The 230,686-nt window shown below is 27.0% G+C and carries 196 protein-coding genes and 6 pseudogenes (2 of these 202 cut by a window edge); 105 read left to right on the top strand and 97 right to left on the bottom strand.

What is annotated here, in order from left to right; genetic code table 11:
• On the top strand, positions 1–1,066 hold the 3' portion of the coding sequence (locus BINT_RS01575; RefSeq protein ID WP_014486807.1) for an O-acetylhomoserine aminocarboxypropyltransferase/cysteine synthase family protein. Its footprint begins 230 nt before the window's first position; the window shows 1,066 of its 1,296 coding nt (coding positions 231–1,296); its start codon lies off the left edge, out of view; it ends in the stop codon at positions 1,064–1,066.
• A gap of 47 nt (positions 1,067–1,113) precedes the next feature.
• The gene (gene metX, locus BINT_RS01570) at positions 1,114–2,217 is read left to right on the top strand and encodes a homoserine O-acetyltransferase MetX (protein WP_014486806.1); all 1,104 of its coding nucleotides are present in this window, start codon (positions 1,114–1,116) and stop codon (positions 2,215–2,217) included.
• A gap of 82 nt (positions 2,218–2,299) precedes the next feature.
• On the opposite strand, the gene BINT_RS01565 is transcribed toward metX, so the two are convergent.
• The 4 genes from BINT_RS01565 to BINT_RS01550 form a co-directional block, all read right to left on the bottom strand.
• Complete coding sequence (locus BINT_RS01565) at positions 2,300–3,118, bottom strand: alpha/beta hydrolase (RefSeq protein WP_148258802.1); 819 nt, start codon at positions 3,116–3,118, stop codon at positions 2,300–2,302.
• Positions 3,119–3,300: 182 nt separating this feature from the next.
• Positions 3,301–3,969, bottom strand: a complete 669-nt coding sequence (locus BINT_RS01560; protein WP_014486804.1) for a DUF6320 domain-containing protein — start codon at positions 3,967–3,969, stop codon at positions 3,301–3,303.
• Between the two features lie 5 nt (positions 3,970–3,974).
• A complete protein-coding gene (locus tag BINT_RS01555; RefSeq protein ID WP_014486803.1) occupies positions 3,975–5,162 on the bottom strand; it encodes an alcohol acetyltransferase in 1,188 nt (395 codons plus the stop codon).
• Between the two features lie 246 nt (positions 5,163–5,408).
• A complete protein-coding gene (locus BINT_RS01550) occupies positions 5,409–5,861 on the bottom strand; it encodes a VOC family protein (protein ID WP_014486802.1) in 453 nt (150 codons plus the stop codon).
• A gap of 645 nt (positions 5,862–6,506) precedes the next feature.
• Between BINT_RS01550 and BINT_RS01545 the strand changes: the two genes are divergently transcribed.
• Together BINT_RS01545 and ruvC are read left to right on the top strand one after the other, a co-directional pair.
• Entirely contained in the window at positions 6,507–7,250 is a 744-nt protein-coding gene (locus tag BINT_RS01545; RefSeq protein ID WP_012671045.1) for a YebC/PmpR family DNA-binding transcriptional regulator, read from the top strand.
• Between the two features lie 42 nt (positions 7,251–7,292).
• The gene (gene ruvC / locus BINT_RS01540) at positions 7,293–7,775 is read left to right on the top strand and encodes a crossover junction endodeoxyribonuclease RuvC (protein WP_014486801.1); all 483 of its coding nucleotides are present in this window, start codon (positions 7,293–7,295) and stop codon (positions 7,773–7,775) included.
• On the opposite strand, the gene BINT_RS01535 is transcribed toward ruvC, so the two are convergent.
• Together BINT_RS01535 and pfkB are read right to left on the bottom strand one after the other, a co-directional pair.
• Positions 7,768–8,484 carry a hypothetical protein gene (locus BINT_RS01535; protein WP_014486800.1) on the bottom strand — a complete coding sequence of 239 codons (717 nt, stop codon included), beginning with the start codon at positions 8,482–8,484 and terminating at the stop codon, positions 7,768–7,770. The two genes, ruvC and BINT_RS01535, sit on opposite strands and share 8 nt — an antisense overlap.
• A 180-nt stretch (positions 8,485–8,664) precedes the next feature.
• On the bottom strand, positions 8,665–9,594 hold the full coding sequence (gene pfkB, locus BINT_RS01530; protein WP_041177162.1) for a 1-phosphofructokinase: 930 nt from the start codon (positions 9,592–9,594) through the stop codon (positions 8,665–8,667).
• A gap of 201 nt (positions 9,595–9,795) precedes the next feature.
• Between pfkB and galE the strand changes: the two genes are divergently transcribed.
• Positions 9,796–10,788, top strand: coding sequence for a UDP-glucose 4-epimerase GalE (gene galE / locus BINT_RS01525; RefSeq protein ID WP_014486798.1), 993 nt, complete (start codon positions 9,796–9,798; stop codon positions 10,786–10,788).
• 458 nt (positions 10,789–11,246) lie between these two features.
• On the opposite strand, the gene jag is transcribed toward galE, so the two are convergent.
• The 5 genes from jag to rpmH form a co-directional block, all read right to left on the bottom strand.
• On the bottom strand, positions 11,247–11,951 hold the full coding sequence (gene jag / locus BINT_RS01520) for an RNA-binding cell elongation regulator Jag/EloR (protein ID WP_014486797.1): 705 nt from the start codon (positions 11,949–11,951) through the stop codon (positions 11,247–11,249).
• A gap of 62 nt (positions 11,952–12,013) precedes the next feature.
• Positions 12,014–13,885, bottom strand: coding sequence for a membrane protein insertase YidC (yidC, locus tag BINT_RS01515; RefSeq protein WP_014486796.1), 1,872 nt, complete (start codon positions 13,883–13,885; stop codon positions 12,014–12,016).
• 88 nt (positions 13,886–13,973) lie between these two features.
• Positions 13,974–14,183, bottom strand: a complete 210-nt coding sequence (gene yidD / locus BINT_RS01510; protein WP_041177161.1) for a membrane protein insertion efficiency factor YidD — start codon at positions 14,181–14,183, stop codon at positions 13,974–13,976.
• Positions 14,180–14,533 carry a ribonuclease P protein component gene (rnpA, locus tag BINT_RS01505; RefSeq protein ID WP_041177160.1) on the bottom strand — a complete coding sequence of 118 codons (354 nt, stop codon included), beginning with the start codon at positions 14,531–14,533 and terminating at the stop codon, positions 14,180–14,182. Before rnpA ends, yidD begins: the two co-directional genes overlap by 4 nt.
• A 54-nt stretch (positions 14,534–14,587) precedes the next feature.
• Positions 14,588–14,731 carry a 50S ribosomal protein L34 gene (gene rpmH, locus BINT_RS01500; protein ID WP_008723263.1) on the bottom strand — a complete coding sequence of 48 codons (144 nt, stop codon included), beginning with the start codon at positions 14,729–14,731 and terminating at the stop codon, positions 14,588–14,590.
• 209 nt (positions 14,732–14,940) lie between these two features.
• On the opposite strand from rpmH, the gene BINT_RS01495 reads away from it, so the two are divergent.
• A complete protein-coding gene (locus BINT_RS01495; protein ID WP_014486793.1) occupies positions 14,941–15,420 on the top strand; it encodes an ATP-binding protein in 480 nt (159 codons plus the stop codon).
• Positions 15,421–15,546: 126 nt separating this feature from the next.
• Complete coding sequence (locus BINT_RS01490) at positions 15,547–17,097, top strand: ATP-binding protein (protein ID WP_014486792.1); 1,551 nt, start codon at positions 15,547–15,549, stop codon at positions 17,095–17,097.
• Between the two features lie 421 nt (positions 17,098–17,518).
• Here BINT_RS01490 and BINT_RS01485 read toward each other — a convergent pair whose 3' ends face one another.
• Positions 17,519–17,950 carry an ATP-binding protein gene (locus BINT_RS01485; RefSeq protein ID WP_014486791.1) on the bottom strand — a complete coding sequence of 144 codons (432 nt, stop codon included), beginning with the start codon at positions 17,948–17,950 and terminating at the stop codon, positions 17,519–17,521.
• 161 nt (positions 17,951–18,111) lie between these two features.
• Between BINT_RS01485 and BINT_RS01480 the strand changes: the two genes are divergently transcribed.
• The 13 genes and pseudogenes from BINT_RS01480 (at position 18,112) to BINT_RS01420 (ending at position 31,996) form a co-directional block, all read left to right on the top strand.
• A complete protein-coding gene (locus tag BINT_RS01480) occupies positions 18,112–19,230 on the top strand; it encodes a DegT/DnrJ/EryC1/StrS family aminotransferase (protein WP_014486790.1) in 1,119 nt (372 codons plus the stop codon).
• A gap of 192 nt (positions 19,231–19,422) precedes the next feature.
• Positions 19,423–20,073 carry a deoxyribose-phosphate aldolase gene (deoC, locus tag BINT_RS01475; protein ID WP_014486789.1) on the top strand — a complete coding sequence of 217 codons (651 nt, stop codon included), beginning with the start codon at positions 19,423–19,425 and terminating at the stop codon, positions 20,071–20,073.
• Positions 20,074–20,127: 54 nt separating this feature from the next.
• Complete coding sequence (locus BINT_RS01470) at positions 20,128–20,946, top strand: nucleoside phosphorylase (protein WP_014486788.1); 819 nt, start codon at positions 20,128–20,130, stop codon at positions 20,944–20,946.
• Between the two features lie 18 nt (positions 20,947–20,964).
• Entirely contained in the window at positions 20,965–21,750 is a 786-nt protein-coding gene (locus BINT_RS01465; protein WP_014486787.1) for a nucleoside phosphorylase, read from the top strand.
• Positions 21,751–21,796: 46 nt separating this feature from the next.
• On the top strand, positions 21,797–22,879 hold the full coding sequence (locus BINT_RS01460) for a BMP family lipoprotein (protein WP_041177159.1): 1,083 nt from the start codon (positions 21,797–21,799) through the stop codon (positions 22,877–22,879).
• Between the two features lie 43 nt (positions 22,880–22,922).
• On the top strand, positions 22,923–23,996 hold the full coding sequence (locus BINT_RS01455) for a BMP family lipoprotein (RefSeq protein ID WP_041177158.1): 1,074 nt from the start codon (positions 22,923–22,925) through the stop codon (positions 23,994–23,996).
• Between the two features lie 13 nt (positions 23,997–24,009).
• Entirely contained in the window at positions 24,010–25,086 is a 1,077-nt protein-coding gene (locus BINT_RS01450) for a BMP family lipoprotein (protein WP_014486784.1), read from the top strand.
• A gap of 67 nt (positions 25,087–25,153) precedes the next feature.
• On the top strand, positions 25,154–26,233 hold the full coding sequence (locus BINT_RS01445; RefSeq protein WP_041177157.1) for a BMP family lipoprotein: 1,080 nt from the start codon (positions 25,154–25,156) through the stop codon (positions 26,231–26,233).
• Positions 26,234–26,388: 155 nt separating this feature from the next.
• Positions 26,389–27,918, top strand: coding sequence for an ABC transporter ATP-binding protein (locus tag BINT_RS01440; RefSeq protein WP_041177156.1), 1,530 nt, complete (start codon positions 26,389–26,391; stop codon positions 27,916–27,918).
• Positions 27,919–27,954: 36 nt separating this feature from the next.
• Positions 27,955–28,803, top strand: a pseudogene (locus tag BINT_RS01435) (Rpn family recombination-promoting nuclease/putative transposase).
• 419 nt (positions 28,804–29,222) lie between these two features.
• Positions 29,223–30,338: an ABC transporter permease gene (locus BINT_RS01430; RefSeq protein WP_014486780.1), complete on the top strand. Its 1,116-nt coding sequence runs from the start codon at positions 29,223–29,225 to the stop codon at positions 30,336–30,338.
• A 31-nt stretch (positions 30,339–30,369) separates the two neighbouring features.
• A complete protein-coding gene (locus BINT_RS01425; RefSeq protein ID WP_014486779.1) occupies positions 30,370–31,323 on the top strand; it encodes an ABC transporter permease in 954 nt (317 codons plus the stop codon).
• Positions 31,324–31,723: 400 nt separating this feature from the next.
• A complete protein-coding gene (locus tag BINT_RS01420; protein ID WP_014486778.1) occupies positions 31,724–31,996 on the top strand; it encodes a hypothetical protein in 273 nt (90 codons plus the stop codon).
• A gap of 35 nt (positions 31,997–32,031) precedes the next feature.
• On the opposite strand, the gene BINT_RS01415 is transcribed toward BINT_RS01420, so the two are convergent.
• The 3 genes from BINT_RS01415 to BINT_RS01405 form a co-directional block, all read right to left on the bottom strand.
• A complete protein-coding gene (locus tag BINT_RS01415) occupies positions 32,032–33,792 on the bottom strand; it encodes a glycosyltransferase (protein ID WP_014486777.1) in 1,761 nt (586 codons plus the stop codon).
• A gap of 114 nt (positions 33,793–33,906) precedes the next feature.
• A complete protein-coding gene (locus BINT_RS01410) occupies positions 33,907–34,566 on the bottom strand; it encodes a Dph6-related ATP pyrophosphatase (protein ID WP_014486776.1) in 660 nt (219 codons plus the stop codon).
• A gap of 66 nt (positions 34,567–34,632) precedes the next feature.
• Complete coding sequence (locus tag BINT_RS01405; RefSeq protein ID WP_014486775.1) at positions 34,633–35,145, bottom strand: PaaI family thioesterase; 513 nt, start codon at positions 35,143–35,145, stop codon at positions 34,633–34,635.
• 217 nt (positions 35,146–35,362) lie between these two features.
• Here BINT_RS01405 and BINT_RS01400 point away from each other — a divergent pair, with 217 nt between their 5' ends.
• Genes BINT_RS01400 through BINT_RS01385 form a run of 4 tightly spaced genes read left to right on the top strand, consistent with a single transcriptional unit; the run spans position 35,363 to position 38,052 of the window.
• On the top strand, positions 35,363–35,629 hold the full coding sequence (locus BINT_RS01400) for a YtxH domain-containing protein (RefSeq protein WP_014486774.1): 267 nt from the start codon (positions 35,363–35,365) through the stop codon (positions 35,627–35,629).
• Between the two features lie 8 nt (positions 35,630–35,637).
• Complete coding sequence (locus tag BINT_RS01395) at positions 35,638–36,045, top strand: DUF948 domain-containing protein (protein ID WP_014486773.1); 408 nt, start codon at positions 35,638–35,640, stop codon at positions 36,043–36,045.
• Between the two features lie 25 nt (positions 36,046–36,070).
• Positions 36,071–37,135, top strand: coding sequence for a hypothetical protein (locus BINT_RS01390; RefSeq protein WP_014486772.1), 1,065 nt, complete (start codon positions 36,071–36,073; stop codon positions 37,133–37,135).
• 23 nt (positions 37,136–37,158) lie between these two features.
• The gene (locus BINT_RS01385; RefSeq protein WP_014486771.1) at positions 37,159–38,052 is read left to right on the top strand and encodes a hypothetical protein; all 894 of its coding nucleotides are present in this window, start codon (positions 37,159–37,161) and stop codon (positions 38,050–38,052) included.
• A gap of 9 nt (positions 38,053–38,061) precedes the next feature.
• Here the strand turns inward: BINT_RS01385 and BINT_RS01380 are convergent, their stop codons facing one another.
• The 4 genes from BINT_RS01380 to BINT_RS01365 form a co-directional block, all read right to left on the bottom strand.
• Complete coding sequence (locus BINT_RS01380; protein ID WP_014486770.1) at positions 38,062–38,799, bottom strand: site-2 protease family protein; 738 nt, start codon at positions 38,797–38,799, stop codon at positions 38,062–38,064.
• A gap of 222 nt (positions 38,800–39,021) precedes the next feature.
• Positions 39,022–39,750, bottom strand: coding sequence for an amino acid ABC transporter ATP-binding protein (locus BINT_RS01375; protein ID WP_041177155.1), 729 nt, complete (start codon positions 39,748–39,750; stop codon positions 39,022–39,024).
• Positions 39,743–40,456, bottom strand: coding sequence for an amino acid ABC transporter permease (locus BINT_RS01370; protein ID WP_014486768.1), 714 nt, complete (start codon positions 40,454–40,456; stop codon positions 39,743–39,745). Before BINT_RS01370 ends, BINT_RS01375 begins: the two co-directional genes overlap by 8 nt.
• 85 nt (positions 40,457–40,541) lie before the next feature.
• Positions 40,542–41,285, bottom strand: a complete 744-nt coding sequence (locus tag BINT_RS01365; RefSeq protein WP_014486767.1) for a basic amino acid ABC transporter substrate-binding protein — start codon at positions 41,283–41,285, stop codon at positions 40,542–40,544.
• A 181-nt stretch (positions 41,286–41,466) separates the two neighbouring features.
• Between BINT_RS01365 and BINT_RS01360 the strand changes: the two genes are divergently transcribed.
• From BINT_RS01360 to BINT_RS01330, 7 genes are all read left to right on the top strand, one after another.
• On the top strand, positions 41,467–42,075 hold the full coding sequence (locus tag BINT_RS01360; protein WP_014486766.1) for a LemA family protein: 609 nt from the start codon (positions 41,467–41,469) through the stop codon (positions 42,073–42,075).
• A gap of 84 nt (positions 42,076–42,159) precedes the next feature.
• Complete coding sequence (locus BINT_RS01355) at positions 42,160–43,197, top strand: LacI family DNA-binding transcriptional regulator (protein WP_014486765.1); 1,038 nt, start codon at positions 42,160–42,162, stop codon at positions 43,195–43,197.
• 156 nt (positions 43,198–43,353) lie between these two features.
• Positions 43,354–43,788 (top strand): 50S ribosomal protein L19, encoded by a 435-nt coding sequence (rplS, locus tag BINT_RS01350; protein WP_014486764.1) that lies wholly within the window; start codon positions 43,354–43,356, stop codon positions 43,786–43,788.
• A 36-nt stretch (positions 43,789–43,824) separates the two neighbouring features.
• The gene (locus BINT_RS01345) at positions 43,825–44,652 is read left to right on the top strand and encodes a sulfide/dihydroorotate dehydrogenase-like FAD/NAD-binding protein (protein ID WP_014486763.1); all 828 of its coding nucleotides are present in this window, start codon (positions 43,825–43,827) and stop codon (positions 44,650–44,652) included.
• A 72-nt stretch (positions 44,653–44,724) separates the two neighbouring features.
• Positions 44,725–45,138 (top strand): hypothetical protein, encoded by a 414-nt coding sequence (locus tag BINT_RS01340; protein WP_014486762.1) that lies wholly within the window; start codon positions 44,725–44,727, stop codon positions 45,136–45,138.
• Between the two features lie 107 nt (positions 45,139–45,245).
• A complete protein-coding gene (locus tag BINT_RS01335; protein ID WP_041177154.1) occupies positions 45,246–45,737 on the top strand; it encodes an LEA type 2 family protein in 492 nt (163 codons plus the stop codon).
• On the top strand, positions 45,737–46,225 hold the full coding sequence (locus BINT_RS01330) for a hypothetical protein (RefSeq protein WP_041177153.1): 489 nt from the start codon (positions 45,737–45,739) through the stop codon (positions 46,223–46,225). Before BINT_RS01335 ends, BINT_RS01330 begins: the two co-directional genes overlap by 1 nt.
• On the opposite strand, the gene BINT_RS01325 is transcribed toward BINT_RS01330, so the two are convergent.
• From BINT_RS01325 to BINT_RS01305, 5 genes are all read right to left on the bottom strand, one after another.
• Positions 46,171–47,232: a guanido phosphotransferase gene (locus BINT_RS01325; RefSeq protein ID WP_014486760.1), complete on the bottom strand. Its 1,062-nt coding sequence runs from the start codon at positions 47,230–47,232 to the stop codon at positions 46,171–46,173. The genes BINT_RS01330 and BINT_RS01325 overlap by 55 nt on opposite strands.
• Positions 47,222–47,770 carry an excinuclease ABC subunit B gene (locus BINT_RS01320; RefSeq protein ID WP_041177152.1) on the bottom strand — a complete coding sequence of 183 codons (549 nt, stop codon included), beginning with the start codon at positions 47,768–47,770 and terminating at the stop codon, positions 47,222–47,224. The genes BINT_RS01325 and BINT_RS01320 overlap by 11 nt, the downstream gene beginning before the upstream one ends.
• Before the next feature lie 74 nt (positions 47,771–47,844).
• Positions 47,845–48,555, bottom strand: a complete 711-nt coding sequence (locus tag BINT_RS01315) for an IspD/TarI family cytidylyltransferase (protein ID WP_014486758.1) — start codon at positions 48,553–48,555, stop codon at positions 47,845–47,847.
• A 14-nt stretch (positions 48,556–48,569) separates the two neighbouring features.
• Positions 48,570–50,417 (bottom strand): MATE family efflux transporter, encoded by a 1,848-nt coding sequence (locus BINT_RS01310; RefSeq protein WP_041177151.1) that lies wholly within the window; start codon positions 50,415–50,417, stop codon positions 48,570–48,572.
• A gap of 335 nt (positions 50,418–50,752) precedes the next feature.
• Complete coding sequence (locus BINT_RS01305; protein WP_014486756.1) at positions 50,753–53,128, bottom strand: transglycosylase domain-containing protein; 2,376 nt, start codon at positions 53,126–53,128, stop codon at positions 50,753–50,755.
• Between the two features lie 193 nt (positions 53,129–53,321).
• Between BINT_RS01305 and BINT_RS01300 the strand changes: the two genes are divergently transcribed.
• On the top strand, positions 53,322–53,714 hold the full coding sequence (locus tag BINT_RS01300) for a DUF4234 domain-containing protein (RefSeq protein ID WP_014486755.1): 393 nt from the start codon (positions 53,322–53,324) through the stop codon (positions 53,712–53,714).
• A 574-nt stretch (positions 53,715–54,288) separates the two neighbouring features.
• Positions 54,289–54,669: a PepSY-like domain-containing protein gene (locus BINT_RS01295; RefSeq protein WP_014486754.1), complete on the top strand. Its 381-nt coding sequence runs from the start codon at positions 54,289–54,291 to the stop codon at positions 54,667–54,669.
• 250 nt (positions 54,670–54,919) lie between these two features.
• Here the strand turns inward: BINT_RS01295 and BINT_RS15015 are convergent, their stop codons facing one another.
• Positions 54,920–55,075, bottom strand: a complete 156-nt coding sequence (locus BINT_RS15015; protein ID WP_014486753.1) for a hypothetical protein — start codon at positions 55,073–55,075, stop codon at positions 54,920–54,922.
• A 265-nt stretch (positions 55,076–55,340) separates the two neighbouring features.
• Between BINT_RS15015 and BINT_RS15010 the strand changes: the two genes are divergently transcribed.
• Both BINT_RS15010 and BINT_RS01285 read left to right on the top strand, forming a co-directional pair.
• On the top strand, positions 55,341–55,754 hold the full coding sequence (locus BINT_RS15010) for a hypothetical protein (protein WP_014486752.1): 414 nt from the start codon (positions 55,341–55,343) through the stop codon (positions 55,752–55,754).
• Between the two features lie 116 nt (positions 55,755–55,870).
• A pseudogene (locus BINT_RS01285) lies at positions 55,871–57,108 on the top strand (hypothetical protein).
• 856 nt (positions 57,109–57,964) lie between these two features.
• On the opposite strand, the gene BINT_RS01280 reads toward BINT_RS01285, so the two are convergent.
• Positions 57,965–59,809 carry a methyl-accepting chemotaxis protein gene (locus BINT_RS01280; RefSeq protein ID WP_014486750.1) on the bottom strand — a complete coding sequence of 615 codons (1,845 nt, stop codon included), beginning with the start codon at positions 59,807–59,809 and terminating at the stop codon, positions 57,965–57,967.
• Positions 59,810–60,168: 359 nt separating this feature from the next.
• Here BINT_RS01280 and BINT_RS01275 point away from each other — a divergent pair, with 359 nt between their 5' ends.
• From BINT_RS01275 to BINT_RS01260, 4 genes are all read left to right on the top strand, one after another.
• A complete protein-coding gene (locus BINT_RS01275) occupies positions 60,169–60,867 on the top strand; it encodes a M48 family metallopeptidase (RefSeq protein WP_041177553.1) in 699 nt (232 codons plus the stop codon).
• 93 nt (positions 60,868–60,960) lie between these two features.
• On the top strand, positions 60,961–62,481 hold the full coding sequence (locus tag BINT_RS01270; RefSeq protein WP_014486748.1) for a DUF4026 domain-containing protein: 1,521 nt from the start codon (positions 60,961–60,963) through the stop codon (positions 62,479–62,481).
• A gap of 650 nt (positions 62,482–63,131) precedes the next feature.
• Positions 63,132–64,100: a 3-oxoacyl-ACP synthase III family protein gene (locus BINT_RS01265; protein WP_014486747.1), complete on the top strand. Its 969-nt coding sequence runs from the start codon at positions 63,132–63,134 to the stop codon at positions 64,098–64,100.
• 280 nt (positions 64,101–64,380) lie between these two features.
• A complete protein-coding gene (locus BINT_RS01260; protein ID WP_014486746.1) occupies positions 64,381–65,661 on the top strand; it encodes an MATE family efflux transporter in 1,281 nt (426 codons plus the stop codon).
• Positions 65,662–66,493: 832 nt separating this feature from the next.
• Here BINT_RS01260 and BINT_RS01255 read toward each other — a convergent pair.
• Complete coding sequence (locus BINT_RS01255) at positions 66,494–67,135, bottom strand: cell division protein FtsQ/DivIB (RefSeq protein ID WP_234944343.1); 642 nt, start codon at positions 67,133–67,135, stop codon at positions 66,494–66,496.
• Between the two features lie 158 nt (positions 67,136–67,293).
• Positions 67,294–69,270, bottom strand: coding sequence for a methionine--tRNA ligase (gene metG / locus BINT_RS01250; RefSeq protein ID WP_268741627.1), 1,977 nt, complete (start codon positions 69,268–69,270; stop codon positions 67,294–67,296).
• Between the two features lie 328 nt (positions 69,271–69,598).
• Here metG and BINT_RS01245 point away from each other — a divergent pair, with 328 nt between their 5' ends.
• Complete coding sequence (locus BINT_RS01245) at positions 69,599–71,440, top strand: methyl-accepting chemotaxis protein (RefSeq protein WP_014486743.1); 1,842 nt, start codon at positions 69,599–69,601, stop codon at positions 71,438–71,440.
• Positions 71,441–71,927: 487 nt separating this feature from the next.
• Here the strand turns inward: BINT_RS01245 and BINT_RS01240 are convergent, their stop codons facing one another.
• Positions 71,928–72,812 carry an MBL fold metallo-hydrolase gene (locus BINT_RS01240; protein ID WP_014486742.1) on the bottom strand — a complete coding sequence of 295 codons (885 nt, stop codon included), beginning with the start codon at positions 72,810–72,812 and terminating at the stop codon, positions 71,928–71,930.
• Between the two features lie 167 nt (positions 72,813–72,979).
• Between BINT_RS01240 and xth the strand changes: the two genes are divergently transcribed.
• The 5 genes from xth to BINT_RS01215 all read left to right on the top strand — a co-directional run bounded on the left by xth (position 72,980) and on the right by BINT_RS01215 (position 76,936).
• Positions 72,980–73,765, top strand: coding sequence for an exodeoxyribonuclease III (gene xth / locus BINT_RS01235; RefSeq protein WP_014486741.1), 786 nt, complete (start codon positions 72,980–72,982; stop codon positions 73,763–73,765).
• 88 nt (positions 73,766–73,853) lie between these two features.
• Positions 73,854–74,186: an STAS domain-containing protein gene (locus BINT_RS01230; protein ID WP_014486740.1), complete on the top strand. Its 333-nt coding sequence runs from the start codon at positions 73,854–73,856 to the stop codon at positions 74,184–74,186.
• Between the two features lie 14 nt (positions 74,187–74,200).
• A complete protein-coding gene (locus tag BINT_RS01225) occupies positions 74,201–74,521 on the top strand; it encodes a YggT family protein (RefSeq protein WP_041177149.1) in 321 nt (106 codons plus the stop codon).
• Positions 74,522–74,530: 9 nt separating this feature from the next.
• A complete protein-coding gene (locus tag BINT_RS01220; protein WP_014486738.1) occupies positions 74,531–76,669 on the top strand; it encodes a tetratricopeptide repeat protein in 2,139 nt (712 codons plus the stop codon).
• A 57-nt stretch (positions 76,670–76,726) separates the two neighbouring features.
• Positions 76,727–76,936, top strand: coding sequence for a DUF1858 domain-containing protein (locus BINT_RS01215; RefSeq protein ID WP_014486737.1), 210 nt, complete (start codon positions 76,727–76,729; stop codon positions 76,934–76,936).
• A gap of 64 nt (positions 76,937–77,000) precedes the next feature.
• Here BINT_RS01215 and BINT_RS01210 read toward each other — a convergent pair whose 3' ends face one another.
• Positions 77,001–77,747, bottom strand: coding sequence for a DUF3108 domain-containing protein (locus BINT_RS01210; protein ID WP_041177148.1), 747 nt, complete (start codon positions 77,745–77,747; stop codon positions 77,001–77,003).
• A gap of 538 nt (positions 77,748–78,285) precedes the next feature.
• Here BINT_RS01210 and BINT_RS01205 point away from each other — a divergent pair.
• The 9 genes and pseudogenes from BINT_RS01205 to BINT_RS14490 form a co-directional block, all read left to right on the top strand.
• Positions 78,286–79,155: a DMT family transporter gene (locus tag BINT_RS01205; RefSeq protein WP_014486735.1), complete on the top strand. Its 870-nt coding sequence runs from the start codon at positions 78,286–78,288 to the stop codon at positions 79,153–79,155.
• Positions 79,156–79,196: 41 nt separating this feature from the next.
• The gene (locus tag BINT_RS01200) at positions 79,197–80,312 is read left to right on the top strand and encodes an ATP-binding protein (RefSeq protein ID WP_041177552.1); all 1,116 of its coding nucleotides are present in this window, start codon (positions 79,197–79,199) and stop codon (positions 80,310–80,312) included.
• A 319-nt stretch (positions 80,313–80,631) separates the two neighbouring features.
• Positions 80,632–81,807, top strand: a complete 1,176-nt coding sequence (locus BINT_RS01195; RefSeq protein ID WP_041177147.1) for a variable surface family protein — start codon at positions 80,632–80,634, stop codon at positions 81,805–81,807.
• Between the two features lie 399 nt (positions 81,808–82,206).
• Positions 82,207–83,340: a variable surface family protein gene (locus tag BINT_RS01190; protein WP_014486732.1), complete on the top strand. Its 1,134-nt coding sequence runs from the start codon at positions 82,207–82,209 to the stop codon at positions 83,338–83,340.
• 503 nt (positions 83,341–83,843) lie between these two features.
• Positions 83,844–83,918, top strand: a pseudogene (locus BINT_RS15360) (hypothetical protein); the annotation flags it as partial.
• A 355-nt stretch (positions 83,919–84,273) separates the two neighbouring features.
• Entirely contained in the window at positions 84,274–85,353 is a 1,080-nt protein-coding gene (locus BINT_RS01185; protein WP_041177146.1) for a variable surface family protein, read from the top strand.
• A 623-nt stretch (positions 85,354–85,976) separates the two neighbouring features.
• Positions 85,977–87,101, top strand: a complete 1,125-nt coding sequence (locus BINT_RS01180) for a variable surface family protein (RefSeq protein ID WP_041177145.1) — start codon at positions 85,977–85,979, stop codon at positions 87,099–87,101.
• A 434-nt stretch (positions 87,102–87,535) separates the two neighbouring features.
• The gene (locus BINT_RS01175; RefSeq protein ID WP_041177144.1) at positions 87,536–88,678 is read left to right on the top strand and encodes a cell surface protein; all 1,143 of its coding nucleotides are present in this window, start codon (positions 87,536–87,538) and stop codon (positions 88,676–88,678) included.
• A 109-nt stretch (positions 88,679–88,787) separates the two neighbouring features.
• Positions 88,788–89,284, top strand: a pseudogene (locus BINT_RS14490) (Rpn family recombination-promoting nuclease/putative transposase); the annotation flags it as partial.
• Positions 89,285–89,299: 15 nt separating this feature from the next.
• Here BINT_RS14490 and recJ read toward each other — a convergent pair.
• On the bottom strand, positions 89,300–91,459 hold the full coding sequence (gene recJ / locus BINT_RS01165) for a single-stranded-DNA-specific exonuclease RecJ (RefSeq protein WP_014486727.1): 2,160 nt from the start codon (positions 91,457–91,459) through the stop codon (positions 89,300–89,302).
• 173 nt (positions 91,460–91,632) lie between these two features.
• On the opposite strand from recJ, the gene BINT_RS01160 reads away from it, so the two are divergent.
• Positions 91,633–92,811, top strand: coding sequence for a tetratricopeptide repeat protein (locus BINT_RS01160; protein ID WP_014486726.1), 1,179 nt, complete (start codon positions 91,633–91,635; stop codon positions 92,809–92,811).
• A 332-nt stretch (positions 92,812–93,143) separates the two neighbouring features.
• Here the strand turns inward: BINT_RS01160 and BINT_RS01155 are convergent, their stop codons facing one another.
• The 5 genes and pseudogenes from BINT_RS01155 to BINT_RS01135 form a co-directional block, all read right to left on the bottom strand.
• On the bottom strand, positions 93,144–95,447 hold the full coding sequence (locus BINT_RS01155) for an RNA ligase (RefSeq protein ID WP_014486725.1): 2,304 nt from the start codon (positions 95,445–95,447) through the stop codon (positions 93,144–93,146).
• Between the two features lie 26 nt (positions 95,448–95,473).
• Positions 95,474–95,980: an NUDIX hydrolase gene (locus BINT_RS01150; RefSeq protein ID WP_014486724.1), complete on the bottom strand. Its 507-nt coding sequence runs from the start codon at positions 95,978–95,980 to the stop codon at positions 95,474–95,476.
• Positions 95,981–96,089: 109 nt separating this feature from the next.
• Entirely contained in the window at positions 96,090–96,896 is an 807-nt protein-coding gene (locus tag BINT_RS01145; RefSeq protein ID WP_014486723.1) for a M55 family metallopeptidase, read from the bottom strand.
• Positions 96,897–97,224: 328 nt separating this feature from the next.
• Positions 97,225–98,429 (bottom strand): annotated as a pseudogene (locus BINT_RS01140) (MFS transporter).
• 275 nt (positions 98,430–98,704) lie between these two features.
• On the bottom strand, positions 98,705–99,427 hold the full coding sequence (locus BINT_RS01135; RefSeq protein WP_014486721.1) for a hypothetical protein: 723 nt from the start codon (positions 99,425–99,427) through the stop codon (positions 98,705–98,707).
• 214 nt (positions 99,428–99,641) lie between these two features.
• Here BINT_RS01135 and BINT_RS01130 point away from each other — a divergent pair, with 214 nt between their 5' ends.
• Positions 99,642–100,067 carry a hypothetical protein gene (locus BINT_RS01130; protein ID WP_041177143.1) on the top strand — a complete coding sequence of 142 codons (426 nt, stop codon included), beginning with the start codon at positions 99,642–99,644 and terminating at the stop codon, positions 100,065–100,067.
• Between the two features lie 110 nt (positions 100,068–100,177).
• Here the strand turns inward: BINT_RS01130 and BINT_RS01125 are convergent, their stop codons facing one another.
• The gene (locus BINT_RS01125) at positions 100,178–100,738 is read right to left on the bottom strand and encodes a hypothetical protein (protein ID WP_041177142.1); all 561 of its coding nucleotides are present in this window, start codon (positions 100,736–100,738) and stop codon (positions 100,178–100,180) included.
• A gap of 158 nt (positions 100,739–100,896) precedes the next feature.
• Between BINT_RS01125 and BINT_RS01120 the strand changes: the two genes are divergently transcribed.
• Entirely contained in the window at positions 100,897–101,883 is a 987-nt protein-coding gene (locus BINT_RS01120) for an aldo/keto reductase (RefSeq protein WP_014486718.1), read from the top strand.
• Between the two features lie 308 nt (positions 101,884–102,191).
• Positions 102,192–103,478: a malic enzyme-like NAD(P)-binding protein gene (locus tag BINT_RS01115; RefSeq protein WP_014486717.1), complete on the top strand. Its 1,287-nt coding sequence runs from the start codon at positions 102,192–102,194 to the stop codon at positions 103,476–103,478.
• A gap of 334 nt (positions 103,479–103,812) precedes the next feature.
• On the opposite strand, the gene BINT_RS01110 is transcribed toward BINT_RS01115, so the two are convergent.
• A complete protein-coding gene (locus tag BINT_RS01110) occupies positions 103,813–105,582 on the bottom strand; it encodes a DUF2971 domain-containing protein (RefSeq protein ID WP_014486716.1) in 1,770 nt (589 codons plus the stop codon).
• A gap of 694 nt (positions 105,583–106,276) precedes the next feature.
• Positions 106,277–107,557 carry a serine--tRNA ligase gene (serS, locus tag BINT_RS01100; protein ID WP_014486714.1) on the bottom strand — a complete coding sequence of 427 codons (1,281 nt, stop codon included), beginning with the start codon at positions 107,555–107,557 and terminating at the stop codon, positions 106,277–106,279.
• 188 nt (positions 107,558–107,745) lie between these two features.
• Between serS and BINT_RS01095 the strand changes: the two genes are divergently transcribed.
• The 7 genes from BINT_RS01095 to BINT_RS01065 all read left to right on the top strand — a co-directional run bounded on the left by BINT_RS01095 (position 107,746) and on the right by BINT_RS01065 (position 114,893).
• Positions 107,746–107,982: a hypothetical protein gene (locus BINT_RS01095; protein WP_014486713.1), complete on the top strand. Its 237-nt coding sequence runs from the start codon at positions 107,746–107,748 to the stop codon at positions 107,980–107,982.
• Between the two features lie 406 nt (positions 107,983–108,388).
• On the top strand, positions 108,389–109,477 hold the full coding sequence (locus BINT_RS01090) for an NAD(P)-dependent alcohol dehydrogenase (RefSeq protein WP_014486712.1): 1,089 nt from the start codon (positions 108,389–108,391) through the stop codon (positions 109,475–109,477).
• A 131-nt stretch (positions 109,478–109,608) separates the two neighbouring features.
• Entirely contained in the window at positions 109,609–110,430 is an 822-nt protein-coding gene (locus BINT_RS01085) for a histidinol-phosphatase HisJ family protein (protein ID WP_014486711.1), read from the top strand.
• A 62-nt stretch (positions 110,431–110,492) separates the two neighbouring features.
• Entirely contained in the window at positions 110,493–110,876 is a 384-nt protein-coding gene (locus tag BINT_RS01080; protein ID WP_014486710.1) for a hypothetical protein, read from the top strand.
• A gap of 33 nt (positions 110,877–110,909) precedes the next feature.
• Entirely contained in the window at positions 110,910–111,563 is a 654-nt protein-coding gene (locus tag BINT_RS01075; RefSeq protein WP_041177141.1) for a hypothetical protein, read from the top strand.
• Positions 111,564–112,026: 463 nt separating this feature from the next.
• Entirely contained in the window at positions 112,027–113,412 is a 1,386-nt protein-coding gene (locus BINT_RS01070) for an MATE family efflux transporter (RefSeq protein ID WP_014486707.1), read from the top strand.
• 92 nt (positions 113,413–113,504) lie between these two features.
• Positions 113,505–114,893, top strand: coding sequence for an MATE family efflux transporter (locus BINT_RS01065; protein ID WP_014486706.1), 1,389 nt, complete (start codon positions 113,505–113,507; stop codon positions 114,891–114,893).
• Between the two features lie 137 nt (positions 114,894–115,030).
• On the opposite strand, the gene modA is transcribed toward BINT_RS01065, so the two are convergent.
• The gene (gene modA, locus BINT_RS01060; protein ID WP_041177140.1) at positions 115,031–115,807 is read right to left on the bottom strand and encodes a molybdate ABC transporter substrate-binding protein; all 777 of its coding nucleotides are present in this window, start codon (positions 115,805–115,807) and stop codon (positions 115,031–115,033) included.
• Between the two features lie 176 nt (positions 115,808–115,983).
• Here modA and BINT_RS14625 point away from each other — a divergent pair, with 176 nt between their 5' ends.
• Complete coding sequence (locus BINT_RS14625) at positions 115,984–116,205, top strand: hypothetical protein (protein ID WP_148258771.1); 222 nt, start codon at positions 115,984–115,986, stop codon at positions 116,203–116,205.
• 10 nt (positions 116,206–116,215) lie between these two features.
• Here BINT_RS14625 and BINT_RS01055 read toward each other — a convergent pair whose 3' ends face one another.
• Both BINT_RS01055 and BINT_RS01050 read right to left on the bottom strand, forming a co-directional pair.
• Positions 116,216–117,511, bottom strand: a complete 1,296-nt coding sequence (locus BINT_RS01055) for a replication-associated recombination protein A (RefSeq protein ID WP_014486704.1) — start codon at positions 117,509–117,511, stop codon at positions 116,216–116,218.
• Positions 117,504–118,496: a hypothetical protein gene (locus BINT_RS01050; protein ID WP_014486703.1), complete on the bottom strand. Its 993-nt coding sequence runs from the start codon at positions 118,494–118,496 to the stop codon at positions 117,504–117,506. Before BINT_RS01050 ends, BINT_RS01055 begins: the two co-directional genes overlap by 8 nt.
• Positions 118,497–118,716: 220 nt before the next feature.
• Here BINT_RS01050 and BINT_RS01045 point away from each other — a divergent pair, with 220 nt between their 5' ends.
• Positions 118,717–120,567, top strand: coding sequence for a methyl-accepting chemotaxis protein (locus tag BINT_RS01045; protein ID WP_014486702.1), 1,851 nt, complete (start codon positions 118,717–118,719; stop codon positions 120,565–120,567).
• A gap of 50 nt (positions 120,568–120,617) precedes the next feature.
• On the opposite strand, the gene BINT_RS01040 is transcribed toward BINT_RS01045, so the two are convergent.
• Positions 120,618–122,402, bottom strand: a complete 1,785-nt coding sequence (locus BINT_RS01040) for a tetratricopeptide repeat protein (RefSeq protein WP_014486701.1) — start codon at positions 122,400–122,402, stop codon at positions 120,618–120,620.
• Between the two features lie 169 nt (positions 122,403–122,571).
• On the opposite strand from BINT_RS01040, the gene BINT_RS01035 reads away from it, so the two are divergent.
• From BINT_RS01035 to BINT_RS00975, 13 genes are all read left to right on the top strand, one after another.
• The gene (locus BINT_RS01035) at positions 122,572–123,189 is read left to right on the top strand and encodes a carboxymuconolactone decarboxylase family protein (protein WP_014486700.1); all 618 of its coding nucleotides are present in this window, start codon (positions 122,572–122,574) and stop codon (positions 123,187–123,189) included.
• A 69-nt stretch (positions 123,190–123,258) separates the two neighbouring features.
• Positions 123,259–124,116 carry a DUF262 domain-containing protein gene (locus BINT_RS01030; protein ID WP_041177139.1) on the top strand — a complete coding sequence of 286 codons (858 nt, stop codon included), beginning with the start codon at positions 123,259–123,261 and terminating at the stop codon, positions 124,114–124,116.
• Positions 124,113–124,781 carry a DUF7834 domain-containing protein gene (locus BINT_RS01025; RefSeq protein ID WP_456151109.1) on the top strand — a complete coding sequence of 223 codons (669 nt, stop codon included), beginning with the start codon at positions 124,113–124,115 and terminating at the stop codon, positions 124,779–124,781. The genes BINT_RS01030 and BINT_RS01025 overlap by 4 nt, the downstream gene beginning before the upstream one ends.
• Position 124,782: 1 nt before the next feature.
• The gene (locus BINT_RS01020; RefSeq protein WP_014486697.1) at positions 124,783–125,094 is read left to right on the top strand and encodes a DUF262 domain-containing protein; all 312 of its coding nucleotides are present in this window, start codon (positions 124,783–124,785) and stop codon (positions 125,092–125,094) included.
• The gene (locus BINT_RS01015) at positions 125,040–126,848 is read left to right on the top strand and encodes an HNH endonuclease family protein (protein ID WP_148258770.1); all 1,809 of its coding nucleotides are present in this window, start codon (positions 125,040–125,042) and stop codon (positions 126,846–126,848) included. The genes BINT_RS01020 and BINT_RS01015 overlap by 55 nt, the downstream gene beginning before the upstream one ends.
• Entirely contained in the window at positions 126,848–127,099 is a 252-nt protein-coding gene (locus BINT_RS01010) for a DUF167 domain-containing protein (protein WP_041177551.1), read from the top strand. The genes BINT_RS01015 and BINT_RS01010 overlap by 1 nt, the downstream gene beginning before the upstream one ends.
• Positions 127,100–127,174: 75 nt before the next feature.
• Positions 127,175–129,481 (top strand): tetratricopeptide repeat protein, encoded by a 2,307-nt coding sequence (locus BINT_RS01005; RefSeq protein ID WP_014486694.1) that lies wholly within the window; start codon positions 127,175–127,177, stop codon positions 129,479–129,481.
• A gap of 146 nt (positions 129,482–129,627) precedes the next feature.
• Complete coding sequence (locus BINT_RS01000) at positions 129,628–130,752, top strand: ABC transporter substrate-binding protein (RefSeq protein WP_014486693.1); 1,125 nt, start codon at positions 129,628–129,630, stop codon at positions 130,750–130,752.
• A 4-nt stretch (positions 130,753–130,756) separates the two neighbouring features.
• A complete protein-coding gene (locus BINT_RS00995) occupies positions 130,757–131,749 on the top strand; it encodes a FecCD family ABC transporter permease (RefSeq protein WP_014486692.1) in 993 nt (330 codons plus the stop codon).
• A gap of 22 nt (positions 131,750–131,771) precedes the next feature.
• Positions 131,772–132,506 carry an ATP-binding cassette domain-containing protein gene (locus BINT_RS00990; protein ID WP_014486691.1) on the top strand — a complete coding sequence of 245 codons (735 nt, stop codon included), beginning with the start codon at positions 131,772–131,774 and terminating at the stop codon, positions 132,504–132,506.
• A gap of 133 nt (positions 132,507–132,639) precedes the next feature.
• Complete coding sequence (gene scpB / locus BINT_RS00985; RefSeq protein ID WP_014486690.1) at positions 132,640–133,311, top strand: SMC-Scp complex subunit ScpB; 672 nt, start codon at positions 132,640–132,642, stop codon at positions 133,309–133,311.
• 652 nt (positions 133,312–133,963) lie between these two features.
• Positions 133,964–135,817 carry a tRNA uridine-5-carboxymethylaminomethyl(34) synthesis enzyme MnmG gene (gene mnmG, locus BINT_RS00980; RefSeq protein WP_041177138.1) on the top strand — a complete coding sequence of 618 codons (1,854 nt, stop codon included), beginning with the start codon at positions 133,964–133,966 and terminating at the stop codon, positions 135,815–135,817.
• Positions 135,818–135,915: 98 nt separating this feature from the next.
• Positions 135,916–137,250: a hypothetical protein gene (locus tag BINT_RS00975; RefSeq protein WP_041177137.1), complete on the top strand. Its 1,335-nt coding sequence runs from the start codon at positions 135,916–135,918 to the stop codon at positions 137,248–137,250.
• 92 nt (positions 137,251–137,342) lie between these two features.
• On the opposite strand, the gene BINT_RS00970 is transcribed toward BINT_RS00975, so the two are convergent.
• Both BINT_RS00970 and BINT_RS00965 read right to left on the bottom strand, forming a co-directional pair.
• Complete coding sequence (locus BINT_RS00970) at positions 137,343–137,867, bottom strand: hypothetical protein (protein ID WP_014486687.1); 525 nt, start codon at positions 137,865–137,867, stop codon at positions 137,343–137,345.
• A gap of 379 nt (positions 137,868–138,246) precedes the next feature.
• Positions 138,247–138,708 (bottom strand): hypothetical protein, encoded by a 462-nt coding sequence (locus BINT_RS00965; protein WP_041177136.1) that lies wholly within the window; start codon positions 138,706–138,708, stop codon positions 138,247–138,249.
• Positions 138,709–138,881: 173 nt separating this feature from the next.
• On the opposite strand from BINT_RS00965, the gene BINT_RS00960 reads away from it, so the two are divergent.
• Positions 138,882–140,192: a hypothetical protein gene (locus tag BINT_RS00960; protein WP_014486685.1), complete on the top strand. Its 1,311-nt coding sequence runs from the start codon at positions 138,882–138,884 to the stop codon at positions 140,190–140,192.
• Between the two features lie 388 nt (positions 140,193–140,580).
• On the opposite strand, the gene BINT_RS00955 is transcribed toward BINT_RS00960, so the two are convergent.
• Positions 140,581–141,039 (bottom strand): hypothetical protein, encoded by a 459-nt coding sequence (locus tag BINT_RS00955; RefSeq protein WP_014486684.1) that lies wholly within the window; start codon positions 141,037–141,039, stop codon positions 140,581–140,583.
• Positions 141,040–141,227: 188 nt separating this feature from the next.
• Between BINT_RS00955 and BINT_RS00950 the strand changes: the two genes are divergently transcribed.
• Positions 141,228–142,568, top strand: coding sequence for a hypothetical protein (locus BINT_RS00950; protein ID WP_041177135.1), 1,341 nt, complete (start codon positions 141,228–141,230; stop codon positions 142,566–142,568).
• 78 nt (positions 142,569–142,646) lie between these two features.
• Here BINT_RS00950 and BINT_RS00945 read toward each other — a convergent pair whose 3' ends face one another.
• Positions 142,647–143,126: a hypothetical protein gene (locus BINT_RS00945; protein WP_041177134.1), complete on the bottom strand. Its 480-nt coding sequence runs from the start codon at positions 143,124–143,126 to the stop codon at positions 142,647–142,649.
• 185 nt (positions 143,127–143,311) lie between these two features.
• Between BINT_RS00945 and BINT_RS00940 the strand changes: the two genes are divergently transcribed.
• A complete protein-coding gene (locus BINT_RS00940) occupies positions 143,312–144,646 on the top strand; it encodes a hypothetical protein (RefSeq protein ID WP_014486681.1) in 1,335 nt (444 codons plus the stop codon).
• Between the two features lie 100 nt (positions 144,647–144,746).
• On the opposite strand, the gene BINT_RS00935 is transcribed toward BINT_RS00940, so the two are convergent.
• A complete protein-coding gene (locus tag BINT_RS00935) occupies positions 144,747–145,214 on the bottom strand; it encodes a hypothetical protein (protein WP_041177133.1) in 468 nt (155 codons plus the stop codon).
• A 185-nt stretch (positions 145,215–145,399) separates the two neighbouring features.
• Here BINT_RS00935 and BINT_RS00930 point away from each other — a divergent pair, with 185 nt between their 5' ends.
• The 4 genes from BINT_RS00930 to tmk all read left to right on the top strand — a co-directional run bounded on the left by BINT_RS00930 (position 145,400) and on the right by tmk (position 150,555).
• Positions 145,400–146,671: a hypothetical protein gene (locus tag BINT_RS00930; RefSeq protein WP_041177132.1), complete on the top strand. Its 1,272-nt coding sequence runs from the start codon at positions 145,400–145,402 to the stop codon at positions 146,669–146,671.
• 744 nt (positions 146,672–147,415) lie between these two features.
• Positions 147,416–148,213 carry a flavin reductase gene (locus tag BINT_RS00925; RefSeq protein ID WP_014486678.1) on the top strand — a complete coding sequence of 266 codons (798 nt, stop codon included), beginning with the start codon at positions 147,416–147,418 and terminating at the stop codon, positions 148,211–148,213.
• Positions 148,214–148,431: 218 nt separating this feature from the next.
• Positions 148,432–149,583, top strand: coding sequence for a phospho-N-acetylmuramoyl-pentapeptide-transferase (mraY, locus tag BINT_RS00920; protein WP_014486677.1), 1,152 nt, complete (start codon positions 148,432–148,434; stop codon positions 149,581–149,583).
• Between the two features lie 360 nt (positions 149,584–149,943).
• Positions 149,944–150,555, top strand: coding sequence for a dTMP kinase (gene tmk, locus BINT_RS00915; RefSeq protein WP_014486676.1), 612 nt, complete (start codon positions 149,944–149,946; stop codon positions 150,553–150,555).
• On the opposite strand, the gene BINT_RS00910 is transcribed toward tmk, so the two are convergent.
• Positions 150,524–150,940 (bottom strand): single-stranded DNA-binding protein, encoded by a 417-nt coding sequence (locus BINT_RS00910; protein WP_014486675.1) that lies wholly within the window; start codon positions 150,938–150,940, stop codon positions 150,524–150,526. The two genes, tmk and BINT_RS00910, sit on opposite strands and share 32 nt — an antisense overlap.
• 84 nt (positions 150,941–151,024) lie before the next feature.
• Positions 151,025–152,068 carry a hypothetical protein gene (locus BINT_RS00905; protein ID WP_041177131.1) on the bottom strand — a complete coding sequence of 348 codons (1,044 nt, stop codon included), beginning with the start codon at positions 152,066–152,068 and terminating at the stop codon, positions 151,025–151,027.
• Between the two features lie 163 nt (positions 152,069–152,231).
• On the opposite strand from BINT_RS00905, the gene BINT_RS00900 reads away from it, so the two are divergent.
• On the top strand, positions 152,232–153,128 hold the full coding sequence (locus tag BINT_RS00900) for an AAA family ATPase (protein WP_014486673.1): 897 nt from the start codon (positions 152,232–152,234) through the stop codon (positions 153,126–153,128).
• Positions 153,129–153,175: 47 nt separating this feature from the next.
• On the opposite strand, the gene BINT_RS00895 is transcribed toward BINT_RS00900, so the two are convergent.
• Positions 153,176–154,978 carry a methyl-accepting chemotaxis protein gene (locus BINT_RS00895; RefSeq protein ID WP_014486672.1) on the bottom strand — a complete coding sequence of 601 codons (1,803 nt, stop codon included), beginning with the start codon at positions 154,976–154,978 and terminating at the stop codon, positions 153,176–153,178.
• Positions 154,979–155,818: 840 nt separating this feature from the next.
• Here BINT_RS00895 and BINT_RS00890 point away from each other — a divergent pair.
• Entirely contained in the window at positions 155,819–156,943 is a 1,125-nt protein-coding gene (locus BINT_RS00890; protein WP_200859222.1) for a hypothetical protein, read from the top strand.
• Between the two features lie 147 nt (positions 156,944–157,090).
• Here the strand turns inward: BINT_RS00890 and BINT_RS00885 are convergent, their stop codons facing one another.
• The 6 genes from BINT_RS00885 to BINT_RS00860 all read right to left on the bottom strand — a co-directional run bounded on the left by BINT_RS00885 (position 157,091) and on the right by BINT_RS00860 (position 162,259).
• A complete protein-coding gene (locus tag BINT_RS00885) occupies positions 157,091–157,411 on the bottom strand; it encodes an Imm26 family immunity protein (RefSeq protein ID WP_083818238.1) in 321 nt (106 codons plus the stop codon).
• A gap of 786 nt (positions 157,412–158,197) precedes the next feature.
• Positions 158,198–158,971 carry a tetratricopeptide repeat protein gene (locus tag BINT_RS00880; protein WP_014486668.1) on the bottom strand — a complete coding sequence of 258 codons (774 nt, stop codon included), beginning with the start codon at positions 158,969–158,971 and terminating at the stop codon, positions 158,198–158,200.
• A gap of 538 nt (positions 158,972–159,509) precedes the next feature.
• A complete protein-coding gene (locus tag BINT_RS00875) occupies positions 159,510–160,178 on the bottom strand; it encodes a DNA alkylation repair protein (RefSeq protein WP_014486667.1) in 669 nt (222 codons plus the stop codon).
• An 18-nt stretch (positions 160,179–160,196) separates the two neighbouring features.
• Positions 160,197–161,201 carry an Ldh family oxidoreductase gene (locus BINT_RS00870; RefSeq protein WP_014486666.1) on the bottom strand — a complete coding sequence of 335 codons (1,005 nt, stop codon included), beginning with the start codon at positions 161,199–161,201 and terminating at the stop codon, positions 160,197–160,199.
• 155 nt (positions 161,202–161,356) lie between these two features.
• A complete protein-coding gene (locus tag BINT_RS00865; RefSeq protein ID WP_014486665.1) occupies positions 161,357–161,608 on the bottom strand; it encodes a PepSY-like domain-containing protein in 252 nt (83 codons plus the stop codon).
• A gap of 48 nt (positions 161,609–161,656) precedes the next feature.
• Positions 161,657–162,259, bottom strand: a complete 603-nt coding sequence (locus BINT_RS00860) for a PepSY-like domain-containing protein (RefSeq protein ID WP_083818237.1) — start codon at positions 162,257–162,259, stop codon at positions 161,657–161,659.
• A 636-nt stretch (positions 162,260–162,895) separates the two neighbouring features.
• On the opposite strand from BINT_RS00860, the gene BINT_RS00855 reads away from it, so the two are divergent.
• Positions 162,896–163,993 (top strand): aspartate-semialdehyde dehydrogenase, encoded by a 1,098-nt coding sequence (locus tag BINT_RS00855; RefSeq protein WP_014486663.1) that lies wholly within the window; start codon positions 162,896–162,898, stop codon positions 163,991–163,993.
• A gap of 229 nt (positions 163,994–164,222) precedes the next feature.
• Here BINT_RS00855 and BINT_RS00850 read toward each other — a convergent pair whose 3' ends face one another.
• Complete coding sequence (locus BINT_RS00850) at positions 164,223–165,533, bottom strand: NCS2 family permease (RefSeq protein ID WP_014486662.1); 1,311 nt, start codon at positions 165,531–165,533, stop codon at positions 164,223–164,225.
• 285 nt (positions 165,534–165,818) lie between these two features.
• Positions 165,819–166,232, bottom strand: a complete 414-nt coding sequence (locus tag BINT_RS00845) for a hypothetical protein (RefSeq protein ID WP_014486661.1) — start codon at positions 166,230–166,232, stop codon at positions 165,819–165,821.
• 421 nt (positions 166,233–166,653) lie between these two features.
• Here BINT_RS00845 and BINT_RS00840 point away from each other — a divergent pair, with 421 nt between their 5' ends.
• Complete coding sequence (locus BINT_RS00840) at positions 166,654–167,586, top strand: DUF7638 domain-containing protein (RefSeq protein WP_014486660.1); 933 nt, start codon at positions 166,654–166,656, stop codon at positions 167,584–167,586.
• A 450-nt stretch (positions 167,587–168,036) separates the two neighbouring features.
• Here the strand turns inward: BINT_RS00840 and creD are convergent, their stop codons facing one another.
• The 3 genes from creD to BINT_RS00825 form a co-directional block, all read right to left on the bottom strand.
• Positions 168,037–169,416 (bottom strand): cell envelope integrity protein CreD, encoded by a 1,380-nt coding sequence (gene creD / locus BINT_RS00835; RefSeq protein ID WP_014486659.1) that lies wholly within the window; start codon positions 169,414–169,416, stop codon positions 168,037–168,039.
• A 712-nt stretch (positions 169,417–170,128) separates the two neighbouring features.
• Positions 170,129–172,633 (bottom strand): endopeptidase La, encoded by a 2,505-nt coding sequence (gene lon / locus BINT_RS00830; RefSeq protein ID WP_014486658.1) that lies wholly within the window; start codon positions 172,631–172,633, stop codon positions 170,129–170,131.
• A 340-nt stretch (positions 172,634–172,973) separates the two neighbouring features.
• The gene (locus BINT_RS00825; protein ID WP_041177130.1) at positions 172,974–174,923 is read right to left on the bottom strand and encodes a methyl-accepting chemotaxis protein; all 1,950 of its coding nucleotides are present in this window, start codon (positions 174,921–174,923) and stop codon (positions 172,974–172,976) included.
• Between the two features lie 576 nt (positions 174,924–175,499).
• On the opposite strand from BINT_RS00825, the gene ruvB reads away from it, so the two are divergent.
• From ruvB to BINT_RS00805, 4 genes are all read left to right on the top strand, one after another.
• Positions 175,500–176,537, top strand: coding sequence for a Holliday junction branch migration DNA helicase RuvB (ruvB, locus tag BINT_RS00820; RefSeq protein ID WP_014486656.1), 1,038 nt, complete (start codon positions 175,500–175,502; stop codon positions 176,535–176,537).
• Positions 176,527–177,702, top strand: coding sequence for a M23 family metallopeptidase (locus BINT_RS00815; protein ID WP_041177547.1), 1,176 nt, complete (start codon positions 176,527–176,529; stop codon positions 177,700–177,702). Before ruvB ends, BINT_RS00815 begins: the two co-directional genes overlap by 11 nt.
• A gap of 40 nt (positions 177,703–177,742) precedes the next feature.
• Positions 177,743–179,359, top strand: a complete 1,617-nt coding sequence (locus tag BINT_RS00810; RefSeq protein WP_014486654.1) for a hypothetical protein — start codon at positions 177,743–177,745, stop codon at positions 179,357–179,359.
• 335 nt (positions 179,360–179,694) lie between these two features.
• The gene (locus tag BINT_RS00805) at positions 179,695–180,303 is read left to right on the top strand and encodes a regulatory protein RecX (protein ID WP_014486653.1); all 609 of its coding nucleotides are present in this window, start codon (positions 179,695–179,697) and stop codon (positions 180,301–180,303) included.
• On the opposite strand, the gene BINT_RS00800 is transcribed toward BINT_RS00805, so the two are convergent.
• A complete protein-coding gene (locus BINT_RS00800; protein ID WP_234944341.1) occupies positions 180,304–181,167 on the bottom strand; it encodes a hypothetical protein in 864 nt (287 codons plus the stop codon).
• Positions 181,168–181,180: 13 nt separating this feature from the next.
• Entirely contained in the window at positions 181,181–181,642 is a 462-nt protein-coding gene (locus BINT_RS00795; RefSeq protein ID WP_014486651.1) for a hypothetical protein, read from the bottom strand.
• Between the two features lie 280 nt (positions 181,643–181,922).
• Here BINT_RS00795 and BINT_RS00790 point away from each other — a divergent pair, with 280 nt between their 5' ends.
• Together BINT_RS00790 and BINT_RS00785 are read left to right on the top strand one after the other, a co-directional pair.
• The gene (locus tag BINT_RS00790) at positions 181,923–182,687 is read left to right on the top strand and encodes a hypothetical protein (RefSeq protein WP_148258769.1); all 765 of its coding nucleotides are present in this window, start codon (positions 181,923–181,925) and stop codon (positions 182,685–182,687) included.
• Between the two features lie 346 nt (positions 182,688–183,033).
• Positions 183,034–183,669, top strand: coding sequence for a DinB family protein (locus BINT_RS00785; RefSeq protein WP_014486649.1), 636 nt, complete (start codon positions 183,034–183,036; stop codon positions 183,667–183,669).
• 385 nt (positions 183,670–184,054) lie between these two features.
• On the opposite strand, the gene BINT_RS00780 is transcribed toward BINT_RS00785, so the two are convergent.
• On the bottom strand, positions 184,055–185,041 hold the full coding sequence (locus BINT_RS00780; RefSeq protein ID WP_014486648.1) for a D-alanine--D-alanine ligase family protein: 987 nt from the start codon (positions 185,039–185,041) through the stop codon (positions 184,055–184,057).
• 176 nt (positions 185,042–185,217) lie between these two features.
• On the opposite strand from BINT_RS00780, the gene BINT_RS00775 reads away from it, so the two are divergent.
• The 3 genes from BINT_RS00775 to BINT_RS00765 all read left to right on the top strand — a co-directional run bounded on the left by BINT_RS00775 (position 185,218) and on the right by BINT_RS00765 (position 188,481).
• Entirely contained in the window at positions 185,218–185,889 is a 672-nt protein-coding gene (locus BINT_RS00775; protein WP_014486647.1) for a PAQR family membrane homeostasis protein, read from the top strand.
• Positions 185,890–185,928: 39 nt separating this feature from the next.
• The gene (locus BINT_RS00770) at positions 185,929–187,599 is read left to right on the top strand and encodes an AMP-binding protein (protein WP_014486646.1); all 1,671 of its coding nucleotides are present in this window, start codon (positions 185,929–185,931) and stop codon (positions 187,597–187,599) included.
• 501 nt (positions 187,600–188,100) lie between these two features.
• Positions 188,101–188,481, top strand: coding sequence for a hypothetical protein (locus BINT_RS00765; RefSeq protein WP_014486645.1), 381 nt, complete (start codon positions 188,101–188,103; stop codon positions 188,479–188,481).
• 418 nt (positions 188,482–188,899) lie between these two features.
• Here the strand turns inward: BINT_RS00765 and BINT_RS00760 are convergent, their stop codons facing one another.
• The 5 genes and pseudogenes from BINT_RS00760 to BINT_RS00745 all read right to left on the bottom strand — a co-directional run bounded on the left by BINT_RS00760 (position 188,900) and on the right by BINT_RS00745 (position 196,304).
• On the bottom strand, positions 188,900–191,065 hold the full coding sequence (locus tag BINT_RS00760) for a peptidase U32 family protein (protein ID WP_014486644.1): 2,166 nt from the start codon (positions 191,063–191,065) through the stop codon (positions 188,900–188,902).
• Positions 191,066–191,105: 40 nt separating this feature from the next.
• Entirely contained in the window at positions 191,106–193,526 is a 2,421-nt protein-coding gene (locus BINT_RS00755; protein ID WP_014486643.1) for a hypothetical protein, read from the bottom strand.
• Between the two features lie 132 nt (positions 193,527–193,658).
• Positions 193,659–194,168 (bottom strand): annotated as a pseudogene (locus BINT_RS00750) (HTH domain-containing protein); the annotation flags it as partial.
• A 76-nt stretch (positions 194,169–194,244) separates the two neighbouring features.
• The gene (locus BINT_RS15275) at positions 194,245–194,778 is read right to left on the bottom strand and encodes a DUF1524 domain-containing protein (RefSeq protein ID WP_049783479.1); all 534 of its coding nucleotides are present in this window, start codon (positions 194,776–194,778) and stop codon (positions 194,245–194,247) included.
• Entirely contained in the window at positions 194,775–196,304 is a 1,530-nt protein-coding gene (locus BINT_RS00745) for a DUF262 domain-containing protein (RefSeq protein ID WP_200859221.1), read from the bottom strand. The genes BINT_RS15275 and BINT_RS00745 overlap by 4 nt, the downstream gene beginning before the upstream one ends.
• Positions 196,305–196,452: 148 nt before the next feature.
• Here BINT_RS00745 and BINT_RS00740 point away from each other — a divergent pair, with 148 nt between their 5' ends.
• Both BINT_RS00740 and BINT_RS00735 read left to right on the top strand, forming a co-directional pair.
• Positions 196,453–197,046, top strand: coding sequence for a thymidine kinase (locus tag BINT_RS00740; protein ID WP_041177129.1), 594 nt, complete (start codon positions 196,453–196,455; stop codon positions 197,044–197,046).
• A gap of 32 nt (positions 197,047–197,078) precedes the next feature.
• Positions 197,079–197,522, top strand: a complete 444-nt coding sequence (locus BINT_RS00735) for a CAP domain-containing protein (protein ID WP_014486640.1) — start codon at positions 197,079–197,081, stop codon at positions 197,520–197,522.
• A gap of 405 nt (positions 197,523–197,927) precedes the next feature.
• On the opposite strand, the gene BINT_RS00730 is transcribed toward BINT_RS00735, so the two are convergent.
• The gene (locus BINT_RS00730; RefSeq protein WP_041177128.1) at positions 197,928–198,989 is read right to left on the bottom strand and encodes an NAD(P)-dependent alcohol dehydrogenase; all 1,062 of its coding nucleotides are present in this window, start codon (positions 198,987–198,989) and stop codon (positions 197,928–197,930) included.
• Positions 198,990–199,209: 220 nt separating this feature from the next.
• Here BINT_RS00730 and BINT_RS00725 point away from each other — a divergent pair, with 220 nt between their 5' ends.
• Entirely contained in the window at positions 199,210–200,181 is a 972-nt protein-coding gene (locus BINT_RS00725; RefSeq protein WP_014486638.1) for a GTP-binding protein, read from the top strand.
• A 611-nt stretch (positions 200,182–200,792) separates the two neighbouring features.
• On the opposite strand, the gene BINT_RS00720 is transcribed toward BINT_RS00725, so the two are convergent.
• The 26 genes from BINT_RS00720 to BINT_RS00590 form a co-directional block, all read right to left on the bottom strand.
• Positions 200,793–202,424: a Na+/H+ antiporter NhaC family protein gene (locus BINT_RS00720; RefSeq protein WP_014486637.1), complete on the bottom strand. Its 1,632-nt coding sequence runs from the start codon at positions 202,422–202,424 to the stop codon at positions 200,793–200,795.
• Positions 202,425–202,718: 294 nt separating this feature from the next.
• Positions 202,719–203,549, bottom strand: a complete 831-nt coding sequence (locus BINT_RS00715; protein ID WP_014486636.1) for a hypothetical protein — start codon at positions 203,547–203,549, stop codon at positions 202,719–202,721.
• 116 nt (positions 203,550–203,665) lie between these two features.
• Positions 203,666–205,516 (bottom strand): methyl-accepting chemotaxis protein, encoded by a 1,851-nt coding sequence (locus tag BINT_RS00710; RefSeq protein WP_014486635.1) that lies wholly within the window; start codon positions 205,514–205,516, stop codon positions 203,666–203,668.
• Positions 205,517–205,727: 211 nt separating this feature from the next.
• A complete protein-coding gene (locus tag BINT_RS00705) occupies positions 205,728–207,563 on the bottom strand; it encodes a methyl-accepting chemotaxis protein (RefSeq protein WP_014486634.1) in 1,836 nt (611 codons plus the stop codon).
• A gap of 173 nt (positions 207,564–207,736) precedes the next feature.
• Positions 207,737–209,524, bottom strand: coding sequence for a methyl-accepting chemotaxis protein (locus BINT_RS00700; protein WP_014486633.1), 1,788 nt, complete (start codon positions 209,522–209,524; stop codon positions 207,737–207,739).
• A gap of 380 nt (positions 209,525–209,904) precedes the next feature.
• The gene (locus tag BINT_RS00690; RefSeq protein ID WP_148258768.1) at positions 209,905–210,267 is read right to left on the bottom strand and encodes a hypothetical protein; all 363 of its coding nucleotides are present in this window, start codon (positions 210,265–210,267) and stop codon (positions 209,905–209,907) included.
• On the bottom strand, positions 210,254–210,511 hold the full coding sequence (locus BINT_RS00685) for a hypothetical protein (protein ID WP_014486631.1): 258 nt from the start codon (positions 210,509–210,511) through the stop codon (positions 210,254–210,256). The genes BINT_RS00690 and BINT_RS00685 overlap by 14 nt, the downstream gene beginning before the upstream one ends.
• Positions 210,508–211,362, bottom strand: coding sequence for a hypothetical protein (locus BINT_RS00680; RefSeq protein ID WP_014486630.1), 855 nt, complete (start codon positions 211,360–211,362; stop codon positions 210,508–210,510). Before BINT_RS00680 ends, BINT_RS00685 begins: the two co-directional genes overlap by 4 nt.
• A 21-nt stretch (positions 211,363–211,383) precedes the next feature.
• On the bottom strand, positions 211,384–211,977 hold the full coding sequence (locus tag BINT_RS00675) for a glycoside hydrolase family 19 protein (protein WP_014486629.1): 594 nt from the start codon (positions 211,975–211,977) through the stop codon (positions 211,384–211,386).
• Between the two features lie 113 nt (positions 211,978–212,090).
• Complete coding sequence (locus tag BINT_RS00670) at positions 212,091–212,390, bottom strand: hypothetical protein (RefSeq protein WP_014486628.1); 300 nt, start codon at positions 212,388–212,390, stop codon at positions 212,091–212,093.
• 14 nt (positions 212,391–212,404) lie between these two features.
• The gene (locus tag BINT_RS00665) at positions 212,405–214,948 is read right to left on the bottom strand and encodes a hypothetical protein (RefSeq protein WP_014486627.1); all 2,544 of its coding nucleotides are present in this window, start codon (positions 214,946–214,948) and stop codon (positions 212,405–212,407) included.
• A 64-nt stretch (positions 214,949–215,012) separates the two neighbouring features.
• The gene (locus tag BINT_RS00660; protein ID WP_014486626.1) at positions 215,013–215,888 is read right to left on the bottom strand and encodes a hypothetical protein; all 876 of its coding nucleotides are present in this window, start codon (positions 215,886–215,888) and stop codon (positions 215,013–215,015) included.
• Positions 215,889–215,948: 60 nt separating this feature from the next.
• Positions 215,949–216,239 carry a hypothetical protein gene (locus tag BINT_RS00655; RefSeq protein WP_014486625.1) on the bottom strand — a complete coding sequence of 97 codons (291 nt, stop codon included), beginning with the start codon at positions 216,237–216,239 and terminating at the stop codon, positions 215,949–215,951.
• Positions 216,239–216,595 (bottom strand): hypothetical protein, encoded by a 357-nt coding sequence (locus BINT_RS00650; RefSeq protein ID WP_014486624.1) that lies wholly within the window; start codon positions 216,593–216,595, stop codon positions 216,239–216,241. Before BINT_RS00650 ends, BINT_RS00655 begins: the two co-directional genes overlap by 1 nt.
• A gap of 530 nt (positions 216,596–217,125) precedes the next feature.
• Positions 217,126–218,526, bottom strand: coding sequence for a hypothetical protein (locus BINT_RS00645; RefSeq protein ID WP_041177126.1), 1,401 nt, complete (start codon positions 218,524–218,526; stop codon positions 217,126–217,128).
• A 201-nt stretch (positions 218,527–218,727) separates the two neighbouring features.
• The gene (locus BINT_RS00640; protein WP_014486622.1) at positions 218,728–219,000 is read right to left on the bottom strand and encodes a hypothetical protein; all 273 of its coding nucleotides are present in this window, start codon (positions 218,998–219,000) and stop codon (positions 218,728–218,730) included.
• Entirely contained in the window at positions 218,984–219,541 is a 558-nt protein-coding gene (locus BINT_RS00635) for a hypothetical protein (protein ID WP_014486621.1), read from the bottom strand. Before BINT_RS00635 ends, BINT_RS00640 begins: the two co-directional genes overlap by 17 nt.
• A gap of 307 nt (positions 219,542–219,848) precedes the next feature.
• A complete protein-coding gene (locus BINT_RS00630; protein WP_014486620.1) occupies positions 219,849–220,232 on the bottom strand; it encodes a hypothetical protein in 384 nt (127 codons plus the stop codon).
• Between the two features lie 77 nt (positions 220,233–220,309).
• On the bottom strand, positions 220,310–220,522 hold the full coding sequence (locus tag BINT_RS00625) for a hypothetical protein (RefSeq protein ID WP_014486619.1): 213 nt from the start codon (positions 220,520–220,522) through the stop codon (positions 220,310–220,312).
• Positions 220,523–220,975: 453 nt separating this feature from the next.
• Positions 220,976–222,019, bottom strand: a complete 1,044-nt coding sequence (locus tag BINT_RS00620) for a hypothetical protein (protein WP_014486618.1) — start codon at positions 222,017–222,019, stop codon at positions 220,976–220,978.
• Between the two features lie 193 nt (positions 222,020–222,212).
• Positions 222,213–222,581, bottom strand: a complete 369-nt coding sequence (locus BINT_RS00615) for a hypothetical protein (protein ID WP_014486617.1) — start codon at positions 222,579–222,581, stop codon at positions 222,213–222,215.
• A gap of 251 nt (positions 222,582–222,832) precedes the next feature.
• Entirely contained in the window at positions 222,833–223,786 is a 954-nt protein-coding gene (locus BINT_RS00610) for a hypothetical protein (RefSeq protein ID WP_014486616.1), read from the bottom strand.
• A gap of 295 nt (positions 223,787–224,081) precedes the next feature.
• Entirely contained in the window at positions 224,082–224,708 is a 627-nt protein-coding gene (locus BINT_RS00605) for an ImmA/IrrE family metallo-endopeptidase (RefSeq protein WP_014486615.1), read from the bottom strand.
• Positions 224,709–224,713: 5 nt separating this feature from the next.
• Positions 224,714–224,956, bottom strand: coding sequence for a hypothetical protein (locus tag BINT_RS00600; RefSeq protein ID WP_014486614.1), 243 nt, complete (start codon positions 224,954–224,956; stop codon positions 224,714–224,716).
• A gap of 168 nt (positions 224,957–225,124) precedes the next feature.
• Entirely contained in the window at positions 225,125–226,348 is a 1,224-nt protein-coding gene (locus tag BINT_RS00595) for a hypothetical protein (protein ID WP_014486613.1), read from the bottom strand.
• 605 nt (positions 226,349–226,953) lie between these two features.
• Positions 226,954–228,453 carry a DUF2828 family protein gene (locus BINT_RS00590; protein ID WP_014486612.1) on the bottom strand — a complete coding sequence of 500 codons (1,500 nt, stop codon included), beginning with the start codon at positions 228,451–228,453 and terminating at the stop codon, positions 226,954–226,956.
• An 800-nt stretch (positions 228,454–229,253) separates the two neighbouring features.
• Between BINT_RS00590 and BINT_RS00585 the strand changes: the two genes are divergently transcribed.
• Together BINT_RS00585 and BINT_RS00580 are read left to right on the top strand one after the other, a co-directional pair.
• Entirely contained in the window at positions 229,254–230,225 is a 972-nt protein-coding gene (locus BINT_RS00585) for a TIGR01212 family radical SAM protein (RefSeq protein ID WP_014486611.1), read from the top strand.
• A 435-nt stretch (positions 230,226–230,660) separates the two neighbouring features.
• Positions 230,661–230,686: the beginning of a dicarboxylate/amino acid:cation symporter gene (locus BINT_RS00580; RefSeq protein WP_014486610.1), read on the top strand. It continues 1,159 nt past the right edge of the window; the window shows 26 of its 1,185 coding nt (coding positions 1–26); the start codon lies at positions 230,661–230,663; its stop codon lies off the right edge, out of view.

Raw genomic sequence — 230,686 nt, 5'->3', positions numbered from 1 at the left:
TAAGGCATCCATTGCAGTATCTTCAGGAACAAATGCTATTTTTTATACTATAATCACTATATGTGAGGCTGGAGATGAAATAGTTTCTGCATTCAATGTGTATGGAGGAACATATTCACAATTTGGAGCAATACTTCCTAAATTTGGAATTAACACAAAATTTGTAGATGCTAAAGACCCAGAGAATTTTGCTAAGGCTATAACAGATAAAACTAAATTAATATTTATAGAAACAATTTCAAACCCTTCATTAGATTTTACAGATATTGAAGCAGTTGCTAAAATAGCACATAATGCTGGAATACCATTAGTAGTGGACGGAACTTTCACAACTCCTTATCTTTTGCAAACTATTAAACATGGTGCCGATATTGTAATAAACTCACTTACAAAATGGATAGGCGGACATGGAAGTGCTGTAGGAGGAATAATCACAGACAGCGGTAACTTTAATTGGCAAAGTGATAAATTCCCTCTATTTTCAAAACCGGATGCAAATTATCATGGATTAAGATGGGCTTATGATTTGCCTGATGAACTTAAAAATATAGCATTTACTTTGAGAGTAAGAACTGTACCTCTTAGAAATTTGGGTGCTTGTCTTTCTCCTGATAACTCTTGGATATTCATTCAGGGAACAGAGTCTTTGGCAGTGAGAATGGACAGACATTGCTCTAATGCTTTAAAAGTTGCTGAGTTTTTAGAAAAAGATGATAGAGTTGAATGGGTAAGATATCCGGGACTTAAAAATGATCCGTCTTATGCTACAGCAAGCAAATATTTAAAAGATAAATTCGGCGGAATGGTTGTATTCGGTATAAAAGGCGGATATGAAGCTGCAGTTAAATTTATAGACAATATAAAATTATTCTCTCATTTGGTGAATGTAGGAGATGTTAAGAGTTTAGTTGCACATCCTGCTTCCACTACTCATTCACAATTATCTGAAGAAGAATTGAAAAAGGGAGGAATAAGCAAAAACTTCATAAGGCTTTCAATAGGTATAGAACATATTGATGATATACTTTATTATTTAGATGAAGCTTTAACTATAGCAAATAAATAATTCAGGGGTATTAATAATTACTCCTGTTTTAATAAGAGGATTATTTTATGAAGAATATTATAAAAAATAAAAAAGAAAAAGAAAATAATGAACAAGGAAAAACAGAAGTTAAATATTTTAATTATGATAAGCCTTTCAAATTTGAAAACGGAGCTTCAATAAATGAATTAACTATAGCATATACTGTAAACGGACATTTAAATGTAAATAAAGATAATGCTATTTTAGTATGCCATGCCTTTACAGGAGATGCTGATGTTATTACTTGGTGGGATAATTTTGTTGGAAAGAAAAAGGCTATAGATACAGATAAATATTTTGTAATATGCTCAAATGTTTTAGGAGGATGCAGCGGAACAACAGGACCTTCTTCCAAAAAACCAAATAGTAATTCATATTATGGTACAGACTTCCCAACTTTCACAATTAAAGATATAGTAAAAGTTCAAAAAATATTAATTGATAGCTTAGGAATAAATAAACTTTATTGTGTGGCCGGCGGTTCTATGGGAGGCATGCAGGTATTACAATGGACAGCCACTTATCCTCAAATGATGGAAAAAGCAATAGTAATAGCTAGTTCTATGAGCCATTCTCCTATGCAGATAGCTTTGAATGAAATAGCAAGACAGGCAATAACAGAAGATACTGAATGGTACGGCGGAAAATATTATGGCATGTCATCTCCTGACAGAGGACTTGCTTTAGCTAGAATGCTTGGACATATCACATACATGAGCGAAGAGTATATGAGAAAGAAATTCGGAAGAAAGAGAAAAACAGCTGTTAAATATTTTACTCCTTCTTTTGAAGTAGAAAATTATCTGCATTATAACGGAGAAAAATTTACAGCAAGATTCGATGCAAATAGTTTTTTATATCTCACTAAAGCTATGGATTTTTTTGATGTTAAAGATGAAATAAAAAAAATAAAACATAAAAAAAATATTAATTTGAAAAAAACTCTAATTATATCTTTTATATCGGATTGGCTTTATCCAAGTACGCAGTCTGCTGAAATAGTTGCAGCTTATCAGCATTCTAATATAGATACAACATTTCATGAAATAGCATCAAATTATGGACATGATGCCTTTTTGCTAAAAAATACAGAACAGACTAGATATATAAAAAATTTCTTAAATAATTAAAATAATAAAAGCTGATAACTTATATAAGATATCAGCTTTTTATTTAAATAAAATTACTTAATTTAAGCAAAAGTGCAATTTTTTAATTATCAATTTTTTCAATCCATTTGAATACTTTATCTAATATATGTTCGCTGTCCATAGCCTCAAAGAATATACCATTAACTAAATTATTATGATAAATATTTTTATTATCAAATATAATACAATCAGCTAAGCCATCATGAAAGCTATTAACTTTATTAGAAAAATTAATAGAATTATCAACATCGCAAATAGGATCCAATTCCGAGTGAACGCATAATACTTTTGTTCTCTCGCTTCCGTCTATATGATTATAAGGATTAGCCTCTTCCCTATTGTAGCCCTCTTCAAATAATTGATCAAGCATAGGAGTTATTATATCATTAGTACATACATTTAAATCCGTTGGCCCTCCAAGCGATACATATCCTTTAAAAATATTAGAATCTACATTATATTTTTTATGCATTTCTTTATAATATACAAGCAAAGCTCCCAAATGAGCACCGGCAGATGAACCTATCACTATAATATCAGAATAATCAATATTTTTATTTTTCAAAACTTCTAGTGCCTTATTAAATCCTGCAAATACATCTTCTATTTGAGCTGGGTATTTATATTTTTTACTTAGTCTGTATCCTAATAAAATAGTATGGAATTTCTCTTTTGCAAATCTTCTTCCAACGAATCTGTATAAATTAGCATTACCCTCTCTCCAGCCTCCGCCGTATAAATAAACTATAACCTGTTTCTTTGGACTTTCATTTTCTTTTAATTGAGGAGCAAAATATAATATATATTGAGCCTTATTTTTATCGAATGTATACTTTTCAGGCTTTATTTTCTTATCAGCTTTTATAAAATTAACAGCCATACTTGGATAAGTAAGATACTCTCCAAGTAAATTTTTTCTTCTTATCTTTTCCTCTATTTTTTTCTGTTTTCTTTCCAATTTAGTCTTTTTTTTCTTCTAGTTTCCTCTGTTCTTTTTCTTTTCTTATTTGCTCTCTTTCTTCTTTTTTATTATCTTCCATAAAAATACTCCTTATTTATAAATTATATATGAAAAATCTTTATTATAGATGAAACAAAATCTATTCTAAATAATATAAGCATAGCTAAAATAATTATAATACCTCCTCCCAAAGCCGATAAACTGCTCCAAAGTACAAAATGAAATAAAGGAAGAATTATCATTATTATTGATATAAAAGAAGCTGACATTATATAAGAAACATATTCATTAAAATATTTTCTATCTATAACTGCAATTAAAAACATAGCAATATTTAAACCAAGCGACAAAAAAGGAATAACATAATTAAATGACCATTTATAAAAACCGGTGAATATATCTATTACAATAACTAGAGGCATAAGTATAAAAAACTCTATAAGTAATTTCTGCCTTAAATATAAAGTATCAGCTGTAAAACATACATAGGTAAAATAAGAACATAATATTGATATAACAGATATTACAGCCCAATTATATTTTGAATTAGTTGAAATATTTACTATTATCAAAGCTATTATTGCTGCTAATGATGAAAGCAAAACTATTTTCTGAGCATTGATTTTTTTCTGCATTTTATAAAACCATTCATAAGAATGATATTCTTCATTTATTATTTCATTATCATTATTATTTAATTCTTTTAAACATAAAGGACATATATTTCTATTAGTTTTAATTTTCAATCTGCAATTATTACAATAAGCCATTTTATTTATACTCCGTAATCATTAGAATAAATTTCCACTTCTGTAATATTAGATATATATCTAAAAAAATATTTTATTATATCAGTTTCTATTACCGTTCTATTAAATGTAATTGATAATTTATCACCGAAACTGCATAAGCCGCAATTTAAAGGACTGTTTATTGTAGGATATACAACAGCTTCAAAATGACTTATATAATCTTTCATATCATCAGGCAAAGATATATTACCGAAATTCGATACTGTCATAGTTTTCAATTTATCTTCAAAAAGTTCAAATGCTAAATTAACTACAAAATTTTTAATAACTAATGGTATAAATTTGGCAAATATATTATTTTCTAATTTCGTATTCTCATATATAAAATTCTGAAGTTTTTCCTTACTTATTTTTTCTTTCATCTCTCTATTTGTAATCATTATAATATCATCAAAAGTTAATTCCTTATCTGTGCCAATCAATATATTAGCAACGCCGAAAAAATTTTTTAATGATATTGAAGGAAATATACTTCTCAAATTAACAGGTACGCACATCACTATATTTTTTCCGTCAAGTCTGTTTTTTATTCTAGTTTCATAAATTGAATAAACCAAAGCCGATAATATATAAGATGTGATTGTGGTATTATGTTTTTTGCTCTCTTCCTTAATGCTTTTCAAACTTATCATTCCATGCACAACATTATCGCCGTAAAATTTTAAAGGCTTTCCTTTAATCAAATAAACATTCTTTATCTTTTTTTCTTTTTTAGTTTCTATTTTATCCTTTGTATGAACAGAAAAGCTGTCATCATAGTCTGCTATAATTGGAACAGTGTCTTTAAATATATCATCATTTTTATCATCAATATTTTTTCCTAACAAAACAAAATAATGATATAGTAAAGATTTTAAAAAACTTATTAAAGCTGTAGCATCAGCGAGAGAGTGATAAACTTCAGTAAAAATTCTATATTGATAATAGCCTACTCTCAAAAGATAGCCGTTATTTAATTTACTGTTTATATTATAGCAGGGATAATATTTATCTTCCTCTACGATCAATCTTCTATGATTTTCTTCAAAGTAATTCCAAAATAATCCTTTCTTTATCATAAGCGAAAGTGTTGGAAATCTTTTTATTGTGATGTCTAATGCTTCTTGAAGTATCTTAGGGTTGACTTCTTCATTATTGAGTACAACTGACACTCTGAATATTGGTATATTTTTTTATTTTTTATAGAAACAAAAAGTTTAGCTGCATTATCCAATTTATAAAGATGTTTCATAATAATTACACCATAATTTGATATTAATATTTTAAATCATTTACTTTATTTTTCAATAATTAAATTAGGCATAAAAAATATATTTAGTATATTATAGTTCATATTTACCTTATTTTTTATGTATATCCTATCATACAAAACAAATAGCATTATATATATTAAAAATTTAAAATGTTTCCATCAATTCTAATATAATGCCGTCAGGATCTTTGAAATATAATGCTTTGCTTTTTGAAAATCCGTAAGAAGTAAAATCAAATTCCTGAGGTGATGATAGGCATTCCACATTATTATCAATTAAATATTTATATACTTTTTCTATATTCTCTACTCTAAAGCAAATTTCTGATGCTGAAATTTTATTTAATTTAGGCTCATCTTTGATAGTTTCAGGGCTTACAAATTGCAATAATTCTATAGGAGGAGCTATTATATTATCACTGCCGTTAAGATAAGCAATTTTTACCTTACAATTACTCATAGCAAAAAGAGCATCTGTTTCTTTGCCTTCCATTAAAGCCTCTCCTATTAATGTTAAGCCTAAAATATCTCTGTAAAAATTAATAGATCTTTCTATATTGCTCACAGTAATACCTATATGCATTACTTCCTTTAACATAAAATTTACTCCTAATAATTTTCTCAATATAATTCTAACAAAAAATCAAATAATATGAAATATACTGAACAAAATTAAATTTTATTAACGCACGGTGAATGAATCATTAATATATAATTAAAATTCTATTTTTCAATTAATCTATATTTAAAGTTCTGCTATGCGTGCGGTGAATGCACTATAAATTTAAAAAAATCCTGGGTGGGCAGCTAAAAAATCTAATCAAAGTAACAAGAAAAAACTAATCTTATATTGCAGATAAAAACTGTAAACCTAGAGGGTGGGCAAATGTAATTAAATTTTAAAACTTAAATTACATACCCCGCCCTTTATTCTTTATAGCTAAAATTTAAATTTTAGTATTTTTTATATTTAAAGCTTCAATTAGAAATTAAAGCACCCACCCAAGTGGTATTTAAATATATAAATCTGATTAACGCACGTTTAATGCATTTTAATTTATTGTTTAAATTGTAATAATAATCAGTTTATATTTTAAATTTTATTCTGCGTGCGGTGTATAAGAATGTAAATATGATAATCAATCAAAAAATATATTATAAGTTGACAATAGTTGTATTTTGATATATAATTATGGCGAATAAATAATCTGTAAATAAAAAATCTAATAAATAGAGGTGTAATATGTCAGGACACTCCAAGTGGGCTAGTATTAAACATAAGAAAGCCGCAAATGATTCAAAAAAAGGTAAAATTTGGTCAAAAATAGCAAAAGAAATAACAATCGCAGTAAAAGAAGGCGGAAGCCCAGACCCAGACCAGAATGCAAGATTAAGAATGGTTATAGTAAAAGCTAAAGGTACTAACATGCCTAATGATAATATAGACAGAGCTATAAAAAGAGGTGCTGGAGCAGGCGAAGGTGCTAATATCGAAGAAATGTCTTATGAAGGTTATGCTCCAGGCGGAGTAGCTATCATAGTAGACGTTGCTACAGATAATAAAAATAGAACTGCTGCTGAAATAAGATCTATATTCAGTAAAAACGGCGGAAACTTAGCAGAAAACGGTGCAGTTTCTTGGCAGTTTAAGAAAAAAGCTGTTGTAATGATACCTGCTGCTGGAAATACAGAAGAAAGCTTGATGGATATAGTTTTAGATGCCGGTGCTGAAGATATAGAACAAGATGAAGAAGTATTTACTATCACTGGACCTATGGAAACTTTATCATCTATAGTAGATGCTTTAAAAGCTAAAGGCATAGAGCCTGAAAGTGCTGAAATAGTACGCGTTGCTGATAACACTATGACTATAGCTGAAAATGATGCTAAAAAAGTTATGAAAATCATAGGTTTATTTGAAGACCATGATGATGTTTCTGCAGTAGCTACAAACTTAGAAATCACTGATAACTTAATAGAAGAATAATAATTATCATAAAATAAACAATTAAAAGCAATTAATATCTTTATGATAACTTTAGGAATAGACCCGGGATTTGCTAGATGCGGATATGCTTTTGTAGAGGCAAAAAACTCCGTATACAAAATAGTAGATTCCGGGCTTATTGAAACCTTTCAAAATCAAGAATATAATCAAAGACTTTCTTTTATCTATACCCAATTAGATGAACTTATAAAAAAATATAAGCCTTCTAATGCTGCAATAGAAGAATTATTCTTTTCAAAAAACACTAAAACCGCAATAAAAGTTGCTGAAGCTAGAGGTGTTATAATATTAGCTTTAACACTTAATAATATTGAATTCTATGAATACAAGCCTAAAGAGGTAAAATCTCAAATAACAGGCAACGGAAATGCTAATAAAGATGCTATGATGAAAATGGTTAATCTTTTTACCGGTGCTGATATTATTCAAGATGATACAGCCGATGCCGTAGCTATAGCCTTGGCACATGCTTCAAGAAACAGAATATTTAATAATATTAAATGATAGGATTTTTATAGTTGATATCGTCTATCAAATATATATTATCTTTATGATTTGTTTTAGGAGTTTCTGATGTTCCCTGATCATTTGAATTTTCTTCCTCTTGAGAAACTTTATCTTTCTCTTCAGCTATCTGATTTTCAAGTATAGATTCAAATTCTGCCTGATAATTCTCTAATATAGTACCTTCAAAATCAGCATATAATAAAATCTCTTTTAATTTTTGTAACTCATAAACATAAGTATATGTGTATTTTGCACTGCCTATAGTTTCTAAAGCTCTAACTGCCAAAGTATTATGATGTAATAATTCTTTGAGTAAAATGATACTTTGCTGACTTGCTATTTGAGAATTAGTTAATGAATAAAATTCAGTTTCGCCATATTTATTTAATGATGTATTTCTAGGTTCGTTTTTGCCTAATCTATATACGATATATATTTTATCATTATCATTAAAACGCTGTTTAAAAAGCAAAGAAGGAGTATATAAATTTATATTTATGGAATTGCTGTTTACTTTTATCATTAATGTATTAAAGTTTAAACTATTTTCTTCCTGTTTTTTTATGAATATAGAAATTTCTTTTTCATCTGTTATAGGGTCTATTTTCTCAACTAAATGCCATTCTCCTATTGCATAATACTGAGAATATAATATAGAAGAACTAATAAAAACCATAGCAATAATAATTTGTTTTATCATTTTCATAAGCAACTCCATTTACTTTTCTATAGTTATATTATGATAGTTTTATCAATTAAAATCAACAATAAATACAAAATTAAAAAAATTTTTGATGATTTTAGTTTACATATTGAAATAAAAACAGCAGAAAACTAAAAAATTAGCCTTCTGCTGCAATAAAAAAGAATATAACAAATAAAATTTTTATTTTAAATTAATACTCTTAACTTCAACTTTATCAAGTAAATTATTCATATCTTCAAATGTTGTAAGCCCCTCACTGAAAGCTGTAGCAGTACCTGAAGCTATAGCATACTTATAAGAATCTAATATACTTAAATTTTGACTTATACCATATACAATACCAGCCACCATTGCATCCCCAGCACCAACAGAACTTACCAGCTTTCCTTCAGGGGCATTTCCTATATAAGAACCTTCCTTAGTAACCAATGCAGAACCATCTTTTCCTAATGATACTAAAACATTATCACTTCCGTCTTCTACTAATTGCCTTGCATAAGTTATGATGTCGTATACAGTTTTTATATCTCTTCCAAAATATTCTGATAATTCTTTTCTGTTTGGCTTTGTAAGAAAAACATTTTCCTTCACTGCTATTTTAAAAGCATTCTCCCTTGAATCTAATATCACTTTGACATTATTTTTTAATTTTGTTTTTTGTATAATGTCTTTATAAATATCTTCTTTTACAGAACTAGGAACGCTTCCTGAAAGTACTAATATATCATTATCCTGAATATTATTATCTATAATAGAAAGCATTTGATCTATATTTTCTTGCAATATTTTAGGAGATTTCCCCATTATTTCAGTTTCTTTCTTTTCTGTTTTTATCTTTACATTGATTCTAGTATTTTCAGCAAGAGAAATAAAATTATCTTTTATTCCGTATTTATTTAAATCTGATTTTATATACTCACCTGTAAAACCTCCGCAAAATCCCAAGGCAACAGATTCAATGCCAAAATTTTTTAATACTTTAGAAACGTTTATTCCTTTTCCTCCTGCTAAAGTATATGAAGTATTTACTTTATTTAATTCTCCCTCTTCTAATTTATTCATATCCATATAATAATCTACTGCAGGATTTAGTGTTAAAGTGTAAATCATATAAACTCCTCTATTTCTATTGTTTATTATTTAGTAAGTAATACTAATACATATATAATTAGTATATATGAAAAAAGAAAAAAATAAAATATTAATTATAATCAAACTTTACATTTTATTTTATCAAAATAATTCTTTGACTTTTTTTATAATTTAATTATACTTTACTTATAAATAATTTTTTTAATTTGGAGTATTAATATGGCTGTTTTAGTATGCGGAGGAGCTGGATATATAGGCTCACATGTAGTTAATGAACTTTTAAAGCAGAATATAGAAACTGTTATAATAGATTCATTGGAATATGGGCATAAAGATGCTATCAAAGACTGCAAGAATTTTTATCATGGAAATATAGGTGATAGCGATTTACTTGATAAAATTTTTAAAAGTCATAATATTGATTCTGTAATGCATTTATGTGCTTATATAGAAGTAGGAGAAAGCGTACAAAATCCTGCTAAATATTATCATAATAATGTATCCAATTCTATTAATCTTCTTAATGCAATGCTTAGAGCAAATGTTAAGAACTTTATATTTTCTTCTACTGCTGCAGTTTATGGAGAACCAGAAAAAATTCCTTTGGAAGAAGATTGCAGAAAAGAACCTACTAATCCTTATGGAGACAGTAAATTGGCATTAGAAAAAATACTTTCTTGGTATACTAAGGCTTATGATTTTAATTATGTCGCTTTAAGATATTTTAATGCTTCAGGGGCTCATCCAGACGGACATATTGGTGAGGATCATAAACCTGAATCACATTTGATACCATTAATACTTCAAGTACCACTTGGTAAAAGAGATTCAATAAAAATATTCGGTGATGACTACCCTACTCCTGATGGAACTTGTTTAAGAGATTATATACATGTATGCGATTTAGCTTTGGCTCATATTGCTGCTATGAATTATTTGAAGAAAGGCGGAAAAAGTGTTGCATGCAATTTAGGTAATGGAAACGGATTTAGTGTAAAAGAAGTTATTGAAGTAGCTAGAAAGGTTACAGGACATCCTATACCGGCAGAAGTTTGTCCTAGAAGAGCAGGAGATTCATCAGAGCTTATAGCAAGCAGTAAGAGAGCTAAAGAGGTATTAGGTTGGACTCCTACTATAGACTCATTAGAAACTATAGTACAAACTGCTTGGAATTGGCATAAAAATCATCCTAACGGATATAATGACAGATAATATTTATTCATAACAATAAAAAATTAAAGGGGGCTTAAATTAAGTCCCTTTTTTATAGCTTTATTCTAATTCCCCGCCCTCTATGCTTTTCAATTAATTTATAAAATTTTTGTTTTTATTTCCTTTACAGCTATAATTAAAAAAACATGCCCACCCTAGATTATTTAAAATATACAGATTTACAAATACGCACGTTTAGCAATTCTAAAATATATAAATTAATCAATCATTCAAATTTAAATTATATAATAAAAATCTTCTCACCGTGCGTTGAGATGGACAAAAAATCTAATCAAAAGCTTGGGGGGGTTGTGCTTTTTTGTGTTAAGTAAAAAAATAAAGAATATTAACATGTGAAATAAAGGTAATAAATATAGAGGGTGGGGAGTTAGAATAAAATTTTAATATAATAAAAAAGGAGGCTTTTAAAAGCCCCCTTAAAATTAAATCATATAAGATTATCTGTTTCTATAATATGATTTATTATAACCGCCTCTGTCATTATATCTCTTATTGTTATAACCGCCTTTTCTTTTTGAATATACTTTTACGCTTCTGTATGGCGGTTCACCATCACTCTTAGTTTCAACATCATTATCATTTTGAAGTTCTAAGTGTATGATTCTTCTTTCATAAGGCGACATAGGATCCAAAGCTACAACTCTTCTAGTCTTTTTAGCCTGCTGAGCAGCCTGACGGGCAATATGCTTTAAAGTCTCTTCGCGTCTTTCTCTGTAGCCGTCAACATCTAATATAATATGCCTTTCAGTATCATCATTGAATTTTTTAGAAGCTATCAATGAAATGATGAATTGTAAAGCCTCCAATGTAGCACCTTTTTTACCTATTAGTACACCAGAATCCTCTGTAGAAATATTAATATAAATTCTTTTTTCGCTCTCTTCCTTAGCAGTAACCTCAGCCTCAACACCCATGTATTTTAATATATTAGATACTATAGATTGAAATTCACCCAAATTTGTAGAAATTTCCTCATAATAAACTCTTATAATAGTAGGAGATTCCTCTCCAAATCCTAAAATCTTTTGTTTACCTCTATCTATTACCTCAATTCTAACCTGATCCTCCGTAAGATTAAGTTCCTCAAGTGCCTTACTAACGGCTTCCTTTTCTGATTTACCACTAAACTCTTTTACTAACATAGTATCCTCCTTTCTATATGATAAAGTAATTTTTATATTACTTTTAATTTGTTAAATAACCATTATCTTTTTTTTCTTTTTTTCTTTTTTCCAGTTTGTTTTATTTCTTCTTCTTCAACTATCTCATTTGTATTAGATTTATCAAGTTTTGAAGTTATAAACTGCTGAGCAACTCCAAATATATTCTGTGCTGTCCAATATAAAGCAAGTCCGCTTGCAAAGTTATAGAACATAAGAAGCATCATAAGTGGGAAAATAGTAGTCATCATCTTCATCTGTGTAGCTGCACTAGAATTTCCTGCAGAAGATGAAGGCTGCAATTTCATACTTAAATAACTAGTTAATGCCATCACTATAGGGAACAAGTTAAAATTAAACCCTCCTAATATAGGTATGCCTGCCGGAAATACGAATAACTTATCAGGTGAAGAAAGGTCTGTTATCCATAAAAATGGTGTGTTCCTTAATTCTACCATAGACTGCATAAGATAGAAAAATGCTATTAATAATGGGAATGGTAATAACATAGGAAGACAGCCTCCTAATGGATTAATCTTCTCTTTCTTATAAATAGCCATTATTTCAGCATTCAATTTATCAGGATAATCTTTATACTGCTCCCTTATACGCTCTATCTTAGGATTAACTAATTGCATCTTCTTCATAGATTTATAAGAAGCATGGTTGAGCGGAAAAGTTACAAGCTTAAACAAGAATGTAAATAGCAATATAGCCCAAGCATAATTTTTTGTAATATTATATAAAGCATTAAGAATAACATCTAATATATAAGTTAAAGGTCTTAAATTAAGTCCTAAGAAAGATTCTTGGAATATAGATTCATAAGATTCTTCTAAATAATACTTAGAGAAAGTCCTTCTTACCTTAGGTCCCATAAATACTGAATAATTATCAGTAATAGAAGAACCGCTTTTTATAGTATGCTTAGACATTAAATTTGCTACATGGAAATCATTTCTATATTCATTAGTTGAAGGCTTTGAAAAAGTCATAGTTTCAAAAACTGTATTATTAGATTGAGCAGGCGAAGAAATAATAGCAAAATACCTATTATTTAAAGCTACCCATTTATCCTCACCTTCATATACAGCATATCTCATCTGATTAGTTTTGATTCCTTTTGAAGAATTACCAAATCCAAATAATCTTGAGAAAAGATTATCTTTTACTATATCACCTGTTAATAAGATTTTAGATTTACCATTTCCTTTTATAAGATATTGTGCTTTAGTAGCATCTTCTCTTACTGCATTTTTATCAGTTCTGTAAGGTCCTATACCTGTAGCCAAGAAATAAGAATAGAATAAAGAAAGATCTTTTTCACCTATATTTTCTATACTAACAGAATTTTTTAACTGATAAGGGTCTTCTCCAAAAGTAAAAGTTTTTATTATTTTTACTTCTGTGCCATCTATAATTGCATTAGCAGAGTATGTAACTTTATCTCCGCTTTCTTCTGTTAATTGATAATCTAAATTTTCAGGTATTGCAATAGAATTTGATAGGTTTTGAAATGTTACAGTAAAAGGATAAATACCCTCATAAACCTGTTCCACCATATCAATAATTTCATTTGTAGCATCAGGACCTAAATCCTGCGGATAATAATTTTTTAATTTATATGAATATAAAGAACCATTTTTAAAAGTTGCTATAACATACTCATTTTCAAGAATTTTTTCATTATTAATTGCCGCATTTGTATTTTCTATTTTTTCTATTTTTTGCATTTGAGCAGTATTTAATAGAGTATTTTCAGAAGTTGTATTATTATTACTGACAGAATTTGAATTTGTATTTACATTATTAGAATTATAAACAGGCTTCATTGTTTTAGCCTGATAGAACATGTATAGAAACATTATTATAGCGGAAAGTCCAATAGCTATAACCATTCTTTTATTATTGCTCATAAAATGTTAAAGCTCCTTAAATCAATTATATACAGAAAAGAATTCGTTAAGCAATTAAAAAAGGAAGATGGACTAACACATAAAAATACTATGGCACAGGATCATATATTTTTTTTGCTAGCGGGTTACATCTCAGTACTCTGGCAATTGCAAGAAAACTACCCTTTATAGCCCCATACTTAATAACAGCCTGTTTAGCGTATTCAGAACATGAGGGTATATATCTGCAGGAAGGCCTTAAATAAGGGGAAATAGCTTTCTGATACAAAAAAATCAAAAACAAAAGAATCTTTTTCATATATGCAAAACCTTCTGAAATAATTTTAATAAGTCTTTTTTATAATCATCAAATGAAGGCAGCTTATAACTATCAAACCTATTAACTATAATAAAATAATCATATCCAGTAGGAATTTTATCTTTTTGAGTTCTATATATTTCTCTAACTATTCTCTTAACCCTATTTCTGCCCACAGAATTAGTTTTGTTTCTTTTTATAGTTACAGCAAACCTAGAATATGAGCGATTATTTTCTAATAAGAGCACAGTGTATTTAGAATTATAAATTCTTTTAACACTGCTGCTATTATTAAAAAAAGCTGATATGTCTTTTCTGTGCTTTAACCGCTCTTTACTATATAATTTCAATGAGTATTCCCTGTAACAGCTTCCATAAGTACTGCTTAATAATTGCTTAATATTTTACTCATCTGCTGCAGTTAAGCGATATCTGCCTTTTCTTCTTCTACGTTTTAAAACATCTCTTCCATGTTTAGTTGCCATACGTTTAAAAAATCCGAATTTTCTAGCACGACGCAACTTACTTGGCTGATAAGTTCGTTTCATATATGTCTCCTTAAAGATTATATTTCTTTATTAATTATTTTCATAGCAAAAAAATTTATACAAATATACTTGAGTATTATACTACACAACTTTACTCTTGTCAAGTACATAAAAAATACATTTAAAACAGCTATACATAAATATATTACAATTAAAACATATTTCATTTAGAAATTTGATATTATATTATTTAATGATATAATAACATAATGAAAAAGTATTTACTTGAGAATAAATTAGAAGATATTACTCCGTTGATAGAAACTTTATCCGCTGATGTAAAAAAATACATACCAAATAATGAAATGGATTTATTTGCTGCTGCATTATATGAAGTTATCATGAATGCTATTGAGCATGGAAATCTTAATATCTTATATGAAACTAAAAAAAATTGGCTTAAAAAAAATATTTACCACAAGAAATTAAAAGAACTTCTAAAAACTGAAAAAGCTAAAACAACTCATGTAGAAATAACATTGCAAATAGAAGAAGATAGTATTATTATTGCTGTTAAAGATCAAGGACTTGGATTCAAACCTAAACAGGAAGCAAAAAAAATCAATAGTGACGGATTTGCTCGTGAAAGCGGAAGAGGAATCATGATGATTAAATCGTACTTTGATGAAGTAAAATTTAATAAAAAAGGCAATGTTATAACATTAACAAAAATAATAAAAAAAGAGTAATATTTTACAATTATAAAATATTTTTATTTTTAACAATAAACAAGTAAATGATAATAACAATTATCATATAATTTTAGATAAGTTTATTGAATATGTAATAACAATAATTTTAAAGAGATTCAATTTATGTCTAATGATAAAAAAATGAAAAAAGTAAAAAACACTAAATATTTCCGTAAATCTCCTCCTATACAGCTAGATACTGGATTTGTGAGTTTAGAAAGATTTATCGCTATTAATGAATATGATGATGGTTCTTTTTCTAAAGAATATAACTGTGATATAATTAACAGAAAAGGAAGAGATGCTGTTATTATTGTGCCATATACTTATATAGATAATCAAATACATGTTCTTATGATCAGCAATTTCAGACCTGTTGTTTATTATAGAGAAAAAGTAATGACAGGAAAAAATAGTGAAGAAATTGATGAACATATCATGAATTTTTTAGAGTTTCCTGCTGGAATGCTTGAAGAAGATGAAATTAATGAAAAGAATCCTAATCAGGGAATAAAAAAATGTGCTAAAAGAGAACTTGAAGAAGAAACAGGATACGATGTAGATTTAAAAAAGATAAATGTATTAGGACATAGATATTATAGTTCTTCAGGAATTATAACAGAGAGAATTAATATTGCCACATGCGATATAACAGGATTAACTCCCAAAAAAGAAATTCAAACAGATGGTTCTGTAATGGAAGAAACTATAGAATCTTTTTTCGTGCCGTTTGAGAAGGCTATGAGATGGTGTAAGGAAGGAGTGATAAAAAATGCTGGTACAGAAATAGGACTTCATAGGCTTTATTTTTCAATACTATATGAACATCAAAAGAATCATAATTTAATACTTCAAAAAAGGCTTCATGCTCTGTTAAATGAAATAAATTCTCTCAAAAAAAGTGCTGAACATTACAATAAATTAATAAGAGAATTCAAAGCAACAGTTTCTCATGAATTAAGACATCCGTTTACAGAAATCATGGGATATATTAATCTACTTAAAAAGAATAATATGCCTGAAGAAAAAAGAGAAGAATTCTTTAATATAGTTTCAAGAAGCATTAAAAAACTTTATGATACTAATAACAATCTTATACAGATAGCTTTAAAAGATGATGAAAGTTCTAAATACGTATCCGAATTTAATATAGAAGAAGAACTAAATATTATAATAGAAGGTTATAAATTCATTTACCCTAAAAATATAAATATAGAAATGAATATAGAAAAGAACTGCACAACATTGATAGGATATCATGAAAGATTCAGACTTATAATGGAAGGCATAATATCTAATGCTTTCAAATTTACAAAATCCGGAACTATATCAATAAATGTAAGGACTTTAGATACTATAGAAAAAAAAGAGCTTGATTTCTCACCTGACTTATTCAATTATCATACTATGAAAAATATTATACCAAATGAAATTGAGATAATAGTAAAAGATACTGGAAAGGGAATAAAGCCAAGTAAATTAAAAAAAGTATTCATACCATTTTATCAAGCTGATTCAAGATTTGAAAGAGAATACGGCGGAATGGGTATTGGTTTATCTGTTGTAAAAGATTTGCTTGACACTATGCAAGGAACAATAAATATAGACAGTTCAGAAGGTGCTGGTACTATAGTAAAATTAAGAATGCCTTTTGGTATTCCTAGCAAAAACTAAACACCCACCCTTTTAATTTTTTAATAAACTTAGAAATATACAATTTTTTATTTCATTATTATCTATTAAAAAAATATAGCACCCACCCAAGCTTTTTTTAAAAAAGCATGCTACTCAACGCACGCTAAGCTAAATTATAAATATTAATAATATTTGAATTCAAACTTAACTATACTAAAAAATTCCGTTCACCGTGCGTTAATCAAAGTTTTAAATTTAATATTCACTAGGGTGGGAATGCTTTTTCTTAACAAAACATTAAATAATATAATAAAATTATAAATACTATAAAAATAAAAAAACAAAAGGGCGGGGAATTAAAATAAAGCAATAAAAAATATAGTTTTAAATATCTATAAATATAGGATTATAAGCGTATAAAAATATAATTGAATGATATAATTTTATTAACAATAATAAATTAACTTCTATTTTTAATTATTACTATTCTTCTTCCATTGTTCTCAAAATAAAAATCATCTGTATATAAAGAAATGAGAAATATTCCTCTTCCGCTGTCTTTATAAATATTATCCTGCGATTCTGTTAAACATATCATAGCAGAAAAATAATCAAATCCATCACCTTCATCTTCTATTATCACTTTAATCATTTCATCATCAATATAAAAATACATACTTACATTTTTATTATAATCATTGTTATTTCCATGAATGATTGCATTAGTTAAAGCTTCCTCAAAAGCTATTTGAAAAGCATCGCACTCTTTTACTCCATTAGAATGTAAAAAATCTAAAAAATCATTGGACACTTTAGGCACTAATAATCTATCGCTAGGGATTTTTAGGGACAATCTTTTTTCTACTTTATTTCCGCAATATTCTATACTCATAGTTCAACTCTATAATACTATAACTAATTACATTATATATAACTATAAAGTATAGAAAAATAAGCCCCATTGTCAAGTTTTTTAAAATATAAAAATATTGACATTAATTCTATTTTGAATACAATTTAATTGTTATTTTATTTTTTTATAAAGGATTTTTTATGAAATATATGAACCTTTACAGAGGATACGAAAAGAGAAAAGAAGCTATTGACAAAAAAATATCTTCTATTATAGAAAGAAGTCAATTCGTATTTGGTGCAGAATTAGATGAATTAGAAAAAGAATTGTCAAATTATACAGGAGCTAAATATGCTGTAGGTGTATCATCTGGGCATGTTGGTTTGGTACTCTCTCTTTTGGCATTAGGATTCAATGCTGGTGAGGATCATTCTCAAAAGGAAGTTATAGTTCCTGCTATGACATTCTTCTCAACTGCTGAGGCCCCTGCTTTCTTAGGAATGAAAGTAAGAGTTTGCGATATTGATGAATATTTCAATATGGACGTAAAAAAGCTTGAAAGTTTGATCAATAAAAATACTGCTGCTATTATACCAGTTAATTTATTTGGACAATGTGCTAATTATGATGTTATATTAGATATTGCTAAGAAAAATAATATATTTGTTATAGAAGATGCATGCCAATCATTCGGAGCTAGCTATAAAAATATAAAATCCTGTTCCGGAAAATTAGGCGATATTGCTGTAACATCATTTTTCCCAGCTAAACCATTAGGCTGTTTTGGAGACGGTGGAATGGTGTTTACTAATAATGAAGAATTATATAAAAATCTTAAGCAGCTTCGTCATCATGGTGATGAAGGCGGAATGATCCATGTTAAATTAGGAACTACAGGAAGACTTGATAATTTACAGGCTGGTATTTTGCTTGAGAAATTCAAAGGATTTGATGCTGATATGGATCATAGAAGAAGTGCTGCTGAATACTATAATGAAAAATTAAAAGATGTAGTAAAAGTACCTCAAGTAGCTGAATATACACAAAGCGTACATGCCCAGTATGTTATACAGGTAGAAGATAACAGAGATGAAGTAAGAGCTAAATTAAATGAATTAGGCGTACCAACTGCACTTTATTATCCTCATCCTATACATTTAGCACCTGTATTAGTTAAGAAGTTAGGATACAAAGAAGGTGATATGCCTGTATCAGAATATGCTTCAAAACATAATATAGCTTTGCCTATAGATAATGATATTCTTAGAGAAGAACAGGATATGGTTATAGAGGCTGTCAAAAAGGTAGTTAATAAATAATTAATTTAGAATTATGATAAAAGCAGGTGTTCAGGCACTTGCTTTTTTATTTTCAATTTAAATAAGAAAATTCTCTTTTAATTTTTATAATATCATGATTTTAATAAATTAATTTATATACTAATAATATATAACATAAAAATTTGACAAATAGAACAATGTTTTATATCATATTTAATATGAGGAGAAAATATGAATAATCTTAATAAATTAATAGACCATACCATTTTAAGACCAGATGCCACAATAGATGATATAAGAAAGCTATGCATAGAAGCTAAAGAATACGGATTTTATTCTGTATGCGTAAATTCAGCCTATGTAAATGTAGCTTACAATTTTCTTTTGCATTCAGATGTAAAGGTATGTTCAGTAGTAGGCTTTCCTTTGGGTGCTATGATGAAAGAGGCAAAAGCTTATGAAACAAAAGTTGCAGTGGATAGCGGAGCTGATGAAATAGATATGGTTGTAAACGTTGGTTTCTTAAAAAGCAAAAAAATAGATCTTTTTGAAAGAGATATAAAAAAAGTAAGAGATGCATGCCATGCCAGTGTATTAAAAGTAATTATAGAAACTTGTCTTCTAACAGATGAAGAAAAAGTATTGGCATGTAAAATAGCTAAAGAATGCGGTGCCGATTTTGTTAAAACTTCAACAGGATTTTCTACAGGCGGAGCAACAGAACATGATGTAAAACTTATGCGTGAGGCTGTAGGAAAAGAAATGGGAGTTAAAGCTTCAGGAGGCATAAAAACTTATGAAGATGCTTTAAAAATGATTGAAGCAGGTGCAAATAGACTAGGAACAAGCAGCGGTATAGCAATAGTAAAATCTTCTATGTAATTACAGTTATGATTATGTAGTTATTAATGTAAGTAAAGCAGGAGATAATCATCTATGGAATATAATGAACCAAAAGCATTCTATGATGAAGAGGCATTTAAAAATAATCTTCTTCAATACCATATAAAATTAAAAAAAGGCGATGTAGCAAGATATGTACTTCTTCCAGGCGATCCTAAAAGAGTGGGATACATTGCAAAATTTTTGGATAATCCTGAATTAAAAGCTGATTACAGAGAATATGTTACTGTAACAGGTAAATATAAAGGAGTAGATGTTTCTGTAACTTCCACAGGTATAGGAGGCCCTTCAGCTTCAATAGCTATGGAAGAACTTATTAAAGTAGGTGCTGATACATTTATAAGAGTTGGAACTGCAGGAGGACTTAGCCTTAAAGTAAAGCCTAATGATTTGGCAATAGCCCAGGCTGCAATAAAAGATGAAGGCACCACAAAAGAATATATACCTCTTGAATATCCTGCTATTGCCAATACTGATGTTATGCTTGCATTAAGAGATGCCGCTAAAAAAATAAATGCTAATTATCATATAGGCGTTGTTCATAGTAAAGATTGTTTCTATGGAGAATTAGAACCTCAGAATTCTTTTTTCAGAGAAAAGTTTGAAAATAATCTTAAATATTATACCTTATGCGGTGCCATAGCTTCAGAGATGGAATGTGCCGCTCTTTTTGCCTGTGCCTCTTTAAGAAAGGTGAGAGCCGGCGGAATAATGCATATAGTAGAAAATACTATGATTGAAAGAATGGGTACTCATTTAGAATATAGCGATAATATAGAAAATATGATATTAACAGCATTAGAAGCTATTATTTTATTAAATGAGAAAGACAAAAAAGCTGAAAAGAAGTAATTAAAGAGGTAATCAAATATGTTTCCAAAAGCCTATTATCAAGAAAATGAAAATCTAGTTCATCATTTGAAATTAAAGAAAGGTGATGTCGGAAGATATGTTATTATGCCGGGAGATCCTAAAAGATGCGTGAAAATTGCTAAAAGATTTGATAATGCCAAATTAATAGCTGATTATAGAGAATATGCAACTTATACAGGATATATAAACGGAGTTAAAGTTTCAACTACTTCTCATGGTATAGGAGGCCCTTCAACTGCTATAGCTCTGGAAGAACTTATAAAAGTTGGAGCTGATACATTTATAAGAGTTGGTACTTGCGGAGGTATGAATATTGATGTATTGCCTGGAGATGTTGTTATAGTTAATGGTGCTATAAAAGGCGGCGGTACAATGGATAATTATATACCTAAAGAGTTTCCATGCGTACCTAATATAGATGTGCTTGAAGCTATGATTGAAGGAGCTGATAAAATCAAAACAAGAACTCATGTTGGTGTGGTACAATGCAAAGACGCTTTTTATGCTCAGCATGCACCTGAAAGTATGGCAGTAGACAAAGAATTATTATATAAATGGGATAGTTATATCAAAGCAGGCTGTTTAGCTTCTGAAATGGAATCCGCTACATTATTTGCAGTAGGTGCAGCTAAAAATGTAAGAACTGGAGCTGCTATGCTTGTTTTACATAATCAGGAAAGAATAAAAAATAATATTAATGACCCAAAAGATTATACTGGAGAAGAAGCAATAGATTTGATAATAGAATCAATTAAAATTTTGATAGAAAAAGATAAAAAATAATAACAATATAAACAACAATAATAAAAAATAATTTTAGGATGTAATTATGATTAAAAAAATTATGTTATGTGTTTTATTTATCATTTCTTTATTTGTGTTATCATGCGGCCAACAAGCAGATAAAGATACAAATACTTCTGAAATAGCTGTACTTATAGATTTAGGGCCTATAGATGATAAATCTTTCAATCAGGGTTCTTGGGAAGGAGTAAAAGATTATGCTGAAAATTACGGCATAACATACAAATATTATAGAGTTCCTGATAAAGATATAGATTCTTATTTGAATACTATAGACCTTGCAGTTAGATGCGGAGCTAAACTTATAGTAACTCCAGGATATATGTTTGAACCTGCAATTTATAAAGCACAGGATATGTATACAAATGTACATTTTATATTGATAGACGGAGAACCTCAGGACGGAACTTATACAGATTATAAAACATCATCTAATACTGTTGCCATTCTTTATTCAGAAGAAGAAGCAGGATTCTTGGCAGGATACTCTATAGTAAAAGAAGGATATACTAATTTAGGATTTATGGGAGGGGTTGCACACCCTGCAGTTGTAAGATTCGGATACGGATTTGTACAAGGTGCTGATTATGCTGCTGTTGAATTAAAATTACCTAAAGATTCTGTAAATATAAAATATACTTATGTAGGTAATTATGATCCTACTCCTGAAAATCAAACTTTAGCAACTTCTTGGTATAGAAACGGAGTTCAGGTAATATTTGCTGCTGCTGGTGCTGCTGGAAATTCTGTTATGAGTGCTGCTGAAAATAATAATGGATTAGTTATAGGGGTTGATGTTGATCAAAGTTTTGAATCTCCTACAGTTATTACATCTGCTATAAAATTGATAAGAGAATCTGTTTATAATGCTGTTGCCTCTTATTATAATGGTAATTTCAGCGGAGGAAAAACTACTGTATTAGGTGCTCAAGTTAAAGGTATAGGGCTGCCTATGAATACATCAAAATTTAAAGTTTTTACACAAGATGATTATAATATAATATATGATTCTCTTGTAACCAAAAATATTAAAGTATTAAAAGATACTGATGCAGAAAGTGTTGAAAAATTACCTTTAAATTTAGTAAAAATTGATTATATAAAATGATTATATCATAAAAATATTTGTCAGTAATGGGTGAATTATAAATATGAATAAATTTCTTACTTTTTTTATTATGATTGTTTTTCTGTATGCTGTTTCATGCAATGATATAGATGGAGAGGAAGCATCTGGTTATGAAATAGCGGTTATTGTAAGAAATATAGATGATAAATCATTTAATCAAAGTACTTGGGAAGGCGTGAAGGATTATGCTGAACATTACGGCATAAGCTATAAATATTATAGAGTTCCTGATAAAAATGTACAAGAAACATTAAATGCAATAGATATAGCTGTTCGTATGGGGGCAAAATTGATAATAACGCCAGGACATATATTTGAAACTGCTATTTATAAAGCACAGGATATGTATACTAATACACATTTTATTTTGATAGATGGAGAACCTCAGGACGGAAGTTATAATGATTATAAGACAGCAAAGAATACTATTGCTATTCTTTATGCCGAAGAAGAGGCAGGATTTTTAGCAGGATACTCTATAGTAAAAGAAGGATATACAAATTTAGGAGTTCTAGGCGGTATGGCACTTCCTCCTGTTATACGATTTGGATACGGATTTGTACAGGGGGCAGAATTTGCAGCTGATGAATTAAAAATGCCTAAAGGAAGTATAAATATAAAATACACTTATGTTGGAAACTATGATAATTCTCCGGCAAATCAAGCTTTAGCTGCATCTTGGTATAAAAGCGGAACACAGGTAATATTTGCTCCAGCAGGAGGTGCTGCTTATTCTGTTATAAATGCTGCTGAAAATAATGAAGGTTTAGTTGTAGGAATTGATGTGGATCAAAGTTTTGAATCTCCTACTGTCATTACTTCTTCTATGAAATTGATAAGAGAATCTGTTTATAATGCTGTTGCTGCTTATTATAATGGGAATTTCAATGGTGGAAAAACTTTTATATTAGATGCTAGAGTTAAAGGAATAGGACTTCCTATGAATACTTCAAAATTTAAAGTTTTTAAAGAATATGATTATAATATTATATATAACTCTCTTGTGAAAAAAAAGATTAAAGTATTAAAAGATACTGATGCAGAAAGTGTTGAAAAATTACCTTTAAATTTTGTCAAAATTGATTATATAAATTAATTAGGAGATCGGTATGAAAAAAATTTTTAGCTTTATAATAATTACTACAGCTTTTATATTAATGATTTCATGCTCTAAAACTACAACAAAAGAGGGAGAATTCGATATAGCATTGATAACAGAAGGTGAAATAGATGATAAATCATATAATCAGGGAGCTTGGGAAGGATTAGTTAGATATGCTGAAAATTCAGGAAAATCATATAAATATTATCAAGCTACAGAAAAGACTACAGAGGCATATATTGATGCTATAGATTCAGCAGTTAATGAAGGTGTAAAATTGATAATAACTCCTAATTTTTTATTTGAAACAGCAGTATACAAATCTCAAGATAAATACCCAGATGTAAATTTTATAATTATAGACGGTGTTCCTCAAGACGGAACTTATACTGATTTCAAATTAGAAGACAATGTTCATGCAGTGCTTTATGCTGAAGAGCAGGCAGGATTTTTAGCAGGATATTCAATAGTAAAAGAAGGTTATACTAATTTGGGTGTTATTGGCGGTATGCCTGTTCCTCCTGTTATAAGATTCGGATATGGATTTGTACAAGGTGCTAATTATGCAGCCAAAGAATTGAATATGCCTATTAGAAGCATTAAAATAAATTATACTTACATAGGTAATTTTTATGATACTCTACAAAATGAAGAACTTGCCTCTTCTTGGTATCAAAATGGTGTACAAGTAATATTTGCTCCTGCAGGCGGTGCTGTTAAATCTGTTATAAGTGCCGCTGAACAAAATAATGGATTAGTTATAGGGGTTGATGTTGATCAAAGTTTTGAATCTCCTACTATTATTACATCAGCAATAAAAAGAATAAGAAATTCTGTTTATAATACTGTTGATTCCTTTTATAATGGTACTTTCAAAGGAGGAGAAATTGCTGTATTAGATGCTACAGTTAATGGTATAGGACTTCCTATAAAAACTTCTCAATTTAAGAACTTTACTGAAAATGATTACAATGCAATATATAAAGAACTTTCAGACGGCAATATACAAGTATTAAAAGATAGAAGTGTTAAAACAGTAGAAGAACTGCCTGTAGATATAGTAGAAATTAATTATATAAAATAATCATAAATTAATATGGCTTTAATAATTTTTAGCAAATAAATATATTAAAAATAGGAGACATCAAATTATGAAAAAATTTCTTGTTTTAATCATTGCTGTAATGAGCTTCATTCTAGTAGTTTCATGCGGCGGCGGCGGAAAAAAATCTGGAGGATATGAACTAGCATTAATAACAGATGTTGGTACTATAGATGACAGATCTTTCAATCAGGGCTCTTGGGAAGGATTAACAAAGTATGCCCAAGAGAAAGGAATATCTCATAAATATTATCAGCCTGCTCAAAAAACTACTGATGCTTATGTTGATGCTATAGATTTAGCAGTATCAGCAGGTGCTAAATTGGTAGTAACTCCTGGATTCTTATTCGAGCCTGCAGTATATAGAGCTCAAGATACTCATCCAAATGTAAGTTTTGTACTTTTGGACGGAACTCCTCAAGACGGAACTTATACTGATTTCAGAATAGAAAAAAACGTTTATTCTGTACTTTATGCTGAAGAACAGGCTGGATTTTTAGCAGGATATGCTATAGTAAAAGAAGGATATACTAATTTAGGTGTTATGGCTGGTATGGCTGTTCCTGCTGTTATAAGATTCGGATATGGATTTGTACAAGGTGCTAATTATGCAGCTAAAGAATTGAATATGCCTACAGGAAGCATAAAAATTAACTATACTTATATAGGTAATTTCAATGCTACTCCTGAAAATCAAACTTTAGCTACTTCTTGGTATCAAAGCGGAGTACAAGTAATATTTGCTCCTGCAGGTGGTGCTGGAAACTCTGTTATGAGTGCTGCTGAACAAAATAACGGATTAGTTATAGGTGTTGATATAGATCAAAGTGCTGAATCTCCTACTGTTATTACTTCTGCTATGAAAATGCTTGGAGAATCTGTTTATAATGCAATAGATGACTTCTATAACAATAAATTCCCTGGCGGAAAATCTGTTATACTTGATGCTAAAGTTAATGGTATAGGACTTCCTATGGCTACTTCTAAATTCCAAAAATTCACTCAAAATGATTATGATACAATATATCAAAAACTTAATAATGGAAGCGTAAAAGTTCTTACTGATAAAGATGCTAAAGATGTTAATCAATTACCTTTAGATATAGTTAAAGTTAATTTGATACAATAAAAAAGTATTAATTACAAAATATATTCAAAAGAGATACTGGATATAAATCTGGTATCTCTATTTTTTTATAAATATTTGACAATTCAAAATCATTTAACTATATTTTATATATAAATGTTTTTAAATTATTATATAAAATGATGATAGGAAATATAATGGAAAATTCAGAATATGTAGTTGAAATGCTTAATATTACTAAACGTTTTAAGGGTATAGTAGCAAATGATAATATTACTATACAATTAAAAAGAGGTGAAATACATGCTTTGCTTGGTGAGAATGGAGCTGGAAAATCAACCTTAATGAGTGTTCTTTTCGGACTTTATAAACAGGAAGAAGGAGTTATTAAAGTTAATGGCAAAGAAGTAAATATTGATAATCCTAATACTGCTAATGCTTTGGGTATTGGTATGGTGCATCAGCATTTCAAATTAGTTCATAATTTCACTGCTTTAGAAAATATCATGCTTGGTGTAGAAACCGTTAAAAATGGAATACTTCAGGTTGATGATGCAAGAAAGAAAGTAATGGAATTAAGCAAAACTTACGGTCTTGAAATTTATCCTGATTCTTTGATAAGCGATTTAACTGTAGGTATGCAGCAGAGAGTGGAAATTTTAAAAATGCTTTATAAAGATAATAATATACTTATTTTCGATGAGCCTACTGCAGTACTTACCCCTAGTGAAATAGAAGAGCTTATGAAAATTATGAAATCCTTAACTAAAGAAGGAAAATCTATTCTTTTCATAACTCATAAATTAAATGAAATTAAAGAAGTTGCTGACAGATGTTCTGTACTTCGTAAAGGTAAATATATAGGTACTATTGATGTAAAAAGCACTACAAAAGAAGAGATGTCTGAAATGATGGTTGGAAGAAAGGTATCTTTAGTAGTAGAGAAAACAGAAGCAAAACCTAAAGATATAATATTATCAGTGAAAGACCTTAATGTAAAATCTTCTCATAGTGAAAAAAATATTGTTAAAAATGTTTCTTTCGATGTTCGTGCCGGAGAGATAGTATGTATTGCCGGTATTGACGGAAACGGTCAAAGCGAGCTTATATATGCACTTACAGGATTAATTGAGATGTCAAGCGGAAGCATTCATTTAAATGGAAAAGACATCACTAATTTATCTATAAGAAATAAAACTCTAAGCGGAATAGGACATATTCCGGAAGACAGACATAAACATGGACTTGTACTTGATTATACTCTTGGAGAAAATACAATACTTCAAACTTATTTCACAGAAAGATTTCAAAATAAAGGCTTCTTAAAATTCAAAGAAATAGAAAATTATGCCAATGAACTTATAAAAAGATTTGATATAAGAAGTGCAGAGGGTGCTAAAACTATAGCTAGAAGTATGTCAGGAGGTAATCAGCAGAAAGCTATAATAGCAAGAGAAATAGACAGAAATCCGGATTTACTTATAGCGGTTCAGCCTACAAGAGGATTAGATGTTGGGGCTATAGAATATATACATAAAGAATTAATAAGACAGCGTGATAATGGAAAGGCTGTTTTACTTGTTTCTTTAGAGCTTGATGAGGTTATGAATTTAAGCGACAGAATACTTGTTATATATGAAGGTGAAATAGTAGCTAATGTTAATAATAAAGATTTAACTATTAATGAACTTGGTCTTTATATGGCAGGCTCTAAGAGAAGTGCATAAAGTTAATGAAGATATGATATTTTATATAATTGAATTATGAGAAGTAATAAAGATTTTAATGTTTTGAATGATTATTTTGTGAGATATCTTTTTTCTGATAAAGGAAGTGAGTCTATATTATTGGATTTCATCAACTCTATAATGCTTGATTCTGGCATGAAAACTTTTAGATCAGTAGAGATATTAACTCCATTTAATTATAAAGAAAATTACGGAGATAAAGAAACAATTGCCGATGTACAAAATGGTTCGGTTGTTATAATAGAAATTCAGCTTCAAGGCAATTCAAGATTTCCAGAAAGAATATTATACTATTGGGCTTCTAATTATAGCAAACTTTTAAAACAGGGCGAAAAATATGATGCTCTAACTCCAGTAATAAGTATAAATCTTCTTAATTTTAATTTAGATGAAAGTAATAATATACATTCCTGTTATATGATTTATGATACAGTTAATCAAAGACTTTTAACAGATCATTTACAGATACATATAATAGAACTTAAAAAATTTCAGTATAATTTATTAAAACCTGATTTAAATTGCTGGTTAAAGTTTTTTACTATGAAAGAGAAAGATAATAAGGAGAAAATTATGTCCGAATTAGTTAAAGAAAAACCAATAATGGAAGAAGTACAAAGAAAATATAATAATTTTATAAAAGACAGACTTATGATGAATGAATATGATAAAAGACAGGCATATTTATACGGCAATCAAATAATGCTTGAAGAATAAAGAAGATTAGGAATTGAAGAAGGTATAGAAAGAGGTAAAAAAGAACAGCAAATATCTATAGCTAGAAATTAAAAAAAATCAGGAATAGATATAAAAATAATTAGTAAGAATACAGGTTTGAGCATAGAAGAAATAAAAAAACTATAATAAAAAATTTGTGAGTGCCGGACATTCGTTAGAATGGCAGGGCCTATTAACGAACAAATTTTTTATAAAGGATATAAGAAAAAATTATGAGCCTATTTTAAGTTTACTTAAAATAGCCTAGAAGCGAATAATTTTTTATAAAGGATATAAGAAATAGAAAAACTATAATAAAAAATTTGTGAGTGCCTGACATTCGTTAGAATGGCAGGGCTTATTAACGAACAAATTTTTTATAAAGGATATAAGAAAAAAATTATGAGCCTATTTTAAGTTTACTTAAAATAGCCTAGAAGCGAATAATTTTTTTATAGATAGATAAATAAATAAAAATAAAAAATGTGTGAGCGACAGCGAACAAGTTTTTATAAAAAATACTAGATAAAATTATTAATAATGTATTGTTATAAAAGGAGTGCTTAATGGATTTCAAAAACAAATTGGCTGGTATTTTGGAGAAAGAAGGATTTGTTAATATATTTTCTTCTTTTCTCGCTATTATTATAGGGCTGCTTCTGGGTCTTATAATACTTCTTATAAGTAATGTTCATGATGCTTTTCCCGCTTTTATGACAATACTTTCAGGAGGATTCTCTGGAGGCTCTAGAGGAATGGGACAGGTTATATACACTGCCACACCTTTAATACTCACAGGTCTTTCGGTTGGATTCGCTTTTAAAAACGGACTTTTTAATATAGGAGCTCCTGGACAATTTATAGTAGGGGCTTATGCTGCTGTATTAGTGGCAGTAAAATGCACATTTCTTCCGCCTGCTCTACATTGGTTTGTAGCTTTAATAGTTTCTTTTATAGCCGGAGGACTTTGGGCTTATTTACCGGGTTTTTTGAAAGCTCATTTCAATGTTAATGAAGTTATTTCAAGCATTATGATGAATTATATTGGTATGTATTTGGTTAATTATCTTGTTACGCTTACAGTTTATGATATGCTTAAAAATCAGTCGCAAAATATACCTCCTTCTTCTATGATTCCTACTATGGGGCTTAATGTTATATTCAGAGGTTCAAGTGCTAATGGAGGATTTTTCATCGCTGTTATTGTAGTAATAATAGTATATATAATTCTTTCTAAAACTACATTCGGTTTCGAGCTTAAAGCATGCGGACTCAATAAAGATGCAAGTAAATATGCAGGCATCAACGAAAAAAGAAATATAGTTCTTTCTATGGTTATAGCTGGAGCTTTGGCAGGACTTGGTGGCGGACTTTTATATCTTTCTGGTGTTGGAAAGCATATAGAAGTAGTTGATATACTTGCAGAAGAAGGATTTATGGGAATACCTATTGCATTGCTTGGACTATCTCACCCTATAGGAATATTAATTGCAGGGCTTTTCATTGCTCATATTACTGTAGGCGGTTTTTATATGCAAATATATGATTTTACTCCTGAAATTATAGAGATGATTATATCGTCTATAATATATTTCAGTGCTTTTGCTTTGCTTTTCAAATCTATTGTTGGATTTATATCTAAAAAGCTAATCAAAAAAGAAGAAAAGAATGCTAATGAGTAAAGAATAGAAAATATAAAAGGAGATTTTTTTAATGGATACAATTTATTTTTTAGTACAGCAGACAATGTTTTTTTCTATTCCGCTTTTACTTGTAGCATTAGGCGGAATGTTCTCTGAAAGAAGCGGTGTAGTTAATATTGCACTTGAAGGCATAATGATAATCGGAGCTTTTGCAGGAATATTTTTTATAAGCAGATTAGGAGCTAATTTCCCTCCTATGATTACATTATTTTTAGCTATGATTATATCTGCTTTATCCGGTCTTATATTTTCTCTTCTTCATGCTTATGCTGCTATCAGTATGAGTGCCGATCAGGTTATAAGCGGTACTGCTTTAAATATATTTGCACCTGCTTTTGCTATATATGTTACAAGAGCCATTCAAACAGTTCAGCAAATAAGTTTTGTTAATAATTTTAGAATAGAATCTGTACCTATACTTGGAAGCATTCCTATAATAGGAGGATTATTCTTCAAAAATACATACATAACAACATATATTGGATTCATAATATTAGCTTTATCTTGGTTTGTGCTTTATAAAACTAGATTCGGACTTAGACTTAGAAGCTGCGGAGAGCATCCTCAGGCTGCAGATTCTGTTGGTATTAATGTTTATAAGATGCGTTATATTGGTGTTGCTATATCAGGAGCATTAGGAGGTTTGGGCGGACTAGTATTTGTTATTCCTACTTCTACAAACTTCAATGCTACTGTTGCAGGTTACGGATTCTTAGCTTTAGCAGTATTAATATTCGGACAATGGAAGCCTATGAAAATACTTTATGCTGCTTTCTTCTTTGGGCTTATGAAAACATTAGCTTCTGCCTATTCTGGAATACCTATACTGGCAAATCTTCCTATATCTAATAATATATACAAGATGATTCCTTATATAACAACTATAATAGTGCTTGCATTTACCTCTAAAAATTCACAAGCTCCTAAAGCATCAGGTATTCCTTATGATAAGAGTGTAAGATAATCTATAATTACCGCATATAATATAAAAGGCTGAGAGTTTTACGGCTCTCAGCTTTTTTATTATAAGTTCTTAATAAAAAAATTATAACGCACGGTTAATACGCTTTATATATAAATACAATTATATTAATTTAATAATTACATATTTATAATTTTATTATTCGTGCGGTAAATATACATCAATTTTTTTTAAAAAAACTTGGGTGGGCAGCTAAAATAACAGTGAAAACAAAAAGAAAAATAATACAAAAATATCAAAAATAAACTATAAGCCTAAAGGGCGGGCAAATGTAATTAAAGTTTTTAAATTTTATTACATACAAAATGTCAAAATATTGACTTTATATTTTATTTAAATATACTATTAATTATGTATAATTTTTATAAGTGGATGTAAAGATATGGCTAATTATGAAGAATTAAATAACTTAATGGAAAATATAGATCATCAAATATTATTCGATAATGCTTTGAAAATAAATGAATTATTGAAAGATGATATTCTATTAGATGATATGATGAGCGAAAATTTATTTGTTTACTATTTTGAATTATTGGAAATGATAAAATCAAATCCAGAATCTTATCAAATATCAGATATAGACAATGATGAAAAAATCAAAGCAATAAACAGTATTATAAGAAAAATGGAATTATCTTTTATAGAATTCTAATTTTTATTTTTTTATAAATCCTGTTATAAAACCTTTTATAAAAATACACCATAAGTAAGATGTGATAAAAATATGCCTATAGCCTTACAAAAACCCTTTATAGGCGATAATGTACTAACCCAGCTTCCAAGCAAACATAATGCATAAAAACTATGGGGAAATAATAGTAAAGCCAAAAATATATTTTTATTAATAGCCGGAATATAAGTATTTAAAACTTGAGGTAAATCAAAGTATAGAGCAAAAGGCACAAAAATAGTATAAATCAAAAATATTGAAGGAATGAAATACGATAAACTTAAAGAGTTTCCTCCAAATCTTTTAACAAAATACCCTCTATGCCAAGCATAACCTTTTAACTGCTTGAAATGCCCAAAAAATAAATCCCTTCTATGATGATAAACTAATGCTTCAGGAGTATATAATATTTTTTCATTTTCTTTCATGATATTATTGCAAAGTATAGTATCTTCACCAGGCCAATACTCACTGTCAAATCCCCCTACTCTATCATAAAGCTCCCTTGTAATGATAAAATTGCAGCTAGGATAATCATTAACATACTGAACTTTATCAGGTATATATCTGGCTTTATGCTTTCCGCTCATAAGTGTTGAACTATAAATTAGTCCGCTTATCTGCTTTGAGAAATTATCTTTAGGAGTATTAATAGCAGGACCTCCTAAAGCAGAAATTTTTGTACTTTCCATAGCCCTCAATGCATTTAAAAGCCAATCTTTTTCAGGATATGTATCATCATCTAAAAATGCTAATATATTGCCATTAGATTTTTTTACACCTATAGCTCTTTTTATTGCAGGAGGAAGTTCTCCTGTTTCTATTATTCTTATTCTGCTGTCTTTAAATAATTCTATATTAACTTCATCTTCTATATATTTGTCTGGAAGTATTATCACTTCAAAGTTTGTATATATCTGTTCAAGTAAATATTCTGTTTCTTCTTTTATATAATCATTGATTTTTTTTAAAGGTATTATAATACTTACAAGCGGTTTTTCTTTTAACTCGCAAAATAAATCTTTATAAAAATGAATAATATTAAGCCTATAAAATATTGCTAATGTATCAATGAATGTTCTCCAAAGAATAGGAAATCTAATAAATCCAAAATGCCTATTAGGATTAACTATAACAGGAGCAGAAACTATTTTTTTACCATTAGAATTGCATGCCACCAACACTTCTAAATCATAAGCAAATGCTTTAACTAATATTCTAGGAAAAATATTTATAATTGCATCTCTTTTGAAAAGTTTTAATCCTGTTTGAGTATCCTGTATAGGAAGATGAAAAAATACCTTCACAAACATAAAATATATAAAAGATATTAATTTTCTTATATTAGAATAATTAACTATAGAATCTTTATGCCTCTTAGAACCTATAACAACATCAGCATTTTCTTTTTGCATAATCACAAAGAAATTTTCTAACTGTGAAGGATCTATTTCCATATCCCCATCGCAAAATATTATATATTCACCGCTTGACATTTCGCATGCTCTTTTTAAAGCATGTCCTTTGCCTTGATTTTCTCTTGCATAAACACCTATTATATTTTTTAAATTTTTATTTGTATTATTATTTTGAAAATTAGTACATATTTTTTTTATTTCTTCTTTTGAATTATCACTGCTTCCGTCATCGGATATGATTATCTCAAAGTTCATAAAAAAAGGAGAAACTTTTTCTATAAGTATATTTATATTTTTTTCTATTGTTTTTTCTATATTGTATACAGGAACTAATATAGATACTAATTCGTTTATTTTCATAATTTACTTTTTAATCAACAATTTATTATATTTTTTATAGTTATAAATTATAAAGTATTATACAAAAACTATTAATCAAAGTCAAATGTTTATTATTTTAAAGTTAAAAATACATTAATTATTATTACAAATAATATCAATACTTGAATGATTTTCAAAATCATGTACTTCTGACAGTTTGATATCAAGAGACTTTTTAAATATAGGGCCGTCATATACAAATGTATGAAACTCTCCAGATTCTCCGGCAGGGTCTATTCCAATAGATATGAATTCTTCAATAAGTTCATTAGTAAAATCAAGACCCAAATATTTTTTATCAAGTTTTGATGTATCAATTATCTTTATTTTAGACTTAAAACCAGCATCAACAAATTCTCTTGCTAATGATATTCTTGACTGATGCCATAATGGAAACTTTGATTCAAAACCTGATTCCTTACATAAATTTTCAGCCCAATCTCTATGCATTTGAATATCAATATCTCCAAAAGCACAAATATTAATTCCTTCTTCTTTAACTTTTTTTAATTCTTCTATAAAATTTACTCTATAAGTATAATGAGTGGTATTGATAGCAATATGAGGAATATCTAAACATTTACTTACTTCATAAAATAATTTTTTAGATATTCCATGAAACCATGAATGTTCATCTTCTTCATTTATAGTAGTCATTATATATTTAGGTATATATCCGTCTTTAATCATTTTGTATAATGCTAAAGTACTGTCTTTTCCTCCGCTATACGACATAACAAATTTTTTATTCATATTGAAGCCGTTTAATAAAAAAGTTTATTATAGTATTTGAAAATAATGTTTTATTAAATAAAAGTATTAAGGTATATTTATTGTTGTAGGATCAGTATCTTTTTTCTCTACAGCCCAATCCTCCTCATTATTAGGATCCATCTCTGCTATTTTTTCAAGACTCATACATATATATGTACCTTTAGCAGTTACAGCCACTTTATCATCATTAAGAAGTATATAACCTTCGCCTTCAAAGATTCTTCCATCCCCTGAAGTGATTTTTCCTATTATTCTGATTTCTTTATTAATAGGTACAGGTCTTTTATATTTTGTTGTAAGTGTCATAGTAACACCCCATTTATCTTCACCAGTATAAGGCATCATAGCTCTTCCTATAGTTTCATCTAAAATAGCTGCTAGTATGCCTCCATGAACTCTTGAAGGATAACCTTGATGCACATCTTTAAAAGTTACCAAAGCACATAATGATTTGTCTTCTAATTCATAAAATTCAGCTTTCAAACTTAAATCATTTTTAAATCCGCATACTAAACACATTCTTGAATTGTTTTGCTTATTTAATACTTTTAATTCCATAATAACTCCTATTATTGCTATATATACTCATATAAAATTAACTAATAATAATTTTACAAAAACTATCATACATATTAATGCTTTTTATATAAAAAAACAATATTACTTATTGGATTATTTATAGTTTTTATATCATAAATACATTTTTGATTAGTTGACAAAAATGTAAATTAAATTTAATATTAAAGTTAAGTTATGTAACTAGGAGGATATTATTATGTCTAAAGAAGTATCAGGTATGTTTTCATTTTTACTAGGTTTATCAGCTGGTTTAGCATTGGGTGTATTATTCGCTCCAAAAGCAGGTGAAGAAACAAGAGAAGATATCAAAGAAACTATGGACAATATCAAATATAAAGTAGATGATATTTACCATAGAAGTGTATTAAAAACTTCAGAGTTAGTTGAAAAAGGAAAAGAAAGAACTAATGATTTCTTCGAAAAAAGAAAGAAAAAAACTTCTGAAGAAACTGTTGAAGAATAATAATTAATATGCAAGATATTACATTTCAAATTAATGTTATAGCTATATCTTTAGCTTTCATAGCTATTTCTATATTGATATTGGTATTAGCTATATTTTTTGTTTTACTTGCAGGTTATTTTAGATTTACTAATAGGTTCGATAGAATACTTGAAAATATCGAATCTATTAGTGAAAAAATAGGAAGCATTGCAGATACAGTAAATGACGAAGCCAATAAAGTTAAAGTAACATTAGATAGTATACATGATTCTTTTAACAGTTTAACTAATAGTATTAATAATTTCAGTTCTATAACTACAGATATATCTAATAATTTTAGTATTATTAATATATTTAAATCTATATTTGCCTTATTTACTGGTAAAAATAGAAAAAGAGATGATTTCACAGAAAATGATGATGAGGATTTTTGATTTATAATTTAGGAATTGTTTTGTTATGATAAAAAGAATATTTTTTTCAATTTTTTGCATAGTTTTATTTTCTACTTTCTTATACTCACAGGATACTAATTGGGTAATTAGAATAAGAGATGGAGAAGGAAATATTAAAAAACTTATAACTGTTGAAGAGTGCTTATCTGAAATATCTAATCTTACTGTCTTAAGAGGAGCTCCAGAAAATGCTGTTAATGCACTTCTTACAAATGATTTTCAATTATGGCAGTTTGCTTCTCAAATAATAGAACAGGAAGTAATATATTTGAAAGCTGTTGAAGAAGGATACGATAAAGATGAAGAAGTATTAAAACTAATAGCTAAAGAAAGAGATAATCAATTATCACAAATCTATATGCAAAGTAAAGTATCTGATTCTTTCGCTGTAGTAACAGATGCTGAAAAAAGAAAATTTTTCAATGATAATATATCAAGAATAAGAGCCGCAGTAGGTCCTAATGTAAGATATGAACAGGTTGCTATGGAAATAGAAACAACAATTCTTCAAGAGCGTATGAGAAATGAATATGATAAAATCATAGAAACAGGAAAAACTAAATATAATGTAAAATATTCTATGGATACAGATCCTTGTGTTACTATAGAAGAAGAAACTGTACCTCTATCAGAATTTAACAATATGTTTGATGAATCTATAAAACAGGCAGGAGCAAATATTCCAGCTGCTTTAAAACTTCAGGCTAAAGAAGGAATGTTCAAAGCTTTTGTAGCTAGAGAAATTATGATGTATGAAGCCAAAAAAGAAGGGTTTTATGAAACTCCTCAGGCTAAATCTATAGAAAATTTCTTAACTAGAAGTGCCGTTACATCGCACTATATAGATAAAACTATAAGATCAACTATACCTACTCCTACAGAAGATGAAATTAACTTGGCTTATGAAAGATATGGTAAAATGTATAATATAGATTCTTTGCCTTATGCAGATGCTCAAAAAGCATTGGCTAGTTTAGTAATAGAAGCTAAGACTCAGCAAAAATATCAAATATTAGTTACAGATTTAAGATACAGATACAATATAGAAAAAATATTAATTTATTATTAAAAAAGTAATTATTAACTAATATTATGAAAAATAGATTATCAATTATATACTTTATATTTTTTATATTATTCTGTTTTTCGCAAATATCTTTTGCAAGAAGAAATGATTTTGATTTTGATGTAACTCCTCTTATAGAAAAAAATAAAATGTTTTCTGTAGGTATAGGAGGAATATTTTCTGAATATAATAGCTGGTTTCAAAGCGGTAAATTACAAATATTAGATCCTAATAATCAAGATATAAGCAGAAGAGATTTGTATTTTACATTTATGCCTTATTTCAAAGTAAGACCTATTAAATATTTAGAATTAGGGGTATCAACAAGCTTCACATATCAAAGGCAGGATTGGAGAAATGACATAACAAGTGCCACAAATATGACTGATGAATTTAATTTCGATTCTATTAATGCCACTATGAAAGCTACACTTTTAGACTGGTATTTGTCTATAGGCGTTAAAGTAGGATTGAGTTATAGTTTTATGAAAAATACTCATATATATTCTGAAATCAAAGATCCTTTCAATATATACACAACAATAATGTTAGCAGGAATTCCTAAAGTAATACCTCTTAATTTCTTCTTTTGCTATACTTTTGATACTAGGGATAATCTATTAAAAGATATTCTTAATACAGGTGAGATATCCGGAGGAATAGAGATTATAACTTCTCCTTTTATAACTTTATATACAGGAGTTAATTATATATTTCCATATACAAAACAGTCAAGCCTTTCTTATTTAGATATATTCGTTAAATTTAAAGCTACAATATCAGACTTTTTATATATGACCGTATCGTATCAAAAAACAGTATATGGAACAGGTAATGCCCCTAATACATCAACATTTAATTTTGGTATAGAATATATGTTCTATACCCCTAAAGGCAGTTGGTGGAGTCTAAATAGATAATAAAAAACATTATATAGAAAATATAATATTAATACTCTTTCCTAATAAATGCTGAGATATAGTTTGTATAAATGCCAATATAGTTCTTAATATACCAAAGAAAAGCAACGCATAAAGTATTAAAAATCCATAAGGATATATTTTATCATAAGTGTCTTTACCCTTTGGAGATAGAAAAAACCTTAATATCCAGCCTCCATCTAATGGTGGGAAAGGTAATAAATTAAAGAACATAAGCATTATATTAATCATATAAAACATAAATAACATTGTTAAAACTATAGGTAAAGCATTGAGCATAAAATTTGATAAACCGTTATTACTATGCTCTAAAAACATCATTATTTTATATATTATAAAAGTACCATCAACTGTAAATGTGAGTATTTTCATTATTATAAATGATACAGTTGCAATCATAAGATTAGCAAAAGGTCCAGCAAATGATACCAAAGCCTGATCTCTTTCAAAATTATTAAAATTATTAGGATTAACAGGAACAGCCTTCATCCATCCTATAACTGGAATACCTGTAACTGCAGCAATTATAGGAAGAACTACACTTCCCAATATATCAATATGTGCCAAAGGATTGAGAGTAAGCCTTCCAAGCCTCATAGCAGTTCTATCACCAAACATAAATGCTGTCCTAGCATGAGAATATTCATGAGTACTTGCTGATATTATAAATACAACATAAGATATGATGCCTATTGAAAGTTTGTTAGAAAATATTTCATAAACCATTATTTGTTTCCTTAAAAATATATGTTATTTAAATATAAAAAACTTTTATTATTATTTATAATAAAAATTATTTTTTATTTTACTAATTTAAGGTTAAAACATATAAAACTGTTATATGATAAATTATATATTAATTTTTTAAAGCGATAAACGAGCAGCTGATAACTTTAGTTGTCAGATATATTAAAAATAAAAAGTTTATCGCTAGCAATAATAATAAAATTAATGGTTTAATACTTTATACAAGAATTCTCTAACTCTATCATGTTTAGGATTAGAGAAGAACTCATTAGGCTTCTCATCTTCAAGTATCTTTCCGTCATTCATAAAAAGTATTCTAGTAGCAACATTCTTAGCAAAACCCATTTCATGAGTAACAATTATCATAGTCATACCTTCTCTGGCAAGCTCTATCATAACATCTAAAACCTCTTTAATCATTTCAGGATCCAATGCAGAAGTAGGCTCATCAAAAAGCATAATATCTGGCTCCATAGCCAAAGCCCTAGCTATAGCTATTCTCTGCTTCTGTCCTCCAGAAAGTTTGCTTGGATAAACATCTTTTTTATCTACCAACCCTACTTTATTAAGAAGTTCTATAGCCTTTTTCTCAGCATTTTCTTTTGAAATTTTTTTTACTTTCATAGGGGCTAAAGTGATATTTTCCATAACAGTTTTATGAGGAAATAAATTGAAATGCTGAAATACCATTCCAAGTTCCTGCCTTATAACATTAATATCAGTATCTTTATCCATGATATTTTTGCCTTTTATGATAATATCACCTTGAGAAGGTTCTTCAAGTCTGTTTAAACATCTTAAAAACGTTGATTTACCGCTTCCTGAAGGTCCTATTACAGCTATAATTTCTCCTTTTGCAATATCAACATCTATACCTTTAAGAACTTCCAATTTTCCAAATTGTTTATGCAAATTTCTTACCTTAATCACTTTCTCTCAAACCCTCCTCTACTCTCTTCATAATCATAGCAAATACAGAAGTAAGTATAAAATATATTATCCCCACAGCAATTAAAGGCTCAACTCCTCTATATGTTTGACTTGTGATGATGTTTGCAGATCTAAGCAAATCAACTCCACCTATAAATCCAACAACAGAAGTTTCTTTAAGCAATGCTATAAACTCGCTTACAAGAGGAGGAAGTATTTTTTTGATAGCCTGAGGTATTATGATTTCTTTCATAGACATAGAATAATTCATACCCAAAGCCCTTGCAGCTTCCATTTGTCCTTTATCCAAACTTTGTATGCCTGCTCTTATAATTTCAGCAACATAAGCACCAGAGTTTATTCCAAAAGCAATTGCAGCTATAATAAGTATAGGAGTATCTCTTAAACTATCAACAAAAATAACATTAGCCCATATCATAAGCTGGACTACAACAGGAGTTCCTCTTAAAATATTTACATACCAGAATGCCAATTTTGATAAAGGATTGAAATCTTTTAACTTTGCAGAGTTTTTGAATGGATAAAATTCGGAAAGCTGAAGCAATGCAACTAATATACCTAGTATAACACCTATTATAGTAGAGCATGCTGTTGTTCCTACAGAAAATAATAATCCTTTTATAATATAGATGTATCTCTCATTTGATATGAATATTAACTTTAGAAGTTCTAAATATTCAAGCATATAATAAAACCTTTATAAAAAATATATCCTCTTCTTATGATCTCATAAAAAATCGAGAAAATAAGAAGAAGATATAAAATATATATTATTTCCCAAAATACTTGCTTATTAAAGCATCATAAGTGCCGTTTTCTTTAAGTGTTTTTAAAGCATCATTCATTTGAGCAAGAAGTTCTGTATCTTCTTTTCTCATAGCAATAGAATACTCTTCAACAGCAGCATCAGTTTCTACCAATTTTAATTCAGTATTCTGAGCTACATAATTTTTAGCAGGCTCATAATCTAATACAACAGCATCAACTTTCTGAGATTTCAAAGCTAATATTGTTTCTGCAGTATTATTGAATTTTTGAACTTCTACATTAGGCATTTCGCTTACCAATATGTCTCCTGTATATCCTAAAACAACACCTACTTTCTTACCTGTAAAATTATCAAAAGAAGTTATATCTGTATTTGCAGCCTGAACTACTATAGATTGTTTTGAATTATAATAAGGATCTGTAAAATTAACAAACTTTTTTCTTTCCTCAGTTGCTGTCATACCTGCAGCAATAATATCTATCTTTTTAGCTTCTAAAGCAGGAAGAAGACCATCAAATTGCATATCCACTATTTCTATTTCTTTACCTATTAAATTAGCTGCTTCTGCTATTAAATCCATATCAAAACCAACTATTTTATCACCTTCTCTGTATTCAAAAGGCTCAAATTCTGCATTAGTACCTACATACAATTTGTTTTTTTCTTCTTTCTTTTGACAGCTTATAAATAGAACTAAAACTATTGATAAAGCCACAACTATTTTTATAATATTATTCTTAAACATAATAAAACCCTTTACTTTCTAGATTTTTGAAATAATTCTATATAATAATGTAAAAAAGTCAAGGTAAAAATATATGCTTTTCAAATACTAATTTATCATATAAATGAATTTGAATTAATAAGACATATAATATATAATTTCTACCTAAATAATAAATAATAAAATTGGAGATATTAAATATATGAGAGGTTCTGCGGTAGCAGTAATATTTATTATAGTGAATATAATAGCTATCAGCATATTTATGATAGTTTCCACCACTTCTATAAAAGAATCTATTTTATCAGAAGAAAAATTATCCAGAGAATCATTGGACTCTATATTAGATACTTATTATAAAAAAAATATAGCCTCAGAAAATTATTATAATGCAGTATCCGTAATACCAAAAATAGATATATATGTACTGCATTCTTTAAGCAATTATATAGAAAGAATAAAATCAATAGAAGCTGATTCTACTTTGATAGAAAAGCCATTAACATTTCAGGAATATCAGTATATACAGGCAAGAATAACAGAGAATATAAATAAAATTAATTATACAGCAAGAAATTACCCTGTTTTAAGAACAAATCAAAACTATATAGCAGCATTAAATGAAATGCGTCCTATAATAGAAGATGAAAAAAAATATATATCCACTTATAATGATCATGTATTAGAATATAACAGGCTTACAACAACTCCTCCTTCAAGCATTGTAGCCGGTATAATGGGAAAATTTCCTTTCTTAAAATTTGAAACAGGAACTAATATTATAGCACAAACTTCACATATGTTTCAATAAATGAAAATATATCATTTATATTTGCAAAAATTAAAACTTTTACTATAATATAAATAACTAAATATTCGGATAGTATGAAGCATCATGAACGATAATGTAATAGAATTGAAAAACCTAAAAAGAGTAACGCAGAAAGAAATAGCTAAAAGACTTGGAATAAGCCGAACAACTGTAGCCAGAGCTATAAACGGAAGCGAGTTTATAAAAGAAGAAACTAAATCCAAAATATTAGAATTGGCTTCAGAGCTGAATTATGAAAAAAATTATATAGGAAGCTCTTTAGCAAATCAAAAAGAAAAAACAGTCCATTGCCTTATAGCTAATTCTTTTAATGAATTCTACACAAAAGAAATAGTACGGGGACTTAATACTATTCAAAAAGAATATTCTATATATAATTATAATCTAAAAATAACCCCAACAGAAATACATTCTCCAGATAAGCAGATAGAAACTCTAAAAAATATCTTAGAAAAAGGTAATATTGACGGTTTAATAATAACGCCTTTAAATAGAGAAGTAATACATAATATACTAAAACCATATTTCGGTAAAATCAATATAATATCTATAGGAACAAGATTATCTGAAAATATACCTCATGTAGGTCCTAATCATATAAAACAAGGCTCTATAGTAGCTGGAATAGTTTCTAATCTTTTGAGGGATAATGAAAAACTTCTTATTATAGATAATGGCGATGATAATATTTCTTCAGGAATGTATTTAGAAGGCTTTTTACAAAGAATAAAATATACTAAAATAGATATTATAGGACCTATTTACTGCGGAAATATAGAAGACAGCATACATACTATAAAAAAAATATGTTCTAAAGATAATATCAAAGGAATTTATATCAATAGATATGCTCAGGAAATTTATGATATGATAGATAAAAGCATATTGAAAGACAAGAAAATAGTTACTCATGGTATGGCAGAAAGCATCAAAAACTTAATAAAATCAGGCATAATATCATTTACTGTTATGGAAGGCGTATTCATGGAAGGATACAATGCCGGTAAAATGATGTTTGAAATGATATACAAGAAAAATGTTAGTACTAATTGGGAGGTTTCTGATTCTAAAATAATATTTTTAGAGAATTTACAAAATTAATATTATTAAAATTTATTTTGAATTTTACTTGATAAAATTAACATATTATGTTAGAATATTGCAACTATATTCTATAATGTTATATTTGTTTATTTTAGATTCTTACGGAAATTAAATAACATTAATATAAATAAAATTAATTAGGAGATATTACAAATGGATCAACAGATAAGATTAGTAGAAGCAAAATATAAAAAAGAAGCCATACTACCTTTTGAAATAGGTGATACAGTAAAAGTATGGGTAAAAATTATCGAGGGCGATAGAGAAAGATTACAGGCTTATGAAGGTACTGTGATTTCTATTCGCGGAAAAGGAATTAATAAAAGTTTTATTGTTAGAAAAATATCTTACGGCGTAGGCGTTGAAAGAATATTCTTATTGAATTCTCCTAGAATAGATCATGTTGATATCATAAGAAAAGCTAAAGTAAGAAGAGCTAAACTTTACTATCTTAGAAATAAAGTTGGTAAAAAAGCCCGCTTAGTAGAAAGATTAGGTGTAAAAATACCTAAACATTCAGATTTAATAAAAAATACTACTGAAGAAAATACGGCAGTAGAAGAAAATAATACTTCTTCAGCAGAATAATATTTTTATTATTTTTTAATATTTAAGGAGAATTTTATGGGCTATAAAATAGTTGCCAGAGAGCAATGGTCAGAAAAAGTTTTCATGATGAAAGTACTAGCTCCGGATATTGCTAAACATCGTAAAGCTGGTAATTTTATAATATTCAGACTAGATGAGAAAGGTGAAAGAGTACCCCTAACTATAGCTGATGCTGACGCAGAAGCTGGTACTATTACTATAGTTACTCAAAGTATAGGATATTCAACTACTAAACTTATGGGACTTAAAGTTGGTGATGAAATATTGGATATCATAGGACCATTAGGTCAACCTACTCATATAGAAAAAAAAGATGGTATAGTTTTAGGTGTCGGCGGCGGTGTAGGTATTGCTCCTTTACATCCTATAGTAGAAGCTCATCATAAAGCTGGTAATAAAGTTATTTCTATATTGGGTGCTAGAGATAAATCACTTATCATTATGGAAGATATGATGAAAAAAATATCTGATGAAGTTCTTATCTGTACTGATAATGGAAGTTACGGCGAAAAAGGTCTTGTAACTGATATGATTACTAGAATATATGAAAGAGGCGAAAAAATTTCTGAAGTTATAGCTATAGGCCCTGCTATTATGATGAAATTTGTTGCTATGCTTACAAAAAAATATAATCTTCCTACTGTTGTTAGCTTAAACCCTATCATGATAGACGGTACTGGTATGTGCGGATGCTGCAGAGTTAAAGTAGGAGATCAAACTAAATTTGCATGCGTTGAAGGTCCTGAATTTGACGGACATTTAATTGATTTTGATCTTCTTATGAAAAGACAGGCTATGTACAAAAAAGAAGAGCATGAATGCAATTTAAAATTAGCTAATTAATATTTAATTATAAAATAAAAAGTTACAGTCTGATTCAGATTGTAACTTTTTTTATAATATAATCTCTTTATAATGAAATTACTTGTAGATGTTAAAATAAAAAATATTCTTCTTCAAAAATTTGAATGGGACAGCACATACTTTCAAATAACATTAAATATCAAAAATAATTATCCTATAAAAATAAAATTAGAAGATCTAAAATTCAATCTTATTAATTGCTTAAATGAAAAATTTGCCTATGGTGAATGCGATAATATATCAATAAAATCAAAAGAAAGTAAAGATATTACTTTTAATATTATACTATACAACAAAGAGTTTTCAAACTTAATAAATAACTTTTTTAACTTTAAAAAATCAATATTTAAAATTCATATAATAACTGCTAAATTAAATATGTTTTCTATTATACCAATAAATTTAAAAAATTATGAACATAATGTTGATATACTTAATATTATAAAACATCTATATAATTCATAAACTTCTGTTTAATTTATTTTTAGTTATAAATAATAATACATTATTATATATTACTATTTTCAGTTATATTTGTTATATAAATATGATTAAATAAAAGGGTATGAATTATGATTAAGAAAATAACCGTTATAATCTCAATATTATCAATGCTATTTGTATTATCTTCATGCGAAACATTACAGTCATCTGCAAGAGAAATCACAAGAGCCTATATAGAAGAACATAAACCTGATATAAGAGTGAAAAGTGCTAAAATATCAAGCATAACATTAAAAGATATCACTTTAACTACTCTTTTTGAGATAAAAAATAATTTAGATTTTGAAGTACCTATAGATAAAGTTCAAATAGAACTAATTAATACTTCAGGAAAAACTTTTAGCACAGCCACTTCTGTAGAAACATTAAAGATACCTGCAAATCAGGCTAGAGATATTAATTTAGATTTCCAGGCAAAATATTTAGATGTATTTACAACAGCTTTTGATGCCATAAAATCAAAATCTTTTAAATGTGATGCTAAAATAACTTTAACATTCACTATATATGGAATGAAATTTGATTTCCCTTATACTAAAGAATTGACATTTAAAGAATAATGAAATTAATAAAAATATCTATTTTATTATTAATTGTAGCAGCATCATGCTCCAAAGTAAAGTCAGAGGCTAATAAAATTACTAGGGAATATATAGAAAAGTATAAGCCTGATATAACAGTAAAATCAGCCTCTATAGATAATATGACTTTATCTGATATTACATTAAATACATTGCTCGAAATAAAAAATAATCTACCGTTTGAGATTCCAATAGAAAAACTTGAAATAAACCTAATTAATTCTTCAGGTGATATATTTGCTAATTCAGTATCATCTGAAGAATCAAATATTATAAAAATTCCTGCAAATGATTCTAGAGAAATGAATATGAAATCTAAAGCAAAATATATGGATTTATTTCAAACAGCCTTAGATGCTATAAAATCAGAAAGTTTAAAATGCAATGCTGATATAATTTTAACTTTTAATGTTTATGGTATGAATTTCAATTTTAAATACAATGTAGAAATTAACTTTATAAAATAACTATTTTTTAATATATCTCTTATAACATTAGCCCTAATTTCATCAATATTTCTATAATAATTACTCTTTTCATATAAATGCTTTAAATGGGCATTCTTTCCAACAAATGCCATATAATATATAGTATCCAAATTTATATTCTCAATAATATCATAATAAATACCTAATCTAAGCCACAAACTATAATTGATAAGTTCTCTATATTTTAAAGATCTTGCTGACAATAATACGGCATGGCTTCTGTATATTCTATCTTCAGCCTTAACCCTATCAAGTTTTTTTATTCTGTTTCTTATTTTCTTTTCTTTTTCTGATATCTCTTTAACCTTTTCTATAATAGTATCAAGTATAAATTTTTCAGTAACACCTATCATGATATTATTGCTTATATTTAATAAGCCATTTTTCACATTAACTTCAAGCCCTTTTTTATTGCATTCGCTTATTATATAGTCTATATTATCCGGTGTTTTCCAAGCAAGGCAAGGCACAGCAACACAAACTTCAGCCCTCATAGCCGTACCTATTATATTTGGTGAACTTGTAAGAAATCCAAACTTCTTATCATAAGCAAAATCAATTTTCTGATCCAAAGCACTTTCTATTTCATAAGCTTTATTAAAACAATTTTCTAATTCCAAACCTCTTGCTATAGTTTGAATTTCTAAATGCTCATTTGAATTTATTAATAGAGATATATCCTCATCTTCATCTGTAAATAATGATGCATGAACTATATTCTTATTGCTTGGTATTGTAAGATTTTCTATAAGCATTCTTATATTAAGAGCAGGTATATTAATAAGTTTTTTATATGATAAATTAAGATTTAATTCTTCTATATTAGATTTTAAAATATTTTCTGTATTTTTAAAATCTTCTTTATCCATATTGTGAAAGAATCTAATATCATCTATATTTCTATAAATTGAAATTTTAGAATATAAAACTATATTATCATCTTCACCTTTTTTGTATATCCAATTTGCTGTATTATTAACGGACATCTTTTTTTTCGCTCTTAGTTTTTTTAGATATTAAATCTTTTTTCAAATGTTCCAACTTATCTCTTATCAAAGCAGCTTCTTCGTATTTTTCTATTTTTATAAGAAGTTCTATTTCTTCTCTGTATTTATTAATTTTGGCTTCTATATCTTTATTGGTTAAATTTTTGCTGGATATTTTTCCTATATGCTTATTTTCTCTATGTATCTTTTTAATATGCTTGCTAAGTTCTGATTTAAAATACTCATAGCATTTAGGACAGGATACTACACCAGTTTTTAGAAAATCATCTAAAGAATATCCGCAAACTTTACATATTTTACTAGAATTCGGAGTTTTTTTCTTCTTCTTTTTGGAAGGCAATGATTTATAATTAGGAAATATAGTATCAATATTATTGAACTCTAATTCTAGGCATTTTTCTATAATATTGCCATTCATTTCGCATTCTTTACATATATGAATTTGTCTGCGTTCATTACCTATTATTTCTTGAATATATAATACAGCTTTTTCTTTACCACAGATATTGCACTTCAAAATTATTGCCCCTAATAACTTATTATTAAAATTTTATCATTTAATAAAAAAAAAGACAAATAATTAATATGATTTTATCTTAATTTTATAAAAATATCTAAATCTTCTCTATTAGTAATTTTTATATTATCAGAGGAACATTCAGCTATTTTAACATCCCCTAAATATTTACTGTATATTTCAGCATCATCTGTAACTAAGCCAGCATCTTTATCATTTATATACATTTCTATAGCTTTCATATAATTATCAAATTTAAAACCCTGAGGAGTAGCAGCCCTATAAAGATATGTTCTGTCAATAGTATCTGTTATAGTTTTATCATCATTAACCTTTTTAATTGTATCTACAACCTTAGAAGCCAATATAGCAGCATCATATTTCAAAACTGTTTCATATAACAATGTAATTTCTTTTTTCTTCACTAAAGGTCTTACACCATCATGAATAAATACATAATCGGTTTTAATATCATCTCTATGCTCATTCAAAAAAGTCATAGCATTATACACAGAATATACTCTCTCGCTTCCGCCTTTTATATAATGAATATTCTTCTTTATTTTTTCTTTTATAAGCTCTTCTTTTTCTATATATTTTTTTATATTTTTTATCTCTTCTTCAGAACTCACCAAAACAACATTATTAAAATTAAATTTAAGCATATTGATAAGAGTATGAATAAATATAGGCTTATTATCAACCTTTATAAATTGTTTTTTTACTTTACCGGCAAATCTTCTTGAGCTTCCTGCTATTAATATTACTAAAGTTGTATTATTCATAAATATCAATTCTCTCAGTTATTTTTTGCATCATTATTTTTATTTCTTAAATTTCTTCTCTCTTCTCTGCGTTTTTGACTTTCTATCTTTTTCTCTTCTCTTAATCTATGTCTTGCCTCTCTTCTAGACTGAACTTCCTGCTTCATTTGTAATTTTTTAGCTTCTTTCTCTTTTTTCCTATTTTCATTATATTCTCTACGTTCTTGATTTTTCTTCTCTCTCAATTCTTTCATCTCTTCAAGCTGCATTTTCCATTCTGCCCTTTCTAATTTTCTCTTTTCTTCTCTTAATCTTTCTCTCTCTTCTTTCTCCTGCATTCTCTCTATCTTTTCTAATTCCCTCTCTCTAAACAAAACAAGTTTAACAGGGTCTTTTATTTTGCTTAATTTATCTCTCATCTTCTGAACATAATCTTTTCTCTTACCTATATTTTTAGGGAATAATCTAGCCCCCAAAGAATCTACAAATAACCTAGTCCTTAAAACAAGGCTGTTTTGTGTTTTCAAATTAATAACAGAAACCCAAGGCACTCTCAATATTATTGCAAGTGCTATTACTCCAGCCATAGTATTTGAAAATAAATTGCCCCAGAATACTGACCAATATGATAAATACTTACTTGTTAAAAGAATAAATATAAATCTCAAAAGCCATATTCTAAGTATGCTTATTATAAGAGGTATTCTAGTCCTTCCAAGTCCAATCAAAGCCCCCTGAGAAACCATAGCCACACCAAAACCCAATACACCAAAAGCAAATATAGGAAGTGATCTATTGGCTACATATAAGTCTTCAGCCTCTCTAGTAAATAATATAGTAAGATGAGGCGTAAGAGGTATTATAATAGCTATAAGAACAACAGCCGTAATAACCGACATTATAATTCCTGTATAACAAGACTTCCTAGCTTTATCATTATATTTAGCACCTATATTCATACTAACCATTGTAGTAACGGCAGAACCAAAAGCAGCCGTAAAATTGAAACATATATTAACTATATTATTGGATATACCCTGTCCATTTAATACAGCAGCTCCATATTTTTCAACTTCTGTATTGATAAGAAAGAATCCTAAATTAGTTAAAAATGTATTAAGCATAGAAGGGACACCTATAATCATAAGTTCTTTCAATACAGCAGAATCAAATTTAAACTCTTTTAAAGATAATTTATCATCACCTTTTTTTATGAATAAATCATAATACATCCAAACTGTTACTATGGAATAAGTTGAAAATGAAGCCAATACACTTCCTACCACACCCAAATGAAGTAAATAAACATATATAAAATTAAATAATACTTTTAAAAGTAGTAATATTATACTTCTTATAAGAGTAGCTTCCGGTTTACCATTAGCATTTTTTATACCATTGTATAAAGCAGCTAAAAATGTCATAGGCATAACAAAACTGTATAAGGATAAGTATGTAAATACATTCTCTTTGATATTAGGAAGAAGATTCATTGATACTAATATGCTTACAACATAAAGTGTAGGCCCCATAGCAATTCCAAACATTACGCCTATAACAACTATTTGTGTGGATATTCTTTTTGCATTTTTAAAGTCCCCTAGTCCATTATACTGCCCTACTATAGCCATAGCAGCAACACCCAAACCTTGAGATAATGCTGTCATCATATTGATTATAGGTTCTGCAAAATGTACACTGCTTGCTATAACAGTACCTGCAACATTATTAAGAAAAAGTCCGTCCATTAATGGTATCATAGACTGAACTATACTCATTATAAGAGTAGGAATAGATAACATTATCAAGGTATTAGTAATAGGTCCATGAAGTATTAAATCGCGTCTCGCTTCTGTGGATTGACTTTTAAAAAAACTAATCATACTTATCCTTTAAAATTTCTCGTATAAATAATATAACCGATTATTATATATTATATTTTATATTAAAAAAAATTTTTGCATAAATAAAACAAAAAATTAATTTTTTTTGATTATTATACAAGCAGATAATTATATCAATAATAACAAATTTTTTAAATATATTTTGTAATTTTATAGTTTTAGTCTTCATAAACTGCATAATCATTTCCAACTATAAAAATCATTTATTTTTTTATTTATATGTACAATAAAATGCTAATATAGAACAATGTATAAATTTGAAAAAAATTATATAAATTAGATTTAAGGGAGCTTTTACAAGCCCCCTTTTCATTTTAACTTCTTATATTTCCTAAACTAGGATCTTCTATATTATCTTCAGGAAGTAAATATATATTATTATTATTTTGATTATTGTTTTGAGTGTTATTATTTTGATTGCTATCATAGCTGTTACTATTCTCATCTAAAGGAGTATAATAAAAATCTCCCTCATCTTCCATCATAGCATCATTAGTTGCGTCATTTCTAGGAGTACCTGTTCTAATATGGTCTATAGGACATTGAGTAGATAGATCAACATTTCCTCCTACTGTAAGCGGTGCTACATTTACACAAGTATGATTTCTAGGAAGTCCTGAATCCTGACAAATTTCAACTATTAATACATCATTAGGAACAGGCCAATTAAATTCCCTTTTAGATGATGGAGTTATAGCATCAAGATATTGAAATGTAGCTAAAGCAGTAGTAGCTCCACCTGTAACATTATTTGGAAGCAAATCATTTCTATCGCTTCCTATCCAAGTAATTGTAACTATTTCATCATTATATGCAGCAAACCAGTTATCTCTGTGTTCGCTTGTAGTTCCTGTTTTTGCTGAATATGAAGGATATTTAAATCCATAAGTATTAGCACTTCTATATGCTGTTCCGCCTGGTGCTATTACTTTCTGTAAAGTAGTATTTAAAAAATAATAAGATGATGGAGATGTTGCACTTATTTTATGCGGTGTTCTATCAACTAAAGCTGTAACGCTAAGTTCATTACCGTCCATATCAATTATTTTATCTACTATATAAGGCTCATATTTAATACCGCCATTAGCCAATGCACTATAAGCAGAAGCTAAATCAAGCGGACTCATTTCCATAGTTCCTAAACCTATAGATAAAGCATTTGGTATATAAGCATTTTCTCCAAAAAATTCCCTTGAATGTTCTATAAAATAAGAAAGTCCTATATCATTTAATAATTTCACAGCTATTGTATTAATAGATTTTGATAATGCTGTTTCTAAAGTTATTTCGCCTCTATACCTTCTGTCAAAATTTCTAGGTGAATATGCAGGCTTTCCTGTACCCTGAGGATAACTATAATTTGTATCTAGCATAGTAGAAAAAGGCTGTGCTCCCCCTTCAAATGCATACAAATATATAAAAGGTTTAATTACGCTACCTATCTGTCTTTTTGCCTGTACTGCTCTGTTAAATTGATTTTGCAATGTGTATCCGTCTCCCCCTATCATCACAAGCACTCCGCCTGTTTTTGGGTCTATTGATACCATTGCTCCCTGATAACTTCTGTTTGAAGAACTAGCCTGCAATTTTCTTATATTTTCTTTCATAACAGAATCAGCTATTCTGTAATATCTTTCATTTACTGTTGTATATATTTTAAGTCCGGATAATGCAAGCTCATCTTTATTAAAATAATTTAATAATTCCTGTCTTACATATTCATTAACATAAGGTGTTCTATTTACTGTCATTTTCCATTGAGCACCTTTTACTTGCTTATTAATATTAGTATACTCTTTATCAAATAAAGCAAGTTCAGCTTCCATAGTTTCTTTATCTATGATTTTATTTTTTACAAGTCTAGATAATATCTGCTCTACTTTTTTTCTGCTGTTATCAGGATTATTAACTATAGAATAGTATGTAGGGTTTGGAAGCATACCAACTAATATAGCATACTCTAATAATCTGCATTGTCTTAAAGGCTTATTGAAATAATGATTGGCTGCAGCTTCAAATCCGTAGTTTCCGTCACCAAGATAAACAGTATTAAAATACATAGCCAAAATTTCTTTCTTAGTATATTTTTGCTCTATCTCTCTAGCTGCGAACATTTCAAAAAGTTTTCTTTCTATAGTTCTTTCGCTTTTAGTGAATAATAATTTGGCCAATTGCTGAGTAAGTGTAGAACCTCCGCCTATTATTTTTCTTGTCAAAATAGTTCTAATACCTAAATAGGCTGTTCTAAAATAGTTAATACCTTTATGCGAATAGAATTTCTGATCTTCCATTAAAAGCAATGTCTGTTCCAAAAGAGGGTTAATATCATCAACATTAACAACCTCATAAGCTGGAGGCATATACTCACCTATCAATATATTATTTCTATCGTATATCTTTGTAGGAGGAGAATCTCCGAAAGGATTTAAAGGATTAAAGTATCTTATCCTTTTTTCATTGCCTCTTATAACTATTATATCATAGTATTCTTCAAGCATAGCCATACTTTGATCTCTTCTGGCTACCCAATCTTTATATACACCTCCGACAAAGTAAATACCTATTATACCTACTGTAACGGATATGAATAAACATACTATAAAAATAGTTAATATAAATTTCTTTAACTTTGATTTTTTCTTCTTTACTACATTGTTATTACTATTATCTTTGATTTTTTTCTTAAACATTTATCACCATATTAACATAATTATATTGTACTATATGATACTATAATATATATAACATTGCAAGCGGAATTTATTGAGATTTTTTTATTATTGATAACAAAAATTATTAGCTTTACATATTGAAAATTATAATTGACTTATACATTTTTATATATTAAACTAAATAAAAAACATTCTATAAGAGAATATATTTATGAAAAATTTTCAAGCTAAATCATTATTAACTGTAGCAATTTTATCAATAGTAACATGCGGTATATATTTTATTTATTGGATTTATGTTACAACAAATGATGTTAATAATTATATGGAACAGGAATACATTAACCCAACATTGGCTGTTGTTTTATCAATAATAACATGCGGATTATTTTCTGTATATTGGTTCTATAAATATGGAACTATAGTATTTAATGATATGAGCAAAAAAGCAGAACTAGACAGTTATGGTGAAAGTGCCGCCGTTTTAGCTATACTGTTATTTATACCGTTTGGATATATCTATTCTATTATAGCTCTTCAATCTAAACTTAATATTATCTTCACTAAATATTCAGATAATGATTCAGAGAGTAATATACAATAAAAATTTTTTACTTATTTTATAACTCTACACCGCACGCTGAATAAATTTACAAATATAATACGATTCTCAATTATTAATAAAAATCATAAACAAAGTTAAGTTAATCGTGCGTTAAATATATTTTTAAAATTAAATAAAGCTTGGGCGGGGGCTAAAATTTCTAATAGCGTAGAAAAACAAAATAAATTAAAAATTTCATAGTGATGCCTTGAAGAATAAAGGGCGGGGCATGTAAATAAAATTTTTAACTGTAAAAGTTGATATATTTATCTTAAAATAATTATTGTATATTATAAAAATTACAATTTTAACCCAGAATTTCCAATTTATTTCTAATTTTCATATAAAAATATTATATTTATAGCCAATTTTATAGTATTTGTAAATATATTTTACATCAATTCTTCTTACACAGCTAATTTATGTATAATACGTATTATTATTCTCTAGTTTTACTTTAGTTTTGTAAATTTATTGTAAATTATTTGTAAATAAATATTGCTTAATTTTTACATTCTGCTATAATTATAAATGTAAAGAGAATTTACAAATACTAACTGTAAGGAGATACAATATGACTAACAGCTTAAACCTTTTTATTAAAATTACACCTAGCCAATTACCTGAAAATATCAGAAGATTTATAGCTTCTAATTACAGCAAGGCTAAAATCGTTTATATTGATAAAGTGAAGGATCAATATGAAATCAAATTAAGTAACGGAACTTATATCAACTTTGACAAAAATGGAGCTTGGAACTATATAAGCAGCGATGATAAATTATCTGAAAATATACTTCCAAAAACTATAGCAAGCAAAATTAAAAACATAATGAAAAAATATAATAATGCTTATGTTTTTGAAATTAGCAAGAGAATAGAATTCTACAGAATAAGATTAACTAACTCTTTAGAAATATGCATAAAAAATAATGGACAATTAATAATAGCATAACTTTTAAATATTTTGTATCTCTTTAAAGTAATTAAATAATATTAAGGCTTGAGTCTTTAATTAGATTCAAGCCTTTTATTTTATAAACATAAATTTTTAAAAAAATAATAAAAAAATAACACATAAATTTATAACTTTATTATATTTATTATCATATTACTATTTAGTAAATATTATTATGTAAAAACAATTTACAAGGTAGATAATATATAAAAAAATAAAGGATATACTATGATAAAAAAACAATATATTACATCTTTACATTTTCACTATTTCTATTAATTATAAGCTGTGGTAAAAATGCCAATAGTTCAACTTCACCTATTCCAGTTGAAAGTGAATATACAGTTAAAGGATTAGATGCTAAATATAATACTACTTGGAAATTTTTTAATGCTGACAGCACAGGAAATGATTCAGTTGATGTTGTTATATCAGATGGTGGAATTAGCGGTTTAGTAATATCAAATAAAACTGATAAGGTTAATTTTGATAAAAATGCTATTTACAGCATAAAAGAAGAAAATAAAAATAAATACTATGACAGATATTATGGATATATAGTAAGTTCTGATAATTGGGTTGGAGAGATTCAATTTCCTACTGATGAATTTGAAACTGTAGGATATATATATATAAAAAATAGAAAAACTTCAGATATAATAGTTGGCATGATTGATAAAGCTCCAGGACCTAGAGAAGGAATAGATAAAGGATACTGGGGAAAAAGAAGCAGAACTGATAATGGATTAAAAAGAACTGTAGATATAGAAGGAGATTTTGTAACATATTATGAGAATGATGTTCAAAAAGTGAAAATACCTTCAAAATTCTTTGAATTATCTAAAGGAGATGGTTTTTACGGATATAGTGTAATGCTTGGACTTTTATATCCTGGTGTATCAATAAATGTATATAATGCTAAGAATGCAAGTATATTACCTAGTGTATATTTTGAATATATTGATTATAATTATTATCTTGATATACAATTAAGAGATGATGGAGTGCCTATTTCAGCAAAATACAATAAAAAAGAAACTATATATTCTTTAGAAAATATGTTATATGCAAAAGAAAACTAATTCGTTATTTTAATACCATAAATTTATATTAGATGCTTTAAATAAAATTTTTATTTAAAGCATTTTTATTTTTAAACGACAATTAAAACGATATTTTTATTTAATGGTTGTTTATAATGAATAAATATATAATAATATTTTCTATAATACTTAGTTCTATATTATCGGCTAATAGTTTTAAAGTTATATCCAGACAGGGAGAAGCATCTGTAATTGTTAATGAAGAGCATGCCAATATGGATATAAAAAAAAGTTTCCCAGATGATTACTTCTCCATATCTACAAAAGAGGAATCATATCTAGTAATAGATAACGGCGAAAAATCAATAATACTTATGCCTAGTTCAAAACTTACCTATGAAAATAATAAATTCACTTTGGATAATGGATATATTTATATAAAAAGCAAACATAATGATGATATTCAAATGACTTTAACAAAAGACGGTAAAGGATATAATTTCAAAGGAAAATCTTTTGCTGTTGTATCTTATGATGATGAAGTATCTGTTATAACATATAATAATGCTGTAAAAATAACCCCTGAAGCATCTTTAGGAGTAAGTTATTTTTTAGAGCCTAATCATAAAACATCTATAATACCAATGCTTAACGGCCCTTATAGAACCACAGAAAATGAAAAATCTTTAATTGAAAATGTATCAAGACAATTAGAAAGCGAAGTAGCAAGCCATTTAAATGAAGATATAGACAGATATAATTTTAAAATAATGGAAGGCACAAAGAATGAAAACACTATATACAGAGTAGTTCACCCAGAAAAAGGACCTAATATATTTTTAATAGTGCCTCATGGAAGCGAGAGAGTTGGTACTGATGTTGCTATGGAAAGAATAACTATGCCTATAAAAAAAGGAAGCCTTACAATAGTGCCTGTTGCTGTACCTGAAGCATATAGAAAAAATACCAGAGCTATAGAAGGGCAAGACATCAATAACAGATTCTTTGATAAAAGTATAAGCAGAACTGATACTGATAAATTAGCTAAAGAATATATGGATATGCTTGATGAATATGATATAGATGTTGTGCTTACACTTCATGAAGGAAATGGATTCAAAGAATTCTTTGGTGATTCAATAATATATGATACTAGAAAATTAGATGATAAAGTTGTAAAAGTGTTGGATAATATAAACTCAAGAATAGAGCCTATGAAGTTTAAATTCAGACAGATGTATTATCCTATGCCTACTACTATTACTTATTATGCCGCTAAAAAGAATATAGAATCTTTTGGAATAGAGCTTACAAGAAATTTAGATTATGATAAAAAAGAATAATTATGCATACTATATTAAGCGAATTCTTAAAAATATATGGGCTTGAATAAAATATAAAAACAATTATATTTTGAAATTTTATTTACATACCCCGCCCTTTATTCTTTATTGTTATAATCTGCAATTTTAAATTTTCTTATATTTAAAGTCTATTAAGAAAATAAGGCACCCACCCAAACTGTGATTAGATTTAAAAATTAACTTAACGCACGGTTAGATAAATTTCATATATAATATAATTGTTATAATTAATTCACTCATATTTTTAATTTTATTCTACGTGCGGTGTGGAAGTAATAAATTAAAAAATATCTAGGGTGGGAGCTATAAATTCTTTATAAACAATTAAGAAATAAAAAATTAGAATTCAAAAGTAAATCAGCAGAATATAGGGTGGGGAATGAAAATTTAGCCTTGATATTATAAATCTCAGGTTTTAATATAAAAAATCCACCGCCTGAAAGACCCTAATGATAAATTATCAGACAGCGGTAGATTTTTTATAAAAGATTCAAATAAATTATTTTAATTAACTATCTAGCTTAAAGAAGCGCATTGCTTCTTCTAGTTCTCTAGCTTTTATTATTATAAAAATTGACAGCCTAAAAGGCTCTGATAATAAATTATCAGACGGCTGTCAATTTTTTTATAAAGACTTCAATTTTATTATTGTTATGCTCGCCTACGCCTAAAGGCTTAACTTAATAAATTAAGTTAAGGGCTTCGGCTCGCTTTTATATTTCAATTCTAATATTTAAAAAATTATTATTTTTCAAGCTTAAAGAAACGCATTGCTTCTTCTAGTTCTCTAGCTTTTATTATTATAAAAATTGACAGCCTAAAAGGCTCTGATAATAAATTATCAGACGGCTGTCAATTTTTTTATAAAGACTTCATTCAAAGTAATTATTTATCTAGCTTAAAGAAGCGCATTGCTTCTTCTAGTTCTCTAGCTTCATTTAACAAAGAAGCTGCTGCTGAAGCTGATTGTTCTACCAATCCAGCATTCTGCTGTGTTACACTATCCATTTGTGAAACCGCTGTATTTACCTGATCAACTCCTGCCTGCTGTTCTATTGCTGTTTCGCTTATATCCCTCATTATATTAGAAGTTTCTTCTATTTTCTTTTCCAAATCCTCAAATATCTTTTCAGACTCTTTTGCTTTCTCTACTGATTTACTAATCTTATCATATATAACATTAATTAAAGTTGTAATATCCTTAGCTGAAGACTGGGAGTTCTGTGCCAAATTTCTAACCTCACTCGCTACTACAGCAAATCCTTTACCTTGATCTCCAGCACGTGCAGCCTCAACTGCAGCATTAAGTGCTAATATATTAGTTTGGAAAGCAATATCCTCTATAACCTTTGTTATGTTCTTTATCTTTTCGCTGTCCTCATTAACCTCTTCTATACTTTTAGTAGTTTCTAAAATTATAGCTCCTGCATCCTTAATTGAACTCATAGATTCCTTCATCATATTATTACCTTCTATAGAATGCGAAGTAGAAGATTTGATTGTAGAAGCCATCTCCTCCATAGAACTAGCAGTTTCTTCAAGACTTGCAGCCTGTGCCTCTGTTCTTCTTGATAAATCAGAATTACCATTAGCTAATTCCTGAGCTGCTGTAGTTATTTTAATAGAAGAATCATTAACCTGAGATATTATCTCTGTAAGTTTCTTACGCATTCCGCTGAAAGATTCAAACAATATTCCAAGCTCATCTTTTCTCTTATGCTCATTTGAAACATAAGTCAAATTTCCTGTCTCTATTTCCTTAGCCTCTCTTATAATACTGTTTATATGTCCCATTATTCTTTTTATAAACAATGCCACAAATATAGATAATAATAAAATAGCAATCAATCCTACTAATGAACTTATTAAAATTAATTCCCTATTTGTAGCATATATTTCACTGTCAAACATAGTCATAGCAATTATCCAATTCATAGACTTCATTCTGCAATAAGAACCTGTTCTTTTTTTATCCATATAAATATATGATAATGTACCTTGATTTAAATTATTATCAAATACTGTTTTATAATCCTGAACTACATTAGAACCTATTTGCTCATAAATATTATCCATTATATCAATTAAATTAGAATCGATTGCTAATATTCTTCCTGTTTCTCCCAAAGCTATATCTGAAAAATAATTATCATGTATAAGTTTCCAGTCTATTACAACAAGTATTGCTCCCAATAAATTTCCATCTAAACTTTTTATAGCACCGCCTAATATCAATGATTTGTTTCCAGTATCTACTGAATCTATTATTTCCTCATCAAATGTATATTCAAAATTCTTACTTTCTAATATATTCCAAAAATTAGGCCTTGTATCAGCAATATTATTACCTATAGAATTTCCCAAAGCATCAGCTATAATATCACCATTCAAATCTATTACAGCTATATTTATAGAATATTCATTAGCTCCATTAAATAAAGCTAAAGCATTTAAAGCCACAGCTTCTGTCTGTTCATTTCTATTTAAAAGCGAATTCATAATTGCAGGAGCAACTGAATAAGTCTTAGCTAAAGAAACCTGATCTATCAATATGGCATCAAACAATTTAGCATATGATTGTGCTGTATTAGCAAAGCCTTCAAATCTGCTTTTGCTTATACCTTTATTAGCGAACATTACTGCTATACTTAATATAATAAATATTATTAATATGGATATTACTGATATTATAGCAGGAACTTTGAAAGATAAACTATGTATCCTTTTCATATAAAACTCCAATTTATACTTAATATATAAAAAAATCAATTTTATATATTATTACTACTTATTATTAAACATGATTTTTATTAATATAGTAAAATATAATAATCCTCTATAGTTAATCGTTATTTTTTCTTAATTTTATACCTTTTTTAATATAAAAAATATTTTTAGAAAAAAATATAAAAAAATATAAAAAAATATTTTTTTTACACTTTTTTAAAAGTTTTATATATTATTAGTATAACAAAGTTGATTTGTATCTAATTTTATAAATTTTTTCTTCATAATTTACCTTAATAGCGGATATAGTTTTATATCCGCTGATTTTTCCAGTTTTATTTTTGATTAAAATGTATTATAAAATGAATGATGTAATAATAGAATACAAAAAAATTAAAAATATATACATAAGAGTAAAACCAGATTTAAATATATATGTTACAGCCCCAAAAAGAGTTACCAAAAAATACATATACGAACTCATAGAAAAAAGAAAGGATTGGATAGAAGAAAGAAAAGAAGCTATAAAAAAGAAAAATAGCTTTGATTTAAGCAAAAAAGAATTAGCAAGCGGAAATGAAGTATATTATCTAGGTAAAAGCTATATGCTTAAAGTATTAAAATGCCAAAAAGAAAATATAATCCTTGCAGGCAGAACTATGTATATGTATGTAAATATAAAAGATAAAGAAAAATATAAAAACAGCGATATAAGAAAAAAACATATTCTTCTTGATACATGGTACAAAAAAGAGGCATTAAAACTATTCGACTCACTTATAAGAAAATACACTTCTATGATGAACTTAGAAATTAATACATTCACAGTAAAAAAATTAAAAAGTAAATGGGGTTCATGCGATACAATAAAAAAACATCTTACATTCAATTTAGAGCTTATGAAATACCCTATTTCTTCCATAGAATATATTGTGCTTCATGAATTAGCACATTTACTGCAGGCTAATCATAGTAAAAAATTCTATAATATAGTAAGTCTTTATATGCCTGAATGGAAAAAAGAGAAGAAGATTTTGGATACTTTTTTTACTAATTTATAAATTAAAGAAGTTGAAAAAAATATAAATTACACTATACTAAAAAAGCTTTTTAATCTTATAATACAAAATTAATAATATATAGAGGTAAAAATAATGGATTATAATGAAAAGTTATATAATGTATTTTCCAGCGGAGAGCAGAGATTAGAATCATGGATGGCTGCTGTATTTACTAAAGAATATGATCATAATATGACAATTGAAGAATTCAGAGATATATTATCACAATCAGATGAATATATGGTATTAGAATTCAATGAAATAGAAGAATCTAAATTTATAAGAGATAAATCTAAATGGGAAGCATATATTAAACTGCAGTATTTACCTATGGTTATGGATGAAGACGAACATTCTTGCGGATGCGGACATGATGAAGGCGGATGCTGTCAAGATGATGATGAACACTCATGTGGCTGCGGGCATAATCATGACGATGAAGAGCATTCTTGCGGTTGCGGTCATAGTCATGATGATGAAGAGCATTCCTGCGGTTGCGGGCATAATCATGATGAAGAAGAAAATAATGATGAGCTTACTTTTTATGTAGCTTTAGTTGATGCTTCAAGCGTTACTGAAAATGTTCCTGAAATATTCTCTGTAAATACTGTAAGAGAAGATGATTATAAAGAAGCATGTCAATGTAAATATGCTGTACATGTATCTACAATATTTGATAATCACCCTCTTACTGACTATCAAAGACAATTAAAATTATTGGACAGTTTAGTTCCCGAATGTTCTATATTTTTAGATATGTCTTGTTATACAGCACATTCCGGAGATTGGCTTTCTTATACATCAACTTTCGCTTTGCCGCCTTCTTTGGATTATCTATACACTATACATGCAGTTTATGATGATGATAAAGACTCTAACAAAGTTGAATATTGGTTCCATACTCATGGACTTTACAGAGTCGGTTCTATAGAATTAGAAATAGTTGGTGTTGAAGATTCAAATGCTGCTTATGGTGCATTACTCAATACTTGTGCAAAAATGTTTATAGAGAGAGGAGTACCTGAAGCCGGATTTAAATTTAATCCTGCATATAACACTTATGTATGCTGGTTCCCTTGGCAGGAGGCTTTGAAGAAATTAAATATTGCTGATGATGTTACAGGAAGTGCAAAAGACAGAAATGATGGGGTACATAATACTCCTTCCGGTATTTTGCTTGCTGTAGATGCTGATGGTAATTATCATTCTCTTGATTATTATAAAAATGAGCTTACAGATAACCCTATGTTTATGATGAGTTACTTTGAAACTTCTCTTATGAGAGAGGCTGCTTTTGAAAAATTAGAGTATTTCCTAGAATTATTAAATAAAAATAAAGGCGATGACAAAACTTCTTTTTTAGTAAAATTAGGATACGGCGAAACAGAAGAAAACCCTAATGACTTAGAGCATTTATGGTTTGATGTTCATGACTTTACTAATGACGGATATTTTGATGCTACTTTAATAAATGAACCTTATAAAGATTTAGGTATGCATGAAGGCGACAGAGGAATGCATAGCATAGAAAGGCTTACTGATTGGGAGATATACACAGAAGAAAATAACTATAATTCAAGAAATATATATTTATTATTTCAAGAAGAAGAATAATTTTTAAATATTATAAAGCTAATTATAAAAATTGTGAGCCTCTGGCAAGTTTACTTGACAGAGCCTTTGCCAAGCGAACAATTTTTATTAGCAATAATAAAGAAGAATAATTTCTTATTATTGCTAGCGATAAACTCGCTAAAATTCAGCTGACAACTAAAGTTATCAGCTGCTCGTTTATCGCTTTAAAACATTAGAATTAAAATATAAAAGCGAGTCGTAGCCACCAAGTAGGTTATTGTGGGCTGCACCAAAGGTGGACTTCGTCACGAGCATAACAATAAAAAATAATAATTATTAAATATTGTAAAGCTAATTATAAAAATTGTGAGCCTCTGGCAAGTTTACTTGACAGAGCCTTTGCTGTAGGCACGCATAGCGAGAGCGAACAATTTTTATTAGCAATAATAAAAAATAAAAATTGTGAGTGTCTTATAGATGCTCACAATTTTTTATATATTATCTCTTTATTAATCTTTATAATCACTGTTACATCATAATTTCATATAAAAATATCATAAATAATCACTATTACTATAACTAAATTTCAAAAAATAGTTATTATTAGCTATAGATTTTTTTATATTTTTAATTAAACTTTTACAATAAGAATTCTATCTTAAGTACATTACATTAAAACGGAGAAAAGTATGGAAAGAGCATATATAAAAAACATAGCTTATTACGTGCCAGAAAGAATATTAGACAATAAATATTTTGAAAGCATATTAGACACTAACAATGAATGGATAATCACTCGTACAGGAATAGAAACAAGACATATGGCTAGAGCAGATGAAACTATTTTTGAAATGGGTTTGAATGCCGTTAGAAACTTAGAAAAAAAAGGCGTAGATTTAAAAGAAGTTGATACAATATTAGTACCTACTGTAACTAAAGATTATATATTCCCTTCTATGGCAGGGCAATTGCAAAAAGCATTGGGATTAAAACACTGTTTTGCTCTAGATTTATCTGCTGCATGCTCTGGATATATATATGCATTAAACACTGCTACTTCATTAATAGAAAGCGGACAATGTAAAAATGTACTTATAGTATCAAGTGAAAAACTTACTAAAGATATTAACTGGAAAGACAGAGGAACTGCTATTTTATTTGGCGATGCTGCTACTGCTTCATTAATAACAGCAAGAAATGACGGCAAAGGAATAATAGGAATGCATATGCAAAGCGAACCTGATATGAGTATTGTACTTAATGGAGGAAGTGCTTGTCCTATAAGAGCAGATGATTTAGAAGCTCCTGAGTTCAAAATACATATGGACGGATCTGAAACTTTTAAAAGAGCCGTTACAGAATTTTCTAATAGTATAGATAAAGTTTTAGAAACTTCAGGAAAACAATTGAGCGATGTTAAATATTTTGTACCGCATCAGGCTAATTTAAGAATAATGCAGGCTGTAGCAAAAAGAATAGGTCTTCCTATGGAAAAAGTAAGCGTTGTATTAAATAAATTTGGAAACTGTTCTTCAACAAGTATAGGTTTAGCTTTAACTGATGCTTTGGATAATAATAAAATCAATGACGGCGATTTAGTTCTTCTTACAGGATTCGGAGGCGGATTTACTTGGGGATCAACTTTGATGATTTGGTAATTATAAGGCTTCGATTAATAATTTAATAGTTTTTTAATAAGAGGATAGTATTTTTTAATGCTATCCTTTTTTATTACTATATAAAAATCAATAAATAAAAACATTGACAGCAAAAATACTTTTCAATATAATTAATATATGAAACTTGTTATTGAATTAAGCTCCGGCAATATTTAATCATTTTATTGTTCGGGGCATGCTAAAAACAGTATGCTATAGTTCTTTATAGTTATTAAAAATTATAAAATTTTTAATATGTTTTTAATTCAAGGAAAGTTTCATGTATTTAATAAAATTTTCATTTATTTTATTCATTTCAAATATATTGCAATATCTATATAGCATTATAGATATAATATTTATTTCACATTTAGTAGGTGATAATGGAGTTATAGCATTAGGAAACTGTGCTTCTATAATGTTTATAATTACATCTGTATCTTTAGGCTTATCAATAGGCGGTTCTGTTATAATATCAAAATATAAAGGTGCTGATGATAATATAAAATACAAACAATCTATAGGAAATTTATTATTTTTATCTTCATCATTGGCTTTAATAATTTCTATAATAGGATTAATATTTTCAAGGCATATACTATTATTTATGAATATTCCAAAAGAATCATTTAAATATGCTGATGATTATATAAAAATAATTTTTTCAGGAACATTTTTTATATTTCTCTACTCTTCTTTATCTTCTGTGATAAAATCAAGCGGAAGAGAAAAAACATCATTATATTTTATTATAATAGCTGCATTACTTAATTTTTTATTAAACTTTTTATTTTGTTATATATTAAAATTATCTGTAAAAGGTGCGGCATTAGCTACTGTAATATCTCAGGCTGTTTCATTCTTATTATCATTATATTATACAAGAAAATTATTAACTTTTAATTTTAACATCAAAATAATAAAGGAATTAATATTTATTTCTCTGCCTTGCATATTTCAAATGCTGATAATAAATATATCATATTTTTTTGTTAATATAATGATGAATAAATACAATGTTCTTGCCGGATTTACAATAGGCTTAAAAATAAATACTTTTATAGGTATGATTTCTTGGTCTATAGGAGAGGCTTTAAGTATAATTGTTTCAAAGAGTACAGGAGAAAAAGATTATATAAAAATAAAAAGCACAGTTAAATTTGCTATATTCTTAAACATTGCCGCTACAGTTACAGCTGTGATATTCATACATTTATTCGTTAAAAATATAATCAGCATATTCTACAGCGGAGATGAAAAAGTTATTAATGATATAATATTGTATCTTCAAGTATGTGCTTCATTCAATTGTCTTACTTATGCTTTGATGTATGTATTAGATAGTTTTTTAATAGGCATTCAAAAATCATATTTAGCATTCGTCAATTCATTTATAGATTCCATAATATTTAAAGTGATAATATCAAAGATATTAGAAATCTATATGTGTTATTTAGGAATATACATTGCTATGGCATTATCAAGTATTGTACCGGCTTTGATTGGCTTAATATATTTTTATATGTTTATAAGAAAAATTAATTATAATAAACTTCATTAAAAATCGTATGCATGTTAATTCAAATATAATAAATATTACATGCTACATAAAATTAACTAATTAAAAAAAGCTTGGGCGGGTGCTAAAAAATCTAATTTGGCAATAAGGAAATTTAAAGTTAATATTGCAGATTAAAACTATAAATATAAAGGGCGGGCAAATGTAATTAAATTTATATAAATCAAAATTGTTTAACTAAAAATAATTTTTTTGTTGTTCTTTTTCCCGCCACAAAAAGAACCAGACGAAGTCCGCCTGCGGCGAAAGTGCAAGTATAAAATTAGTACTAAATAATACTAATTTTGTCTTACAGGTAAGATAAAATATTAAATTTAAGCTAAAATATAGCCTTTCGCGAAGCGTATCCGAGTTTATCGAGGATATAAGGTTCTTTGACGAAGTCGCTGGAAAAATAACAATAAAAAAATTGACAAAGTTAAAAATTTTTAGTATATACCTAAACAATTTATTTTGTCAAAATAATTGTTTTAATTTAAAATATTTGCAGGGCTTTGCTGCGAAGCACACAGTCGTGCCGCACCCCAGTTCTTTTACCGAGTAGGTACCTTTCGGTATTGGTATAAGGCACAGCCCGCCTTCGGCGAGAACCAAAAGAACTGCATTTATAGTCTAAATTTAGGTTATATCCCATATTTAATAAGTATATTTTTAATATAAGTTCTATCAATTGCACTTTTTGCAACTTTGACGAAGTCCGCCTGTGGCGTGCGGCGGGAAAAAGTTGAATAAAAAATAACAAACTTAGAAATTTTCAATATATACTAAAGTATAAATATGCTCCGCAATTTTTATTGAGTACTTAAATTAAAGATTAATTAACTATAGCTTCTTTGAATCTGAAATCTATTCTGTGAGTTTGATTTTCCTGATTCTGCAATGTCTTTAATATAGCAGCTAAATCCACAAACTTCTCAGTTTTCACATACTTTTCTAATATCACCTGAACCTGATAGCCTCTAGGATAAAGTATCAAATCATCTCCATAAGCATTAATCTCTGATATAAGATTGTATATTTCATTATGATTAGTTTTTAAATCATATATAACTGATGAAAGATATTTAGAATAATCATTTTCTATCATTTTATTTGTAGGATTGATAGTTAATCCTGTTATATAAGGCACATCATAATTGTGAATAATATTATCTTTTATAATATAGCCGTCATCTGTAATTTCATATATTCCGCTGCTTGACTCTAATAAAAATAATGTGCCTCTTTCTATTACATTTATAATAAGCAAATCAGGAAAAGAAGTTTTTATGCTTTCTACCTGAAGTCTTGGATTATTTTCTATATCAGACTTTATCTCTTTTTTAGGTATATTAAACATGCTTATGTTATTATACTTTGATAATCCGGCTTCTTCCATTATATCTATAGCATTTAAAACTTCTAATCCCCGTATTTCCACTCTTAATATTCTAGCTTTATTTATAACTACAATCACACCTAATATTATAACAGCCAAAACTAAAAAGATAATTATTTTTTTATTATACTCTTCTGCTTATCGCTAAGTTTATTTTTTTTAAGCTTTTTTCTAAGTTTATTATCTTTAAAATCTTTCATTATAATATCAGCTTTTTAAAGTTTGATTATAAATTATTAATTAACAGCACAGCCTGCATCGAAACCTTTTTCTGTAGTCATAAGAGAAAGAGTCTCACCATTATCAGCCAAAAGAAGCATACCATGAGAAGTAACGCCTCTGAATTTTTTAGGCTTTAAATTAGCTAAATAAAGTACTGTTTTACCAACCATCTCTTCAGGCTTATAATATTCAGCTATAGAAGAAACAACAACCCTCTGCTCTCCTCCGCCAATATCTAATACAAATTTAAGAAGTTTATCAGCATTTTCTACTTTTTCAGCAACTAATATTTTAGCAGTTAATAATTCTAATTTATCAAAATCTTCTTTTTCTATATTAGGCTTATGCTTATCTTCTTTAGGAGGATTAACCTGTTTTTTATTCTCTTCAGAAGAAGCACCTATTTCTTTTTCTATATCATATCTATTGAATAAAGGCTCACCTTTTTCAATTTTTATTCCAGCCTTTAAAGAACCCCATTGCTTAGCAGTATCCAAAGGAACACTGTCGCCAAGTCCTAATCTATTAAATACTTTTTTAGGTGTTTCAATAAAGAATATTTGTAAATATGCAGTTACTATATAGTATACTTGGAAAGAAATATACATTACGTTAGCTAAATGATCTTTTTTAGTTTCATCTTTAGCTAAATTCCAAGGCGCACTCTCTTCAACATATTTATTAGTCATTCTTATAACTTCCCAAATATATGATAAAGCCTCATGGAACTTGAAACTATCCAAAGCAGATTCAACATTAGCATCAAGAGTAAGAACCATTTTTTTAAGCTCTTTTTCTCTATCTCCGTAAACGCTTTCAACCTCATCAGGAAGAATATTATTAAAATATTTTCCAAGCATAGTAGTTATTCTATGCCATAAGTTACCATAATCATTAGCTAAGTCGCTGTTTATTCTTTTTAAGAAAAGCTCCTGAGAATAATAACCATCGGAACCGAAATTAATCTCTCTCATAAGGAAATATCTTAAAGCATCAACGCCATATTTATCAATTAAAGTATTAGGGTCAACAACATTTCCCCTACTCTTGCTCATCTTTTTACCATCATCAAAAAGCACCCAGCCATGTCCATATACTTTTTTAGGAAGAGGTATATCAAGCATTTTAAGCATTATAGGCCATATAATAGCATGGAAGCGAACTATTTCTTTTCCTACAAAATGCACATCAGCAGGCCAATACTTTTTATATAATTCATCTTGACCCTCTTCAGGATATCCTAAAGCTGTTATATAATTAGCTAAAGCATCAATCCATACATATATACTATGCTCACTATCAACAGGACAAGGTATACCCCATTGCAATCCCTTACGGCTAACCGCTAAATCTTCCAAGCCCGGAAGTAAGAAATTTTTAAGCATTTCATTTTGTCTTTCTTTAGGCTCTAAAAATTCAGGATGTTCTTTATAATAGTCTATTAACCATTGTCCGTATTCTGAAAGTTTAAGATAATAACATTCTTCTTCTTTATATTCTAATTCTTTTTCACAGTCTGGACAGTAGAATTTACCGTCATCTTTTTTTACTACCTGACTTTCAGTGAAAAATGCTTCATCGCTTACACAATAAAGTCCTTTATACGAACCTTTATAAATATATCCTTTATCATAAAGAATTTTAAATATTTTCTGTACTCTTCTTTCATGATAATCATCAGTAGTTCTTATATAATGACTATAATCAATATGAAGTCTTTTCCATAACTCTTTTGTGGCATTAACAATATTATCAACATAAGCCTTTGGAGTAGTTCCTGCTGCTTCTGCTTTTCTTGCTATTTTTTCACCATGCTCATCTGTACCAGTTAGGAAATAAACATCATATCCCATTATCTTTTTGTATCTAGCCATAGTATCTGTTGCTATAGTACAGTAGCAATGTCCTATATGAAGATAATCTGAAGGATAATATATTGGAGTTGTAATATAAAACTTTTTATCTGTCATCTGTATGCCTCCATTAGTTATGAAAAAATTATATTTAAAAACAGAATCATTATACTAAAATTAGCCATTTTTGTAAAGTTAAAAAATTTATGATTATTACTTATAATAAGTTATTTATTTTTTTATACTTGTTTTACAATCATTCAATAAATACAAATCTAATATTTACAATTGTCTATATATATGCGGTTTATGTAAACTAACGATAACATTTTTTTACATATATAAAAAATTATATAATAATTATAATTAAATAATATCACCAAACGCATTTTTAAACAGTTTATTATCTATAATAAATATATTCTATTTCATAATAGAGTACAAAAAGTTACGGAGCGATTATTTTATGAAAAGAAGACATTCCATAAGATTTAAAATGCCATTGACTATAAGCATAATAACTACAATATTTTTGATTATTACTATTATCGTATTATCCTATAGAGCATTTGTCGGAGTAAGCAAGACAACATTTTCAGGTTTTTCAAGCACAATAGAAGGATATAAGTCAATGATGGATTCTTGGCTTTTTGAAAATAAAACACTCATAAAAACTTATGCCATCACTCCTGCTGTAATTAATTATCTATTAAACAGCTACAGTACTAATGCAAATATACAATTAAATGAAACTTTGAATAAATTTGAATCTATAAATAAATTCTCTTTAGATATAGGAGTAACAGATACAAATGGTTATATATTAGACAATGCTAAACATGTTGAAATAGGAAAAAATATACATGAATTAAGATCAGGTATATGGGATAATTTCAAACAAAACAATTATGATGTAGCTTATGGAAGTAAAATATTAAAATCAAGTGCTGATAATAAATGGTCATTAGCTTTAATATCAGGAGTTAGAGATGCAAATAATAACTTAATAGGAACAATTTATATGATCATAAATTGGGAAGAGTTTGTAAATTCATTAAAAAAATTAAAGTTAGATGAAACAGGAAGATTATTTGTTTTGGATAATGATGGAATTATAGTAGCAGATACTTATGATTATATAAATGAAAATGGTAAAGCATATTTTAATTTAATAAAAAAAGATAATAAACCAAATGGTATAATAACATATAAACTAAACAACAATACTTCAAGAACAGCAGTATATTCAAAGATGGAGCAGTTGCCTTGGACTTTGACTATGGCTATGGACAATAAAATCATATACAGAGAAAATATAAGAATGATTAGGATAGCCATAATAGTATGTATATTATCTATAATTTGTATAAATACATTCCTTATTTCATATATAAAGAAAACTATGTCTCCTTTAGACAGTATAATGAAACAGGCTCAAAATATATCAGAAGGCTATATAAATGTTAAAGAAATAAAAAAAGAAAGAAAAGATGAATTTGGAAAATTAGAAAAAACATTTAATATAATGAGTGAAAAATTATCTGAAGTTATAAATGAAGTAAATGAAGCATCAAAAGAAATATTAACATCATCCCAAAATATGATGGAAAGCAGTAGCGAATTATCATCAAGAACTGAATCTCAGGCCTCTAGTTTAGAAGAAACAGCAGCAAGCATAGAGGAAATAGTTTCTACTATACAATCATCTACAGAAAATGCAGTAAATGGTAAGGATATGATGAATGAATCTATAAACTATATAGGAGAAGCTGCTGAAATAATAACTGAAACATCAACAAATATAGAAGAAGTTTATAAATCAAGCGAAAAAATAAAAGATATAACAAAGATAATAGAAGATATAGCATTCCAAACTAATATACTTGCACTTAATGCATCAGTAGAAGCAGCAAGGGCTGGAGACCAAGGAAAAGGTTTCGCTGTGGTAGCAAGTGAAGTAAGAAATCTAGCACAAACTACTCAGGCTTCTGTAAAAGATATAACTAATTTAGTTGATAATACAGCAGAGCAAATTGATAATGCCACACAAACTGCAAGAAAATCTCAGGAATTATTTGAAGAACTTCAAAATAAAGTTAGAGAAACTTCTAATTTGATGGAAAGAATATCCAATACAGCATTGGAACAGCAATCAGGAGTTAACCAAATCAGTACAGCAATAAACAGTATGGAAAGTGCAACAACTCAAAATGCAGCTTTAGCTGTGGATTCTAATAATTTATCTAAAAATCTTTTTGGCAGAGTAGAAAAACTTCAGCAAAGCATTTCATTTTTCAAATTATCTTAAATTAGGAATATAATAAAAAAGCAATGGGCATTATAAATGTCTATTGCTTTTTTATAATTGCATAATACAATTCCAATATACTATAAAATTTATATTTTTAATAATTTTAACATATTCAAATAAGAATAAAGAAATAAAATATTTCAGTATATACCTAAACAACTATATTTTGTCAAAAAATAAAGTTATATTTTGTTTTTAATATCTTGGGATTTGCCCCCCGCGAAGCGTACCCGTAGGGTAACACCCCCAGTTCTTTTGTTGGCACAGGCGAAGACCGCCTGCGGCGAGAACCAAAAAGACTGCATCTTTAGGTTATACCATAATTTAATAGGCATATTTTTAATATAAAGTTCTAACAATTGCGTTTTAGCGAAGCGTGCCGACGAAGTCCTCAGAGCGTGTACGACAAAAAAGTATATAACCTCTATATAAAGTAGATCAGTTGACAAACTTAAAAATTTTCAGTATATACTTAAACATTAATTTATATATTAATATAAGAACCTTCTTTAGCAAAGGCAAGCTGTAAATCAATTTCTTCTTTTTTAAGGAAAGCCATTAACTTATTATGTATTAAATCTATTTGGGCATCTGTTCTTTCCTGATTATGATGATGAAGTATTACATAAGGCACATCGGCATCGAGTCCCACCTGAATAGCATCATTTAAAGTAGAATGTCCCCAGCCTACATGTCCGTTATAATATTCGCTTTTTGTATATTCACCTTCTATTATAAGAACATTAGCCCCCCTTACAAAGTCTATAAGTCTTGCATGAAGCAAATCAGCATTATGATTATAATGTGAAAGTGAAGGATGCTGTGCATGAAGACGTTTTTTATAAGGCTCATGATCTGTAAGATATATAACAGTTTTATTTCCTGAAGTTATTTTATATGAAAGAGTATGACAAGGATGATTAACCCACATACTTTCAATAATCATATTTCCGAATGTTATCTTTTTGCCCTCATAAAATGCTTCAAATTTAAGATTAGCCGCAAACTGCTCTAAATTAACGGGGAAATAATCTTTAGCAAGTATATTATTTATAGTATCATACATTTCTGTAGAAGAATCTTTAGGACCGTATATTGTAAAGCTGTATTTATCCGAAAAGAAAGGAGCAAAAAAAGGTATTCCTATTATATGATCCCAATGGAAATGTGTTAATAATATTATACTCTCAGTTTTTTCTGATTTTAAAGCATAATAACTTGCATTCTTCAATCCACTTCCGGCATCTAATATTATATAAGTGCCGTCATCGTCTATTACTTGAATGCAAGATGTATTTCCGCCGTATTCACTAAAACTGTTACCTGGGGTTGGTATAGATCCTCTGCTTCCAAGAAATCTTACTTTCACAAATACACCTTAAAAATTATTATTATATTATATATCATAATACAATAATAAAAAAAATCAATCTTATTTAGATTTTATTATAATAATAATACATTTTTTATATACTTGTATTATTACTCCATAAAGTTTATAATATAAATATAATTATATAAAAGGCATTTAAAATAATGAGTATACTAAAAATAATATCTTGGAATGTAAATGGAATAAGAGCTGCATATAAAAAAGGCTTGGTAGATTTTATAAAGAAAGAAAATCCAGATATAATATGTCTTCAGGAAACTAAGGCTTTTGAGGAACAGCTACCTGAAGATTTAAGAAATATAGAAGGATATGAACTTTTTATCAATCCGGCTGACCCTGAAGTAAAAAAAGGATACAGCGGAGTTGCTATATATACAAAATTAAAGCCTAATAAAGAAATAAAAAATAAATTAGGAAGTAAATTCTCCGACAGAGAAGGAAGAATATTATCATTAGAATTTGATGACTTTACTATATTTAATGTATATTTCCCAAACGGAGGAAAATCTGAAGAACATTTCCAGTATAAACTTTCTTTCTATGATGAAATAACAAAACATTTAAGTAAATTAAAAAAGAATACTAATGTAATATTATGTGGAGATATGAACATTGCTCATGAAGCTATAGATTTGGCAAGACCTAAAGAAAATGAAAAAAGTATAGGTTTTCTTCCTGAAGAGAGAGAGAAAATAACAGAATTTTTAAATAAAGGCTTTACTGATACATTCAGAATGTTTGTTAAAGAAGGCGGACATTATAGCTGGTGGGACATGAAAACTAGATCACGTGAAAAGAATGTTGGTTGGAGAATAGATTATTTCTTTGTTAATAATGAAATTACCCCTAATATTAAAAGAGCTGATATATTAACCGATGTTATGGGAAGCGATCATTGTCCTATACTCATTGAATGGGATAAACAATAAAGCTATAAATAAAAAACTGCTTGATTTTTTAAAGTTTTATAATATATTAAAAATTGTTCTATTTTCATTAAAATTAAAAGGAGTTTGCATGGTTCGTACAATCATTGAGGATAAAACGGCAATAATAAATATAGAAAAAAATATAATATCTGAAAATGTAGATATATTAGAAGAAAAATTAAACTATGTTAAAAATGCTGGCGTTTTAAACTTAATATTTGATTTTCATAATATAGAATATATGTGTTCATCAGCTTTAGGATTAATTGCATCAGCATTAAGACTATCCGGAGAAAATGGCGGAGTTGTTTATTTCTGTTCTTTAAGCAAACAATTAAAATCATTATTTGAAGCTACTAAGTTTTTAACTATAGTAAATACTGCTGACAATATAGATGAGGCTCTTAAAAATATAAAATAATATACAGGAAATATATGTTAATAGAAACAATTAGATTTATATACTATTTATTAATGCAAACTCTAAGACTTTATTCTTTTATATGGTTTGTATGGATTATATTAAGCTGGCTTCAAGCTTTCGGTGCTATGCATTTGGACTATTATAACCCAATAGTAAACTTTTTCTATCAAATAACTGATGGAATTATAGATAAAATATTCGGAGGAAGAAGACTTATTGTAGGAGTTTTGGATTTATCTCCATTAGTGTTTCTTTTAGTACTACAATTAGTAGTTCCTATAATATTAAGAGTAATATTTCAATTTTTATTAAACATAGTTGCTAGGATATAGAGTATTATTATGAGTTCCTTAGATGAAATAAGCAAATATATTGATGATGGCGATTACAAAAAAGCCATAGAAGAATTGGATCTTATTATATCAAGAGAACCAGATAATGCCAGAGCTTTTTATATGAGAGGAAAGTCGGCATTTATAGAACTTCAAAATGAAGAATTTGATAAAAATAAATATGATGCCAGAAGAGCTTTGATTTATGCCACTATAGAATATGATCTCAATAAATCCATAGATATAGATCCTAATATAATTGATGCATACAGGGGATTAATGTATCTTAATAGAGATTTAAAAAATGTAGATAAAGAAAGAGAGTATGCTCAAATACTTTTTGAAAAAGATAATACCGCTTATGATGCATTACTAATACTTGCAAGCAGCTATTTAAATAATGGAGAAAATGAGGCAGATTTCCATCAGGCTATAGGTTATTATGATGATTTTATTAAAAATGTAAAGCCTGAAAATAGTAAAGTTGCAAGATTTGAGAGAGGACTTTGTTATTATAATCTTAATATACTTACTAAAGCAGATATAGAAGCTAATAAACTTATTTATGATTTTCCTTTTTATGATGATGCTTATTTTCTTAAAGGTATAATACTTGCCAAAAATGGCACAAAATCTGAATTTTATGATGATGCTATATTCTTTTTGGATAGAGCTGTAGAATTAAATGCATCAAATTATAATGCAATATATGAAAGAGCTGAATGGTATTTCAATAAAGAAAATTATAGAAAAGCTATAGAAAATTATAATGAACTTTTGAAACATAATAATAAATATAGATTAAATGCATTACTTGGTAAAATTCAGGCATTGCATGATTTGATTATAGAAAATGAAAATGAACATTATCCTGATAGTCAGGAAGAAGGAAAAGATTTAGCAGAAGTTTTTTATTTATTAGATAAAGTTATAGATGTTATAGGCATAAAAAGTCTTCAATATAGATATTATAGAGGAAACTTATATGCTTATCAGGGTGAGATAAAAAAGGCAATAACAGAGTTCAAAAAAATATTAAATGAAAATAAAGAAGCATGGATTTATGAAAAAATCGCAGAATTATATCACAACTATGCTAAAAATGATGATGATTATAAAGAGGCTTTGAAATATTTATCACATATAGATAAAATAGAATATAAATATTCTACATATTATTTATCAATATTTTCTAATTATGAAATAAAAAATTATGAAGCAGCAGCTCAATTATGCAGAGAATTCTTTGAATATGTAAATGATAATGATGATGAAGTGTATTATATAAGATTTATATATGCTCATTCTCTGCAAATGATAGGCTCTAATGATTATAAATTAATACTAGATAATTTTAAGGCATGTTTAAACAGCAATCTTGATAAAGCTCCAATATACAGATCCATTGCTAAAATAATGCTTTTCAATATGCCAAATGAATATATTAATGAAGGCATATACATGCTGAAAAAAGCCTTAGAATTAAATGACGCTATATCATATCATATATATGCTAAAGAATTATTCTATGGAGATATAATCACTCCTTATCCTGAATTAGCTATTTCTATGGCAAATATAGCATTTGATATAGATAATACTTTGGAATGTGCTTTAACTGTTATAGGAAAAGCTTATGAATTAGGACGCGGTATAGAACAAGATGAATTTAAGGCTTTTGAAACATACAGCAAAGCTATGACAATATGCCAAAATAGTAATTCTAAATGCTCCTGCTCTAATGGGCTTATAGCTCATTGCTACTATAAAGGAATAGGAGTAGAAAAGAATGAAGAGATGGCTTATGATATAATAAAAACAACTGTTGATGCTTTGGGTAATAATTCTCATGATTATGTGGCATTATTATATTCATATTTTGCTTTAAATAATATAGAAGGATTTGATTTAGTTACTTCTCTAACTCTATTTGAAAATATAGAAAATTATTCTCATAATATATATATAATAATGATATTAAAAAGAATATACAAAAGATTAAAAAAGCATAATGATGTTAGAAGAATGGCTAAAATGGAGAAAAAGGCATTAGAAAATACTGGTGAATTGAATTTAAACTATATAAGAAAATATATTAAAAATTTCAATGACTTCTATCCTATTCTAAATAAAGATTTTACGCTTTGACAAAAAAATATATTAATAGTATTATAAACATATAAAAATAAAAAAGAGGTAATAAATATGATAAACAAATCTATGAGCATAGGTGAAATTATACAAATCTTTCCTGATTCTGTAGAAATAATGATGGGAAGAGGGCTTCATTGTGTAGGATGTCATGTGGCAAGCTGGGAAAGCTTAGAAGAAGGATGCCGCGGACATGGTATGAGCGATGAGGTTATAGATAGTATAGTTAAAGAAATAAATGATAAATTAGAAGCTAGCAAATGATTTTTATATCAAAAAATAAGAGATAGTATATTTACTATCTCTTTTTTATAAGTTATATTAAATATTATTTTCCATCTTTATATTCTCTTATTATTCCCCTAACTCTTATTGTGAGTCCGTAAACTTTCTGTTCTGCTATGATAACATCCAAAGGCACTTGATTATATTTATCTTTAGCAATCAATGCATCAGTACCGTATTTATCTTTTTCATATATTCTTATAGTAGATAATTTATCTCTCTCTAATTTAGTTTTTAAATCTTCTCCGTTTTCTATAGTGAATCTTATATCTTTTTTAACATTCTTGCCCTCAAGCCAGTTCACTTTAAATGTGCCAATATTTTTATCAACGAAACGCATAAAGAATACGAGTGATAAAGCATCAAAAGCCATACCTTCAAACTCTACCTTTTCATCAACCGTTCTTTTATCATTGAATAAATAATAATTATTATAAAAAGTTAAAGATTCTTTATTAGTCCAATCTCCTTCTGAAGTATCTTTCTTTAAAATGATAGGCTTAAAATCATTAGTAGTTACCCAAGCCTCAAATATATCGCTTACTTTATAAACCCAATTAGCAGCTCCGGTAGTATAAACATGGGCATATAGATGATAGGCTGGTACCCCATTTACATTACTTATTGCTAGCACTTTAGCTTCAAGTATACCAACTTTTCCGCTTATATTAAATTCTGGAACCTGTGCTAGAACGTCATACTTTATATATTCGCCTACTTTAAATGTCTGATTGTATCCGAAAACTATATTAGAAATCAATGCCATTATTATAAAAATGTACTTCTTCATAATACAAATAATCTCCTTTATTAAAATATTAAATTCTTACATATTATATATACTGAAAAATTGAACTTTTGTCAAAGAATTTTTACATTTTTTTATTGCATTTACAAATATAAATTTACTTACATCTGCCCGCCCTTTATACTTATTATTTTATTTTGAAATTTCTGTCTTTATCTTCTTTAGTTATCTAATTAGAAATCAAAGCACCCACCCAAGTTTTTTTAAATTTGATGCTTCCCAAAACCGCACGCAGAACAAAATTTTAAATATAAAATGATTTTGAATGATAATTTAAATAATAAATAGGAGTCCGTTCACCGTGCGTTGAAGAGGTTCAAAATCTAATCAAAACTTGGGCGGGCATCCTTTTTTCAAATTAAGCAAAATATATAAATAAACTCTAATTTGAAATGGAGGCAGAAGGCCTAAAGGGTGGGATTTAGAGAAAAATCTTTAAATTAACAAGTTTGGAAGTTTTTATCTTGCAATAGTATTTTTTTAATATATTATATTGTAATTAATTTAAGGTTTAATTTTTATGGCTATATTTTTATTGATAGGAGTTATGGCATTATCCGCTTCGGCGATATTCGTTAAACTAGCTAATGCCCCTTCATCTATAATAGCATTTTATAGAATATTTATATCATTTTGTTTTATATCAGTTATAACCATATCAAAAAAATCTTCAAGAGAAGAACTTTTATCTATTAGTAGGAAGGAAATAATACTTTCTATAATATCAGGACTTTCTCTAGCACTTCATTACTTTTTATGGTTTCAATCATTAAGCCTTACATCTGTCGCAAGCTCTACAGTAATAGTAACATTGCAGCCATTATTCGCATTCGTAGCAGGACATTTCTTTTTTAAAGAGCAGTATTCCAAATTAGCTATTTTGGGATTTGTTATAGCAGTTATGGGTTCTGTAATAATAGGCTGGGGAGATTTTCAAATAAGCTCAAAAGCATTACTTGGAGATTTCATAGCTTTTATATCAGCAGGACTTATAAGCACATACTTTATCATAGGACAGTATACTAGAAAAAGATTATCCGCTTTAACTTGGATTAGCTTAACTTATTTTAGTGCCTTTATATTCTTAGGAATTTTATCATATATAATGAAAATACCTTTTATAGGATACTCATTAAATACTTGGATTAATATATTAGGCATTACATTCATATCTACAATGCTAGGACAGGTAATATTTACCTGGCTTTTAAAATATTTCTCAGCAACTATAATATCTATGACTATATTAGGCGAAGCTGTAGGAACTTGCATATTGGGATATTTTATACTGCATGAAAGTATAAGTTTTAAGCAGTTTATAGGAATAGCTGTTATATTAATAGGAATAGGTTTATTTTTATGGGAAAAGCGAAAAACAATTTCTCAGTAAATTTTTGATTTATATATTTAATAACGGAGTTTTTTATGGCAATGAAAAAAGATAATATTAATAATGAGGAAAAAATACATCAAAAACCTTTAATGGAAGAACTTTATAAAGAGGAATTAGAAGCCTTAAAAAATGAGGATAAAAATAGTAAACCAAAAAATTGGAACTTATCTCCTCAAGCTGTGAGAGATTTCATATTAGGTAAAAAATTAAAAAGCGGTGTAGAAATAAAAAGAAAATTCTATGGAGATGATGCTTTAGTAGAGAGAGCAATAATAACATTAGCAGGCAACAGAGGATTAATGCTTGTAGGAGAACCAGGAACTGCTAAAACTATGCTAAGCGAATTATTATCAGCAGCTATAAGCGGAAACAGTACGGTAACTATACAAGGAACAGCAGGAACTAATGAAGATAATATAAAATACTCTTGGAATTATGCTATGCTTTTTGCAAAAGGCCCTGTAGAAGAAGCTCTTATACCATCACCTGTTTATATAGGTATGAATCAAGGAATAATAACAAGATTTGAAGAGATTACAAGATGCCCGCTTGAAATACAGGACTCTCTTATAAGTATATTGAGCGATAAAATTATGAATATTCCAGAACAGAACAGAGTACTATTTGCAAATGCCGGCTTTAATATCATAGCTACTGCCAATACTAGGGATAAGGGTATCAATGAAATGAGCAGTGCCTTGAAAAGAAGATTTAACTTTGAAACTGTTGAGCCTATAAAAAACCCTAAACTTGAAGGGGAAATCATAACTAATCAATGCCAAACATTATTAGAGCTTTCCGATATAGATATTGATATAGATTATGATGTTGTGGATATACTAGCCACTACATTTAATGAGCTTAGAAGCGGAAAAAGTTTTGAAAATGCTAAAATACAGGAATTAAACTCCGTTATGAGTACCGCCGAAGCTGTGTCAGTTTATTATCAGTCAGCACTTCATTCCTATTATTATGGTGATAAAAATATCAAAATGGATACAGTTGTAGGTAACTTAATAGGAAGCGTTGCTAAAGAAAATAAAGATGATTTACCAAAATTAAAGAACTATTTCAATAATTCTGTGAAAATAAAAGCTGAAAAATTGGGCAAACGTTGGAAAGAATATTATGAAAGCAGAAATCTCATTAAATAATTTTAATTTCACAGTAATAATTAAAAGAATATTTTTTATGATTATATATTTCACAAAATAAATGCTGTAATATTAAATAAATTTTAATATATATTTATATTTTATTATTTTATATTTAAAAATAAAAAGCTATATACTATAAGTATATTTTAATACATATATTACTATAATTATAGCACAAATTAGATATAAACCATCATATTTACCACACAAAAAAATATATTATTATTAAAATATAAAATTTTGTATTTTTTATAGAATTTTAAAAAAATTTTGATATAATAATATTTATATATAAAAATTTAGGAGAAAAATAAAAATGAAAAAGTTTTTATTAACGGTAATGGCTATTTTAACAATAGCTAGCGGATCAGTGTTTGGTATGTATGGTGCAGACAATACTTGGCTGTTCTTCCTCATACATGGCAACCAATTCAGAGCTAGAATGAACCAATTAGGTTTCACTCTAGGCAACGGCACTATTAAAGGTACTTTCGGTTTCAAAGCTAATACACTTATTAACGGAAGCATCTTAAATACAGGCGGTAAAGGTAATAAAAGTCCGTTAGAAGCTACTATTTCAGGTGGTATAGGTTATACTGGTGATGGCTTCGGTATAGGTGTTGGTTATAACTATACTTATTCTGCTACTGGTACAGGAATAAACACTCATACACCTGTAGTAACTATGAATTTCTTAAATAATAATTTAAGAATAGCATTACCTATAAGCGTAGCTGTAGAAAATAGCATAGGCGGTACAGTTGATGCCAATGGTAATACTGTATTATCAGAAAGAAAAGATTATTTAGGTTTAAGCATACCTGCACAAATAAGATACTATACTGGAATAGATGCTTTCAACTATATAAGATTTGAATTAAACTATGGATTAAATAGATATAATGGTACATATGGAGCTAATACAACTTCAAAATTTGAAGCACAATCTATAAGCTTCCAATTAAGACTTCATTTCTTAAATACAGTTATAGGAAATAATGTAACTGTAAACCCATTCTTAAGAATTGACTTCGGTTCTACTATAGGTGCTAAAGGAAAATCTGTTTTAGCTAGTAGTGCTTTATTACCTGGCGGTTTCGATCAAAGATTCACAGCTTGGGCTGCAAGCGGATGGAGAGAAGCTACAGCTAGTGAAGAAGCTTATGACAGAGAAGCTTATGATTTGAAAATCATACCTAGTATATCTTTAAGTGTTAATACAGACATCATTAATTTGATATTTGAACCTGGTTTAGGATACAGAGTACAAGATGACGGTAGAAAAGGAAGCAAACTTTCTCATACATTATACTGGCAGGCTTACGGAGAAATTTACATAAGACCTGTTCAAGATCTTGAATGGTATTTCGAAATGGATGTTAATAACGGAGTACCTAAACTTCAAGGAAATCCTATTGCTTCAGGCAATAATATACCTGTTGTATTTGGAGCTAATACTGGTATAACTTGGTATTTACCTGCTTTACAATAATAAGTAATTAAATCATAAATAACTAATTTTTAATACAAGGGGGCTTAAAAAAAGCTCCCTTTTTTATTATAAAAAGAACTATCAGCATCCATAATATAACTAATAAGATCATTAATCTAATTAAAACATACCAAAAATATCTATTAATAAAAATTAAAAATTTATAAAAATAAAAATGATAATTATATAATTAACAAAAATTTATAATTTTTTGTTAAAATACTATGTAAATATGTATTTACAAGATGATTTTTTTATATAATTTTATCTATATGTATTGACATTTTATAACTTTTTCCTATAATGAATTATAGAGGATCTTTATGGTGTCTATTGAGTTTTTAAGCAATCTCTCAATAGACACTGTCAAAAGACTATAAAAAAATTAGGAGAAAAACAATGAAAAAAGTTTTATTGACAGCTATAGCTTTATTAACTATAGCAAGTGCATCAGCTTTCGGTATGTATGGCAGAGGTGATTCTTGGATTGACTTCTTAGTACATGGTAATCAGTTCAGAGCTAGAATGGATCAAATAGGATTCACTTTAGGTAATGGTACTATTAAAGGTACTTTTGGTTTCAGAGCAAATGCAATCAATCTTGGCAACTTAGGAAATATACTTAGCGGAAGTACTGGAAATGTTAAATTAGATTCAACTATTTCTGCTGGTATAGGTTATACTTCTGATATGATAGGTATAGGTCTTGGTTATAACTATACTTTTGCAAATGATTCTATTAACGGCGGATATATAGGTGTACATACTCCTGTATTAATGGTTAATGCTTTAAATAACAATTTAAGAATATCTATACCTATACAAGTAGCTGTAAAAGACTATAATAATGTATTAAGTTATACTGGTAAAACAACATATACAGGTGTAGCTTTCAATAATATACAGTTAAGATACTATACTGGAATAGATGCTTTCAATGCTATAAGATTATATTTCTATTATAGAAATTCTTCTATAACAAGAGAAGGTTCTGATTACTCACAAGTTTCAGAAGCTTTCGGTTTCCAAGCAAGATTCTATTTCTTAAACACTCAAATAGGAAATGTTACTGTTAACCCTTATTTGAAAGTTGCTTATAATACAGCTTTACAAGGCGGCACTATAGGTGATTATACAGCAGAAACTTTTGTTAGTCCTCTTACAGTAAATGATGGTATTAATAAATTTAAACAATCAGATGTTTATGAAGCTAATGCTTACAATGTAACTGCTGCTGCTGTATTAGGTATCACTGCTAACAGCGATATAATTACTTTATATGTTGAGCCTTCTTTAGGTTATACTGCTTCTTATGCTGGAAGACCTAAAGGCGCAGTTGATCCTAAAGTAAACCACAAACTAGCTTGGGGAGCTTATACAGAACTTTATATCAGACCTGTTCAAGATCTTGAATGGTACTTCGAGATGGATGTTAATAATGGTGCTAATACTCAATCAACAGGCGTTCCTGTATACTTCGAAACTACTACAGGTATAACTTGGTATTTACCTGATTTAGGTGGTGCTCAATAATTAATTTCTGTTAATTAGAGAATTTACAGAGGCTAGCTTTAGTAAAAAAGTTAGCCTCTTTTTTATAATTTTATATACATTAATAAAATACCGGATAATTAAAAACTATAAAAAATTATTCCTTAATTATTTTCTTCTATTATAATATGTAATTTTATATATTTCCAAGCAAGATTCTATTTATTAAACACTCAAATAGTAAAGTTACTGTTAACCCTTATTTGAAAGTTGCTTATAATACAGCTTTACAAGGAGGCCTATAGGTGATTATACAGCAGAAACTTTTGTTAATCCTCTTACAGTAAATGATGGTATTAATAAATTAAACAATCAGATATTTATGAAGCTAATGCTTACAATGTAACTGCTGCTGTATTAGATATCACTTCTAACAGCAATATAGTAACTTTATATGTTTATACTGCTTCTTAGAATGAAAATTAAAAAATGCATCAGTTGATCCCAAAGTAAATCACAAACTAGTTTGGGGATCTTATACAGAACTTTATATCAGACCTGTTCAAGATCTTGAATGGTACTTCGAGATGTATTTTAATAATGGTGCTAATACTCAATAACAGGTGTTCCTGTTACTTTCAAAACTTCTACAAGGTATAACTTCTTGGTACTTACCTGCTTTTGACAGTGCTCAATAATTCATTTTCGTTAATTATAAAATTATAGAGGCTAACTTTAATATAGTAGGTATCTGTTATATATATTCTTTTATATTACTTAATAAATATTGTATAATTAAAACTATAAAAAATTATTTTCTTCTATTATATAGATATATATATTTTTTCTATAAAGTATAATTTTCAGATAACAATATATTTTAATTTGAAATCTACATATATTTACATTGTATAATTTTATTGTATAATAATAAAAATTATTTTAATTTTACAAAATAAAAAATTGGAGAAAAAAATGAAAAAAATTTTATTAACAGCTATGGCATTACTAGCTATGGCAGGTGCATCCGTTTTTGGTATGTATGGTGATCAGGACGATTGGATTGATTTTCTTACAGATGGCAATCAATTAAGAGCTAGAATGGATCAAGTAGGATTTGTCTTAGGAAACAACACTATTAAAGGTACTTTTGGTCTTAGATCACAAGCAGTTGGAACTTTATTGGGAAATATTATTTCAGGACAAACAGATAATATAGGATTAGATGCTACTATTTCTGCAGGTATAGGTTATACTTCTGAACCTTTCGGAATTGGTGTTGGTTATAATTTTACTTATTACAACAGTACTTTAGGTGTTCATACTCCTGTATTAGTAATGAATGCTTTAAATAATAACTTGAGAATAGCTGTTCCTGTACAAGTAGCTGTATCAAAAGAGCCATTTGGAAAAGGTACAGGAAATAACTGGAAAGACTATTTAGGAGTAAGCACAGATATACAGATAAGATACTATACTGGAATAGATGCTTTCAATGCTATAAGAGTATATGTTAAATATGGACAATCAGGATATAAAGAAGTTCAAAATAATATGGATATGTTCCAGCAATCAGTTGGATTTGAAACTAGATTCTATTTCTTAAATACTGCTATTGGAAATGTAACAGTTAATCCTTTCGTTAAAGTAGCATTCAATACAGCTTTAGTTGGAAATAATACAATGGTTAGAGCAGGAGAAGCTATCTATTCAATATATGCCCAAAAAGATATAAAATGGGATAAAAATCCTTATGATATAACTGTTGCTGCTGTATTAGGAATCACTGCTAACAGCGATATAGTATCTCTTTATGTTGAGCCTTCTTTAGGTTATCAGGCTACTTATGAAGGAAAATATAAAACAGATACTGTAGACCCTAAAGTAATACATAACTTAGCTTGGGGAGCTTATGCTGAACTTTATATTACTCCTGTTCAAGATCTTGAATGGTATTTTGAAATGGATGTTAATAACTCTAATAGTGACGGATCAAATGTTCCTGTTTCTTTCGCAGCTACTACAGGTATAACTTGGTATTTACCTGAATTTTAATAAATAATATTAATTATTAAAAAAATTATAGGGACTTGATTGTATAAATCAGTCCCTTTTTGTCGTCATAATATCATGCTTTAATGAAGTATATTTCATTCAGCCTACAGTAAACTCTCTAAAATAAATTGTTCCATTCAATTTATAAAGTCTACAATTTTTATAAACACCTTTTACCAATGAAAATAATCAACTGTTTTTATCTAATTCAATTATTATTTTTTAAAAAATTCATAAATTTATGACTATTAGTGTTGACTTTTTTATGTAAATTCATTAGAATAAAAATGTTGGTAAGATATAGGCATTAAAAAAAGATTGCTTATAATGTCTATAACCAATGTTAGGAACGATAAAGATCCTCTAAATCCTTATTATTCCAAACTACTACACTAGTAAAAGCAGCATAACTTTCCTATTAGTTACTGTTTTTACGGAGAATAAAGATCCTCTAAATCTTATTATTCTCACTGATTTTTTATAGTCCGTTAGAATTAAGCTTAAAGGTTCTAACGCCTTGGAAACAATAAAGATCCTCTAAATCTTTGTTGTTTCCTAAAATTATTTTGAAGTTACTACTCATAATGAGTATTAACTATATAAAAATTTTAGGAGAAAAAACAATGAAAAAAGTTTTATTGACAGCTATGGCTTTATTAACTATAGCTAGCGCATCTGCTTTCGGTATGTACGGTGACAGAGATTCTTGGATTGACTTCTTAGTACATGGTAACCAATTCAGAGCTAGAATGGATCAATTAGGATTCACTTTAGGAAATGGTACTATTAAAGGTACTTTTGGTTTTAGATCTCAAGCTGCTACAACTTACTTAGGCAACATACTTTCTGGTGGTACTGGAGCTGTAGATTTAACAACTACTATTTCTGCTGGTATAGGTTACACTTCTGAGCCTTTCGGAATAGGTGTTGGTTATAGCTATACTCATTTACATGACAGATTGGGCGTTCATACTCCTGTTCTTATGATCAATGCTTTAAACAACAATTTAAGAATAGCTGTTCCTATACAGATAGCTACTTCTTCAAATCCTTTCAATAATGTTTTAGGTCTTAACACTGAAAAAGATTATATGGGTGTAAGCACTGATATTCAAATAAGATACTATACTGGAATAGATGCTTTCAATGCTATAAGAGTATACTTCAGATATGGACAAGCTGGATATAAAAATGGTACAACTGATATGTTTGCTCAGTCAATCGGTTTCCAAACTAGATTCTATTTCTTAAATACTACTGTTGGAAATGTAGGTATCAACCCTTACTTAAAAGTTGAATTTGATACTGCTTTAGTTGGAGATAATAAAACTGTAAGAGCTGGAGAAGCTGCTTATGATAGTCAAAATAAAGTATTTAATAGCGGTTCTTTCGCAATTAATTCTGGTACTGGTAAACAAGAATGGGAAAAAACTCCTTATAAAGTAACTGCTGCTGCTGTATTAGGTATAACTGCTAACAGCGATATAGTATCTCTTTATGTTGAGCCTTCTTTAGGTTATACTGCTGAAGCTGGCGGAAAACAAAAAGGTGCTATTAATGATCCTACTGTAACTCATAAATTAGCTTGGGGTGCTTATACAGAGCTTTATGTAAGACCTGTTCAAGACTTAGAATGGTACTTCGAAATGGATGTTAATAACAATACTGGTGCTGCTAATTACAATAATGTTCCTGTTAATTTCGCAGCTTCTACAGGTATAACTTGGTACTTACCTGCTCTTAATTAATTAGAAAGTTAACTAGAGAATATATATAACTATAAGGGGGGCTTTAATGCCCTCCTTTTTATTTGCATTTTATAAACTACTTTAAATAATTAAAAAAATTACAGTGGACTTGATTGTATAAATAATATATTTTTTTGTTGTATTCATAACATAAAACAGTAAATAAACTTGATATACACTCACAATTTTTATAATAAACCCTGTCTTTATATACCGATATTATTTATTTTATTATAAATTATTATTAGTATTGATTTTTTTATATAAATTTTTTAGAATAAAAATGTTGGTATAATATAGGATTTCTTATTTATCTATAACCAATTTTAGTAAACAATAAAGATACTCTAAATCTTTGCTGTTTCATAAAACTACTTTGAAGTTACTGCTCATAATGAGTATTAACTATATAAAAATTTTAGGAGAAAAAAATAATGAAAAAAATTTTAGTGACAGCTATGGCTTTATTAACTATAGCTAGTGCATCTGCTTTTGGTATGTATGGAAGAGGTGATGGTTGGATTGATTTCCTAGTACATGGCAATCAATTAAGAGCTAGAATGGATCAATTAGGATTTGTTTTAGGTAACGCTACTATTAAAGGTACTTTCGGTTTCAAAGCAGAAGGTAATTATTGGGGTCAAATCCTTTCAGGACAAACAGATAATATATACTTGTTGCCAAGTATTTCCGGTGGTATAGGCTACACTTCTGAAATGATCGGTATTGGTGTTGGTTATAGCTATACTATGGCAAAAGATTATCTTGGTGGATATATAGGTGTACATACTCCTGTATTAATGGTTAATGCTTTGAATAACAATTTGAGAATATCTATACCTATACAAGTAGCTGTAAAAGAGTATAGTCTTGGTAATGTTAAAGAAACATATACAGGTGTAGCTTTCGATAATATACAGTTAAGATACTATACTGGTATAGATGCTTTCAATGCTATAAGAGTATACTTCTACTATAGAAATTCTACGTTCAGATATAATAATGATGCCAGTAAGTATTCTACTTCAGAAATTTTTGGTTTCCAAACAAGATTCTATTTCTTGAATACTACTGTAGGAAATGTAGGCATCAATCCTTTTGTTAGAGTTGATTTCCACACAGTATTAAAAGGTGGAGTAAATAATGGTGAGTACATATATAAAGCTGAGGATGTTGGTAATGGTAGGTTTGTATCAGGAACTGTAAAACAATCAGATTATTATGCGAAAAATCCTTATAAAGTTTCTGCTCAAGTTGCATTGGGTATTACTGCTAACAGCGATATAGTATCTCTTTATGTTGAGCCTTCTTTAGGTTATACAGGTAATTATGCTGGACAAGCTAACACTATTTCAACTGATGGTACTATTACAAAAGGACCTGATCCTAAAGTAGAGCATAAACTTGCATGGGGAGCTTATACAGAGCTTTATATAAGACCTGTTCAGGACTTAGAATGGTATTTCGAGATGGATGTTAATAACAGCGGAACAAAACAAAATTCTGGTATTCCTGTATACTTTGAAACTACTACAGGTATAACTTGGTATTTACCTGCTTTAAACGGTGCTCAATAATTAATTGAAAATTAACTAGAAAATATATATAACTATAAGGGGGGCTTTAAGCCCCTTTTTATTTGCATTTTATAAACTTCTTTAAATAAATAATTAAAAAAATTCCTAAAATATTGATGATATACATACATGCTATGTACTTAAAGAAATAAAGCATAATAATATTCTAACAGATCATTGTCAAATACATTTTCGCCGAAGGCGGGCATTCGCCTAGAACTTCCAAAGTTTAATAATACTACAAATATAAAAGATATAAAAAAAGAAGTTTTGTCTTGGATAAAATTTTTTAAGGGGGAAGATATGAAAACATTATTAAAAGAAGATACAGTTTTTGAATTAGTAAAAGAGAAATCAGAATCTTTTCTTTGTGATAATCCGCTTATAGATACATACAAACGTAAAGAAATAGATGAATATTTTAATAAAATAATGCTTGATTATGAAATAAAAAATGCTATGAATAAAGGAATTCAGGAAGGCATAGAAAAAGGAATAGAACAAGGTAAAATTGAAATAGAAAGAAATCTCAAAAAATCAGGTATAGATATAAAAATAATAAGCGATAATACAGGATTAAGCATAGAACAAATAGAAAAGCTATAATACTATTTAATATTATTAAAATATTTTATAGCTCTCTACATATATTCTAGCATCTTCGCTTCCATTAAAACGGTTAACTTTTAATTTATAAATAATATCTATATAATCAGAAGATAGTAATTTATCAGCCTCATCATCACTTTTATCCCACATAATAGCATTAACTTTTTTATTATCCTGTAATAACTCAAGCCTTAAATGTGTTTTATTATTTTTCTTCATTTTGTTTATGCTATTAACTTTCACTTTTTTAGACATAAATAAAGGCTCTTCATTTCCGCAGCCATAAGGCTCAAACATCTCTAACAATTTGGCTAACTTTATATCAATATCTTTAAAACTAAGTTCTAAATCAAATTCATCTTCATTTTTTTCTGTTTGGAAATTCTGGCTAGATGCATACTTTATTATTTTGCTTTGAAACTTATCAAAATTATCAGTATTCAAAGTAAATCCAGCAGCATTTTTATGACCTCCGAATTTAGTTAAATAAGCATTAGCATAATCAAGCATATCTCTGGCATTATCTTCTCCCCTACTCCTTATGCTTCCTATACAAACACCGTCATCACTCTCATGCATAATAACAGCAGTTTTACCATATTCGCTCAATACCTTTCCTGCAATAAGTCCTGTAAGCCCCTGCTCTATCTTTTTGCTTTTTACAACTATAATAGGAAGTTTCAAACAGCTATTAGTCTTTATATATTCATTTACAATAGTGAAATTAGACTCTGTCAAAGATTTCCTAGTTTCATTCATATTATAAACTTCATTTGACAAAGTTACAGCCTCTTCTTTTATCTCACAAGTAAGAAGCTTCAAAGCTGTTTCAGGGCTTCCCATTCTTCCTGCCGCATTTATAAAAGGAGCTAGCCTCCAGCTTATAGCCTGAGTATCTATCTTTGTATTTAATAAATTTATTCTTTCAAGTATAATATTGTATCTAATATGACTAGGCTTTTCTAATTCCTTTAAGGCACATTTCACATAAGCTCTATTCTCTTCTATAAGAGGCACAACATCGGCTACGCTTCCAAATAATACAAGTATAGACTTTTTCTTTATATAACTTTGAAGCTGTTTCTGACTTATATAAAATAGTCTTCTGAATATTTCCATTTTTATAATTAAATCTCTATACGCTATATCATCATATCTATAAATATTAACGTTAAGTGCCAAAGCAAAATCATCTAAAGTCTTTGTAGTTTTTATATTAACATTACCGTATTTAGCACCTAATTGAAGAAGATCATATACATTATCATATTCAGGCAAATATATTTCATATCTCTCATAAAAATTAAGAAGTTTCTTTAATCTTTCCTCTCCTCCTGTAAGCACCAATACACAGCCATCACCCTCAAACATATAAGTAGCAAGCTCTTCTAGCACCTCATCTTCGCTCATAAGTTCATCATAATAATCAGCATATATTGATTTATAGCAATTATTATCATTAATAAGCTCAAACCCGAATACCTCATCGCTTATAACGAAATTAGTAGATTTCAAAGCCCTTATTCTTTTCAATACATTTTTTGACTTATCAATCTCATAATCCAATACTATTATATCCTTATTATATAACTTAGTATAAGAAAACACAAAAGCCTGCATAAGCTTAAAAGCAACCGCACATCCTGAAAAGTTTTTTGATACAAAACCGGTATTTGAAATCTTAGGATTAAATACAGCATAAGCATTCGGAAGTATTTCCGGTATATCATGGTGATCAGTTACTATAATATCTATTGATAAATCCCTTGCAAACTCTACTTCTTCAGCATTAGATATTCCGCAGTCCACTGTTATAATAAGGCTTACTCCAGAATTAGCATATTCCTCTATAACAGCCTTAGAAAGTCCATATCCTGTTGTATGATTAGGTACGAATGCCTCAACATTCTTTGTAACTACTTTCAATGTATTATATATAATAGATGCTGCTGTTATGCCGTCTGCATCTTTATCTCCGTATACTAATATCTTCTCATCATTCTCTATAGCTTCTTTTACTCTGTCTACAAATACATTAACATCCCTTATATTAAAAGGATTAGATAATGAATATATATCCTGAAAAAAGAAATCATAAATATCTTCTTTGGAAGTTATGCCTCTTAATTTTAAAAGCTCTAATATTGTTGTATTTAAGTTATTTATATCCATAATTTGTCTTTATCACTTATTTAATAATAAAAAATAATATATTCTAATATTCTGAAATAGTATATTTTATTTATGATATTCTTTCAAGTGGTATATATTTTGCTATATTTATAATTGAGTTTTTTCGATATTAATATATCATAAAATAATAATATAATATAAGGTTTTAATTTATGGCTGAAAAAGATATTAAAAACTTTTTTAATAAAGCTTATGATGCTTTTAAAAGTAAAAATTATAAATTAGCAATAGAATACTTTTCTGAAGTTATAAAACTAGATTCAACTATTTACGAAGCATACTATAACAGAGCAAATGCTAAAGCAAATATAAATAATGAAGATTCATATAAAAGTGCTGTAGAAGATTATACTTGGACTATAAAATTAAATGATAAATTTGCAGCAGCATATTATAATAGAGGAATAATAAACAGAAGTTTAGGAAATAGTGAGGAGGCTCTAAAAGATTTTGATAAGACAATAGAACTTAATTATAATCTTGAAGAGGCTTATTATGTAAGAGCAAATACAAAAGCAAGCTTAAAAGATTATAAAGGTTCTATAGAAGATTATAACAAAGCCATTGAAGTTTATCCTCATTTTGCTGATGCTTATTATAACAGAGCATTATCAAAAAATGCATTGAGTGAATATAAAGAAGCCATCAAAGATTATGACAAAGCTATAGAATATAATTCTCATTTCATTGATGCATACAATAACAGAGGAAATGTCAAAGAAAAGTTAGGCAATTTTAATGAAGCTATAGATGATTATACAAATGCTATTCATATTAACAGAGAATTTGCAGACGGATATTTCAACAGAGCAAATGCCAAGTTTCATATAAAAGATTATAAAGGTGCTGTAGAAGACTTTGATGAATTAATAAAGATAAATCCTAAATATACGAAGGCATATCTAAATAGAGGAATAATTGCCATGACTATGGGAGCATATCAGGAGGCTATTAAAGATTTTGATAAGGCTATAGAATTAGATTCTAATATAGCAGATGCATATTATAATAAAGCTGTTGCTCTTAATCATTTGGGCATATATGATGAGGCTATACTTTATTATGATCAGGCTATAAAATTAAATCCGAATTATTCTGAAAGCTATTTCAACAGAGGAATATCCAAATCAAAAACTGCCTACATGAAAAAAGAAAAAATAAATGAAGATGAATATAATAAATTAGTTAAAGAATCAGAAGATGATTTTGATAAAGCGTATGATTTGGCTAATGAACATATAAAGCATATAATATCAGAGGGGCTTAAAAAATTGGCTTTTCTTAATATGGAAGCTGCTGACAATTTTTGTAAAAAGCATGATATAAAATAAGAAATATATTTTTATATTATATGGGCGGTAATAAGACAATAAATTTAAAAAAATATTGGGTGGGCAGCTATAAATTCTAATTTAGCAATAATAAAAAATAACAGTTTTAATGGCAGATTGAAACTATAAATATAAAGGGTGGGCAAATGTAATTTAGGTTTTAAAATTTAATTACATACCCCGCCCTTTATTCTTTAATACTATAGTTTGAAATTTTTAATTTATCTATTTTTAAAGCCTGATTATAAAATATAAAACCCACCCAAGCTTTATTTAAATTTAAAAAATATTAACCTACCGCAATTTATATTTTGCAGTAGGAATATTAAAAATTACTTACCCAATTCTTTTAAAACTTCATTATAGGCTTCTACAACTTCTGATACTTCTAAACTTCTCCACTCTTTCAAACTATTTTCTCTTTTGTACTTTAAAAATATTTTATTGCCCACAAAAATAACATGATTATTAGGATAATGAATATTCAAAGAATAACTAAGTCTATTCAAACGCATTGATTCTGATCTTAATGCCTTCTTTATTATATAGAAAGGACATTTTACTTTTACCATAAAGCAATTTGCATCCTCAAATACCACTCCCTCATAATCTATACTAAAATCATCAACGTATTTATGAATAATTTTTTCTATATATTTATTATACTCATCTTTTGAAATATTAGATTTTGGAGCTTCAAATATTTCTATTCTTTCTTTTACTTGAAATTGTTCTGTTATATCTTTGCTTGATAATTCCTCATAAGAAAGTTTTCTGAAACTCTCTTCATTGTAAATTATATCAAGCAAAATCAAAAATGATTCATTATAAACTATAGGGTGTGCTGAATCTTTTAAATGTATGCATTCAAAAACAAATGTAGTATTATTTTTCTTGCAATATTCTTTTATAAAGTTTTTATTTTCTTCAGTTAATAAACTTTCCGCCCAAGAAGCCATTGTTGTACCTATTGAACTTTTGGTTGCAAATATTAACTCATCTCTAGTTTTATCTAAAAATACTAAAAACAAATAACCATTATATTTTTTATAAACACTCACAGGAAACTTTATATTATTTTGTAATGCTTTTAATTTTGTTTCTTTAACTTCATCATAATTAAAGAATTTATCATAACTTCTTCCTGCAATTTCATTTGTTTCATTATATCTGTATAATCCTCTAGCTTTGATAGTTTGTTCATTCCATAATCTTTTATAAAATACTCTGTCTGAAAAATTAGTGGAATAAACTGTATCATAATATTTATGACGAACAAGCTCGCTGTCAGTTTTTTCTTTGTCAAATAAGTTTTCTATTTCTCTGTCATTTTTATAACTTTCAATAGACATGTATTTTAAATTAAGAATGATTAAATCCTCTCCATATTCCACAGAATTTTCTATACAATAGGCATTATCATTTATTTTGCATAGATTATCTTCCAATTCTTCTTGAAGTACATTTCTATGTCCGAATATCTGAATAATATCTGAATGATTATTTTTAAATTTATTTCCTACTTCTATATAAGATTTATAACTGTTATCATCTTCTCCATATCCATAAGTTACAACACCATTCAAAAGTGATGCAGGAATATGCTCATACATTTTATCTATGCCGGAATGATTAATAAAAAATTTCTTTCCTTTAAAAGTGAAAAAATAATAAAGTCTGAACTTCTTATAAAAATTTCTTATTTTCTTTTTATAATTATTTAATTCGCTTTCATTTAATATTTTTTCTTCTACAACATTATCACTATTATCTTTTACTTGTTTAGTTATAGTAAATGCTTTTTTTATTTCTTTGTATGTTGTTTTATAAAATTCCTGACTTGTAACTTTTATATCATTGGCAAAAAAATTCAAATTAACATCATGATTTCCTTCTATAAAATAAACATTATTTCCTATATCATTATTAAGAAAATAATCAAGTAATTCTTTTGACTTTACTCCCCTATCTATTAAATCGCCAACAAATATATAAGCTGTTTTTTTATCATTAAAATAATTTTCTTTCTCCAAAAACTTTTTAAATACATCATACTCGCCATGCAAATCCGGTATCACTTTTATATTATCATACTTTTCAAATTCTGTTTCATTAAGATAAAAACTATCCCATTTACATGCCTCAAGCAATGCAGTCTCCGCACTGCCATAATCTGAAGCTTTAAAAATATTAGCACCGCTCAATTTGAAATTCTTCATACGCATAAAAAAGTCTTGAATAACTTCTTCCGGTATATTAGAACCTACCCCTCTTTTTCTCACATTCTCAATACATTCTTTAAGTGATAAATGATCAAATAAAACAGCTACAATTCTATATCCATATTTTTTGGCAAGCTCTGTAATACTATTAAGATTAAAAAGCCCTGTACTATCCAATATGGTAAATTGTCCTAATCTGAATCTATTTTCTAATATACTTAATATTAAATTATTCCAAATATAAGCATTGTCTTTTTCAGAAATTTCAAGTCCATTATATCCGTCTGGAAAAACACCTGAATATAATATTCTTAAATTATCAGAACTTACACTATAATAATCAAGATTAGCTTTCTTTATAGTATAACTTTTTCCGCTTCCCTGAGGGCCTACTGTTAATATCAATACTTTCATTATAATTCCTAATTTACTTAATCTATTTACTTATTATTTAATTTATCATAAATATCATAGAAATATCTTATAGAAGAAATGATCTCTCCGCTTTTACACATCTCTAAATATTTTTCTCTATTTACTATCATAGCATCACTAACTTCATTTTCCTGCAAAACTAAATCCTCAATATTAACATCTCTTCTAAACATATAAGAATCTACTATAGTATTTGAAAACTCAAGTACAAAAGAAGTTAAAAATACTGCTTCATCTTTTTTAAATGATAATCCTATTTCTTCTTGAAGCTCTCTTAAAGCTCCGTCAGCACTATCCTCTCCAGCTAATATAGAACCTTCTGTGCATTCCCACATATTAGGACATACTTTTTTACTCTTATGTCTTTTTGTTATTATAACTTCATCATTACTATTAACTACCCAAGCATGTATAACTATATGATAATCATTTTTCTTTAAAGGTATTCCCCTCTGATGAAATCTTCCTGTTTTATTTTTATTAATATCATATATATCCCAAATCTCTTTCATAAACTTTACCAAACATTAAATATATTTAACAATAAAAAAAGCCTCCTTAAAAGAATGCTGCTTTTTAAGGGGGCTTTCATAAGTTATCGGATTCCTATATTATATTATTTTATAATATAAATTTCAAGGCTCTTAGTATTTCATAATAGTCATTATTTTCAAAAATTACTGTAGTATCATTAATTTTTTTCGCTCCGGGGTAAAATGATACTTTATGAGCGTATCCATGTTCCTTATAACATACTTCTAATTTGAAAGTATTAGGCAATTTTAATAATTTACCCTTAAAATCCTGACTCAAAGCCTCTTTAGTTTTCTCTTTAATCATCTTAACCATTAAATTAGGTGAATAATTTATAGTAGAATAACCTATACCCTCTTTAACTGGAAGTGTTACCAAATTAGGGTGATTAGGCTGCATATTTTGTGCCACTTCACATAATCCCTTATCGCCTGACAAAAATACTGTAGGTACTTTTCTATAAGCTGCAGCATAACTAAAAAACATAAATTCGCTTGCCAAAACTTCATTAAGCTTTACATAAACATTTCTAGTATTCATAGTATGCGAAAGCGGATTATTTCCAATAGAAGCAGCATTATGATATCCAATAAACATTATAGCATCAAAGCTCTCATCAATACCTTCTATCATAGAATAAGGGTCTCCGCTCCATCTTCTATGTATTTTCACGCATTCAGGCAAAGCAGTTTGATCTATATTCATAGCAGAGTCATGTGCATCTTTTACAAATATTTCTTTTGCCCCTGCATCAATAGCTCCCTCACATGCTGCATTAACTTCTTTAGTCATTTGCAAAGTATGTTCTTTATAAGTTAAACTTCCTGCATCAGTATCAGGCCATTGTGTAGTTGTAGTAATTCCTTCGATATCCGCACTAATAAAAACTTTCATGATAATTCCTCTAATATTTAATTTTAATGATTAAAAACTATATTATATTTTTGATTTTATTCAATATGTTTTTTATTGTTTTATAGTCTTAAACATAGTAACTATATAAGGTTTAATTTTTCATTTTATATAATAGAATATTTATAAACTAATTATAGTTTTTTATTTTATCAACTTTTTTCGGACTTCGTCAAAGTTGCAAAAAAACAAAAAATATACATAAAAGAATCTGAAATTATAAATATATAGTATTATTTAATTAATTCTAAAAACTCATCTAATATAATTCTTTTAGTTCTTATCCCTATTAAAAATAATAATTAATATATTAAATAGTTTTGTTTATATATTTACTGTCTATATCATCTATCATCTTGTTAAATTTTTCTTTAAGCAAAGCAGTTCTTTTCTTCTGCCACATAGTATATATCGCTATAATGTAACATATTAAAGATACACTCATCATAAATAAAAAACCCACAAAATATGAAAAATTAGAAGCCAAATAACCCATTATAAAAGGTATGAATAAAGCAGCAACCCCCGTCAAAGCCTCATTAACAGCAACATTTCTAGGAGCATTATCCTGATCCGCCAAAGCATAATAAAGCCCAAAGAAATAACCAAAACCGCTAACAAAACCCAAAAACATAAATGCTATCAAAAATAACCAGAAATTCCTAGTGAATGTTATTAAAAGCAAAGCCGCAGGAGTAAGAAGCCCTACTATAGTAAATACTCTTTTTTTCTCCAAAAATCTCAAACAAAAAGCAGATGATAAAGAACCTACAGCCATAAAAGCAGATAAACTTCCAACTAATAAGGAGGAGTCCGCCTCAGAAAAACCTATTACCTTTATTCCATAATCAAGAAACATAAACCTTAAAGTATGTAAAACCATAGCACCTACAAATATTACAAGCCAGCCTATATGCACTTTATATCTAGGAGCACGCATGAAAGGTATATTCCATTTTATCTTTTTGTTGTTAGCCTTAAATCTCAAATGTCTTGAAAGATAAAAGAGTATAAACATTATTACGCTTACTACTATAACAAAATAAAAACCCAATTTATAATCAAATTTATATATAAGCCCTGTAACAGTAGGACCTACAGCAAAACCTAAAGACCAAGAAAATATAAATAAAGCCCCACTTAATGTAACAGGCAAATCTTTTGATACTACATCTAATGATGATTGAAAGCATACAAAAAATATAGTAGCACAGCATCCATATAAAAATGAATAAAATAAAGACATTTCAGGCGGAAGAAATATCAAACAAGCAACAGCAATAATAAGCTGAAGTACCGCTTCAACATATATTAAGTTGGTATAATATTTCTTTTGTATTTTAATACGTGAAAAAGTGCCAGCTGTGAGCATCATACCCATACCATAAGAAACCCCAAGCAATGATACAAAAAAGGACTAGCACCTGATATAGAAGCATTTATAACTAAAACCGTACTGAATATGCTTGAGCATAAATAAAGCAGAAACGGCATAGAGTATACCAATATAGTCATTATTATTTATTCCTAACAATTATTATTTTAATGATGAAATATTATATATATTATTTATAAAAAATGTATAATATTTTGTAATTTTTTCTTAATTTGTTTATAATTTTTTTATGTAATTATTATTGCTTTTAAATATATAATGATAAATTTGTAGTATATAAAACTATTTTTAGTATATATTCTGTATTATTATCATATTGTAATAAATAATTGTAATCTTACACTATAAATATGTTTCAAAGGTAATAAAAACACATAAAAAATTATAATATTTTTTAATGAATTATTGTATACACAATTTCAATTTCAATATCTTTATAATTGATATAATTGGGATATGGAGCAATATAATACTGGCCATCTTCATTTTTAAAATTTAAATATGAAGGATTCAGCATAATATATATTTTCCCAGGAGTTGAAGGAGATTCAATCACCTCAAAAGTTTTCTCTCCTGAAAAGGTACCGCTTACAGTATCTATATACTGACCTTGATCATCATAAACTTTTCTAGTTACTGTTATTTCTTTTACAATAACTATTTCAGCAACTTGCATATTTTCATTATAAATTTCAAACCAAGTATTACTATAGATTTCTCCGCTATACTTATATAAATACTCTTCTAAAAATGATGCTGATACTAATGTATTTTTATATGTGAATACTATATAGGCAATACTTCCTGATGATTGACTTTCTAAAGGAGTGATTGATGTTATATATCCTCTTTCATCTTTCTCAGTAACAGAAGGAATATCATTAGTAATAGAAGTAGTTTTATCAACCTGAATAATTTTAGCAGAAGTTACATACACATGTTTGTTATTAACTATATAAATAGGTCCGAAATATATTTTTTCATTTGCTCTTACATTAGCTCTGCTAGTCCAATCGCTGCCTCTTTCAACCATATATTCCATAGGGTTTGTTACATTATCCTTACATCCTATTGCTAATACTGAAACTATTAAAATCATTAATAAAATTTTTTTCATTGTTCTATACCTATAACTTTTTATTTTTATATAATTCTTATTCTATTTTTGATAAAAATCAATACTATACTTATTTTTTATTATAAAAAAATAAAATTACATAACTATTGATTTATATTGATTAATTTTATAAAATACTCATAATTAAATTTGATAATTCAATAAATAAAATAATTTGACCGATAATAAATTAAATTAATTGTTAGGTTTTGATATGTATAAAATTTATTCAGCATTTATAATAATAATGCTATTCATTATATCTTGTAATGATAAAAAGCTGGAAAGTAAACAATATAGATTAAACATATCAGAAACAAATGAAGTTATAAATATAAAAAGCAGAAATTTCGATGGAATAAGCCTGATAAAAAATAGCTCATTTACAGCATATCCAAATATAACAATAAATGAACTTCTATCCCCTTTCAGTTCTGTAGAATGGCAGGATTTCATATCTGAAGATGATTATAATCGTTACATAGATATAGTAGCGAGATATGATACTAATGAATATATAATACAGTTTCAAATAACAGATCAATACAGATGGGAATTATATGCATTTGAAATAAATAAAACCCCATACACTATAGATATAGTAGCAAATGAACTATATAAATTATATACAAATAAATAGAAAATATTTTTAAATAAAATAATATTAGAACATTCTTTTATACATAAAAAAAGCCGGCTAAAAAACCAGCTTTTTATTATCAATAAATAACTTAATTCTAATTCAAAATATTAATTAAATGCTAAAGATATACTTCCTCTTTTTATATCTATAGGACCAGCTATATTTCTTGAAAGTTTTATTTGAATAGATAAACTTCTGTCTATATCATTACCTGTAGTCCAATCATTTTTCTGAGGCTCAAATATTCCTACAGTAGTTCCTGTTCCTGTTCTTTTACCCAAGAATACTTTTACATCATAATAAGTTACAACTATTCCTTTTGTGCCATTAATAGTTTCTTCTGTAATTTTTAAAGGTGCTACTAGAGATGATTTTTTTATCTCTGCTTCTGTCATATCTTCAACATCTTTTCCGCCTATTACATAATAAACTTTATCATTTATTTCTACTGCTTGAATTTCTTTATCTGCTCCATAAACAGTAACTTTCATTTTTGGTGTATCTTCTCTGGTAATAGTTTCTTCTTTTTTATCTTCATTATTAGCTGTATCGTCTTTTGTAACAGCATTGTCTTTTGTAGCTGTATTATTGTTATCTTTAGGCTGCATAGTAACACATCCAACAAGTATATTCATCAAAACAACCGCAATAAAAATTTTCTTAATCATGATGCCTCCGCAAGTATTTTATTTAATAATTTAATACTGTTAAAACTATCGGAAACTATTTTAGTAATATTGAATATTTTTTTTACATTTAATACTTGAATAATATAATAATAAATCTATACTTAAGAGTATATAATCAATTTAAATAAGGACATAAAATGCAAATTTCTGAAAATAGATATGACAATATTATATATAATAGATGCGGTAAAAGCGGATTAAAGCTCCCTATAGTTTCTTTAGGGCTTTGGCATAATTTCGGTGAAAACTGCGATTATAACAATATGAAAGAAATGATAAAAACCGCTTTTGATAATGGCATCACTCACTTTGATTTGGCAAATAATTATGGACCTCCTTACGGTTCTGCTGAAATTAGTATGGGTAAAATATTAAATGACGGACTTAATAAATATAGAGATGAACTTATAATCAGCACTAAAGCGGGTTATGATATGTGGCCAGGACCTTACGGAGATTTTGGAAGCAAGAAATATTTAATAGCAAGCATCAATCAAAGTTTAAAAAGACTCAATCTTGAATACGTTGATATATTCTATCATCATAGAATGGATCCTGAAACTCCTTTGGAAGAAACTATGGAAGCATTAACTAGAATAGTAAAAAGCGGAAAAGCTTTATATGTAGGTCTTTCAAATTATGATGGTCACACAATGGAAAGAGCTTCTAAATTACTTTATATGGCTAATGTACCATTTATAATAAATCAAAACAGATATTCTATATTTGACAGGACTATAGAAAATAACGGATTAAAATTAAAAGCAAAAAAATTAGGAAAAGGAATCATAGCATTCAGCCCATTAGCTCAAGGATTATTGACAGATAAATATTTAAATGGTATTCCAAAAGACAGCAGAATAGCAGCTGACGGCAGATATTTGAAACATGATGCTATAACTAGAAAAAAATTGTCTCAAATTGAACAGCTAAATAATTTAGCAAAGGAAAGAGGAGAAAGTTTAGCTCAAATGGCTTTAAGGTGGGTACTAAAAGACGAAGAAATTACAAGCGTATTAATAGGTGCTTCAAAACCAAGCCAAATATTAGAAAATCTAAAAATTATAAATAAAATGCCTATTACTGATGATGAATTAAGAAAAATAGATGATATAAGTTTATAAAATCAATTATATCAATTCATATAACGCACGGTGAATTATACTTTATAATTTAATAAATTTTAATTACTAAAATATTTATTATATTAAATTTCATTCATCGTGCGGTACATACATTTGCAAATTTAAAAAATTTAGGGCGGGCATGTTTTTATAAATAAAATTATAAAAAAGTATTAATTAATCATTTCTAATTAAAGCAATAAATATAAAGGGCGGGATTTCAGAATAATTCTAAAAATAAAAAAATTGACAAAATCATATTGTTTATATATTATTAGAAATTATATAAAATATATAAGGAAATATTTATGTCAGATGAATTGAAAACAAAAGCATTAGAATATCATTCTAAAGGAAAAGCTGGAAAAATAGAAGTTATGGCCACCAAACCTTGTAAAACTGCAGATGATTTATCTTTAGCATATACTCCGGGAGTTGCAAAACCTGTACTTGAAATAGCTGAAAATCCTAATGAAGCATACAAATACACCTCAAAAGGAAATCTAGTTGCTGTTATTTCAAATGGAACTGCAATACTTGGTTTAGGCGATAGAGGTGCTTTAGCTTCAAAACCTGTTATGGAAGGAAAGGGAATATTATTTAAACGTTTCGCCGATATTGATGTGTTTGATATAGAGATAAATGAAAAAGACCCTGATAAAATTATAGATATAGTGCATGCATTAGAGCCTACTTTCGGAGGTATTAACTTAGAAGATATAAAAGCCCCTGAATGTTTCAAAATAGAAAAAACTTTGATAGAAAAATGTAATATACCAGTATTTCATGATGATCAGCATGGTACAGCTATAATATGTTCTGCTGCTTTGATTAATGCTTTGGAAATTGCAAATATAGATAGAAAAAATGCAAAGATAGTATTTAATGGAGCCGGTTCTGCTGGTATTTCATGTGCAAAAATGTTTGTAGCATTGGGAGTGCCTAGAGAAAATATTATTATGTGCGATAGTAAAGGTGTTATCACTAAAGATAGAATAGAATCTGTTACAGAAGAGAAAAGAGAATTTGCTACTGATTTAAAAGTAAAAAATCTGGAAGAAGCTATGAAAGGAGCTAATGTATTTGCTGGGCTTTCTGTTGCTGACTGCGTTACTGAAGACATGGTTAAATCTATGGCTAAGAATCCAATAATATTTGCTATGGCCAACCCTAACCCTGAAATACAATACGAAAAAGCTATAGCTATAAGAGATGATTTAATCATGGCTACAGGAAGAAGCGATTATCCTAATCAGATTAATAATGTATTAGGTTTCCCTTTCATATTCAGAGGTGCTTTAGATGTGAAGGCAAAAGCTATATCAGAGAAAATGAAAATGGCTGCTTCATTAGCATTGGCTGCTCTTGCTAAAGAAAAAGTTCCTGAAGAAGTTTTCAAAGCTTATGGAAACAAGACTTTTGAGTTTGGTAAAAATTATATAGTACCAAAACCTTTTGATCCTAGAGTTATTGAATGGGTATCGCCTGCTGTTGCTAAGGCTGCTTGTGATGAAGGGCTTGCAAGAGAACCTATAACTGATTTTGAAAAATACAAATCTTCTCTAAAAGAAAGAATGAAAAAATACTGGGAATAATTTTTTAATAATAAAATTTATTTGGGCTTTACTTTTATTTAATAAAGGTAGAGCCTTTTTTATAACGTACGGTAAGAAGACTAATATTTGCGTTAATTAAATCATTTGTGTGGACTAGCCCGACGCTGTGCTTACCGATGAAGTCCTAAAAAAGTTGATAAAATAAAAAATTATATCAGTCCATAAAACATCTTTCAAATATTTTATTATATTGTTATTATTTTCGGGGACTAGCCCCCGAGCCCCCAGTTCTTTTGTTGGCACAAAGAACCAAAAAGACTTCATTTTTATAAATATTAATATTTAAAAATATAAATGAATTAAAATTATTACTTTATTTTTTATGTTTATAAGGCTTAATATTAATCTTAAAAAGCTCATTATCATCTAAGTGAGCCTCATAAAGTTCAATTTTTTTATATTTATCAATGTTTTCATTCTTTAAATTTATAAAGTTTACTATATCATATACAAGTTCTTTATCTTCTTTTGATGTCTGTACTCCGAAACAAATACTTTTTATTGATAAATTGATAAGTGTTCCATTTGAATTTTCATTTTTTTCATCATAAAAAAGTATTCTGTATTCATCTTCATATTCCCATTCTTTTGATTTTACTGTAAATATATCTGTTATATTATTTAATGTCTTATCATCTATTAAAATACTATTTATTGATTTTTTTTGTTTATTTATGAATGTATCATAAGATATCATTTTTCTGTTATAACTAATTTTCTTAATTAAAATTTTATCATTATTTTCATTTAAAATTTTATTTATATCATATTCAATACAAATACCCTGATGTTTATCAGCATAATGACTCCACATTAAAGTATTATCATTATGAGTAGTTAAACAAGCTATTTTTATTTTCTCTAGTAAATAATCATAAAATTTATTTTGTTCTTCTTTTTTAACATTTCTTATATAAGGATCAACAGGATCATTAAAGTTTTTCGTATTACTGCACCATAAAGTATTATTTAATATGCTTCTTAAAGTATCTTTATTAACTCTTGTATAATTATATAAGCTATTATTTCTTATTTCATAATAATATTTTTTATTATAAAAATCATCTTGAATTGCTTTATTGATAATATTTTTATTATTATCTATAATTTCATTTTCATTAACATATATTTTATTTTTTAATGATAATACATTTTCTGTTATTGATGATGAAATATTAAAAAGATCACAGGTATGAATAATGGTTTCGTTATCAAATTCTTTATATATATTTAATATTATATTTTTATATAAATTATATATTTCATTTTCTTTATTATTTAATTTTAGCAGGCATTCTATTTTCTTATCTTGTATACTTAATTTATCATAATTATATTTACAATATTTTTCTGATAATTCATAATTTTTTATAGATTCATTATAATTTTTTAATTCATAATAACATATTCCTATATAATAGTATACAAAATAATTCTTTTCATTTAATTCAATAGATTTATTAAAATCTTTTATTGCTGATTTTAAATAGTTTATATCATTATTATTTTTTATAGCAAATTTATAATAACATAATCCTCTGTTATAATAATATTCTCCAGATTCTGAATTATATTTAATAGCCATATTAAAATCATTTAAGGCTTCTTCATATTTATTTAAATAAACATAAGATAAAGCCCGTATACTATAACTTTCATCATATTTTTTATTTAATACTATTATATCATTTTTAGTTTTTATGTTTTTTTCAAATTGATGTAATATGATTATTATATTGTCAAAATCTTCAATAGCTTTATGAAGATATTCTTCATTAATATTTTCATTTAAAGCTAAATAGAAATAACATAACCCTCTATTATAATGTGTAACTTTATTATCTGGTTCAATATCAAAAACTATATTAAAATTTTTTATTGCTTCTAAATATTTATTACTATCTTTATTATATAAAGCCAATTGATAAAGTGACCTGGCTTTATAGAAATATAATTTAGGATTTTTATTATCAATTTTTAAACCATCATCACATAAATTTATTATTTTATAATCATGTTTTCCATCATCATATTTTTCTATTTCTTTGAAAATTTTTTTTAATTGCTTTTCTTTATCATTCATAATTATTTCCTAAACACTAATGAATATATTTTATATCATATAAATAAAAATGAAACATTTTATAGTTGCTATATTATTAAAATGCACTTTTGCGTAGCGTATCAGAGCCTGTCGATGATATAAGTTCTTTGACGAAGTCGTGGGAAAAAGAACAATAAAAAATAGACAAAGTTAAAAATATATTTTAAGTTTTTATTTGTTGCGGCTTTTCTACAACCGCATGTAGAATAAATTTTTTTAATATTGAATTTTAATTTAAATTATTAAAAAACTTTCATTAACCGTGCGTTTAGTGTATTAGAAAATTTATTACAATAAAAAAGTGCAAACCTTGTTTAGGATTTGCACTTTAATGTTTTTATTTATTTTTTACTTTTTAGCTTTTTTCTTTATAGAAGGAAGCTCATCATAAATCTCTTTGAATAAATACTCAAAGAAATCATTGTCATATTTATTGATATCTTCTATAAATATCATATCTTTAGCATTTTCATAAGGCGGCTTTAATATATAATCCTTTATTAAAGTTTTTGCCTTATCAGTAGGCTTTATAAAAAGATGATTATCGCATACATAAGCTGTTATTTTTTGTTATAATAGATTATGTATTCTCCCATCATCTGTTTATAATCAATATCATCTAAAGAATCTAGTTTGTTTAATACTATATTAAGAAAGTCTTTAGATGATGGCATTAATTAACCTTTTCTATCTTATCAAAACCAGTAAATGGTCTTAAAGCATCTGGAATTATTACGCTTCCGTCTGCCTGCTGATAATTTTCAAGTATAGCTATCCAAGTTCTTCCAACAGCAATACCTGAACCGTTTAATGTATGTACTAATTCTGTTTTGCCGTTTCTTCTAGTTCTCATCTGCATTCTTCTTGCCTGATAATCCCAACAGTTACTTACACTTGAAATCTCTCTGTACATGTTTTGTGATGGAAGCCAAACTTCTATATCAAAAGTTTTATAAGCAGCATTTCCTATATCTCCGGAAGAAAGAACAACTACTCTGTATGGAAGTTCTAATGCCTGTAAAATACTTTCTGCATCTTTAAGCATTTTTTCATGCTCTTCTTTAGATTTGTCAGCAGCACAAATTTTTACTAACTCTACTTTGTCGAATTGATGCTGTCTTATTAATCCTCTCATATCGCGTCCGTAAGAACCAGCTTCAGAACGGAAACAAGGTGTATAAGCAGTACAATATAAAGGAAGCATGTTTTCAGGAATAATTTCTTCTCTGTATATATTTGTAAGAGGAACTTCTGCTGTAGGTATAAGGTATAAAGCAGGATCATCTGTAGTTTTAAATAAATCCTCCTCAAATTTTGGAAGCTGACCAGTACCTGTCATAGTTCTGCCATTAACAAGTATAGGAGGTACATATTCTGTATAGCCATGTTCGCTTGTATGTTTCTTTAACATAAAGTTAATTAAAGCTCTTTCTAATGCTGCACCTTTTCCTTTCATAAGTGAGAAACGAGTTCTTGACATTCTAACAGCTCTTTCTATATCAAGAATATCTAAACCCATAGCTATATCAACATGGTCTTTTACTTCAAAATCAAATTTACGAGGCTCTCCCCATCTTATGATTTCTTTATTTGCTTTTTCATCATCTCCATCTGGTACATCTTCAGAAAGCATATTAGGCAAATAAAGTATTTCATTATTAACGGCCTCTTCCAACTGCGACAACTTCTCTTCTTTTTTATTTAAGGATTCTGTGAAGTTTTTCATTTCTTCTTTTATTTTTTCTGCCTCTTCTTTATTTCCGGCTTTCATGCATTCGCCGATTTTTTTTGAAGATTCATTTTTCTTTGCTCTGTCCTGTTCTACTTCTTTTAAAAGGTTTAATCTTTCATGCTCTAAAGCTTTTAACTTGTCTAAAGATACTTTGCTTCTTCTCTTTCTCAAGTTCTCTTCTACTAATTCAATATTTTCTCTTATTAATTTTACATCTATCATAATAAAAATCCTTAAATAAAAATTTGTATTAATTATACAACTATTTTTAAAATAGTAAATTGCACTATATCTAAAATTTCAATAAAATAAAAGAATAAAATTACTATTTATAAAATTATTTTTTATTTTGCATTTATATATATTTATGATAATATATAAATATACATTTTAATATTAGGTTTTATCTTATGAAGAAAATTATATTTATTACTTTATTATCTATAATCTTTACTGTTTCCTGTACTTCTTTTTCAATAACCACATCAAATGATAGAAAATCTTATGACAAAATTGAAAAAACAATAGATAAAGCAGAAAGAAAAACTGAAAGAAATATAGAAAAAGCTGAAAGGAAAAATGAAAAAGAATTAGAGAAAGCAGAGAGAAAAATTCAAAGAGAATTAGAAAAGGCCAATAGAAAATAGTATAATTAAATATATTTTTATATATTATTACACAATGTATAAAAACATAATCTTTAAATATATCAATGCTTTTATCTGAACATAAATATTTTATAATTTTTTTAGCTTATACATACGCACGCAGAGTAAAACTATGAATATAAATTAAATTATTGATAGAAATTAAATTATATATAAAAATTCATTCACCGTGCGGCTAATAGACTTTAAATCTAATAAACACTTGGGCGGGCATGCTTTTTCTGAATTGGCTTTAAATGTGAATAAAGCTATTAATTGTAAATAAAGTTAACAAAACTAAAGGGCGGGATTTGTAATAAAATTCCAAAAATATGTATATTGCCTATTGACATTGGAGTACACTTCAATGTTATAATAATGCCATATTTATAAAAAGGAGTTATTTATGTTACTTGATAAAAACTTAGAAGAAGCTAATTCAGGTCAGAGAATAAATGCTAAAGGTTATGCCGTACATAGCAAAACAGATACTTTTAAACCATTTGAATTTTCAAGACATTCTATGGGCGATAATGATATATTAATAGAAATAATGTATGCCGGAATATGCCATAGTGATATACACTCAGCAAGAAGTGAATGGCATGAAGGAATATACCCTATGGTTCCGGGACATGAAATTGCCGGAAAGGTTGTAGCAGTAGGAAAAAATGTTACTAAGTTTAAAGTAGGAGATTATGCAGGCGTAGGATGTATGGTAAACTCATGCGGAGAATGCGAAGCATGCAAAAGAAGCCATGAACAATTCTGTGAAAGAGGTCAAACTGTATTAACCTATGACTGTAAAGACCATTTCCATAATGATGAACCTACTTACGGCGGATACTCTAATAATATAGTAGTAAGCGAGAAATTTGCTATTACTGTACCAAAAGATGCCCCAATGGAAAAAGTAGCTCCATTACTATGTGCAGGTATTACAACTTATTCTCCTTTGAAATTTTCAGGAGTAAAAGAAGGTGATGTAGTAGGCGTTGCAGGTTTCGGAGGACTTGGCTCTATGGCTGTAAAATATGCTGTTAATATGGGTGCTCAAGTTTATGTATTTGCTAGAAATGATAAGAAGAAAAAAGAAGCTTTAGAAATGGGAGCTAAAGATTTATTTACTTCTACAAAAGATGTTCCTGTACGTTTCGATTTAATCATATCTACAATTCCTACCGGTTATGATGTTAACAATTATGTTGATCTATTGAAATACGGCGGAGAAATGGCTATAGTAGGACTTCCTCCAGCAGAATTAAAACAAAGCATAGACTTGGCAAGATTAATATTCTCAGGCGGAAAAAAAGTTTATGGTTCTATGATAGGAGGTATTAAAGAAACTCAAGAGATGTTGGACTTCTCTTTAAAGCATAAAATATACCCTGAAACAGAAATTATCGCAGCAAATCAAATTGATGAAGCCTATGAAAAACTTACAACAGGTCAGGCAAAATTCAGATATGTAATTGATATGAAAACTCTTCAATAAGTAAAAAAAATTTTTGTTCATAATATTCTTTATAAATTTGAGGCAGCATTAAAAATATGCTGTCTCTTTTTATTATAAATGATATAATTAAATAAATTATTGATCACTACTAATATAAAAAGGATTATTATATGACTGCCGATTATCATGTACATACAGAGTTTAGTGACGATTCTAATTATACATTAGAAAAAGTTATAAAAGACGCTATAAAGCTAAATATAGATGATATTTGTATTACTGATCATGTGGATTATGGCATAAAAAAAGATTGGAACGAAATTGAAATAAAAGACGAAAAAACTATATCAAATGTCAATTATACAAAGTATATAGAAGATATAAAAAGAATGAAAGAAATATACGGAAAACAAATTAATATAAAAACAGGACTTGAATGCGGCATACAAACTCATACTATAGATAAATATGAGGCTCTTTTAAAAAAATATGATTTCGATTTTATTATATTTTCAGTTCATCAGGTAAATGATAAAGAATTCTGGACTCAGGATTTTCAAAGAAACAAAACACAAAAAGAATACAATGAAGCCTATTATGAAGAAATGCTCAATGTTGTAAAAATGTTTAAAAATTATTCAGTGCTTGGTCATTTAGATTTGATTATACGATATGATAAAAAAGGTGTTTACCCTTTTGAAAAAGTGAAACCTATTATAGAAGATATATTAAAAATAGTTATAAAAGATGGTAAAGGAATAGAATTTAATACTTCATATCATAGATACGGTTTGAAAGATACTACTCCTTCCATAGATATATTAAATCTATATCATAAATTGGGAGGAAATATTATCACTATAGGAAGCGACAGTCATCAGCCTAGTCATTTGGGATTTCATATAAATGAAGCAAAAGAAATTCTAAAAGATATAGGATTTAAGCAATTCTGCACTTATGATAAAATGATTCCATCTTTTCATAATCTTTAAAGTATATAAATATTGACAGGTAAAAAATATCATATATAATAAAATCCTATTTAGGAGGTTGTATGATATTAGACGAAGTAAAAAAATACTTTGATATGGTAGAGTATGCTGAATTAAGAGCTCTTTATGAAGATGATTTTCAATTTGAAGTTTTAAAAAATAAAGAAGAATTAGAAAATCATATATACGATTTAGATGATGATGAAAAAGAAAGAATCAGAAATGCCGTTTCAAATGAATTAAGAAATAATAATGAAATAGTTTTTTATACTTCAGAAAGTGCCGGAGAAGTATATTCAAGTGTTGAAGATTTTTTGGTTTATCTTCTTAATGAAATTTTATATCAAAAATTATTAATAAAAAGCGAAAGAAAAACATTATCCAATAACTTTATGGAATTAGAAATCAGTATAAAAAAATTGCTTATATTGATTTGGACTAGATAAAAAATATATAAATTAATTATGAGATTTATGATTATGAAGAAAGTTTATATTTTATTATTTTTAAATTTTATTTTTATTTCTTGTTTTGCACCATCAAAATCATATTTTAATGTTGTATCAGCAAATAAAGAAAATGATAGCATAAAAGTGGTAGTAGAAGCTAAAAAATCAGGCAGACAATCAGAAAATATATTTTTAGTTTCTCAATTTTTAAATGATGATGATGTCATAGTTAATACTTCTATGTCTCAAATAGGTCCTATGATGTTTGATAAAGGAAAATATGAATTTAATGTTCCTCTTCCTACAAATAGTTTTACTAAATATACAAACTTCATTGATGAAATTGAGCCTGAAAGCGCACAAAGAGTGGTAAATAACAGAGGTTATGGAAACAGTTTCTTTACATATATGATGCTTATGAATATGATGGACGATAGAAGACCAACATATTATGATGATTATGGTAAGAGAAGAACTATTAATAGAGATTACTATGATGACAAATATACTAGAACTTCAACAAGAAGAAGCATATTTAATAATTCAAGATCCACAACTAAAAAAACAACAGTAGATAATAATAGTTCTACTACTAAAAGAAGAACATTATTCAAACCTAGTTCAGGAAGCTCTACAAGAAAAAAATCTACTTTCAGAAGGTCTTCTACTAGGAGAAGAAGATAATATCAATAAATTATATTTTATACTATAAAATATTAAATTTTTATAAATAATACATTTTTGATATTGACTTTATTTTTTAAGAATATAAGATTACTAATTAGTTTTTAATAGAAAACATATATTCCGTTTTTATAACTTATAATCATATAGGAAATTGTATGAAATTACCGCAATTTGATTCATATTATCAAATATCTGTATTTGATATCATTGCAGTAAAGTGTCATTTATTTCTATCTCTTATTGAGAATATGATTAAGTCTAATAAACATAATCTTTTGCATTATGTTTATCTTTTTTGAATGATTTTATACTTTTTAAACTTTTTTCTATAAACAATGCAATAATAAAAAAGTTATTAATAGGTTTTGAAAATAATATGTTTCAAGCCCCAATTTTTATGAAAACATTATGATAAAATAAAAACACTATAAATTATAAAAACTTATGAATGAGGACAATCATGGAAAAAGATAAGATGTTGGAGCTTACCGAGGGTAATGTAAGCAGAGGACTTATAAACTTAGTTATACCTATGATATTAGGAAACCTTTTAAATATCGCATACAATATAGTTGATACTATTTGGATTGGTCAAATGATAGGCCCTAAAGGACTTGGTGCTATTGCTGTAAGTTTTCCAATAATATTGATACTTATGGCTATAGCTTCAGGTGTTACAGTAGCATCCAATATTTTAATAGGACAGTATTTCGGTGCTAATGATAAAGATTCTGTAATATATGTTTCTAGAGTTTCAACTACTATAAGTTTGATAACTGCCTTAGCTTTGGCGATAATAGGATATATATTTGCTCCTGCTATGATGAGATTTTTAAATACTGCAGATAGTATAATGGAATATTCTGTTAGCTATTTCAGAATAAGCATGATAGGTTTTCCATTTATGTTTTATTATTTTCTAGTGTCTGCTTTGCTTAGAGGAATTGGAGATACTGTAAGACCTTTGATATTTTTAGCTATTGCATCCGTTTTGAATTTAATATTAGATCCTCTTATGATAAAAGGAATAGGACCTTTTCCACCTATGGGACTTGACGGTGCTGCTTATGCCACAGCTTTTTCTCAATTCGTTTCTGTTGCTGTATCTATGATATATTTAAAAATGAAAAATAGTATTGTAAAAGCTAATCCTTTTGATTTGGCTTTCGATCTTAATATAACTAAGCTGATGTTTAGGATAGGGCTTCCATTTGCTGCTATGCAATTAATAGTATCTGTAAGCTGGTTATTTTTAAACAGACTTATAAACACTTATGGAGAAGCTGCTTCTGCATCTGTTGCTGTATCTATGAGAGTAGATTCTTTATCATTTCTTCCGCTTTTAGCATTATCTGCTGGTATTGCCACTATGACAGCTCAAAATATAGGGGCAGGAAAAATGGAGAGAGTAAAGGAAATATTTAAAGCTGGAATGATGCTTTCTGTAGGAATATCTGCATTTATGGCTATTTTTTCGGTATTGTTTCCTGAGATAATAGTAAGAATGTTTACTAAAGATATGAGCGTTTTGAAATATACTAAAAGCTATATTTATGTTGTTATGCCTTCTATAGTAATGCTTGCTGTAATGTTTACTGCTAATGGTGTCATTAATGGAGCTGGTAAAACTTTTATGCTTATGCTATTTGCTTTTTGTGCTCATATAATAATCAGAGTACCTCTTGCATATATGATATCTCCTAAGATGGAATTATGGGGAATTTGGACTGCTATGGCTGTAAGCAACTTCTTTAGTATGAGTTTAAGTTTATTATATTACTTCTCCAACAAATGGAAAAAAGATGCAAATATTGCCTCTCATTCCGCAGCTGAACATAATTTATAAACATTAAAAATATTACTTATTGACTTTTATATATCTTCTATATAGAATTACTGAATTATTTGATATAAAAAAATAATTTAGGTAAATTTATAATGGCAAAAGAAGAAAAATTATTAGATTTAACAGAATGTAATGTAGCCAAAGGGCTTTTAATATTAGTTATCCCTATGGTTTTGGGGAACTTATTAAATGTGGCATACTCTACAGTTGATGCCATTTGGATAGGACAAATTGTAGGTTCTAAAGGACTTGCAGCTGTTTCAATAAGTTTTCCTCTTACTATGGTTGTTACAGCTATAGCATCAGGAATAGCAACTGCTGTTAATGTTTTAATAGGACAGTATTTCGGAGCTAATGATAAAGAATATGTAACATATATTTCTAAAGTTTCAACTACTGTAAGTTTAATAACTGCTTTAACATTAGCTATATTAGGATACATATTTGCACCTAATCTAATGGTATTTTTAAATACTGCTGATAGTATAATGGAAGATGCTGTTAATTATTTTAGAATAAGTATGATTGGTTTTCCATTTGTATTTTATTATACTTTTGTTTCTGCTTTGCTTAGAGGTATAGGAGATACTGTAAGACCTTTAATATTTTTGATAATATCTTCTGTGATAAATATAGTATTAGATCCTATTTTAATAAAAGGAATAGGACCAATACCAGCTATTGGTGTAGAGGGTGCCGCTTATGCCACAGTATTTGCACAGGCTATATCTGTAATAGTAAGTATGATTTACTTAAAAGTAAAAAACAGTATTGTAAGGGCTAATCCGCTTAATTTTACATTTGATTTTAGCATAACAAAATTAATAATAAAAATAGGTTTGCCTTTCACTCTTATGCAGATGATATCTTCTATAAGCTGGATATTTTTAAATAAAGTTATTAACTCCTATGGAGAATTATCTTCCGCATCTTTTGCTGTAGCTTCTAGAATAGATGCTTTATCATTTGTACCGCTTTCTGCTATTCTTTCAGGTATAGGAACTATGGCCGCTCAGAATATAGGGGCTGATAAAATGTATAGAATCAAAGAAATATTTAATACAGGATTAAAAATTTCTTTAACTATAGCATTGATTATGACTGCATTATGCATGCTGTTTCCAGAGTATATTATAAAAATATTTGTACAAGATGATAATATAATGCCGTATATGAAAAGCTATATATATGCCGGTGTGCCTTCAACAATATTAGTTGCCATTATATTTTCAGCAAATGGTATTATTAATGCTTCCGGAAAAACTTTTGTAATTATGCTGTTTACTTTATTTACTCATTTCCTAGTAAGAATTCCGGTTCTTTATTTATTATCTCCAAAAATAGGTTTATGGGGAGTGTGGATTTCTATGTCTGTGAGTAATTTCTTTAATATGGTTTTCCATTTAGTTTATTATTATTCAAATAAATGGCAAAAAAATGCTAATCTCACATTGAACTCTGCTTCTAAAGATGATAATTAGAGTATTAAAATAAATTCTAAATTTAAATAAAGCTTGGGCGGGTGCTAATAAATTCTAATTTGGCTTTAAATATAAATAACACTAAACTTTAAAATAAAGTTGTAAATTTTAAAGGGCGGGGTATGTAAATAAAGTTTTTATATAACAATTCCAAATCCATAACCTTTTAATATATTAATGCTTTTATCTGAAAATAAATAATTAATAAAATCTCTTGCCTCTTTTTCTTTTAAAGATTTTTTGAGTACAGCAATACTATAAACTATATCCGTATGAGTTTTAGGTTCAGCAGCTATTTGTAAATCATTATTATTATTGAGTATGGCTTCTGTTATATAAACTATTCCGCAGTCTATTTTATCATTTTTTACCAAATCAATTACTTCTTTTGTGTCTTTACCATATATAATTTTATCTGAAATAATATCATATATATCAAATTTTTTTAATATTTCCTCTGTATATTGTCCTATAGAAGAAGTCATTGATTCTCCAACAGCTATTTTCGTTACATAATCATTAGTTAAATCCCAAAAAGAGTCAAGATATATATCTGAATTTTTTGGCACTACTAATACTATATCATTTTTAAGTACATTTGTTATACTATCATTGTGCAATAAATCTATACTTTTTAATGCGTTCATTTCCCTAGTAGAAGCCGAAAAATATAAATCAGAATAAGCTCCGGATTGTATCTGTTTTCTCAGCCTTCCAGATGAATCAAATGTACAGCCTATTTTCTTACCTGTTTCCTTTTCATAATTAGTGCATATTTCACTTAACGGACTCATTAAACTAGCAGAAGCGAATATTATGATATCATCTTTTTCTTCTTTATTTTTCAAACATGAGAATAAAAACATTGATATAGTAATGAAGTATAAAGTTATTTTCAACTTATTTGTTTTCATAAATATTTCCAATATATGATGTACAAATTTATTCTCTAATTATATATAATTTACAGAATTAGTCCATATTGTTAATGGGATTTTTTCATATTAAAGTTATAAAAACAGAATTTGTTTTAAGATATATCAAAATAAATAATAGAATTTTGTAAATATTATGGCGGAAGTGGGGATATATGTATAGCTATTTATTGTTAGATATTCATACTTCTGTAGATTTACTTCCATATCCCCCATCTTCCAGAATCATATTATCATGCATATTTACCTCCAAAAAAGATAAAGAGAACTTTAAACTTAAAGGAAGCGAGCCACATAATATGGAACATATAATAATAAATAGCATGAACATCTATTTTTATTATAATACTAAGATAAAACAGATTTACTTTATTTAAGTAAAATGAATTATATATGTTTTATGATCCATTCATAACGTTTTTTGAGTTCTCTCTCTTCGCCTATATCCACAGGTTCATAATACTCTTTTTTTATGCCATGCTCTAAATAGTCCTGTTTTACTATATGATAAGGATAATCATGAGGATATTTATATTCTTCATTGCTTTTTTTATCGAATGTTGCAGAATGATTATCTCTCAAATAGTTAGGAATGGAATATAATTCTCCATTTCTTATATCTCTAATAGCTTTATTAATAGCATTATAAGCGGAGTTTGATTTAGGACATAATGCTAAATAAATAGTAACTTCAGCTAATGGAATTCTTCCTTCAGGCATACCTATAAAATCAACAATGCTCACAAGAGAAGAAGCAATATTCATAGCATTAGGTTCTGCAAGTCCTATATCTTCAGAAGCTAGTATACATAAACGTCTTGCTATATATCTAGGGTCTTCTCCAGATTCAAGCATTCTAGCTAAATAGTAAATTGCAGCATTAGGATCGCTTCCTCTTACACTCTTTATAAATGCACTTATAGTATTGTAATGCTCATCTTCATCAAATGTTATAGACTGCTTGCTTGTAACATCTCTTACTATTTCTTCTGTAATTGTGAGTTTTTCTTTAGTTTCATCTATTTGAGTTGCTAAGTATGAAGCTTCAAGATATGTAAATGCCTTTCTTACATCGCCATGAGAATAACGAACTATTAAATTAATAGCCTCATCTTCAACAGCCACATCATCTTCCCCAAGCCCCCTTTTATCTGTAATAGCTTTTAATATGGCTTCTCTTATGTCATTGTCATCAAGATTTCTAAACTCAAAAAGCATTATACGTGAAAGAAGTGCATTATTAAGATAGAAATATGGATTTAATGTTGTGCTTCCTATTAAAATTACCGAACCATTTTCAACTGCAGGAAGTAAAGCATCTTGCTGACTCTTATTGAATCTATGTATCTCATCTATAAATAGTATAGTTTTTTTTCTGTTTTCTAAATTCTTTTCAGCTTTTTTTATAGCTTCTCTTATTTCAGAAACATTTGAAAGTACAGCATTAAGCTTTATATATTCGCTTTTAGTTTTTTTAGCTATAATTGATGCAACAGTCGACTTTCCTACTCCGGGAGGCCCAAAGAAAACCATAGATGTAATCTTATCATTATCTATCATTTTCCTTAGAGTTTTATTTTTGTCTAATATATGATGCTGACCGAAAACTTCTTCTATAGTGAGAGGACGCATTCTTTCAGCCATAGGTCTGAAATTATTAATGTCCTCTTCAAAATCAAACATTGAGTTTTTCAATATGTTCCTCTACAAGCGGTATATAATTCATAATATTTTCTATTCTTTCTTTGATTTCATATTCAAGCAAATCGGCTATTGATATATAATCCTCATTTGCAAAAGCATCTAAAACATTATTCATCATTTCATTAAAATCATTTATAGCATCTGTAAGAGTTACAGAATTCAAAGAAATTTGAGAATAATCTATTGAATAAATAGAAGCCACATTTGAAAGTATGCTGAATGCATAACTTACTATACGGGAAAATTTCTCTGCATATATAAAAGCTTCTTTATCATTTCCTGATTGAAGTTTATTAACTATAGAATCAAGTATATCCAATATTAGAGGAAGGAATTTAGGAAGACTTCCTACTTTATATAAAGCATTACTTCCAGTGATATTTCCCGCAAAAAGGAATATTGTATTTATTTTAGCTTCTTCTATTACTATGTACATAGTAGGAAGCATTTTTTCAGTTAAGAAAGGCTTAAACTCATTATTAAAAAACTCATTAAATTTATCTATATTATCCGATGCATTGTTAAATTTTTCTAACTTCACTTCAAGCATTTTTAATATATGAATGATCCCATAAGAATCCAAACTCATATTAAATAGGAATATAGTTCTAGGTATAGAATCCAATACCCAATACATACCATCTTTTAAATCTTCTATATCTTTAGCAGTAACTGAAACAGTATTTGATACTTTTTCTATATACTCAACAATAGACATAATAGAATACAAAGAATATTCTGCCTGACTTAATGCTTCAACTTCTATTTTCTGTATATTTTCTACAGGTATAGTCTCATATTCTTCATCTATATAAGGCTGCATTTCTTTATTATCTATAATGATTTTATTTATTAAAAAGTCATTAGAATTGCACCATTCTTCTATAGGTTTTAATACTTCATAGGCATTAGTTTCATTTTCAAGCATTACTGATAATTCTTTGCCATTAATAAAAATATTCATAATTTTCGCACCATAATTTATATTTAAAAATTCTATATCATAGGTAATATTCGGATTTTATCAATCATTAATGATTACTTTTTAGTTATTAATAAAATTAAAAATATCTAAATTTTTTTTAGAAAAAATGTAAAAATATAAAAAATTTATTGACTATGTAAAAATAATTATTATATTCAAAGCGTTGATAATTTTTTATGAAAACATATGGAGTATATGGATGAGTAAATTTAATAGTTTGGCGGTAAAAGTTCCTGTAATTCTTTGTATTGTTACCACTATATTAATAACAATAATGCTTATCATTTCGCTTACAATAGCAGAAAACGGAATATCTAAAAGCAGATTTGAAGGATTTGAAACAACAGTAATGGGGTATGCATCAGTATTTGATGCTTGGTTTAGAACACAATCTTATATACTTGAAACTTATGCATCTGTTCCAATAATAGTAGAACAGGTGTCTAATCCTAATGAAAATAGTTTAACAACATTAACTTCAACTTTAAAAACATTCAGAGAAAAAAATGCCTGTGCTATACATGTAGGAATAGTTGATAGAAATGGAATTGTAATAGCAGACAGCGATTATCCTAAATGGATAGGAACTAGATTCACAGACAGCAATATCAATGTTTGGAATAAACTTCATAATAAAGAATATGGCTACGGCAGTGTAAGCTATGGAAATGGTCTTGCTCCTTCAGTAGTTAATGGTGAATTATCATTCATTTTTGCTGCTCCTATAAAATATGAAAATAGAGAAATAGGTTATTTATATACCGTTTTTAACTGGAGAGAATTCTATAAAAATTATATAGAAGGCATAAAATTAGGAGACACAGGCGGACTAGATGTAATAGGTCCTAACATGAAAGTTCTTATGAATACTGATTATAATAAAGTTAATACAGATGCTCCTCAAGTTTATAAAGAAGTATTTGATAAAAAATTATCAAAAGGAGTTGTTGAGTATACTGCTAATAATCATAAGATGATGGGATCATATACAAAAATGAAATATGTACCTTGGATAACTTCTATGACTATGACTTCAGAAGAAATATTTGCTGAAAGCAGAAAAGCTATATTAAGCGGTATTATACTTGGTATTATTACTATAGTAGCAATAGCAATATTTATTAATATATTTATAAGATCTATAACAAAACCTTTATCTTTAGTAGTAGATGAAGCTCAGAAAATAGAAAGAGGAGATTTGACAGAATTTACAGGAAAAATCAAACCTAGAAAAGATGAAATCGGAATACTTGCAGACAGCTTTGCTAATATGAGACATAAATTAGTTGAAACTATCAAAGAAGTTAATGATGCTTCTATATGTATAATGAATGCTTCAGAAAAATTGGCTAAAGGAAATATGGAATTATCAAGAAGAACAGAAGCACAATCAGCTAGTTTGCAGCAGACAGCAGCTTCTATGGAACAAATGGCTTCTACTATAAAATCATCTACTGAATACTCTATAACAGGAAATAATATGATGATATCTTCAAAATCTTCTATAGATGAAGCAGGAGATATTATTATACAAACTACTAAAAATATAGAAGAAGTATATGATGCAAGTACAAAAATAAAAAATATCACAAAAATTATTGAAGACATTGCTTTTCAAACTAATATACTTGCACTTAATGCATCTGTAGAAGCAGCAAGAGCTGGAGATCAAGGAAAAGGCTTTGCTGTTGTAGCAAGTGAAGTAAGAAATCTTGCTCAAACTACTCAGTCATCTGTAAAAGATATTACAGATTTAGTTGAAAATGCTTATGATAAAATTAATAAAGCCACTGAAACAGCTCATCATTCTCAAGAGATATTTGCAGATTTAAGAGCAAAAATTGATGAAACTGCTAATATAATGAGAGGAATAAGCTCGGCAGCGGTAGAACAGCAATCAGGTGTTGAACAAGTTAATAGAGCTGTATCCGAAATGGACGGAGCTACTCAAATGAATAATGCTTTGGTAAATGATGCTGAAAATGCATCAAAAGATTTAGTTGCTCAGGCTAATTCATTACAGCAAGCTATGAAGTTTTTCAAACTATAAATAATATACAATCAAAAAAAGCACATATATTTTTCATATATGTGCTTTTTTTATAAATTATTTTCTATTATATTCATCAATATTAAATAAAGTTCTATATCTTTCTTCCTATAATAGTAATGCATAGTATTTAATATACATTCTGAAGTGTAATTAAATAATTCTTCTATATCATCTATAACTTTTTTTGAATGCTCTATTTCTGAATCATTTATAACACCATTTTTTATATCAAAATTTGTTATGATATTTTTTATAGTTGTTATTTTAGCCGTATTATCAAAATTATCTTTTACAGCATTATTAACTATATTTCTATACGATAAATAATTGTCTATATTGAAATCATTGAAATCTATATAGGATTTTTTTTCGGTATTAGATGAATATAAATTGTATAAATCATTCTCTTCTATATTCTGAAATAAAATATTAATAAAATGGTAAATATCACTCTTTTTTGAATGCATTTCTTCATCATTGTTTACTATTTCTTCTTTTTCATAAATATTATCTGAGTAGTTATAATCTTCATTATATTCAAATACAGCACTTATATTTTTAGAATCATTATGTTTTTTTGAAGTATTATTATCATATAGATTAGCATTCTTTATAAGTTTTTTATATTTGCTTATATAATTATTATATTTTTCTTTCTTTCCTACTTTTAAATACAATTCAGATATTAATTTATAAGCTTCTGCCTCATCATCTTTAATTTCTATAGATTTTTTTAAATTAAACAAAGCTTTTTTATAATTACCCAATCTAAAATAACAATCACCAAGCCATAATAAAACTAAATAATTTTCATCATCATCATCATTAAGATTTAATGACTTTTCAAAATATTTTACTGCATCTTCATATTCGCTATCTATATAATTAATATAACCTATCCAATAATAGGCTAAATAATTATTTTCATTATTATATTTTTCATTTATTGCTATAGATTCAAGCAAATAATATACAGCATTTTTATAGCTTTCTAGTTTTGCATAGCATATACCAAGATATAAATAATTCAAATATTCATCATTTTGAGAATCCGTAAGTTTAATAAAGCAGTCAAGCTCTTCATCAATATCATTACTGTCCAGTGCAATATTTCTAGCCTTTTCAAAACATTCATCTGATAAATCATTTTCATATATAACTTTATACAGCAACCCCAAAGCAAACCAATTATCAAAATCATCATCTTTTAATTTCACAGATTCACTTAAATGCTCTAAAGCCTTATCATATATCTGCATTATAAAATATGTATTGCCTAAATAATATCTGCTTAAATAATCATTATTCTTCAAGTTTACTGATTTATTTAAATACATAATAGCTTTATCGTAATTTTTTAATTGAATATGACAATACCCTATATATCCATATACTAAATAATCTTCTGAACCCAAAGACATAGACAAATACATTAATGCTGTATTATAATTATTATTATTTACAGCTATTTTAGAATATGTTATTCCAAGCCATAGAGTATAGTATTTATTGTTATTATCCAAATTGTATGCATCTTTAAAATATTCGAGTGCCTCTTTATATACTCTCAACGAATAGTAGCATCTACCTATATAGTATTTATATATAGCTTTATTAGTACTGAATTTCTCTAATGAAGAAGCTTTTATAAAATGCATCATAGATATATCATATTTTTTTAATCTATAACAGCAATATCCTGCTTTAAACATCGCTTCTATATTATTAGGGTTTATCAATAAAATATCATTGCATAAGGAAAATGCCTCGCTATAGTTCTTATTTTTTATATGTTCATCTACTTCATGCAGATATTTATTAATATTTTCCATAAGATCCTTTTACACTATTAGTGCTATATTATAAATCATATTTAATAAATTTGAAGCTACTTGTAAATAATTATATATAGATTAATATAAAAAATCATTTTATAGTTTTAGTCATTCGTATATGGCTTAATAATAATATACAAAAAATTTTCTAAAAAAGGACAATTAAATGAACAATATAAACTTTGACATACAAAGCAATAAAGACAATTATTTTGAAAGTGAAACTACTGCATACATCAATCCACCTAAGAAAATTCCTTTCTTTTTGAAACTGCCTATATGGATAGCAAAAAAGAAAGTTAAAAAAGATTTACTCCTTCCAAAGATTTTAGCTTGGAATCCTAAAACTGCAATAAGTTCTGGTGTGATGGAAGCATTAATAACTCATGATGATAAAGAAGTACCTAAAAGGCTTTTGAAACTCATAAGGATACAGATTTCAATAGATGTTGCATGTCCGTTTTGTATAGATATGAACAGCTTTGAATATGATAAAGAAAATGTCTCAGATGAAGAAATAAAATATTTACAAAATAAAGATATAGATGCCTGCCCTACTCTATCGAATAAAGAAAAAACAGCTTTAAAATATATTTCAGCCATAACAAAAACTCCTGTAATAATATCAGAAGAATTAATCACAGAAGTAAAAAAAGAGTATTCAGAACGTGCTATATTAATATTAGCTTCCACTGCGGCTCAGGTTAATTATTGGGCTAGGCTTATAAGAGGTTTAGGAGTGCCTACTGCTGGGTTTACTAATATATGTAAAATTAATAAATAAAGCATAAAAATATTGACTATAAATAAAAAAATTACTATACTTAACATATTATATTAAAGGTTTTTATATATGAGTATTAATGTAAACATATTAACTCTAAAAGAATTACTAGAAAAACAATTGGTTATTCCTGAATACCAAAGATTTTATGTATGGGATAAAGAAAATGTTGATGATCTTTTAAATGACTTAAAAGATTTTTTCCTAAATAATGAGAATGAAGAATATTATTTAGGAACAGTAATTCTTCATAATGATAAAACAAATAAAAAATACAATATTATAGATGGTCAGCAGCGTATATTAACTTTATTAATAATACTATATGTTTTTGAACAACAAAAATATAATTATGTTTTTGAACAACAAAAATATAATATTGAAGGAAAATTTAATAATAAAATAACTATGCAAAACATAAGAAATAATTATAAATATGTAAAAGAATATTTAGATAATAATCAAAATAATAAAATTACTTTACTAAACAATATTATATTTACAGAAATAGAAACTGACTCAGAAGATGAGGCTTTTATATTTTTTGATACGCAAAATGGGAGAGGCGTTACATTAGATGCAATAGATTATTTGAAATCATATCATTTAAGAGCTATAAAAAATGATAATTATAGAGATATTATTGCAGAAGATTGGGATAAGAATAATAAATATGACAAAAAGAAAAAACATAATAATTTAAATATTTTATTTAACGAAATACTATGGAAAGCTAGAAGATGGACAGGACGCAATATACATTATGAAAATATAAAAGAAATAAAAAGAGAATTTGAAAAAAATACTAAACATAATGATAATGATCAATGTTTATATTATACAAATATTGAAAATATTATGTATATTGATAAAAATATTACTAAAGATATTAATTCCTTAGTATTTAATATTAAAGAAAAAACATAAAAATTAAAGATAAAAAATATTATCCATTTAAGATACGTCAGCCAATTATGGAAGGTATTAACTTTTTTCTATATACAAATAAATATAATGAGATATACAAATATTTATTTGATAATAATAATGAAGTATCAGATGAAGATGCTGATGAAGATGAAATTAAAAAATTTCATAAATTATATACAGATATATATAAAACAAATATAAGTAAATATTTAAAATCTTTATTTGAACTGCTTTGTGTTGTTTATTATGATAAATATGGAGAAAAAGATTTATTTAAATTCGCTTTATATTGCGATTATTTAATAGGAAATTATCGTATATTAAAAGCTAGAATATCAAAAGAAACTATAATTAAAATATTAAAATTTGATATAGAAGAAAAAGAGACAGATAATTTATTAGATATTATACAGATGTCATTTGAGTCAGATGAAATTATAAAATTTATAGATAAAATCACTCCTAAAATAAAAGAAAATATAGATATAAAAAAATCAGGAGTAATTTCTAAATATATTATCAGCTATTCAAATTTTATTAAAGATAAAGGTATAGATATAAACATAACATGGATGAAAGATAAAAAACGTATAAATTATAAAATGGATAAATTAAAAGATAGAAAAAATAGTATATTAAAAATAATTTCCAAAGGACAATGATATGGGTAATAAAGTTGAAGCAGGTAAATTTAGTTTAAATAAAATAATAGATGAAAAAATGTATTTTAGTATACCAAATTATCAAAGAAACTATGTATGGAAAGAAGAGCAAATAAGAAAACTTTTAGAAGATATAGAAAATGCCATTATAAATAATAATAATGAATATTATATAGGTTCATTAATTGTATTTTATAGAGATGATGACAATAACAATAGATATGACTTGGTAGACGGACAGCAGCGTTTTACTACAATATGCTTACTTTTAATTCAGATAAAAAAATTATTGATAACAATGAATTTGTATTAAAGTTTTTAGATAAAAATAAAAAAGAAAGATTAATTTTTAGAGCTAGGAAATTTGCTAACCTTTTTAATGAAGAAAATCAAAACTCAGATTTTGATATAGCAAATAAAGAAATAAATCATTTTCTGAATAGGATTAATTCTGATAAAAGCATAATAACATTAAATAGTTTTATAGAATATATTGCTAAAAATTTAACTTTTGTAATTAATAAAATGCCAAATAAAAATCAGATGTATATAAATAAATTATTTGAAACATTTAATAATAGAGGAAGACAATTAAAACAGCATGAAATATTAAAATCTTATTTGCTGTCAAAAGTAAATAATAGGGATATCTATTCTAGAATATGGGATTCATGTTCCATAATGGATAACTATATTGAAAAAAATTTAAAAGATATATTAAAAATAGATAATGAAACACTGAGAAAATTAGTTAATGCTAATGACAGAGGAAAGGCTGATGAGAAAGATGTAGGCGTATCAGAAAATATTGAAGAATATTTGAAATCTATAATAAAGGAAACAGAAAATCAAGATAATTTAAAAAGTAAAAGAGGACTTGATTTTTATGACATTTTAAATTTAAAAAGGAATTCTGATTTTGAAGATTTAGATAATCAATTTGAAAATGATTTATATAATGATTCAGAAAGTAATTATGAAGCACCAAAGATAAGAAGTATAATAAGTTTTCCAATGCTTTTATTACATACTTTAAGAATTTTTTTAATAGAAAATAAAATAGCAAAAACAGTAGATGTAAAAGAAAAAGAGCTCATCAATATATTCAAACATATTTTTGATGATGATAATATATCTAAAAAGACATCCTATTTTTTTAAGCTTTTATGGAAAATAAGAGTTCTATTTGATAAATATGTTATTAAATTTGTGTCAGATAATGAAGATGGAGAAGTATTATCTATATGTAATATTATTTATAGAAAAAATAGTAGGAGTATAGAAAGAAGGATAGATAAAAATAATAAAGCTTTATCTATGCTTCAAAGTATATTATACTACACTCAGGAATCAATAACGCAGTATTGGCTTACTCCTTTTTTATATCAATGTATAAAAATTAATGATGCAAATGAGTTATATCAATATTTAATGAAATTAGATAATTTATTATATTTTTATAAAATTAAAAAATCAAAAACTTTAAGTGAAAAAACTATTGAAATATCCGCTATTGATATAGATGGTTATTATCATGACAATACCAAAACCAAAAATATGATAAAGAAATTAAAAGAAGAATTACAAAATTTAAATTATTACGGATGTAATAGATATTGGTTTTACAAATTAGAATTTATTTTATGGTATAATTATTATAATAATATAGATTCTAATATTTTTAATCAAAATGATGATAATATTAATAAAAAAATAAAAGAAATATTAAATAAATTTAGAATTACTTCCAAAAATTCTATAGAACATGTATATCCGCAAAATGATACACAATTATCAAACGATGATAAATGGTCTGATGAAACAAAAGAAGAATGTTTAAATAGTTTTGGTAATTTAGTTCTTATTAGCGGAAGTTTAAATTCAGAATTAAATAATAAATCATATAAATTTTCTATATTAAGAGATAAACTTAAAAAAGGCGAGGTACAGTCATTAAAATCATTATTGATATTAAAAAACAATAAATGGGATGAAAATGCATGTAAGGAACATTTAAACAAAGTTATCGAATTATATAAAGAGTATTATGAAAAATATACAAAATGATGAACATAGAAGTTAAAGTAACAGCTGGAGCTAAATCCAACAGTTTTAAATTTGAGAATGGGGCCTATTCCATTCGCATTATGGCTAAGGCTATAGACGGTAAAGCTAATAAGGCTATAATTGATTTTTTGGCTGATGAGCTTAATATCAAAAAAAGAGATGTTGAAATATTAAAGGGTGAGAAAAACAGCAAAAAACTTATCTCTATTAATATCAATGATGATGATTTAAAAAAGTATTTTAATAAATAAAAAATTGCATTTTAATGTTGACATAATATACATATTCATTGTAAAATAATTACAATAATTGTATACGGGGTTTTTATGTACAATACAAAGATGGAAAATCTTTTAAATGAAGTTTCATACAGACTTAATAATGAAGATTATCATCAGACTCTTGAAATATTAGATGTTATATTAAAAAAAGTTCCTAAAAATTATAGAGCAAATCTATATAAAGGACAGGTATGCGTTGAGCTTAAAGAGTATGAAGATGCTGTAAGATATTTTGAAGAAGCTAAAAAAGTAGATATAAAAACTTTTAAATCTTATAATCTTCTTGGTATAAGTTATCATGCTATAAAACAGTATGACAAAGCTATAGAATGTTTCAATGAAACTTTAAAAATCACCCCTAATTCTTTTAAAGCATATAATCTGCTTGGAATAAGTTATTTTGAAAAAAAAGATTATACTAATGCTATAGAAAATTTTAATAAAGCTATAGAAATTAATCCTAAATATGATAAGGCTTTTAATAATTTAGCTTTATTCTATTATAAAAATAAAAAATATAATGAAGCAATAGAATTTTTTGAACATTCAAAATCTTTAGATGAAAGAGTTTTTAAAGCTTATGATATGCTTGGAATGAGCTATTATAATATTAATAATTATGAAAAGGCAATAGAATGCTTTACTAAATTCCTTCAGTATAATGGTAAGTCATGCAAAATAGCTAATACTTTGGGAGCAGTATATTCATTCCTAAAAGATTATGATAATGCTATAAAATATTTCAATATAGCTATAGATATTAATCCTAAATATGCCAATGCCTATAATAATTTAGCTTTAGTTTATTTCAATAGAAAGATGTTCGATAAAGCGGCACTTTATTTTGATAAGGCTAAAAAATTAGATATTAATACTTTTACCGATTATAATAAATTAGGAATAAGCTATTATTCTAAAAAATATTATTATGAAGCTATAGAATGTTTTGAAAGAGTGATAGAAAAAAATCCAAATGCTTATAAGGCTTATAACTTTATAGGTATATGCTACTCATCTAATGAAGAATATGACAAAGCTATAAACTATTTCAATAAATCTATAGAAATTAATGACAGATATTATAAGGCTTATAATAATTTGGCACTAGCTTATTATAATTTAGAAGATTATAATAATGCGATAGAGAATTTCAATAAAGCAATAGATATAAATAATAATAATGCTGATTCATATAACGGTATAGGTTTATCCTACTATTATTTAGGCGAAAAAGAAAAATCATTAATTTATTTAAATAGAGCATTAGAGCTTAATCCTTCATACAGCAATTCTTATGAAATATTATTTAATCTATACTTTGATTTAGAAGAATATGATAATGCTTTGAGTATTGCAGATAAAATTATAGAAGTAAATCCTAATTCATTTAAACATTATGATAAATTACTTTCAATATGTTTTGATAATAAAGATTATAATAAAGTTATAGAATATGCATCAAGAATTGATAGAAGAGATGATGACATTTATAATATGCTGGCTCAATCATACTATAGAATAAAAGATTATGATAATGCCTCTATATGTTATAATAAATTAATAGAAAGTAAAAAATCATCTTTCGAGCTTTATAATAATTTGGCTGTTATATATTATTTGAAAAAAGATTATGATTCACTTCTTGATACTTACAATAGATATATAGATAATTTTGATTTAAGAGAAGATAATTTTGCAAGCTACAATATATTTTTATTATCATATACTTTATTGAAAGGAAATATAATAAAATATAATGACTTTTTAGACTTATTTGAAAAATCTTTAAATAAAACTATAGAGTTCCATAATATACATAAAAATAATTCTTCTTGCACTCTATACAAAAATATTAACTATAATACAGACACTCTTAAATTATTATTAGATAAAAAAACAGAAACTGAAAATATATTCAATATTTTAGAAAACTCTATGGAAGCAGGAAAATTAACAGCAATAAAACCTGTTATAGAACATTTTAATAATAAAATGAATATTTATTTTGCTTCATTTAATTCATCTATTAATAATTTATATGATAATAGCATATGTATAGAGTATGAAGCTTCAGATTCAATTATAATTAAAACAAAAAATTATAATAAAGAAGAAAATGTTTACGGAAGAACTGCTAAGTTTATCACTAAAGAAGATAATATTCATTATGACACTTTACTTTCTATATTCAGCTATAATTCAGAAGATTATGCTTACAGAGCAATTTTAAATAACAATAATATAAAAATAAAAAGCATATACTTCCCTAAAAACTTTGATGATTCTAATATAGAAATTATAAGAAGAATAATTAATGATGAAAGTATTAAACTTTGCAAATTAGATAATTGAAATATAATTTATAAAAAATAATCTAAATAATTTTCATTGCTAAAAATATAAAAATTGTTATCCTCTGGTAAGTTTACTTGACATAACCTTTGCCATAGGCAGCGAACAATTTTTATTAGCAATAATAAAAAATAGGAGCATAAAAAATGAAAAAATACTTATTGCTTATATTATTTACAGCTTTATCTTTTATTTCATGTAATAATACCAAAGATGCAAATAATAAAAATAATTCAGCAGATACTATAACTGTTACAGATGCTTTTGGAAGAAAAGTAACTTTAAAAAAAGACATAAAAAAAATAATATCAATAGATAGAGGCTTCATACCTCAAACTTTAAAAGCATTGGGAAAAGATGATTTATTAGCAGCTACAGGTGGAGTATATCCTCAGTCAGGACCATATAATACAGATAGATCCGATAACTTTTATATAGTAACAAATATATTATCAATTCCAAATGTAGGATGGGCAGGATACGGCAGTTATAATTTTGAAAAAATATTGGAGGTTTCTCCCGATGCTATTATAATAGTGCCTTATGGTTCTTTATCTGAAAACAGTTATCATCAGGAATTAATTAATAGAATAGAAAATGAATTTAAAATACCAGTGATAATATTGAATGATCATACTATAGCAACAAATTTAAACTCTTACTATGATAATATAAGAATAATATCAAAAGTTGTTAATGCTGAAGACAAATCAGAAGAACTTATAAAAAAACTTCAAGAATATGTTGATTTAGCTTCATCATTCAAAAAAGATAATGATACAGATAAAATGCTTTTCTTGGGACTTACAGATTCAGAAACAGGAGCAGGATATGTTCATGGAAAAGATTATGGCGGAGCAGCATATACAACATCAATATTAGGCATCAGCAATGCTTATGAAAAATCAGAAATGCCTATTCTCGGTGCTGAAGAAATATTGGAAATGAATCCTGACATCATAGCAATGATAGATTCTCCTCAATATTCAAAAGCTGTAGAAACATATACAAAAAATGCAGTATTTCAAAATATTAATGCAGTAAAAAATAATAGAGTATATAGTATGGGACAGATTTTATGGTGGTCAGATCCTAAATTATTACTTCCTGTACAGCTTCTTCTATTTAGCTATATATACTACATGCCTGACAATGTTAATATTAGAGAAGTATATGATAATTACATGTCAGACATATTCGGTATAGAAGAAACTGATAAACTTATTGTACTTCATAAATTAGAACCATTTTTTGAACAAATAAAGAATTAAAAATATGAAAAATAAATCATTAATAATATTATCATCTATACTAGTAATATTATTTATATTATCTATATTTATAGGTTCATGGGATATTTCGCCTTTAGAAATAATCAATATATTTTTTAATAAAACGGAAGATATTAATAAAGCAATAGCAATACTCAATGTAAGGCTTCCAAGAATACTTTTAGCGGTATCAAGCGGAGCCATACTTGGAGTATGCGGAGTTATATGCCAATCATGTTTTCAAAATCCATTGGTTGATCCTTATTTCTTAGGCATATCATCAGGTTCAGCATTCGGGGCTGCTTTCGCTATAGTATTCTCATTGCCTATATTTTTAATAGCACCATTATTTACTTTTATAGCCGTACTAATACCTATGTTTTTTTCATTCAGAAGTTCATCTGTATTAAAATTGCTTTTTATGGGTATAGTAATTAATTCAGTATTTTCTTCAGGGCTTTCTATATTAAAAGTGGCCGCAGAAATTGGTAAACTTAGAGAAATAACTTTTTGGCTTATGGGCAGTTTAGGAAATACTAATATAAGATACACATTAATATTATTAGCTGTATTTATAATAGCACTATTTTTCTTTTTAATGCAGTCATCAAAGATAGATGCTCTAACATTGGGAGAGCTTCATGCTTATGATAAGGTAAAGGATATTAGAGTTTTTAGGATTCAATTACTTTTTGTAGTTTCAATATTAATGTCTATGTCTGTACTTGCCACAGGAATAATAAGCTGGGTGGGATTGGGTGTACCTCATCTTTCAAGAATAATATGGAAAACTTCAGCTTCTTCAAAATTGCTAATCAATTCTGCATTCGGCGGTGCAATACTTTTATTATTATGTGATTTAGTTATAAGGTCTATAATAAAGATGCCTCTGTTCGGCGGAAGAATTGCCGGTGAACTTCCTATATCTGTTGCTACTTCATTATTCGGAGCAATATTTTTATTTGTATTTTTATTTAGAAGAAGTAAATATGATTAATAATTTATAAAGAGATTATTATATGATATATTGTAAAGATTTGATTTTAGAATATAAAAACAAAAAAGTTCTGCAATTAGATGAGCTTAGTATAAATGAAAATGGAATATATATACTTTTAGGAGCTAATGGAAGCGGAAAAAGTACATTTATAAAATCTCTCATAATGGACAGCAGTGTAAAAAGAAGCGGAATTATAAATGTCAATAATAAAACTCTTTCCAAAGAAGTAATATTTAATGATATAGCCTTTATGCCTCAGTTTTTAAATGTGAATTTTCCTTTTAGAGCAATTGAAGTAGTGATGATGGGACATAAAGAATATGGCATATTTTCAGATGAGAAAAAAATAAGGACTAAATCTTTGGAAGTGATGGAGTCTTTGAACATACTGCATTTACAAAATAGAAATGTTGAAAACTTATCCGGAGGCGAAAGAGCTTTAGTATTTTTAGCTAAGACATTATGCAAAAATACAAATATCATTCTTTTAGATGAGCCTGATAGTTCCTTAGATTTTCAAAACAAAGTAAAACTTTTTCATTATTTAGAAGCCAATAAAAAAAATAAAATTATTATACTATCTTCTCATGATATAGTATCAATTACAAAAACTGATTATATAATAAAATTTTCAAAAAACTCCAATTATAATCCTATACATAAAAAAGATATAAATAAAAATGAATTAAAAGATATATTCCCTGATGTAAATTATGATGAAATATTAAAAGACATATCTTCTATAATTAATTAAAAAATAAATTTATATTCCCATAAAAATATATACACAAAATTATGTCTAAACGATTGAAAAAAGTTTTTAATATGCTATAATCTGCTTATATTAAAAAATAAAAAGGAAGTTATTTTTTAGGGATATAAATATTATGGATGAAATGATTGAAACAAACGGTGCTCTTTTGGAGAATGAAATTTCAGAAAAGAATTCTGAAAATAATGCAGATACTCAGGCAGTAAATACTGAAAATAAAAACGCTTTAGAGATAGACGATTCTATACTTGCAAATGAAGAAGAGCTTGAAAAAATTATGGAAGCTATCATATATGTTGAGGGCAATGTTCCAATAAGCAGATTAAGAACTCTTTTCAAATGCGAAAATTCTGATATAAGAACTCATATAGAAAATATCAATAATAGATATAGAAATGCTAAAAGTGCTATAGAGATACTTGAAGTAGGAGATTCTATACTTATGACTATAATACCTTCTACATTTGGTACTTTATCGGCAATATATGACAAAAAGAGAAAGAAAAAAATATCAAAAGCTATGCTTCAAACTCTTTCTATAATAGCATATAAACAGCCTTTAACTAAAGCTGAAATTGATGATATAAGACAAAGCGACAGCGGTTATCATTTAAGAGCTTTAATGGAAGACGGCTTCATTGCTTGGAAAGGAAGAAAGGATTATTTAGACAAAAGACAAACTTACGGCACTACTGATAAGTTCTTAATGCATTTCGGTATAAATAGTTTAGATGATCTTCCAAAATTAAGAGAGCTTAAAGATTTGGAATTTAATAAAGATGAATAATTATTAGAATACAAATATAAAATAATTGAGAATAAAATATTAATAAATATTAGGCTTTACTTTATAAGGGTGAAGCCTTTATTTTTATAAAATTCATTCAACGCACGGTGAGCTGATTTTAATTTATTATTAACATTATAATTCAAAAGTATCTTATATTTAAAATATTATTTTGCGTGCGGTGAGAACACTATAAATTTAAAAAAACTTGGATGGGCAGCTATAAATTCTAAATAAGCAAAAAGAAAATATAAAACTATAATTACAGATAAAAGTTATTAACCTAAAGGGTGGGCAAATGTAATTAATTTTCTAAATTTTAATTACATACCCCGCCCTTTATGTTTTAAAGCTATATTTTGAATTTTAATATTAATTATATTTATTGCTAAATTAGAATTTATTAGAACCCACCCTAGATTTTATTAGATTTTAAATCTACTCAACGCACGGTTAACTGTTTTTTATTTATTATTATAATTGTAATTTAAATATTATTCATATTTAAAACTTTACTCTACGTGCGGTTATATAATTTCAATATTAAATAAAATTTTTAAACTAGTATTTAAAAATATTCCTTTGACAATAAAAAGTTTTTAATATATTATCTTTTTAATAAAAATTTAATTTTTAAATGAGAATATTATATATGAATAATAATAAATACGATGTTATAGTAGTAGGTGCAGGACATGCCGGAATAGAAGCAGCACTTTCATCTGCAAGACTAGGAATGAAAACTTTGATCATATCTATTAACTTGGATACTATAGGACAAATGTCATGCAACCCTTCTATAGGAGGAGTAGCCAAAGGTACAATAGTTAAAGAGATTGATGCACTAGGCGGCGAGATGGGAAAATTAATAGATAAAACCATGATGCAGTTTAGAATGCTTAACCGAAGTAAAGGCAAAGCTGTATGGGCACCAAGAGCTCAGGCAGATAAATACGCATATAAAGAAGAAGCTGCTAAAACATTGTATGCCGAGAATAATCTCACACTTCATCAGGATATAGTAACGGAAATAATTGTAGAAAATAATGTACTTAAAGGAATAAGAACAGAAAGAGGAAGAGAGTACGAATGCCAAGCAGTTATACTCACAACAGGAACATTTTTAAATGGACTTATTCATATAGGGAAGTATCAAAAACAAGCCGGAAGAATCGGAGAATTACCAGCAATAGGATTATCTGATAGTTTGAGAAGTTTAGGACTTGAGGTTGGAAGATTAAAAACAGGAACACCTGCAAGAGTAGATTATTATTCTATTAACTTTGATATATTGGAAATGCAAAAAGGCGATGATGAAATAACTCCATTCTCTTTTTTAGATGAAAAAATTGATATAGTTCAAGAGCCTTGCTATATAACTTATACAGACGCTAATATTCATAAAATAATTCAGGATAATATACATTTGTCCCCAATGTACAGCGGAGTTATAACAGGCATAGGTCCAAGATACTGCCCAAGCATAGAGGATAAGGTTGTAAGATTTGCAGACAAACCAAGACATCAATTACATTTAGAGAGAGAGAGCTACAGAACTAATGAAGTTTATATAAACGGATTTTCTTCAAGCTTACCGGAAGAAGTTCAAATAAAAATGATAAGATCATTGAAAGGACTTGAGGAAGTAAGAATATTAAAACCAGCCTATGCAGTAGAATATGATTATGTGAACCCTATAGAATTAAAACCTACACTTGAAACTAAAAAAATTGAGGGCTTATTTTTGGCAGGACAAATTAACGGCACAAGCGGATACGAAGAAGCTGCATGTCAGGGACTTATGGCAGGAATAAATGCAAGCTTAAAAATAAAAAAAGAAGCTCCATTCATATTAAAAAGAAGTGACGGATATATCGGAGTTTTAATTGATGATTTAACTACTAAAGGAACTAAAGAACCTCATAGAATGTTTACTTCACAGGCAGAACATAGAATGCTTTTAAGACAAGACAATGCCGATGAAAGATTAACAGAGCTTTCTTATAATATAGGGCTTGCAAGCAAAGAAAGACTTGAAAAGGTAAGAGATAAAAAACAGAAAACTCAAATACTTGTGGAATATTTAAATAAACGCACACTCACTCAAAAAGAAACAGAAGATTTAGGATTCACAAAAGAAGCTAAAGAGTACCGTACTATGAGTTTAGCTTCTATAATAAAGCGTCCGGAATGCGGTATTGATATGATTAAACATTTGATAGACGGCGATTATAATAAAAATGTTTTGGAGAATGCAGAAATCGCTATTAAGTATGAAGGCTATATTGCAAGATATTTAAATGAAATAAGAGATATAGAAAAATACGAAAATATGCTTATACCTGAAGATTTTGACTACTCTACTTTAAAAAGCGTAAAAATTGATGCTATTAATAAATTGAAACAGTATAAGCCTTATAATATATCACAGGCTTTGAGAATACCTGAAGTAGATAAATCAGTTGTGCATATTCTAATACTCGCACTTACTAATAAAAAGAAATAATTTATTATATTGTTATGATTCTTTTTTGAAAAATTCATATTGTTATTGCAGTCTTTATAATTTATCATTTATTAAAATAAAATTATTAAGGAATATCTATGAAAAAAACTTATATATTTTTATTCATTATCTTCATGTTCATTATTTCATGCGGTAATAAAATTACAGGGCCTTCAGAAAATATAGATGGTATAACATATTATGACCTTTCTCATGCAGAAACTAAAGAATACCCGTTTTTAAAATCTGATGTCATTACAGGTGCTTGGATAGATGCAAAAAGTACTTTCAATAAAGTAGCTGAATCACAAAATGCAATTATTTATTTAGAAAAAGGCTATAATAAAATGACAAGAGATACTATAATGTCTTTTGTCAAGCAATTTGAAGAATATTATAGTAAAGAAGTTGAAATATATGGAAATCCTTCAGATCTTGATCTAAACGGCAAAATAATATTTTTAATGGGTAATCTTAATACTAACCAAACAAAAGAAAAACCTGGTATTGGAGGATATTTTTATGGTTCTGATTTGACACGTGGGAAAGGCGGTGTAAAAGGAGAATATTTGCATGTAGATCCTAGTGTGGCTAATGAAGATTACATACTTGGAGTTATGATGCATGAATTACAGCATTTAATTAATTTCAATGTAAATTATTTTAATACTGGAAAAGAAATGGATGTTTGGCTTGATGAAGGTCTTGCAGAATCTACATCTCATATATTTTCTAAAGAGATTAGTGATTCAAGACTTAAATCACTTGATAAAGTTCCATATTATTCTTTCTACTCTTGGTACTTTAAATATCCAATAGATGGCAGTGATGCTAATATATTTGGAACACCTATGGATTTTGCAAGTTATGGCCCTGCATCAATGTTTATGAAATGGCTTGATATTAAAACAGGCGGAAATCAGGAAATATACAAAAAAATAGCACATTCTTCTCATATAAAAGACGGAGAACAAAGAGTTATACAATGTGCACAAGAATTAAATCCTAGTTTAGGCACTGATATGAATACTTTGCTTATTGATTGGATAAAAGGTATAAATAATGGTGAAGTTCCTGGACTTAGTATTAAGAATTTTGCATCTACATCAGACAATTATTATAATCTATTTTTAAAAAATGGAAAAACTCTTCTGCTTCCTAAAGCATTAATAATATGTACAGCTGAAGATGCTAATAAAATAAATGATACTAAAATTATAAAAGAAGATTTAAAAAACGGTAATTATATAGTATTAAATACCAGCCAAAATCAATATGCTGGATATTCTGCTGAAAGTGATATAGTATCTATTTCACTTACTAAAGCAGCAGTTCCAAATTCAAGATACAATAATATAACTGAATCAACTATATTCAAAGATAATTATTTTATTGACAGAGTAATTACAGAAAAAGATATTATAAAAAAGTAATTGAACATAATAATTTATTATAAATAAAAAACCTGCTTTATATATTTATAAAGCAGGTTATATTTTATAGTAATTAAATTAATTTTAACTAATTACTGAACAGGATTTTTAGTTAATTTTCCATCCTTAAATAAATAAAAATTATAATAATTATTATTGAGGTTCATTACAAGGTATGTTGCCACAGTACCTGCTCCGTCTGCATTAAAAGTAATTTCCATACCTGCTTCAGGAAAAATATCTTGTGGCAAATTAGGGTAATCATTTTTTAATTTTACAATATATTTATCACCTTCTTTTACTATATCTGTTTTTTGTATGATATCCCCTGCACTATCCTTAATGCTTCCATCGTCATTTATAATAATTTGATCATTTTTAACTGCTGTACCATCAAGTTGTGGGGCAAATTCTGCAATAATCTGATCAGCATTTTGAGGTGCCGGATTGCCAAACTCCACTTTCATTGTAGCATTAAGATACCAAGTGCCGGCATACTTTTCTCCTATATCTGTACCTGTAGGAGTTGGGTCTGTATTTGGATTTTTACATCCTATAGCAGAAAAAGATGCTAAAATAACAATAATAAAAAGTGTTGAAAATAGTTTTTTATTCATTTTTTTCTCCTGTATTAATATAAAAAATATTGTAAAATAAATTTATTGCTATTATCATTAATCTATAAGTATTTATCTCTAGAATCTTATTAATTAAATTACAATTTTTTATAATAAGATTAACATTAATTATATTTTTATCAATAAAAAAAAATTTTATTTTATTAAAATTTTTTAATAATTACAAACTTTATATTATAAAAAACCTCTCTAATTTATATAGAGATCAGATTAAACGTCCAATTTCATACATATTTTCCGCCTATATCTTGCTATATCAGAAAATGCTAAAATAACAATAATAAAAAGAAGTTTTTATTAATTTTTATATTTTTAAATATAAACATACTGTATAAATACCTGTAAAATCAATTAATATTTATTGCTGTTTTTGTAAAGTTCCTGATGTATTCATAAAAGTATCCCAAACTTCTTCACTGACTCCTGATTTCATATCAATTGTTCCAAAGCAATTCATAGTGTAATTATCAGTAATTTTTAATGTATTTACATACCTTAAAGCAACAATTTGATTACCTAAGGTTAAATTATCATATAAAATAAATTCAAAAGTATTATTGCCTTTAGAGATTATATCTTCTTTTGCTACAATATCTCCATCATAATTAATTGAACCGTCATCATTTATAATAATTGTTGCTAAAAAAAGAGGCTGTTCATTATATAATGTATCATAAATATCCCCTTTCCATGTTCCAGAATAACTTGTTATAGGCTGATCCTGAAAATATACATTAGGATTATTAACATTATTTTTACAGCTTAAAATAAAAAATAATGATGAAATAACCATAATTATTGACAGCAATTTCTTATTCATTTTATAACTCCAATTTTTTACTGAATCATAACTAGTTAATTATAACTTTATTAATAAATAAAATCAATTAAATTTTATTTTTATAATAAATCTGAAAACTTCATATTGTATATTAACATCAGATATTTTATCATTATTTTATAAAAATTAATAAAAAAATTAAAGGAATAAATATGAAGAATATTTATATATTTTTATTCGCTATTCTTATGTTTATTATTTCTTGTAATAAACCTACTACATCTCCTTCAGAACCAATATCAGAAATAATTAATGGTATAACTTATTATGACCCTGCTACTGCAGAAACTAAAGAATACCCTTTCTTTAGAATAGATAATGTAACAGGTCAAAATATATTTGTGAAAAATACATTTAAAAAACTAGCTGTATCTAAAAATGCAATTATTTATTTGGAGCAAGGAATTAATACTATAACAAAAGATAAGATTTTATCATTTATAACAAAATTTGAAGAATATTATCCTAGAGAAGTTGAAATATACGGACAGCCTTCAGATTTTGATGGAAATGGTAAAATAATATTTTTAATGGCTAATCTTAATACTAATACAGCAGGAGGAAGCTTTAGTACAGGAGGATATTTTAATCCGTTGGACTTATCTATAGGAAAAGGCGGTATAGCTGGAGAATATCTACATATAGATGTCGGTAATAATATAGATTATGGAATTGGCATTATGATGCATGAATTACAGCATTTAATTAACAAATATGTAAATGGTATTAAAAAAAATAAAGCAATGGATATTTGGCTTGATGAAGCACTTTCAGAATCTACATCTCATATGTTTGATAAGGAAATGGTTAATATGAGAGCTAAAGCATTTAATGACACTCCTTATTATTCTTTCTACTCTTGGTACTTTCAATATTCTAAAAATAATGATATATTTACAAAGCCTATGTATGCAGCAAGTTATGCCCCTGTATCAATGTTTATGAAATGGGTTGATGCTAAAACAGGAAATAATCAGGAAATATACAAAAAAATAGCATCTTCTAGCCTAACTGACAGTGAACAAATACTTCTAGATTCTGTAAAAACATTAGCTCCTAGTTTAGGCAATGATATGGATACTTTGCTTATTAATTGGATAAAAGGTATAAATAACGGCGATATTAAAGATATTTCCAATGCTCCTAATATATCAGATTTAGCATCAAGTAAATCTTATGAAGAATTCTTAATAAACGGACAAACTCAGCTGCTCCCTAAAGCATTAATAGTATGCAGTAAGCAAGATAGTGATAAGATAACTGATTCTAACATTAGAAAAGAAGATTTGGGAAATGGTAATTATATTGTATTAAATACTAGAAAAAATGCATCTGCAGGATTTACTTCTGCAAGCGATATAGTACCTATTTCACTTACTAGAACAGCTGTTAGAAATAATAATGTAAGTGAATTAACTATGTTCAAAAAGGATTATTTTACTGACATAGTAATTACAGAATAAAATAAATAATAATTAATTAAAAACATAAAATAATCAGGCTGTTATAAGTAATTATAATAGTCTGATTTTTTTATTATTGCTAGCTATAAACTTCTTATTATATATAAAAAATCTCGCTTTAAAACCTCTATCAGCTAAAGCTGATAGACGCTAGATTTTTTATTTTTTAATAGCTGACAACTAAAGTTATACGCTGCTCGTTTATCACTTTAAATATTATCAATTTTTTATATATCAAACTGCATAACTACATAAATTAATTAAACTTATTTTATCAAACAATATAAAGCTATTATAAAAATTTGGTAATCTACAATTTTTATTACAAATAAAAAACCTGCTCATATATTAAGAGTAGTTTTTTTTATATATACATCAAAATTATTAGTTACTTTTTTAATTCAGCTTTTTGTATTGCCATATTAATAGAGTTTCCATCCATTATAAATTGAATAACCATAGTTACTTTGACTGAATTATAACTAGTAAATTCCAGTTTATAATAAGCTTTAACAATTTGGCTTGATGGATACTCAGGAGGAACATCAGCAGTCGAAATATATAGATGGTAAGTATCAACTGTATCAGGTAAATGCTTAATTGAAGTAGGCACAATATTATTGATTACCATATCAGTATCGCTATTTATTTTAATAGTCATTCCAGTTTCTGACTGTACCCATTGATTCCTAAAAAGATCCAGCATATCAAAATTATCTGCAAACCAAGTTCCTCTATATTTTCCTATACCATAAATAGTACTAGGACTTGTAGCATTATTTTTACAGCCTGAAATAAAAATTAATAAAGAAATAATAAAAATAATATATTTCAATTTTTTATTCATTTTTTTCCTCTAATTTTAGTATTAAAGATACAATAACATCTATTATAAATTTATTCAATATTAATAAAAAATTAATTTTATTTTATAATATATTAGATAATTTCATATTGTAATAATAAGTAAAAAAAATTACTATTAAATAAATAATATTATTTTTTACTTAAATTAAAAATTACAAGGAATAACTTATGAAGAAAAGTTATATATTTCTATTCATTAATTTTATGTTTATTATTTCATGTGGCAATACAATTACACAGCCTTCAAATTCAGGAGAAGTCATAGGTGATATAACATATTATGACCCTAATAACACGATAATAAAAACATATCCTTATAATCTTTATGATGGCATAACTGGTACTTTTGTAGGTGCTGAAGGAGCATTTAAAAAGATAGCTGAATCAGCAAATGCGATTATTTATGTAGAAGAAAGTTATGTTGATAAAGGCATCACAAAAGAGGGTGTAATATCTTTTTTAAGAGAATTTGAAAAATACCTGCCTAGAGAAATAGAAATATATGGAGAAATTCCTGATTTTGACGGAAATGGAAAAGTAATATTTTTAATGGCTAACATTAATACAAATGAAGCTACAACAGCAATGGCAGGATATTTTTATCAGTCTGATTTAATCTTCGGTAAGGAAGGAGTACGCGGAGAATATTTACATGTTAATGTTCCTACTAATAATGACACAGTAGGTACTATGATGCATGAATTACAGCATTTAATTAACGCTTATAACAATCTAATGCAAGGCAAAGCAATGGATATATGGCTTAATGAAGCACTTTCAGAATCTACTTCTCTTATATTTTCAGAACCTCTAATTGGAGAAAGAGAGGATATTTTTAACACATCTACTTATTATTCTTTTTACACTTGGAAGTTATTATATACTGACAACACTCCTGAAGGAACAGTCTCAGTTGGAGGAGACGATAATATATTTATTAGTTACGCTTCTTCATTAATGTTTATGAAATGGATTGATTTAAAAACAGGCGGAAAGCAGGAAATTTATAAAGAAATAGCACATTCTGATCCTTCATTAACAGACGAAGAAAGACTTATGAGTGTTTTATCAAAATATAATCTTGGAAATGATATGAATGATGTTTTGCTTAATTGGATAGAAGGTATAAACAATGGAGATATTCCAGGCATAAAGCTATCCGCTATAGATCCAGATGATCAAAAATTTAATATAAATGGAAGCATACCTTTATTGCCTAGGTCAATAGTACTTTATAGCACTGCTGATAATCCTCAAATAACAAGCGGCGGTAAATTATTAACAAGACCATTAGGACAAACAGGACTTTCTGCAGTAATAAATACTTCTGTAAATCAAGAATCATATGAAGGAATTGCTGAGACAGCAGATGTTGAAAATCTTACTATAAAGAAAGCAGCTAACTTGAACTCTTCAATTAAATATCAAAGATTCAATTTACAAAACAGAGGATATTTCATAGATAAAGTAATTACTGAAGAAGATGAAAAAAATATCAAAAAACAATAAAATAAGATTGTAATGGTTTATAAACAAAATAACCTGCTCATATATAGGGCAGGTTATTTTGTATATACATCAAAATTATTAATTACTTCTTAAGTCAGCTTTTTGTATTACTAAATTAAAAGGGTTTAATCCTGCTCTACATTGAAGAATCATATATATTTTGAGTGAATTATGACTAGTAAATTCCAGTTTATAATAAGCTCCATTAACTTGTCCACCTTCCGCAGTAATCTTTGATAAATACTGAGGAGGAACATCATCAGTCGAAATATATAAATAATAACTATCAACTGTATCAGGTAAATGCCTAATTGAAATAGGAACAATATTATCAATTACTGTATCCGTATCGCTATTTATTTTAATAGTCATTCCATTTCCTGACTGTAAAAATTGATCATTCGAAAGATCCAGCATATAAACATTATCGGCAACCCAAGTTCCTCTATATTTTCCTAATTCTTCAAAAGTGCTGGGATTTGTAGCATTGTTTTTACATCCTAAAATAAAAATTAATACAGAAATAATAAAAATAATATATTTTACTTTTTTATTCATTTTTACCTCTAATAATTTTATTATAAAAAATACAATAACATCTATTCTAAATTTATTCAATATTAATAAAAAATTAATTTTATAAGATATTAGATAATTTCATATTGTAATAATATGTAAAAAAAATTACTATTAAGCAAATAATATTATTATTTACTTAAATCAAAAATTATAAGGAATAACTTATGAAGAAAAGTCATATATTTTTATTCATTATTTTTATGTTTATTATTTCATGCGGTAATAAAGTTACAGCACCTTCTGTAAGTGATATAACATATTATGATCCTAATAATACGATAATAAAAACATATACTTATAGTATAAAGGATAACAAAGATCAAAGTATGATAGCTAAAGAAGGAGCATTTAAAAAGATAGCTGAATCAGCAAATGCAATTATCTATGTAGAAGAAAGTCAGATTGATAAAGGCATCACAAAAGCTGGTGTAATATCTTTTTTAAGAAAATTTGAAAATTACCTGCCTAGAGAAATAGAAATATATGGAGAAATTCCTGATATTGACGGAAATGGAAAAGTAATATTTTTAATGGCTGATATTAATACAAATGTAACTACAACAGGACTGGGAGGATATTTTCAGCCATCTGATTTAATTAATGGTAAGAACGGAGAACCTGGAGAATATTTACATGTTAATCTTCCTGTTTCTGATATAACATTGGGTATTATGATGCATGAATTACAGCATTTAATTAACGCTTATAACAATCTAATGCAAGGCAAATCAATGGATATATGGCTTAATGAAGCACTTTCAGAATCTACTTCTCTTATATTTTCAGAACCTATTGCTAAAGAAAGAGAATATATTTTTAACACATCTACTTATTATTCTTTTTACACTTGGAATTTAGTATATACTGACGGTACTCCTCAAGGAACAGTCCCAGTTGGAGGATATGGAAATATATTGATGAGTTACGGTTCTTCATCAATATTTATGAAATGGCTTGATAGTAAAACAGGCGGAAAGCAGGAAATTTATAAAGAAATAGCACATTCTCCTTCTGCACCAACAAGCGAACAAAGACTTATGAATGTTTTATCAAAACATGGTTTTGCAAATGATATGGATACTGTATTGCTTGATTGGATAGCAGATATAAACAATGGAGTTGTTCCAGGACTAAAGCTATCTGCTATAGATCCAACTGATCCAAAATTTAATATAAATGGAAAAATACCATTATTGCCTAAGTCATTAGTAGTTTATAGTACTGCTGATAATCCTCAAATAACAACCAGCGGTAGATTAGAAACAAGACCATTAGGAAAAACTGGACTTTCTGTTGTAATAAATAATTCTGAAAATCAAGGACAAAATTTGGCAGCAGCAGTAATTGCTGATAAAGCAAATGTTGAAGAGCTTACTATAAAGAAAGCAGCTAATTTGAACTCTTCAATTAAATATCAAAGATTCAATTTACAAGATAGAGAATATTTCATAGATAAAGTAATTACTGAGGAAGATGAAAAAAATATCAAAAAACAATAAAATAAGATTGTAATTGTCAGACTGATTTTACAATTTTTATAATAATAAAAAACCTGCTCATATATAGAGCAGGTTTTTTTACATATAATAAAATATTAACTTATTTTTTTAATGAACATCTTATCAAGCTAAAAATGGAAGAATTAATATTATCCGTAGTTTTTATAATCATAACCATTGTAGCTGAATTGTAACTATTGAATGCCATTCTATAATAAACTTCAGAAACTGTACCAGTTATTTCAGGGGGCGGTAATAGCGGTGCTTTGTCGACTGAAACATATAAATCAAAAGTATCAATAGTATCTTTTAAATATTTAACGGAATCAACAGGAACATTCATAATTAATACATCAGTATCATTATTTATTTCAATAGATATTGGATATTCTTTCTCAATCCATTTATCAGTATTAAAATCAATAGCCTCACACTTGTCTGCAACCCAAGTTCCTCTATATTTTCCTATTTCTTCAAAAGTGCTGGGATTTGTAGCATTGTTTTTACATCCTGAAATAAAAATTAATACAGAAATAATAAAAATAATATATTTTACTTTTTTATTCATTTTTACCTCTAATAATTTTATTATAAAAAATACAATAACATCTATTCTAAATTTATTCAATATTAATAAAAAATTAATTTTATAAGATATTAGATAATTTCATATTGTAATAATAAGTAAAAAAATTTACTATTAAGCAAATAATATTATTATTTGCTTAAATCAAAAATTATAAGGAATAACTTATGAAGAAAAGTTACATATTTTTATTCATTATCTTTATGTTTATTGCTTCATGCGGTAATAAAGTTACAGCACCTTCTGTAAGTGATATAACATATTATGAACCTAATAACGCCATAAGAAAAACATATTATTATAAAATAAATGACGGCAAAACAGATGCTATGATTGCTGTTGAAGGGACATTTAAAAAGCTAGCTGAATCAGCAAATGCAATTATTTATGTAGAAGAAAGTCAGATTGATAAAGGCATCACAAAAGGAGATATATTATCTTTTTTAAGAGAGTTTGAAAATTACATACCTAAAGAAATAGAAATATATGGAGAAATTCCTGATTTTGACGGAAATGGAAAAGTAATATTTTTAATGGCTAACCTTAATACAAATATAACCACATCAATAACAGGAGGATATTTTAGTGCCAATGATTTAATATACGGTAAGTCTGGAGTACCTGGAGAATATTTACATATTAATGTTCCTACCAGTGAAAGTACAATAGGACTTATGATGCATGAATTACAGCATTTAATTAACTATTATAACAATGCAATGCTCAAAAATAAAGCAATGGATATATGGCTTAATGAATCACTTTCAGAATCTACATCTCATCTATTTTCATCAACTCTTACTGATTCGAGAATAAATTTTTTCATAAATAATCCTTATTATTCTTTTTACTCTTGGTATTTTATGTACACTGATTGGAGTTTTGTATTTACTCCTGGTCATGTATTACTTAGTTATGCTTCTTCATCAATGTTTATGAAATGGCTTGATGCTAGAACAGGCGGAAACTTTAATATTTATAAAGAAATAGCACATTCTGATCCTTCATTAACAAGTGAACAAAGGCTTCTAAATATTACATCAAAATATGGTCTTGGAAATGATATGGATACTGTTTTGCTTAATTGGATAGAAGGAGTCAGTAAAAATGAAGTTCAAGGACTAAATATAGCTCCTATAGATCCAACTGATAAAAACTTTAATCAAAATGGAAGCATACCTTTATTGCCTAAGTCATTAGTAGTTTATAGCACTGCTAATAATAATATAAGCGGTAATAAATTATTAACAAGACAATTAGGACAAACAGGACTTTCTGTTGTGATAAATAATTCTGTAAATACAACAGCAGGACTTGCTAACAAAGAAGATGTTGTAAATCTTACTATAAAGAAAGCAGATAACTTGAACTCTTCAATTAAATATCAAAGAGCTAATTTAACAGACGAATTATTTTATATAGATAAAGTAATTGATTAATAAGATATATAGATAATAAAAAATAAAATCAGATTGTTATTATAAATGGCAGTCTGATTTTTTTTTCATTATTGCTAGCTATAAATGAGCTCAAAAATAGCTGACAACTAAAGTTATCAGCTGCTCATTTATAGCTTTAAAATTGCTAGCTATAAATGAGCTCAAAAATAGCTGACAACTAAAGTTATCAGCTGCTCATTTATAGCTTTAAAATTGCTAGCTATAAACTTCTTATTATATATAAAAAATATCGCTTTAAAAACTCTATCAGCTAAAGCTGATAGACGCTCGATTTTTTATTTTTGCTTATATATAAAAAATCTCGCTTTAAAAACTCTATCAGATAAAGCTGATAGACGCTCGATTTTTTATTTTTTAATAACTGACAACTAAAGTTATCAGCTGCTTATTTATAGCTTTAAAATTACTAGCTATAAACTTCTTATTATATATAAAAAATCTCGCTTTAAAAACTCTATCAGATAAAGCTGATAGACGCTCGATTTTTTATTTTTTAATAACTGACAACTAAAGTTATCAGCTGCTTATTTATAGCTTTAAAATTGCTAGCTATAAACTTCTTATTATATATAAAAAATATCGCTTTAAAAACTCTATCAGATAAAGCTGATAGATGCTCGATTTAAAATCTTCTCAATTTTTTGTTTAAAAATTATTATTTAGTATTGATTTTTTATAAAATAACTATATAATTAGTAATTATTATCAATAAGGACAGGGTATATGAACGATTTTGCTTTAACTAAACTTTCTTATGGAATGTATATTTTAACAACTATGGATAATGATAAACCTGTAGGCTGTACTATAAATACTTCTACTCAAATAACAGCTACACCTACAACTATTATGATTAGTGTTAATAGAAACAATTATACTAATGAATGTATAAAGAAACATGGTAAATTTGCTTTATCTATACTTTCAGAAAAAAGCGATTCTACATTAATAGGAGGGTTTGGATTTAGAAGTTCAAGAGATAATAATAAATTTGAAAATGTTGCTTATGAAATGAAAGAAGGTTTACCTGTAATTAAAGCAGCAAATGCATATTTAGTATGTAAAGTAGTAAACAGTTTTGAAGTATATACTCATACTATATTTATAGGAGAGCTTCTAGATGCTGATATATTTGATAATCAAACAGCATCTATGACTTATGCTTATTATCATAATGTTGTTAAAGGCACAACACCTCCTAATGCTTCAACTGCTAATGCTTATAAGAAAGAAGATAGCAATAGCAATAAAGCTGTTTATAAATGTAAAACTTGCGGATTTGAATATAAAGGCGATACACCTTTTGAAGATTTACCAGAAGATTGGGTATGCCCTATATGCGGTGAACCTAAAAAGAATTTCGTAAAAGTAGAGCCTAATAAAAATAAATCATCTGCAGTTTATAAATGCAGAACTTGTAATCATATATATAACGGCGATATACCTTTCGAGGATTTACCAAGCGATTGGAAATGTCCTATATGCGGTGAGCCTAAAAGTAACTTTGAAAAAATCTCATAATAATAAATCAAACTAATTTTTACCCCAATTTTACGGCAGTGTATAGAAATATGCACTGCCTTATATTTGCATAAAATCATTCAATTATAATTTTTATTATAATTTTAAAAAAATAATTAATTAACATAATATTTTTAATTGACAAAACAATATATATATAATAGTATATTTACAATAAACATTTAACTTTTTCAATTATATAAAGGTTGTAAATAATTATGTTGTATCAAATTTTTTATCCATTAAGAGAATCATTTTTTGGTTTTAACCTATTTAGATATATTACATTCAGAACTGCAGGTGCTGTAGCTACTGCATTGATATTAGTACTTTTATTTGCTCCTAATATCATAGAGAAATTAAGAAAATTAAATTTTGGACAAGTAGTAAGAGATGACGGTCCTGAAACACATTTAGTAAAAACAGGTACACCTACTATGGGAGGTATATTTATAGTAGGAAGCATATTGATTAGTGTGCTGTTATGGGCTGAATTAGATAATTTAAAAATAATACTTCTAACTGTATCATTAGTAATACTTTCAATAGCTGGTTTCTTAGATGATTTCCTAAAAATAAAATATAAAAATTCAAAAGGACTTCCGGGAAAATATAAAATATTTTTTCAAACTTTTGTAGGAATAATAATAGGTGTTTACTTATACTATTTTGATAAATCAACATTTTTAATGACATTTGAACTCAATCAAGGTATAGGAGTATTGGAAGCTGTAAAAGTGGCTCAAGTTCCTTCTTCTACTATATTTTTACCATTTGCAAGTACAATATATATAGACTTAAAAATTTTGTATATACCATTTGCTACATTTGTTGTAGTGAGTATGAGTAATGCTGTAAATTTAACTGACGGACTTGACGGACTTGCTATAGGTCTATTAATAATAATGTCTATGGCTTTGGCTGTTCTCTCTTATGTATCAGGAAACTCATTAATAGCAACTTATTTAAAAATACCTTTCATATCAGATGCAGGAGAGGTTACAGTTTTTGTAGGCGCTTTAATAGGTGCAGGTTTAGGATTCTTATGGTTTAATGCTCACCCTGCTCAGGTATTTATGGGGGACGTTGGAAGTTTATCTTTAGGCGGAGTTTTGGGTATTATAGCCTTATTTATAAAACATGAATTGCTTCTTGTTATAATAGGTGCCGTTTATGTGGCAGAAGCTTTAAGTGTAGTTTTACAAGTATTTTCTTATAAATTCTTTAATAAAAAACGTATATTCAAAATGGCCCCTTTGCATCACCATTTTGAGAAATCGGGCTGGAAAGAAACTCAGGTGGTATTTAGATTCTATATTATAGGAATAATAATGGCTCTTATTGGTATAGCTACGCTTAAAATAAGATAATTAAATATAATTAAAATATAGACTATAAATTGGTCAATTTGTTGACTAATTTATTGGAGATTAGTATAATAATAAAAAATTGTAGATATATGTAAAATTGATTTGTCATCATTGTAAGCGAACAATTTTTTAGCAATAATAAAATAAAAATTATTCTAAACTAGGATAAATATTTTAAATAACAAATAAATATTTTTTATCAATAACATAAAAATTTTGACCGTTTTTCAAATTAACCGAAATCGGACAAACATTTTTCAAAATGATATAACAATTTTTATTAAATAATTTGATTTATTTTTAATAATTGTTATATTTATAATACGGGTAGGGTGTAAATATAATTTAGGAAAAAATAATATGAAAGGAAAATTAATAGTATTAGAAGGTATTGACGGTTCAGGAAAATCAAGCATTGGCATGATGCTCACTGATGCTTTGAATAGTCTTGGAATAAAATCTATATATACTTTTGAACCAACTCATGCTTATTATGGTTCTAAATTGAGAGAAAGTATGCTTTCCAAAGATTTAAAACCTGAAGAGGAGTTATCCTTATTTATAGCCGACAGAAAAGAGCATATAAAACATATGATAAAACCTGCCATTAATGACGGATATGTAATAGTATTGGACAGATATATGTATTCATCTATAGCATATCAAGGTGCTAAAGGAATTGATAAAGAATATATATACAATCTACATAAAGATTTTATATTAGAGCCTGATCTAGTATTCATACTCCATCTTAATATAGAAACTGCTTTAAACAGAATCATGGAAAAAAGGGGATTCGTTGATAGATTTGAAAATAAGCATTATTTAGAAGAAGTTGATAAAGTATTCTACTCCTTTAATGCTTCATATATACATCATATAGATGCTTCAAAAACTCAAGAATCAATTAAAGATGAAATTTTAAATACTATAAAAGAATCTAAAATACTTCCTCTAGATTCTCTTCAATAAAATCTGATACTATTTGATTATTGGCAGTTTTTGTATAAGAAGTATTTCCTATAGATTTCTTATCCAAATTTTTTATATCTAATGCTAGTATATAAATAGCACTTTTTTTAGTACCGTCTTTTGCTGTATAAATATTTTGTCTTAATTCTCCGCTTACAAGTACATGTCTTCCTTTAAATAAAGTAACTGCTGCCCTATCCGCATTATATCCCCAAGTAACTAAATCAAAGAAATATACTTCCTTTTGCAAAGTTCCGTTTGTATAATAGAATCTGTTATTAGCTATAGAAAATTTGCATAGAGATTTTCCATTTTTAGTTTTCATATAAGTTGGATCTTTTGTTAATCTTCCTTCAATTACTATAATATTAGCATTTCCTGACATATTAAAACTCCTATTAATTTATTGTCTTTATGCTAATAGTTAAACAAATTTTTTTATCAATTTAAGCCTAAATTTAATAAAAAATTATAAAAACAAGTAATATAGAGGAGAAACATCTTTTACATAAGGTTTTAATTCTTCAAATGTAAAACTTATCTCTGTGATTCCTACTGAATATGGAGATATATCATTAGCCTGCCATACAAAATTTATAGAATTAGGAAGTATTCTGAAAGATGAGCTTTCCAATGTTATAGAATTAAATTCATAATAATCTTCTTTAGAATAACCTGTTTCTAATATTTTATCTCTCATTAATGAGATTAAATCAGGATTATTGAAGTCTGATATTAAATCTCTTATAGTAATAAGGTTAGAACTCTCTAGTGAAAATACTTCTTGAATATTAGCTTTTGCAGTATAATCTCCACCTGTATACATAGATGAATAATTATCAAGTGCTATTATTTTATTATCTATATAACCTACATTAATTGTATTATCTATTTCATAAGTGGTATTGCTAACATCTAAAAGTCCTTTCCATTCATTATAATAATTATCACATTCCTCTTCAACATAATTAATAGATGATTCCATATCAACAGAATTCATATCATTACTTTTACTGAATAAAAATAAAGTTCTATGATATGAAAATATAGAATTACTTATGCTTTCATTTTTATAATAATCAATTATATCAGCATAATATACTGGAAGATTTCTATTTAATGAAAATTCCATATCTTTAACTTCCTCTGATTCTTCATATTTTATTTCAGCACTTAATACTATATCATCACTTAAATTACCCACTATAGAAGCATGCATATTATTATTTTCATCAACTTCTTGCAAATTCAATTTCTTATTATTAATAGTACCTGTAATCACTGATTTTTTATTTTTTGTATAATAATAACCGCTTACTTTTTTATCTTTTTCATTTACGTAAAGATACATATCAGCCTTTTCTCCGGATATGCTGCCTTCAAGCAAATAAAATTTAGACTCTTGTATTTCAGAACCATTTTTATTTTTTTCTGATGAACTATTTTGATTATTATTCTTACATGAAATAAACAACATAATAAGAATAAATACATACAAAGACTTCTTAAACATATATACTCGCCCTTAATTTTTACTATAATATTATAATTGTTAATATATAAATTAATACCAATAAATCAATACAAATCATCAAAATTATTATAAATAATTGACTTTTTATAAAATTAATAATATCATTGATTAACTATAAATTTCTTAAAAAAGAGGCTTAAATATGGAAAAAGTGCAAATAGAAAATGTTGAACTTACATTATCACATCCGGATAATTTGAATATAAAATGGACAGGACAGAATGATTTAGTAAGACAGATAATGGCTTCTTGGCATTTAATTTCAGAAGATGATATACCTCTAAACCCTAGAATAGTAGGAAAACCAGGTGCCGGAAAAACTACTCTTTCATATTATGTAGGAAAAGAGCTTCTTAATAGAGATGTTTATATTTTTCAATGCACTGTAGATACAAGACCGGAAGACCTTATAATTATTCCTGTAATATCTGAAAACAATAAAATAAGCTATCATGCTTCTAGTTTGGTTACTGCTATGATCAAAGGCGGTGTAGCCATATTAGATGAAGGAAACAGAATGAGTGAAAAGACTTGGGCTTCGCTTGCTCCGCTTCTTGATGACAGAAGATATGTAGAAAGCGTAATAGCTGGAATAAAAATAAAAGCTCATCCTGATTTTAGAGTAATAGTTACTATGAATGATGATGCCAGCACTTTTGAGCTTCCTGAATATATTCATTCACGTTTACAGCCTACAATAGAACTTCCATTCCCTGATGTCAAAGAAGAGTATGATATATTAAAAATGAATCTTCCTTTTGCTGATGATGAAATATTAAAGATTACTGTAGGATTCTTACAAAAATCTCATATTAATAATGCTTCTTTTTCTGTGAGAGATGGTATTAATATGGCTAGATATGCTATGAAATTATACAAAAGCAATATTGCATCAAGCAGGGATACAGCATTTTTAATAGCATTAAAATCTGTACTCGGTACTGAAGGACTTAGAATATTAAGTCTTAATATGGACGATAGAGATAATAAAGATCGTAGAAGAAACATGGATGATGATGACGGCACTAATATATTATAATCATATAATGCATTTCTTACATGCACTATATGATTATTTGTTTTGCTTTATCCTATTTTATGTAATTTAAAATATTCTAACTCGGAATAAACGCTTTCTGTATTATTAGAAACTTCTCTTCCCAAAATAGCACTGTTATGTACTAGATCAGCATTTTCCTGAGTGATATTATTTAATTCATTCATAGCAAGTGCAATTTCTTTTACGCTTCCTTCTTCCTCTGAAACAGCATTATACAGATTAGTTAAAACTTCTGAAACTTCATTTGCAGAAGACTCTATATTTAAAAGTATTTCTAAAGAATGTTTAACAGATTCATCTCCTGTTTCTATTTTGGCAACAGTATTTTCTATTATGGTAGTAATTTTTCCGGCAGCATCATTAACATTTTGAGCAAGCGAACGTATTTCTGTAGCAACAACTGCAAAACCTTTTCCCTGATCCCCTGCCCTAGCCGCTTCTACAGCTGCATTCAAAGCAAGTATATTTGTCTGAAATGCTATAGACTGTATAAGCTTTATTATATCTGATATCTCTTTACTAGACTCTGATATATCAACCATATTATTTGAAATCTGAGTGACAGCCTCAACTCCAAGCTTTGTAGAATCCGCTACTTTATTACTCATCTCTTTTACATCATTAGTATGCTTTGATGTTTCCGATATAGAAGAAAACAAATTTTCTATAGCACCGCTTACTTGTTCTATAGCTGCTGCCTGCGAAGATGTTCTATCCGATAAATTATCTATACCATTTGATATTTGTCCGCTTGAATTATTAATAGAAGCCATATTCATTTTTATTTCTGATACTATAGATGATATTTTGTTTTGCATATCATTAACCGAATTAACCAAATGTCCTGACTCATCTTTTAGTGCTAAATCTTCTTTATTAAATACGCTATTAAAATTACCCTCTTTCATTAAGTCTATAATCTTTATTGTATTCTTTAATGGCTTTACTATTTTATAAACTAGAAATCCTTCAAGGAATAAAAGAATAACCATAACAACAAATATCACAAGCATTAAAATCATAAATTGATTATTTAATTCGCTGGCATCTCCTTTGAATATTAATATCCATGGAGCATTATCTGTTTTTTGTACAGCATACCATTGATTGCCTACAACTTTAACTTCTCCTACATGCGATATTAGATTGCCTTTGAAAGAAGTAAAAAGCGGATCTGTAAATAAATTCTTATTTTCCTCTAAAACATAATCGCTATTTTCATGAGTCATATATATTCCGTTAGGCGATACTATATAAAAACTTTCATCAAAATTTTCTTTTATATCTTTCATAATGCTATTCATATCAGCAAAGTCTATAGCAAATACTCCTTTTAATTTTCCATTTGTGTATATAGCCTTACTAAATGTAACTGTGAGTTCATTAACAGCAAAGTCTATGTATGGATCGCTTATTGCTATATCATTTGTAGCTATGGCATCTTTATACCATGGTCTTGAAATTTGATTATATGTACGCGGATATTCTTCTAAAGTATTTATATATACTCCGCCTTCTGAATATGGTACAGTATCACCAAAATACATGTTTAAATAACCTGATCCTGTTTTTTGAACATTGGTTATAAAATTTCCGAATGTTTCTAAATCAGGATTAGCTTCTAAATTATTAACTATCAAATTGACTGTGTTTTTTATTTCCTTTACATATGCTTCTGTTTCGTTTTTTGAATTTAAAGTTTGAAAGTATTTTTCCTTTAAGAATTTTGCTTTATATATTGGCTTGTATATAAACAATATAGCTAAAAATGCAGCAAAAAGAAATATAGAAAAAATACTCAAAAACTTGAACATTAATCCTCTTTTCATAAATTTCTCCACAATTTACTTTTAATTATATTTTTACAAGATTAAATATAAAAAAAATTTTCAAAAATATTAAAAAAATACAAAATTTTTTAGAAGAAAAATAAAAAAAATTTATTCTTTATGTAGTTTTGAAAATCATATATGAAAATTAAATTTATTATTTTTTAAACGCACACAGAGCAAAGTTATAAATATAGTTTTATTTTTATTTCAAATTTTATTATATTACAAATTTAGTTAATCGTGCGTTGAGTAAAGCAAAAAATTTAAATAAAGCTTGGGCGGGTGCTAACAAATTCTAATTAAGATATAAAGACAATCAATATCAAAATTAAAAATGAAGCAATGAATTTTAAAGGGTGGGATTTAAAATAAATTTGAAAACTTATTTTTTATCAACTTTTCCCGGACTTCGTCAAAGTTGCAAAAGTGCTAATTTTTTATAATATAAAATTTTATAAATCATTCTTAAATTTAATAAATATTTGATCTAGTGCTAAAATTTCTAATTATCTATAAAAATTAAAAATGAAGCAGTGAATTTTAATATTTAAGTTTAAAAATTTAATTACATTTGCCCACCCTTTAGGCTTATTACTTTAATTTGCAATTATGACTTTTTATTTCTTTGAAGTATAAACAGAATTTCTAACAACCCACCCAAGTTGTATTTAAATTTATAGTGCATTCACCGCACGCAGAGTAAAGCTATATATACAGATTTATTTGCAATTAAAATATTATTATATTAAAAATTTTGTTCACCGTGCGTAGAGTTTAACTATTATAAAAATGAATTGTTATAAAATTAGTCAGCTTTATTTTAAAAGAGGTAAAACTATGCTTGAATATAAATGTGATAAATGCGAAACAGAATTAGGTTATAAAGGTTTATGCTTTAAATGTAAGGCAGAAGAAGAAAGAAATAAAACTCTTGCTTTAACTGATGATGAAATAAAAGAGATTATCAATAAATATATAAAAGATTTAAAAGAAAAAAATGTTGATAAAGAATTATCAAATGGCATTTACATTTATGATCTGATTGCATATAGAAATATAGATTTAAAAGATATAGCAAAAAAAGCATTAGAGAAAAAAATTTATTATCCTGAAGTATTTTATTATAAAGCTAGTGAAGAAATAAGAGATGAACTTATAAAAAGAATAAGAGCAACTAAAGATTATTCTGAAGGAGCTAATTTATTATCATGTTTAGCTATGCAGGGAGATGATGTTGCACTTGACTGTTTATATGATTTTGAAATGAATCCAAGAGAATGGAGAAAGAAACTTTATGTTGATTCTTCAGTTTATGCTGAATGTGCAGGCTGGACTTTTGATAAGGATAAAAAAAGACAAATACTTAATTTCGATAAATGCTATTATTTAGATAAAGCTCAAATCAAAGAAGAAAAAGAAAAAAGCCCTATTAAAATAGCTTCATTAAGAGATGAAAATTGTCCTGAATGCGGATGCAGAAATATGGATATGGCTATTATTGACGGCAGAGATGAAAGACTAAAATTTATAGGTGTTGATGGAATAATAAAAGCTTCATGCTGTCCTAATTGCGTAATTTACAATACAACTTATTCAAAGTATGACTTAAAAGGAGGAAGTGAGATACTTCCTTTCGATAAAGAGTCAGAAAACTATTATGCTTCTGAAGAAAATTATATAGAGGAAGAAGAATTAAATTCAATGCATAATAATAATTATATACTTTCAAAAAATGAAGTTCCTTTGTTTTATGGTGCATTTGATGATACTTTAAATACAATAGGAGGATTTGCCAATTGGGTTCAGGACTGGGAATATATGAAATGCCCAAGCTGCGGAAAGAAAATGAAATACTTAATGCAGATTCATTGGCATACTATTGAATCTATGGCAGAAGGTACTTTGTTTATAGAAATCTGTACTGATTGTAATATTACGGCAATGTTACACCAGCAAACTTGATTTTATTTATTACTGATTATATATTTTTTATCATTGTCTCTATCTCTGTAGGAGTATAAACAATCCACTCATTATATTTATTTGCATCATATTTTTTTATTGTTTTTATTTTACTGCCTATACGCAATTTCGGATCATATTCATCACCTAATAAAAAATTATTTTTGAATAATTGGAATCTCTTTCTCTATCATAATTCAATTCTTCAAAAATGAATCTCCATCTTTTTTTAGTGAATGCCATTGATATATGCAGTGGATCAAACATAAGTCCTGATTTAATTATATCATCTTTATCATTAGGAATATTACCTGTATAATTAAATATTTCGATTAAATCACCTCCGGATTTATCAATTTCAATTAGTCTTCCAAAAGCGTAATTTTCTTCAGAAGTAAAATTTGTTTTTGAATAGTTTTTAATATTATCTTTTATATCATTTGGTAAAAACAAAGGAATAAAAAATATATTGCCTTCTTTTTTTCAAAATATTTCATTATTGATTATACCTTTTTTATATTTAAACGCACGCAGAATAGGATTATAAATATACATTAATTAATAATCGAATTTTGATAATAAAAAATTAAATATTAATCGTGCGTTGAGTAAAGCAAAAAATTTCAATAAAACTTGGGCGGGTGCTAACAAATTATAATTAAGCTATAAAGATAATCAATATTAAAATTCAAAATGAAGCAACAAACTTTAAAGGGTGGGGGTTAAAATAAATTTGAAAAGTTATTTTTTATCAACTTTTACCGGACTTCGTCAAAGTTGCAAAAGCACATTTTATAATTAAAACTACACTTTAAAATTATGTTATAATAATCTAATATTTTTAAAAATACACAAATACTATTTATAATTCAAAATCTTATTATATTTTAATTTAGTTAATCGTGCGTTGAGTAAAGCAAAAAATTTAATTATTGCTTGGGCGGGTACTAAAATTTCTAATCAAGCTATAAAAATAATTAATGTTATAATTCAAAATGAAGCAATAAATTTTAAGGGGCGGGGTATGTAAATAAAATTTTAAAGCTTAATTACATTTGCCCACCCTCTATACTTATTATTTTAATTTACATTTATGATTTTTTATTTTTTAAAGTTTAAACATAATTGTTAACACCAACCCAAGTTTTTTTAAATTTATAATGCATTCACCGCACGCAGAATAAAGCTAAATATATAGATTTATTTGAAATTTAAATTTTATCGTATTGTTAATTTTGTTTACCGTGCGTAAAGTCATTTCAAACCATATTTATTTTGAAGATTTTTTATATTATTTTTAGCTATGTTATTATTAGAATCTAATTCCAAAGCCTTTTTATAATCTTTTAATGCATCTTTATACTGTCCTAAATTTTCTTTAGATACTCCTCTGTTATTATAAACATCGCTATAACTAGGGTTTAACTCTATAGATTTATCAAAATCTTTAATAGCTTCTTTATATTGTCCTAAACTTCCTTTAGCAAGTCCCCTGTTATTATAAGCATTACTATCATTAGTGTCTAATTCTATTGCTTTATCATAGTCTTTTATAGCTTCTTCATACAGTCCTAAATTTTTTTTAGCAATTCCTCTATTGCTATAAGCAGAACTATAATTATGGTCTAATTCTATTGCTTTGTCATAGTCTTTAATAGCTTCTTTATATTGTCCTAAATTTTTTTTAGCAATTCCTCTATTATTATAAGAATCACTATCATTAGAGTCTAACTCTATCGCTTTATCATAGTCTTTAATAGCTTCTTGATACTGTCCTAGATTATATTTGGCAATTCCTCTGTTATTATAAGTATCACTATCATTAGGGTTTAACTCTATAGCTTTATCATAGTCTTTTATAGCTTCTTCATACTGTCCTAAATTTACTTTAGTAATTCCTCTGTTATAATAAGTATTACTATTATTAGGGTCTAACTCTATTGCTTTATCAAAAGATTCTATAGCTTCTTTGTATTTTCTCTCTTTAAAATAATTTAAACCTTCTTCATAATATTTTTCTGATGACATATTTTACCTCAAATAATTTTTTATTATGAAAATAATATATTTCATTTTTTGGTATTTTCAAGCTGTTATTATTTAATATTAGAACAATTAATTTTTTTGCTGAAATGCATTAAACAAATTTTCAAGATAATAAGCACTTGGGCGGGTGCTAACAAATTATAATTAAGCTATAAAGATAATCAATATTATAATTCAAAATAAAGCAGTAAATTTTAAGGGGCGGGGTATGTAAATAAAGTTTTAAAGCTTAATTACATTTGCCCACCCTTTAGGCTTATTACTTTAATTTGCAATTATGATTTTTTATTTCTTTGAAGTATAAACAGAATTTCTAACAACCCACCCAAGTTATATTTAAAATTATAGTGCATTCACCGCACGCAGAGTAAAGCTAAATATATAGATTTATTTGCAATTCAAATTTTTATTATATTGTTAATTTTGTTTACCGTGCGTTAAAAAGATTTAAAATCTAATAAACACTTGGGCTGGTACTGAAATTTATAATTATGAGTTTATCACTAGCAACAATAATAAATTAAATATACTTGCTCGCTTCCTTGATGCTGATATTAGCCATGTTTTCCTTGTGCCTTTCTATAAAATCTCTCACCCAATCAGGATTAGTTTTACTGTAATCCCTTAAAGACCACCCTATTGCTTTGTTTATAAAAAATTCTTTGTTGTTTAGATTATTTATGATTATTTTTTCTAATAATTCAGTATTGGTTTTATCTTTTCTTAAAAGCTGATGATCTATAGCTATTCTCCTAAGCCAAATATTATCAGACAAAGACCATTCTAAAAGTATATTATTGACAGACTCATCTCTTAAAGCAATGCTGCCAATTATCCTGTCTAAACAATCTATGCTATCCCACCAAGATTTTGTAAGTGCATATTCTTTTAATTTTTCTATATGATTTTTATTTAAATATTTCTTTTTTGAATTTAAATAATCTAAAGAAGCATATTGAAATTCCCTGTATTTATTCTCATAGCATTTATCTGTAAAGCTAAAATCAATAAACTCTTTTTCATCTTTTGAAATTGTTTTGAATACTTTTTTCTGAGCTTCTTTTCTTTCCTTTGAATGAATACCTAAAAACTCAAAATTGTTTTTCATGTATTTAGCCATGAAAATAGCTTCTTTTTCATTTTTTAATTTCTCAAATTCTTTTGAAAGAGTAGTATATAAATCACTCATTTAATAAAGCCCAAAATTTTATTTATCAAAAATATATTTATAAACATGTTCAGATAAAGGTATTCCATTTTTTAAGTAGTCGGCAGAACAAGCCTCTTTTCTCTCACCCGGTATAGATATAGTTTCTCCTTCTTTTAAAGCAGGCTCTTTTCTTATATCATCAATGAATGATTGAACAGTATTTAAATAAGTATCCAAATCATTATAAACAGCAGGATCAACAACAAGTATAAATGTAGAAAGATTTCTTTTTTTGTCCATATCGCCATACATTTTTACTAAATTATTGCAATATGCCTGTCCTATTAAAAGCCCCGTAAATGCCTCAACCATAGTCATTATTAAATATCCCTTAACTCCTCCGAAAGGAACAACATATTTTATCTCATTAGGATTTGAACTTGGATTGCCGTTTTCATCAACACCCCAATTCATAGGAACAGTTTCATTATTTTCACGAGCAGTAAATATGCGTCCGAGTGATACCTCGCTTGTTGCCATATCTCCAAGTATAAAATCTTTTTTTGCAGGAAATCCATAACTTATAGGATTAGTACCGAAAAATGGTCTCTTTCCGCCAAAAGGTATAACACAAGGATCAGTATTAACCATTATTAAAGAAACCTTATTTTGATGTATAGCCATTTTATTATAATAACCTAAAGCACCCGCATGACTATTATTTTTTATTCCTATTAAAGCAATACCCTGTTTTTCAACTGTTTCTAAAGCCCATTCCATAGCATACTGCGTTGCAACATGTCCGAATCCGCCGTCAGCATCCATTAATGCAAAAGAAGGTCTTTTTTCTTCTATATTGAATTTTGAATTTAAATTTATTCCGCCCGCTTTTATTCTTTCTATATAATGTTCAACTCTTAAAACTCCATGAGAATGTATACCGCTTAGATCAGCGTAAATTAATAAATCTGTTACTATAGCAGCCTGTTCATTTGATACGCCTGCTGCTTTGAATTTATCATATACTTTTTGCATTAAATCATTTACTTTCACTATAACCATTATACAAATACCTTCTGTAATTTAGTAAACATATTATAGTTTACATAATTACAGATATAATGTCAATATAATTTTATTTAAATATTAAGTTAAAAAAAGAACAAGGGATTTTATTAATATCCCTTGTTCGAATTTTATATTAAAGTTTATTTATATTAATCGTCCCATTCCTGACCTAATAACTGACCTGATTTGTCAATGTATAATTCCATCATATTATTCATTTTTACTTTATATACATTATAATGTTCCATCTCTACTGCCCAAATCTCAGCTTGAGGATAAGTTCTTTTAGCTGTTGCTATTACAGCCTGAGGAACTTGATTAAGAGGTACATACCAATCAGCAAATAAAGCTGAAGTACTTAAAACTGTCAAAGCTACTAATAAACAAAGTATTTTTTTCATATTTTCTCCTTTTAATTAATATTTTATTTTTTTATTATAATTATTTAATTAATCGTCCCATTTTTGACCTAATAACTGACCATTATTATCAACATATAATTCCATCATGTTGTTTAATTTTATTTCAAATATAGTGAACTGTTTTTCTATTTTCACTATAGCAGCATTAGGATAAGTTCTTTTTATTGTATTCATAACATTAGCAGGCAATATAGTAGCAGGCATATTTCCATAGCATTTAACTTCTTTCCAATCACCATTAGGGAAGAAATCTATTTGAGTTCCATTTTCTAAATATACTTCTATATCTTCCCAATCTCTTTCAATGAAAGTAACTTTTATATTAGGGAAATGCTGTTTTATAAAGTTCTGAGCATTCTGAGGTATAGAAGATAATTGTACACCGTATCCATATTGCTGCTGACCACCTTGCTGAGCATAAGGATCTTGATAATTTTGCTGAGCAGGAGGCTGAGCATAAGGGTCTTGATAACCTCCTTGACCGCCGCCTTGCTGTCCATAAGGGTCTTGATATCCTCCTTGACCACCGCCTTGATTATTATCATAATATCCGTCATATTGAGCGAACAATGAACCTGTAAGCATTGCTGAAACAAAAAGTATAAATAAAGCTTTTTTTATAGTCATAATATTTCTCCTGTTTTTTATTTTGTAAAGACAATTTAGTAACAGGTAAATTATCTTTACATTTAGTATTATAGTACAATTTTATAATTATGTCAATTAATTTTACTAGTTTTTTACTAAAAATTTACATTTTTTTAAAATTATATTAGCTTTTTATGTTAGACTTGTTTTAAGATATTTGAAAAAATCATATTCAGAATTATTTTAATATTAAATTATAAAAATGAGTCATTATAAATTTTATAAAGAATGATTTTTAATGTATCAAAATCTTTTTTCTTATATAGACTTATGTAATCTTAAAAATTATTGCTTACTACTAAGTCAAAATTTATATAATAATAAAAATACATAAATATTCATTAATTTAATTTGCAACATATACAAAGTTTTTATTTTTTAAAAAACATTTTATATCACTATTAAAAAACAGCTTTAAATCAATAGTCTAATTACAGACATTTATTTATTGATTCTATAATTTAATCTTGTAATTCATTTTTATAAAAAATTATAATTAAATCATCTCAATCAAATTAAAAAAGAAATATTTCTATATATAAAAATTCTTGATTTTAATATATTATTAATATATAATTGCAGGAACAAAAAATAAAAAATAATTAATGGTACACTATTATGAAAAAAGTAAATTTATGTTTATTAGGGGCTTCCGGTGCTGTAGGTCAGGAGATGCTTAAAGTATTGGAAGAAAGAAAATTCCCAATCAATGAGTTAAGACTTCTTGGAAATAGAGAAGCAGGAAAAAAAGTAAAATTTAACGGAAAAGAATACACAATCGAAAAGACAACTAAAGATTCATTCAAAGATATGGACATAACATTGGTTGCTGTAGGAGCTGATTTAAGTAAGAAATTAAGTCCGTTAGCTGTAAAAGCTGGAAGTATAGTTGTAGATAATAGCAGTGCTTTCAGAATGGATAAAAATGTTCCTTTAGTAGTTCCTGAAGTTAATCCTGAAGATGTTAAGCTTCATAAAGGAATAATAGCTAATCCTAACTGCTCTACAATAATAGCTTTAGTGGCATTAGCTCCGCTTCATAAATTCGGAAAGATAAAAAGAATCATAGCTTCTACTTATCAGGCTGTTTCCGGTGCTGGTAAAGAAGGTATGGAAGAATTAGAACAGCAGATAAAAGATTATGTTGCAGGAAAAAAACTTAAAAATAGTACTTTCAAATATCAAATACTTCACAATTTAATTCCTCATATTGATTCTTTCGATAAGAACGGATACACTAAAGAAGAATTAAAAATGACTAATGAAGGAAGAAAAATTCTTCATACACCTGATATGCAGATAAGCTGTACTTGTGTAAGAGTTCCTGTTATAAGAAGCCATAGTGAATCTATCACAATAGAAACTGAGAAAAAAATCACTGCTAAAAAAGCTAAAGAATTATTATCTAAAGCAAAAGGTGTAAAAGTAGTTGATGATCCTGCTAAGTTTAAATATCCTATGCCTTTAGATACTTCTAATCAGGATAATATATATGTTGGAAGAATAAGAGAGGATATCAGTGCTAAAAATTCATTGGTATTCTGGTGTGCAGGAGACCAAATAAGAAAAGGTGCTGCTACAAATGCTGTACAAATAGCTGAACTTCTTTTACCTGAATTAGAAAAAAAATCTGATGACAATTCTTCAGAAAAGAAAGCAGTAGCAGAAAAGAAACCTGCTAGAAAACCATGTGTAAGAAAATCAACAAAGAAATAATGATTTAAATAAATATAAAATTAATAAGAGGTTATCTATTATTAGATAACCTCTTTTTTATTGCATTAAATCAATTTCTTAATTTTGAATTTTGTAATAAACATACTTTTCAAATTTTGAATTCCAATAAAATTACAAACTATTCAAATTAAGAAATTATTAAATAAAAAAACAGAGAGATATAAAAATCCCTCTGTTTAAATATTCAAATCAATTAATTAAATATCAATTATCCTAAGAATCCTTGTATTATAGGCATAAGTATTTTAATTAAAAGAAGTGCTGATAATATCCAAGTTAATAATGATATATCTTTATTTTTACCAGAAACGAACTTTAATATAGTGAATGATAATACTCCGAAAGTTATACCTTCAGCTATACTATAAGCGAAAGGCATAAATATTATACATATAAAAGCAGGAATTGCCTCTGTATAATCATTGAAATTAATCTCTAATATAGGAGTCATCATGAATAATCCAACTATAATCAAAGCAGGTGCAGTAGCAGCAGAAGGTATAGCTAGAAATATATGTGATAAGAATAATGAAACAGCAAATAATATAGCAACAACAAGAGAAGTTAAACCTGTTTTACCGCCTTCAGCAACACCTGATGCACTTTCTACATAAGTAGTAACAGTAGAAGTACCTAAGCATGCACCTACAACTGTTCCTACAGCATCAGCAAATAAAGCCTGTTTACATCTAGGAACTTCTCCATTTTTTGTAAGCATATCTGCTTTAGTACATACTCCAACTAATGTACCTACTGTATCAAACATATCAACAAAAAGGAAAGTAAATAATACTATGAACATATTAGGAGTGAATATATTGCTAAAATCAAGTTTAAAAGCTATAGGTTCTAATGAAGGAGGTACAAGGCTAGCATCAGGAGACATTTTTGTAAGTCCCATAGGTATTCCTATTATAGTAGTAATAAGTATACCTAAAAGAATTGCTCCTTTTACATTATATGCTAATAAAATTGCTGTTATAAGAAGTCCTATAATAGCAAGTAATGCACTGCCTGAAGTAATGTTTCCAAGTCCAAGTAAAGTAGCATCATTATTAACTATGATTTTAGAGTTTTGAAGTCCTATAAAAGCTATGAATAATCCTATACCTACTGAAATAGCTCTTTTCATATTAACAGGTATACTATTAACTATAGCTTCTCTCACATTAAAAATAGTAAGAACAACAAATATAATACCTTCTATAAATACAGCTGTTAAAGCAGTTTGCCAGCTATAACCCATACCCAATACTACAGTATAAGCAAAGAAAGCATTAAGTCCCATACCAGGTGCTAAAGCAAAAGGAAGATTAGCAAGTAAAGACATTATCAAAGTTGCTATTATTGCAGATACTACTGTAGCTGTAAATACTGCTCCCTTATCCATACCTGTTGCACTAAGTATGCTAGGGTTTACTGCTAGTATATAAGCCATTGTCATGAAAGTAGTAAAGCCTGCTATTATCTCTGTTTTTACATTAGTACCATATTCTTTTAGCTTAAAAAATTTGTCCATAAAATATATTCCTTATAACAGTTTTTTCTTCATAACTATTTTTAATTATGAAAGCTATAATATATATGAGATTATAATTTTTGCAATATTTTTTTATTTATAAATACAGATTAAATCCTAATTAAGAATAAAGAAATAAAAAATGAAATTCTGAAAATTTGAAAAGCAGTATTATAATTAATTAAATAAGAAATTTAAATTTAATATAAAAAAACATATATGCATAAATATCATTTATTTGCATATATGTTTTGTATTTTTCGCAGTATTAATTATAATTTTTTATTATTCTATTTTTGTCAAATCATAATTATTATTTTCACCAGTACTAGAATTATTTTCTAGTAATTTTCCGCCTGATATTTCACTATCACTATTAAATTGTATTGTGTATGTAGTACTTTCTAATACAAAAGAAAATTCTGTAGCTATAGAATAAACATCTGTTGAAATATTTATTTTCTTATCCTCAGTTATTACTGGTTTTCCACTAGACCTTTCCAAATAAATTATATTTGCTTGATCATCAAGTTTAAACATTATTCTCATTCTGAAAGTTGGTCGAATTGCAATACCTTCATATGTTCCTTTTCTTTTAGAAATAGTTACCTTATTACCAGGATTAGTTACTTTATTACTGCAGCTTAAAATAAAAACAGATACAATTAAAATTATAATTTTATTAATATGTTTAGTCATTTTTCTATCCTTTTATTAATATTGTAAACACAAGTTATCTACAATAATTATTACAGCTTAATACTTATTTTAAAATAGCAAATGTTTTTTGATTTTATATTCATTTTATTCTATAAAAAAATAATGAATTGTCAAGATTACTTAAATAACAATAAAAAATATAATACTATTACCCATGCTAAGCAAAGCAAAAAATATAAAAAAATTAAAATTATACTTAAAATAAAAAAACAACTTACATAAAACATGCGTTAAGTAAACGCTATAAATTTAAAAAAATTTTGGGCGGGCATGCTTTTTTAAACTAATCAAAAAAAATATTTTAAACAAACTTTTCAACAAAAAACGATAAATATAAAGGGTGGGGAGTGAAAATAAATTAAAAAAACAATATATTTATTAATTACAAGGGAATATCTTTATGAACAAAAATAATGTATACAGAAATGCAAAAATAGAAGGCAGAAGTTTTTTTGGTATTATTAAAAATAGTTCTTATTTTCTTTCTAATTTAGCAATTTATGAAGATGGTATAGTAAGTGCTTGGGAGAAATTTGATATTTATCAGTTTGAAAAAGCATTGGAGAGAAAATGGGTTGTATCATTTATAGAAGATAATGAGAAATTGGATATTCATGGTATAGGCAATTTTAAAATATTAGAATCACAGTGGCTTCATAAAGATGATTATTATGAATACATTAAAAGCATATTAAAAGAAATGAATCCTGAAATGCAGAATATTTATAAAACTACTAAAAGAGAAATAGAAAAATTGGAAAAATTAAAAGTATCATTTATGGCTAATCCTATTGATTTTAAAATGAAAGGGCAATTCGGATATGATTTATCCGATGGTAAAAGTTATTTTATATTTAGAAAATCTGATAATTATTCATCAAGCAAAGAAATATTTTTAACTTGCTATGCCATTTATGATGATGAAACAATATCAATATATAATGATGACAATATATATTCTTTTGATGATATAAAAAATATGTTTGAGAAAAATGAACTGCTTTTATATCCAAAAGAAGATGATACTATCATAATAGAAAATCTTGCCAAACTGAAATTAAAACCAACTATAAAGTACACAAATAAAAAAGAAAAATTAAAAGAGATAGAAGAAAATATAAAAGAGATTTCAGGTAAAGAAAATGCTTTTGATTATGCAATAAAATGCTACCATAATTATCTTGTATATCCTTCAGATTATAACAGAGAATTATTAAAAGAGGCTTATGAAAAAGTACCTAAACATGAGAGAATGTTTTTAGGAAATATGGATGATAAAGACTCTGATTTTAGAAGAATAATATATACGCCTAATATAAAAAGAGAAGTATAATTTTTATTATCTCGCATGCTAAGCAAAACAAAAAATATAATCAAGATTAAAATTATACTTATAGCAAAAAAACAATATTGTATAAAGCATGCGTTAAGTAAACGCTATAAATTTAAAAAAATCTTGGGCGGGAATCTTTTTTTCTTAATTAAGCAAAAAATTTAAATAAAATTTCATATTACAAAATAGATAATAAATCTAAAGGGGGGGGTATGTAATTTAAGTTTTAAAATTTAATTACAAACCCCACCCTCTATATTTTAAATATTAATATGCAATATAAATTTTTATTTTCTTTCTGCCAAATTAGAATTTGTTAGCACCCACCCAAGCGGATATTTAAATTTATAGCATATACAACGCACGATAAACTAAACTTAAATATTATAACAAATTCATAATTATAATTTTTATTATGTTTAAAGCTAAGCTCACCGTGCGGGAATTCACTTAGTTATTCTCACCATACCAATCAACATTGCGAGTAAAGTACATAGCAAGAGCAATAACAGCAAATAAACCTAAAGTTCCCATAAGCAATGCATAATCAGTAAGCTGAAGTATTCCAAATAAGAATATGTATATCAAAGCCTCTACAATAGCCATTGAAATAGTGTACTTCGGCGATTTTATAATGTAGCCTATATATATTGAAGTTAAAGCCGTTACCATCAATGCACTTATAAAATAACTAATATTGAAGTTTATATGTTCTGATATAGCTAAAAGAAGTAGATAGAATATTGCATTAGCTATACCTATTAATATATATTGAACAGGGTGTATGCGTTTCTTTGAAAGCACCTCGCATAAAAATAATACAAAAAACGGAATGAATATAAATAATATTGCATACTTCACGCTTCTTGATGTTTTCTGATAATTATCATTTAGAAGTAGAAAAGATATTAAAACATTGTTTGATGATCTATTAAGATTTTGATCTGCAGTGAAGTATTGAGTATCATCAATATTATCTGCTCTATTTGCATTTTCATCGCTAGTCCAATACTTAGTAAATGCTGTATTAAAACTGGCTATATTCCACTCGGCATTGAATCCATCATTATTAACTTCTCTCTTTGTAGGCAAGAATCCGCCTGTAAAACTAGGATCTTTCCATTTTGAAGATATTTTAAAAGTGTTTTCAGAAGCTAATGGAGTTATTATAAGAGAGTTTCCTCCTTGAATGTCCATTGTAATATTAAAATCAAAACCATTTAATATTCTATCTCTTGAAATGGTATAGAAGAATTTATTATTAAACATATTTAAAGCTATACTAATATTTTTCTCATAATATTTAAGCTCTTCATTTTCATTAACTAATATAGTAGGAAGCTTCATAAGATTCTTTTTATTTCCTATTCCTAATATAATCATAGCTTCATCATAAAGTATAGTATCATTATTTTCATCTAAATTATATATTTCAGCATTGTATTTATCAAATCTTCCTGTAATATTTAATTTAGAATTGAATATAGGGGCTTTAAATATTCCTCTGTTTAAACTTGAAACTTCAACATCGCCCGTAACATTATATTCATTAGGCATATAAAAAATATATTTTCTTATATAGCTTATCTCTTTAGTCTCACTGTCAATAACCCTAGTTAAATAAGGTATTGCAACAACTATACCTTGTATATTGGCACTGCTTCCCACAGGCTCTATTATAGAAGATACAGCCTCTCTTTGATAACTGATTCTATCTCTTACAACACTGTTTATAAAAGACATAGGTATCAAAAGCAAAAGACCTAATATCACTATTATAAGTATTTTAAAACCTAAAGTTTTTGTTATCTCATTAAAATTTTTTATCATTATTTTCCTCATAAAAAGTTATTTTCAAAAAATTATATTTGATATAAAAAACCATAATACCATAAATAGGTAATAAAAAATAGTAATAATATATAAAAATGATTGTATAGTATGATTTGTAATATAAATTGGTAAAATAGTTTAAATATTATCTTTTCTTAGCATTACCTACAAAACTATATTTTGTCAATTTTATTTTTTATATTGTTATTATTTTCGGGGACTAGCCCACGAACCCCCAGTTCTTTTACCGAGTAGGTACCTTTCGGTATTGGTATAAGGCGAAGCCCGCCTGCGGCGAGAACCAAAACAACTGCATTTTTAACCTAAAATTAGGGTATTACACCATATTTGATAGATATTCTTAAAATATAAAGTTATAGCAATTGCGTTTTCGCGAAGCGTGCCTGTGGCAGCTACTTTTTTGTGAATATAAATTATAATTTTTTATAATATCAAATCAATATTATATAATATTGATTAAATAATTTTTGTACAATAATAAGTAATCAGCCGCACGTATAGTTGGCTATCCATAATGATTTGCAATACCGTGCGGAAAGCCCACACGAAGTGTACCCGTAGGGTATGGCGAATATTTGACAAAGTTAAAAATTTTCAGTATATATTATTATTGTATATTTTTATTAATAATAAAAAAGATGCAGAATAATTAATCCTGCACCTTTTATGATTTTATATTATAATTTTTTTATTTACTTTTTTTGTATGTTTTTTTAGATGATTTTTTGTTTTCTGATTTATTTAGCTTATTCAATTTAAACATAAAATCAAATACCTCTTTAACATCTTTAACAGGATGGAAAGCTAAACCCTTTTTAACATTTTCAGGAATCTCATCTAAATCCCTAATATTCTCATAAGGTATTATTATATGCTTAATGAATCCAAGCCTTTTTGCCGCTATAGTTTTTTCTTTAAGTCCACCTATAGGCAAAACTTTTCCATTCAATGAAAGCTCGCCTGTCATAGCAGTATCATTTCTTATAACTTTATTCATAGAAAGTGAAAGCAAGGCAGTAGCCATAGTAATACCTGCTGAAGGGCCGTCTTTAGGAGTAGCTCCCTCAGGAATATGCAAGTGAATCATAGCATCATTAAAATAATTTTCAGCAACGCCATAATCTTTGGCAACGCTTTTTACATAACTATAAGCTATCTCTACACTCTCGCTCATAACATCGCCAAGCTGTCCTGTTACTTGTATGTTTCCAGAATCTTTTTTCTCTGATACCTTTATTGATTCTATAGTAAGAGTTGCCCCGCCTAAAGATGTCCAAGCTAATCCTATAGAGTTTCCAGGCTTCAAATCCTTCTCTGTGAAATCTTCTGTAAATATTGGCTTTTTAAGATACTTCTCTAAATCTTTTTCATCTACTGTATAGCTGTAAGTTTTTTTATTATGCTCTACAATATCAGCAGCAATTTTTCTGCATATTCTTTCTATTCTTCTTTCAAAATTTCTAACCCCAGCCTCTCTAGCATATCCGTCTATTATCGTACTTATAGCCTTATTAGTAAATTTTATATTTTTTATATCAAGTCCATGAGCTTTAACCTGTCTAGGTATAATATATTTAGAAGCTATTTTTAATTTCTCCTCCATAATGTATCCTGAAAGTCTTATAACTTCCATTCTGTCAAGCAAAGGTCTAGGAATTGTATCAAGTGTATTTGCAGTAGTTATAAATAAAACATTTGATAAATCGAAAGGCAAATCCAAATAATGATCTCTAAATGATGCATTCTGTTCCGGATCTAAAACTTCAAGTAAGGCACTTGAAGGATCGCCCTGAAAACTAGTTCCCAATTTATCAATTTCATCAAGCATAAGTACCGGATTTTTTACTTTTACTATCTTCAAAGCTTCAATAATTTTACCAGGCATAGCACCTATATAAGTTCTTCTATGTCCTTTAATTTCAGCTTCATCTCTCATACCGCCTAAAGAAAATCTGAAGAAAGGTCTGTCTAATGCCTCAGCAATACTCTTACCTATAGAAGTTTTACCAACCCCCGGAGGACCTACAAAACATAGTATAGAAGATTTTTTCTCAGGATTTAATTTTCTCACTGCTAAAAATTCGTATATTCTCTCTTTAACATCTTCAAGTCCGTAATGATCTCTGTCCAATATCTTTTTACTTTTTGAAATATCTTCTCTTTCTTTATTTTCCTTATTCCAAGGCAAAGCAAATAAAGTATCCAAATAATTTTTAGAAACAGTATATTCCGGAGAATGAGTATCTATTGTAGAAATCTTTTCTATCTCCTGTTCCATTCTCTCTTTAACTTCATCTATAACATTAAGTTCTTCAAGAGTTTTTTTGTATTTCTCTATATCTCTTTGTTTAGGATCTGTATCATAGCCCAATTCTTTTTTTATTTCTTTTAATTGTTCTTTTAAGAAATATTCTCTTTGCTGTTTTTGTACTTTAGAATTAATGCTACCTTGAATCTTCTGCTGTATTTCTGATATTTCTCTCTCTTTTTGAAGAAGAAGATGAACCTTTTCAAGTCTTTCCTGAATATCAAAAGTTTCAAGTATTTCCTGCTGACTTGCACGCTCTACATTAAGCATAGATGTAACAAAATCAGCTAATCTTCCGGGATCATCAACATTCACCATAGTAAGACGCATTTCTTCAGTAAAAAGCGGATTATTCTCACTTATGGCTTTTATATCTGAAAGTAAAGCTCTAGTATATGCTTTTATTTCTTTGGCTTCTTTCTCATTTCTGAAAGGATCTATATCAGGTATATAAAGAGGTTCAGCTCTTATTACAGGATCTGTAGTTACAAATTTTATAACTTTATATCTTCGTATGGAATTTATAAGAAGATTAAGTCCGCCGTCAGGCAAATTTAATTTTTTGAATACTTTTACAACAACACCAACTTTATAAATTTCATCAACAGAAGGCGTTTTCTTTTCAGACGGAGTATCAGAAATATATAAATTAAGTCCTAAAAATCCGTCATTTTCGGCTATAGCCTTATTTACAGCATCTGCATGATGAGCCGGTATAGGAAATGGTGCATAAAGCCCGGGAAATAAAGGTTTTCCCATTACTGGTATGATTATTAATCTTGAAGGTAATTTATCTTCCACGATTGCAACCGTATTATCCTCTTTTTTATTTTTATTATTATCGATATTTTTATTATTATCTAATTTATCTTTATCCTTAGCCATTAACAAAACTCCTAATGATATTGTATAGTATAATATAAAATATACTTATAAGTCAAATAAAATCTTGTTAAGTATTTTATGCAATAAATATACCAATTCTACAATTTAGAACATTTTTTATACTGTATTTATTATATTTTATGATAAAAATAAATAATATAGAATAATAAATATAAAAATAATACTATTGATTTGATGATTTGTATATAATTTTTGATTTTTATAAAATAAAATGGTGATAATATTATAATAATAAAAAAGTGTTTTATTATATCTGTTCAATAATAAAACACTTATAATTATATATTGTATTTAATTTATACTAGTATGTAAGTAATCATTATCTTAATTTAAAGAAATCGATTAATTTATTTAAATTTTGAGCCTCATTTAAAAGCAACTGAGATGAAGAACTAGCCTCCTCTACTAAAGCAGCATTTTGCTGAACAGAAGAATCCATTTCATTTATAGCAACATTAATCTGCCCTATTCCATTTTCCTGTTCTTTAGCAGCTATATTAACCTTCTGCATCAAATCAGAAACTTTATCCATTCTGTCTGATATATCATTAAAAATATCCTTAGATTCATTAACGCTAGCAGCAGCTAAATTGATTTTATCATTACTATCAACTATAAGAGAAGTAATATTTTTTACGGATTCTTGTGTATTCTGTGCCAAATTTCTAACTTCGCTGGCTACAACAGCAAAACCTCTTCCCTGCTCTCCAGCTCTTGCCGCCTCTACTGAAGCATTAAGTGCAAGTATATTTGTTTGAAATGCAATAGATTCTATAATTTTAGTTATATCCATTATTTTAGAACTGGACTCATAAACAGCATCCATTTTATTAACGCTTTCTTCTATTATTTTACCTGCCTTGCCTACATAATCCTTTGCTTCAACAACCATATTTGTACTATCATATATATCAGAAACGGCAAATTTCACATTAGAAGCCATTTCATTCATAGTTGATGCTGTTTCCTCCAAGCTGGAAGCCTGCATTTCTGTTCTATTAGATAAATCATTATTTCCTGAAAGAACTTCATTGGCAGCACTTTCAACTTGTTCTGATGATTCTTTAACCGTATTCATAACATTATTTAAATTATCTAATATACTTTTTATTGCTCTGGCTATATCTCCCCACTCATCTTTAAGTTCTGTAAATCCTGGAGGAGTATCCCAAGATATATCTCCTTTAGATAATTTAGTCAAATCCTGAGCAAGTAATTTAATGATAAATACAACTTTTTTATTTATTATTAGAGGTGTAATAATAAAGACTATTACTAATATCAAAGCTAAAATTATAATCATAATATTTCTTATATTATTACTATCTTCAAGTATTACATAATTAGGAACTAATATTTTCATACCCCAATTCTGACCTGTTTCAAGTTTTATAGGTACAAATATATATGTAGATTTAGTATTTAATGTTGCACTGAAATCCTCAAATATCACAGTTTGACCTGCTTTTATACTTTCTAATACATTATTATCCCTGTAATAAGGATATGCCTCATAAACATTTTTACCAACATAAGTTTCATTTTCTTTATTATAGAGAAGTGTACCATTATGATCAAATAAAGAAGTGAGAGTATTTTCAAAAGGATTAATATTATCCATTATAGGGGCTAATGATTCTATAAATATATCTACACCTGCAACGCCTATAATTTCTCCGTTATTTTTTAAAGGTATAGACCAAGTGTTCATTTTTACCATCTTGCCGCCTACTTCAAAATCATATATAGATGTAATATTAATATTTCCTGTAGTTACAGGCACTGAATAATAGTCACTTTTTAATTCTTCTCTTGTCATACCTCTGTCGGCAGCAGAACCATTATTTCTATATACATAATCTGAAAACATACCGCCTGCTTCTGAATAGTTAGGATCATTTATATAATCAGCATCATTGCCCATTACATTATTTTTAAATATAAGAAACAAAGCTCCTGTATTATCAGGAAGAGTACTAAAAAAATCTTTAGTTGTATTTTTATATACTTCTCTGTTTCTCTCTCCTGATCTGTATAAATTATCTATTGTATATTCAAATGTACTTAAACTATCGAATGCTTCCTGAACAATGGACTGTACTTTAGCTGCCTCTCCTTTGGCACTTTCCTCCAATACCTTATATGAAAGTTTTTTAGTAACATTATTAACAGAAAATATGTTAAATAAATTTGATATAACAAGCATGATAATAAAAGGAACAATTATAACCATACTTATTTTAAATTGCAGGCTGTTAAAGATCTTCATTAAGGTATCTCCCAAAAGATATTATAAATTATATTTACATTATTATACAATAATATGTATTTATATACAATTATTGCTAATAAAAATTGTTCGCTTTTATTGCTCTGCCAAGTAAACTTAGCAGACGCTCACAATTTTTATAGTTAACTTTATAATATTTCATAATATTATTCTTATTATTGCTAATAAAAATTGTTCGCTTTTATTGCTCTGCCAAGTAAACTTAGCAGACGCTCACAATTTTTATGGTCAGCTTTATAATATTTCATAATTTATTATTGCTAATAAAAATTGTTACCCCAAGAATAGCAATAATAAAAAACTATTTACACACCCCGCCCTTTATTCTTTATTATCTAATATGTAATTTTCACTTTATTTTATCTTTTTGCTTTATTATAAATTATAGCACCCGCCCAAGATTTTATTAAATTTATAGCCAATTCAGCACGCGTTTAGTTGGCTATATATTATAGAATAATACTTTAATAATAACTGTTTTTAAATATAATATCATCTAACCGCGTGTTAATAAAATTTGTTATTTAAAGAATTTTAATATATAATTCATAGACCATGGATAAAGAAAGCATAACAAATGCTGAAGAAAACTCTTATGACAAGCCCAATAATAATATAAGACCTCAAGGTTTTGATGACTTTTTGGGACAGAAAAATATAAAATCAAAATTGAAAGTCTTTATAGATAGTGCTAAGAAAAGAGATGTTTCTTTGGATCATATATTATTTTACGGTCCACCAGGACTTGGAAAAACTACATTAGCCCAAATAATAGCAAATGAAATGGGAAGCAATATAAAAGCCACATCAGCACCTATAATAGAGCGTCCAGGAGATTTGGCTTCTATACTCACTACTTTGGGTGAAAAAGATATACTATTCATAGATGAAATACATAGACTTAGAACCGTAGTTGAAGAAGTGCTTTATTCAGCTATGGAAGATTTTTTCGTAGATATAAAGGTGGGAGAAGGAACATCTGCTAAAAGTTTTAGAGTGAAATTACCGCATTTTACTTTGATAGGTGCTACAACAAGAAGCGGTTTATTAAGTACGCCTTTATATGATAGATTCGGAATAGTAGAAAGACTTGAATTTTATACCAATGAAGATTTGGCTAATATAGTAAAGAGAAGTTCAGAATTTCTTAATATAGATATCACAGATGAGGCTGCCATTTCAATAGCTTCAAGATCTAGAGGAACACCAAGGATAGTTAATAGGCTTTTAAGAAGAGTTTTTGACTTTGCCACCGTACATGATGTTTTAAAAATAGACGAAGAGTTTGCCTGTGATTCTCTTGAAAAATTAGGAATAGATAAAAACGGCTTTGAAGCACTTGACAAACTTTATTTAAATACTATTATTAAACATTATAACGGAGGTCCTGTAGGAGTTGATACTTTATCGGTATCTTTATCCGAACAGATAGAAACTATAGAAGATGTAATAGAGCCTTATCTTATACAATGCGGATTTATAAAAAGAACTCCAAAAGGAAGAGTTGCTACAAATAAGGCTTATGGTTATTTAAATCTTTCTTCAAAGTATGACGATAATTATGAAGAAGAAAGAGGATTATTTGATTTTTAAGGAGCTTACTATTTTAATTACAGACGATACTTTAACAAAAGAAAAAAAGTCCAATGCTCAGTTGGATAAATATTATTTGGAAGAAACTTCAAAAGATGTAAAAAATTTAGCTAAACAATTTGTAGGAAACTTCAAAGATGCTAATAAATCTGCTGATAATTCAAATTCCAGATTCGATATAAACTATAAGAAAAATGTTAAATTAACTCCTTCTTCAAGATATAAAGCCCCAAGAGCAAAAATAAAATTTAATAGAACTAAAAAAATACTTAATAAATTATATAATTCTACTTACGGAATAAGACATGTATTTAAATCAGTTGTAGGAGCTATTAAAAGAAAAGGTAATCATGAAAGAAGCATACTTATATTCTATGATGATGAAGAACATGGTGTTAGACTTCCTATCAATAATTTTATGATTTTATTTCTTGTATTAGTATTTTCTGCTTTGATTTATACTGGTTATGATGCATATATTAGACAGAAAGAAGCTAGAGAATTTTATAATACTCTCTCAGCAAGAGAAGCTAAAACTTATACATTAATAGAAGATTATAAAAAATCTCTTAATAGATTCTCTAAAGCATTAACTGAATATAATAATGTTATTAAATCTATATCTTATATTATAGATTACAATGATATGGGTACATTTAACAATAATAATGAATCCGGTAACATCGACAAAATGTTAAGCGAATTAGATTCATATCAGAAGAATATTCTTTCATTTATGGAAGTATCTCCAAAAATACATAAAGAAATTCCTTTAGGCTGGCCTGTTGCAGGAGGCGGAAGAATATCAAGCGGATTCGGTGCTAGACTTTCTCCTTTCAATCAGGAAAAAAGTTATCACTATGGTGTAGATATAGCAGGACCTTATGGTACTCCTATACTTGCAGTTGCTGATGGTACTGTTACATTTGCAGGATGGAGAAACGGATATGGTTGGTTTGTTCTAATTACCCATGCTAATGGTTATCAAACTGCATACGGACATAACTCTAAACTTCTTGTTGATTATGGTCAGAAGGTAAAAAGAGGCGAAAAAATAGCTTTAATAGGAAATACTGGAAGAACTACAGGAATACACTGCCATTTCGAGATTAGAGTTGGAGGAGATCATAAGAATCCTATGCCTTATTTGAGTGCTAGATTCTAATATTTATATTTTTATACTAAATCTATTACTCTAGTATTATATGAATGAACATGATTCTAAACAGAGATATTTAGGAGAATTCTATACTCCTTTAAATTTTGCTGAAAAATCTTTATCATATATATTTGATGTAATAGACAAAAAAGAATTAGAAAACGGCAATTATCGAATATGGGATATGTCCTCTGGTACAGGAAATTTAGAATATTATCTTGATGAGAAATATCATAAATATCTTTATATGTCTACAATAGATGAAAATGATATAGAATATTCTAAAGAAAAATTTAAAAATGCCTGCCTATTTCAATATGATTACCTTAATGATGATATAAAAGATAATGATTTTGAATATAATAAACTTCCTCAAAATCTTCAATATGATTTAAATAATAAAGACATAAAATGGATTATATTAATCAATCCTCCTTATGCCACAAGTCAGGTAGCAGGTACAAACTCTAAAAGCAAAAAAAATGTAAGCATAAGCAAGATTAGAGATTTGATGCATAAAGAAAAACTTGGCGATGCCTCAAGAGAATTATATGCTCAGTTTATGTTTAGAATACATAAAGAGTTTAGAAACAATGATAAAGTTTATCTTGCAATATTTTCTAAAACTAATTATATAAAATACAATAACAATGAAAAGTTTAGAAACAAGGTATGCAATTACAAATTTTTAAATGGCTTTATTTTCTCTTCATCTAATTTTGACAACACATCAAAAACTACACCATTTCCTGTAAGCTTTATAATTTGGGAAATAAATAATAATCATAATATAAAAACTGAAAATATTATTCTCGATGTTCTTGATGATAATTGCAATATAATAAATAAAAAAAGTTATAATGTAATAGAAAGTGATAATCTTCTTAACAAATGGATAAAAAGGATAAAAACTTCATCAACATTTGTACCGCTTTCATCAGCAATAAAAGTAAAAACATCAGGAAAAGATATAAGAGATAAAGTATGCGAAGGATTTATAGGTTCACTTATGAGCTGCGGAAGTGATTTGCAAAAACAAAATCTTACAGCAATATTTTCTGCTCCTCAGGCTTCTGCCGGCTCTCTTTCAATCACAAAAGAAAATTTTGAAAAAGCCATGATAATACATGCCGTTAGAAGAACTGCTAAAGTTGACTGGCTTAATGGAAGCGATCAATTTTGTATACCTAAAAATGAACTTAATAGAAAATTTATATTAGACTGTGTAGTATGGACTTTATTCTCTACTTCCAATCAAACATCCTCTATGGATAATATATTTTATAAAGATAAATACTACACTATCATAAATCATTTTTACCCTTTTGATTATAAAAAAGTATATTCAGGCTGTACTTTCTTCAAATACGATAATGAAAAAAGATTCTGCTTTGAATATTTAGAAAATAACAAAGACTATATATCTGATGAAGCATCTGAATTGATGAATAGTGCAGAAGAACTTTATAAATATTTTTATTCCAACATAGAAAAAATCAATAAAGAAAAATTCAAAATATCTTTATGGGACACTGGATTTTGGCAGATAAGAAAATCTCTTAAAGATGTTAAATTAGCTTCGGATATATTAAAAGAAATCAAGATCAAAAGAAACATACTAAAAAAGAAGATATCAGAAAATACAGATGATTTTATTTTTTAGTTTCATGTATTTTTTAAGTTTTATTATTTACTCACACACATAGCTTTTTTTATAATTAAAAGAATATTATATATACTCAATAAGCTAGTATATACTGAAAATTTTTAAGTTTGTCAATCAATGACTTTATGTAAAATTATCAACTTTTTTGCCGCACAAAAAAGTTGCAAAAAACGCAATTACTAGAACTTCATATTAAATATTATAAATAAATCCATCAAATGTAGAAAAAATCAAAAAAACTAAAGGGCGGGGTATGTAAATAAAGTTTTTAAATTTAATACTTGAAAACTATTTGTATTTATTATAATATTTCTATTATGGTTATTTTAAAAATGAAATTAAAAGGCGATAAGATACATATCAAAGTATCAGGCGGAGATGTATTCACTATACCAAAAAACGGACTCTATGAACTAGATTTATATGAGGGAATGGAACTTGAATACGATGAAATACCTCATATAAGATTCAGAGCTTTCGAGTCTGCCGCAAGAAAATCTGCAGTATCTATACTTAAACGCGGATTTATAAGCGAGGGTATGCTTAGAGAAAAACTCACAAAAAAAGGGCATAAAAAAAGATTCATAAGACATGCCGTAAATTACTGCAAAGAATATGATCTTATAGATGATAAAAGATTCGTAAAAATAGCTATTAATAGTTTAAAGCTTAAAGGCAAAAGCAAAAGACATATAATAGATTATTTAAAGAAAAATAAAGTAAAACCAAGTTTGATAGAAAAAGCACAAAACTCTATAAGCGATAGAATAGATGATAAAGCCTTAAAAGATGCTATAAGAAAATATTATAAACTATATGAACATAAAGAAAGAAAAGAAGATTATATTATAAAGACATTAATGCGTAAAGGTTTCAAATACGATAGAATCAAAACTCTAGTGAGAAAATATATAGATAAAAAAGAAAATTATAAAGAGTAATTATTGATTTGCTGGTTCTATTGCATAAGGAGAATGACCTGTTGTAGTTTTATCTATCTGCTCGGCTGCTTTTCCTCCTGTGCCTGTATATCTAGGTACATATTTTGAGGAATTAGCTGTCATATCATCTTCATATACTTGATATAGAATAATATTTTTATTTTTATCAATAAAGCCTATAGGGTCATACTCATAAAATTTTCTTTTTTGATGATAATGCTCTATAGCTTCAAAATCTGTAGGAAGAAGCTGACCTAATATATCAGAATATTTTGTTATTTTAGCATAAGCGAATATAAATTTACTGTATGTATCTATCGCTATAAGGTAATTATCTAGTTTAACCCCTGCTGTTCCTTCTGCTCTTATAAAGAAAAATCTCTTTATCCTTTCAGAAGAATTATAAAATCCATCAGAGCTTACTAAAGGGTTTTTACCATAACGATATACTGTCATAGGACTTATTGATAAAGGTCGATCAGGAAATAAAGGACTTTCTGTTGTATTTCCATCATCGCTAGCATCGAAAGTATATTCATCATAATCACTTTTAGTATTTTTTTTCCATTCTCTTCCATCATTTGGAATAAAGAAAGAATATACAGGAACAGTTGTAACTTCAAAACTTATCTTCATAAAATAATTATAAAGTTCATTTCCATTAAATTTATAATCTATTCTGTTCCAATCCTCTTTGCTATTAAAAGGATCTGTCGTATCATCTTTACTATATGAAGGCATATCTATATCTGGATAATTCTGATTTTTATTGGCATTATAATAATACTTTGATCTTGAATTAAAAGGATTCATGCAGGAGCATAAAAAAGCTGTAATTATCACTAGATATAGTATGTTCTTCATATAAAAAATTTAATTAATTAGCTTGATAGTTTAAAATAACATCTTTAATAGATGGATCAAACTTACCATCATCTATTATATCTATATCAACTGAAGCACCTAAAGTTTTATCTGTTCCAGATTTAAATGTTATTTGTACTTGTGCACTTGCAGGATTACCTCCAAGTTTAATAGTAGCATTAAAAGGTCCAAAAGTTGTTGATTTTGAAGTAGAATCTCCTACATTTATAGGATTACTTTGATCTAAACTTTCTTCATTATTAACTTTCAATGATGTTAAACTTCCTGTATTATTAAGAATCATTTCCAATGACATATTGTTTATTTGAGCAATTGTGCCTGTATATTTTCCTGCTCTTTCTGAAAGAGGAATATTGTTACTGTTGTCGTTTGGATTATTAGGATTTTTTTCAGCACATGATGATATAATAAATGCTGACAAAATTAAACTTAATAAAATAGCTGTTTTTTTCATATTGCTTTACTCCAATTATTAATATTATTTTAACTAGAACATATTAAAATAACATACATAAAAACTCAATATAAAAAATATATGAATTTAGTAAAATGTATTTCTTTTTATTTGTAAAATATGTATAAAAATCATTTTTGTATAAAATGTATTATTATTTTTTATTATTAAAAAGACATTGTATAAAAAGTGTTTATTTTTTATATTTAAATATATTTGATTAGTTGAATTTTATTTAAAATAAACTACAATTCTTCAAAAATGTAGGGAGTAAAAATTTATGATTAAAAAAATATCTATTTTAATTTTGTCTATGATAATTATTATATCATGTTCAAAAAACAACCCAAATAACCCAACAGATAATAAGCTTCCACTTAGAACAACATCTGTTAATTTTGATGAAGTATTTTTAAAATTTGAAACAGACAATAAGACTGTACCAACATTCACATTCTTCAAAGATGACGGAACAGCTGCTACAGGTCCTAGACAATGGACAGCAGATAATGATGGTACTAATACATGCTATATTTACAATGCCCCAGACGGAGAAAGCGGAAACCAAATGCCTTCTGAACAGCCAAGTAAACCATTCCCAATAAATGGACTAAAAGTATATGTATATAGAGGAATTAATCCTTTTGAAAAAGTAATAAGAAATGATATAGAAAAACAATTCTATTTCTATAGGTATATAGGTAAACTTGTCATCGTAGCTGGAATGCTAGAAGTTGATTTAGACAATTTCTTAGTGGCTGTTGATACAAAAACAGGATATGTATTCCCTTATGCTGTACCTGAAAAATGGAGTGCTTTAGGATCACCTGCAGGTTGGATATCCGCTGAATTAGGAAGAACTGGAGATCCTAATGGAGGAGCAGATATAACTTTTGAAGCTCATAAATTCTGGCAGTATGACCCTATAGGTGTAGTTAATGATGACGGTACTGTTACTTTATATGATTTCTATATTACTGCTCAAGGAAATAGTGATTACAAACCTAGATATACAGGTACTTCACCTTACAGAGATATACAATAATAAATAATTATCTGTTCTTATATAATAAAAAAGATGCTGTTATCTCACGGCATCTTTTTTTATCTCTCAAAAAACAATATTAAATATTGAATTATAAAAACAAAAATAATATAATATAAAAAATATTCATTTGAGTAGGATTTAATTATATGATTGACAATAAAGTTAAAGAGCTTGCAAGAAAAATAGAAACTGAATCAAAAAAGCTGGATAAAAAATAAAGGATATTGAAAAAATTAAATCATCTATAACTAAAGATTTAAAAAAGAATGTTAAAGAATTAAAAACAAATCAATTAAAAAAACTTCAGGAAGAAAAGAAAAATATTACAGATAAAGTAAAAGAAATGAAATCTAATCTTCTAAATGCAAAAAAAGATAATACCACAAAAGAAGTAAGTAAAAAAATAGATGAAAAAAAGAAAGATATAGAAAACAGTCAAAATAAAAAGCCTATAGATAAAACAGCAAAAAAAATCATGAATATGATGGCTTTATACAATAAGAATGCCAATAAAAAACTTATTGAAATTCTTCTTACAGTCAAAGAAGAAGATTTAATAAAAGAAACTAATGCATATTTCAAATCTGTGCTTGGAACATTTAAACATATTATTCAATGCGATATATATTTCTTTAATGTATACAGAAAATATTCAAGCAAAAAGAAAATAGAAAATGAAGATATATTAAACTATCTAAATGAAGATTTTACTTTCAATATAAATATAGATGAAGATTTAAACAGTTTAATAGATATAAGAAAAAAATTAGATGATGTTATAATAGCTATTGTTAATAGTATAGAAGATTTTAATATATCAGGAAAAGTAATTATTCCTAATGCGGTAATAAAAAAGCCTAGATACCATTTGATAATGCATGCCTTAAATCATGCCACTCATCATAGAGGAGAGATTTCTGTAATGCTTGATCAAATGGAATATAAAAACGATTATTCAAATTTAATGACTATGATATAAAAAATTAATATATACTGAAACGATTTCATTTTGCCGACTATTGCATATTATATAATTATTATCAACTTTTTTGACGCACAAAAAAGTTGCAAAAAACGCAAGTGCTACAACCTTATATTATTACAATATGTATTAAACGTATGGTAATACCTAAAATTTAGGTTAAAAATGCAGTTCTTTTGGTTCTCGCCTGCCGTAGGCACACTTCGTGAGGCGGGCTTCGCCTTATATCAATAAAAGAACTGGGGGTGTGGGGACTAGTCCCCACAAATAACTTAAATTAAAAATTGTGTATTTAAGAAACTTTAAAATTTTCAGTATATAATAAAACAGATATGCAAATAAATACATGCATATCTGTTTTTTATTTAATTAATAACAAAGATTATTTTAAAAGACCTAATATATATAAAACAAGATCATTAAAATCAAGATTTATATGCTTGGCCATTGCAGGTATGTCAGAAGTATTTGTCATACCTCCTTGAGTGTTTACTTCCATAAGATAAACTTCATTATCATCGCCAACTATAGCATCTATTCTTGAAAGTCCGCTGCAGCCTAAAACTCTATAAGCCTTCTTACATGTTTCTACCACTTTGTTTTCCATTTCTTTTGATAATTTGGCAGGCATTTCCATTTCTGTTTTTCCTGGTGTATATTTTGCCTCATAATCGTATATTTCATTTTTAGGATTTATTCCTAGTATTGGAAAGACATAAGTATTATCATCATCTTGTTTTACTAATCCAACTGTAATTTCTTTTCCTTTTATATAAGGCTCTAAGAAATAATTTTGAATATCTTTTATATCTTTTACTACATTTTCAAATTCTGATTTCGTCTTTATCAAATGAACTCCTACACTTGAACCATCTGATATAGGCTTTAATATTATAGGGAAATTAAAAGAAAGTAGGCTTCCTTTCACATTATTATCATTAATCTCTTTAACATCTTTAAGAAGCATAAAATCTGCAGTAGATACATTTGATGACTTCCATATTCTTTTTGTATAAACCTTATTCATACAAACGGCACTAACTAAAATATTTTCGCCTGTATATTTAATATTAAGACTCTCCAAAAGTCCCTGAATAGTTCCATCCTCTCCTGATGTGCCATGCAAAATATTATAGCAGTATTCAATATTATTTTCTTTCAATGTTTTTACTAATTCATAAGAATCTTTAACATCTATTAAAATACAATTATCTTTAATTTCATCAAAGCTAGTTAATGCCTTATAAACATTCTGTCCGCTTCTAAGTGAAACTTCTCTCTCAGAGCTTAATCCGCCATGCAAAACTGCTATTTTTTTATTTTTAAACCTATTTAAAATATTTTGTTTTAATTCGCTATTTAATATCATTTTGTATACCTATTATATTTTAATTGTATTTATCAAAAAATAATCTTAATTCTAATATATCGTATAAATTTATATTTTGATAATGAAATTTTTAAATCTCATAATTATTTTAATATGAAAATAGTTATAAATTACCATTTACTTTATTATAAATAAGGTTTATTATATAGAACACTATGAACGCTGATTTGAATAATAATATAGTAAAAAATTCTGTTTCTAAGATAAGTGCGGTTATATGCATAATATGTGCTAGTTCTGCAATAGCTGTCTTAGTGCTTTTAATAATTAATTCTAAAACTGCAAGAGAAATTACCTCATTTTCTTTATACTCAAGTTTTTTAACAATATTTTATATAATAAATTCAATATATCATTTTTTCCCTTTTAACAATAAAGCCAAAAAGGTTTTTTATATATTATCACATGCTTTTTTTATTATGATGATATGGGGTATATATATTCCTCCATGTTTAATTTCATTACAAAACGGATGGGGCTGGAGTTTCTTTGGAATTATTACAGGGCTTTGTGCATTAGGTATTACTTTAAGAAGCGTATTTGGATACAGATGGCGTGGTGCTACTGAAACAATATATTATTTTTTATTAAATTGGGTTTGGCTCATAGCTATATCAAAAATAGCCGCAGCCGTTGGTGAATACGGAGCTATATTATATTTAACCGGATTTCTTCTTTTAAATATAGCAATGGTATTTTACAGGCTTGCTATGTATGAAGCGAATAGAAGATATACTTTATTTTTACCTTTATTTTATTCGCTTTTAATAATATCTAATGTATGCCATGCAGTTTTTATGTTTAGATATGTTGCTAACATTTTCTAATTTTGTTAAAAATACATATTGATTTGGAGGAGATAAAATATGATTAAAGAAAGACTAAGCGACTATATTCAAAATACTATAAAAGAAAATTGGGATATTAATGCATTAGTTGATTACGGCACTAATAATATACTAAAATATTCTGATATAGCCAAAAATATTCTAAAAATACATACAGGTTTTAAAAAGCTTGATATACATAAAGGTGAAAAAATAGCCCTATGCGGTGCTAACTCTGTTAATTGGGCTTTAACATATATATCTATAGTAAGCTATGGAGCTGTGGTTGTTCCTATACTCGTAGACTTTTCAAAAGAAGATATAGCGTCTATATTAAAAGATTCAGGAGTGAAGTTTTTATTTGCAGACTCAAACATATTAAAAGGAATTGACTCTAATAGTTTATCGCTTCTTACTAAATCTTTTCATTTAAATAATTTCGATACATTTACTATAGAAGAAGAAAATACAAAAGAAAAAAGTGAAGAAAAAAAAGAAAGTAATAAAAAAATAGAAAATATATTCAGCGATATAGAAATTGGAGATATAAAAAAAGAAGATTTTAATCTTACTATATTTGAAAATGACACTTTGGCTACTATAATATATACTTCAGGAACTACAGGATTCAGTAAAGGTGTTATGCTTAATCATAATTCATTAGCTGCTAATATAAGATTTGCTATTAATAATATGCCTATAAAGCCTAATGATCATATACTTTCTTTCCTTCCTCTTGCCCATGTATTCGGATGTTTATTCGACTTTTTATTTCCATTTTCAAGAGGAGCATGCATATATATGCTTAATGCTATACCTAGTCCTAATATATTACTTAAAGCATTCGATGAGGTAAAACCTAATCTTATATTGATGGTTCCTCTTATCATAGAAAAAATTTACCTTAAAAAAATACTTCCTACTATAAGCAAGCCTTTAATTGCTAATTTATTAAAACTGCCTATTATATCATCTATACTAAAATCAAAAATAAGAAACACACTTACACAATCTTTCGGAGGAAATTTCCACGAGGTTATAATAGGAGGAAGTGCTTTAAATAGCGATGTAGAAAAATTTCTTATGGATATAGGTTTTAAATTCACAGTAGGATATGGTATGACTGAATGCGGACCTTTAATAAGTTATGGCCCTTGGGATAAGCATGTACCTAGAAGCTGCGGATGCATAATAGACACTTTAGAAGTAAAAATAGATGCTGAAAAAGAAGGTGATGTAGGTGAGATTATGGTTAAGGGTGAAAATGTTATGCTTGGCTATTATAAAAACTACAAGGCCACCGCAGATGTACTTTCTAAAGATGGATGGCTTAGAACTGGGGATTTAGGTGTGCTTGGTGAAAACAATAGAATATTTATCAGAGGAAGAAGCAAGAATATGCTGCTTGGTGCCAGCGGACAGAATATTTATCCTGAAGAGATTGAAAGTAAGTTAAATGCTATGCCTTATATATTAGAGTCTTTAGTTTTACAAAGAGATAATAAACTTCATGCTTTACTATATTTGGATGCTGAAAGAATCAGAGATGAAAAATTAAGCGAAGAAGAAGTTAATAAACTTATAGAAAACAACAGAATAGAAGTTAATAAATTACTTCCTGAATTTGGAAGGATATCAGGATTCACCATTCAAAAAGAAGAGTTTATAAAAAATCCTACTAAAAAGATAAAAAGATTCTTATACAAATAAAAATTATAAATAAAGGGTTTGATAAATATTTATCAAGCCTTTTATTTTGATCCCACCCTTTAGGCTTTTTAATTCTATTTGTCATTTCAGCATTATTTTTCTTCTTAATCTTAATCTGTTATTTTAGCTGCCCACCCAAGCGTTTTTTAATTTGCTGCTTCCACACCGCACGCAGAGCAAAGTTTTAAACTTATGATTAATTAAAAATAGTAATTTAAATAATAAATAAAAATTAGCTAACCGTGCGTTGATGATAATTTTAAAGCTAATCAAAACTTGGGCGGGTGCTGTAATTTCTAATTTGGCTTTAAATATAATTAAAACTAAAATTTAAAATATAGTAGAAAACTTTAAATGGCGGGGTATGTAAGTGAAATTTTAAAAATAAAATTATAATTTTTTATATAAAAATTATTAAAAAATATAAATCATTAGGAACTTTCAATTGTATAATTCGTCTAATAAAGCAAATACAACATTTAATTAAAAGAGAGGTTTATTATGAAACGTATTTTTAGCATTATTTTATTCACAGTTATATTATCAGTATCAGTATATGCCAAAGAAAAAAGATATGACTGGAAAGATTATAACGGAAAATGCAATTATGAATATTTTATTTATAATGAAGCAGGACTTACACAGGCGCAATTAACAGAAGTTATGAAACTAAAATCAGAATATCAATCAAGATTCCATGACTTAAAAGAAAAAATTTATTTAGAAAAAACTAAAATGGATTTGGAAATGTCTAAAAAAAATTCTGATCCTAATATTATAAGTAATTCCATGAATTTAAATATTCAGTATTCAAAAGAACTTCAAGATTTAGCAGATGAATTTTTAGCAAAATATAATGATATAAAAAACAATACTTATTAAAAAACTACCTTAAAATAAAAAATAGAGATGTAATTAATTTTATATCTCTATTTTTTATTTAAAATTTGTATTATTATATTTAAGTATATTTAATTTATTTTTATATTGTACATTATCATAAAAATAAAATCCGCATAATCCAAAATGTATAGCATTAAAATAAGTATTAGAATAAAAATTTTTTCTGTATATATCTCCGCCTAATGTGCTTATATATCCTTTACCTTTTAAAAATAATTCTCTTCTGTTTTTCTTTTTCTCTCTTAGCCTTATTAAAGATTCACTATGACTTCTAAAAGCTCCGGCCGTAGATCTATGAAATGCAGAATTAAAATTAAAATCATTAAAAGCAAATATATTAGCATATATTATAACAAATAAAAAATAATTTTTTCAATATATTTCACCTCTCAATATTTTAATATATACTGTAATAAATATTTCCATTTTTATTTTTTATTTTCTCTAATATAAAACTTGTTTTGTTATGCATTCTCACACAATCAAATATTACAGTATTTCCTCTATGATCAATAATATCTTCTTCTTTACATTTACTGCATCCTACTGACATACTTTTCGGACAGAAAGCAAAGTTCATAGCAGGAATAAAACCTTCTTTTACAGATAAAGTATGTTTTAAATTTTTACCCGCTTCTATAGCAGATATAACAGTATCAATTCCTAACTTATATAAAAGATTCACACTGTAATTATTAATTGCATTAAGCCCAATGCCTGCCCATAATATAGCTTTTCCTTTTAATGCTTCAATATGTCCTAAATTATTGCATATTACTATCATATTATTTGTTTTTTCTACTATGCTTTTTATAACTTCAATGTCTTTATCAAATGTAACATGCGGTAAAAGTATACCATCTATTTTTTTAGCCTCAAAAAGCTTAATTATATTTTCATCATAAATATTTGGAAATAATATTTTTTTATCATAATGAATATCAGAATATAAATTAATTTTTTCTTCACTGTTTGCAATCAAAACTTTTATATCAGTGTTTGGGTAATTAATATTTTTTTCACAATCTTTATTATAATTAATTTTTTTAGACTGCATTAAAATATTTTCAAGTTTTTCAATTAGGCATCTTCTAGCTTCATTTAAAATTTTAACTGGTATAAAAGGATTTTTAAAATTTTCTTCAATGTTAATATTTTCAAATTCAAATACAGTGCCTCCAGTTTTTGAAAGAGAATTAAAAATATCTTCTTTAGTTGTTGCTTTAGTTTTAGCTTCCTGAAGTGTATAATCGCTTATATATTCTATATTGTTTAATCTATCATCATATTTGCTATTGACTATTAATTTTATTTTTTCATTATCATCAATATCATTAAAACCAATAATGCAATTTAAATCAAGAAGATGTTTAAAATGATCGCTTTCAATTATTTTGTCTGCTTCGTCCATTTGTAGTTTATCAGTGGTTCTGTAAACTTCATCGCCAATATTTACATTTTTTAAAACAGCTGAAAAACTTAAATTTCCTTTTGCTCTTTTGACCCTTACATTATCTTTATATAAATCAGAAATCTGCATTCCAACTTTTCCGCTTTCACCAAATGATAACCCGTCATAAACATTTAATTCTTTTTCTACTTTTATATATATTTTATTTTTCTTGTACGCTGTAACTTCTCCTATATACTCACCGTCATGACTAGGCTTGTAATTTTCAAATATATCTTTTGAATTATAATAATAACCTTGAGAGAATCCGCCTCTATTAAAAATCTTCATCAAATCTTCTCTATATTTTTCAATGGGTATATCTTTATTTTCTAAAGCTAAATCAATAGCATGTCTATATATTGAAGTTGTGATTGCAGCGTATTCGCTTCTTTTGGCACGTCCTTCAATTTTAAATGAAGTTATTCCGCTTTCAAGTAAATTTGGAATTATATCAATTGTCATTAAATCTTTAGTACTTAAAGGATAATCAGTTTTTCCTCCAGTATATTCCATTCTGCAAGGCTGGGCACATGCTCCGCGGTTTGCACTTCTTCCGCCATGCAAATAAGAATAAGCACACTGACCTGAAAAACTTACGCATAAAGCTCCATGCACAAAAGTTTCAAGTTCTATATCAGTATTATCTCTAATATATTTTATATTTTCTAAACTCATCTCACGAGCTAGAACCACTCTATCAATTCCTATACTCTTAAGTAGTTTTACACTCTCTAAATTATTACAAGACATTTGCGTACTTGCATGCATTGGAATTGTTAAATTATTTCTTACAATATCAATAACACCTAAGTCCTGAACGATAATGGCATCAGCTCCCAAATCCGAAACACTTTTTATTAATGGAAGTACTTTATCAATTTCATCGTTATAAACCAAAGTATTTACTGTTATATAAACATTAACATTTCTTAATTTTGCGAATTTTATATTTTCTTCAAGTACCTTTTCATCGAAGTTTTCAGCTGCCCCTACCCTAGCATTAAAACTTTTGGTACCGAAATATACAGCATCAGCTCCAGCATTAACAGCAGCCTTCAATCCTCTTTCATCGCCAACAGGTGCAAGCAGTTCTATTTTTCTTAAAAGCATATAAATTATATTCCTAATAAATTAATTACTTATATTGTATCTATTTTTTCCTTTTAAGTAAATAATAAAATATACTAAATACTAAGAATAAAAATATAATTATATGAGATATAACACTTATATAATTTGATATAGTAAACATTTTAGGAATCTTCCAATTCACACTTTGAAAACTTAAAAAATTATCCAGTGTGTTTTTATCATTTGTTGCAAAACCACTAAATTGTGGATATTCATCATTAAAAAATATTAAACTTCTTGGATCTGTGAAGTTATATTCTCCATTAATTATTTTATATGGGCTTCCTTCTTCCTTAGGTTTAAATGTTTCTAAACTATAACCATATATAGACTCATATGGTAATCTTGATGTATTCAAATTAGTAGTTGTTATAAAATCCTTTAAGTTTAGAAATTCTTTTTTATTATTTATATAAAATACTCTATATTGATTATGATTTAATTTTATATTTTTAAATATTGTCTTATCATCACGTATATTAACATTTATATATGCATTGTTATGTTCTTTAATATAGATGAATTTTTGTACATATAATAAGACAGATGATATAATAATAAATATTATTATTATATTCTTATAAGTATTTTTTATATTAATATTTTTTATTAGTAAGGCAAATACAAACAAAAATGGAATTATTAAAACGCTACTCATTCTTAAATGAATATTTACTGCTTTAAGAGTATTAAATACTGATCTTGTTAATCCATCTCCAAAAAAAATATCACAATATAAATAAATGAATATTAATATAAATATCAAATTAAATTTATATTTATTTATAAAATTAATCAATGATTTTTTTGAAAAGTAATTTTTTAACAAATTTATCATCATAAACAATCCAAATATAAAAACAACAGCTGGTAATCCTAAATCTGCCTCCCATACTTCTCCTATATATTGATGATCTATATTTATTCTCATATTTGAATTAGTTAAAAAAGAGTTTATATTTATTAGATTATAAAATGGGTATATAAATATATGAAGAATATTACTTAATAATAATTTAACATCATTAATATATAAACCATATGGGCCTCTATCTATTTTTGACCCAAAATAGATAGCTTGAATGAATTTGGATAATGATAATATAATTCCTAATGATACAGATAATAATATAGATATACATTGATATATAAATTTTTTATTTGGTTTAAAAAGAATTGAAGCAATTCCCAATAAACTAAAGCATGTAAAAAAAAATATTGTCTGCATAGCTCCTCCAAATATCATCATTGAAAAAGCTAATCCGCTTAATACAATTCTAGTAATATAGTTAAATCTATCAGTAAAAGATAACCATACTATAAAAGCAGTAAGAGGATGATATAAAAAAGCCCAATGTCCAACAGCTATATGGTGCATATAATATGATGTGCATAAAAATAAGGCAGCAGACATTAATGATATAATGAAAGGACATTTTAATATATCTTTAACTGCATAATAAAAAGAAATAAAACCAATAAAAGAAAAAAGAAAAGTTAATAGTAAATACGAATCCCAAAATGATAAAAAATACCTTACAAAATAAAATATAGAATATTGATCATACTGAGGATTAGCATAACTTATAATTCCTGCACCTATTAATGGTGAAGCAAATTCTGTACTAAATATACCATTATTTTTAGCATAAATTAATAATGAATATGCTCTAGGTATAATCATAGTGAAATCATGCCCTACTAATGGAAAACTGCAATTTAAAATAACTATATTTATTATACTGAATAAAATAGCAGACATATATAATATTAAATATTGTTTTTTATTACTTATAGAAAAAGAATTATGATAATTTTTATAATATATAAAAAAGTAATATAACAATATAAAAAATATAATACCTATATAATTGATAAAATATATTTTAAGCACATATTTAGATAATATTACAAAAATAACAAATAATAATAATGTATTAAATATTTTTATTTTTAGACTATTGCGATTATGTACAAATATTATAAAAGATAATAAAAAAACAAATAATATAAAAACGTATAATATAGTTTGCTTAAGCTTTAAAATATATGGTATATTATCTATACTTTTTGAATTAATTATTTCATAACTAATAAAGCTTCCAAAAGTACTTCCATTATTTTCAGTATTTATTTCTTTTAAAAAATTATTTTTACTTAAAACTTCATTTGTATATAAATAAACATCATAAATATCATTATTTTTAAATATGTTATTATAATATTTTAACTTATAATTATAAAAATATATTTTGATATTCTTATTTGTATATATACTTTCTACATCTTCAACATCTTTAATATTATTTAATTCTAATGTTTTTTGTATATCTAATTGAAAATCAGATAAATAACCAACTCTAGTTATTCTACCCAAAATATTTAATATTAAAAATAAAATACTTATTAATAAGAATGTTATGTAAATCCATTTTTTCATTTAAATTTATCTATTCCTCTAACATTTTTATTATCTTGATTTTTCTTTTTTATCAATTATATATTTTTTCTGATTATATACAAGCAATTAGAATACTAATTTAAAATAATATTATCAATACATTTTATTTTATTAATTAGGATTATTAAATCTTCCGCTATTTATCAAACTTGATATTATATGATTTTTAGATTTATCTTTAGCTTCTAATATTTCATTAACATCATTAATAAAATCTTGAAACTGTCTGTTATAGCAAAGTTTATGCATAGTATCTATATCTAAATAATTTCTTTTTTTGGCTGAAAATAATATCTCAGAATCTTCAGGATTGTTATAATCTAATTTAATTACACCTACTCCGAAAGATTGATTTAATCTTTTTATTTCTTCCATTAACTCATCATAATTATTTTCATCTATTTCCATAGCAACGAGCCAAGCCTCATTAGCCCAACCAGAATTTGATAATGCCTGAAAATAATATTCTGTCAAACTTCCAAGTGTAAGTTTTAATTTTAATTCATAAGCATAAAGCTCTGTAGTGGGTAAATTTATATGATTAAATAATTTTAAAACTGATTTATTAATATAATCTTTAAAAGTAACGGCTACTATATCAGGAGTACCCCATTTCATTTTTTATTATTGTTATATTCGCCTCAACCTATAATAAGCAAATAAATAAATTTATTTGCTGGTTTCGGCTCACTTTAAATTAATCTTTGTATTTAATATATAATTCATCTTCCATGTCAAATTTTTCTATCAAATATTTAATTAAATAAAATTTTCTTTCACTGCTGTAATTATTTTCGGCAAAATATATATCATCTATATCTATTGGATATTCTGTTCTAAGTTCATCTTTATTTTTTGTAATTTGAATTAAACTTTGCATTTCTTCTGTAAAGAATGCTTCTTTATCCTGATTATAATAATATCTTAATACAAAAGAAAATAATTTTGAAACATCTACGACTTTATCAATTTTCTCTCCATTAAATATTATATAATCTAATTTCTTACCTGTCGGATCTCCAGCATCAAATATATTTATTTCTTCATTAGTATTGTTGCTAATTTGATTAACAACAATATTAGGATATTTCCATGTATTTATAAATCTTTCACTTAAAATATTAAAACGCTCTTCTATTCTTTTAGTATCCCATTCATCTATAGTTTTTAAATATTCATTAAGCCAAAGATGACTGTATTTATAACCTTGTTCTTTATTATCTACATTCATATTTTTTTATCTAAAAAAGTTTTATTTGAAAGTTCTTTGTTATTTGCAGATATTGTTAAATTAGATATTGTATGTAGTTTACTTTGCATTGTTTTATATTCTTCATCTGTTAAATTATATTTCCATTCTTTTACAGGATTTTGAGGAAATATATGTTCTATTTCAAAATCAGTTTTTGAAAAATCAATAACTGTTTTACCAAGTCCCATTTCTAATCTATTGAATAAATACATTTTTCTTTTTGTATTCATAGCGTTATATATATCTTTTTCTTTTAATTTATTAATAACTTCATCATTATTTGGAAATCTCTGAACATTTTTTAATTTGCATAAATATTCTTCTAATGAATTATAATAATTATTTTTATCTATTTTGCTATATAATGACATAAATATTTTATTCATAGCATTGCTGAATACATCACATATAAATCTTCTAAATACAAAAGATTCTATTAAATCAATAATTTTTAAAAAAGTTTTATTGTCTATAACTTTATCATTATAATCTTTGTAAATTTTCAAAAAGAATGGATACGATACATTTACTTCTATTGTTTTTATATTTTCAAGTTTTATTGATATATCTTTATCTTTTTCATTTTTTGGATTCAATAGTTTGTTATAATAATTTGAGTAATCTTTTAAACTACTTAAATATTTTTCTATTTCAGATAAATCACTTATAGAATATTTTTCTTTAAACTCTTCATAAATTCTATTTTTATTCGGTATTTTATTATATTCAGATGTCATAAAATCTCTTATAAAATCTGATACCATATCTTTATTAAGACTTTCATCTCTAGCATTTTTTTCTATATATTGCCAATAATTTTCATAAATATATTTTTGTTCTTTTGAATTTAATTTCATTAAAATATAGTTTCTGATTAAATCGCCTTGCGATAATGCTAAACCTGTAGAGTTTAAACTTTCAAATATACGCTGCGGATCATCTTCTTTTCTATCTAAAGACATATCAACAAATATTAATTTTTCTAATCCATCTAAAATGTTTTCATAATTATAACTGTTTATTTCTTTTTCAAAAAAATTATAATTATCTATTATATTAGATTTTTCTTTAAACTCTACACCCGAAAAAATAGATTTTAATGCTTTATCATTATTTTCTGTTGGTTTTAATTTTATTTTTTCTTCCTCTGTATTAGCATATTTGTTTATAAGATAATGTTCATACATTCTATCTCTTAATCTATTATCTTTTAATTCCTCCGCTAATTTATATAATCTTAAATAAATCAATATTATTGTGGTTAATCTTTGCTGTCCATCTACTATAATTAATTCTTGTATACCTGTTTTAGGAGCATGATCATCAACATATACTATACTTCCTATAAAATGTTCTCTATTTAATTTACCTGCATCTTTTATATCATTCAATAAAACTTTACATTCTTTTATAGTCCAATCATAATTTCTTTGATACACAGGAATTACAAATTGTATATCATTTTTCTTTATTAAATCATTCAATTTGGCTTCACTAGCTTTCATTATTTACTCCTAAACTTAATCAATACATTATACTATATTTATAATAAAATTAAACTAATTATAATATACTTTTTTACAGCATTTATATTTGATATATACATTTTTTAATGATATAATATAACGATTCACTTAAAAATATTGGACTTTTATGAATCATTTAATTACCGGACCTATGTTCGCAGGAAAATCAAAATATCTAATTAAAACTTTAGATTATCTTTTACTTGAAAATAAAAATATAAAAATATTATTCATATATCCAGCAATTTCTTTTAGGGGATATTTCTGCCGTGATAAAAATGTTTATTTAGATAAAAGAATAGATATAATCACTGAAGAAGAAATTGAAAATAATATTGGAAAAGATGTTGAAAATATTTATAATTATATTGCAAGATATGATATTGTTGGAATAGATGAATTTTGTTTTTTAAATGATACTTCCATTTTTATAAAACTTATAAAAACATGCACTCAAAGAAACTGCAAAACCAATTTTTGTATAGCCTCTCTTGATATGGACTATAAAAGAAATTATTGGGAAAGCGTATCGGCATTAATAGAAGAAGATTTGATTGATATACATACAAAAGTTTTCGGTAAATGTGACTGCGGAAGAAAAGGAATATATTCAAAGAGAATAGTTAAAGATGTTGACAGAGTTGTAATAGGAGATGATATATATAAATGTGTCTGCCGATATTGTTATGAAGGCGAAGACGAAGTAAAATTTGATTTATAAAATTAATTACCTTTTTAAATAAGGATTTTATTATGATTAGAAAAAGTTTATTTATATTGTTATTTGCTTTTATCATATTATCCTGCAATAGTAAATATGAGCCTAATAATAGTGAAATACAGGAAGTATTTGAATTAGTAAATCAAACCAGAGCAGATATTGGCAGATATGCTTTGATATTAGATGAAAAATTAAATAGAGCAGCTGCTATAAGAGCAGAAGAAATATCAATTCTTTTTGATCATATTAGACCAAATAAAACTGCTTATTATACAGTATCAAAAGAAGTAGAAGGCTGCCGAGAACCTTCAGCTGAGAATATAGCAAGATATCAAAAAACACCTCAGGCTGTAATGGAAGCATGGATAAATTCTCAAGGACATTATAACAATATTATAGCCAGTCATAGCTATATAGGTATAGGCGTTTATAAAGACAGTAACGGAAAATTATATTGGGTACAGCTTTTTGATTAATTTTACTACATACGCCCGCCCTTTTTCTTTATAGCTATTAAATAAAATTTTGGATTTAATTATTTTTTTTTAACTTGATTAGAAATTAAAGCACCCGCCCAAGATTTATTTAAATTTAGAATATCCATTCCGCACGCTGAGCCGAATAATAAATATAAGATTGCATATTAATTAAAATTTAAATTATATCTAAGAATACATTCACCGTGCGTCTGAATATATTAAAAATGTGAATAAAACTTTGGGCGGGAACCTTCATTTATAATTAGTTCAAAAATACATATAGAACAAAATTAAAATTTAAAACTATAAATATGGAATGACAGTTTTTTCTTAATAAATTAATAAAAATAAAAACTGGCAGATATTTTTAATACCCGCCAGCTTTTCTATTATATAAAACGCTTATTTCTCAATTCTTACTACAGGTTTAATTAAATCAGCAGGTTTATCTCTCATCATAAATAAAGCCTTTTCAAGATTTTCCCAACCGTCAAATACATGAGAAACTAAATGATGAACATTTAATTTTCCAGAAGCTACTAATGCACCAAGTTTTTCCATTCTGAGTCTTCCACCAGGCATAAGTCCGCCAAGTATAGCTTTATGCCCCATACCAACACCCCATTCAGCTCTAGGAATTTGTATATAATCACCTTTACCTAAATAGTTAACATTTCCGATTTTACCGCCCGGTTTTAAAGAACGAACTGCTTCAGCAAAAGTTTCAACACCGCCGCCAGCAATAATAACTTTATCAACACCTTTACCATTAGTCATTTTCAAAACTTGCTCATCAATAGTTCCGTTTTTGTAGCTAATGAACTCTTCAGCACCATATTTTTTAGCAGCTTCAACACAATTAGGTCTAGTACCAACAGCAATAATTCTTGAAGCTCCTCTTAAAGCAGCTCCAGCAACTCCCATAAGACCAACAGGTCCAATACCAATAACAAGTACACTATCTCCATATTGTACATCAGCTAACTCAGCACCATGGAAACCAGTAGGCACCATATCAGAAAGCATACAAGCATCTACAGGATCAATATTGCTAGGTAAAAGAGCCAAGTTACCATCAGCATCATTAACATGGAAGAATTCTCCAAATACACCATCTTTAAAATTAGAGAATTTCCATCCGGCAAGCATACCGCCTGAGTGCATAGAATATCCAGCCTGAGCTTCTACACTATTCCAATCAGGAGTAATAGCAGGAACTAAAACTTTATCTCCTGGTTTAAAGTCTTTTACTAAACTTCCAACTTCTACAACCTCACCGCAAGCTTCATGACCTAAAATCATATTATGTCTTTCACCTATAGCACCTTCCCATAATGTATGTACATCAGAAGTACATATAGCAACAGCAAGAGGTTTCACAATAGCATCAGCAGGACCGCAAGCAGGTCTTTCTTTCTCAATCCAACCTGATTCACCTATTTTTAACATCGCATATCCTTTCATATTTACACTCCTTTTTTATTTTATATTACAGTATATGATTTTAAAAGTAAAAAACTATACATCTTATTTAAAATAAAATTTTATTATTATAATTTATTTTGTAATAAAATACCGTCATATAAAAAATCTATATATTAGTACTCTATTTATTATTACTAGCTTTTATATACAAAGCATTATATAATGATTATATAACAGGATTAATGGAGAAATGTAATATATGAAAATATTGATTGTTTCAGGATTTTTAGGTGCTGGAAAAACTACACTCATAAAAGAAATGGCTAATAAAACCAAAAGAGATTTTGTTGTAATGGAAAATGAATATGGAGATGTTGATATAGATTCCAATATATTGAAAGATGAAGGCATGAATATCTGGGAACTTACAGAAGGATGTGTATGCTGCACTATGAAACAAGATTTTGCTTCTTCTATACTCACAATAGCTAATTCTCTTGATCCTGAATACTTAATAGTGGAACCTACAGGAGCTGCTAAATTAAGCAATATTATCAACAATATAAAACAAATTGAATATGAAAGAATAGTACTTTTGAAACCTATAACTATAATAGACGGAAATACATTCGACTCTTTTATTAATTCCTATGATGATATTTATACTGATCAAATTTTAAATGGCTCAAAGATAATAATATCTAAAATGGAATCAAAAGAAGAATATGAAAAAGAAGATCTTATAAAAAAAATAAAGTCATTGATTATAAAAAACAATTTGCCATTAGATAATATAGAAATACTTGAAGAACATTATTCTAATAAAGATAAAAAATGGTGGGAAAACATTTTAAATTCTTTTTTAGATGATAAATACGCTATAAAAGAATTGGAAAAACCAAAAAATGAAGAAATGCCCGACTCTATAAGTATGAAAGCCTGCTGTGTAGAAAGTGAAAATAAATTTATGACTTTACTTGAAGATATTATTCACGGACGATTTGGATTCATAGCAAGGTCTAAAGGTTTTATAAAATGCGGTAGTAACTATTTTAGATATGATGTTGTAGGAGAAAGATATGCTGTTACAGGAGCAGATGAAAATGATAAGCTTGAAGTAGTATTTATAGGCAAAGATTTGAACAGAAAACTTTTAAGGGAAGAGTTTCAGCCTGTATATAGAGATAATATCAAACATAAAGAAGAACATTGTGAAGGCCATAAGAAATAGTTTTTTATTTGATTGCATTTAGATTTAATGAAAAATAAATAATTTATTTTTTAAATTTTACTTACATTCGCCCACCCTTTATATTTATTGCTACAATTTGAAATTTTGATTTAATTATTTTTTTTAACTTGATTAGAAATTGAAGCACCCGCCCAAGATTTATTTAAATTTAGTATCTATTTAACGCACGGTAAGCAGAATTATAAATATAGTTTAATTTATATTAATAATATAGTTATATATTTAGCGTCATTAAACGTGCGTTTAGTGATTTTTTAAATTAAAAAAATACTTGGGTGGGCAGCTATAATTTCTGATTAAAGTATTAAATATGATGAGATTGTAAATACATATAAAAGTGATAAATCTAAAGGGTGGGAATTCTAATTAATTTTTGTTTTAAAAAATTAATTACATACCCCGCCCTTTTTCCTTTTTGAATTAATAAGTAATAAAAATACAAAATTTCTTTTTTATCACATTAGAAATGGTAACACCCACCCAAGCGTATATTAAATTTATAGAATTTATATAAAATTAAAAAATAAAAAATCCTTTAATATTAAATGAATAATATTAAAGGATTATTTTTTAATTATCTTTTTATTTAATTAACTTTTCTTAAAACTTGAAATTTTATCATAAAACTTAGGAGCAAGTAAAGCAAGTACGCACATTACTATAAAACCTGTTAATAATGCAGCTATAGGATTTAAAGTAACTCCTCCAACTATTACACCAATGAAAGCAGATATAGCAACCAAACCTGCATAAGGAATCTGTGTTGCAACATGTTCTAATAGAGGACAGTTACTTCCAGTAGATGAAAGTATTGTAGTGTCAGATATAGGAGAACAATGGTCGCCGAATACAGCACCTGAAACAACAGAACCAACATTTATAAGAAGAACATTAAGAAGAGCATTATCAGTATAACCATTAGCAGCAGCAAGTCCATTAGCAATAGGTATAACTATAGGAATAAGTATAGCAAAAGTACCCCAGCTTGTACCAGTAGAAAAAGCTATAACACAACCAAGTAAATAACCTATAGCAGGAAGTATCCAAAGTGGGAAACCGCCGCCTTTTACAGCTTCAGATAAGAAAGCAGCAAGTCCAAGTCCGCCGTCTGCAGGAGATGATTTTATAACGCTTCCTATAGACCAGGCTAATGCTAAAACTACTAATGCAGGAACCATAGATTTAACACCTTCCATAATAGAGTTTCCGGCAGAACGTACACTCAATAATCTTCTAGCTACATAGTAGATGTACATTATCATAAGAGAAATAACAGCACCATAGAATAAAGCTTTAGAAGCATCAGTATCTAAAAATGCTTGATTCAATGATATGCTTGACATAGCTTGAGAGAAAGTTTCTATTCCATCGCTTCCAACTAATCCCATATATGTAGTAACAGGGAACATCACTATACAAACTATTATAAGTACAAGTATAGCTATAACCATATCATACCATTTAGCCTGATTGTTTGAAGAAGTTTCCATATTACCAGGACAAGCTCCATATAATTCCTCATCAAAAAGTTTTCCATTTTGAGCATTGTCTTCACTTCTTTTCATAGGACCGAAATCTTTAAATACTAAAGAAATAAGAACTACAAAAGCCAAGGCAAGAAGCGGATAAACAGAATAAGGTATCATCTTTATAAAGAAAACAAATTCACTTATATTCAAAGATTCAAAACCTTCAGAATCTCTTATATAACTCATAACTGTTACTACCCAAGTTGATATAGGAGCAAGTATACATACAGGAGCTGCAGTAGAGTCTAATATGTATGCAAGTTTAGCTCTTGAAATTTTATTCTGATCTGAAACAGGACGCATAACAGTACCAACAGATAAACTATTAAAATAATCGTCTATAAATATGATAAGTCCGAAAAACCAAGTAAATATAAGTATACTTTTTTTAGTTTTTAAATATTTACTAGCCCATAAACCGAAAGCCTTAGTAGCACCAGTTTTTGAAAGCATACTAACAAAAGCACCAAGCAAAGCACAGAATAAAAGTATTCTTATATTCCAAGCGTCCCCACTCATATCTGCTACCTTATCAGTAAATATTGTAATAGCAGTAAATACATTACCATGAGCTATTATTAAAGTTCCAGATAGTATACCAAGCGTAAGCGAAATAATAACTTCTTTGGTTACTAAAGCAAGTATAATGGCTAAAAGAGGCGGTATAATACCCAACAGACCATAATGTTCCATAAGTTACTCCTAATTAATATATACACCTTTATAATCTTGAATCATTTCTTGAAAAATAATTGTTAAAATATAAAAAAGCCCCCTTATTTAGGGAGGCTAAATATTAAAAAATTATTATATATTGTAAAAAATATAATAATTCAACACTCCCAAGAACAGAAGGTTTCTTTTAGCTTTTTATATAAAAAAGAATTATTCATAGAAAATATCCAAAATTACTCTTACTTTTTGTAGTAAGAATCATTTTATATTAAAAATATTACTTTGTCAATAGTATTTATCAATTAAAGAATATTAATTAAATTCATAATGTAATATGTATCTCTCCGCAATATATTTATCCCCATAACATACTAATGCTATATAATATTTTTTATTAGGCTCGAAAGATGTATTTAATTGATTAATACCTTGTTTTAAATAATTATAATTTTCATCAAATAAAATAATATCTATATCTTTTGAATATTCTAATTTAATATTTATAGAAGTATTTATATCTGTATCATTTTTTATTTGGTAAAAATCTACATCTATTAATCCTGATTTCTTTATATATGGTTTCATATATTCATCTATGTTGAAATAATTTTTTATAAAATATCCATAAACCATTTCATTAGGATAATGAATAGTGTCAGCCTCATAAATGGTATTATTAGGCTCTGCTTCATTTGCAGGAATATAATCATCATTAAATATAAACTTTAAATTATATTTGCATTCTTTATCTGCATTTAATTTAAAATAATAAGCATCATCATTTAGAAGAATATCTTTTAACTCTATAAATCCCTTATAATTAGAAATATCTTCAGAATTAATGCTAAATATTGTATCATTATTAGTAGAAATAATATTCATTGATATATTAGCATCAAGATTATAAACTGACATAGAAAAATCCATCACAAAACCATTAGTAGGATTTATCTGATAAAAATCAACATCATTATAATCATCAATATTTCCACTGATTACAGTATTACAGTCTATATATTGAGAATATTCTAAAGAATTATTAGGTTCTATCTCATCTCTCTTTAATGTATTTTCACTAGATACATTATTCCTATTTGTACAAGATATAAATAAAATTATCAAAAGTATTAATCTATATTTCATTTTACTATTACTTTAATTTATTTATTAAACAATATATATTTTTTTATAAAAGAATGCAAATATAAAAAAGCCTATAGAAAATTATCTATAGGCTTAAAAATCATATACAATAAATATTACTGAACTTTAAAGAAAGACATAAGCTCTTCCAAATGATTAGCTTGATCTAATAAAGCCTTAGACGCTGCTGTAGACTGCTCTACTAAAGAAGCATTCTGCTGTGTGATACTATCCATTTTAGATACAGCACTATTAACTTGATCAACTCCTGCTTCCTGTTCTACTGCTGTATGACTTATATCACTCATTATCTTAGAAGTCTCTTCTATCTTCAATTCTATATCACTGAATATTTCTTGTGAATGTCTTGCCATTTCTGCTGATTTATTTATCTTTTCATAAATGTCTTCTATTAATACTGTTATATCTTTAGCTGATGTTTGTGAGTTCTGTGCTAAGTTTCTTACTTCACTTGCTACTACCGCAAAACCTCTTCCTTGATCTCCTGCCCTTGCTGCCTCTACTGAAGCATTTAAAGCAAGTATATTTGTCTGAAAAGCAATATCTTCTATTACCTTAGTTATATTTTTTATTTTAGCACTAGCATCATAAACATCTTCTATCATTTTAGTAGTATTGGCTATAACACTGCCGCCTTCTACTACCGCATTTCTTGAAGCCATCATTACCTCATTACCATCTACGGAATTTTGAGCTGATGATTTTATTGTAGAAGCCATCTCTTCCATAGATGAAGCTGTTTCTTCCAAACTAGATGCCTGATATTCTGTTCTGCTAGCTAAATCTTCACTTCCTTTATGAAGTTCAGAAGCAGCACTTGCTATTTCTTTAGAAGCATTAAGTACTTCAGAAATTACCTCTACAAATCTATTTCGCATCATATCAAATGATTGTGATAACTCTCCTATTTCATCATGTCTGTTAGTAAATTTAGACTGAAAAACAAAATTTCCATTAGCCATTTCATGTGCTTCATCAACTATATTTTTGATAGGTTTTATAGATTTACCTATATAGAATCCTGATACTATAGAAGATATGATAATACCTATTACTCCTAATAATGTTCCTATTATAGTGATCTTTTTACTTTCTGCATATAATAATTTTTGTGTAATACCTGCCATCATAAACCAAGGCTGAGTTTGCATTCTTTTAAAAAAAGCTGTTCTGCTAACATCATTAAAAGTATATGTGAATATTCCTGAAGATTTTCCGGCAGGAGGCATAAGAGACTCATTCGCCTTTGTACCTATTGTAGCATCAATATTATGATATACACATTGTAAATCAGCCTCATTTACAACAAATATTGTTTTTTCTGCAGATAATTCATTTCTCGTATCTTCTAAAGTATTATTTATTATTCTACTCCAATCTACAAAAGCAACAAAACTGCCTATGAGTTTATTATCTAAATTATATATAGAATGCACTATAGGAAGTACAAATCCTTTATTTATATCTGATTTATATATATCATCACTAGTAGCATGATCATAACCTGAATCAACATACTCCTTCCATAACTGAGGATATGCTGCTGCCATATCTAAACCAGCATTCTTCTCATCTCCATTATAAGCTTCTATAACCTTTCCATCTAAGTCTATTAAATCTAATGTAACTATATAATCATTATTATCAAATAAATTGATCATAGTTTGTATAGCTCTATCTTTTATATATTCACTTCTTGTTTCCATATATTCTATTATTGTAGGTATTCTCGAATATGCATCCATTATAAGAAGCTGATCTTCAAGTATTGTATCAAGCAATGTTGAATAACCATTAACAGAAGTTTCAAATCCTGAATATGTAGCATTATTTATTGCTCTGCTAGCTATTTGAATAGAAGCAAATATAATTGTAAATGATAATACAACTATAACTATATTAACAATTAAAGGAATTTTTAAAGTTATACTATTAAACCTTTTCATAAAAGACCTCTATAAATAAATTACTAAATATTTAAAACTAGATATTATGTTATAATAAGAAAACTACCAACACCACTTCTAACAGTATAATTTAGTTAACAAAAAAAGTCAATTAAAAAAAACAATAATATAAATTTATTATTATAAAAAAGTTTTATATATTAATGAATAAAAACAAAAAAATTCACTTAATTTTCATTTATAAATCAACTTAAAGTCTAAAAAATGACATTAATTCTTCCAAATGTTTAGCTTGATCTAATAAAGATTTAGATGCTGCAGTGGATTGTTCTACCAAAGAAGCATTCTGCTGTGTGATACTATCCATTTTAGATACCGCACTATTAACTTGATCAACTCCTGCTTCTTGTTCTACTGCTGTATGACTTATATCACTCATTATCTTAGAAGTCTCTTCTATTTTTGATTCTATATCACTAAATATTTCTTGTGAATGTCTTGCCATTTCTGCTGATTTATTTATCTTTTCATAAATGTCTTCTATTAATACTGTTATATCTTTAGCTGATGTTTGTGAGTTCTGTGCTAAGTTTCTTACCTCGCTTGCCACTACTGCAAAACCTCTTCCTTGATCCCCTGCTCTTGCTGCCTCTACTGAAGCATTTAAAGCAAGTATATTTGTCTGAAAAGCAATATCTTCTATTACCTTAGTTATATTTTTTATTTTAGCACTAGCATCATAAACATCTTCTATCATTTTAGTAGTATTGGCTATAACACTACCACCTTCTAATACGGCATTTCTTGAAGCCATCATTACCTCATTACCATCTACAGAATTTTGAGCTGATGATTTTATTGTAGAAGCCATCTCCTCCATAGATGAAGCTGTTTCTTCCAAACTGGATGCCTGATATTCTGTTCTTTTTGCTAAATCCTCGCTTCCAGCATACAATTCTGAAGCTGAATTAGCTATCTCTTTAGAAGCCATTAATATTTCTTTTATCATAGTAGAAAATTTAGATCTCATTTCAGAAAAAGAATCAAGCAATTCTCCTATTTCATCATTACTTGCTTTTATATTAGAATTTGATGCAAAATTTCCTGAAGATATCTCTTTTGCCTCTTTAACTATATATTTAATAGGATTAATAGTCTTTCTTATATAAAATACTGAAAATAAAACAGATATAATTATACCGATTAAACCAATAAGACTTCCTATTAATAACATTTTTTTAGGTGCTGAATAAATTAATTTTTCAGACACCCCATTAGCTAAAACCCAAGGCATAATTTCCATTCTTTTATAAAATGCTAATTTAGATTCATTAAAATAATCATATTTAATAATTCCACTAGCCCCATTTTGAGGTATGCCTATATCTAATTTTTTGTTTAATTCTGAAGAAATATTATGGAATACACACTCGTTATTAGCATTAATTATAAATATTGAATTATCTTTATTAAAAACATTTCCAAATCTATTTAAACTGTCTTGTATAATTAAAGACCAATCTATAAAACCTATAAAAGCTCCTAAAAAAGTATTATCATAATCTAAAATAGGACAAATTATAGGTAAAACAAATCCATTATTAATATCTGATTTATATATGTTATCTGCTATAGTTATTTCATAATTTTTAGATACAAACTTATTCCATAAATCAGGATATTGTGATGATATCTTTATACTTGAATCTTTTAACTTACCATCATAAGATGATATTAGACTAGAGTCGCTTGAAAGTATATAAGCATTAGTTATAAATTCATTATTATTCAATACTTTCTGCAAAGTTATAAAAACAGTACCTTCCATCCAAATATAATTTTTCAAATAATCTATTATAACAGGCATGCTAGAATAACTTTGCATTAGTAATGTTTGTTCTTCTATAGTCTTATCCAAAAAATTACAATATCCATTTGCTGATGTTTCTATATTAGTATTAACATAACCATTAATTTCATCAACTGCCACCTTCAATAATGAAAGTATTATAAAAACACATATCATTATTGTTACAATATTTACAATTAATGGAAGTTTTACTGCTATACTATTAATTTTTTTCATATAAAAACACCTCTAGTTAATATAATTGCAGCATAAATAAAATTATTTATTTATTGTTAGACGTTTTAAAAAACAAAAAGTTCCTATATAAAAAATATTTTTAATAATTTTATGCTGCAAAGATATTAATACTTATAAATAAATAGTCAATAGCAAATACCTAAAAATAATTTTTATTTAACTCTAAAGAAAGACATAAGATCCTCTAAATGTTTAGCCTGATCTAATAATGATTTAGATGCTGATGTTGCTTCTTCTACTAAAGCAGCATTCTGCTGAGTGATACTATCCATTTTAGCCACAGCTGTATTTACTTGATCTACTCCAGCCTCCTGTTCTACTGCTGTATGACTTATATCATTCATTATTTTAGAAGTCTCTTCTATTTTTGATTCTATATTGTTAAATATTTCCTGAGAATGTCTTGCCATTTCTGCTGATTTATTTATTTTCTCATATATATCATCTATAAGTAAAGTTATATCTTTAGCTGAAGCCTGTGAATTTTGTGCTAAATTTCTTACCTCGCTTGCTACTACCGCAAAACCTCTACCTTGATCACCTGCTCTTGCTGCCTCTACTGAAGCATTTAAAGCAAGTATATTTGTCTGAAAAGCAATATCTTCTATTACTTTTGTTATATTTTTTATTTTAGCACTGGATTCATAAACATCTTCTATCATTTGAGTAGTGTTTCCAATAACAACAGCACCTTCTTCAACCGCATTTCTTGAATCTATCATAACATTATTTCCATCAATAGAATGCTGAGCAGAAGATTTGATAGTAGATGCCATCTCCTCCATAGATGAAGCTGTTTCTTCCAAACTAGATGCCTGATACTCTGTTCTCTCTGCTAAATCCTCTCCGCCTTTATATAATTGAGTCGCAGCATTGGCTATTTCTGTAGAAGCATCTAATACATCTGTTATAACACTTACTATTTTATCTCTCATAACCTGAAATGAATGAGATAATTCACCTATTTCATCATGTCTGTTTTCTATAGTAGCACTTAAAGCAAAATTACCCTCAGCCATATCATGTGCTTCTTTTACTATAAATTTGATAGGTTTAATAGTACTTATAATACCGATTAATATCATCTTTTTACCTGGTGCATATAATAAATCATCAGTTGTTCTTTCAACCATTGTCCATCTAGTTGTAGATAATTTCTTGAAAAATGCTGATATTCCTACTCCCTCTCTTACATAACTAAGAAGTCCTGATGTTTCATTTTCAGGTATTATAAGAGAATCTGTAGCTTTAGAAAATAATCTGTTTTTATTATTATGATAAACTATTTCTGAATAATCGTTTATGATAAAAAGTGTTTTATCTGTTGAAAATTGATCTTTTGAATCTTTCAAACTTTCATCAATTATCTTTCCCCAATTCACATAAGCTATAAAAGCTCCAACTACTGTATTATTATTATCTTTAACGCCCTGCAAAACTGGAAGTATTATATCATTTCCTTCTTTATATATACTAAATGATAATGTAGTTTTATAATTTTGATTGACAAATGCTGTCCATAATCTATTGTATTTTGTGGATATATCTGTACCTGTTAAATCTTTGCTGCCATCATAGCTTTCAATTACTTTTCCATTCAAATCAAGCATAAGTAAATCTATTATATAATCATTATTATCAAATAATATTGTCATAGTTCTTATTGCCCTATTTTGAACTTCTTCACTACGACTTGAAACATATTCTTTTATTGTAGGAATATTTGCATAAGATTCTATAAGTGTAGACTGATAAGATAGTATGCTATCTATTAAGGACGAAAAACCATTAACAGAAGTCTCAAATCCAGACGCTGTTACATTATTTAATTCTTTAGTTGCTAAACTAATTGAAACACTTATAATTGTTACCGATAATATAAGTATCATTACTATGACCATTAATGGTATTTTAAACATTATACTATCAAATTTACCCATTTTAAAAACTGTACTTGCTTTTGGCAATTTTACCTTCTTCATAATAAAAATTTACCTCATATATTTTGATGCAAGTATTCTATACAAAAAACAATTATATGTCAATATTTTGTTCTAAAATATTATTTTAATATAAATTTTTATTCATTAATTGTAAAATTAATTTATATTTGTTTGAACATTATACCAATTTTGCCATTCACTTATTTTCATTAAAGAGCGTTTATATTCTCTAATTAAGTCCTTTTCTGTATATACTATACCCGGGTTATATATATCTGGAGATGCTATTAACGGAACTGTAATGTACTTAGTTGAGCAACAGCTTATCACAAAAAATAACATAAAAAAATTAAATATTTCATATATTTTTTATTATCCTATTTTAATGTTTTTCTATAATCATTAATAATAATATTTAAAGCATTTATAGTATCATCACTTAATTTTTTATTTTTAATATTTCGTATAACATTATCACTGTTTGTAAAAGTATCTAATATCATTAATTGCTTTTGTTTAAAATTAATATCCTTATATAATAAGGAATTAGTAGCTTTAAGATTGATTATATCATTATTTAATTTATCTATTTCTTTATTTTTATTATTCAGATTAATATTTAAAAATAATATATATATAGATATACAAGCTATTATAATAAACAATAGAAAATATTTTGACTTTAAAAAATCAATAAATTTAGATTTAAATAAATTAATAAACATATTAATCATTATCATCTTTTTTAATATCCTTATTTTTTAAAAGTTTTATAAATCCTCTCAAATCACTTCCAAAACTCACAGCATTAAGTCCTAAAAGAATTATAACTACTGCTATTGACTCTTCTTTAGTTATTATTCTGCCTCTATAAATCAAATTAACAAATACCCAAATACAACCTAATAAAAAACTTATTATACTCGTATATATAGAAAGTTTTTTGTTAGCATTATGTTTGTCTGTAAAATTAAATATACTCATTTACTATTCCTAACATTATTTTTTAGCATATTAAGAAAGTTTCCTAAAATAAATTCTTTTAATTCTTTTATATCTTTATTTAATATGCTGTCTTCTATCTCTCTTAAAGCCTCATTAAAATCATTAATATTTTCAAGCTCGCTTTCAATAATTTCTCTATTGTTATAATTATCTTTTATTGTAGAAAGATTAATTTCTTTTCTGCTGTTTTCTGCATCTATATGTCTGTTTTTTATATCATCAAATATTCTATTAAGCTCCATATTAAATAGAAGCATATTAGTATTAAGTATGATTTTGATTTCTTTGTTCTGGAGACTTTTTATTTCGCTTCTTTGTAATAATTGATTGAAAGCTAAAATTATATTGTCAATATATTTTTGCTTATACTCTGAATATTTATGTCCTTCATATTTGCTTATACCATTTTTATAAATTACTTTCCTAAAAACTTTACGAGTATAGCTTTCCCAATTAAGAACTATATATAAAAAAGCTATATAAATAGTTTTAGTAATATATTTATTTTTTAAGTTATATATTTCTGTTTTGTATTTTTTGATAGCTTCCTGATAATTAAATTCTTTTTCTGTAGGTACTTTAATATTTAAATTATTAAGAAGTTTTTCTTCGTTTATATCATCATTATTTAAAATCTCTTTTTTGACTTCTTTTATTTTATTATCAAAATTGGAATTGATATTAAATTGATGTCCGTCTTTATGCTTGGCTTCTATATTAATATCTTTCATTTTATCTTTAACGTTTCCAAATATATAATAAAGAAATCTTAAAAATAAGATAAAAGCTAAAAATCCAAACACTATAGAAACAAAAGTGTATAAATCCATTTTAATATTTTTATTCCTTTTTCAGCTTTCTAGTATTTTTAAAATACTATTAAATCTTTTCTGTCTGTCATCAAGTCCGTTGTAACCGCCATTGATCAATTTAGTTACAGTTTTTACATCTCTCATTTTGGCAAACATTCCGCAGCCTTTTTCCTTCCAAAAAAGTAAAGCTATTTCTATTGCCTCATCAGGTTCTTTTGCCAAGTGAGGATTATTAACTAAATCAATATTTAATTTCTTGCCGTAGTATTCATAATTATTTTTTCCTGTAAGATGCATTATTCCTCTGCCTCTGTATTTGTATCCTTCATCTTTGGCATTTCCTAATCTTCCACCATAAACAAAATCTGCTATTGACTTAGATCCTTCATTACATAACTTTTTGGCATTCTCCAAACTTCCAACTCTTTTTCTAAAAACTTCAAATAATCTTTTAGGGCTGTAATTAAAACTCTCTTCAAGCCTTTTATAATTATTGCTTTCATGAGTAGTTTGAGCCAAAAACATTGCTTTTTCATTTATATCTGTAATATGATATTTTATAAAAGCATTATTCAAAGGTTCAAGCCATTTTTCTTCTATTCCTATTTTTATTATTTGTTCTTTTGTTATCATACTATTTCTATGCTCAAACTCGCCTATAAATAGCTAGCAACTGAAGTTACTAGCTGGCTCGTTTTCGCTTTCCTCCTTTATTGTTATGCTCCCTACTTGGTCGCTTTCCTCCTTTAATTTTGTTTTGGATATTGTGTTTTTATTTCTTCTACTTCTTTATTGATTGAATCAAGAACAAATTTCTCTTCTTCTAATAGATTATCTTTATTCTTATTAAAAAAATTTCTAGATAATTCTATTACTTGCTTATCAGTTTTATTTTCATATAAAGTTTCTCTTTTTTGATTTATTCTTTCATTATATTCTTCTTTAGTTATAATATTTTCTTCAAAAAGCTCTTTATCAGTTTTAGGTGTTAAAGTTTTTCCGTCTTTTTCTAATTTAGAGTATTTTTTATCAAACATATCTTTCATTTTTCATTAACTCCTTATTTATAATATTGAACCCAACCAGAATAGCCTTCATAATTATATGACGACTCTATACTAATTTGATAGATTATAGAAAAACCTCTTTCAGTTATACGTACTAAAAATTCATCAAATCTATGCGTACTATTTGACACTTTACCGGAATATATTTCTTGATTCCATACTAAATTCTCTGGTAAATATCTAGTTTTAACTTGTATAGTTTCAAATAATAGTACTTTTCCGTTTATTGATAATGCAGTTAAAGCATGTGCAACATTATCTTTTAAAAATTCATATTCTATTTCAAAATATTTTCTATAAACTTTATGTGTTTTACCATCTAATGTTATAACTTTTGCACCAGGAACTATAGTTTCAACCCCGCTGTAATCATAAATATTATTACCTAAAGCATCTCCCATTTGCTGAACATTAGTAACTGTAGAATAAATAGGATTAAGTGTAGAGTTTTTATCCGGTGTGAGATTGAAAGTAATTGTTTCTCCTACAGTTAAATCTGTTTCATCTTGATGCATTATAAATAATAAATATAAAGGATTTTCATTTCCAGCATCACTATTTTTATATAAACTAAATTTTAAAGGTTTTTTACTGCTCGATGTTATACCATTTGTATTTGTCCATTCTCCTGAATTAGAAACATTAAAATAGTTTTCTATAATAGGGCTATAAAAAGCAATGAGAAGTCCAGCACCTGCTTTTAAAGTATATGAACCTTTTAATTTTACGCTGCTGTTATTTTGAGATAAATTAAAAATATAATTATCCATTATATCCTGTTCTGTCATAAAACCGCTGCTGAAAGCAAATATATTTCTATCTTCTTGTCTTAATACTCTGTTTCTTATATTTAAAGTTATATTATAAGTCCCTTCAATAATAGGAGTAAAATCCTGTTTAACTATCATTAAACTTAAAGATTTATTATAACTGCTATAAATAAAAACAAATTTTAAATTAAGATTTAAATCAGATATTATATATTCATCAGAAGTTAAATTAACATAGTTTAAACTCTCAATACTTGTATAATTAGTTTGTATATTAAAAAATTGTGATAAAAACGATAATCTCTCATATATATTATCAATATTATTTATATTTTTTACGGTAAGAAATACTCCCATATCTCTGCTACCAATATAATAATTACTAATATTACATTTTAATCTATAGCTTCCATCCGACTGCTTTACTATTGAAGCGTTATAATCAGAAGATCCATTAGTAAACACCATATTAATACTATCAGCTATAGTCTTTTTATATTTTGGATAATCGTAACCTACTAATTGCTGTAATTGTGTGTTGCTGTTGTCAAAACTTACATCTACTGCTTTTACTTGTCCTACGATTTCTCCGCCGCTTACTAAAGTACATTTACTTATATCTGTATTCCAATTTGAAGCAGTAAAGTTTTCATTAACTTGATATATTTTATCATCTTTAATAATCAAATCATTTATAAAATATAAACTTCCTAATTCATACTCTTTATTAGTTCCGCCTATTACGCTTATATTATTACCATTTAAATTGATATTATTTCCGGCTGTTAAACTATCCTGCTTACCTGATTTTAATTTTTCTATTGCCTTTTGAACATTGTTTGTATTATTTCCAAATCCTGAATTAGTATCATCATAAAAAGTATTTTCTGCTTTTATAAATCTATTTAATTTCTTTTGTATATTGCCCCAAACAGGATTTTCTATATCTTCAAGAACTATATAAGAAATATTATCTTTTATGATTATTTGATTTTTATATATCTTGGCTATTCCATCAAACCAAATGATAATGTCCTGTAATGGCTTTAATAAACCGTTTAAATTAGTTAATACTCCATTTTTATTTTCGTATCTGAAATCTTTTTGTACCATTAAAAAATTATTTTCATATTCTATTAATTCATTAGCTTTATAATCAGTATCTAATTCTAATTTTTTGAACGGAGTTATTAAATTACAATTATTTTTTAAATAATAATCTGTATTATCACTTTTAAAATCTTTAAAAACTCTATAAAAATAGCCATTATTTTTTATAACATCATTAACTTTATAATCTATATTCGCATAATAATTTTTTATAGGATAATTTGTATCAAGAGTATTTAATTTTTTAGCTATCTCATCAAACATAAATGATGAAAAAGTTGTACTATATGTTGTAATATCAAATTTAAAATTTTTATTTAAATCACTTGGCGGAAAGAAAATTATACTCTTGAAATTAAGATCATTATTTACTAAATATATTTCATTATCTTTAACATATACAGTTTGTAAATCTTTTAAGCTTTCTAATAACTGCGGATATACTTTTATATCATCAATTAAGAACTCCATATTTTCTAATGGACCATCAACGGCATAACCTATATCAGCGCAAAAAAGTCTTTGACCTTCAAAAACTCTTACCTGAATATTATCAGTATTAAGTTCTAATTCTCCATTTCTTTTTAGTAATTGAAATGTATTTTCACTTATTTTGTACTGAAACGGAGATTGTATATTATTTTCATTAAGAATCATTTTGATATTCCCTTTAATATAAGAAGTAAAAATTAAAAAAGAAAGAGAGAATTAAATAATAAATTTATTTATATCTTACTAAAAAATATAATTCAGCTATTATAGTTTGCTCTGAAGAATTTTTTATAGCTAAAATAGGCTTAGGATTGAGTATTGGAAACCATTTAATATTAGGAAGTCCTGCTGTAATATTGGCAAAACTATTTTGAAATTCCCCACCATAATAATATGCAGCAGAACTGCTACCAAACCAGCCTATAAAAGGAGCTTTATCATTTATAGTTTGATATAGACCAAAAGATGACATTGATTGCATAGCTTTAATATCACCGCTTATATAACCTGATACTTGCAAATATTCCAAATCATCTCTCCAATTTAATTCCCAATTTTGATTACCGCTTCCTGATTTTGTGATGGTTTCTTTTATTATAAAAGTAGAATTATTTTTTATATCATCAATCATATTATTAATTTCCTCTATATATGAAGGTACTCCAACTGTTCTTTCAAACATATCGTTTAATACACCTGATGTTATTGAAGTGGTTATATATCTTCCACTTACTAATTTTAATTTCTTACCTGCATAAATACTATTTAAAAAATAAGTTCCTCTCAAACCATCTTTATTGAACCAAAATATTTGTCCTTCTTTTGGTATATATTTATCATTTCCAATTTCACCTATAACATTCTGTAAATCTGCAATTTTTGTATCACTATCATATATTTCAAAAATACAGTCATTAAGAAAAGAAAGTGAATTAGTTAAAAGTCCTGTAGATACTGCAACATAATTAGAATTTTCAAATGGTTCAATAGGTATTTCAAAATATAGATTCTCTGCGACCTGCAATGCATTTTCATCTTTAAAAGGATTATATGTATTTGAAAGTCCAAAATAATTTAATATTGTTCCTTTAGTACTAGAAATCATGATATCCCCAAAATATATTAATGAATTGTATTAATAAAAAATGAAAACTAATATAAAAAATTATTTATTATTATGAATTGATTTATCTATTAAAATTTTAAATCTGAATACTGCATAATTAAGCCCAAGCCTCAAATAATCATCTTCATCATAAACACAGTGAACAAATCTTCCGCTTATTATTTGATACCAAGCCTCTAATATTATTTTATTCCAAAATAAAGAAGCTGTATACAAACTTATAAGCCCATTATTAAAATAGCAAAAGTCATCATATTTAACTTCTCTATTATTAAAAGCATAATTTACTAGATTATCAATTTCAGTCTGCTCTATTACAGAAAACTTCATTACATAATTCTTCTCTCCAGCAAAAAACTTTTTATCACCTGAGCAAATTCATTAATATCTTTTGTACTCCATTCATCAAGAAGACTTACAGCAAGATTATTATTTATTCTTACATCAAGCCATTTAAAAATATCATCATCAATAATCTTTTCTTCTTTCTCTCTCACATATTTAATATTTTCATTGAAGCTAGGACGATTAATACTTATAATATCATCACTTTTAAATTTATTTCCCAAAGTAGAACGGCTAAATACTTTAACAGGGACAATATTTTCTCCGTCATCTTTATAAACAATTTCTTCTATAATATATCTATTAAAAAAATCAACGCATTTAAATTCTAATTTTTCCATTTAAATTCTCCTTAATTTTTTTCACTAAAAGTTTATGACAATTACATTGTCATAGGCTATAAAAATATAAGGAGCAAGTTTATATACTCCTTAATTTTTTCGCTGACTGAATATACCTAAACAACTATATTTTGTCAAAAATAATTTTTTTAAATTTTAAATATCTGCAGGGATTTGCCCACCACGTTGTGTGCTTACACAGCACCACACTTCTTTTGGTGCCACAAAGAATCTATATCCTCGACAAGCTCGGATACGCTTCGCGAAAGGCTATATTTTATCTTAAATTGATAGTTTATACATGTAAAATAATTTTAGTATTATTTAGTACTAATTTTACACCTTGCACTTTCGCGAAGCGTGCCTACGGCAGCAACTTTGGCGAAGCCCGCAGAGCGTAAGCGGCGGGAAAAAGTTGACTAAAAAATGACAAACTTAAAAATTTTTAGTATATACTCAAAATACAAACATAGTCTTTACTGCTTATTAATTTTTTACTGATAACTTATTATTTTTTAATTATTAAAAATTTAAAATAAATCTTCTCTGTCTGTAAATGCAATCAAATAATTACTGTTCATATCATTTGATTGTTCAATGGCCTTAAAATTACTTAAAGATATTGAAAGTTCTTTAGGCTCTATTGCAGGAAAAGAAGGGCTTCCTCCTACATCTGTGCTTATAAATATAAAAGGATAATCTTTATTTTTAAATCTTGTTTTTGATGATATTATAAATGACTGTCTATTGCCATTTAAAACTCTATTATAAAAAAGTTCTTTTGACTGAATATTAAAAACTGCATTTCCTGAAAAACTCAATGTAAATTTAGAATTTGGAAATCCGTATCTTTTTGCTGAAATATTAAACTTTTCTTCCTTAGTCCATTCAAAAGCTAAAGCAACATCGCTTACAGAAGTAGCTTCAGTGCCATTTATAAAAAGTTTTGTAGGATACTTTGAAGTTTGAGCCATTACAACATCTCTTTCTTCTGCTCTTTCCTCATATAAAACAGAATCCTTATCTATTGTTATTTCATCTAAAGCCCATAAAGAAGAACTAATTTCTGTCATAGCTTTATTAGCAAAATTGAAATTCATAGATTTACTTTCGCAGCCTATGTATTGATTACCGTCCATATTTTTTGAACCATCATACAAAGCTATATTATAATATTGTGCCTCTCCGAATCTTGGAGCTATTATGCTTTGATATTTAGGATATTTCTTTTTATCTTCTTCACCAAACACACCGCTTTCAATAAGTCCAACTCTTTTAAAACTAAGTAAATATTCTGTTTGATTATTTTCACTGTTATATTCTTCTAGTTCATTTATTATATTAGTAAAATCAATTTCATCTTCTTCGCTTCCTGTTATTAAAAACGCTTTCATATCTTTTATTTTATTTATAGATTCAATTAAATCTTTCTGCTTCATTGAATCATATACGTCAATAAAATTACTATTATATCCGTCATATTCTTCGATTATAATTTCAAGCATATTAATAATACTTTCGTCTTCTGAAGATTTATTAAACCTTACAGCAAAATTATTAAAAGAGTTAATGCAAAGTAAATTACCTGTAGTTTCTTTTGTATGAACATTAGCCCATATTAAACTAGCGTAATATGCATTTGTATTTGGGAAAGCTCCATAAGAAATATCTCCTGCATAAGTAGTAGCACCTGCATAACTTTCTGAAGAAGGAGCACCAACATACTCTTTACTCATTGATTCTGTAGTAGGAGTAAGCCCAACTGATGAAGGATATATTAAATATTTTCCTTTAACATCATCAGAAGTAAAATCTACTTTTTCATTTCTATTGTTTGTTTTTGCTATTCTAACTTTATAACTAGAACCGCTTACAACAGTTAAGCCGTCCTCATCATTCATTAAATTTCCTTTCAAATCAAAAATGCTCATTATTTTGCCTCTGCATAATATAATAATATTATTTTTATTTTTAACTATTATAACCCCGCCCGCCCACCCCAAACTTTAATTAAATAAACACTATAATTAACACGCGTTAAACTCATACAAAAATATAAATAAAATAATAATCTAATAAAAACTATATATCAAATTTTACTCACCGCGTGTTTAAAAAATTAATATATTAAATCACACACTTTCTAAAACTACATTCTCCAAAATATCTCTATTATCAACTGTTATACTTCCTTCTTTTGTCTGATAGCCTTCAAGACTAACTTGATAATTTATAACTTCTCCGTTTTTGTAAGCACCGAAATATTTTTCTTCTTCATTCATTATAATGACAGCATTTTCAGGAGAAGAAGTAATTTTTATTTTATAAAATTTATCTCTGTTCTGAACATAATCATAAATTTTTTTATTAAATGCTTTATTAATTAAATTAGTAAAGAACTTCATTTAAATAACTCCCAGTCATAATTCTAAAATTAATATCAAGAGAAAAACTCACGCCTCTAATAGATGAAAAATCATTAAATTGTCTTTTATTGTTTTCACTGTCAAAAGAAGGAGATTCCCATTTAATAACAGGAGATAAAGCTATGCGTTCTCCTTCATCATTAAGTTTTGATATCCAATAACGCGAAGCCTGATTGAGTGCTAAAGGAATCATAGTATATGCAAGAAATGATTCTCCTGCTTTTATCTCTTTATATACCGTAGCTTTTAAAGATATATCATCTGCAAAACCTGCTGAATCTCCTATATATGATTTATCTCCTCTGCTCTCTCCTTCGGATATTGTAGCCCAAAGAAATGATTTGCTCATAGACTTAACAGCACCTAAACTGAAACAATCTATTTTCAATTTATCATCTAATAGGCTGTTTAAATTATTTTCTCCCTGAACTTTATTACCTGAAAAATCTATATATTCATCAGCCATAAAGTTCATAAAATTATCTAAAACATATATAACACTATTTTTGAAATGTATCATATCATAACCTTTTTAATTTTTATTTTTTAGATGTACATAATAGACTTATTGAAAACTAAATAAAAAATAATTATAATTTATCAATTTTTATATTTTATAAATCTATAATCAACTTTTTTGCCGCACAAAAAAGTTGCAAAAAACGCATATACTACAGTTCGATATTTTAAGAATATGCATCAAAATTGGTTAATACTAATTAGGATATTACAAAGTACGCATAACTGTAGGCTAATCCCCACAAACAATAAAAAATTAAAAATATAAAATTGACAAACTTAATAGTTTTAAATAGTATCAATATTTATTAAGGCTTCTTTATATCGCCGTACAAACGAACACTATCATAACTATTTTCTCCAACTACAATGCTTGATAAATCTTTTATAGCAAGCTCTTTTAAACGCAAACTTTCTGTACGAATAAAATTTATTAAATCGCTATTTGAAACAAAATTAACAGTTAAAAGTCTCGCTACCTCATAGCATATATAATTTTTTATAGATATAAAAGGAAGTCCGTTTTCTTCTGTAGGTTCTGTATAATTCATATTTAAAATCATTCTTCTAAATTGAATGGTATAATTTTTTAGCTGCTCTTTTAAAAATTCTATATCAATATCATCATAGTTGAACATTTTAAATATGCTTTTAAAATAATCTATATCAGGCTCATAAATATATTCCTGCATATTAATTTCCTTTTTAGTTTTAATGTACTATCTCAAATATAATGAAATATAATTTAAGACAGCACATAAAAAATAAATCAAGCCTCAAGCTCTTTTATTTTCTCTTTTAATTTTTTGTTTTCTTCTTTAAGATAATTTATTACATCATTAGGCTTCATCTTTTCTCTTATAAGCTCCTCTGCTTCCTCTTTGCTTATAATCAAAAATGAATCGCTTAAAGATATATTTAAATCGCTTTCCACTATAACTTTGCATATTCTCTCATGCACATCTCTAAAGAAATAACCCACTCTTGATACAACATAATCATTAGCTTTTATTTCTTTATTTGTAATACTATTCTCTAAAAAAATAATAAAGATTTCTTTGACATACAGCCTCTTTTTGATATTAAAAATTTATATTAAAATATTAATATAAATTAATATTTGCAGGGCTTTGCTGCGAAGCACACAGTCGTGCCGCACCCCACTTCTTTTGTTGCCACAAAGAAGCAAAAAGGCTGTATTTTAACTTAAATTTTATAATTTATATTACATATATAAAATATAATTAGTATTATTTAATATTAATTTTTATACTTGCACTTTTTGGTTCTTTTTGCGGCGGGAAAAAGAACAATAAAAAAATTAACTAACTTAAAAATTTTTAATATTATCAATCAAATAGTTGTTAAAATTAGATTAATAATTTTTCAAAAAACTAATATAATAACTATATAAATTTTTTATATATTATTAAAATTAAGACAAGCTCAAATCTATTTTACAGAAGCCGTAAGGGTTAGAAGCTACTGTGCATCTCTTTGTTCTTGTTCTCCACAAATTATTGCCTAATATATCAACCTCTCTTATATCATGATTTAAATAAACTACCTCTTTTATTGAAGCCATATCCAAAACATTAGATGAAGTTGTAAACATATAAATTGATGAGCCTGTCCATATATCTGTAAGATTTTCTAATTGATACTTTTGATCAACTTCATGATCATCAGCAACCCTGAATGCAGTTCCTACAACAGTGATTCCGCTTGTTACTGCATTAAAAATATCCGGTCTGAATGCTTTATATTTTCCATTGGCATCATTTCCTATCATTGATATATAATTAGAAAATAATCTGAATAAGCCTTGAAGTTTAATATATACATCTATTGGAATAACTATATAAAGTTTCTGTCCATTATCCTGAAGCTCCATTTTATCATTAAATAAATTTCCGCCTACAGCATAATTCAAATATTTTGCCAAATCTATAAATGAAGAAAAGAAATTATCAATATCTGCCTCTGTCCAAGTGCTTATTGGCTTAGCAGTTAAATCAACAGTGTTTGTACTTCCGTAAAGTTCTGCATCTGTAACTTTTGCTGCTAAATTTCTTTCTCTTAAAAGTCCAAGTCTTGAAACAAGTTTTTGTGCAATATAATTTAAAATTTCTTCTCCTGCTTTTTTCTCATCTCTTGCATAAAGCTCATTGATTTCTTCTATTCTGTTAATATCTATTCCAATATAATATTCTTCAGGCTCCATTTTAAAAACTCTAGCCTCATGTTTAGGATACTCATTGAAAATATTTAAATCTCCCAATGAAGTACCTCCATACATATTTTTGAGATTGAAAGCTGTATTATCTAAATCGCCTCCAATAGCTCCTTGAGAAACACCGACAAAAATTTCTGGTATATATTTACTCACGAAATTAGTCTGCCCCATATATCTAGGCATTTCTTTATTGATTATTGGAAAAAGTTTATTTTGTATATTTTGTAAATTAGGTATGCTCATCTTGATTAACTCCTATTATTACTAAGTTCGCCTTCGCTAATATTAGCCAGCAACTAAAGTTGCCGGCTGCTACGGCTCACTTTATTTTGTTGCTAATAAAAATTATTCTTAAAATATTTAAGATTATTACAAAAATAATATATTCAAAATTTTTATGTTTGATATATTTTTGAAACTTTAGTTAAAATACACATCATACAGATTTTAAAAGTATCTCTGCATAATTGCTTCCGCCTCTTATAACTATTCCTACTCCATGTCCGTCCAATGATTTTTTAAATCCTTTATCTGATGCTGTTACAATATCTCCAGCTATAACACTTTCAGCTACAACTGCATTTACTATTCCATCATAGCAAACTGATATTGCATTTGGCTTTAATCCGAATTCTTTATAAGAGAATGCATCTTCCAAAGCAACTCCTATAAATACTGAACCTTCACTATAAAGTGAAAAAACTCCTTTCCCATTATCATCTTTTATTGATACAGGAAATCCTCTTTTTGGTAAATTAGCTTCATCACTATTAATACCAGCTTTTATTATAGAACCTTGTGCCATTCGAACTCCGTTAAATTTATTATAATTTTTATATTTGAAAAACTTTATAATCTATCAATTTTATACTTGCACTTTTTGCAACTTTTTGCGGCGGGAAAAAGTTGAACAAATACTATTTATAATAAATTTACTTTATAATTAGCTTTTAAATTTCATTTGTAGTAAACAAAACTAGCCTACAAATAAGAAGCAAAAAATGAATTCGTATAGTTAATATCAATAGTTTTTCAATGAATATAATTTTATAATTATCATTTAAATAGTTTTGCTATCTCGCTGTATTTGTTTTCTTCGCTTAATGCTGATAAGTTAATCTTCTCTCCGCCTCCTACTCCTATAGGTACTAAATCATTTCTTACTATTGACATTATTTCTTCTTTGCTTAATCCTGCTTTGAAAAGTTTTCTTGCCTTTATAAATGTAGAGCTTTCTGATTTTGAAGAACATCTTACTGCATTCTGACTCTCTGCATATTCATTGCACCAATCTCCGTAAGTTATAGCTGATAGATTTAATTCTTTATTACTATTGTCTAAATTATTTAAATCTTTGTTTGATTTATCTTTATTATTTTCTTTTGAATTATCTTCTTTTAATTTCTTCACTATCATATCAATAATAATATTTTGAATTTCTTCATCATTTCTAAACAAATAAACAAACTCATCTCTTGCTTCTTTTTGAATTTCTTTTTCTTCGCTAATTAATTTTTCTAATACATTTTTTAATTTTTGCATATACTCTCCATTAATATTTTCTTCATTACTGATAATTGCACTAGCACAAAGCAAATCAACATTACGGCTAGCAGGATATTCCACAGCAGCAACAGCTTTGATTTCGCAATTTTCCCAGTAAATAAAATTTTCATCTTCATAAGATTTTTTTCCAACCATCTCAATAGAAGGATAAAAAGATTTTTTCTCTGTTATGCTGTCATCAAACCATTCTATAACCGCATAAAGTCCGACATACTCATTATCTTTTTCTAAACTTACAACTTTTCCAATAGCTTCCCTTTCTTCATCTTCTTTATGTCCCTTATAGACAAATATTTCTATTCTGCTTTTTTCAAATGATTTAATTAACTCATCAATATTTTTCTCTGTGATTTTATTAGTTTTAGTTTCAGCAAAAGTATTTTTTGAAAGCGGTATATACTGCTTGAAACTATCTCCTAAAATTTTGTATTTCTTTTTAATCATTTTATCTCCTTAAAATATTAATTATATTGAAATGATTTTTAATTATCTCTATATCTATAGCAAAAAAGTACTCGCCGTACTGGCATCCCGCACGGTAATAGTTATTATTATACAAATCCAAAAATATGTGCGGTTTAATACTAATCATTATTTTATTTAATGTTCTAATCAAGAATAGATTATTTATTATCTCTATACCTATATCAAAAAATATAAGTGATTATAAGTTCTTGCAAAATAAAAAAGGCTCAGTAAATTAATACCAAGCCTTTTATTTTAATTATTATTGTTTTAATTAATTACCATATTTATCGATTATAGATTCTCTTAATTCCTTAAATTCTGAAACTCCATCGACTATAAAGTTTCTTAATTTATCATCTTTATAGAAATTTGATTTATCATATAATATATAACACATTATAGCATCCATCAATTCCTCTTCATTTACAATATCCCAATTTATACCTACATTTTTCTCTTTTAATATTCTTTCAACTATAATATGAGCTAATTCATGTGCTACAACACATCTTTTTTCAGGAATTGTCATATTTTTATTTATGATGATTATATCTACATAAGGTTCTTCATCTGGAGATAAAAAACCATAACTGCTAATCTCCTTTTCTTTTATAAAAATTTTATATAAAGCTATATTTAATATTCTAAAATCTCTATTGTTTATTATATCACCTTGTTTTTCTTTTTCTTTCAAATGTTCTCTAAAATCAGATTGTCTATTTTGCAATATAATATTTTCAATAGCACTTTTCCAATGTGATAATAAAGATTTTTCTATATATTTAAGAATCAAATTATCCATAACATTAGATTCTAAATCATCTAATAATTTATGATGTTTGGCAATGCTAGTATATCCGCATATATCAGCAATATTTTTCAATCCCAATTTTGACATTTTTATTAAAACCCTCTGTACATTCTAACATCTTCATCTAAAAACATTACTAATATATCATTATATTTTTTTTCTAATGATATATTACCAAAATACTTTATAGCTTTAGAATTACATGCTTTTGTAAGAGCATCTATTTTTGTTTCATAATCATTTTTTTCTATACCCAAAGAATCAAAATATGCCTCTACTTCTTTTTCTGTAGTGCATTTTTGCAATTCTTCTTTACTGAAAAGTTTAACTGCCATAAATACCTCCAAAAAATAATTTTCTAACTCCCATAAAATGTTACAAAAAATGTAAATATTTTGTTTACAAATATAGTATATACAACTTGAAATAATTGACAACTGTATATGAATATAAAAGTCAATGTTTGTTATAAATTAAGTATATATTTAATAAATTAATCATTTTTATTCTAATGAATGAGAAATCCTGAAATAATCGCATTGTCCTGACAGTCTTAAACTTTTGAAATTCAAATCAAAATATCTTTTTATAAAACTATTATTTATATAATTGATTATACCTGAAACAATATCGCTTGCCATAAGAAGGGCATTGTCTTGAGTAAGTTCAGCTAATGATTTAGTAGCTCCTTTGTTCAGACCAAGTGCTTTAATATCTACACCTTTATTTTTGAATAAGGCTGAAAGCATGCTGTCTCTAAAATTATACCATTCATTAGCATCAATACTTTCTATTTTTTCTATTTTACCATATTTGGAAATAAAAATTCCGCCGCCGTTATTTATAAAATTTCTTATCTCACGTTCTGCCTCCTTACGCTTCGAATCATTAAGTTCAGTGTTTGCTATAAAATTAAAACTATGCTCTCCTATATTTTTTAAATTACGGTTGAAACTATTATCCATAGATTCTAAAATCTGCCAAAGTGAATATGCACTGTATAAAAATGGCTTTCCTATAATATCACCTTCAATACTCCCATAGCTTGCATAACCTGCTAAAGCTAAATCAAAATCTATATCTATAATACTAGCTTCATCATAAGAACCATTAAAAATTTCTTTATGTCTTTTTATAATGCTTATACTTTTTATTTCATCGCTGTCATGCTCATCAAAATTAAATCTGTATATTGAAGAAGGATCATAATATTTAAATCCTTTTAAACCGTCAAGTCTTCCTTTAAATCCATAAGCCCTAGCAGGCAAGACTTCTAATTTAGGAGTAAAAAAACAAAAGCCGTAAACTAATGCATTATAAGAAACATTAACTATTAAGTTTTTAAGTCCGCCTGCTCTTTCAAATTGGCTTATAAAAAAATTATATGCATTATTTACTTTTTCATTATCTTCGCATTCTTTTGGCCTTTCCAAAAAATAATTAAAAGAATTGAAAACTCCTCTATAAAACTGAAGTATAGGCTCAAGATAAATAGAGTTCTCCATTCTTTTGCAAGTTAATGCCCATTTATGAGGAAATGAAAAATCATCGCTTTCATCTCCCCTATTTGATATAACATTTGGAATGCCTGAATTATAATTATTAGTTGATACTCTGTTTAATTCATCATTTAATTTTTCTATCTCTCTGTTTTTATCTTTCAATTTATTATCATATTCTTCAATAATTTTTTCTATTTTAGACTGTTTATTTTCTATATTTTGCATAAATAAAAACCTTAAAAATTAATATTTATATTAATAATAAAAAATATAAGTGATTATAAGTTTTTATTTAATTAGTAATGGACTCAATTTGAAATACGCACGGTAAGAAAAATAAAAAAACAAATTTATTTTCAACACAATCAAATCTATAAAAAATAAAACTATTCATCGTGCGTTAAATAATTTTAAAATCTTATAAAAACTTGGACGTGGTACTAGCCGTATGGTAATGCTTTTTCTTACAGAAGTACAATGTACGTTCGGGATAATGCATTTTAGTTCAAACAGATTTTAAATTTAATAAACGCTTGTACGGGTGCTGAAATTTCTAAATAAGTTATAAATATAGTTAATATTAAAAATTCAAAAGTTCGTTATAAAAAATAAAGGGCGGGGAATGTAATAAAAGTTTTAAAGCTTAATTACATTTGCCCACCCTATAAGTTTATAATTTAAATCTGCAATATAAAGTTATTATTTCTTTATTACCCAATTAGAATATATTAACACCCACCCAAACATTATTTAATTTTATAGTATATTCATCGCACGCATAAAGTATTAAAAAATAAAGTATTATTAACCGTGCGTTAAATAAAATTATCTCAATCCTTTATATCTATACTATAATCTTTCAAAGTATCAAGTATTAAAAGCATTGATATTTCATCTTGATTTGTTAAATCGTATTTGTCTATATTGATTATATTTTTTATAACATTCTGACTTCTTCCAGAAACAAATAATACATCATCATTTTTTAAAGCAGGTATTATTATGCTTAATGAGTTTACATTCCAGAAAATTATAGTAGGAAGTTTATAATTATTTTTATTAAATATTTCTTTCCAATATTCAAAGTTAGTTTTATTTTGCATTTCACATTGATTAAATTCCATATCAGAAATTATTATTATATATTTAGGAAGTTCTTCCTGCGGTACATGATTTTTTACAGCAGTATCAAGTAATGCTTTAAATACTGAATCTATATTCGTACTCATATCAATAGATGACCTTAAAACATAATTAACTATATCAACAATATTATTTATATTTGATATGTCATGCATTTTAGAATTGCCGCAGAAATCTATAAAATGATTATGAAATGCAGACTTATTTAATTGTGCTATATATATTCCCAAAGCTACAGAACATATTAAAGGCTCACCATTTGAATACATTCCCATACTTCCAGATACATCGCATGCCACTATTGCATTTAAATTATTATCTCCAAAAATGTTTGGAAGATTTTTCCAAGTTAAATCAAATTCTTCTCTTCTTGATTTTATATCTTCTTTATCACAGTCTAAAATCTCTCTTATAACATCAAATGGAGTTAATACGCTTGTATTTAATTTTACTTTTCCTGACTTTACATCTTCAAAAAATTGTTTGTATCTCTCTTCATCATTTCTAATAAATGCTTTTGAGTATTTTCTAATAGCAAGCGAAGGAACTGAAGAATAATTAAATGTATAATCTTTTTCTCTTAAATTATTTTCTATTATTTTTATTTTCTTTCTTAAAGCAGATAAAATTTTTCTATATTCTTTAGTGTTTATATTTAAAAGTTTTATTAATTCTCTTGCAATGTTTCTTGTATTTTTTGATGAAGTATTTTCACTAGGAAGCCATTTAGCAAGAAGCGAAACATTATCAGTTGTTTTATCTTTTTCTAATTGATCTAATATTATATTTTTTGTAAAGTCAGAAATATTTTTATTTTCTCTATTCTCATACCATACATAAATAATATCGTCCCATCTTCCAAGCTCTGGTATAGTTTTAAGAATTTCTATTGCAGTGAGAGTATGATTTTGTTTAATCATAATATTAATATATTTTCTAAAAACTTCTCTCTCTCCAATGCCTTTTCTTATATCTCTTAAATACATCATGCACTTAGCTGTAAGTTCAGGACTTTCTCTCCATGCATCTATAAAATATTTTAATAATTCATCATCTTTTTTTAATCTGCTTGCTCCCATAGTTGCAAATAAATCTAATACTCCGCTTAATGATGAAATATTAGTATCAGCAAAATTCTGTGTATAAGTTTTATTAAAAGAATTTTTAAGCAAATCTAAAAAAGACATAAAATAATTCTCCTATAATGAAAGTTCTATAATAAAAAATATTCTATGCCTATTAAATAAATAAGCATAGAATAAAAAAACTAGACACGATATATACCATTAAAAATGGCTAAAGGAGTTGAACCTTCTTACTACCAGAAAATAAATTGCTGTTCGTGTCTAAAAAATATTATTGCAAAATAAAAAACTAGATTCCATTTTAATCCAGATTGTGGCTTAAATATATTGCTGTTAGAATCTGTTTTAATTTTATGTTTAATATATTATTTTGTCAATGTTAAATATATTATTAATTAAAATCTCATTAACGCACGCTGAATGAATTTTTATTTATCATTTAAATTACAATTTATAATTAACATATATTTTTAACTTTACTCTGCGTGCGGTGTATAAATTTTAAATTTAAATAACGCTTGGGAGGGTTCTTAAATTTTTTAATAGGTTATAAATATAGTTAATATTAAAAATTCAAAAGTTCGTTATAAAGAATAAAGGGCGGGGAATGTAATAAAAGTTTTAAAATTTAATTACACTTGCCCACCCTATTTCTTTTAAATATTATTATGTGATTTCTATACTATTATTCTTTTAAAATATATACTGTTATTATAGCTGCCCACCCAAGATTTTTTTAAATTTAAAACGTATTCACCGCACGGTAAGCTGATTAAAAAATAAAACTAAATATGAATTAAAATTTAAATTATAAATAAAGTATTGCTAACCGTGCGTTAATTAAAATTATAAGCAATACAAATAGTTTTAAAAATTTTATTTTATGATATACTGATACTAATATGCAAAATAAAAATAACATACAAAACAATAAAAACTATTATTCATTTTCTGATTATGTTAAAAATAAATTCGGAGTTAAAGTAGGAAAAATTTCTATAGATACAGATTTCGGATGTGCTCATAAAGCTAATGATGGAGGGTGCAGATTCTGTAATTTAAATAGCTATAAACCTCCTTATGTAGCAGAAGAAGATATAAATAATCAATGGATTAACGGATTAAAAAATTATAGAGGAAGATATCAAAAATTCTACGGATATTTTCAGCTAGGTACACCATTGTCCCAATTGGCATCAAAAGAATCTTTGAAATATGCTAATAAATTGGTGCATTTTGATGAATGCGTTGGACTAATGTTTGGTGCTAGAAGCGATATGCTTGAAGATGATGTACTGAAAGAACTTAGTGATTTATCTTACTCATCTGGTAAAGAAATTTGGCTTGAAATGGGACTTCAATCTTCTAATGATGAAACTTCAAAATTCATCAATAGAGGTCATGATTATAAATCATTTGCTGAAATGGTAAATCATATAAAAACAAATTATAGTAATATAATAATATGCACTCATATAATATTCGGACTGCCTAAAAAAATTAATGATGATAACAAAAAAATAATAGAATTGGAAAGCAGAGATGATATGATAAAAACTGTTAAAGATGTATCGGCTTTAAAAATTGATGCTGTAAAATTCCATCAGCTTGATATAGTAAAAGGTTCTTATTTTGAAAATATATATAGAGATTATCATTTTCCTACTTTAGATGAAGATTTTTATATAGATTTGATGAGTGATGCAATTTCTTTTACAAGATCAGATATTATAATAGCACGATTAATGGGCGATAGTTTGGGAGATAGTTTAATAGCTCCTAAATGGACTAAATCAAAAGGCGAAATAATAAATCTGATAACAAAAAGAATGAAAGAAAAAAATATAATTCAAGGTATAAACTATAATGTTTAAAAAATACGGCAGGAATTAAAAAATTTAACTCCTGCCTAGTTTTAGATATTTGGTTTATTTATGTATAAGAGATCAATCAAATTTATATGATTATTCAATAATAAATAAAAAACAGGAGTACATTATAGAAAAATATAATCTAGTGCACTCGACTGATTATTTATTATAAGATAAGGTAATCCGACTTCGTTAATTTATATTAACAAACTAAACTTTACGGTTGCGTGCCAGCGAAGGATTCTCACCTTCATTCCCCTATATAAAATCGAACTACATTATATATAAAAAACAATTTTTTATCAAGTTTTTTAGTATAATTTTCAAATACAATAATTTAATTAAAATAAAAAAATTATTAAAAGCTTAATTTTATTTGCAAATGCATATAATTTGAATATACTATTTTATAATAATATAAATTTTAAGGATATTTTTATGGAAGAGCTAGAACCAAAATCTAA

The organism is Brachyspira intermedia PWS/A (assembly GCF_000223215.1).
Lineage (GTDB): Bacteria > Spirochaetota > Brachyspiria > Brachyspirales > Brachyspiraceae > Brachyspira > Brachyspira intermedia.
The sequence above is the reverse complement of the archived record's forward strand: the minus strand, read 5'-3'. Positions and strand labels throughout refer to the sequence as shown.

What these genes read in the sequence shown, in the direction of transcription:
- metX (WP_014486806.1), top strand. Translation starts at nt 1,114, where the DNA reads ATGAAGAATATTATAAAAAATAAAAAAGAAAAAGAAAATAATGAACAA.
- BINT_RS01565 (WP_148258802.1), bottom strand. Translation starts at nt 3,118, where the DNA reads ATGGCTGTTAATTTTATAAAAGCTGATAAGAAAATAAAGCCTGAAAAG.
- BINT_RS01560 (WP_014486804.1), bottom strand. Translation starts at nt 3,969, where the DNA reads ATGGCTTATTGTAATAATTGCAGATTGAAAATTAAAACTAATAGAAAT.
- BINT_RS01550 (WP_014486802.1), bottom strand. Translation starts at nt 5,861, where the DNA reads ATGTTAAAGGAAGTAATGCATATAGGTATTACTGTGAGCAATATAGAA.
- BINT_RS01545 (WP_012671045.1), top strand. Translation starts at nt 6,507, where the DNA reads ATGTCAGGACACTCCAAGTGGGCTAGTATTAAACATAAGAAAGCCGCA.
- ruvC (WP_014486801.1), top strand. Translation starts at nt 7,293, where the DNA reads ATGATAACTTTAGGAATAGACCCGGGATTTGCTAGATGCGGATATGCT.
- BINT_RS01535 (WP_014486800.1), bottom strand. Translation starts at nt 8,484, where the DNA reads ATGAAAATGATAAAACAAATTATTATTGCTATGGTTTTTATTAGTTCT.
- pfkB (WP_041177162.1), bottom strand. Translation starts at nt 9,594, where the DNA reads ATGATTTACACTTTAACACTAAATCCTGCAGTAGATTATTATATGGAT.
- galE (WP_014486798.1), top strand. Translation starts at nt 9,796, where the DNA reads ATGGCTGTTTTAGTATGCGGAGGAGCTGGATATATAGGCTCACATGTA.
- jag (WP_014486797.1), bottom strand. Translation starts at nt 11,951, where the DNA reads ATGTTAGTAAAAGAGTTTAGTGGTAAATCAGAAAAGGAAGCCGTTAGT.
- yidC (WP_014486796.1), bottom strand. Translation starts at nt 13,885, where the DNA reads ATGAGCAATAATAAAAGAATGGTTATAGCTATTGGACTTTCCGCTATA.
- yidD (WP_041177161.1), bottom strand. Translation starts at nt 14,183, where the DNA reads ATGAAAAAGATTCTTTTGTTTTTGATTTTTTTGTATCAGAAAGCTATT.
- rpmH (WP_008723263.1), bottom strand. Translation starts at nt 14,731, where the DNA reads ATGAAACGAACTTATCAGCCAAGTAAGTTGCGTCGTGCTAGAAAATTC.
- BINT_RS01495 (WP_014486793.1), top strand. Translation starts at nt 14,941, where the DNA reads ATGAAAAAGTATTTACTTGAGAATAAATTAGAAGATATTACTCCGTTG.
- BINT_RS01490 (WP_014486792.1), top strand. Translation starts at nt 15,547, where the DNA reads ATGTCTAATGATAAAAAAATGAAAAAAGTAAAAAACACTAAATATTTC.
- BINT_RS01485 (WP_014486791.1), bottom strand. Translation starts at nt 17,950, where the DNA reads ATGAGTATAGAATATTGCGGAAATAAAGTAGAAAAAAGATTGTCCCTA.
- BINT_RS01480 (WP_014486790.1), top strand. Translation starts at nt 18,112, where the DNA reads ATGAAATATATGAACCTTTACAGAGGATACGAAAAGAGAAAAGAAGCT.
- deoC (WP_014486789.1), top strand. Translation starts at nt 19,423, where the DNA reads ATGAATAATCTTAATAAATTAATAGACCATACCATTTTAAGACCAGAT.
- BINT_RS01470 (WP_014486788.1), top strand. Translation starts at nt 20,128, where the DNA reads ATGGAATATAATGAACCAAAAGCATTCTATGATGAAGAGGCATTTAAA.
- BINT_RS01465 (WP_014486787.1), top strand. Translation starts at nt 20,965, where the DNA reads ATGTTTCCAAAAGCCTATTATCAAGAAAATGAAAATCTAGTTCATCAT.
- BINT_RS01460 (WP_041177159.1), top strand. Translation starts at nt 21,797, where the DNA reads ATGATTAAAAAAATTATGTTATGTGTTTTATTTATCATTTCTTTATTT.
- BINT_RS01455 (WP_041177158.1), top strand. Translation starts at nt 22,923, where the DNA reads ATGAATAAATTTCTTACTTTTTTTATTATGATTGTTTTTCTGTATGCT.
- BINT_RS01450 (WP_014486784.1), top strand. Translation starts at nt 24,010, where the DNA reads ATGAAAAAAATTTTTAGCTTTATAATAATTACTACAGCTTTTATATTA.
- BINT_RS01445 (WP_041177157.1), top strand. Translation starts at nt 25,154, where the DNA reads ATGAAAAAATTTCTTGTTTTAATCATTGCTGTAATGAGCTTCATTCTA.
- BINT_RS01440 (WP_041177156.1), top strand. Translation starts at nt 26,389, where the DNA reads ATGGAAAATTCAGAATATGTAGTTGAAATGCTTAATATTACTAAACGT.
- BINT_RS01430 (WP_014486780.1), top strand. Translation starts at nt 29,223, where the DNA reads ATGGATTTCAAAAACAAATTGGCTGGTATTTTGGAGAAAGAAGGATTT.
- BINT_RS01425 (WP_014486779.1), top strand. Translation starts at nt 30,370, where the DNA reads ATGGATACAATTTATTTTTTAGTACAGCAGACAATGTTTTTTTCTATT.
- BINT_RS01420 (WP_014486778.1), top strand. Translation starts at nt 31,724, where the DNA reads ATGGCTAATTATGAAGAATTAAATAACTTAATGGAAAATATAGATCAT.
- BINT_RS01415 (WP_014486777.1), bottom strand. Translation starts at nt 33,792, where the DNA reads ATGAAAATAAACGAATTAGTATCTATATTAGTTCCTGTATACAATATA.
- BINT_RS01410 (WP_014486776.1), bottom strand. Translation starts at nt 34,566, where the DNA reads ATGAATAAAAAATTTGTTATGTCGTATAGCGGAGGAAAAGACAGTACT.
- BINT_RS01405 (WP_014486775.1), bottom strand. Translation starts at nt 35,145, where the DNA reads ATGGAATTAAAAGTATTAAATAAGCAAAACAATTCAAGAATGTGTTTA.
- BINT_RS01400 (WP_014486774.1), top strand. Translation starts at nt 35,363, where the DNA reads ATGTCTAAAGAAGTATCAGGTATGTTTTCATTTTTACTAGGTTTATCA.
- BINT_RS01395 (WP_014486773.1), top strand. Translation starts at nt 35,638, where the DNA reads ATGCAAGATATTACATTTCAAATTAATGTTATAGCTATATCTTTAGCT.
- BINT_RS01390 (WP_014486772.1), top strand. Translation starts at nt 36,071, where the DNA reads ATGATAAAAAGAATATTTTTTTCAATTTTTTGCATAGTTTTATTTTCT.
- BINT_RS01385 (WP_014486771.1), top strand. Translation starts at nt 37,159, where the DNA reads ATGAAAAATAGATTATCAATTATATACTTTATATTTTTTATATTATTC.
- BINT_RS01380 (WP_014486770.1), bottom strand. Translation starts at nt 38,799, where the DNA reads ATGGTTTATGAAATATTTTCTAACAAACTTTCAATAGGCATCATATCT.
- BINT_RS01370 (WP_014486768.1), bottom strand. Translation starts at nt 40,456, where the DNA reads ATGCTTGAATATTTAGAACTTCTAAAGTTAATATTCATATCAAATGAG.
- BINT_RS01365 (WP_014486767.1), bottom strand. Translation starts at nt 41,285, where the DNA reads ATGTTTAAGAATAATATTATAAAAATAGTTGTGGCTTTATCAATAGTT.
- BINT_RS01360 (WP_014486766.1), top strand. Translation starts at nt 41,467, where the DNA reads ATGAGAGGTTCTGCGGTAGCAGTAATATTTATTATAGTGAATATAATA.
- BINT_RS01355 (WP_014486765.1), top strand. Translation starts at nt 42,160, where the DNA reads ATGAACGATAATGTAATAGAATTGAAAAACCTAAAAAGAGTAACGCAG.
- rplS (WP_014486764.1), top strand. Translation starts at nt 43,354, where the DNA reads ATGGATCAACAGATAAGATTAGTAGAAGCAAAATATAAAAAAGAAGCC.
- BINT_RS01345 (WP_014486763.1), top strand. Translation starts at nt 43,825, where the DNA reads ATGGGCTATAAAATAGTTGCCAGAGAGCAATGGTCAGAAAAAGTTTTC.
- BINT_RS01340 (WP_014486762.1), top strand. Translation starts at nt 44,725, where the DNA reads ATGAAATTACTTGTAGATGTTAAAATAAAAAATATTCTTCTTCAAAAA.
- BINT_RS01335 (WP_041177154.1), top strand. Translation starts at nt 45,246, where the DNA reads ATGATTAAGAAAATAACCGTTATAATCTCAATATTATCAATGCTATTT.
- BINT_RS01330 (WP_041177153.1), top strand. Translation starts at nt 45,737, where the DNA reads ATGAAATTAATAAAAATATCTATTTTATTATTAATTGTAGCAGCATCA.
- BINT_RS01325 (WP_014486760.1), bottom strand. Translation starts at nt 47,232, where the DNA reads ATGTCCGTTAATAATACAGCAAATTGGATATACAAAAAAGGTGAAGAT.
- BINT_RS01315 (WP_014486758.1), bottom strand. Translation starts at nt 48,555, where the DNA reads ATGAATAATACAACTTTAGTAATATTAATAGCAGGAAGCTCAAGAAGA.
- BINT_RS01310 (WP_041177151.1), bottom strand. Translation starts at nt 50,417, where the DNA reads ATGATTAGTTTTTTTAAAAGTCAATCCACAGAAGCGAGACGCGATTTA.
- BINT_RS01305 (WP_014486756.1), bottom strand. Translation starts at nt 53,128, where the DNA reads ATGTTTAAGAAAAAAATCAAAGATAATAGTAATAACAATGTAGTAAAG.
- BINT_RS01300 (WP_014486755.1), top strand. Translation starts at nt 53,322, where the DNA reads ATGAAAAATTTTCAAGCTAAATCATTATTAACTGTAGCAATTTTATCA.
- BINT_RS01295 (WP_014486754.1), top strand. Translation starts at nt 54,289, where the DNA reads ATGACTAACAGCTTAAACCTTTTTATTAAAATTACACCTAGCCAATTA.
- BINT_RS15010 (WP_014486752.1), top strand. Translation starts at nt 55,341, where the DNA reads ATGATTGATAAAGCTCCAGGACCTAGAGAAGGAATAGATAAAGGATAC.
- BINT_RS01280 (WP_014486750.1), bottom strand. Translation starts at nt 59,809, where the DNA reads ATGAAAAGGATACATAGTTTATCTTTCAAAGTTCCTGCTATAATATCA.
- BINT_RS01275 (WP_041177553.1), top strand. Translation starts at nt 60,169, where the DNA reads ATGAATGATGTAATAATAGAATACAAAAAAATTAAAAATATATACATA.
- BINT_RS01270 (WP_014486748.1), top strand. Translation starts at nt 60,961, where the DNA reads ATGGATTATAATGAAAAGTTATATAATGTATTTTCCAGCGGAGAGCAG.
- BINT_RS01265 (WP_014486747.1), top strand. Translation starts at nt 63,132, where the DNA reads ATGGAAAGAGCATATATAAAAAACATAGCTTATTACGTGCCAGAAAGA.
- BINT_RS01260 (WP_014486746.1), top strand. Translation starts at nt 64,381, where the DNA reads ATGTATTTAATAAAATTTTCATTTATTTTATTCATTTCAAATATATTG.
- BINT_RS01245 (WP_014486743.1), top strand. Translation starts at nt 69,599, where the DNA reads ATGAAAAGAAGACATTCCATAAGATTTAAAATGCCATTGACTATAAGC.
- xth (WP_014486741.1), top strand. Translation starts at nt 72,980, where the DNA reads ATGAGTATACTAAAAATAATATCTTGGAATGTAAATGGAATAAGAGCT.
- BINT_RS01230 (WP_014486740.1), top strand. Translation starts at nt 73,854, where the DNA reads ATGGTTCGTACAATCATTGAGGATAAAACGGCAATAATAAATATAGAA.
- BINT_RS01225 (WP_041177149.1), top strand. Translation starts at nt 74,201, where the DNA reads ATGTTAATAGAAACAATTAGATTTATATACTATTTATTAATGCAAACT.
- BINT_RS01220 (WP_014486738.1), top strand. Translation starts at nt 74,531, where the DNA reads ATGAGTTCCTTAGATGAAATAAGCAAATATATTGATGATGGCGATTAC.
- BINT_RS01215 (WP_014486737.1), top strand. Translation starts at nt 76,727, where the DNA reads ATGATAAACAAATCTATGAGCATAGGTGAAATTATACAAATCTTTCCT.
- BINT_RS01210 (WP_041177148.1), bottom strand. Translation starts at nt 77,747, where the DNA reads ATGAAGAAGTACATTTTTATAATAATGGCATTGATTTCTAATATAGTT.
- BINT_RS01205 (WP_014486735.1), top strand. Translation starts at nt 78,286, where the DNA reads ATGGCTATATTTTTATTGATAGGAGTTATGGCATTATCCGCTTCGGCG.
- BINT_RS01200 (WP_041177552.1), top strand. Translation starts at nt 79,197, where the DNA reads ATGAAAAAAGATAATATTAATAATGAGGAAAAAATACATCAAAAACCT.
- BINT_RS01195 (WP_041177147.1), top strand. Translation starts at nt 80,632, where the DNA reads ATGAAAAAGTTTTTATTAACGGTAATGGCTATTTTAACAATAGCTAGC.
- BINT_RS01190 (WP_014486732.1), top strand. Translation starts at nt 82,207, where the DNA reads ATGAAAAAAGTTTTATTGACAGCTATAGCTTTATTAACTATAGCAAGT.
- BINT_RS01185 (WP_041177146.1), top strand. Translation starts at nt 84,274, where the DNA reads ATGAAAAAAATTTTATTAACAGCTATGGCATTACTAGCTATGGCAGGT.
- BINT_RS01180 (WP_041177145.1), top strand. Translation starts at nt 85,977, where the DNA reads ATGAAAAAAGTTTTATTGACAGCTATGGCTTTATTAACTATAGCTAGC.
- BINT_RS01175 (WP_041177144.1), top strand. Translation starts at nt 87,536, where the DNA reads ATGAAAAAAATTTTAGTGACAGCTATGGCTTTATTAACTATAGCTAGT.
- recJ (WP_014486727.1), bottom strand. Translation starts at nt 91,459, where the DNA reads ATGGATATAAATAACTTAAATACAACAATATTAGAGCTTTTAAAATTA.
- BINT_RS01160 (WP_014486726.1), top strand. Translation starts at nt 91,633, where the DNA reads ATGGCTGAAAAAGATATTAAAAACTTTTTTAATAAAGCTTATGATGCT.
- BINT_RS01155 (WP_014486725.1), bottom strand. Translation starts at nt 95,447, where the DNA reads ATGAAAGTATTGATATTAACAGTAGGCCCTCAGGGAAGCGGAAAAAGT.
- BINT_RS01150 (WP_014486724.1), bottom strand. Translation starts at nt 95,980, where the DNA reads ATGAAAGAGATTTGGGATATATATGATATTAATAAAAATAAAACAGGA.
- BINT_RS01145 (WP_014486723.1), bottom strand. Translation starts at nt 96,896, where the DNA reads ATGAAAGTTTTTATTAGTGCGGATATCGAAGGAATTACTACAACTACA.
- BINT_RS01135 (WP_014486721.1), bottom strand. Translation starts at nt 99,427, where the DNA reads ATGAAAAAAATTTTATTAATGATTTTAATAGTTTCAGTATTAGCAATA.
- BINT_RS01130 (WP_041177143.1), top strand. Translation starts at nt 99,642, where the DNA reads ATGTATAAAATTTATTCAGCATTTATAATAATAATGCTATTCATTATA.
- BINT_RS01125 (WP_041177142.1), bottom strand. Translation starts at nt 100,738, where the DNA reads ATGATTAAGAAAATTTTTATTGCGGTTGTTTTGATGAATATACTTGTT.
- BINT_RS01120 (WP_014486718.1), top strand. Translation starts at nt 100,897, where the DNA reads ATGCAAATTTCTGAAAATAGATATGACAATATTATATATAATAGATGC.
- BINT_RS01115 (WP_014486717.1), top strand. Translation starts at nt 102,192, where the DNA reads ATGTCAGATGAATTGAAAACAAAAGCATTAGAATATCATTCTAAAGGA.
- BINT_RS01110 (WP_014486716.1), bottom strand. Translation starts at nt 105,582, where the DNA reads ATGAATGATAAAGAAAAGCAATTAAAAAAAATTTTCAAAGAAATAGAA.
- serS (WP_014486714.1), bottom strand. Translation starts at nt 107,557, where the DNA reads ATGATAGATGTAAAATTAATAAGAGAAAATATTGAATTAGTAGAAGAG.
- BINT_RS01095 (WP_014486713.1), top strand. Translation starts at nt 107,746, where the DNA reads ATGAAGAAAATTATATTTATTACTTTATTATCTATAATCTTTACTGTT.
- BINT_RS01090 (WP_014486712.1), top strand. Translation starts at nt 108,389, where the DNA reads ATGTTACTTGATAAAAACTTAGAAGAAGCTAATTCAGGTCAGAGAATA.
- BINT_RS01085 (WP_014486711.1), top strand. Translation starts at nt 109,609, where the DNA reads ATGACTGCCGATTATCATGTACATACAGAGTTTAGTGACGATTCTAAT.
- BINT_RS01080 (WP_014486710.1), top strand. Translation starts at nt 110,493, where the DNA reads ATGATATTAGACGAAGTAAAAAAATACTTTGATATGGTAGAGTATGCT.
- BINT_RS01075 (WP_041177141.1), top strand. Translation starts at nt 110,910, where the DNA reads ATGAAGAAAGTTTATATTTTATTATTTTTAAATTTTATTTTTATTTCT.
- BINT_RS01070 (WP_014486707.1), top strand. Translation starts at nt 112,027, where the DNA reads ATGGAAAAAGATAAGATGTTGGAGCTTACCGAGGGTAATGTAAGCAGA.
- BINT_RS01065 (WP_014486706.1), top strand. Translation starts at nt 113,505, where the DNA reads ATGGCAAAAGAAGAAAAATTATTAGATTTAACAGAATGTAATGTAGCC.
- modA (WP_041177140.1), bottom strand. Translation starts at nt 115,807, where the DNA reads ATGAAAACAAATAAGTTGAAAATAACTTTATACTTCATTACTATATCA.
- BINT_RS14625 (WP_148258771.1), top strand. Translation starts at nt 115,984, where the DNA reads ATGTATAGCTATTTATTGTTAGATATTCATACTTCTGTAGATTTACTT.
- BINT_RS01055 (WP_014486704.1), bottom strand. Translation starts at nt 117,511, where the DNA reads ATGTTTGATTTTGAAGAGGACATTAATAATTTCAGACCTATGGCTGAA.
- BINT_RS01050 (WP_014486703.1), bottom strand. Translation starts at nt 118,496, where the DNA reads ATGAATATTTTTATTAATGGCAAAGAATTATCAGTAATGCTTGAAAAT.
- BINT_RS01045 (WP_014486702.1), top strand. Translation starts at nt 118,717, where the DNA reads ATGAGTAAATTTAATAGTTTGGCGGTAAAAGTTCCTGTAATTCTTTGT.
- BINT_RS01040 (WP_014486701.1), bottom strand. Translation starts at nt 122,402, where the DNA reads ATGGAAAATATTAATAAATATCTGCATGAAGTAGATGAACATATAAAA.
- BINT_RS01035 (WP_014486700.1), top strand. Translation starts at nt 122,572, where the DNA reads ATGAACAATATAAACTTTGACATACAAAGCAATAAAGACAATTATTTT.
- BINT_RS01030 (WP_041177139.1), top strand. Translation starts at nt 123,259, where the DNA reads ATGAGTATTAATGTAAACATATTAACTCTAAAAGAATTACTAGAAAAA.
- BINT_RS01020 (WP_014486697.1), top strand. Translation starts at nt 124,783, where the DNA reads ATGGGTAATAAAGTTGAAGCAGGTAAATTTAGTTTAAATAAAATAATA.
- BINT_RS01015 (WP_148258770.1), top strand. Translation starts at nt 125,040, where the DNA reads ATGCTTACTTTTAATTCAGATAAAAAAATTATTGATAACAATGAATTT.
- BINT_RS01010 (WP_041177551.1), top strand. Translation starts at nt 126,848, where the DNA reads ATGAACATAGAAGTTAAAGTAACAGCTGGAGCTAAATCCAACAGTTTT.
- BINT_RS01005 (WP_014486694.1), top strand. Translation starts at nt 127,175, where the DNA reads ATGTACAATACAAAGATGGAAAATCTTTTAAATGAAGTTTCATACAGA.
- BINT_RS01000 (WP_014486693.1), top strand. Translation starts at nt 129,628, where the DNA reads ATGAAAAAATACTTATTGCTTATATTATTTACAGCTTTATCTTTTATT.
- BINT_RS00995 (WP_014486692.1), top strand. Translation starts at nt 130,757, where the DNA reads ATGAAAAATAAATCATTAATAATATTATCATCTATACTAGTAATATTA.
- BINT_RS00990 (WP_014486691.1), top strand. Translation starts at nt 131,772, where the DNA reads ATGATATATTGTAAAGATTTGATTTTAGAATATAAAAACAAAAAAGTT.
- scpB (WP_014486690.1), top strand. Translation starts at nt 132,640, where the DNA reads ATGGATGAAATGATTGAAACAAACGGTGCTCTTTTGGAGAATGAAATT.
- mnmG (WP_041177138.1), top strand. Translation starts at nt 133,964, where the DNA reads ATGAATAATAATAAATACGATGTTATAGTAGTAGGTGCAGGACATGCC.
- BINT_RS00975 (WP_041177137.1), top strand. Translation starts at nt 135,916, where the DNA reads ATGAAAAAAACTTATATATTTTTATTCATTATCTTCATGTTCATTATT.
- BINT_RS00970 (WP_014486687.1), bottom strand. Translation starts at nt 137,867, where the DNA reads ATGAATAAAAAACTATTTTCAACACTTTTTATTATTGTTATTTTAGCA.
- BINT_RS00965 (WP_041177136.1), bottom strand. Translation starts at nt 138,708, where the DNA reads ATGAATAAGAAATTGCTGTCAATAATTATGGTTATTTCATCATTATTT.
- BINT_RS00960 (WP_014486685.1), top strand. Translation starts at nt 138,882, where the DNA reads ATGAAGAATATTTATATATTTTTATTCGCTATTCTTATGTTTATTATT.
- BINT_RS00955 (WP_014486684.1), bottom strand. Translation starts at nt 141,039, where the DNA reads ATGAATAAAAAATTGAAATATATTATTTTTATTATTTCTTTATTAATT.
- BINT_RS00950 (WP_041177135.1), top strand. Translation starts at nt 141,228, where the DNA reads ATGAAGAAAAGTTATATATTTCTATTCATTAATTTTATGTTTATTATT.
- BINT_RS00945 (WP_041177134.1), bottom strand. Translation starts at nt 143,126, where the DNA reads ATGAATAAAAAAGTAAAATATATTATTTTTATTATTTCTGTATTAATT.
- BINT_RS00940 (WP_014486681.1), top strand. Translation starts at nt 143,312, where the DNA reads ATGAAGAAAAGTCATATATTTTTATTCATTATTTTTATGTTTATTATT.
- BINT_RS00935 (WP_041177133.1), bottom strand. Translation starts at nt 145,214, where the DNA reads ATGAATAAAAAAGTAAAATATATTATTTTTATTATTTCTGTATTAATT.
- BINT_RS00930 (WP_041177132.1), top strand. Translation starts at nt 145,400, where the DNA reads ATGAAGAAAAGTTACATATTTTTATTCATTATCTTTATGTTTATTGCT.
- BINT_RS00925 (WP_014486678.1), top strand. Translation starts at nt 147,416, where the DNA reads ATGAACGATTTTGCTTTAACTAAACTTTCTTATGGAATGTATATTTTA.
- mraY (WP_014486677.1), top strand. Translation starts at nt 148,432, where the DNA reads ATGTTGTATCAAATTTTTTATCCATTAAGAGAATCATTTTTTGGTTTT.
- tmk (WP_014486676.1), top strand. Translation starts at nt 149,944, where the DNA reads ATGAAAGGAAAATTAATAGTATTAGAAGGTATTGACGGTTCAGGAAAA.
- BINT_RS00910 (WP_014486675.1), bottom strand. Translation starts at nt 150,940, where the DNA reads ATGTCAGGAAATGCTAATATTATAGTAATTGAAGGAAGATTAACAAAA.
- BINT_RS00905 (WP_041177131.1), bottom strand. Translation starts at nt 152,068, where the DNA reads ATGTTTAAGAAGTCTTTGTATGTATTTATTCTTATTATGTTGTTTATT.
- BINT_RS00900 (WP_014486673.1), top strand. Translation starts at nt 152,232, where the DNA reads ATGGAAAAAGTGCAAATAGAAAATGTTGAACTTACATTATCACATCCG.
- BINT_RS00895 (WP_014486672.1), bottom strand. Translation starts at nt 154,978, where the DNA reads ATGAAAAGAGGATTAATGTTCAAGTTTTTGAGTATTTTTTCTATATTT.
- BINT_RS00890 (WP_200859222.1), top strand. Translation starts at nt 155,819, where the DNA reads ATGCTTGAATATAAATGTGATAAATGCGAAACAGAATTAGGTTATAAA.
- BINT_RS00880 (WP_014486668.1), bottom strand. Translation starts at nt 158,971, where the DNA reads ATGTCATCAGAAAAATATTATGAAGAAGGTTTAAATTATTTTAAAGAG.
- BINT_RS00875 (WP_014486667.1), bottom strand. Translation starts at nt 160,178, where the DNA reads ATGAGTGATTTATATACTACTCTTTCAAAAGAATTTGAGAAATTAAAA.
- BINT_RS00870 (WP_014486666.1), bottom strand. Translation starts at nt 161,201, where the DNA reads ATGGTTATAGTGAAAGTAAATGATTTAATGCAAAAAGTATATGATAAA.
- BINT_RS00865 (WP_014486665.1), bottom strand. Translation starts at nt 161,608, where the DNA reads ATGAAAAAAATACTTTGTTTATTAGTAGCTTTGACAGTTTTAAGTACT.
- BINT_RS00855 (WP_014486663.1), top strand. Translation starts at nt 162,896, where the DNA reads ATGAAAAAAGTAAATTTATGTTTATTAGGGGCTTCCGGTGCTGTAGGT.
- BINT_RS00850 (WP_014486662.1), bottom strand. Translation starts at nt 165,533, where the DNA reads ATGGACAAATTTTTTAAGCTAAAAGAATATGGTACTAATGTAAAAACA.
- BINT_RS00845 (WP_014486661.1), bottom strand. Translation starts at nt 166,232, where the DNA reads ATGACTAAACATATTAATAAAATTATAATTTTAATTGTATCTGTTTTT.
- BINT_RS00840 (WP_014486660.1), top strand. Translation starts at nt 166,654, where the DNA reads ATGAACAAAAATAATGTATACAGAAATGCAAAAATAGAAGGCAGAAGT.
- creD (WP_014486659.1), bottom strand. Translation starts at nt 169,416, where the DNA reads ATGATAAAAAATTTTAATGAGATAACAAAAACTTTAGGTTTTAAAATA.
- lon (WP_014486658.1), bottom strand. Translation starts at nt 172,633, where the DNA reads ATGGCTAAGGATAAAGATAAATTAGATAATAATAAAAATATCGATAAT.
- BINT_RS00825 (WP_041177130.1), bottom strand. Translation starts at nt 174,923, where the DNA reads ATGAAGATCTTTAACAGCCTGCAATTTAAAATAAGTATGGTTATAATT.
- ruvB (WP_014486656.1), top strand. Translation starts at nt 175,500, where the DNA reads ATGGATAAAGAAAGCATAACAAATGCTGAAGAAAACTCTTATGACAAG.
- BINT_RS00810 (WP_014486654.1), top strand. Translation starts at nt 177,743, where the DNA reads ATGAATGAACATGATTCTAAACAGAGATATTTAGGAGAATTCTATACT.
- BINT_RS00805 (WP_014486653.1), top strand. Translation starts at nt 179,695, where the DNA reads ATGAAATTAAAAGGCGATAAGATACATATCAAAGTATCAGGCGGAGAT.
- BINT_RS00800 (WP_234944341.1), bottom strand. Translation starts at nt 181,167, where the DNA reads ATGAAGAACATACTATATCTAGTGATAATTACAGCTTTTTTATGCTCC.
- BINT_RS00795 (WP_014486651.1), bottom strand. Translation starts at nt 181,642, where the DNA reads ATGAAAAAAACAGCTATTTTATTAAGTTTAATTTTGTCAGCATTTATT.
- BINT_RS00790 (WP_148258769.1), top strand. Translation starts at nt 181,923, where the DNA reads ATGATTAAAAAAATATCTATTTTAATTTTGTCTATGATAATTATTATA.
- BINT_RS00785 (WP_014486649.1), top strand. Translation starts at nt 183,034, where the DNA reads ATGAAATCTAATCTTCTAAATGCAAAAAAAGATAATACCACAAAAGAA.
- BINT_RS00780 (WP_014486648.1), bottom strand. Translation starts at nt 185,041, where the DNA reads ATGATATTAAATAGCGAATTAAAACAAAATATTTTAAATAGGTTTAAA.
- BINT_RS00775 (WP_014486647.1), top strand. Translation starts at nt 185,218, where the DNA reads ATGAACGCTGATTTGAATAATAATATAGTAAAAAATTCTGTTTCTAAG.
- BINT_RS00770 (WP_014486646.1), top strand. Translation starts at nt 185,929, where the DNA reads ATGATTAAAGAAAGACTAAGCGACTATATTCAAAATACTATAAAAGAA.
- BINT_RS00765 (WP_014486645.1), top strand. Translation starts at nt 188,101, where the DNA reads ATGAAACGTATTTTTAGCATTATTTTATTCACAGTTATATTATCAGTA.
- BINT_RS00760 (WP_014486644.1), bottom strand. Translation starts at nt 191,065, where the DNA reads ATGCTTTTAAGAAAAATAGAACTGCTTGCACCTGTTGGCGATGAAAGA.
- BINT_RS00755 (WP_014486643.1), bottom strand. Translation starts at nt 193,526, where the DNA reads ATGAAAAAATGGATTTACATAACATTCTTATTAATAAGTATTTTATTT.
- BINT_RS15275 (WP_049783479.1), bottom strand. Translation starts at nt 194,778, where the DNA reads ATGAATGTAGATAATAAAGAACAAGGTTATAAATACAGTCATCTTTGG.
- BINT_RS00745 (WP_200859221.1), bottom strand. Translation starts at nt 196,304, where the DNA reads ATGAAAGCTAGTGAAGCCAAATTGAATGATTTAATAAAGAAAAATGAT.
- BINT_RS00740 (WP_041177129.1), top strand. Translation starts at nt 196,453, where the DNA reads ATGAATCATTTAATTACCGGACCTATGTTCGCAGGAAAATCAAAATAT.
- BINT_RS00735 (WP_014486640.1), top strand. Translation starts at nt 197,079, where the DNA reads ATGATTAGAAAAAGTTTATTTATATTGTTATTTGCTTTTATCATATTA.
- BINT_RS00730 (WP_041177128.1), bottom strand. Translation starts at nt 198,989, where the DNA reads ATGAAAGGATATGCGATGTTAAAAATAGGTGAATCAGGTTGGATTGAG.
- BINT_RS00725 (WP_014486638.1), top strand. Translation starts at nt 199,210, where the DNA reads ATGAAAATATTGATTGTTTCAGGATTTTTAGGTGCTGGAAAAACTACA.
- BINT_RS00720 (WP_014486637.1), bottom strand. Translation starts at nt 202,424, where the DNA reads ATGGAACATTATGGTCTGTTGGGTATTATACCGCCTCTTTTAGCCATT.
- BINT_RS00715 (WP_014486636.1), bottom strand. Translation starts at nt 203,549, where the DNA reads ATGAAATATAGATTAATACTTTTGATAATTTTATTTATATCTTGTACA.
- BINT_RS00710 (WP_014486635.1), bottom strand. Translation starts at nt 205,516, where the DNA reads ATGAAAAGGTTTAATAGTATAACTTTAAAAATTCCTTTAATTGTTAAT.
- BINT_RS00705 (WP_014486634.1), bottom strand. Translation starts at nt 207,563, where the DNA reads ATGAAAAAAATTAATAGTATAGCAGTAAAACTTCCATTAATTGTAAAT.
- BINT_RS00700 (WP_014486633.1), bottom strand. Translation starts at nt 209,524, where the DNA reads ATGGGTAAATTTGATAGTATAATGTTTAAAATACCATTAATGGTCATA.
- BINT_RS00690 (WP_148258768.1), bottom strand. Translation starts at nt 210,267, where the DNA reads ATGATAATGATTAATATGTTTATTAATTTATTTAAATCTAAATTTATT.
- BINT_RS00685 (WP_014486631.1), bottom strand. Translation starts at nt 210,511, where the DNA reads ATGAGTATATTTAATTTTACAGACAAACATAATGCTAACAAAAAACTT.
- BINT_RS00680 (WP_014486630.1), bottom strand. Translation starts at nt 211,362, where the DNA reads ATGGATTTATACACTTTTGTTTCTATAGTGTTTGGATTTTTAGCTTTT.
- BINT_RS00675 (WP_014486629.1), bottom strand. Translation starts at nt 211,977, where the DNA reads ATGATAACAAAAGAACAAATAATAAAAATAGGAATAGAAGAAAAATGG.
- BINT_RS00670 (WP_014486628.1), bottom strand. Translation starts at nt 212,390, where the DNA reads ATGAAAGATATGTTTGATAAAAAATACTCTAAATTAGAAAAAGACGGA.
- BINT_RS00665 (WP_014486627.1), bottom strand. Translation starts at nt 214,948, where the DNA reads ATGATTCTTAATGAAAATAATATACAATCTCCGTTTCAGTACAAAATA.
- BINT_RS00660 (WP_014486626.1), bottom strand. Translation starts at nt 215,888, where the DNA reads ATGATTTCTAGTACTAAAGGAACAATATTAAATTATTTTGGACTTTCA.
- BINT_RS00655 (WP_014486625.1), bottom strand. Translation starts at nt 216,239, where the DNA reads ATGAAGTTTTCTGTAATAGAGCAGACTGAAATTGATAATCTAGTAAAT.
- BINT_RS00650 (WP_014486624.1), bottom strand. Translation starts at nt 216,595, where the DNA reads ATGGAAAAATTAGAATTTAAATGCGTTGATTTTTTTAATAGATATATT.
- BINT_RS00645 (WP_041177126.1), bottom strand. Translation starts at nt 218,526, where the DNA reads ATGAGCATTTTTGATTTGAAAGGAAATTTAATGAATGATGAGGACGGC.
- BINT_RS00640 (WP_014486622.1), bottom strand. Translation starts at nt 219,000, where the DNA reads ATGAAGTTCTTTACTAATTTAATTAATAAAGCATTTAATAAAAAAATT.
- BINT_RS00635 (WP_014486621.1), bottom strand. Translation starts at nt 219,541, where the DNA reads ATGATACATTTCAAAAATAGTGTTATATATGTTTTAGATAATTTTATG.
- BINT_RS00630 (WP_014486620.1), bottom strand. Translation starts at nt 220,232, where the DNA reads ATGCAGGAATATATTTATGAGCCTGATATAGATTATTTTAAAAGCATA.
- BINT_RS00620 (WP_014486618.1), bottom strand. Translation starts at nt 222,019, where the DNA reads ATGAGCATACCTAATTTACAAAATATACAAAATAAACTTTTTCCAATA.
- BINT_RS00615 (WP_014486617.1), bottom strand. Translation starts at nt 222,581, where the DNA reads ATGGCACAAGGTTCTATAATAAAAGCTGGTATTAATAGTGATGAAGCT.
- BINT_RS00610 (WP_014486616.1), bottom strand. Translation starts at nt 223,786, where the DNA reads ATGATTAAAAAGAAATACAAAATTTTAGGAGATAGTTTCAAGCAGTAT.
- BINT_RS00605 (WP_014486615.1), bottom strand. Translation starts at nt 224,708, where the DNA reads ATGTCAAAATTGGGATTGAAAAATATTGCTGATATATGCGGATATACT.
- BINT_RS00600 (WP_014486614.1), bottom strand. Translation starts at nt 224,956, where the DNA reads ATGGCAGTTAAACTTTTCAGTAAAGAAGAATTGCAAAAATGCACTACA.
- BINT_RS00595 (WP_014486613.1), bottom strand. Translation starts at nt 226,348, where the DNA reads ATGCAAAATATAGAAAATAAACAGTCTAAAATAGAAAAAATTATTGAA.
- BINT_RS00590 (WP_014486612.1), bottom strand. Translation starts at nt 228,453, where the DNA reads ATGTCTTTTTTAGATTTGCTTAAAAATTCTTTTAATAAAACTTATACA.
- BINT_RS00585 (WP_014486611.1), top strand. Translation starts at nt 229,254, where the DNA reads ATGCAAAATAAAAATAACATACAAAACAATAAAAACTATTATTCATTT.